Raw genomic sequence first — 226,470 nt, 5'->3', positions numbered from 1 at the left:
GCCCCGTCCACATGGTTGGCGCCGAACAGCGACAACCCCTGTGCCTCGACAGGGACATCGAGTTCCTCGTCGGTCACCACGACCGCGTACTCCTCGAACGGGTACGGCCCGAACAGCTCCTGGAACAGCTCCATCATCGCGGGCTGCCGCGCGAAGTCCCGCGAGAACTCCGGGAGCAGATGCGCCGGGATGTGCCCGTGCTGCGGCACCCCGCCCGGCCCCGGGTCGCCCAGCAGCACCGTCTGGTACTTGCCGATCGCCAGCCCGACGAGATAGCTCGACGTCGGCGCCGACTGCTCGTACACCCAGGTGGTCGTCGAGGCCTTCGCCGTCCGCGTCAGCAGCCGCCCGCCCGCCACCACCGAGTACGCCGACGGAGTCGTCACCGAGATCAGATACGACGCCTTGTCGGCCGGCCGGTCGTTGCACGGGTACCAGGACGGCGCCCCGACCGGCTGGCTCGCCACCAGCGCCCCGTCCGTCAGCTCCTCCCAGCCGAGCCCGCCCCACGGGCTGGCCACCGGCTTGGGGTTGCCCGACCAGTGCACCTCGACGGTGAACGCGGCCCCGGCCCGCACCGGCTTCGCGGGCCGCACCCGCAGCCTGCCGCCACGGTGCGTGTAGTGCGTCTGGCGCTCGTCCACCCGCACCCGGCCGATCTTGAAGTCGGCCAGGTTCAGCTGGAACTCGGTCAGCGGGGCCCGGCCGGCGATGGCGTTGATCCGGGCCGTGCCCGCCAGGCGGTTGGGGCCGGGGCGGTAGTCCAGCGTGAGCTCGTAGCGGTGCACCCGGTACCGGGGATCGCCGTTGGCCGGGAAGTACGGGTCCTGACCCACTGCCTGCTGAACTGCCACTGCCGCGTCTGCTCCCTGCGCTGTGCTCGACCTCCGGTCCGGCGCCGCACCACCCACCGGATCGAGCCGTCCCGCGTTCAGGAGCGCCATGCCTCGATCGGGTTGCCCAGCCAGCGGGTGTCGTCCGGGACGGACTCCGCGGCCATGACGAGCGACGCGGGACCCAGCGTCGTACGGGCCCCGACCGTGCTGCCGGGCAGCACGATCCCGCCAGGACCCAGCGTGGCGCCCTCACGGAGAACCACAGTATCCGTCCTCAAGATCCGGTCGTGGAAGAGGTGCGTCTGCAGGACACAGCCACGGTTGACGGTCGCCGCGTCCTCCAGGGTCACCAGATCCGTCTCGGGCAGCCAGTAGCTCTCCACCCACACACCCCGACCGATCCGCGCCCCCAGCCCGCGCAGCCACGCCGTCAGCACCGGCGTCCCCGGCACCGAACCGGCCAGCCACGGCACCGCGAGCACCTCGACGAACGTGTCCGCCAGCTCATTGCGCCACACGAACCCGCTCCACAGCGGATGTTCCGCGCCCCGGTGCCGGCCCACGAGCACCCACTTCGCGACGATCGAGACGAGCGCCGCCAGGACACCCGCCGCGAGCAGCACCAGCCCCGACAGCACGGGCGCCCACACACCCAGCACGCACAGCGCCGCCACCGTCAGCACGGCCAGCGCCGCCGAGCAGAACACCGGCACGATCCGGCACGCCTCGACCAGCCCGCGCGCCCACAACAGCCGCGCCGGCGGATCGTACGTCCGGCTCTGGTCGCCGTCGCTCGCGCTGCGCGGCAGCTTCACCGGCGGCAGCCCCAGATACGAGGTGCCTTTCTTCGCCTTCTTCGGAGTCGCCGACAGCACACCGACGAGCCCGCCGTCCGGCACGCTCCGCCCCGGCGCGGTCATCCCCGAGTTCCCGAGGAACGCCCGCCGTCCGATCTCCGCACGCCCGATCCGCACCCAGCCGCCGCCCAGCTCGTACGGCGCGGTCAGCGTGTCGTCGGCCAGGAACGCCCCGTCACCGACCGTCGTCAGGCTGGGCAGGGCCAGCACCGTGGACACCTCGGCACCCCGCCCGATCCGCATGCCGAGCAGCCGCAGCCACACCGGCGTGACGAGCCCTGCGTACAGCGGGAACAGTGTCTCCCGGGAGCGGTCCATCAGCTGCGTGACCGTCCAGGCCTGCCAGCCGACCCGGCTGTGCGTCGGATACGTTCCCGCGCGCAGCCCCAGGCTCAGCAGCCGTACGGCGACGAGGATCATCAGCGCGTATGCCAGCCCGAACGCCAGCGTCGCCGGCACCAGGGCGTACACGGCGCCGCGAAGCGCCTCGCCGAGCCCGTCGCCGGGCCGTACGAAACGCGCGCCCACCAGCAGCGCGGCCACTCCCGCGACGACCGGCAGCGCACTGAGCGCGAGGCCCGTCAGGCCGTACATCACCCGCCAGTACGTGCCCCGCTGTGGCCGCTCCTTGGGCCAGTTCCGCTTGGCCTTGCCCAGCTTGACGGCGGGCGCGCCCGCCCAGCGCTGCCCGGTCGGCACCTGCCGGGTGACCGCCGAGCCCGGCGCCACCTCGGCCCGCTTGCCCACCCGGGCGCCGGGGAACAACATGCTGCGCGTCCCGACGACGGCATGCGCGCCGACCTTGACCTGGCCGACCTCGAGCCGGTCCCCGTCCAGCCAGTACCCGCTGAGGTCCACCTCGGACTCCACGGCGGCGCCGCGACCCAGCTTCAGCATCCCGGTGACCGGCGGCAGAGAGTGCAGATCCACCTCGGTGCCGACCTTGGCGCCCAGCGCCCGCGCGTACCGCTCCAGCCAGGACCCGGTCAGGGAGGTCGCCCCGGTGAACTCGGCCAGCCGCTCAGCGGTCCACAGCCGCAGATGGACGCTTCCGCCGCGCGGATACCGCCCCGGCTTCAGACCGCGCAGCAGCAGCCGCGCGCCGCCCGCCGCGAGCGCGATCCGCCCCGGCGGACTGAAGAACAGCAGCGCTCCGACGGCGAGCAGCCACCAGGGCGCGGTCGGCAGCCAGGTATGACCGGGCAGCAGATTGCCCGCCGCGGCCAGCACCACCGTCCAGCGCAGCCCGAGCAGCGTGAACAGGGGCACGAGCAGCAGCGACTGCACCACCTGGGCACGGACTGGAACCGGCGCCACCGTGCGCCGCGCCCCGTCGTCCTGCGCCGAGGCCTCCAGCCGCCGGGCCAGCTTGCGCAGCACGGGCTGCTGGTAGATGTCGAGGACGGCCGCGCTCGGATAACGGGTCCGCAGCCGGGTGGTGAGCTGGGCGGCGGCCAGGCTGCCGCCACCGATCGCGAAGAAGTCGTCACTCGCGCTGGTCACCGGGATGCCGAGGACGTCCGCCCACTGCTCGGCGAGCCACGCCTCGGTGCCGTACAGCTCGGCGGCGGGCTGCTCCAGCCCCTCCAGCGGCCACGGCAGCGCATTGCGGTCGACCTTGCCGGACGTACGCGTCGGCAGCTCGCCGACCGGCGCGAGCAGCGGAACCAGGGCGGCGGGCAGGGCGGCGCGCAGCTTCTCGACCGCGGCCTTGTGGTCCCAGCCGTCCTGCGTGACGACGTACCCGACGAGCAACTGGTTGCCGCTGCGCGCGGTACGCACCGCCGCGGCGGCGCCCGCGACCCCGGGCAGCGCCTGCAGCGCGGCGTCCACCTCGCCCAGCTCGATGCGCCGCCCGCCGAGCTTGATCTGCTCGTCCGCCCGCCCCAGGAACACCAGCCCCTCGGGGTCGGCCCGCACCAGGTCACCGCTCCGATACGCCCGTTCCCAGCCCAACGACTCGAGAGGCGCGTACTTCTCCGCGTCCTTCTTTGCGTCGAGGTACCGCGCGAGCCCGACCCCGCCGATCACCAGCTGCCCGCTGCCGCCCATCGGCACGGGCTCCCCGCCTTCGTCGACGACGGCGAGCTCCCAGCCGCCGAGCGGCAGCCCGATCCGCACGGGCTCCTCGCCGGTCATCAGCGCCGCACAGGCCACGACGGTCGCCTCGGTGGGCCCGTAGGTGTTCCACACCTCGCGCCCCTCCGTCACCAGCCGCTGCGCCAGCTCGGGCGGACAGGCCTCGCCACCGAAGATCAGCAGCCGTACGTCGTTCAGGGTCTCCGGCTCCCACAGCGCGGCCAGCGTCGGCACGGTCGAGACGACCGTGATCTCCTGCTCGACCAGCCAGGGCCCGAGATCGGCACCGCTGCGGACCTGCGACCGGGGTACCGGCACCAGACAGGCCCCGTACCGCCAGGCCAGCCACATCTCCTCGCACGACGCGTCGAACGCGACGGACAGCCCCGCCATGACCCGGTCCCCGGGCGCGATCGGCTCCTCGGTCAGGAAGAGAGCGGCCTCGGCGTCCACGAAGGCGGCGGCACTGCGATGCGTGACAGCGACACCCTTGGGCTTCCCGGTGGACCCGGAGGTGAAGATGATCCAGGCGTCGTGCTCGGGACCGGGACGGGTGGCGGGGGCGCCCGAGGCGAGGTGGCGTTGGGCGTCACCGACGGTGAGCCGGTGCCCGCCGGCGCCGGCGGAAGGCCGCTGCTCGTCCCCGCCGGCGGAAGGCGGCTGCTCGCCCGGGACGACGGTCAGCTGATGCCCGGCACCGACGACGGCCCGCACCTCCGCCTCGCCGAACACCAGCTCGGCCCGCTCGTCGGGGTCCTCGGCGTCGACCGGGACATAGGCGGCACCGGCGGCCAGCACGGCGAGGATCGCGACGTACAGCTCATTGGCCCCGGACGGAACCCGCACACCCACCCGGTCGCCGAGGGCGACCCCGGCCCCGGCCAGCCGCCGCCGCAGCCGCTCGACCTCGACGGCCAGCGCGCGGTAGGTGAGCCGGGTCGTGCCGTCGTCCAGCGCGAGTTCGTCCGGATGCGACCGCACGGACGCCTCGAACACATCGACCAAGGTGCGTGGCGAGGCGGCGGGCCCCGCGGAGAAACGTGCCGTGTCGCCGAGCTGCTCGCGGATCTCCTCGTCGAGCAGGCCGAGAGCACTGCCCTCGTGTATGGCTGCCATCCGGTCCTCGCGTCTCGATCCCGGAAGCCTCCGGGGCGCCGGCGGGCCCGCAGGTCTGCCTGGGGTTGTCCGCTCCGGCTCCGTAACAAGCCCGAAATTTTAGTACGACGCTAGGTCCCGCCCGTTCTGTCAGCCAATCGGCAAGGCCGTTCGGGGGCCCCGGCGGGCCGGCCGCACGTCCGTGACCTGGTGATCTTCACACCGGAGGAGAGATGGCCCACAACAACGGGCGAGGGCCGCGACCTTCCGGTCACGGCCCTCGCCGACTCAAGTGTCCGAGGGGGGACTTGAACCCCCACGCCCGATAAAGGGCACTAGCACCTCAAGCTAGCGCGTCTGCCATTCCGCCACCCGGACAAGGTGTCTGTCGTGCGGGGTTTCCCCCGCGGCGACGAAGGAAACATTACCAGGCTTTCGGGGGTGGCCGATCACACCCCGTCCCCGGCTGCGCCCGCGCGTGAACGGCGTGTGACGGGCCGGGTCCGGTCTTGGGGACGGAGCGGGGGGAGGGGGAGGATGAGGAAGGACCACCAGCAGTGACAGTGGGAGGAAGCAGCGTGAGCGGGACGGACACGACTAGGAACGTCACCGGCGAGGACGAGGTCGTGGACCTCTGCCGCGAGCTGATCCGGATCGACACCAGCAACTACGGCGACCACTCGGGCCCGGGTGAGCGCGAGGCCGCCGAGTACGTCGCCGGGAAGCTCGCCGAGGTGGGGCTCGAACCGGAGATCTTCGAGTCGCACCAGGGGCGCGCCTCCACGGTGGCCCGCATCGAGGGCGAGGACCCGTCCCGGCCCGCGCTGCTGATCCACGGCCACCTCGACGTCGTACCGGCGAACGCCGGCGACTGGACCCATCACCCGTTCTCCGGCGAGGTCACGGACGGGTGCGTGTGGGGGCGCGGCGCCGTCGACATGAAGGACATGGACGCCATGACGCTGGCCGTCGTGCGCGACCGGCTGCGCAGCGGGCGGCGGCCCCCGCGCGACGTCGTGGTGGCCTTCCTCGCCGACGAGGAGGCGGGCGGCACGTTCGGCGCCCGGTATCTGGTCGACCACCACCCCGAACTGTTCGAGGGCGTCACCGAGGCCATCAGCGAAGTCGGCGGGTTCTCGTTCACCGTCAGCGAGCAGCGGCGGCTCTATCTGATCCAGACGGCCGAGAAGGGCATGCACTGGATGAAGCTGACCGTGGCCGGTACGGCCGGGCACGGCTCGATGATCCACCGGGACAACGCGATCACCGAGCTGTCGGAGGCGGTCGCGCGGGTCGGACGGCACAAGTTCCCGGTACGGGTCACCAAGACCACCCGGGCCTTCCTCGACGAGCTCGGCGACGCGCTCGGCACCGAGCTGGACCCGGAGGACATGGAATCCACGCTCGCCAGGCTCGGCGGCATCGCCAAGCTGATCGGCGCGACCCTCAGCAACACGGCCAACCCCACCCAGCTGAACGCCGGCTACAAGGTCAACGTGATCCCGGGCGAAGCCACCGCGCACATCGACGGGCGGTTCCTGCCCGGCTTCGAGGAGGAGTTCCTCACCGACCTCGACAAGCTCCTCGGGCCGAACGTGAAGCGCGCGGACGTGCACTCCGACAAGGCCGTAGAGACCACCTTCGACGGGGCGCTCGTCGAGGCCATGCAGGCCGCGCTCGTCGCCGAGGACCCGGCCGCCAAGGCGATCCCCTACATGCTCTCCGGTGGCACGGACGCCAAGTCCTTCGACGACCTGGGGATCCGGGGCTTCGGCTTCGCGCCGCTCAAGCTTCCGCCCGAGCTGGACTTCGCCGGCATGTTCCACGGCGTCGACGAGCGGGTGCCGGTGGACGGGCTCAAGTTCGGCGTGCGTGTGCTCGACCGGTTCATCGACGCGTCCTGAATTCGCCCGCAGAAACGACACACCACTAATCGGCCGCCTGTGCGGACCTTACCGATAAGGGTGAATGCGACGATAAGCTCGTAGCTCCATTACTCCCTCCTCGTTACTCGTGATGCGATCCGCTACTTGGGGTCGCATTGCCAACAAGGAGGAATAATGATCAAGAAGGTCGTCGCCGCCGCGGCTGCCACTGGTGGTCTGGTTCTCGCGGGCGCGGGCCTCGCCGTCGCCGACTCCGGTGCTCAGGGTGCCGCCGTGCACTCCCCGGGCGTCGCTTCCGGCAACGTCATCCAGGTTCCCGTGCACGTCCCGGTGAACGTCTGCGGCAACACGATCTCGGTGATCGGGCTGCTGAACCCCGCCTTCGGCAACTCCTGCGTGAACAAGTGACGTCGGCTCCCTGAGGAGCGACTTCCCGTCGGCTCCGGAGTGCGCGCCATGCGCTCCGGAGCCGACCGGCTTTTGTCCCGACCGGGTTTGTGCCGGCCGGACTTGTCGCGCCCACGGCGCGTATTGCGTGCACAGCGCGTACCGCGCCCATGGCGCGAGAAATTCGCAGAGCAGGATCTGCAGGATCCAGAGGCAGGGGGGATTTCAGTGATGCGACAGGGCGCCCGCAAGGGCCTCATGACCATGGCCGCGGCGACCGGCGTGCTCGCCGCCGCAAGCGGCTACGCGCACGCCGACTCGGGCGCGAACGGCACCGCCGCCGACTCGCCCGGCGTGCTGTCCGGCAACACGGTGCAGGTGCCGGTGCATGTTCCGGTGAACGTGTGCGGCAACACCGTGAACGTCGTCGGGCTGCTCAACCCGGCGGTGGGCAACGCGTGCGGCAATCGCGGTGGCTCTTCTTCCGGGGGGCAGGGCGGCCACGGTGGCTCGCACGCCGTCGGGCACTCGGGTGGTTCGCCGGGCGTCGGTTCCGGCAACAGCGTCCAGGTGCCGGTGCATGTTCCGGTGAACGTGTGCGGCAACACCGTGAACGTCGTCGGGCTGCTCAACCCGGCGGTGGGCAACGCGTGCGGCAATCGCGGTGGCTCTTCTTCCGGGGGGCAGGGCGGCCACGGTGGCTCGCACGCCGTCGGGCACTCGGGTGGTTCGCCGGGCGTCGGTTCCGGCAACAGCGTCCAGGTGCCGGTCGACGTTCCGGTGAACGTGTGCGGCAACAGCGTCGACCTCATCGGGATCGGCAACGCCGCGGTGGGCGGCGGATGCGCCAACGGCGGTGGCCATGGGGGCGGAGGGCACGGGTGCGGTTGCCACCATCCGACTCAGCCGCCCGGCGGTGGGCACGGTACGACGCCGCCCGGGACGCCGGAACAGCCGGGCAACCCCGGACATCCGGGGACGCCCGCCCACCCCGGTACGCCGGACACTCCGCCCGGCCCGAGCGGACACAGTGGCGGCACTCCGGGCACGGGCGCGCAGAGCAGCAGCTACGTCACTCAGTCCCAGCCGAACGCGCAGCTCGCCCACACCGGCGGTGACCTGCCGCTCGGCCTCGTGCTCCCGGTGGGCGCAGGGACACTGCTCGCGGGCACGCTGCTCTACCGCAAGGCGCGCGCCTCGGCGTAGCACCCGCGTGTGACCGAGACGGAGCGGGCCCCGCGAGTGCGGGGCCCCTTCCGCTCAGACGGCCTGTCTCACCACGTGGCACGCACCTGGCGGATGATTCGCCGGCGCAACCGCACCCTGCGGCTGCCGTCGTGCAGCAGGCTCAGTCGGTCCAACTCCCAGTGTCCGTACTCGGCATGGTCCGTCAGCAGACGCGTGGCGTCCTTGCGGGAGACCCCGCGAGGCACATACACGTCGACAAATTCGTATTCCGGCATCGCATCTATTGTGCGGGCTGGTGCCCGGTACGGATAGCGTCTGCACTATGTCTGATGCTGCGCAGCCCACCGCTGCCGAGGTACGCGCCGCCGCCGAGGCGGTCAAGACCGCGCTCGACCGCCATCTCGCGGCGGTCGAACGCAGGTCGGGGGAGGACGACCCGGCCGTCTACGAGGCGTTCAACCAGCTCGCCGCGGCCGCCGAGGTGTACGACGAGCTGCTCTACGACCGCTACGACGAGGTCACGCCGTTCGAGATCCCCGGCACGGAGGACTCGTTGCCGCCGTACGCGGGTCCCGAGGAGCCGAACGCCCTCAGCGTGCTGATCCGCCGCGACTACGCCGTCGCGGAACCCCAGCGGCTGCTGGCGCAGGCCCAGCGGGTCGAGGCGGCGGACTACGACAGCGGCGGCGGCACGGAAGCCTCCGGCACCGTGCACGGGGCGCTCGGGATCCTCTTCGGCGAGTTCGAACCGGACGAGATCGCCTCCCGGCACAAGGAGTTCGGGCTGGAGGAGGGCGACTCCACGCTCTGGGTGACCGCCGCGGACGAACCGGCCGAACCCGGGGAGTGGCTGGAGGCGCCCTTCGAGCAGATCGATCCGCAGCGGGTGGTCTGCCGGTTCGACGTCAGCTCGGTCTTCGACGACGAGGTGGACGACGAGATCGAGGACGAGTCGGACGACGACGACCTCGAGGACGAGCTGGACCTGGACGGCGACGAGGACCTGGAGCCGCTGGACGCGGATCGCTGAGAGCGGGATGGGCGACGGTGCCGGGGGCAGGGCCGGTTCGGCACCGCCCCCCACAGCCCCAAGGGCGTGGAGGACCCCAGATCCGCCGCCACGGCTGATCGCCGGCCGGCGGAGATGAATGGCGGCTCGCCCGGTCCGCGCTGCCGGTAGAGCGCGACGACCGGGCGAGGCGGACGCGTCAGCCCGTCGGCGGGATCTGGGCTCTCAGCAGTGCCGGCAGGCGGGTCGTGCGGGGCTTGTGAGGGATCTCCGCAACCGCCTTCGGCAGGGCCTGTTCGACCCCGTGGACCACGGAGAGGTGCCGGTCGGCCCGGCTGAACGCCGTGTACACCCACGGCCGGCTGAGCGCCTGTGCCGCGTCGCCGGGCAGGACCACGACCACCGCGGGCCATCGGTCGCCCCCCGCCTGGTGCGCGGTCAGCGCCCACCCGTGCCGCACGGACTGCTCCACCCGCTCCTTCGGTACGACCACGGGCGTGCCCGAGCAGGACAGGTGCAGCCCCTCGGCGTCGGCCATGACCACCTGGCCGGGCACCGTACGGCCCGGGGCGGGGGAGTACACGATCCGGTCTCCGGCGTCGAAGCCGCCGAAGCGGCCCGGTCCCGGGTTGAGCCGCTCCTTGAGCGCGGCGTTCAGTGCGCGGGTGCCCGCCGCTCCGCCGTGGCCCGGTGTGATCACCACGGTCTGCTCGGCCGGGACGCCGATGGCCCGCGGCACGGAGTCCGCGACCAACTGCACGGTCCGGTGCACGGCCTCGCCCGCGTCCCGCACCGGCACGATCACGATCTCCTTGCCGGGCGCCTCCACTTGGGCGAGCTCCCCGATGCCGATGCCCGAGACCAGTTCGCCGAGCGGACCCGGGTCGGGGACGCGGGAGGCGATCTGCGGGCACGCGCGCGCCGCGAGCAGGTCGGCGAAGACCCGCCCCGGCCCGGTCGACCACAGCACCACCGGGTCTCCGGCGAGCACCAGCCGGGCCCCGTCGGGCAGCGACTCGACGACCATCGCCGCGTTCTCCACGTCGAGCAGTGGCGCGTCGAGGACGACCAGGAGATCGAGGTCCAGCGCGCCCTCGGCGTCCCGTCCGGGCCCCTCGGTGCCGGCGAGCAGACCCGCGACCGTGACGACGGACTCCGCACTCTCGTCCTCGTCCGCGCCGAGCAGCGCGGCGAACCGCCGCCGTCCGTCGGGGGTGTGGCAGGCGGCGAAGGCGCGCAGTCCCGCCGTACGCGCCGCCATGAGCAGGGCGGCCGGTTCGGCGCGGGCAGCCTGGCCGCCGGTGTGCAGCACGAGCCCGTGACCGGCGACCGTCCGTACCAGCTCGGCCGAGCCGCCGGACGCCGACGCGGCGGCCGACTCCCAGGGCTGAGAGCCTTCCTTCGGCAGGGAGTTGAGCAGCCGGGCCAGACCGTCGGCGAGAATCTCCTCGGCCAGGGCGTACCGCTCCAGGCCGACGAGGACGCGCACGGGACGTTCCCCGTCGCCTTCTTCGCCCTCTTCCGTGTCCTGTGCGGACTCCCGCGGCCGGGCCGGGGCGCCGGGCTCCTCCAGGGCGTCCTGGAACACCAGGGCCTCGCCCTCCGCGATCGTGCCCTGCACTGCCGCCTCGGCATCCGGCACGCCGCGCTGCGCGAGCGCCGCCTCCAGCGCGGGCATCTCCAGTGCCGTGTGCCCGGCCAGCGCCGCCTGCTCGAGCAGCCAGACGGTCGTCGCGCGGCCCCGGCGCTGGTCGTCCGGGCCGCACCCGGCGCCGAGCAGCGCCCGTGCGAATCCGTCCGCCTGCTCCGGCCGTACGCCGGTGACCCGCAGCAGCTGCCAGGGGTCCTCCCGCAGCAGGGTGTCCGCACCCTCACCGAGGACCGCGGCGACCTGGGCGGCGAAGGTGTCGGGGGCGCCGCCGTCGGCCAGCACACGCCGTACGGCGTCCACGGACTCCGTCGCCGGGGCGGTGGGCGCGGCGGCCGGGGCGGGCTGCGGTCGGCGGGTGGGTTCGGGAGCGGCCGGTCTGCGCGGGGCGGGCGCGGGCCCGGCGAAGCCGGTCGCGACAGGCTTCTCGCCGCTCTCCACCGCCCGCACGGCCGCGAGCAGGTCGGCCGCCGTGCCGCTGAGCTTGCCGCCGCTCTCGATCGGCCCGGTCTTCTCGGCCTTGCGCCGCTCGATCCGCTCCCGCTCGACGCGCTGGGCCGCGAGTTCGGCCTCCGCCTCGGACTGCTGGGCCGGGGTATCGGCGCCGGCCTCGTCTCCCGCACCGGTCTGCGTGCCGGTCTCGGACGCCGCGTCCTGCGGGCGGGCGTCCGGGGTCCCCGGCTGGGCTTCCTCCGTGGTCTCCGGGTCCGTGCTCACAGCGTGCTCCAGTCGTGATCGGGATAGCGGTGCAGGGGCGCCGACACGTCGTCGAGGGCTCTGCAGATCTCGTCAGGAAGACTAAGCGCCTCCACTGACAACGCCGCCGTGAGCTGCTGTGCGTTGCGCGCGCCGATGATCGGCGCGGCGACGCCGGGGCGGTCCCGGATCCAGGCGAGGGCGACCTGGAGCGGGGTCACCGCCAGTCCGTCCGCGGCCGTCGTCACCGCGTCCACGATGTGGCTCGCGGTGTCGTCGAGATACGGCGCGACGAACGGCGCGAGGTGTTCCGAGCCGCCCCGTGAGTCCGTGGGCGTGCCGTGGCGGTACTTGCCGGTCAGGACACCCCGGCCGAGCGGCGAGGAGGGGAGCAGGCCGACGCCCAGGTCCAGGGCGGCCGGCAGCACCTCGCGCTCGACTCCGCGCTGGAGCAGTGAGTACTCCATCTGCGTGCTGGCCAGCCGGGTGCGTGTGCCCGGGGCCGCGAGCTGCCAGGTCGCTGCCTTGGCGAGCTGCCAGCCGCAGAAATTGGAGACGCCGGCGTAGCGTGCGCGGCCGCTGGTGACGGCGAGGTCGAGGGCCTGGAGCGTCTCCTCCAGCGGGGTGTCCGGGTCGAAGGCGTGGATGTGCCAGATGTCGACGTGGTCCGTGCCGAGGCGGGCGAGGGAGGCGTCGAGGGCGGCGAGGAGATGGCCGCGCGAGCCGTTGAAGCGGCGGTCGGGGTCGGGGACGCTGCCCGCCTTCGTCGAGATGACCAGGTCCCGGCGCGGCACCAGCCCCTCTATGAGCTGTCCGAGCAGATACTCGGCCTCTCCGTCGCCGTACACGTCCGCCGTGTCGACGAGGGTCCCGCCCGCCTCCCAGAACGCCTTCAGCATGTCCGCGGCGTCGTGTTCGTCGGTGTCCCGGCCCCAGGTGAGGGTGCCGAGTCCGATCCGGGACACGCGCAGGCCGGTACGGCCGAGATGCCTCTGCTCCATGTCCGCCGAGATTACTGGCCAGAACTGGTGCCGTGGGTTGCCCTGTGGATAACGCGGGCTGTTGAGCGCCGGTGTCGGTGCTGTGCCGGTGAGCGGGGTTTCTCGGGCACCCGGGGGCGAGCTGTGGAGGTGGCTTCCGCCTGCCCGCGCTTGCGGGGTGGTCGCAGCCACGGCGGCCAGTACGGCGGGCGCGGCGGCACCGCGCCCGCAGCTGCGCAGCGGTTCCCGCTGCCGTTCGCCCTTCTCCCGCGCTAGTGTCTGCCCGACAAGGACGTTACTCATGGGTAAGGGGAATCGGCCATGCAGCTCGGGATCAACCTCGGCTACTGGGGTGCTGGGATGGACGCGGACAATCTGGCCGTGGCGCAGGAGGCCGAGCGCCTGGGGTATGCCGTGTGCTGGGCCGCCGAGGCGTACGGCTCTGACGCGGCCACCGTGCTGAGCTGGGTCGCCGCGAAGACCGAGCGGATCGACGTCGGCTCGGCCATCTTCCAGATTCCGGCCCGCCAGCCCGCGATGACCGCGATGACCGCCGCCACCCTCGACTCGCTCTCCGGCGGCCGCTTCCGCCTCGGCCTCGGCGTCTCCGGCCCGCAGGTCTCCGAGGGCTGGTACGGCGTCAAGTTCGACAAGCCCCTCGCCCGCACCCGTGAGTACGTCGAGATCGTGCGCAAGGCCATGACCCGGGAGCGGCTGTCGTACGAGGGCGAGCACTGGACACTGCCCCTGCCCGGCGGCCCCGGCAAGCCGATCAAGCTGACCGTGCACCCGCAGCGCGAGCACATCCCGCTCTACATCGCCGCCATCGGGCCGAAGAACCTCGAGCAGACCGGCGAGATCGCCGACGGCGCGCTGCTCATCTTCCCGTCCGCCGACCACCTCGAGGAGACCGCCGTCACGTACCTGCGCGCCGGACGCGAGAAGGCCGGCAGGACCCTCGAGGGGTTCGACATCTGCCCGACGCTGCCGCTCGCCGTCGGCGAGGACAAGGACGTCGCCCGGCTCGCCGACACCTTCCGCCCCTACACCGCCCTGTACGTCGGCGGCATGGGCAGCCGCAAGCAGAACTTCTACAACCAGCTCGCCCAGCGCATGGGCTACGAGAAGGAAGCCGCCGAGATCCAGGACAAGTACCTGTCCGGCGACAAGCAGGGCGCCGGGGCCGCCGTACCGCAGGACCTGATCGACAAGACCACGCTGCTCGGCTCCGTGGACCGCATCGCCGAGCGGATGAACGCCTACGCCGCCGCCGGAGTCACCACCCTCACCCTCGCCCCCGCGGGCTTCACGCTCGACGAGCGGCTCGCCTCCCTGCGGGCCGGCACCGAGGCCCTGGAGCGGGCCGGGCTCGCGTAACACGCGGAACACACACGCGGAGCTTCCGCGGCCGTGGTGGGGGCTCGGGGGTCTTCCCCGCCACGGCCGTCACGGGGAACAACGCGCCCGCGCCCGCGCGGTTACGCCCCCGCACGAGCCCCCTGCTCCTTCTTTCGGCGCAGTTGTCGGACACACCTGTTGCAGCACCTCCCGCACGGCATTTGACTCGTTCTTTGCGGAGTTCCACGGCGGCGGCGGACAGCCGTGGAATCCGTGAGTCCCGCAGAGAGGTGCCCACGATGCTTTCGGCCAGGAGCCTGTTCCAGGAGATCCTCGACAACGACGAGTCCTTCCGGCTCTTCTGTTCCATCGCGGCCAGCGGGGAGTCGCAGGGCGGCTGGGAGAACAGGCGGATCGCCGCACTGGTGCCGCGGAGCGAACGTCCTCTCGCGCCCAAGATCGCCCGTCACGGCGCGGACGAGGACAAGCACGGGCGGATCTTCCACGCCCTCATGAAGAAGCGCGGCCTCCAGCCGGTCGCCGTACCGCCCGAGACCGACTACACGATGCTCCTCGAGCGGGACGGCATCGGCCTGGCCCACCAGAAGCTCAAGGCCGACGAGCCGCTCACCGTGCAGGACGTCGTCACCTACCTCGCCCACAGCCGGGTCACCGAACAGCGGGCCTCCGAGCAGATGGAGATGCTGCGCAGGTACTTCGGCGCCCACCCGGACGTCGGCCACGCCGTGAAGATGATCTCGCACGACGAGGACAACCACCTCGCCTACTGCCACGAGGAACTGCTCCGGTTCGCGCACGCCGGCCACGGCCGCGTCATCCAGCGCGCGCTGCGCGAGTGCGCCCTCGCCGAGATCCGGATCCACCGGGACGTCAGCCTGGCCGTCATGGCCCACATGGGGCGCATCCTGGGCTGGCCGCGGGCCAAGTCCGCGCTGCTCGCGGCCGGCATCCACGCCGTGTACGGGTACGAGCGCCTCGCGGGCTGGCGCCGGATGGTCTCCCTGTGCATGCCCGAGCGCCGCAACGCCCTCGGCGGCCCGGTCACCCCGGCCCCCGAGTTCGCCTGACGAACGGCCGACCGTCCTCCGAGGCCCGCCGCCTACAACCAGCCGCGCCGCTTGAACATGCAGTACAGCAGCACCTCCAGAGCGGCCATCAGCGCGATCACCGCCGGATATCCGTACAGCCAGTGCAGTTCCGGCATGTGGCCGAAGTTCATGCCGTAGATCCCCGCGATCAGCGTGGGTATCGCGGCCATGGCCGCCCACGCCGAGATCTTCCGCATGTCGTCGTTCTGCCGGACGCTCATCTGCGCCAGGTGTGCCGACAGGATGTCCGACACCAGCCGGTCCAGGCTCTCCACCGACTCGTTCACGCGCATGAGATGGTCGGTGACGTCCCGGAAGAACGGCCGCGCCTTGTCCTGTACGAACGGCACCGGCGTGACGTTCGGACCCTGCCCCGCGAGCCGGGTCGTCGGGGCGGCCAGCGGGACGGTCGCGCGGCGGAACTCCAGCACCTGCCGCTTGAAGGTGTAGATCCGCGACGCCGTGTTCCGCGAGCCGCCGCCCGACGGTGAGAACACCTCGGCCTCCAGCTCCTCCAGGTCGGTGCCCAGCTCCGTGGCCACCTCCAGATAGTGGTCGACGACCGAGTCCGTGATCGCGTACAGCACGCCGGTCGGACCGTGCTTCAGCATCTCGTGCTGCTCCTCCATGTGCCGCCGGATGGCGTTCAGCGGCGCGCCCTCACCGTGCCGGACCGTCACCACGAAGGAGTCGCCGAGGAACACCATCAACTCACCGGCCGTGACGGTGTCGCTGTTCGGCTCGTAGTTCACCGGCTTGAGGACCATGAACAGCGAATCGTCGTACACCTCGAGCCTGGGCCGCTGATGCGCCTTCAGCGCGTCCTCCACGGCCAGCGGATGCAGCGCGAACTCCTCCGTGACCAGGGCGAACTCCCGCTCCGTCGGTTCGTACAGCCCGATCCAGAGAAAGCTGTCGCCCTGTGCGCGTGCCTGCGCGAGGGCGTCGGAGAGGTCCTCGGGCTCCTCCGCGCGCTCCCCGTCCCGGTAGATGGCGCAGTCGACGATCACGCAGCGTATTCTCCTGCCGCCCGGTCAGTCCCGCACTCGCGGGTACGCCTACCCTGGGCGGCATGCCCACGCTGATCCTCGTAAGGCACGGACGTTCCACCGCCAACACCGCGGGCCTGCTCGCAGGCTGGACGCCGGGCGTCGCCCTCGACGAGCGCGGCACCGCACAGGCCGCCGCACTGCCCGGACGGCTCGCCGCGCTGCCGGTCTCCGAAGTCGTCACGAGCCCCCTGCAACGCTGCATGGAGACCGTCCAACCCCTGCTCGACGCCCGCCCCGGGCTGCGCGTCCACACCGACGACCGGATCGGCGAGTGCCACTACGGCGACTGGTCGGGCCGCAAGCTCGCCGAGCTCAAGGACGAACCGCTGATGGAGGTCGTCCAGGCGCATCCGTCGGCCGCAGCGTTCCCCGGCGGGGAGTCCATGCGCGCGATGCAGACGCGGGCCGCCGAGGCCGTACGCGAGTGGAACGCGCGCGTGGAGCGCGACCACGGCGCCGACGCCGTGTACGTCATGTGCTCGCACGGCGACATCATCAAGTCGCTCGTCGCGGACGCGCTGGGCCTCCATCTCGACCTGTTCCAGCGGATCTCCGTCGAACCGTGCTCCGTCACCGCGATCCGCTACACGCGCCTGCGGCCGTTCCTCGTTCGTCTCGGGGACACCGGGGATTTCGCCTCCCTTGCCCCACGTGAGGAACCGACCGGGGAAGACGCACCGGTCGGGGGCGGTGCGGGAGCACCGTGATCGTCGCCCGCAGTAGGGTGAAGCGATTCACATCAACGCGCTCACGCACGGATCCTCACGCACTCTCGGCTTCAGCACTTTCGACTTCAATGGAGACAGGACGTGTCCCGTCAGGTGTTCCTCTACGACCCACCGGATCGCTTCGTCGCCGGCACGGTCGGGCTGCCCGGACGCCGTACGTTCTTCCTCCAGGCCTCCGCCGGCCCCCGGGTGACCAGCGTGGCCCTGGAGAAGACCCAGGTCGCCGCGCTCGCGGAGCGCATGGACGAGCTGCTCGACGAGGTCGTACGCCGTAGCGGAGGCAGCGCGCCGGTGCCCGCCATGGCGCCCACCGAGGTTTCCGACACCGCGCCGCTCGACACTCCCATCGAGGAGGAGTTCCGCGTCGGGACCATGGCGCTGGCCTGGGACGGCGAGGTGCAGCGCATGATCGTCGAGGCCCAGGCGCTCGTGGAGCTGGACGCCGACTCCGAGGAGGACCTCGCGGAGGCCGAGGAGCGGCTGCTCCAGGACGAGGAGAACGGACCCCCGATGCTGCGGGTCCGGCTCACCGGCGCGCAGGCCAGGGCCTTCGCCAAGCGCGCCCTCGACGTCGTCAACGCCGGAAGGCCGCCGTGCCCGCTGTGCAGCCTCCCGCTCGATCCGGAAGGACACGTATGTCCGCGCCAGAACGGATACCGCCGGGGAGCGTGACGTCCGTCACCGGCATCGCCGAACTGCTCGTCAACGGCGAACTGAAGGTCCGCGGCCGCATCCGTGAGGCGTCCAACGCGGCGCTGTTCTGCACGGTCTCGCTGGACGGGCGCGAAGCGTCCTGCATCTACAAGCCCGTCGCCGGGGAGCGCCCGCTGTGGGACTTCCCCGACGGCACCCTCGCCGAGCGCGAGGTCGCCACGTACGAGGTGTCCGAGGCCACCGGCTGGGGGCTGGTGCCACCGACGGTGCTGCGCGAGGGGCCGTACGGCGAGGGCATGTGCCAGCTGTGGATCGACGCGACCCCCGACGGCGAACTCCTCGCCCTGGTCGACGGCGACGAACCCGGACCGGGCTGGAAGGCGATCGGCTTCGCCGAGGTCGGTGAGGGAAGGACCGCGCTGCTGGTGCACGCCGACGACGAGCGGCTGCGCCGGCTCGCCGTCCTCGACGCGGTGATCAACAACGCGGACCGCAAGGGCGGCCATCTGCTGCCGTCCGCCGAGGGACATCTGTACGGCATCGACCACGGTGTCACGTTCAACGCCGAGAACAAGCTGCGCACCCTGCTGTGGGGCTGGGCCGGCGAGCCCCTCATCCCCGAGGCGGTCGACGTCCTGAAGGGCCTCAAGGGCGCCCTGGGCGACGGCGGCGCGCTGGGCGTCCGGCTGTCCGGCCTGATCACGGGCGTCGAACTGGAGGCCACGCGCGCGCGTGTCGACGCACTGCTCACCTCGGGGAAGCACCCGGAGCCGACGGAGGAATGGCCGGCGATCCCCTGGCCGCCGGTGTAGACCTCCGGCCGCCGGTGTACGCGGACGTGCCGCCGGTGTGCGCGGACGGGCCCCGGAGCCGTGGAAACGCCGGGGAAGCACAACAGCCGCGGGATCGCAAGATCGCCGATCCGGCCATCTGGCCTGGTCCGGTTCGTATACGCAACTTGTCGGCGGTTACGCTCATGGGCATGCATGCCTGGCCCGCTTCCGAGGTCCCCGCCCTGCCTGGTCAGGGCCGCGACCTGAGGATCCACGACACCGCGACCGGCGGCCCGGTCACCCTCCAGCCCGGTCCTGTCGCCCGTATCTACGTCTGCGGCATCACCCCGTACGACGCGACCCACCTGGGTCACGCGGCGACCTACAACGCGTTCGACCTGGTCCAGCGCGTGTGGCTCGACACCAAGCGGCAGGTTCACTACGTCCAGAACGTCACGGACGTCGACGATCCGCTGCTCGAGCGCGCGGAGCGCGACGGCGTCGACTGGGTCGCCCTCGCCGAGAAGGAGACGGCCCTCTTCCGCGAGGACATGACCGCCCTGCGCATGCTCCCGCCCCGGCACTACATAGGCGCCGTCGAGGCGATACCCGGCATCGTCCCGCTCATCGAGCGGCTGCGCGAACTCGGCGCGGCCTACGAACTCGAGGGCGACATCTACTTCTCCGTCGGGTCCGACCCGCACTTCGGCTCGGTCTCCCACCTCGACGCGGCCGCGATGCGGCTGCTGTCCGCCGAGCGCGGCGGCGACCCGGACCGCCCGGGCAAGAAGAACCCGGTCGACCCGATGCTCTGGATGGCCGCGCGTGAGGGCGAGCCCAGCTGGGACGGTGACTCGCTCGGCCGGGGCCGGCCCGGCTGGCACATCGAGTGCGTCGCCATCGCCCTGGACCACCTCGGCATGGGCTTCGACGTCCAGGGCGGCGGCTCCGACCTGGCCTTCCCGCACCACGAGATGGGCGCCTCGCACGCCCAGGTGCTGACCGGCGAGTTCCCCATGGCCAAGGCGTACGTCCACGCCGGCATGGTCGCCCTGCACGGCGAGAAGATGTCCAAGTCCAAGGGCAACCTCGTCTTCGTCTCGCAGCTGCGCCGCGACGGCGTCGACCCCGCCGCCATCCGGCTCGCCCTGCTCGCCCACCACTACCGCTCCGACTGGGAGTGGACCGACCAGGTGCTCGCGGACGCGGTGGCCCGCCTCGACCGCTGGCGCGCGGCCGTCTCCCGGCCCGACGGTGCGCCCGCCGACGCGCTGGTCGAGGAGATCCGCGAGGCCCTCGCGAACGACCTCGACGCCCCGTCCGCGCTGACCGCCGTGGACCGCTGGGTGGCGCGGCAGGAGGAACAGGGCGGCGCGGACACGGGCGCCCCCGGCGTCGTGTCCCGCGCCGTGGACGCCCTCATGGGCGTGGCGCTGTAGAACACCGGACACGACAGGGCCGCTCCTCCGGCAGGAGGAGCGGCCCTGTCGTGTCCGGTGTCGGATGCCGGGCTGCCGTCCGGTTCCGGCGCTTGGCGACTCCCGTGTCGTATTGCCGTCGGGTGCCGGATGTCCGGCGTCTTCCGGCCCCTTGCCGCCCGCCGCCCCGAAGCGCCTTCGGCTGTCCGGCTGTTGTCGTCTCCCGGTCGGCGGTGGCCCGTGCCGGATCGCCATCGGCCGTACGGCTGCTGTCGATCCCCGGCCCGAGAGACCACCGCCTCCGTCGCCCCCGTCCGCCCGCGCCCAGAGCGCCCCGACAACGCCGGACCCGGCTCCTGTCGAGGTGCTGCCGGATCGCCGCATGCGGCCGCGGTGAGCGCGGCCCACGTGGTGGGCTGGACACGTCGGTCGACCCTCGGACCGGGCAACTGCCGGTCCCCTCGCGGCAGGACACCCCGTGGCACCCACACACGGCTCCTCACACGACCTCTCACCCGGCGCGGCCTGCTCACCATCGGCGCGGCGACGACCGCCGCGGTGGCCGTCGGCACCCGCGCCGCCGTCTGGCCCGCCAGCATCGCGCTGCCCGGCGGCTGGCGCTGCAAGCATCGCCGTCGGCGCCGGCCCGTACGCCTACGGCGGCTCGCTCGCCGACGGCTCGATCCTCCGCATCGACCTGCGCACCGGCCTGGGGCCGCGTCGTCTCCGCCGGCCCCGGCACACCCGCCGTCGGCCTCGAACTCGACGTCCACGGACGGCTCTTCGCCGCCGGACAGGCCTTCGGCGCCCGTGTGGTGGACGTGCGCAGCGGCGAGATCCTCGCCTCCTACGTCCTCGCCACGGCACCCCGACCTTCGTCAACGACGTCGTCCTGACCCCGCGTGCCGCCTGGTTCACCGAGTCCGCTTCCGTCTCGCCCCCGACGGCCGCAGCGGTGTCTTCCAGCGCCGTATCACCGACCCCGGCTTCGACGTGCCCACCACGGCGGCCGCGTTCCGGGGCCGGCTCTGTCTGCCCAACGCGCGGTTCTCCACGAAACCGACGCCCGGGACGACGTACTCCGTGACCGCCGTGCGGGCATGACGGCGAAGGGGCGGCACACGGTTCGCGTACCGCCCCCGCTCAGTCCTCGGAGGTGTCCTCGTCGTCGTTCCCGGAATCGTCGGAGGACGTGTCCGGGGTTCCCGGACCGCCGCTCTCCCCGGCATCGCCCGGTCTGGGTGGCTTCGGCGGGCGGGTCCGGCCGCTCGGGTTGTCCCGCAGATACGAGGAGGGCGACGACGGACCGTCCCCGCCGTCCGCCGTGGCGTGCCCGCCCGGCGGGTTCACGTCCCTGCGCCGCAGATAGCGCTCGAACTCCCGCGCGATGGCCTCGCCCGACGCCTCCGGCAGCTCGGCGGTGTCCCGGGCTTCCTCCAGAGTCTGCACGTACTCGGCGACCTCGCTGTCCTCGGCGGCCAGCTGGTCCACGCCCACCTGCCAGGCCCGCGCGTCCTCGGGCAGCTCACCCAGCGGAATGCGCAGGTCGAGCAGGTCCTCGAGCCGGTTGAGCAGGGCCAGGGTGGCCTTCGGGTTGGGCGGCTGGGACACATAGTGCGGTACGGCCGCCCACAGCGACACCGCCGGGACACCGGCGTGCGCACACGCCTCCTGCAGGACGCCGACGATGCCCGTCGGGCCCTCGTACTTGGTCTCCTCCAGGTCCATGCGCTGTGCCAGGTCCGGATCGGACGTGACCCCGCTGACCGGGACCGGACGCGTGTGCGGGGTGTCGCCGAGCAGGGCACCCAGGACGACCACCAGCTCAACGCCCAGTTCGTGCGCGAAGCCGAGCAGCTCGTTGCAGAACGAGCGCCAGCGCATGGACGGTTCGATGCCGCGGACCAGCACCAGGTCACGGGGCTTCTCGCCGCCGACCCGGACCACCGACAACCTGGTCGTCGGCCATGTGATCTTGCGCACGCCGCTGTCCATGAACACCGTGGGGCGGTTCACCTGGAAGTCGTAGTAGTCCTCGGCGTCCAGCGCCGCGAACACCTCGCCCTTCCACTCCCTCTCCAGATGCGCGACCGCGGTGGAGGCGGCGTCGCCGGCATCGTTCCAGCCCTCGAACGCGGCCACCATGACCGGGTCGATCAGCTCGGGAACCCCCTCGAGCTCGATCACCCAGCGCCTCCTTCCGACGTGCCCTCGCGTACGTCCCAACCTTACGGCGTCCGGCGGGGGCGACCGCAGCCCCCTTGCACGGGGGAGTGAACGGATCACTGCCCCGTTCACCGGTCTCGAACACCCGTCGTCGCAGGCGGGAGCGTTTCGCGGCGCTCACGGTTCACAGCGTGCTGCGCAACCACTGCTCCACGCTCGCGATGTGCACCGTCGCCCACGACCGGGCCGCCTCCGCGTCCCGGTCGCGCAGCGCGGCCAGGATCGCCCGGTGCTCGCGCAGGGTGCGGCCGACCGCGTCCTCCTGGGTCAGTCCGCGCCAGATCCGGGCCCGGGTGGTCGGTCCGGACAGGCCGTCGAGCAGGGAGCACAGCACCGTGTTCCCGGAACCGTGCACGATGCGGCGGTGGAACTCCAGATCGCCGGCGACCAGTTCCTCCACCGAGGGCGCGGGGCCGAGTGCGTCCAACTGAGCGGAGAGCGCGTCCAGTTGCTGGTCGCTGATCCGTGAGGCCGCCATGGCCGTCGCCGCGGGCTCCAGGATCCGCCGTACGGCGAGGAACTCCAGGACGGTGTCGTCGCGGTGGAAGTCGACGACGAAGCTCATCGCCTCGAGGAGCAACTGCGGGTCCAGGCTGGTGACATACGTCCCGTCGCCCTGCCGTACGTCCAGGATCCGGATCAGCGACAGGGCGCGCACCGCCTCCCGCAGGGAGTTGCGGGACAGGCCCAGTTCGGTGGCGAGTTCGCTCTCCTTCGGGAGCCGGTCTCCGGGGCGCAGCGCACCGGAGACGATCATGTCCTTGATCTTCTCGATCGCCTCGTCGGTGACTGCCATGACCGGCCTCCTGTGCGCTCAGACATCCGATGTCTGTGCCACATTATGGGGGCATACCGACAGGCCCGGGTGCGGTGGTGAACCGCACCCGGACCGCGGTCATGCGGTCATGCGTCAGCCGAAGGCCTTCACGGCCTGGTAGTAGGTCCAGGCGGTGCCGTCGCAGGCGGTCTTCGTCGCGCCGCCGTAGCTGTTGCAGACACGCTTGAGGTCCTCGTACAGGGCGCTGTCGAGGCGGGACTTGTTGGCGCTGAACGTGCCGGCGGCCTTGTAGTTGCGGTAGCCGAAGTCGTGGCGGGCGCAGGACGTGGCGAAGGGGAAGCCGAACGGATTGTCCGGCGAGGAGGAGCAGTAGTCGGTGGACCAGTCGAACGCGTAGGCAGACCACGCGGCCTGGTTGGCGCGGGCGGCGACCCACGCGTTGTAGCTCGACGCGCTGGTCTGGGTCCAACTGGCCAGCACCTGGGGCTTGTCGGCGGGAGCCGCGGTGGCGGCGGTGGCGGTGGCGGTGACGAGGGCAAGGGCCGAGGCGGCGAGGCCGGTGGCGAGTCTTCGGTGCATCCCAACACCTCCATGAAAAACTGCGATCCGCCCATCGGATCGCAGGTTCATGACAATGAGGGTGCCCGCTCGAACTTGCCTTTCCGGCCGCACGTGCCCTAATGGATCGTCAACTCTTGGGCAGCACGACCCGGACAGCCGAAAGGGGCGGCTCCACCGCGGTGGAGCCGCCCCTTCCCGCTGCGGGGTCTACTTGTTCTCGTCTTCGTCCAGTACGTCCTGCACCTTCGCGCGAATGTCGTCCGTCGCCAGGCCGCGGATCGTCAGCGTCGTCCGGCGGCGCAGCACGTCGTCCGGCGTCTCGGCCCACTCGTGGTCCCGGGCCCAGACGACCTGCGCCCAGATCTCGGGCGCGTCCGGGTGGACACGCTCGGCGAGCCCGGGGTCCTCGTTCGCCAGGCGGGCGATGTCGAAGGCCAGCGAACCGTAGTGCGTCGCCAGGTGCTTGGCGGTGTCGGCGGCCATGCGCGGGCCGGGCGCCGGGCGGTCCACAAGGAGGCGGTGCGCGACGGCGCGGGGGTTGGCGACACCGGGCAGCGGCAGCTTCTTCGGCAGCGAGGAGATCGGCTCGAAGTCGTCGCCGAGCGGGTGACCAGGCAGCGCCTCCAGCTTCGTCATGACCGTACGGCCGATGTGCCGGAAGGTGGTCCACTTGCCGCCGGCGACGGACAGCATGCCGCCCTTGCCCTCGGTCACCACCGTCTCGCGCTTGGCCTTCGCCGTGTCGCCGGGACCGCCCGGCAGCACGCGCAGACCCGCGAACGCGTAGGTGATGAGGTCACGGTCGAGCTGCTGGTCGCGGACCGAGAAGGCGGCCTCGTCGAGTATCTGGGTCACGTCCTTCTCGGTGACGGCGACGTCCGCGGGGTCGCCCTCGAACTCCTCGTCGGTCGTGCCGAGCAGGAGCATGTCCTCCCAGGGGAGGGCGAAGGTGATGCGGTACTTGTCGATGGGGGTCGCGAGTGCGGCCTTCCAGGGGGCGGTCCGCTTCAGGACCAGATGCGCGCCCTTCGACAGACGGATCGACGGTGCTGCATGGGGGTCCTCCATCTTGCGCAGGTGATCCACCCAGGGACCGGTCGCGTTCAGCACGAGGCGGGCCTCGACGCCGAACTCGTCGCCGGACAGCCGGTCGCGCAGCTCGGCGCCGGTGACCCGGCCCTTGGTGAAGCGGAGGCCGGTGACCTCGGCGTGGTTGAGGACGACGGCGCCCGACTCGACAGCCGCGCGGACCGTCATCAGCGCCATGCGCGCGTCGTTCATCTGGTCGTCGCCGTACACGGCCACGGCCTTGAGGTTCTCGGTGCGCAGCTCGGGCACGTCCTGCGCCGCCTTGGCGGGGGAGAGCAGGTGACCCACGCCGTCACCGAACGCGGACAGCGCGGAGTAGGCGAAGACGCCCGCCCCGAGCTTCGCCGCGCCGTGCGGCCCGCCCTTGTACACGGGGAGGTAGAAGGTGAGCGGGTTCGCCAGGTGGGGGGCCACCTGACGGGAGACCGCACGGCGCTCGAAGTGGTTCTCCGCCACCAGCTTCACCGCGCCGGTCTGCAGATAGCGCAGACCGCCGTGGAGCAGCTTGGAGGAGGCGGAGGAGGTGGCGCCGGCGAAGTCGCCGGCGTCGACCAGAGCCACCCTCAGGCCGGACTGCGCGGCGTGCCAGGCGGTGGAGATGCCCAGAATGCCGCCGCCGATCACAAGAAGGTCGTACGACGCCTTGGCGAGCTGCTCCCGGGTCTCGGCACGGCTCGGGTTGGAACCGGAGGCCGGGCGCGTCCCCAGGGCAGGCACGGACTGCAGGGTGGGCTGACTGGTCATGTGGGGTTCTTACTCCTCGTGCTCGATCCAGCCCATGGTCCGGTCGACGGCCTTGAGCCAGTTCTTGTGTTCACGGTCGCGGGTCTCCGCGTCCATGCGGGGGGTCCACTCGGCGGCCCGGCGCCAGTTGGCGCGCAGGTCGTCGACGCTGGTCCAGAAGCCGACGGCGAGACCGGCGGCGTAGGCGGCGCCCAGGGCGGTGGTCTCGGCGACCATCGGGCGCACCACGGGAGCGTCCAGGACGTCCGCGAGGGTCTGCATCAGCAGGTTGTTCGCGGTCATGCCGCCGTCCACCTTCAGCGTGGACAGCTCCACGCCGGAGTCCTTCGTCATGGCGTCCGCGATCTCGCGGGTCTGCCAGGCGGTGGCCTCCAGGACGGCACGGGCGAGGTGGGCCTTGGTGACGTACCGGGTCAGGCCGGCGATCACACCGCGGGCGTCGGAGCGCCAGTGCGGGGCGAACAGGCCGGAGAAGGCCGGTACGAAGTAGGCGCCGCCGTTGTCCTCGACCGTCAGCGCGAGCGTCTCGATCTCGGCGGCGGTGGAGATCAGGCCCATCTGGTCGCGCATCCACTGCACCAGCGAGCCGGTGACGGCGATCGAGCCCTCCAGGGCGTACACCGTCGGCTGGTCACCGATCTTGTAGCCGACTGTGGTGAGCAGACCGGCGTACGAGTTGATGATCTTGTCGCCGGTGTTCATCACCATGAAGGTGCCGGTGCCGTAGGTGGACTTGGTCTCGCCCTCGGAGAAACACGTCTGGCCGAACAGGGCCGCCTGCTGGTCGCCGAGTGCGGAGGCCACCGGGATGCCGCCGAGCAGATCGCCCAGCTTGCCGCCGGTCACCTCGCCGTAGATCTCGGCGGAGGAACGGATCTCGGGCAGGATCCGCGTCGGCACGCCGATGGACTCGGCGATCTTCTCGTCCCACTGCATCGTGTGCAGGTTCATCAGGAGGGTGCGGGAGGCGTTGGTGACGTCGGTGACGTGCTTGCCGCCGTTGACACCGCCGGTCAGGTTCCAGATGACCCAGGTGTCCATGGTGCCGAAGAGGATGTCGCCCGCCTCCGCACGCTCGCGCAGTCCCTCGACGTTGTCGAGCAGCCAGCGGGCCTTCGGGCCGGAGAAGTAGGAGGCCAGCGGCAGCCCGGTCTCGCGGCGGAAGCGGTCCTGCCCGACGTTGCGGCCCAGCTCCTTGGTGAGGGCGTCGGTGCGGGTGTCCTGCCAGACGATGGCGTTGTGGACGGGCTCACCGGTGTTCTTGTCCCACAGCACGGTGGTCTCGCGCTGGTTGGTGATGCCGATGGCCTTGATGTCGTCGCGGGTGATGCCGGCCTTGGCGACGGCTCCGGCCACGACCTCCTGGACGTTGGTCCAGATCTCGTTGGCGTTGTGCTCGACCCAGCCCGGCTTCGGGAAGATCTGCTCGTGCTCCTTCTGGTCGACGGAGACGATGCGGCCGTCCCGGTCGAAGACGATGCAGCGCGAGGAGGTCGTGCCCTGGTCGATTGCGGCGATGAACGGGCCTGCCGTGTGGGCGTCGGTCACTGTGTGCTCCTGGGTTTCCATGGTCTTGGGGCTGGTACGTACGGCGCGTGCTGTGAGGCTCGGTGTTCGATGCTCGAGGGCTTCGGGGGGCTCGCAGGCGAGGTTCTCTCTAAGCAAATGCGACGTTGTAGATGCCTGCAGCGATCGCGCCGCCGATCAGTGGACCGACGACCGGGATCCAGGCGTAGCTCCAGTCGGAGCCACCCTTGTTGGGCAGGGGCAGGAGGGCGTGCACGATGCGGGGACCGAGGTCACGGGCCGGGTTGATGGCGTAGCCGGTCGGGCCGCCGAGGGACAGGCCGATGGCGACGACCACCAGCGCGGTGATCAGACCGCCCAGGATGCCGAGGCCGTTGCCCTTGTCGTTCAGGCCCTGCGTGAGGACCGCGAGGATCAGCACGACGGTGCCGATGATCTCCGTGAGGAGGTTCTGCACCGTGTTCCGGATCTCCGGGCCGGTGGAGAAGATGCCCAGCACCGGGCCGGCGCCCGTCTCCTCGGCCTCCACGGCCTTGGCCGCCGTGGCCTGCGCGCCGGGACCGCCGACGATCTCCTTGTCGGTCAGGTGCGCCTGGAACTGGCCGTAGTAGGCGACCCAGACCAGGGCGGCACCGATCATCGCGCCGAGCAGCTGGCCGGCGAAATAGGTCGGGACGTTGCTCCAGTCGCCGTCCTTGATGGCGAGGGCGAGGGTGACGGCGGGGTTGAGGTGGGCGCCGGAGAGCGGTCCGGAGATGTACACCGCCGTCATGACGGCGAAACCCCACCCGAAGGCGATGGCGAGCCAGCCGGCGTTGCGTGCCTTGGAGGCCTTCAGCGTCACGGCGGCGCACACACCACCGCCGAGCAGGATGAGTACGGCGGTACCGATGGTCTCGCCGATGAAGATGTCGGAGCTGGACACCCGCGACTCCTTTGTCCTTCGTCCAGGGAAAGCCGAACCCCGAATCCCTCCGGGTGTTCAGGCGCCCTCAGGGGGGTGAGAGCTGAACCGGCCCTGACGTTGTCACACTCTAGCGCGTATTGCCGCTAGGTGTTCGACAATGCCGACCGATGGACGGGAGTCTTGCTCCGGCGCTACGCATGAGTCAAGGGTTTGCTTATCGAAAGCGCGATCGTTATTGATTGCTGTGAGCTATCGATCCTCGAGCGCCGGAACGCGACGCATTGAGGCGGGCACCCAGAGTGGCGATCGGTGGGTGTGTTCCGGTTTGTTCACCTCGGAGTACGACCGAGGCCGGAACGCCGACAGGCGAACCGGCCTCGGTGGGGTAGTGCTCGGTGCGGCTCAGAACCGCCCGGCGCCCAGGTCCCGCGACACCGCGCGGGCGCAGTCCCGCACCGCCGCGATCAGCTCGGAGCGCAGCTCCCCGTCCCGGCGCAGCCGCTCCACGGCGCCCGTGATCCCGACCGCGCCGACCGGCATGCGCCGCCCGTCGTGGATGGGCGCGGCGATGGACGCCACGCCCTCCCAGGTCTCCTCGACGTCGGCGGCGTACCCACGCGCACGCGTGATGTCGAGGATGTGCTCGAAGTCCTCCAGCTCGCACACCGTGCGGTCCGTGAAGGCCTTTCGGTCCGCCTCCACCGCCTCGCTGTGCGCCACGGGGTCGTAGGCCGACAGCACCTTGCCCAGGGCCGTGGAGTGCAGCGGCTGCATGGCACCGATCTCCAGCACCTGCCGGCTGTCGTCGGGCCGGAAGACGTGGTGCACGACCAGCACCCCCTGCTGGTGCAGCACTCCCAGATGGACGCTCTCCCCGCTGGAGCGGGCCAGGTCGTCCGTCCACACCAGTGCCCGCGCCCGCAGCTCGTGCACGTCGAGGTACGTGGTGCCCAGGCGCAGCAGCTCGGCGCCCAGCTGGTAGCGCCCGGAGGCGTCGTCCTGTTCGACGAAACCCTCCTGCTGGAGGGTGCGCAGGATCCCGTGGGCCGTGCCCTTGGCGAGGCCCAGCGACGAGGCGATGTCCGAGAGGCCGAGCCGTCGCTCGCCGCCCGCGAGCAGCCGTAGCATCGCCGCCGCCCGCTCGAGCGACTGGATGTTCCGTGCCATCGCCGTCCCTGCCTCCGTCCATCGCGTGTCGACGCGCGACCTCGCGCTGCCATCGTTCGGCAATGCCGAACACTACCGGTCCATGTCGACGTCCCGCTAACGGTCCGACGACACCTGTTACGTCACCGGCGGTCCGGGTGCGGCACACCTGCCGCACCCGTCCGCCTCGTGGACGCCCTGCCCATCCAATCCCACTCCCGGTTACGCTGGCGCCGTGCGTCATGCCCGGATCCCCTCCGGGCAGCCGCATAGCCGACAGCCGTCGCACCTCAGGGAGCCCCTACATGGCCTCGTTGCCGCCGACCCCTTCCGCCGACAGCCGGACCCGTGTGTCCGCGCTCCGAGAGGCGCTCGCCACCCGCGTGGTGGTCGCCGACGGAGCGATGGGCACCATGCTCCAGGCCCAGGACCCCACCCTCGAGGACTTCGAGAACCTCGAGGGCTGCAACGAGATTCTCAACCTCACCCGCCCCGACATCGTCCGCTCCGTCCACGAGGCGTACTACTCCGTGGGCGTCGACTGCGTCGAGACCAACACGTTCGGGGCCAACCACGCGGCCATGGCGGAGTACGACATCGCCGACCGCGTCCACGAACTGTCCGAGGCGGGCGCCCGCATCGCCCGCGAGGTCGCCGACGAGTTCACCGCGGGTGACGGCCGGCAGCGCTGGGTCCTCGGCTCGATCGGCCCCGGCACCAAGCTGCCCACCCTCGGCCATGTGCCGTACACCACCATCCGGGACGGCTTCCAGGCCAACGCGGAGGGCCTGCTCGCGGGCGGCGCCGACGCGCTGATCGTGGAGACCACCCAGGACCTGCTGCAGACGAAGGCGTCCGTCCTGGGCGCCCGGCGCGCCATGGAGGCCACCGGCGTCGAGGTCCCCCTGCTGTGCTCGATGGCCTTCGAGACCACCGGCACCATGCTCCTCGGCTCCGAGATCGGCGCCGCGCTCACCGCCCTCGAGCCGCTCGGCATCGACATGATCGGCCTGAACTGCTCCACCGGCCCCGCCGAGATGAGCGAGCACCTGCGCTACCTCACCCGGCACTCCCGCATCCCGCTGCTGTGCATGCCGAACGCGGGCCTGCCGGTGCTCACCAAGGACGGCGCGCACTTCCCGCTCGACCCCGAGGGCCTGGCCGACGCCCAGGAGAACTTCGTACGCGACTACGGTCTGTCGCTCATCGGCGGCTGCTGCGGCACCACCCCCGAGCATCTGCGCCAGGTCGTCGAGCGCGTCCAGGGCGTCACCCCGCCCGGGCGCGACCCGCGCCCCGAGCCCGGCGCCGCCTCCCTCTACCAGACGGTCCCGTTCCGTCAGGACACCTCGTACCTGGCCATCGGCGAGCGCACCAACGCCAACGGCTCCAAGAAGTTCCGCGAGGCCATGCTGGAGGGCCGCTGGGACGACTGCGTGGAGATGGCGCGCGAGCAGATCCGCGAGGGCGCACACATGCTCGACCTGTGCGTGGACTACGTCGGCCGGGACGGTGTCGCCGACATGGAGGAGCTGGCGGGCCGCTTCGCCACCGCGTCCACGCTGCCGATCGTCCTCGACTCCACCGAGGTCGACGTAGTCCGCGCCGGCCTGGAGAAGCTGGGCGGACGCGCGGTCATCAACTCCGTCAACTACGAGGACGGCGACGGCCCCGAGTCCCGCTTCGCGAAGGTCACCCGGCTCGCGCAGGAGCACGGCGCCGCGCTGATCGCGCTGACCATCGACGAGGAGGGCCAGGCCCGCACCCCCGAGAAGAAGGTCGAGATCGCCGAACGGCTGATCCAGGACCTGACGGCGAACTGGGGCATCCACGAGTCGGACATCCTCGTCGACACCCTGACCTTCACGATCTGCACCGGTCAGGAGGAGTCCCGCAAGGACGGCATCGCCACCATCGAGGCGATCCGCGAGCTCAAGCGCCGCCACCCCGACGTGCAGACCACGCTGGGCCTGTCGAACATCTCCTTCGGCCTCAACCCGGCCGCCCGCATCCTGCTCAACTCCGTCTTCCTCGACGAGTGCGTGAAGGCCGGCCTCGACTCGGCGATCGTCCACGCGTCGAAGATCCTCCCGATTGCGCGGTTCACCGAGGAGGAGGTGCAAACGGCCCTCGACCTCATCCACGACCGCCGCAGCGAGGGCTACGACCCGCTGCAGAAGCTGATGGCCCTCTTCGAGGGCGCCACCGCAAAGTCCCTGAAGGCGGGCAAGGCCGAGGAGTTGGCGGCGCTGCCGCTGGAGGAGCGCCTCAAGCGGCGCATCATCGACGGCGAGCGCAACGGCCTGGAGGCCGACCTGGACGAGGCGTTGCAGTCCCGCCCCGCCCTCGACATCGTCAACGAGACGCTCCTGGACGGCATGAAGGTCGTCGGCGAGCTGTTCGGCTCCGGGCAGATGCAGCTGCCGTTCGTCCTCCAGTCCGCGGAGGTCATGAAAGCCGCAGTCGCCCACCTCGAGCCGCACATGGAGAAGTCGGAGGCCGAGGGCAAGGGCACGATCGTGCTCGCGACGGTGCGCGGTGACGTGCACGACATCGGCAAGAACCTCGTCGACATCATCCTGTCCAACAACGGCTACAACGTCGTCAACCTGGGCATCAAGCAGCCCGTCTCCGCGATCCTGGAGGCCGCCGACGAGCACCAGGCCGATGTCATCGGCATGTCCGGGCTCCTCGTCAAGTCCACAGTGATCATGAAGGAGAACCTCGAGGAGCTCAACCAGCGCGGTCTGGCGGCGGACTACCCCGTCATCCTCGGCGGCGCGGCGCTCACGCGCGCGTACGTCGAGCAGGACCTGCACGAGCTGTACGAGGGCGAGGTGCGCTACGCGCGCGACGCGTTCGAGGGGCTGCGCCTGATGGACGCGCTGATCGGGGTCAAGCGGGGGCTGCCCGGCGCGAAGCTGCCCGAGCTCAAGCAGCGCCGGGTCCGCGCCACGGCCGCCGTCGAGGTGGACGAACGGCCGGAGGAGGGCCACGTCCGCTCGGACGTCGCCACGGACAACCCGGTGCCGACGCCGCCGTTCTGGGACACCCGCGTCATCAAGGGGATCCAGCTCAAGGAGTACGCGAGCTGGCTGGACGAGGGTGCGCTGTTCAAGGGCCAGTGGGGCCTCAAGCAGGCCCGCACCGGTGAAGGCCCGACGTACGAGGAACTCGTCGACACGGAGGGCCGCCCGCGCCTGCGCGGCCTGCTCGACCGGCTCCAGACGGAGAACCTCCTCGAAGCCGCCGTGGTCTACGGCTACTTCCCCTGCGTGTCCAAGGACGACGACCTGATCATCCTGGACGAGCGCGGCAACGAACGCACGCGGTTCACGTTCCCGCGCCAGCGCCGCGGCCGCCGCCTGTGTCTCGCGGACTTCTTCCGCCCGGAGGAGTCGGGGGAGACGGACGTGGTCGGACTCCAGGTCGTCACGGTGGGCTCGCGCATCGGCGAGGAGACGGCGAAGCTGTTCGAGGCGAACTCCTACCGCGAGTACCTCGAACTGCACGGCCTGTCGGTGCAGTTGGCCGAGGCGCTCGCCGAGTACTGGCACGCGCGCGTCCGTTCCGAACTCGGCTTCTCCGGCGAGGACCCGGCCGACGTCGAGGACATGTTCGCCCTCAAGTACCGGGGCGCCCGCTTCTCCCTCGGCTACGGCGCCTGCCCCGACCTCGAGGACCGGGCCAAGATCGCCGAACTCCTCCAGCCGGAACGCATCGGCGTCCACCTCTCGGAGGAGTTCCAACTCCACCCCGAGCAGTCCACGGACGCGATCGTGATCCACCACCCGGAGGCGAAGTACTTCAACGCGCGGTAGCCCTCCGAAGGGCGAGGACGGACGGGAACCGGGACGATCCGGCACGGCGCCGTTCCGGGCCGTGCCGGGAGCGGGGCCCCTGGGCGGGGCAGCGAAGCGCGCAGGCCCCGGGGCACCGTGCTCCCGCCCGCGCCGACCCCTTCGCCCTGCCCGCCGTGTTGCACGGTGCCTTTGTCCGGCCGTGTTGCCCTGCCTGTGCTCTGCCCCACCCCGCCCTCGCCCGGCGATATTCCGTCCCCAAACGCCCCCCTCCGCTCACCCTGTGTCACCTCGCCCTCGGCCCATCCGGCCCGCTCGCCCAGCAAACCGCCCACCCCGGCCCCCGCCCCCCACCCCACCGCCGCCGCGACCCGCCCCACCAGCGCTGTGCGAGGCGTTTGGGGCGGAGGCGACGTACACTTGTCGGTCCACCGCAGGCCGGTTCCCCGCTTGGGAACCGGCCTGGTCGTCCCTCAAGGAGGTGCGCCCGGATGACCACTACGGTCCCCGCGCTCGGAACCCGTACGGCGGAAGGGTCGGCCCTGCAAGCCGTCCTCCTCGACATGGACGGCACCTTGGTGGACACCGAGGGCTTCTGGTGGGACGTCGAGGTCGAGGTATTCGCCACCCTCGGGCACCGCCTGGACGACTCCTGGCGGCACGTCGTGGTCGGCGGCCCCATGACCCGCAGCGCCGGCTTCCTGATCGAGGCCACCGGCGCCGAGATCCCGCTCGCCGACCTCTGCACGCTGCTCAACGAGGGCTTCGAGGACCGGATCGGCCGCGCCCTGCCCCTGATGCCCGGTGCCGCCAGACTCCTCGCCGAGCTGTACGAGCAGGAGATCCCGACAGCCCTGGTCTCCGCCTCGCACCGTCGCATCATCGACCGCGTGCTCACCTGCCTCGGCCCCCACCATTTCGCCCTGTCCGTCGCCGGCGACGAGGTCTCCCGCACCAAGCCGTACCCGGACCCGTATCTGCTCGCCGCCACCGGCCTCGGGGTGGATCCGGCCAGGTGCGCGGTCGTCGAGGACACCGCCACCGGCGTCGCCTCCGCGGAGGCCGCCGGCTGCCATGTGGTCGCGGTGCCGTCCGTCGCACCCATCGGCCCGGCCCACCGCCGAACCGTGGTGTCCTCTCTCGAAGAGGTCGACCTGGCTTTTCTGCGCGGTCTGATGACACAAATGCGCTAGCCGTTCACCCAGCGTGCCAAGCCCATTGGACAAAAAGCCGCCGCGGTACACCCGACGGAATTCGAAGCAGGCCGCATGGCCGAATTCCTGTACCTACCAACCGAGTTGAACATGTGACGTTTGCCACTTCAATGAGGGGTCGACATCGACGGCCGGGTGTGCTGAATGCCCCTGTTCGGGGGTGGTCGCCATGCCCTTGTGTCCCGATTGATGGAACGCTGCACTAATCCTGCCGCTGTCGGGTTTTCGGTGTGTCCACACCCGGTTTCGCTGCGTGATGGTCACTCAACTCCAGCGGCTGTGAACCCTCGTGCCGGTGCCGACTAATGTCATCGCGAGAACATCCCCCTTACCCCCGTGATCCGCTGCGACACCCCTGCATGTCGGATACACGGATTGAACAGTCCTGGAGAAACTCGAGCATGAACCGCAAGATTTTGGTGCTGCCGGCCTTGGCCGGGTTGCTCGCGCCGGTTCTCGCCGCGTGTGGTGGATCCGACAGCGGCGGCAAGAGCGGCGACGCGATCGTCGTCGGCACCACGGACCGGTTCACCGCCACCAAGGACGCGCCCGCGCCGCTCGACCCGGCGTACGCGTACGACGTCGGCCCGTGGAACATCCTGCGCCAGACCGTGCAGACCCTGATGATCCAGCCCAAGGGCGAGGGCGACCCGGTGCCCGAGGCCGCCCAGAGCTGCGGCTTCACCGACACCGGCAACGAGCGCTACGCGTGCAAGCTGCGCGACGGCCTCAAGTTCGCGAACGGCGACGCCATCACCGCCGAGGACGTCAAATACTCCATCGAGCGGGCCCTGCGCATCAAGGCCGGCACCGGTGTGTTCGCCCTGCTGTCCACCATCGACACCGTCGAGACCCAGGGCGACCGCGAGGTCATCTTCCACCTCAAGACCGCGGACGCCACCTTCCCGTTCAAGCTGTCCACTCCGGTCGCGGGCATCGTCAACCCCAAGGACTACGAGAAAGACAAGTTGCGCGACGGCTTCGGCCTCGACGGCTCCGGCCCCTACACCTTCCACGCGGACGTCAAGGACCACGCCATCGACGTCGCCACCTTCACCAAGAACCCCAACTACAAGGGGAGCTTGAAGGTGAACAACGACAAGGTGCAGATGCGCTCCTTCGCCGACGCCGACGCGATGGGCGCCGCCATCGACAAGGGTGACATCGACGTCATGACGCGCGCCATGACGCCGTCCCAGATTCAGAAGCTCGACACCGGCTCCGACGAGAACGTCGACCTCGTCGAGATGCCCGGCCTGGAGATCCGCTACCTGGCCTTCAACACCAACGCGCCCACCGTGAAGACGAAGGCCGTCCGCCAGGCGATGGCCCAGGTCATCGACCGCGACGAACTCGTCTCCAAGGTGTACGGCTCCCAGGCCGAGCCGCTGTACTCGCTGGTCCCGGCCACCATCACCGGTCACTCCAACTCGTTCTTCAACAAGTACGGCGACCCGAGCACCAGCAAGGCCAAGACGCTCCTCGAGAAGGCCGGCATCACCACCCCGGTGAAGCTGACGCTGCACTACACGACCGACCACTACAGCGCCGCCACCAAGCCGGAGTTCGAGGTCCTGCAGAAGCAGCTCAACGGCAGCGGCCTGTTCCAGGTCGATATCAAGGGCGCGCGTTGGGACATCTTCCGCCCCGCGGAGCAGAAGGGCCAGTACGACGTCTACGGCATGGGCTGGTTCCCCGACTTCCCGGACGCGGACAACTACGTCGCGCCGTTCCTCGACAAGGACAACTTCCTCGGCTCGCCGTACGCGAACAACACGATCCGCGACTCCCTGATCCCGCAGTCCCGCCGCGAGGCCGACCGGCTCGCCGCCGCCAAGAGCCTGACCACCGTCCAGGACATCGTCGCCGAGGACGTCCCCGTACTGCCGCTGTGGCAGGGCAAGCAGTATGTCGCCGCACGGGACGACATCACGGGCACCGCGTACGCGCTCAACTCCTCCTCGACGCTTCAGCTGTGGGAGCTCGGCCACGGTGTGAGCGGCTGACGTCCCCTTATTCAGCCGGGGCCCACGACGGGGCCCCGGGACCTCAAGAACCGACGAGAAGGCACATGCAGTGAACATGCGCAACCAGTGGCCGGTCCTGCCCGTCGTGGTGGGACTGGCCTCCGGCCTGTTGACCGGCTGCGGCACCGACAGCGGCGGGAGCACCGACAAGGGCTCCAGCGTCGTGATCGGAATGTCCGACGACGTCCTCGCCACCGACCCTGCGTCCGGATACGACCCCGGCTCCTGGCTGTTGTTCAACAACGTGTTCCAGTCACTGCTCAGCTTCCCCAAGGGCGGCACGGAACCTCAGCCGGAAGCCGCGAAGGAGTGCGCCTTCACCGACAGCGAGGCCAGGGTCTTCAAGTGCGAACTCAAGCCCGGCCTCAAGTTCAGCAACGGCGACGCGCTCACCGCGCAGGACGTGAAGTTCTCCTTCGACCGCATGCTGAAGATCAATGACGACGCAGGTCCCGCCGTCATGTTCCCGACGCTCGAAAAGGTCGAGACGCCGGACGCGAAGACCGTCGTCTTCCACCTGAACGCCTCCGACGCCACTTTCCCCAGCAAGATCGCCTCGGGTGCCGGCTCCATCGTCGACCACCAGCAGTACGACGCGAACGGCCTGCGCGAGGACCACCAGGCCGTCGGCTCCGGTCCGTACAAGCTGGACTCCTTCAGCGACGACGAAGCCGTCTTCTCCGTCAACGCCGACTACAAGGGCACCGCCGAGCTCAACAACTCCGGTATCACCCTGAAGTTCTTCCACAACGACCGCAGCGCCCTGAAGAAGGCCCTGCTCGACGACCAGGTCGACATCGCCTACCGAGGCCTCACCGCGACCGACATCACCGGCATCGACCAGCAGGACGACAGCAAGGGCGTCGAGGCCATCGAGGGCAGCAGCGCCGAGGTCCAGCACCTGGTCTTCAACATGAAGGACCCGGTCACCGGCAAGCTCGGCGTCCGCAAGGCCATGGCCTACCTGCTCGACCGTGACTCCCTCATCGACCACGTCTACCAGGGCACCGCCACCCCGCTGTACTCGATCATCCCGGCCGGCATCGTCGGCCACAACACCGCCTTCTTCGACACCTACGGCTCCCGGCCCTCCAAGGACAAGGCGGCGGCGGCCCTCCAGGCCGAAGGCATCACCGGCAAGGTCAAGCTCACCCTCTGGTCCACCCCGTCGCGCTACGGCCCGGCCACCGACCAGGAACTGAAGACCATCGCCGACCAGCTCAACGCCAGCGGACTGTTCGACGCGGACGTCAAGTCCGTCGCCTTCGGCCAGTACGAGAAGGACATCGCGGCCGGCAAGTACGGCGTCTACGTGAAGGGCTGGGTGCCGGACTACCCCGACGCCGACAACTTCACGGCCCCCTTCTTCGGCAAGGACAACGTGCTCGGCAACTACTACACCAACCACACGATCACCGGCTCGCTCATCCCGAGCACCGCCGCTCAGAGCGACCGCGCCGCCACCGACAAGGACTTCGGCCGACTCCAGGACATCGTGGCCGCCGAACTGCCCATCCTGCCCATCTGGCAGGCCAAGCAGTACGCGGTCGTCCGCGACGGCGTCTACGGCCTCGAGTACTGCCTCGACGCCTCGACCGTGTTCCGCTTCTGGGAACTCAGCAAGGGCTGAGCGGCAGACAGCGGTACGGGCGGTACGGACACAGAGGGCGTTCCCTTCTCCGCGAGAGACGGGAACGCCCTCTTCTTCGTCTTCGTACGCCGCCCTACTGCGCGCCCGGACGCACCAGCCCGCTCTCGTACGCGTACACCGCCGCCTGTACCCGGTCGCGCAGGCCCAGTTTGGTCAGCACGTGCCCGACGTGCGTCTTGACGGTCGTCTCGCTCACGAACAGGTCGGCGGCGATCTCCGCGTTCGACAGCCCGCGCGCCACCAGCTTCAGCACCTCGACCTCACGGTCGGTCAGCGTGTGCAATGTGTCCGGCACCGGCTCCTCGCCGGACGGCAGATGCGTGGCGTACTTGTCCAGCAGCCGCCGCGTGATGCTCGGCGCCAGCATGGCCTCGCCCGCGGCCACCACCCGGATCGCCTGCACCAGCTCATTGGCGGGCGCGTCCTTCAGCAGGAACCCGCTGGCTCCCGCACGCAACGCCTCCACCACGTACTCGTCGAGGTCGAACGTGGTCAGCACCAGCACCTTCGCCGGGCCGTCCCGGCCAGGACCGGAGATCTGCCGGGTCGCCTCCACCCCGTCCATCCGCGGCATGCGGATGTCCATCAGCACCACATCCGGCTGCAGGGCACGGACCTGGTCGAGGGCCTGGAGACCGTCTCCGGCCTCGCCGACGACCGCGATGTCCTGCTCCGCCTCCAGGATCATCCGGAAGCCGGTACGCAGCAGCGGCTGGTCGTCGACCAGTAGGACGCGGATGGCCACGTAAGTCTCCTTCGCTAGTCCGGGCCCATTCTGCCCTGCGCCCGCTCGCCGGTTCGCCCCCAGGGCGCCCCAACCGCTGCCGGCTCACACCGCACCGGACCCGGCCGCCCTCACCGGCAACGGATACGGCGGGGGAGTGCCCCCGAACTCCGGGCAGTGCGCCTGGTGATCGCACCACCCGCACAGCTTCGTCGGACGCGGCCGCCAGTCACCGGTCTCGGTGGCCTGACGGATCGCCTCCCACAGCGCCAGCAGCTTGCGTTCGACCCGCTCCAGATCGGCGAGAACCGGGTCGTACGTCAGCACGTCCCCACTGCCCAGATACACGAGCTGGAGCCGCCGCGGGATCACCCGCTTCAGCCGCCAGACCACCAACGCGTAGAACTTCATCTGGAACAGCGCGCCCTCCGCGTACTCCGGTCTCGGCGCCTTGCCCGTCTTGTAGTCGACGATCCGCACCTCGCCCGTCGGTGCCACGTCGACCCGGTCGATGATCCCGCGCAGCCTCAGCCCCGACTCCAGCTCGGCCTCGACGAACATCTCCCGCTCGGCCGGCTCCAGCCGCGTCGGATCCTCCAGCGAGAACCAGCGCTCCACCAGCCGCTCCGCCTCGCCCAGCCAGCCCGCCAGCCGCTCGCCCTCCGGATCGTCGGCGAACAGCTCCGCGACCTCCGGCCGCGTCTCGCGCAGCCGCTCCCACTGGCCCGGGATCAGCGACTTGGCCCGGGGCGCGGTCCGCTCGGCGGCGGGCGCGTCGAAGAGCCGCTCCAGCACAGCGTGCACCAGGGTCCCTCTGGTCGCCGCCTCGCTCGGTTTCTCCGGCAGCCGGTCGATCACCCGGAACCGGTACAGCAACGGGCACTGCATGAAGTCGCCGGCCCGCGAGGGAGACAGGGACGCGGGCGCCGCGGCGACCGCCACGGCAGGTATGTCCGAACCGCCCGCTGTCGCTGAGACCACAGTGACCTGCGTGAACGCCCCGCCCTCCGGCACCGTGTCGCCGGACGGGGCCTCCGTGGCACCCTCGATGCTGCTGTCCATGACCACAGACCATACGTGCCACCACTGACAGTGAGCCGGCCGTGGGCCCGGGCGCCGTACGACGGCCGGGCAAACACGATGCCGGGGCGTAACGTGTCCCGACGGCCGCATACCATCGACCCCAGACCCTTCCGCCCGGCTGGCGCGGAGGACGCTTCGAACGAGGGGACACCGTGGACGTGAGCGGCGGGAACGGGCAGCCGCGGCCCGGCAACGACAGCCCGACAGACCACCCCGCACCTCCTGCACCCCAGACCCCCGAACACCCCGACGAGGGGAAGCCCCGCACGGCTCCACAGGGGAACCCCGAGGAGCCCAGCGACAGCACGGCGCCGCATGAGGAGGGCAACGAGCCTCACGGCCGTACTGCTCCGCAGGGCGATGCCGAGGAGCCCGACGACCGCACGGCACCCCGGGGAGAGGCCGACGAGACGCACGGCCGTACCGCGTCGCAGGAGGACGGCGGAGAGGCCCATGGTCGTGCCGCTCAGCGGGGCGACAGCGAGGCGACCCCCGCGCGCACGGTCCCGCAGGGCGACGGCACGGCGCCCCAGGGAGAGAGCGTCGAGGCGCACGGCCGTACCGGGTCGCAGGGAGACGGCGCGTCCACCCACGGCCGTACCGCCCCGCGCGGCGACGGCGAGACGGCCTGCGCCCCCAGCGACCCGCAGGGCGATGCGGAGCGGGACCGAGCGCCCCGTACCGGCACCGGCGACACCACGCCGGCCCAACCCGCCGCCGACAACCGGCCACCCACAGCCACCACCCCCGCGGCCCCCACCTCCGCAGCGCCGACTCCCGCGGGCCACGAACCCACCGAGCCCACCTCGGCGCACCGGCCGGCCTCCGAGCCCACCCCCGCACCCCCTCACACCCCGGACCCGGCCGCCCCCGACACCCGCTCCCTCGCCGACGCCGGTATCAGCAAGGGACGCCCCCCGCAGCGGCCCAAGGAGCCCGGTGGCGGGCTGCTCATGGGACGGCCCTTCGGTGTGCCCGTGTACGTGGCGCCCAGCTGGTTCCTCGTCGCCGCGCTGATCACCTGGGTGTTCGGCGGCCAACTCGAGCGCGTGCTGCCCGAGCTCGGCGCCGCCCGCTACCTCGTGTCCCTCTTCTTCGCGGTCGCCTTCTACGCCTCCGTCCTCGTCCACGAACTCGCCCACACCGTCGCCGCCATCCGCTACAAACTCCCGGTCCGCCGCATCCAGCTCCAGTTCTTCGGCGGCGTCTCCGAGATCGAGAAAGAGGCGGAGACCCCCGGACGGGAATTCGTCCTGGCCTTCGTCGGCCCCCTCCTGTCCCTCGTCCTCGCCGGGCTGTTCTACCTCGCCCTCCAGCCCGTCCAGCCCGGCACGGTCCCCGGCGTCCTGCTCGCCGGCTTGATGGTGTCCAACCTGATCGTCGCCGCGTTCAACCTCCTGCCCGGCCTCCCCCTCGACGGCGGCCGCATGCTCCGCGCCGTCGTCTGGAAGATCACCGGCAGGCCCATGAGCGGCACCGTCGCCGCCGCCTGGGTCGGCCGCGCCCTCGCCATCACCGTCCTGATCGGCCTCCCGCTCCTCAACCAGTCCGGCGCCCTCGGCAACAGCAGCGAGGACATCAGCGGCATGGACACCGTCACCGACGCCCTGCTCGCCGCGATCCTCGCCGCGATCATCTGGACCGGCGCCGGCAACAGCCTCCGCGTGGCCCGGCTGCGCGAACACCTCCCCGAACTGCGCGCCCGCACGCTCACCCGCCGCGCCGTCCCGGTCGAGAGCGACACCCCTCTCTCCGAGGCCCTGCGCCGGGCCAACGCCGCCGGCGCCCGCGCCCTGGTCGTCGTCGACGCCGACGGCAACCCCCTCTCCCTGGTCCGCGAGGCCGCCATCGTCGGCGTACCCGAACACCGCCGCCCCTGGGTCGTCGTCAGCGGCCTCGCCCAGGACCTCACGGACGGCATGCGCGTCTCCGCCGAACTGGCCGGAGAGGACCTGCTGGACGTCCTGCGGGCCACCCCGGCGACGGAGTACCTGGTCGTCGAGGAGAGCGGCGAGATCTACGGCGTCCTGTCGGCGGCGGACGTGGAACGAGCCTTCGTCAAGGCAATGGCCCGCCCCGCCGGCTAGTGCTGTGGCCGGGAAGGTATGCCGTCGCGAGCCGGTGAACCTTTCCGGTCAGAGCACCAGCTCCAGGACCCTCCGCACATGGTCGGCGACCCCCTCAAACGCCGGTAGGCTGGTCACATGTCCGAACCGACCGGTGCCGCCCGCAGGCGCGGGCCCTTCAAGGTCGGGGACCAGGTACAGCTGACCGACCCCAAGGGCCGCCACTACACGTTCACGCTCGAAGCCGGGAAGAACTTCCACACCCACAAGGGGTCCTTCCCGCACGACGAACTGATCGGTGCTCCCGAGGGCAGCGTTGTCCGCACCACCGGCAACGTCGCCTACCTCGCGCTGCGCCCCCTGCTCCCCGACTACGTCCTGTCCATGCCCCGCGGGGCAGCCGTCGTCTACCCGAAGGACGCGGGGCACATCCTCGCCTTCGCCGACATCTTCCCCGGCGCCCGCGTCGTCGAGGCCGGCGTCGGCTCCGGCTCGCTCAGCAGCTTCCTGCTGCGCGCCATCGGCGACCAGGGCATGCTGCACTCCTACGAGCGCCGCGAGGACTTCGCCGAGATCGCCCAGCAGAACGTGGAGCGCTACTTCGGCGGACCGCACCCCGCCTGGCAGCTCACCGTCGGGGACCTCCAGGACAACCTCTCCGACACCGACGTCGACCGCGTCATCCTCGACATGCTCGCCCCCTGGGAATGCCTCGAGGCCGTCTCCAAGGCACTCGTGCCCGGCGGCATCCTCTGCTGCTACGTCGCCACCACCACCCAGCTCGCGCGGACCGTCGAGTCCATCCGCGAGATCGGCTGCTTCAACGAGCCGACCTCCTGGGAGACGATGATCCGCAACTGGCACATCGAGGGCCTCGCCGTCCGCCCCGACCACCGCATGATCGGCCACACCGGCTTCCTGCTCACCGCCCGTCGCCTCGCGGACGGCGTCGAGCCCCCCATGCGCCGCCGCCGCCCCGCCAAGGGCGCCTACGGCGAGGACTACGCCGGCCCCAACGCCGACGGCGGAACAGGCCGCTGACCCGCCCCACACCACCACCAACGCACAGGCGCCGTGGCCGAGTTCCGGACCGATTCCGGGAACTCGGCCACGGCGCCCGTGCGTTGACAGGACACCGGACGACCCAGACCTTCGGGCCCCAGCCCGGCAACGCCTGCGAAAACCCGGACCCCGCCGTTCCCCCGCACTGTGACGTGTGGCACCATGCTGGCCACCCCCACCGGCACAGCCCTCACAGGAGACACTCCTAGTGCAGCACTCCGCCGTCCCGGAACTCGCTCACGCACACCCCCGACCCATCCACTGGGTCGCCACCGCAACCGCTGTCCTCGGCGCCGTGGCACTCTCCTCAGTGCTGCAGCCCGGCTCGGCCAAAGCCGCCCAGCCCGCCGCCGGTACGCAGTCCAAGACCGCACCCGCGGCCACCGCCCCCAGCACCACAGGCGTCGACTTCCCCCTGGAATGCGGCCCGGTGAAGGTCCTGGTGCAGAAGAAGGCCAGCGGGGACCTCGACGGCGACGGCCGCCCCGAGACGGTCGCCGTGGTCCACTGCGACGCCCCCATGGGCACCCCGCCCGACGCCGTCTACGTCCTCACCCAGGCCGCCGGCGCCCGGCAGCCCCGCGTCGTCGCCACCCTCGTCGACCCCAAGGACCGGCACACCGTCACCGACTTCGCCGTCCGTGCCGGAGCCGTCACCGCCACCCTGCTCGGCTACTCCTCGGCCGACGTGCCGAGTTGCTGCCCCGACGTCAAGAGCGACGCCAAGTGGCAGTGGAACGGCCGCGCGTTCGTCCGCTCCACCCCCTCCGCCGCCCACAGCGTGTGACATGCCGACTGCGACATAGAGGCATCCCGGTCCGGCATGTGAGATGTGAGAAACCAGACAGAGGTCACCACATGTGCCCGACGCGTCACTCCGCGTCGGGCCCGTAGACCTCGACCCTGTCCGAAACCCGGCGTACATGGATGCACTCACCGGGGCACTCCCGCGCCGAGTCGACCACATCCGTGAGAAGCGGCAACGGCACCGCAGTCACTGCCCCCTTGGCTTGCAACAGCTCGTCGTCCGCGCCCTTCACGTAGGCCAGCCCGTCGATGTCCAGCTCGAACACCTCAGGCGCGTACTGGGCACAGATCCCGTCGCCCGTACACAGATCCTGATCGATCCAGACCTCCAGCGCCCCGTCGCCGCGGGCCTCCTGCTGCACGCTCATCTCTCCTGCCGGTGAATACGTCGAACCGATCGGGAATCCGGCCAGCTCTGACGGGTGTTGAACAGTGGTGACCCTACCCCCGGCCGCTTCCCAATCATGTTCACTGGGTATTCCCCTGGCGTGAGGGAGAGCGCAAGGGTGAAGATCGGACACCTCTTGACAGTCTTTGTGATCTAGGGGTTTCAATCGACACCCACCCAGGTAGGGTCTGGAAGCGTCCAGCTCCCCTTGGAGGAGGTGAGGACCGTGGCAGCCCACGACGACGACATGAACCGCGGCATCCGCCCGGGACGAGGGTCCGAGGACCCGGCCGGGCAGATCGCCTACCTTGAGCAGGAGATCGCCGTCCTGCGACGCAAGCTCGCCGACTCTCCGCGACACACGAGGATTCTCGAAGAGCGGATCGTCGAGCTGCAGACGAACCTGGCCGGCGTGTCCGCCCAGAACGAGCGACTCGCCAACACGCTCCGCGAGGCCCGGGACCAGATCGTGGCCCTCAAGGAAGAAGTCGACCGGCTCGCCCAGCCACCGGCCGGCTTCGGAGTCTTCCTGCAGGCCAACGAGGACGGAACCGCCGACATCTTCACCGGCGGCCGCAAACTCCGGGTGAACGTCAGCCCAAGCGTCGAGGTCGACGACCTCAGGCGCGGCCAGGAAGTCATGCTCAACGAAGCGCTCAACGTGGTCGAGGCCATGAAGTTCGAGCGCGTCGGGGACATCGTCACCCTCAAGGAGATCCTCGAGGACGGCGAACGCGCCCTGGTCCTCGGGCACACCGACGAGGAACGGGTGGTACGGCTCGCCGAGCCGCTGCTGGACGTCACCATCCGCCCCGGCGACGCCCTCCTGCTCGAACCCCGCTCCGGCTACGTCTACGAGATCGTCCCCAAGAGCGAGGTCGAGGAACTCGTCCTCGAAGAGGTCCCGGACATCGGCTACGAACAGATCGGCGGCCTCTCCGGCCAGATCGAGGCCATCCGCGACGCGGTCGAGCTCCCGTACCTCTACCCCGACCTGTTCAAGGAGCACGAACTGCGCCCGCCCAAGGGCGTCCTGCTCTACGGACCGCCCGGATGCGGCAAGACGCTCATCGCCAAGGCCGTCGCCAACTCCCTCGCCAAGAAGGTCGCCGAGGTGACCGGCCAGGCCGCCGGCAAGAGCTTCTTCCTCAACATCAAGGGCCCCGAGCTGCTCAACAAGTACGTCGGTGAGACCGAGCGGCAGATCCGCCTCGTCTTCCAGCGTGCCCGTGAGAAGGCCAGCGAGGGCACCCCCGTCATCGTCTTCTTCGACGAGATGGAGTCCCTCTTCCGCACCCGCGGCTCCGGCGTCAGCTCGGACGTGGAGAACACCATCGTCCCCCAGCTGCTCGCCGAGATCGACGGTGTCGAAGGCCTGCAGAACGTGGTCGTGATCGGCGCCTCCAACCGTGAGGACATGATCGACCCGGCCATCCTGCGGCCCGGCAGGCTCGACGTGAAGATCAAGATCGAACGCCCGGACGCCGAAGCGGCCAAGGACATCTTCCAGAAGTACCTCACCGAGCGCCTCCCGCTGCACGCGGACGACCTCGGCGAACACGGCGGCGACAAGACCCTCACCGTCCAGAGCATGATCCAGACGGCTGTGGAACACATGTACGCCGAATCCGAGGAGAACCGCTTCCTGGAGGTCACCTACGCCAACGGCGACAAGGAAGTCCTCTACTTCAAGGACTTCAACTCCGGCGCCATGATCGAGAACATCGTCGGACGCGCCAAGAAAATGGCGATCAAGGAATTCCTCGACAACAACCAGAAGGGCCTCCGCGTCTCCCACCTGCTCCAGGCCTGTGTGGACGAGTTCAAGGAGAACGAGGACCTGCCCAACACCACCAACCCGGACGACTGGGCCCGGATCTCCGGCAAGAAGGGCGAACGGATCGTCTACATCCGTACCCTCGTCACCGGAAAGCAGGGCGCGGACACCGGACGCTCCATCGACACGGTGGCGAACACGGGTCAGTACCTGTAAAAGGCGGGGCCGCTGCGGGTGCCCTCACCGGGTACCCGCAGCGGACTGTTTTTCAGGCCACGGCTGGAGCAGGCAATGACGCAAATGATCTCCCCACCAGCGCAAAGGCGTTCTAGGCTCTTTCGTACCGCCGAGTCGCGCAGTGCGGGGACGGGCACCGCACACGCACCGGAGCGCCAGCGGTACGTGAGCGGCGCCCAAGACCGAGGGTGCCGCCGGGCAAGGAGGGCCGCATGACCGTACGGCGAGTAATGGGCATCGAGACGGAGTACGGCATCTCCGTCCCCGGCCACCCCAACGCCAATGCCATGCTCACCTCGTCCCAGATCGTCAACGCCTACGCGGCGGCGATGCACCGGGCCCGCCGGGCCCGCTGGGACTTCGAGGAGGAGAACCCGCTGCGGGACGCGCGAGGCTTCGACCTCGCCCGCGAGGCCGCCGACGCCAGCCAGCTCACCGACGAGGACATCGGCCTCGCCAACGTGATCCTCACCAACGGCGCACGACTCTACGTCGACCACGCACACCCCGAATACAGCGCCCCTGAAGTCACCAACCCGCGGGACGCCGTCCTCTGGGACAAGGCCGGCGAACGCATCATGGCCGAGGCCGCCGAGCGGGCCGCCCAGCTGCCCGGCGCCCAGCCGATCCACCTCTACAAGAACAACACCGACAACAAGGGCGCCAGCTACGGCACGCACGAGAACTACCTGATGAAGCGGGAGACCGCCTTCTCGGACATCGTGCGCCACCTCACGCCCTTCTTCGTCTCCCGCCAGGTCGTCACCGGCGCCGGCCGCGTCGGCATCGGTCAGGACGGCCACGAACACGGCTTCCAGCTCAGCCAGCGCGCGGACTACTTCGAGGTCGAGGTCGGCCTGGAGACCACGCTCAAGCGTCCGATCATCAACACCCGCGACGAACCGCACGCCGACGCGGAGAAGTACCGCCGGCTGCACGTGATCATCGGCGACGCGAACCTCTCCGAGATCTCCACGTACCTCAAACTGGGTACCACGGCCCTCGTCCTCTCGATGATCGAGGACGGCTTCATCGCCGTGGACCTGGCCGTCGACCAGCCCGTCCGCACCCTCCACCAGGTCTCGCACGACCCGACGCTCAAGCGCCTCGTCACGCTCCGCAGCGGCCGGACACTCACCGCGGTCCAGCTCCAGATGGAGTACTTCGAGCTCTCCCGCAAGTACGTCGAGGAACGCTACGGCGCGGACGCCGACGACCAGACCAAGGACGTCCTGACCCGCTGGGAGGACACCCTCAACCGGCTCGAGAACGACCCGATGAGCCTCGCCGGGGAACTGGACTGGGTGGCCAAGCGAGAGCTGATGGAGGGCTACCGCCGCCGCGACGACCTCGACTGGGACGCCGCCCGGCTGCACCTCGTCGACCTCCAGTACGCGGACGTACGGGCCGAGAAGGGCCTCTACAACCGTCTGGCGGCCCGCGGCCGCATCAAGCGCCTCCTGGACGAGACCGAGGTCGACAGGGCGCGCACGAAGCCGCCGGAGGACACCCGGGCCTACTTCCGCGGCCGCTGCCTGGAGCAGTACGCCGACGACGTCGCGGCCGCGTCCTGGGACTCCGTGATCTTCGACCTGCCCGGGCGGGACTCCCTCCAGCGCGTTCCAACCCTCGAACCACTACGCGGAACGCGAAATCACGTCAAGGAGCTGCTGGACCGCTGCCGTACGGCGGAAGACCTGGTCAGGGTCCTCTCCGGCGGCTGACCCGAGATGTCGGACCGTACCGGGCGCGCGGGGTGGAAATCCCGGCTCCCGGGAATCATCGAGGTGGCCCCCGTGCGTTGGAGAAACTGCGGGGCCGATGTCGGACCCGGCTTGTAGGGTCTGATCATCACCGATCGGCAGGAATGCCGACCTGTCGACCATGTCGGGCGAACTGAGCGGGGTGAGGGTTATGGCGACCAAGGACACCGGCGGCGGCCAGCAGAAGGCGACGCGCTCGACCGAGGAGGTCGAGGAGCAGTCGCAGGACGCGCAGGCTGCGGAGGACCTGAAGGAACGGCAGGAGAAGCTGTCGGACGACGTGGACTCCGTGCTGGACGAAATCGACGACGTCTTGGAGGAGAACGCCGAGGACTTCGTACGCTCGTTCGTTCAAAAGGGTGGACAGTAGTTCACAAACATGAACGACGGGGGCGGGAAGAAGTGCTCGACGTGTCAGGAGGTACTTCCGGTCAGCGCGTTCGCGAGCAACCGGTCACGGCCTGATGGCCTGCAGACCGGTTGCCGTGAATGCGCTGCGGGGTACTACCGGCGTCGCCAGGAAGCCAGGGGCAAGATCGTTCGCGACCAGGTGGATGTGCCCGACGGGCACAAGCTCTGCCGGACATGCGGCGAGATCAAGCCGCACAGCGAATGGCATCGCAATACGACCGCTTCGGACGGTCTGTCGACGCGCTGCAAGGCCTGCCGGGCCGAGCGCGGGCGGCGAGACCACCTGATGCGCCAATACGGCCTCACCGAAGCCGAGCGGGACGCGATGGTGGCCTCCCAGCGGGGGCTCTGTGTGATCTGCTTGCAAGCTCCGGCCGTGTATGTGGATCACTGCCACAGGACGGGTAGGGTCCGTGGCGTACTGTGCTTCAACTGCAACTCGGCCATCGGCAAGCTGGGGGACGACCCCGACGCCGTACGTCGGGCCGCCGCCTATCTGGAAGGAAACTCGTGGAAGCCAACACTCGTGGCACCGGGCGTCTACCAGCTGCCTTCCTGACGCCTGGGTCCTCCTCGTTCATGGACTTTCTCTCCGATCACCAGCCCGAGCTGCTCCCCGGGAAGCGGCAGCTGCCGCCCACCCAGGGGGTCGTCGAGGCTCCGCACGGCACGACCATCGTCGCCGTGACCTTCCCGGGCGGCGTCGTGCTGGCCGGTGACCGGCGGGCCACCATGGGCAACGTCATCGCGCAGCGGGACATCGAGAAGGTGTTCCCGGCGGACGAGTACTCGGCCGTCGGTATCGCCGGCACCGCCGGTCTCGCCGTCGAGATGGTCAAGCTTTTCCAGCTGGAGCTGGAGCACTTCGAGAAGGTCGAGGGCGCTCAGCTGTCGCTGGAGGGCAAGGCGAACCGGCTGTCGACCATGATCCGGTCCAATCTCGGCATGGCCATGCAGGGGCTGGCTGTCGTGCCCCTGTTCGCCGGGTTCGATGTAGACCGTGACAAGGGGCGGATCTTCTCGTACGACGTCACCGGCGGCCGTTCCGAGGAGCACGGGTACGCCTCCACCGGCTCCGGTTCGATCTTCGCGCGCGGTGCCATGAAGAAGCTGTTCCGTGAGGACCTGACCGAGGACCAGGCCACGACCCTCGTGGTGCAGGCCCTGTACGACGCGGCAGACGACGACTCGGCGACCGGTGGTCCCGATGTCGCCCGCCGGATCTACCCGATCGTCACCGTGATCACCGAGGACGGTTTCCGCCGGCTCACCGAGGACGAGTCCTCCGAGATCGCCCGCTCGGTGCTGGAGCGCCGGCTGGAGCAGCCCGACGGCCCGCGGGCCGCGCTGCTGTAGTCCGGCTGCGGTTCTTGTCAAGGTGATCCTGTGACTTCGACAGAAAGGGACGGATAACCGGTGTCGACGCCGTTCTATGTCTCACCCCAGCAGGCCATGGCCGACCGGGCGGAGTACGCCCGCAAGGGCATCGCCCGTGGCCGCAGCCTGGTCGTGCTGCAGTACGCCGACGGCATCGTCTTCGTCGGCGAGAACCCGTCCCGTGCGCTGCACAAGTTCAGCGAGATCTATGACCGGATCGGGTTCGCGGCCGCCGGCAAGTACAACGAGTACGAGAACCTGCGCATCGGTGGTGTCCGGTACGCCGATCTGCGCGGTTACACCTATGACCGTGATGACGTGACCGCCCGTGGTCTGGCGAACGTGTACGCCCAGACGCTGGGCACGATCTTCTCGAGTGCGGCCGAGAAGCCGTACGAGGTGGAACTGGTCGTCGCCGAGGTAGGTGTCTCCCCTGAGGGTGACCAGATCTACCGGTTGCCGCACGACGGTTCGATCGTGGACGAGCACGGCTCGGTCGCGGTCGGCGGCAATGCGGAGCAGATCAGCAGTTTCCTGGACCAGCAGCACCAGGACGGCATGAGCCTGGCCGAGGCGCTCAAGCTGGCCGTACAGGCCCTGTCCCGGGACACGAACGGCACGGAGCGGGAGATTCCCGCCGAGCGCCTGGAAGTGGCCGTACTGGACCGTACGCGTCCGCAGCAGCGCAAGTTCAAGCGCATCGTCGGCCGTCAGCTCTCCCGCCTGCTGGAGGCGGAGGGCGCGGCCACGGAGGCGGAGAGCTCCGAGGAGGAGTAGGCGCGCCTCACCCCGCCCTTGGTGTGCCCCGGCCGACGCTACGGCCGGGGCACACGGCGTTCGGGGCCGGCGTTCAGGCTGTGTGTGGCGGTGCCGTGGAGCCCCGTACCACCAGCTCCACGGGAATGTCGCCGCTCTCCGGCTCCCGGCCTTCCAGGACGGCCAGCAGGGCCCGCATGCCGCGTTCGCCGAAGAGTTCCGCGTCGAGGCGTACGGTCGTCAGTTCGGGGTCGAGGGCGGTGGCGAGGGCGAGGTTGTCGAGGCCGGTGACGGAGATGTCGTCGGGGACGCGGAGTCCGAGGCGGCGTACGGCCTTGTAGGCGCCTGCGGCGAGCATGTCGTCGTCGCACACCACCGCGGTGGGGCGGGGGCCGCTGAGGGCGGCTTCGGCGGCGGTCACGGCGCCTTCGATGGAGATGGGAGCGCGGGCGGTGCGCAGGGTGGTGCCCTCGACGGTGCCCACTCGGGCGGCCAGTTCACGCGCGCGTACGTCGAAGGTCCAGGACGCGACGTCGGCGGCGAGGTGGAGGAAGTGCCGGTGGCCGAGGGCCAGCAGGTGGTCGGCGACCTGGCGTACGCCGTCGGCGATGTCGAGGTTCACGGTCGCGGCACCGAGGCTGCCGTCGGGGTCGCTGTCGAGCATCACGAGGGGCAGTTGGTCGCCGCGGATGGCGGTGAGGGCGTCGGCGGCCATGGAGGAGGCGATGACGCCGTCGAGGGCGGCTTGGGCGGAGGCGAAGGGGTTGCGGGCCGGGCCGATGCCTTCGGGGGAGGGGTAGAGGACGATGCCGAAGCCGTGCTGGGCGGCGACGCGGGCGGCGCCGGTGTAGACGCCGGCGAAGAACTCGGTCGTGAGGGCGGGGACGACGAGGAGCACGGTGCGGGTGCGGCCCATGCGGAGGTTGCGGGCGGCGAGGTTGGGGCGGTAGCCGAGGTCGCGTGCGGCTTCCCGGACGCGTTCGGCGGTGGCGGCCGAGACCCGGCCGTGCCATTTGTCGCCCAGGACGAGTGAGACGGCGGCCTGGGAGACTCCGGCGGCCTGGGCGACGTCACGGCTCGTCGGTCGCGTGCTGCTGCGTGCCACCGTGGGTGCGCTCCTTCGCCTTGCCTTCGTCTGGACTGGGAACAGCGCACATGGTACGTATGGCGGAGCAAGTTATACGTAACACGTGGAGGGCGGGACATGGCCGCGGGATACCTGGAGATCCTCAGGGCGAGACACGCGGCCCGACTGCTGGTGGGCACGCTGGTGGGCCGGCTGCCGAACGCCACGGCCGCGATCGCGCTGGTGCTGTTCGTCCGCGCCGAGGGCGGGACGTACAGCCTGGCGGGGGTGCTGGCGGCCGTGTACGGGGTCGCCAACGCCGTGGGGCAGCCGGCCCTGGGGCGGCTGGTGGACCTGCACGGGCAGCCCCGGGTGCAGCTGCCCGCGGCCGTCCTCTCCGCGCTCTCGATGACCGTCTTCGCCTTCTCCGGCACCGACCCGCTGCCCCTCGCGTATGCCGCCGTGGCGGCCGCCGGTCTGTTCACTCCGCCCCTGGAGGGCGGTCTGCGGGCGCTGTGGCCCTCGGTGCTGCGCCGGGAGGAGCAGGTGCACACGGCGTACGCCATGGACGCGGTGGCGCAGGAGGTCATGTTCACGGTCGGGCCGCTGCTGGTGACGCTGTGCGTGTCGCTGTGGGACGAGCGGGCCGCGCTGCTGGTCCTGAACGTCGTGGGTGTGCTGGGCGCGCTCTCCGTGGTGGTGTCGGCGCCGTCGCGCAGGTGGCGTTCGGCGCCGCGCGAGGCACACTGGCTGGGTGCGCTCAGGTCGCCCGGCCTGCTGGCGCTGCTCGGCGCGTTCCTGTTCGTGGGGATCGCGCTCGGCTCCATCACGGTGGCGTCGGTGCCGTACGCCGACGGCCACGGTGGTGACGTGGTGTACGGCTGGCTGATGGCCGCCCTGGGCCTCGGCGCGCTCGTGGGCGGGATCGTCTACGGGGCCCGTCGGTGGAGTGGCGTGCCCGAGCGGCGACTGCGTGTGCTGGTGGGGCTTCTGGCGGTGTGTTACCTGCCGCTCATGCTGCTGCCCGGCGCGGTGGCCATGGTGCTGCTCACCGTGCTCGCCGGGGTGTTCCTCGCGCCGTGCATCGCCTGCGCCTTCGTCATCGTGGATCGGCATGCGCCGCGCGGCACGGTCACCGAGGCGTTCTCCTGGCTTGTGACGACGTTCACGGTGGGTGCGTCGGTCGGAACGGGCCTCGCGGGCCCGGTGGTCCAGGCGGGCGGCGCCCTGTGGGGCTTCGCGGTTCCGGGTGCCGCGGGCGCCGTGTCGTTGCTGGTTCTGCTGGCCACCGGGCGGGTCCTCGCAGCTCCCGCGCGAGGTGCGGTCGTTGCGGCTTCATCGGAAAATGATCGAGATCGTGCTGTCCAACCCCGTTTCAGCTCGGAGGATCGGGCGTAATGTTCACTCATGGACCGCCGCATTTTCGGGCTGGAGAACGAGTACGGCGTCACGTGCACGTTCAGGGGACAGCGCCGTCTGTCGCCTGACGAGGTGGCGCGGTACCTCTTCCGCCGTGTCGTGTCATGGGGCCGTAGCAGCAATGTCTTTCTGCGAAACGGCGCCCGGCTCTATCTCGACGTGGGGTCACATCCGGAATACGCGACACCCGAATGTGACAACGTGATCGAACTGGTCACCCACGACAAGGCCGGCGAGCGCATTCTCGAAGGACTTCTGGTGGACGCGGAACGACGCCTGCACGAGGAGGGAATCGCGGGCGACGTCTACCTTTTCAAGAACAACACGGACTCGGCGGGCAACTCCTACGGTTGTCACGAGAACTATCTGGTGGCGCGGCACGGGGAGTTCTCCCGGCTCGCGGACATCCTCATCCCGTTCCTGGTGACGAGGCAGCTGCTGTGCGGCGCGGGCAAGGTGTTGCAGACCCCCCGCGGTGCCGTGTACTGCGTCAGTCAGCGGGCGGAGCACATCTGGGAGGGCGTCTCCTCGGCGACGACCCGTTCCAGGCCCATCATCAACACGCGCGACGAACCGCACGCGGACGCGGAGCGTTACCGCCGTCTCCACGTCATCGTCGGCGACTCGAACATGTCCGAGACGACGATGCTGCTGAAGGTCGGCGCGACCGATCTGGTGCTGCGCATGATCGAGGCGGGCACGGTGATGCGGGACCTGACCCTGGAGAACCCGATCCGGGCGATCCGTGAGGTCAGCCACGACATCACGGGCCGGCGCAAGGTGCGCCTGGCCAGTGGCCGCGAGGCCTCCGCACTGGAGGTGCAGCGGGAGTACTACGAGAAGGCCGTGGATTTCTGCGAGCGCCGCGGCATCCGCACCGGCACGGTCGAGCAGGTCCTGGAGCTGTGGGGCCGCACGCTGGACGCGATCGAGGCGGAGGACCTCGACCGGATCGGCACCGAGATCGACTGGGTGATGAAGTACAAGCTCATCGAGCGGTACCGCGCCAAGCACAACATGACGATGTCGCATCCGCGGGTCGCGCAGATAGATCTCGCCTACCACGACATCCACCGTCGTCGTGGCCTGTACTACCTGCTGGAGAAGAAGGGGCAAGCCGCCCGGATCGCCAACGATTTGAAGATCTTCGAGGGCAAGTCGGTGCCGCCGCAGACCACTCGGGCCCGGCTGCGCGGCGACTTCATCCGCCGGGCGCAGGAACAGCGCCGGGACTTCACGGTCGACTGGGTGCACCTCAAGCTCAACGACCAGGCACAGCGCACGGTGTTGTGCAAGGACCCGTTCCGTTCGGTGGACGACCGGGTCGAGAAACTCATCGCCGGAATGTGATCGCCGGTATGTGAGCAAGGCGTCTCCGGTGCCTCACCGGAACGCCACACGGGCGCCGTACGTTTCCCGTACGGCGCCCTTCTCACACCGTAGAGTTGCGCGCACGCCCTACAAGATCGACCGATTACGAGGCCTCCACCGTGCGCCGTCGCTCACTCCTTCTCGCCGCCGTTCCCGCAGGACTCGTCACTCTCGCCGGGTGCGGTGACGACAAGTCCGACTCGAGCAAGGCGAGCGAGTCGCCGTCGCCGTCGGCCTCGGAGTCCTCCGTGCCGCCGCCGAAGATCGTGGACGCACCGCTGCCGGCGATCACGGCGGGCACGAAGTTCGGCGACAAGCCGACGGTCGCCAAGGGGCCCGGGGACCCGTCGGCGAACCTCGCGGTGAAGACGGTGATCGCGGGTGGCGGCAAGACGGTCGCCGAGAACGACTTCGTGCAGGCGAACTATCTGGGCCAGGTCTGGTCCACGGCAAAGGTGTTCGACAACTCCTACGACCGGGGCACCCCGCTGGTCCTTCAGCTCGCCCAGGGCAGTGTCATCGACGGCTGGCGGTATGCGCTGGCGGGCAAGAAGGTCGGCAGCCGGGTCCTCATGGCGGTGCCGCCGACCTGGGGATACGGCAAGTCGGGCAATACGCAGGCGGGCATCAAGGGCACGGACACGCTGGTGTTCGTCGTCGACCTGCTGAACACCTTCAACTCCAAGAGCTCCGCCCAGGGCAAGGAGGTCGCGCAGACCGACGCGGCGCTGCCCAAGGTCGGCACGAACACCAACGGTGAGGTGCCGTCGATCGACGTCCCGAAGAGCGACCCGCCGAAGGAGCTGGTGTCGAACTACGTCCTGGAGAGCGACGGCGCCGTGGTCAAGGCCCAGCAGACCATCCTGTGCCAGTTCAAGGGAGTGGTCTGGGACGGCGGCAAGACGTTCGAGCAGACGTACGGCTCAGGCCGGCTGAGCCAGTTCTCGATCGAGCAGATGCAGCAGATCGTCAAGGGGCTGGCGCAGGGTGTGACCGGCAAGAAGGTCGGCAGCCGGGTCCTGATCGTGGTGCCCCCGGACCTGGGGTACGGCGACACGCCGCCGAGCGGCGGCGTGATCAAGAAGGGCTCCACGCTCGTGTTCTCGGTGGACATCCTGGCGGCGATGTAGTCCGGGCCCGCGTGTCCGCCCGCGGCGGGCGCGACGGCGGCGGGGATGAAAGACTGTTCAGGTTCCGTGTCGTACACAAGCAGGAGCTAGAGACGTGAGCATCGACAAGCCCGAGATCGACTTCCCGGGCGGCGAGCCCCCGGCGGACCTCGAGATCAAGGACATCTGGGAGGGTGACGGCCCGGAGGCCAAGGCGGGCGACACCGTCTCCGTCCACTACGTGGGCGTGGCCTTCTCCACGGGCGAGGAGTTCGACGCGTCCTGGAACCGCGGCACGCCGCTGCAGTTCCAGCTCGGTATCGGCCAGGTCATCGCCGGCTGGGACCGGGGTGTGCAGGGCATGAAGGTCGGCGGCCGCCGCCAGCTGACCATTCCGCCGCACCTGGCCTACGGCGACCGTGGCGCCGGCGGTCGGATCAAGCCCGGCGAGACGCTGATCTTCGTCTGCGACCTGGTCGCGGTCTGATCGGATCCGATCACTCGGGGCCCATGCCTGTGCGGGCATGGGCCCTCGGCTTTTGCCGCGCCGCGCCGGAGCGGTACGGTCATCGGTCGTAAGCACCATAAGGAAGGCGAAGGGCGTCGATGGCCATTGCCAAGGCCGAGCGGCTGATGAACCTGGCGCTGTGTCTGCTCGGGACGCGGCGGCCGCTCAGCAAGCGCGAGCTTCGGGATTCCATCGAGGCATACGTCGAGGCCGTCAGGCCGGAAAAGGGTGCGGCCGGGTCCGAGGACTCCTTCAACCGGATGTTCGAGCGCGACAAGGACGATCTGCGCGAGCTCGGCCTGGTCATCGAGACCGTGGAGAACCTCGACGGCGAGGTCGGCTATCTGGCCCGCCGCGACAGCAACCGTCTCCCGCCCATCACACTGGACGCCGAGGAGGCCGCCGCCCTGGGCCTGGCCGCCAAGGTGTGGCAGCAGGCCCGGCTCGCGGGCGCGGCCAGCGGCGCCCTGCAGAAGCTGCGCGCGGCCGGACTGCCCGAGGACGTCGACCCGTACGAGGCGCACGGCGCCCTGGAGCCCCGCATCCCGGTGCACGAGGCCGCTTTCGAACCGCTGATGCTGGCCTGCCGGGACCGCCGCCCGGTCGTCTTCGAGTACCGCAAGGCCACCGCCGCCCACCCCGAGCCCCGGCACGTCGAGCCGTGGGCGCTCGAGTGCTGGCGCGGCCACTGGTATCTGGCGGGCTGGGACCGTGACCGGGGCGCCGAGCGCGTGTTCCGGCTGTCCCGCATCACCGGCCGCGTCCGTTCCCGCGGCAGCGGGTTCACGGCTCCGGTGCCGGACGTGGTCACCGTGCGCGAGACCGTGGCGAGCTGGGCCGGGGAGATCGCCGACCGTTCGGCGCTGATCCGGCTGCGTTCCGGCGCCGGGTACCCCCTTCGGGCGAAGGCCCGCTCGGTCCGGGAACTCGGCGACGGCTGGGACGAGTTGGAGATTCCGTACGGGCACGGCCTCGACGCCTGGCTGGTGGAGTTCGGGCCGGACGTGGTGGTGCTGGAGCCGGCCGAGCTGCGTGCGGACGTGGTGGACCGGCTGCGTGCCGTGGCCAAGGGCTGAGGGGGAGCGGAGCAAGACAGTGGCAGGCAAACCGGTCAGGCCCGTGAGTGCCATCGACCAGACGCGGCGGATGCTCTCCCTGGTGACGTATCTGCGGGAGCGCCCCGGCGCGCGGGTCGCGGACGTCGCGCGTGCCTTCGGCATCACCGAGGACGAGCTGGTCTCCGACCTCGACGTGCTGCCCATGTGCGGCACCAGCTTCCGCGGCGGCGACCTGCTGGACATCGACACCGACGGCGAGCGCATCTGGTGGCACAACCCCGCCGCGCTCGGCGAGGAGGCCGCCGAGCCGCTGCGGCTGGCCGCCGACGAGGCGACGGCGCTGCTGGTGGCTGCCCGCGCTGTGGCCACCCTGCCCGGGCTGCGGGAGGGCGACCGGCAGGCGCTGCTGCGTGCGACCGCGAAGGTGGAGGCGGCGGCCGGTGAGGCGGCGGGTGCCAGTGCGCGTCTGTCGGTGACGTTCGAGTCCGAGGGCGGTGTCTTCGCCGACGTCGACCGTGCGATCTCCGAGCGCCGCCGCCTGTGGATCCGCTACTACTCGCCCGCTCGTGACGAGGTCACCGAGCGCGAGATCGACCCCATCCGCCTGGTCAGCGTCGGCCACACGTATGTGGAGGCCTGGTGCCGCCGTTCCGAGGCGCGCCGTACGTTCCGGCTGGACCGGGTCGCCGAGATCAGGATCCTGGACGAGCCGGCGGCGCCGCCGGAGGTCGAGCTGCGGGATCTGTCGGAGGCGCTGGTGCAGCCCGCCGTCGAGGACCCGGAGGTCGTCGTCGAGGTCGGGCCGGGCGGTCGCTGGGTCGCGGAGTACTACCCGCACGACAGCGCGGATGAGCTTTCCGACGGGGGTCTGCGTATCACTCTGCGCACCCCCGATCCGGCCTCGCTCAGACGGCTGGCACTGCGGCTGGGCCGCGACGGCCGGATCGTGTCGCCGCCGGAGCTGGCGGACAGCGCGCGGCGGGCCGCCCGCGAGGCGCTCGCCGCGTACGACGGGGTCGAGGCGGCCAGGGACGCGGATGCCGACGGGCGGTAGGACCGCCGGAACCGGTTCGCAGGGGTGTGCCGAAGGCGTTCGGCCGATGCCAACGAGAGGGGAGCCCGGGCTTTGAGTGAATCTCCGGTGTCCGATGCGCGGGACATGACGGTCGCGGCCGCTTTCGCGGGGATGAGACGAGTGGCTCCCGTGGTGTTCCGGGCGGGCTGCCCGGACTGCCGGGGCCGCTTCGAGCTCTCCGCGAGTGCCCTGCGGCTCGCCATCGGCGCCACGAGCCGTACGACGTTCTACTCCTTCACCTGCCCCGACTGCGGCGCCGCCGTCCGCAAGCCGGCGGGCGAGCGCATCGTCGAACTGCTCACCGGGGGCGGGGTCAGGACGCTGAGGCTGCACTCCACGGTCTAGGCTCGGCGGCATGTTCTGGCCGATGTTCGCGGTAGCCATGGGTTTTGCGGGGCTCGCTGTCCTGGGGGTGCTGGCCGTCCGGGTCTTCCTGGAGGCGCGGCGGCTCGGGCAGCAGGTCGCGGACTCGGCGCGCCGGATCAACAGGGCGGCCGAGGACCTGGAGCGGGCTGCCGTGAGCGCGGCGCGCACCGCGGACACCCTCTGAGACAGCCGTACGACCGGGCCGAATACGACACCAGAAGCGGTTTGCATCACTTCGCCCTGTCACGCGGCCGGGGCGGGCAGGTACGCTGCTGGTCGCGGCGCGGAGAACGAGGCCCGTACCGTGGACCGGGAGTACGCACGGGGATTGCCTGACGTTTACCCCTGAGCGTTACGATCGCTGCACGATCACTTCGGACACATGTCCGACTGGTCGGACAGCACCCCACCCAGCCGCCTCGGTGAGAAGGTAAAGACTTATGTTCGGAAGGCTCGGCGCTCCCGAGATCATTCTCATCCTCGTCGTCATCATCCTGCTGTTCGGCGCGAAGAAGCTTCCGGACATGGCCCGCTCGCTCGGCAAGTCCGCGCGCATCCTCAAGAGCGAGGCCAAGGCGATGAAGGAAGAGGGCGGCACCAACGCGTCCGCTCCGGCCGCCCCGCCGAACACCGGCGAGCAGCCCCCCGCGCAGCGCACCATCCAGGCGGCCCCCGGTGACGTGACCAGCTCGCGCCCGGTCAACGAGCCGACGGACACGACCAAGCGCTGACGCACGGCCGGAAGTCCCCCGGTCTGCCGCACGAGATGAGGACGTGGGTTGCCCAAGTCTGCCCGCAAGCAGGAGAAGGATCCCGAGGGGCGGATGCCCCTTGCGGATCACCTTCGTGAGCTCCGCAACCGGCTCGCGAAGGCGATGCTCGCCATCGTCGTCGTGACGGTGATCGCCGCCTTCTTCTACAACGACATCATCAACTTCCTGACCAAGCCGATTCTCGACTCCGTCGGCTGCGGGAAGACCTTCGAGCAGCTGGCTCACTCCAGCGACGACACCCAGCAGTGCGCCCGGATCACCATCAACGGCCTTCTCGCCCCGTTCACGCTGGCCCTGCAGGTCTCGCTGATGTCCGGTGTCGTGTTCGCCTCGCCGATCTGGCTCTACCAGCTGTGGGCGTTCGTCGCGCCGGGTCTGCACAAGCACGAGAAGAAGTACGCCTACGCGTTCGTCGGCACCGGCGTCCCGCTGTTCCTCGGCGGCGGCTACTTCGCGTACAGGGTCCTGCCGACCACCGCGAAGGTGCTCATCGACTTCACCCCCAGCGGGGTCGACAACCTGCTGCCGCTCGACGACCTGCTCCAGCTCGTCACGCGCATGGTGCTCGTCTTCGGGCTCTCCTTCGAGCTGCCGCTCCTGCTGGTCATGCTCAACCTCACCGGCATCATCACCGGCCGGCGCATGCTCGGCTGGTGGCGGGCCATGATCCTGGGCATCACGGTCTTCGCGGCCGTGGCCACGCCCAGCACCGACCCCCTGTCCATGCTGGCGCTCGCCGGGCCGATCTGGGTGCTGTACTTCGGCGCGGTCGGCTTCTCGCTGGTCAACGACAGGCGCCGGCGCCGCCGCGACGCCGCGGGTCCGGCCGACGACGAGGCCTCCGACCTGGACCTGACCCCCGAGGACATCGGCGAGGTCGAGACCGTCTCCGCGAGCCGGTCGCTGCCCGAGCAGGCGGGCACGGACCGGGTCAACGGCTACGACGACGTGACCTGACCGGACGGTTTCCGAACCGGCACGGTACAGAGGTGCCCGCTTCCCCCGGGGGTGGCGGGCACCTCTTCGCACGTTCGGATAATGATCGTCCTGTTGTCAGTGCGGCCCGGTACGCTCGAAAGCACGATGACAGAGGACCTCTCACCGGCCGAGCGGTACGCGGCATCCCGTCAGCGGGCTGCCGAGCAGGCCACCGCGCTCGCGTCCTTCCGCGAGATGTACGACTTCGGCCTCGACCCCTTCCAGATCGAGGCCTGCCAGGCGCTCGAAGCGGGGAAGGGCGTGCTGGTGGCCGCCCCCACGGGCTCCGGCAAGACGATCGTGGGCGAGTTCGCCGTCCACCTCGCTCTCCAGCAGGGCAAGAAGTGCTTCTACACGACACCCATCAAGGCACTGTCGAACCAGAAGTACGCCGACCTGTGCCGTCGCTACGGCACGGACAAGGTCGGCCTCCTCACCGGAGACAACAGCGTCAACTCCGAGGCTCCGGTGGTCGTCATGACCACCGAGGTGCTGCGGAACATGCTGTACGCGGGCTCACAGACCCTCCTCGGCCTCGGCCACGTGGTGATGGACGAGGTGCACTACCTCTCCGACCGCTTCCGCGGCGCCGTCTGGGAGGAAGTGATCATCCATCTGCCCGAGTCCGTGACCTTGGTGTCACTGTCGGCGACCGTGTCGAACGCCGAGGAGTTCGGTGACTGGCTCGACACCGTCCGCGGCGACACCGAGGTCATCGTCTCCGAGCACCGGCCCGTGCCGTTGTTCCAGCATGTCCTCGCCGGACGCCGGATGTACGACCTCTTCGAGGAGGGCGAGGGCCAGAAGAAGGCCGTCAACCCAGACCTCACCCGCCTGGCCAGGATGGAGGCCAGCCGCCCCTCCTACCAGGACCGCAGACGTGGCCGCGCCATGCGCGAGGCCGACCGTGAGCGCGAGCGCCGCCAGCGCTCCCGGGTGTGGACCCCGGGCCGCCCCGAGGTCATCGAGCGGCTCGACTCCGAAGGCCTGCTGCCCGCCATCACCTTCATCTTCAGCCGCGCCGGCTGCGAGGCCGCGGTCCAGCAGTGCCTGTACGCCGGACTGCGCCTCAACGACGAAGAGGCGCGGGTCAAGGTGCGCGCCCTTGTCGAGGAGCGCACCGCCAGCATCCCGTCCGAGGACCTGCACGTCCTCGGCTACTACGAGTGGCTCGAGGGCCTCGAGCGCGGTATCGCCGCCCACCACGCGGGCATGCTGCCGACGTTCAAGGAGGTCGTCGAGGAACTGTTCGTGCGGGGCCTGGTGAAGGCCGTGTTCGCCACGGAGACGCTCGCGCTGGGCATCAACATGCCCGCGCGTTCGGTGGTGCTGGAGAAGCTCGTCAAGTGGAACGGCGAGCAGCACGCCGACATCACGCCCGGCGAGTACACCCAGCTCACCGGTCGTGCCGGTAGGCGTGGCATCGATGTCGAGGGCCACGCCGTGGTGCTGTGGCAGCGCGGGATGAGCCCCGAGCACCTCGCCGGCCTCGCGGGCACGCGCACGTATCCGCTGCGCTCCAGCTTCAAGCCGTCGTACAACATGGCCGTCAACCTGGTCGAGCAGTTCGGCCGGCACCGCTCGCGCGAGCTGCTGGAGACGTCCTTCGCGCAGTTCCAGGCCGACCGGTCCGTCGTCGGGATCTCCCGGCAGGTGCAGCGCAACGAGGAAGGCCTGGAGGGCTACAAGGCCTCCATGACCTGCCACCTCGGTGACTTCGAGGAGTACGCGCGCCTGCGTCGCGAACTCAAGGACCGCGAGAACGAGCTGGCCCGCCAGGGCGCCAGCGAGCGGCGCGCCGAGGCCGCCGTCGCCCTGGAGAAGCTCAGGCCGGGCGACGTCATCCATGTCCCGACGGGCAAGTACGCCGGTCTGGCCCTGGTGCTGGACCCCGGTCTGCCCGCGGGCCGCTCCAACGGCCACCGCGGCTTCGAGTACCACGACGGGCCGCGCCCGCTGGTCCTCACCGCAGAACGGCAGGTCAAGCGGCTGGGCGCCATCGACTTCCCGGTGCCCGTCGAACCGCTGGAGCGGATGCGGATCCCCAAGACGTTCAACCCGCGCTCCCCGCAGTCCCGTCGTGATCTGGCCTCTGCGCTGCGCGCCAAGGCCGGGCACATCCCGCCGGAGCGCGCCCGCAAGAAGCGCGCCCAGGCCGCCGACGACCGGGAGATCGCACGGCTGCGCACGGCGATCCGGGCGCATCCCTGCCACGGGTGCAACGACCGTGAGGACCACGCCCGTTGGGCCGAGCGCTATCACCGGCTGATGAAGGACACCTCGCAGCTGGAGCGCCGTATCGAGGGCCGTACGAACACCATCGCGCGGACCTTCGACCGGATCGTCGCGCTGCTGACCGAGCTGGACTATCTGCGCGGCGACGAGGTCACCGAGCACGGCAAGCGGCTCGCCCGGCTGTACGGCGAGCTGGACCTGCTGGCCAGCGAATGCCTGCGGGAGCACGTCTGGGAGGGGCTCGGGCCCGCCGAACTCGCCGCGTGTGTCTCCGCGTTGGTGTACGAGTCGCGGGCCGGCGACGACGCGATGGCACCCAAGCTGCCCTCGGGCAAGGCGAAGGCCGCGCTAGGCGAGATGGTGCGGATCTGGGGGCGGCTGGACGCGCTGGAGGAGGACTTCCGCATCACGCAGACCGAGGGGGTCGGGCAGCGTGAGCCCGACCTCGGGTTCGCCTGGGCCGCGTACATGTGGGCGTCGGGGAAGGGGCTCGATGAGGTCTTGCGTGAGGCCGAGATGCCCGCGGGTGACTTTGTGCGGTGGAGCAAGCAGGTGATCGATGTGCTGGGGCAGGTCTCTGCGGCTTCTCCTGCGGAGGGATCGACCGTGGGGAAGGCTGCGCGTAAGGCGGTTGATCTGTTGCTGCGGGGGGTTGTGGCCTATTCGTCGGTGGGGTGAGGGTTCGGTGGCGGGTGCGGGTTCGTTGTTGCTCGCGCCCACGCGGCGGAGCCGCACATCGATACAGCCCCGCGCCCCTTTCAGGGGCGTCGGTCTGCTCGGTGCTTCAAGAACGTGCGCCAGCCTCCGTGGTGCGTGATGTCCTCCGCCGTCTGCAGGGCTTCTGGTTCGCAGAGGAAGCCTGGGACCCGGGTGCCGTCCGAGAGTTCCACGGTGCCCAGGGTCATGGGCCGGGGGAGTGTCGTCAGGAGGCGGCCCAGGCCCTCGGTCGGTAGGTGCCAGATCTCTGTCTCGATTGCCGCTCCGTCCTCGCCCGCGTGGACCAGGCCGGGCTTCGGCGGGGTCGTTTGCAGGGCGTACAGGCGGTAGACGGGAGCCGTGGTCGTCGTTCGGTCCAAGTGAGCGCCCAACGCCAGGAGCTGGAGGTTCAGGGGTTGGCCCGTCAGATGGGCGCCGACCACCGCCAGGCTGGCCTGCGGCTCCAGGGTGCGGGCGATTCGGGTCAGGCGGTCTTCCGTGAATGCCGGGCCTGTCAGCATGACGCCGAAGGGGCCGCCGTTCGCCTGGCCCGCCGGGACCGCCACCGCGGCCAGGTCGAAGAGGTTCGTGGAGTTGGTGAAGCGGCCCAGGCGGGCGTTGCTGGTCAGAGGGTCTGCGGCTACCTCGGCCAGGGTGGGGTGGCCGGGGGCCGTGGGGAGCAGGAGGGCGTCCGCGTCGGCCATTTCGGCGAGGGCGCGGGCACGCAGGGCGGCCAGTCGGTCCTGGTCGGTGAAGAGGCGGTGGGCCGGGATCTCGCGGGCGCGGGTGATGATGCCGGTGACCGTGGGGTCCAGGCCCTCGCCGCCCTCCGAGATCAACTTGTCGATGAAGCTGCCCACGGCCGTGTAGCGCTCGGCCACGAAGGCGCCCTCGTAGAGCATCGCGGCCGCCTCGGTGAAGGCGCTCAGGTCGATCTCGCGGATCTCCGCGCCCGCCTCGGACAGCCGGGTCACCGCCGCCTCGTATGCTTCCGGCCAGCCCTCGTCCAGTTCACCCAGCTGGGTGAGGGGCGGGATCGCGATGCGCCAGGGGCCGGGGGCGCGTCGGGGGAGGCCGGGTACCTCGCGGGCGGGCGGGCAGGCCATGTAGGAGAGGGCCTGTTCCGCTTCCGGCAGCGTGCGGGCCAACATCGTCACGCAGTCGATCGACGCGCACGCCGGGACCACGCCTGCCGTCGGGACCAGGCCGCGGGTGGGCTTGAGGCCGACGATGCCGTTGAACGCTGCCGGGACCCGGCCCGACCCTGCAGTGTCCGTGCCCAGGGCCAGGTCGACGATGCCCAGGGCCACGGCGACGGCGGAACCCGAGCTGGAGCCGCCGCTGACCCGGTCGGGGTCGTGGGCGCTGCGTACCGGGCCGTAGGGGGAGCGGGTGCCCACCAGGCCCGTGGCGAACTGGTCGAGGTTGGTCGTGCCCAGCACGAGCGCGCCGGCCGCCCGGAGCCGGGCGACCACCGGGGCGTCTGCCCCGGGGTCGTAGGCGTACGCCGGGCAGCCCGCCGTCGTCGGAAGGCCGTACACGTCGATGTTGCCCTTGACGGCGAGCAGACGGCCGGCGAGGGGCAGGTTCTCGCCGGCGGCCACGCGGGCGTCGATCGCCCGTGCCTCGGCCTCCACCTCCTGCCGGGGGCGGAGGTCGATCCAGATCTCTGGGCGGGCTACGGCCTCGATCCGCGCGTACGCGGCTCGCACCCGGGACACCGTGCTGGTCATGCGTGCTCCTCGACTCTCAGTGTGCGCTTGGCGCGCGTGATGCGCTCTCAGGCTGCTGCCGGGGCCGGAACGATCAGGGCCGTGCCCGCCTCGACCTGGTCGCCGGGGGTCGTCGGGACATCCGTGACCACTCCGGCGATCGGGGCGTGGACCCGGGACTCCATCTTCATCGCCTCCAGCGCGAGCAGCGGCCGCCGGCGCTCACCTCGTCGCCCGGTGCCACGTTCACCTGCCAGACCGACGCCGCGAACTCCGCCTCGACCAGTCGGCCGCCCTCGGGGACCGTCACCTCGTCCGGTGCCGCCACGGGCGCCGTCGCGGCCTCCGCCCGCGCGAACTCGCCCGCCGCCTCCCACGCGTCCCGCTCCGCCGCGAACGCCGCCTGCTGACGTGTCCTGAACTCGGCGACGGACTCGGCGTGTTCGGCGAGGAAGCGTTCGTACTCCGCGAGGGAGAAGGTGCCCTCCTCGATGCGGGGGACGAAGCGGCCGGAGGTGATGTCGGCCCGCAGGCCGAGGAGTTCGTCCGCGGACACCGGGTACCACTTGATCCGGTCGAAGAAGCGCAGCGGCCACGGAGCGCCCGGCTCGAACGCGCCGCGCTGCCACGGCGACCACACCTGGGTCGTACGGCCGACGAACTGGTGACCGCCGGGGCCCTCCATGCCGTAGATGCACAGATACGCGCCGCCGATGCCGACCGAGTTCTCCGCGGTCCAGGTGCGGGCCGGGTTGTACTTGGTGGTGAGCAGGCAGTGGCGCGGGTCCAGGGCGGCCACGGGGGCGCCGAGGCAGACGTCGCCGAGGCCCAGGACCAGGTACTCCGCGTCGAAGACCGTCCGGTACACGTCGTTCACCGACTCCAGGCCGTTGATCCGGCGGATGAACTCGATGTTCCACGGACACCACGGGGCGTCGTCGCGGACGCCGGCCAAGTAGCGGGCGATCGCCTCGCGGGTGGCCGGGTCGTCCCAGGAGAGGGGGAGGCGGACCCTCCGGGAGGGGACCACCAGGGCGTCGGTGGGCGGGAGGGTGGTGGTGATCTCCCTTACCTTCACGAGGAGTTGGTGCTGGGCGAGGACATGCGGATCCGTCTGGATCGGGAGCGAGCGGATGCTGGGGGTGAGGTCCGTGACGCCGTCCAGGTCCGCCGCCGTCACCGCATCCCTCAGCGCGTGGATGCGCATCCGGAGGGCCAGGTCCAACTGCATCGGGCCGAACTCGACCAGCAGGTTGTCGTCACCGCTGCGACGGTACGTCACGTCGCCGTCCCGGGCCAGGACGCCGGCGTCGACTGTCTGCGCGGGGCGCCCGTCACGAAGGCGTCATCCTCGTGCACCGCTCCGACCCGCAGCGCCCCGTCTCGGAGTTCGCCCGCGCCACGGCCGACGCGACGCTGCGCATCGCGGGCACCTGAGTCCCGCTGCTCCAGGCTCTCGTCCACCTGTCACGGTGAGTGGTTTTCGTACGTCCGTACGTCGTCACGCATCGTGTGCGAATGATGTCCGAGTGTGTAAATACAGATGAGCGTACTCCTGTCCCCGCGGTCATTTCAGGTGCTTGCGGAATATGACACGGCGATGATTCGGTCGGGCTAGGCTCGCCCGCGGCGCACCGAGTTGAGGTGTATTCGTGCGCTTGTTCGCAAACATGCGGAAGATCCCGTCAGCTCCATGACTCTTCCCCACGCAAGCTCCCCCGACACCCAGCCGATACGTCTCAGAGGGCATACATGGTGAGTGTGCAATCGCCTCCCGGTGGCCGCGAACTTCCTTACCCACGCGCGTTGTTGGTGCCGGCCATAATCATGGTCGCCGCGACCGGGGCCGCCGTCGCCCTGGTGACCGGGCCGGCCCGGGCCGCGGTCGGCTGGTGCGGCGCCGTCGCCACCGTGCTGGTGACCGTGACGGCGGCCGAAGCGGTACGGCGCGGCCGCCGACTGGCCGCCGAGCGAGCCGAACGCGCCCGTCACACCGCGTATCTGGAGCGGCGCATCGCCGCCCACGACGAGGAGATCGTCCGCTTCGCGACGGAGATCGTGCCGACCGCGCTGTACCGCCTGCACGCCGGTGAATCGCCCCGCGAGGTGATTCACGCCGTCCTCGACGCCGACCCCGAACTGCGCCATCTCCCCGACTCGCAGCGCGACCTGCTGCGCACGATCCTGAAGACCGTCGACGACGAGGAGTCGATGCGCGACGCCGCACAGCGCTCCTTCGTCAACATCGCCCAGCGCGTCCAGGCCATCGTCCACCAGCAGGCCGTGGAGCTCAGGGAGATGGAGGAGGACCACGGCCGCAACCCCGAGGTCTTCGACGACCTGCTCCGCATCGACCACGGCACCGCACTGATCGGGCGCCTGGCCGACTCCATCTCCGTAATCGGCGGCGGCCGCCCCGGCCGTCAGTGGCCCAACCCCGTGTCCCTGTACAGCGTGCTGCGCGGTGCCATGTCCCGCATCCTGGAGTACCGGCGCATCGAACTGGCCTCCATCGCCAAGTGCAACATCAAGGGCACGATGGTCGAACCGGTCATCCACGCCGCCGCCGAACTCCTGGACAACGCCACCCGGTACTCGCCCCCGCAGACCAAGGTGCACGTCACCGCCACCGAGGTGCAGACGGGCGTCGCCATCGAGATCGAGGACGGCGGCGTCAGCCTCAGCGAGGAGGCCCGCGCCCGGGTCGAGGGCATGCTGGAGCGGGCCAAGGCGGGCGTCGACATGGAGGACCTCGGCGAGAGTCCCCGCCTCGGCCTCGCGGTCGTCGGGCGGCTCTGCTCGACGTACAACATGCAGGTCTCGCTGCGCGCCTCGGCGTACGGCGGCGTCCGGGCCGTCCTCATCGTGCCGAGCAGCATGATGACCACCGAACCCGCGCCCGGACTCGCCCACGGCATCGGCGCCACCGCCGTGCCGAAGGCCGAACTCGGCGCCCTCGAGGGCCCCAAGCGTCCGCCCAAGAGGCGTCGCCCCACCAGCCCGCGGATCCCGGCCGGGATCTCCATGGAGGACGACGTCCCCGAGGTCACCGAGTGGACGCCGGGCGGTCTGCCGCAGCGCCGCAGCAAGATGAAGATCCCGCTCAGCCAGCGGCTCGCCGAACAGGCCGCCATCGAGAAGGCCGAACGTGAGGGCAGGCCCACCATCTGGTCGCAGCCCAAGCCCCGACCCGAGCCCGAGGACCCCGAGCGGCAGAAGCTCAAGGACCGTGAACCCGGGCTGTGGGTCGAGGCGTTCTGGGAGGGCCTCAAGGAGGGCAACCCGGCCGACGACCCCACCGACTTCACGAAGAACCCCACCGCGTACATGCACCTCATCAACGAGCCCGCCGGCACCGAGGCCGACGACCAGGGGGACGTCAAGTGATCGAGCAACGAGCCAACTTCGACTGGATGCTCAAGGACCTCGCCGACGGCGTCCCGGGCATCGAGATGATCGTGGTGCTCTCCGCCGACGGACTGCGCATCGCCCGCTACGGCGGCGACCCCGACGCCGCCGACCGCCTGGCCGCGGCCTGTGCCGGAGTGCAGAGCCTCGCGAGCGCCGTCGCCCATGAACTGCCCGGCAGCGACGGCGAGATGAAATTGGTCGTCATCGAGATCAACGGAGGCTACTTCTACCTGATGGCCGCAGGCGCCAACGCCTATCTCGCCGTCCTCGCCGACGTCGTTTGCGAACCCGGCCGGATGAGCGGCCGGATGCGCGACCTCGTCGTCAGGATCGGCGCCCATCTCACCTCACCGCCCCGGCGGAACGGGCAGACCGTATGACTCCTCCGCAACGCAAACGGCGTCACCCCGGTCAGGAGCCTCCGCCCCCGCCCCCGCCTCCCCGGGCAGCAGAACCGGGCGGCGAGGAGCAGGGGCGGCCCAAGAACCCCGAGCGGCTGTACGTCATCACCGGACCCGACGGCGCGCGCGCCGAACTCGACCTGGTGACCCTGATAGTGGCGCGCGAGGAGATACCGCCGTCCGTCACCCCGGAGCAGGCCACACTGCTCCGGCTGTGCACCTCCCCCCTGTCCGTGGCCGAACTCTCGGCCTATCTCGGCCTGCCGTTCAGCGCGATGACCGTCCTGATCACCGAACTGATCACGGCCGGACTGGTGCAGGCGCGCGCCCCGATCGTCCGCCAGGCGCTCCCCGACCGTTCAATCCTCGAAGCGGTGATGCATGGACTTCAAAAGCTCTGACACCATCCCCGGCCCACGGACCGAGGACCATCTTCCGCAGACGGCCCAGGCCGCCGTGAAGATCGTGATCGTGGGCGGCTTCGGGGTCGGCAAGACGACCATGGTCGGGTCCGTCAGCGAGATCAGGCCGCTGACCACCGAGGAGACCATGACGCAGGCCGGCGTCGGTGTCGACGACAACTACGGTTCGGACTCCAAGACCGCCACCACCGTGGCCATGGACTTCGGCCGTATCAGCATCACCGACAGGCTCGTGCTGTACCTGTTCGGCACACCCGGCCAGGAGCGGTTCTGGTTCCTGTGGAACGGGCTGTTCGAGGGGGCGCTGGGCGCGGTCGTCCTGGTCGACACCCGGCGCCTGGAGGTCAGCTTCGACGTCATAGGGCGGCTCGAAGAGCGCGGCGTGCCCTTCGCTGTGGCCGTCAACTCCTTTCCGGATGCCCCCCGTTACCCCGTAGAGGAACTGCGCACGGCGCTCGACCTGGCCCCGGACATCCCCATCGTCGAGTGCGACGCGCGCCGCCGGTCCTCGAGCCGCGACGTGCTGATGACCCTGATGCGCTTCCTGCACTCGCTCGCCATGACCGGCGCGCTCGTCTGATCCCGCTCTTGCGCCCTTTCCCACGGACTCATCTCAGCTTCGGAGCGACCACTGTGACGCCTGAACCCCACTCCCCGACCGGTACGCACGATCCGACGCTCGGCCCGCCCCCGGGCTGTCCGGCGCACGCCGCAGGACCGGGGGGACTGCACCGGCTGTACGGCCCCGACGCGGAGGACCTGGGCAGTCTGTACGAGAAGCTGCGGGACGACCACGGTCCCGTGGCTCCCGTGCTCCTGCACGACGACGTGCCGATGTGGGTGGTCCTGGGGCACGCCGAGAACCTGCACATGGTGCGCACCCCCTCGCAGTTCACCAAGGACAGCCGCATCTGGAACCCGCTGCTCGAGGGCATGGTCAAGCCCGACCACCCGCTCATGCCGCACATCGCCTGGCAGCCCATCTGCGCGCACGCCGAGGGCGACGAGCACCAGCGGCTGCGCGGTGCGGTCACCGGCGCCATCTCCACCATCGACCACCGCGGCATCCGGCGGCACGTCGGCCGCTACACCCAGCGCCTGGTCAACGGCTTCTGCGAGGTCGGAGAGGCCGACCTGGTCTCCCAGTTCGCCGAGTATCTGCCGATGGCGGTGATGTGCGAGATCCTCGGTATGCCCGAGGAGTACAACGACCGACTGGTGCAAGCCGCCCGTGACGCGCTCAAGGGCACCGAGACCGCCATCGCCAGCCACGAGTACGTCATGGACGTACTGGGCCGTCTCACCACCCGTCGCCGTGCCCGGCCGGAGGAGGACTTCACCAGCCACCTGGTCACCCACCCGGCACGGCTGAGTGACGAGGAGGTCCGGGAGCATCTGCGCCTGGTGCTCTTCGCCTCCTACGAGGCGACCGCCAACCTCCTGGCCAACGCGTTGCGTATGGTTCTCACCCATCCCGGCTTCCGCGCCCAGCTCAACGGCGGGCAGATGACGGTGCCGGAGGCGGTCGAGCAGTCCCTCTGGGACGAACCGCCGTTCAGCACCATTTTCGGCTACTTCGCCAAGCAGGACACCGAGCTCGGCGGTCAGCGCATCCGCAAGGGCGACGGACTGCTGTTCGCGCCCGCGCCTGGCAACATCGATCCACGGGTACGCCCCGACCTCGCCGCCAGTATGCAGGGCAACCGGTCTCATCTGTCCTTCGGCGGCGGTACGCACGAATGCCCCGGACAGGACATCGGGCGCGCCATCGCCGACGTCGGCGTCGACGCGCTGCTGAGGCGGCTGCCGGACGTGCAACTAGACTGCGAGGAAGATGAGTTGGAGTGGCGGGCCTCGATCGCCTCCCGTCATCTCGTGGCCCTGCCGGTACGGTTCGAGCCGAAGCCGCAACAGGACGTGAAACTGAAGCCCGGCCATGCCCCGATCCCCGCGCAGCGCGCCACCTGGCAGGTCGGCACGACTCCCGCGCAGCCCGATCCCGCCCCGGCCCCCGCCCCCGAGGTGCGGCCGGTGGCCTCCGAGGAGCCCACGGCTGCCGAACCGGCCCGCCCCCGGGGCTTCTGGCAGCGGCTGCGCCACTGGTGGAGCGGTCACTGAGAGGGCTGACCGCACCCGGTCATCGCGCGGCCCGCTCCGGGTACGAGGACCAGGCCTCCAGCGTCCGTCCGCTGCGGAAGCTGTGCTCGGCCCCCGTGACCGGATCGGTGAACTCCAGGCTCCGCGCGAGCAGTTGGAGCGGACGCCGGAAGTCACCGGCCGGCACGGGGGCGGTCACCTCGGGGTACAGGGGGTCGCCGAGGATGGGCACACCCAGCGCGCTGAGATGGACCCGCAACTGGTGCGTCTGCCCCGTTCGCGGAAGCAGCCGGTAGCACCCCAACCCGCCCCGGTGCTCAGCCAGTTCGACCCGGGTCACGGCGTTGGGCTCGCCCTCGACCTCGCGCGCGGCCGGCACGCCGCGCTCTTTCAGGATCCGGCTGCGCACGGTGCGGGGCAGGGCGAGCGTCGGATCGTACGGGGCGATCGCCTCGTACTCCTTGCGCACCCGCCGGTCACGGAACAGCCTCTGGTACGCGCCGCGCTCCTCGGGCCGCACCGTGAACATCACCAGTCCCGCCGTCAGCCGGTCCAGGCGATGCGCGGCGGACAGTTCGGGGAGGTCCAGCTCCCGCCGCAGCCGGGCCAGCGCCGTCTCGGTGACATGGCTGCCGCGCGGGGTGGTGGCGAGGAAGTGCGGCTTGTCGGCGACGACGAGATGCGCGTCGCGGTACACGACCTCCAGCGGGAACGGCACCGGCACCTCGGGGGCCAGGTCCCGGTGGAACCACACGTACATCCCCGCCACGTACGGCGCGTCCGGCGCCACCGCCCGCCCGTCGGCCCCGACGAACCGCCCCGCGCCGACCATCCCGTCGACCACTCCGGGCCCGGCCCCGGACAGCCGCGCCACGAGATACTCGCGCACGGTGTCCCAGCCCGTCTCCGGAGGCAGCCGCACGCGCACCGGATCCACCCCGTCACGCTGCGGCAGGGGGGAGGGCGGGACTCGGTTCTTGCGTCGCATCAGGCCAGCGTAGGCGCCGTGCCGCGCCGGGACCGCGTGCGCTGTCGTACGCGCCCACTGCGCCGGGACCGCCTCCGGCGCCTCGGCCGGCACCGGGGCCGTGCGCGTCCGGTACGCCCGGTACGTGACTCCGGCCGTCGGGTGACAGAAATTAAGGGGGGTCTGTGTCACCCGCGTCACACGGCCGTGTCCGCGCCGGTCCCAAGTCCTCACGCCCTTGCGGCCGTGTCTCGCTCGCGATATGTCGTGTGTATTGCGCTCGGTCGCACGCTCGCGATATGTTCGGGCACGGATATTCGGAAGCGAGGTGATGGTCATGGCGATCAGGCGCCGCAAGCTCGGCAACCCCTTGGCGCTCGCCGTGATGGTGACCCTCTGGCAGAAGCCGATGCACCCGTACGAGATCGCCCAGACCCTGCGCCGCCAGGGCAAGGACACCAGTACGAAGATCAACTACGGCTCGCTCTACACGGTCGTGCAGAGCCTCGAGAAGCACGGCTTCGTCGAGGTCACCGACGTGGAGCGGCAGGGCAACCGCCCCGAGCGCACGGTGTACGGGCTCACCGAGGCCGGCCGTGAGGAGATGACCGAGTGGTTGTCGGACATCGTCGCGGTCCCGGTGAAGGAGTTCCCGATCTTCGAGACCGCGCTGTCGCTGATGGGTGCGTTGCACCCGGACGAAGTGGTGCGGTTGCTCGAGGAGCGGCTCAGCGCCCTTGAAGTGCAGGCGGCGAGCGGCCGGGGCGCTCTGGAGAAGCTGTACGAGACGCTGCCGCGGCTCTTCCTCGTCGAGACCGAGTACCAGTTGCACATGGTCGAGGCGCAGGCCGAGTGGGTGCGCGGCTTTCTGCAGGAGATCAAGAAGGGCACGCTGCCGGATGTCGCCGGATGGCGGCACTTCCATGAAACGGGGGAATTGCCACCGGAGTTCACCTGACGAGAACGACCCCGGCGGGCTGTTGCAGCAGCCCGCCGGGATCCCAACCCCGAGCCGGATCCACCCTGAGGCGGCTTCGGGCCATCGAGGTGCGGCACACCCAGGATAGCCCGGCGTTCTTCAGGTGGATCAGCTGTCATTCACCAGCTCGATCCCAGGAGAGCAGCAGTCATGACCACTCGTGCGCCCGCAGTGGAGGCGCGCCACCTGATCAAGACCTACCCCGGCGACGTCACCGCGCTCAACGGCATGGACGTCACCGTCGAACCGGGCACCGTCTTCGGACTCCTCGGCCCCAACGGGGCGGGCAAGTCCACCACCGTCAAGATCCTCACCACCCTGGCCCGCCCCGACTCGGGCACGGCCACCGTCGCCGGCCACGACGTGCTGCGCCACCCCGACCGGGTGCGCCGCGCGATCGGAGTGGTCGCGCAGAACTCGGGCGCCGACCCCGTCGCCACCGGTCGCGAGAACCTCCGGCTCCAGGGCAGGCTCTACGGTCTGAAGGGCGGGGCCCTCGACCGGCGCGTCGACGAGCTGCTGGAGCGCTTCACCCTGGCCGACGCCGCGAGGCGCCCGGTCAAGGGCTACTCCGGCGGTATGCGGCGGCGCCTCGACGTGGCCCTCGGTCTGGTGCACCGGCCCGAGGTGCTGTTCCTCGACGAGCCCACCACCGGCCTCGACCCGGAGGCACGGACCGCGATGTGGGACGAGATCGGCCGGCTGGCCGGCGACGAGGGCCTGACCATCCTGCTCACCACGCACTACCTCGAGGAGGCCGACCGGCTCGCCGAGCGCATCGCGATCGTCGACCGCGGACGTGTGGTGGTGACCGGCACCCCGGACTCGCTCAAGGGCGAACTCCGCGGCGACGCCGTCCACCTGGAGCTGCGCGCACCACTCGGCGAGGCAGGCCGCAGCCTGCTGTCCGGCGCGCTGACCGCGCTGCCCGGCGTGCACGAGGTGCTCATGGACGGGCGCCGCATCAGCGCCCGTGCCGACGACGGAGCCGCCGCGATGCCCGCCCTGCTCGCCGCCCTCGAACGCGCCGGAGTCGGCGTCGCCGCCGCGACCGTCGCCCGCCCCTCGCTCGACGACGTCTACCTCCGCTACGCGGGCCGCCGTTACGCAGAGGCGGAAGCCGAGGCCGCCGCCCTGGCCGCCGACACCCTGACCCTCGCCGGAGGTGCCCGATGAGCAACGCCGCCGTCCAGACCTGGTACATGACACAGCGTCAGCTGATGGTGTTCGCCCGCCAGCCCGCCTACGCGATCATCACCCTGATCCAGCCCGTCATCTGGCTGTTCCTGTTCGGCGGCCTCTTCAGGAAGGTCGTCGAGCTCGGTGGCTTCGGCACCACCTCCTACCTGGACTACCTGGTGCCGGGCGTGGTCGTCATGAGCGCCCTCAGCTCCAACATGTGGGCGGGCATGGGCACGCTGGAGGAGATCCAGCGCGGAACGCTCAACCGCTTCCTGACCACGCCGGCCAGCCGGGCCGCGCTGATGAACGGCAACGTCGTCCACAACGGCCTGGTCACCGCGTTCCAGTCGGTGATCATCGTGCTGCTCGGCCTGTTGGGCGGTGCCGACTACCCGGGCGGCGTCGTCGGCATCGCGGTCCTGGTGCTCGCCTCGGTGCTGCTGGGCACCGTGTTCGGGGCGCTGTCCAATGCGCTGGGCATGCTCGTGCGGGAACGCGAGTCGATCATCGGCATCAACACCTTCCTGCTGCTGCCGCTGACCTTCCTGTCCAGCGCCTTCATGGCGCCGTCCCAGATGCCCGGCTGGATGCGGCACGTCGCAGCCTTCAACCCGCTCAACTGGGCCATGGTCGCGGGCCGTTCGGCGCTGTCCGAGCATCCGGACTGGGGCGTCGTGTCCGGCCGCGGCGGGGCGCTGCTCGCGCTGGCGGTGGCCGCCGTATGGCTGTCGATCCGTACCTTCCGGTCGTACCAGCGGTCGGTGTGACCCGGCGGCCGTGCGCGTGAACGGCGAAGCGGCGGCCCACCCGGCTCCCGGGCGCCGCCGCTTCCCGGCGTTTCACGCGGCAGCCGCGCCGCCGCCCTCCTGCTCCGCCTCGATGCGCGCGTTCCACTCCCGCTTGGAGGCCTGCCAGCCGTCCTCGTTGTGGCCGAGCCGCCAGTACCCGGAGATCGACAGATCCTCACGCGGGATCGCGTGCTCGACCCGTAGCAGCCGGCGCAGGTCCTTCACGAAGCCCGCCTCGCCGTGCACGAACGCGTGCACCCGGCCCGCCGGGAACTCCAGCGCCCGTACGGCCTCGACCAGTGCCTCGCCGACCGGACGGTCCCCGCGGTGCAGCCAGACCACCTTCACGTCGGAGTCGATCTTCTGCTGCTCCTCGGGCCCGGACACCTCGATGAAGGCGTGTGCATGGGCACCTTCGGGCAGTGCCTCCAGGGAGCGCGCGATCGCGGGCAGGGCGCTCTCGTCGCCGACGAGCAGATGCCAGTCGGCGCTCGCGTCGGGCGCGTAGGCACCGCCGGGGCCCATGAACCGCACGCTGTCGCCCGGTTGCACGTGCAGCGCCCACGGCGCGGCCAGGCCCTCGTCGCCGTGCACCACGAAGTCCAGGGTCAGCTCCCGGCGTTCGGCGTTCCAGGCGCGCACCGTGTACGTCCGGGTCACCGGCCACTGCGCGGGCGGGAACTCGTCACGGATCCGCTGCAGGTCGAAGGGCTCCGGATAGGTCACGCCCTCGGGGCCGAACAGCAGCTTCACATAGTGGTCTGTGCAGGTGTCCGGGGCGAAGCCGGCCAGACCCTCGCCGCCCAGGACCACTCGCTGCATATGAGGGGTCAGCCGTTCCGTGCGAACGACCTGAGCGGAGTGGGTCTTCCGCGGCTTACGTCCGGGGCGTTCTGCCATGGCGGCCTCCCTGCCGTGCATCTTAGGCTTACCTAAGTTAGCACCTCCGTGCGGTCAACACCTCTCACATGACCACTCCATGGTGGAGTCCTGCCGCAGAACTGCCCGTCTCCTCAGGACGACAGGGTGGTCAGCAGCCGCTGCAGTGAACCGCCGAGCCCCCAGCGCACCGACAGCGCGTCCAGCCCCGCCGGGTCGCGCGGCGCGCGCGGCAGTCTCGTGTCGACGTCCGGCAGCGGCACGTCGGCGGCCACCCGGACGACCTTCGGGGCCACGGCGACGTACGGCCGCGCCTCGTCCAGGCGCCCCCGCTGGGACGGGGTGAGCTTCGCCTTCGGATCGTCGACCGCCGCCATGATCCGGGCCAGGTCGCCGAACTCGGCCAGCAGCTTGGCCGCGGTCTTCTCGCCGATGCCGGGCACACCGGGCAGTCCGTCGCTCGGGTCGCCGCGCAGCAGCGCCAGATCCGCGTACCCGGAGCCGCCGACGCCGTACTTCTCGCGCAGGACGGCCTCGTCGGTGAGCTGGAGTGTGCCGACGCCCTTCAGCGGATACAGCACGCGCACCCCGCGCGCGTCGTCCACCAGCTGGTACAGGTCGCGGTCGCCGGTGACGATGTCCACCGGGCCCGTGGCGTGCGCGGTGAAGGTGCCGATCACGTCGTCGGCCTCGTACCCCTCGACGCCGACACGGGCGATGCCGAGTGCGTCCAGGACGTCCTCGATGACCGGCACCTGCGGGGAGAGCGTGTCCGGCACCTCCTCCTCGTCCGGTCCCGTCTCGTGCTCCTCGGCGACGCGGTGCGCCTTGTAGGAGGGGATGAGGTCGACCCGCCACCGGGGCCGCCAGTCGGCGTCCATGCAGGCCACCAGCAGATCGGGCCGGTGGTCCTTGACCAGCCGGTCGATGAAGTCGAGCAGCCCGCGCACGGCGTTCACCGGAGTGCCGTCGGGCGCCTTCACGGAGTCCGGTACTCCGAAGTAGGCACGGAAGTACAGCGAGGCGGTGTCGAGAAGCATCAGTCGTCCGGTCACGCCACGCATCATGCCGTACGGCACTGACAGTGACCCCTTCGCGCGCAACGCGTTGCGGTGTGCGCTGTCGCTGTGGGCTGTACCACTTGTGCGTTTGTGCTTCTGGAACAGGGGCAGGCGCGGCTCGGAACGACGTCGCTTGCGCATTCAACTGTTGCGCCCGTCGCTTCCTTCATTTGCTGTCCGAGACAAGAGGTACGTGTGTCATCCAGGCTTGAGGCCGAACATCTCTACAAGGTGTTCGGCAGACGACCGGGCGAGGCTGTGAAGCGCCTCCGTGAGGGGGCCGACCGGGAGGAGTTGCGGGCCGACGGCACCACCGCCGCTGTGATCGACGCCTCCTTCTCCGTGGAACCGGGCCACATCTTCGTCGTCATGGGCCTGTCCGGATCCGGTAAGTCCACGCTGCTTCGCATGCTCAACGGACTGTCCGAGCCGACCGCGGGCAGCGTCCGCTTCGACGGCCAGGACCTGACCGGGCTGAGCGACCGCGCCCTGCGCGAGCTGCGCTCGAAGAAGATCAGCATGGTGTTCCAGCACTTCGCGCTCTTCCCGCACCGCAGCGTCCGCGACAACGCCGCATACGGCCTCGCCGTGCAGGGCGTGCCCCGCGCCGAGCGCGAAGCCCGCGCCGACGAGGCGCTCGCCCTGTGCGGTCTGGCCGGCTGGGAGGACTCCTGGCCCGACGAGCTGTCCGGCGGCATGCAGCAGCGCGTCGGCCTCGCCCGCGCGCTCGCCACGGACGCCGACCTGCTGCTCATGGACGAGTCGTTCAGCGCGCTCGACCCGCTGATCCGCCGTGACATGCAGGACCAGCTGCTCGAACTGCAGAAGACCCTGAAGAAGACCATCGTGTTCATCACCCACGACCTCAACGAGGCCATGCGCCTGGGCGACCGGATCGCCGTCATGCGCGACGGGCGCATCGTCCAGACCGGCACCGCCGAGGACATCCTCGTAAGGCCCGCCGACGACTACGTCGCCTCGTTCACCAAGGACGTCGACCGCTCGCGCGTCCTGACCGCCGGTGCCGTCATGGACACCGACGTGCGCGGCGACGAGGCCGACTGCGACTGCGAGACCGCCACGCCCGACACGACGTTCGCCGAGCTCTGCGCGATCAGCGCCCGGCTGACGCACCCGGTCGCGGTCGTCGGCGCCGACCGCGAGCTGGTCGGCGTCGTACCGCGGCAGCGCCTCGTCGGCTTCCTCGGTGACGAGCCGGGTGCCCCCGAGGCGTGCGACTCGCCGCGCGGCAAGAGTGGAGAGAAGGTGACGGCCGGTGCCTAGGATTCCGCTCGGCAGCTGGGTCAACGACGTCGTCGACTGGCTGACCAGCCACGCGGCGTGGCTGTTCGACTTCTTCAAGACCGTCTACCAGGGCACCTACGACGGGATCAACACCGTCCTGCAGGCGCCCGAGCCACTGCTCCTCGCCGGTATCTTCGCGGTGATCGCGTTCTGGCTGCGCGGCACCGTCGCCGGTGTCCTCACCTTCGTGGGATTCGCATTCATCGACTCCCTCGGACTGTGGGAGGACGCGATGGTGACCCTGTCGCTCGTCCTCGTCGCCACGGTCATCGCGCTCGTCGTCTCGGTGCCACTGGGCGTCTGGGCGGCCCGGTCCCACCGGGTCGGCGGCCTGCTGCGGCCCGTGCTGGACTTCATGCAGACGCTGCCCGCGATGATCTACCTCATCCCGGCCATCCTCTTCTTCGGCACCGGGGCACCCGCGGGCATCGTCGCCACCCTGATCTTCGCGCTGGCCCCCGGTGTGCGCATGACCGAGCTGGGCATCCGCCAGGTCGACAAGGAACTGGTCGAAGCGGCCGACGCGTTCGGCACCACGCCCCGCGACACCCTGCTGCGCGTCCAGCTCCCGCTGGCCCTGCCCACGGTCATGGCCGGCGTGAACCAGGTGATCATGCTCGGGCTGTCCATGGCCGCGATCGCCGGCATGGTCGGCACCGGCGGCCTGGGCGGCGACGTGAACGAGGCCATCGGCCAGCTCGACGTCGGTCTGGGCTCCGAGGCGGGCGTCGCCATCGTGATCCTCGCGATCTACCTCGACCGCATGACCGGAGCGCTGGGTACCCAGGTCTCGCCGGTCGGCCGCCGGGCCGCCGCCAGGCTGCGTGCCGCCAAGGGCTTCAGGATCTGGTCGTACCGGCCCCGTCCCGCCGTCGCCGTGGTCGGCGTCGTGGTGCTCGCGCTGGTGGCGGGCGGCATGGGCGTCTTCGGCGGCGCGGGAGCCGCCGCCCCCGTCGCCGACAGCGAGAACGTCGGCCAGGGCAAGAAGATCAGCATCGGCTACATCCCCTGGGACGAGGGCGTCGCCTCCACCTTCCTCTGGAAGGAGATCCTGGAGGAGCGCGGCTACCAGGTGGAGGCCAAGCAGTTCGACGCCGGTCCGCTGTACACCTCGCTCGCCCAGGGCGACGTCGACTTCGAGACCGACTCCTGGCTGCCCACGACGCACGCCCAGTACTGGAAGAAGTACGGCAAGCAGCTCGAAGACCTCGGCGCCTGGTACGACCGGACGTCCCTGGAGCTGACCGTGCCCTCGTACGTGAAGGGCATCGACTCGCTCGCGGACCTCAAGGGCAAGGGGGCCGAGTTCGGCGGCAGGATCACCGGCATCGAGTCGAGCGCCGGCGAGACGGCCATGCTCAAGAGCAAGGTCCTCAAGGAGTACGGCCTCGACAAGGAGTACAGGGTCGTCGACAGCTCCACCCCGGCGATGCTGGCCGAGCTGAAGCGCGCGTACGCCAAGAAGGAGCCGATCGTCGTCCCGCTCTGGTCGCCGCACTGGGCGTACAACGACTACGACCTGAAGAAGCTCGAGGACCCCAAGGGCGCCTGGGGCACGGGCGACGGCGTGCACACGCTGAGCCGCAAGGGGTTCGCGGCCGACAATCCGGTCGTCGGCGAGTGGCTGAAGAACTTCCGGATGAGCGAGGACCAGCTCACCAGCCTCGAGGCCGAGATCAACAAGGCGGGCAAGGGCAAGCAGCAGGATGCCGTGCGCGCCTGGCTGAAGAAGAACCCGGGCGTGGTGGACAAGCTCGCACCCGTGCAGAAGTCCGCGGGGGCCCCGGCCGAGGCGAAGCGCGCCCTGGACGTGGCCTGGTTCCCCTGGGACGAGGACGTCGCCGTCACCTATCTGTGGCAGAACGTCCTGGAGCGGCGCGGCTACAAGCTGAACCTGAAGCAGATGGACGTCGGCCCGGTCTACACGGGCCTGGCCTCCGGCGACCTCGACCTCAACTTCGACGCCTGGCTGCCCTACGCCCAGCAGAACTTCTGGGACAAGAGCAAGGACAGGCTCAAGGACCTGGGTACGTGGTACCAGCCGACGTCCCTGGAGATCGCCGTGCCCTCGTACGTCAAGGGTGTGAAGTCCCTGGAGGACCTCAAGGGCAAGGCGTCCACCTTCGGCGGGAAGATCATCGGTATCGAACCCGGCACCGGTGAGATGAACCTGCTCAAGACGAAGGTGCTGCCGGGCTACGGCCTCGACAAGGAGTACAAGGTCGTCGACGGTTCCACGCCCGCGATGCTGGCCGAGCTCAAGCGGGCGTACGCCAAGCACGAGCCCGTCGCCGTCGTCCTCTGGTCGCCGCACTGGGCGTACAGCGAGTACGGGCTGACCAAGCTGAAGGACGACAAGAAGCTCTTCGGCGAGGGCAACACCATCCGCACGATCTCCAGCGAGAAGTTCCCGGACCAGTACCCGCAGCTCGCCAAGTGGATCAAGAACTTCAAGATGAGCGAGAGCGAACTCGGCAGTCTGGAGAGCGAGATCAACAAGCGCGGCCAGGGACATGAGCAGGAGGCCGTCGCCGCCTGGCTCGAGCAGCACCCTGACATGGTGAACCGCATGACCCCACAGTGACGTAACGGCCGGCTCACCACGAAAAGGATCCGGCCAACCACACAGCGTCACGCGGGCCCCTCGGCCCCGTCCAGCGATCCGCCCGGCCCGACGTCTCGGCGCCGGGCGGACGCATTGCGCCGCCCGGCAGGGACTTCCGGGAACACCGGAGGGTGCCCAAGCATTGAAATGAGATGGCGGGAAGTGTGAGATCGAACCGCACTTCACGGCACATCGATGTGACGGGCGCATGAAACGGTTTGCCGAACATGCGTAGGGTGCAGACAACTCCTCGGAGGGAGTGCCGGCCAGGACGCACCCTCCACCGGACCGACGGGCGTACGAGCGAAGGAGGGAGCCGGAGCGATGGGCGACCACAAAGAACAACAGCCCCTGCGCGTGGGCGCGGCCGTCCGGCGGCGACGCCGTGCGCTGGAGCTCACCCTCGCCGTCGTGGCCGAGCGCAGCGGCCTGTCCGTTCCCTTCCTGAGCCAGATCGAGAACGACCGGGCGCGCCCGAGCAGAAGCTCCCTGGAGAAGGTGGCCGACGCCCTGCGCACCACGGCCGTCGAACTCCTCGCCGCCGCCGACCCGGCATGCAGCGTCGACGTCGTCCGCGCCGAGAGCGCCGAGCCGGACTTCGCGCCCCAGGTGCGCTCCCTGGTGCGCGGTCACCACCAGTTGCACGCCTCGGAGTTCACCGGCGACCACGACGCGGGCCGCGAATTCCAGCACCGCAACGACGAGTTGATGTACGTCGCCGACGGCGCCGTGGAGATCGAGGCGGAGGGCCGCGCCTACCGGCTCGGCCGGGGCGACACCCTCTACCTCACCGGCGGGGTGCGCCACCGCTGGCGGGCGACGGTTCCCGACACCCGCGTGATCGTCGTGGCGGTGGCCGAACACATCGAGGCGGTCCAGGACAGGGCTCGCTGAGAGTTCCGCGCGAGCATGACGGGCCGTGGATCGTCTGCGGGCCCCTCGTGGCTGGTCGCGCGCACGCGGCGGAGCCGCATATCGACACAGCCCGCGCCCCCTTGGGGCGCTGCCCATCCCGGAGCTGCCCAGTGCGCGTCGTCTCTCTCGTTCCGTCCCTCACCGAGGCCGTCGCCGTTTCGCTGCCCGGGGTTCTCGTCGGTGCTACCGACTGGTGCAGCCATCCGGACGACCTCGACGTCACCCGCGTCCGTGGTACCAAGAACCCTGACCTGGCGCGGATCATTGCGCTGGCCCCCGACCTGGTGATCGCCAACGAGGAGGAGAACCGCGCGGCCGACCTCGACGCCCTGCGCACGGCGGGCCTCGAGGTGCTGGTCACCGAGGTGCGGCAGGTGCCGCAGGCCTTCCGGGAACTGGACCGGGTGCTGACCGCGTGCGGTGCCCCGGCACGTCCCGGGTGGCTGGACGAGGCGGAGCGGATCTGGACGTCGCTCCCCGAGCCCGCGCATCGCACGACGGCGGTCGTGCCGATCTGGCGGCGCCCCTGGATGGTCCTGGGCCGCGACACCTTCGCCGGGGACGTCCTCGCCCGCCTGGGCGTGGACCACCTCCACGCCGGTCACCCGGACCGCTACCCCCGCATCCCGCTGGACGACCTGCGTGCGGCGGCCCCGGACTTGGTCGTGCTCCCGGACGAGCCCTACCGCTTCACGCCCGACGACGGACCTGAGGCATTCGCCGGGCTGAGCTGCGCACTTGTCAGCGGACGGCATCTGACCTGGTACGGCCCGTCGCTGACGGAGGCGCCACAGGTGCTGGCGAGGGCCCTGCGAGCAGTTCGCCGCTGACCAGCCCGCGCACCGTGCCCACGCCGGCCGCGCCCCACGCGGCGACGAGGAGGACGTACAGGCCGACCGCGAGCCAGCCGTAAACGGCGAGCCCCGTGTGCCGGGACAGCGCGGCCGCCCCGGTGACGCAGGTGCCGACGGGGAAGGTGAACGCCCACCACGTCATCGTGAACCGCATGCCCTCCCGCAGGGCCCGCACCACATGCGCCGTGGCGAACCCCAGCCACAGCAGCGCGAACCCCATGACGGGCACTCCGTACAGCACGGCGAGCACGCCGAAGCCCTGGTCGTACGGCGCCGGTACGACCCCCGGCGCGACGTCCGCGAAGATCCCGACGGCGGTGGTGGACTGCCCGAGCGGCCCCAGGACCAGGAACAGCGTCGGCGTGAGCGCCGTCGGCAGCGGGCCCTTCGTGATCAGCCGGGCGAAGACGAGGGGCAGCATCAGCAGCGTCGCGAACAGGCTCACCCCGAACAGCGCGAAGCACGCGAACAGCAGGGTCTCCCGGGGCTGCCCCGGCGGCAGATGCGCCACGAGCAGCGGGCCGAGCGCGGCGGACACCATCGGTGCGACGAGAGGCAGCAGCCACACGGGGGTGGCCTGCCCCGGTTCCACACGGTGCCGTACGGCCATCAGGAACGGCACCGCGACGGCCGACGCCAGCCCGACGACCGTACCGGCGACGAACAGCACGGAGTCGAGCACCACGGCCGGTCCCGTCCCGATCCAGCCCCGCCCGACGGTCATGGCACCGCCGCCGACGGCCAGCAGGGCCATCGACAGGCAGCCGTAGAAGGGGGCCATGGCAGGGTCGAGGAGATGGGCCAGGGCCTGATCGCGATGACGCACCCAGTGCAGGCCCCGGGCGCACGACAGGACCACGAGCATCCCGAACGCCAGCGTCCACACGGCCGCGCACACCGGCAGGGGCACCCGGAGACCGGCGGGCAGGGCGGCACCGGCCGACCCGACGATCGCGGTGCCCATGACGGCGGAGTACCAGTTGGGGCCGAGATGACGCACACGGGTAACCATCCAGCCACCGTCCCGCGAACCAACGCCCCCGACCAGGGGGTTTGCCTCTATGGAGGCATAACCTGTCCTTATGAGCAGCGTGGCGGAACCGCACCAGGCGGACGACGGACACGGCCCCGGCGGGGGACTGGCGCACCGGGTGCCGGACCTGGGGGCGCTGGAACTGCTGCTCGCCGTGGCACGGCTGGGCAGCCTGGGCGCCGCGGCGCGTGAGCTGGGCATCACCCAGCCCGCGGCCAGCAGCCGGATCCGCTCCATGGAACGCCAGATGGGCCTGGCCCTGGTCGACCGCTCACCGCGCGGCTCCCGCCTCACCGACACCGGCGCCCTGGTGACCGACTGGGCCCGGCGGGTGGTGGAGGCGGCGGAGTGCTTCGACGCGGGTGCCCAGGCGCTGCGTTCCCGGCGCGACTCGCGGCTGCGGGTGGCGGCGAGCATGACGATCGCCGAGTATCTGCTGCCGGGCTGGCTCCTTGCCCTGCGCGCGGAACGTCCCGACACGGCGGTCTCCCTGCACGCCGGGAACTCGGCGGCGGTGGCGGAGCGCCTGCTGGCGAACGAGGCGGATCTGGGCTTCGTGGAGGGGCTCTCGGTGCCGACCGGCCTGGACTCCGTGGTCATCGCCCACGACCACCTGATCGTCGTGACGGCCCCCGGCCACCCCTGGGCACGCCGCCGACGCCCCCTGGCCGCCTCCGAGTTGGCCGCGACGCCCCTGATCCTGCGCGAGAAGGGCTCCGGCACCCGCCAGGTCCTGGACAGCGCGCTCGGCGGCCTGGCCCGGCCGCTCATCGAGCTCTCCTCCACCACGGCGGTGAAGGCGGCGGCGGTCAGCGGTGCGGGGCCCGCGGTGCTCAGCGAACTGGCCGTGCGCGAGGAGCTCGCGATGCGGCGCCTGGTGAGCGTGCCGGTCGAGGACGTCGCCCTCGCCCGCGACCTGCGCGCGATCTGGCCGACCGGGCACCGGCCGGTGGGGCCGGCGAGGGAGCTGCTGTCACTGACCCGGGGGTAGCTTAGGCTTGCCGCTGGTCAATACACGGGGTTGGGGCAGCAGGGGGCGCGGCCGATGCAGCATGTGACCGAGGTGTTCCAGCCACTCCAGGCGGACGATCCGCGCGAGGTGGCCGGTTACCGTCTCGCCGCCCGGCTCGGCGCCGGCGGCATGGGGCGCGTCTACCTCTCGCACACGCGGGGCGGCCGACCGGTCGCGATCAAGGTGGTCCGGCCGGAGCTGGCCGACGACCCCGACTTCCGGCACCGGTTCCGGCGGGAGATCACGGCCGCCCAGCGCGTCCGGGGCGCCTACACCGCCGAACTGATCGACGCCGACGCGGACGGCGTCCCGCCCTGGCTGGCCACGCTGTACGTGCCCGGACCCTCCCTGGCGGACGCCGTACGACGCCGCGGGCCGCTGCCGGTGCCCGCGGTGCTGTGGCTGATGGCCGGGGTCGCCGAGGCGCTCCAGGCCATCCACGGCGCCGGCATCGTGCACCGGGACCTGAAGCCGTCGAACGTGCTGCTGGCCTCCGACGGGCCGCGGGTGATCGACTTCGGCATATCGCTGGCCGCCGACATCAGCTCCCACACCGCCACCGGCGCCGCCATCGGCACGCCACAGTTCATGGCACCCGAGCAGGCGACCGCGGACGAGGTCACGGCGGCGACCGACGTCTTCGCGCTCGGCCAGACGGCCGCCTTCGCGGCTCTGGGCAGACCGCTGTACGGCGACGGCCCCTCGGCGACGATCCTGTACCGGATCGTGCACTCGGAGCCCGCCCTGTCCGAGCTGCCCGAGCAGCTCCGTCCCCTGATCGCCCGGTGTCTGGCCAACGACCCGGCGGAGCGGGCCACACTGGCGGAAATTGTCGAGTCGTGCCGGGAGCAGCTGGGAGCGGGCGCCGAACCGGCCGTCTGGCGCGAGGTCACGGCCGGAGGTGACGGTTCCGGCGCCGCTTCCGGCTTCTGTTCCCGCCCCGGTCCCGGCTACCGTCCCTGCCCCGGCTGCCGCCCCCGCTCGCACCCTGGCGCACACCACGCCTCTGATCGCGCCGACGCACGCGACGGTGCCGGACGTGCGGCAGACCAGGCGGAGACGTTCGGCGGTGATCACGGCCGCGGCCGTGACGGCGGGCGCGCTGCTGGCCGCCGGCCTGGCGTGGACGGTGCGGGACGGGTCGGGCGGAGACGACGGCGGGACCGCGACCGGGTCCGCTCCCGGTTCGGCACGGCCGTCGGTGTCCTCGTCCGCGGTGGCGGGTGACGAGGCCTCCCAGGCGGCGGCGGTCGGTGGCCAGGCGCCCGAGGGGTCGTCGGCCGCCTCCCCGACCGAGTCCCGGACGCCGCGACCCGAACCCCACCCCCAGCTCTGGCTCGACGAGAAGGACTCCCTGAGCTTCGCGGACCCGGACCAGCGCAAGGACCGCACGGGCGACATCCGCTTCAGCTGCAAGAAGATCGGCTGCGCGCTGGAGAGCGACACCAGCACGATCACGCAGCTCTTCGGCGAGACGGGAGCCACCCTCGACGAGTGCCGGATCATCATGAAGGGCGCCACGGCCCACAGCTTCTCGGTGACCGCAGCGCCGGACGGCAGCGAGTTCTGCGTCCGGCACCGCAACGGCGACATCGCGCTGCTCGTGCTCCAGACGAAGTCGACCGCACTGTGGGACACCAAGGGGGCCAGCTTCCTGATGGTGGACATGACCATCTGGCGGGACGCGGCGGAGAGCTGACCCGTCGGCTGTGGGAAAACCCGCGGTGCGCCGGAGCCCTGGAGGACGGGGCGCCGGCCAGGCTCAGGCGGCAGGCGGCCCGGCCGCCTTCACGAGCGCCCGCATCACCCGCACGTCCTCGCCCATCTCCGGATGCCACTGCACGCCCAGCACCCACGGCGTGCTCGCCGGCAGCTCGACCGCCTCCACGGTCCCGTCCGCCGCGTACGCCGACGCCACCAGCCCCGTACCGAGCAGGTCGACGGCCTGGTGGTGGAACGTGGGTACGGAGGTCTCCTCCGGCACGACGGCGGCGTAGCGCGTCCCCGGCACAGGCTTGACCGGGTGCCGCCCGAACTGCCCGATCACCTCGGCGTGTCCGTCGATGTGCTGGACCAGGGAGCCGCCGAGGGCGACGTTCAGCAGCTGCATGCCCCGGCAGATGCCCAGAAGCGGCAGGCCCGCCGCCAACGCCGCCTCGATGAGCGCGAGTTCCCATGCGTCCCGGGCCTGCGCGGGCGGCCCGGTGCGGGGGTCGCGCTCGGCGCCGTACCGGACCGGCTCGACGTCGGGGCCGCCCGCGATCACCAGCCCGTCAAGGCGCGCCACCGCAGCAGCCGCATACTCCGGCGCGTCCGGCGGCAGCATCGCGGCGAGTCCTCCCGCCCGCTGCACGAGCCGCGGATAGCCGGCCGGCAGCAACGCCGCCTCCAGTTCCCACGCGCCCCACCGTGCCCCGGACTCCAGATAGGTACTGACCCCGATCAGCGGCCTGCTCGCCATACGACCGTCCTCTCACCAATGGCCTCGACCCATACCTTTGCCGAGGGCCCCGCCCCCGGCAAGCCCCACCTCACGCCAGGAACCCCCGCAGCAGCGCCGCCGTCCCCGCGCAGTGCTCACGCATCATCTCCCGGGCTCCTTCCGCGTCGCCGTCCAGCACCGCCTCCACCAGCGCGGTGTGCTGCCGCTGGGAGTGCTCGAGGTTGCGGACGAGGAGCGGGATGCAGTCGAGGAGATCGTTCACCGTCGCCCGGACCGCCGCGTACTGCGCCGTCAGCGTCGCGGAGCCGCACAGCTCGGCCAGTTTGAGATGGAGCAGGGTGTCGAGGCGCCGGTACTCCGCGAGCGGTGCGTCGTGCGTGCGGGCCAGCGCCTGCCGCAGCCGGTCCGCCTGCTCCGCGCCGAGCCCGTGCGTAGCGCACAACCCCGCCGCTCCCACCTCCAGCACCTCCCGGAAGCGCAGCACGTCCTCGATGTCGACCTCGACGATCCGCCGCCGCAGCTCGTCCTCGCCGAAGACGTCGGCCCGCGGCAGCACGAACGTCCCGCCGTACCGCCCGCGCCGCGACTCGACCAGCCCCTGCTCCTGGAGCACCTTCAGCACCTCGCGCAGCGTCACCCGGCTGATCCCGAGCCGCTCCGCCAACTCCCTTTCGGCGGGCAGCCGTTCACCACCGGGCACCAGCCCGAGCCGCACGACCTGGAGGATCTGCTCCAGCGCCTCCTCGAACCCGTTGCCCGCCCGCACCGGCCGCAGCACCGGCGTCAGCCGGTCGCCCGGACCACCGTCGGCATCCGCCGCCATCCGGCCGTGCCCCCTTCCCAACAAAAGGTTCTCGCCAATACCTTATGGCTCCCGGCCCGGCCGAAAAAGCGCGCAGAAGCCGAAGGAGCACTCCCGTGGCAGACCGCACACCCCCGCTCGGCGTCGAGGAGCTGCACGCCCTCGTCGCGAGCGGTGAGATCGACACCGTCGTCCTGGCCTTCCCCGACATGCAGGGGCGCCTCCAGGGCAAGCGGTTCGCCGCCCGGTTCTTCCTCGACGAGGTCCTCCACCACGGCACCGAGGGCTGCAACTACCTCCTCGCCGTCGACACCGAGATGAACACCGTCGACGGCTACGCGATGTCCTCCTGGGACCGCGGCTACGGCGACTTCGCCATGCACCCCGACCTGACCACCCTGCGCCGCGTGCCCTGGAACGCCGGCACGGCCATGGTGATCGCCGACCTCGCCTGGAACGACGGCTCTCCGGTCGTCGCCGCGCCCCGCCAGATCCTGCGCCGCCAGCTCGAGCGCCTCGCCCAACTCGGCTACACCGCCCAGGTCGGCACCGAGCTGGAGTTCATCGTCTTCAAGGACAGCTACGAGCAGGCGTGGGACGCGAACTACCGGGGGCTGACCCCGGCCAACCAGTACAACATCGACTACTCGGTGCTCGGCACCGGCCGCATCGAGCCGCTGCTGCGCCGCATCCGCAACGAGATGGCCGGCGCCGGCCTCACCGTCGAGTCCGCCAAGGGCGAGTGCAACCCGGGCCAGCACGAGATCGCCTTCCGATACGACGAGGCCCTGGTCACCTGCGACCAGCACGCCGTCTACAAGACCGGCGCCAAGGAGATCGCGGCCCAGGAGGGCGTCTCGATCACCTTCATGGCCAAGTACAACGAGCGCGAGGGCAACTCCTGCCACATCCACCTCTCACTCGCCGACGCGGCCGGCGGCAACGTCATGGCCGGGGACGGCCCGGACGGCATGTCCGACGTCATGCGCCACTTCCTGGCCGGACAACTCGCCGCGCTGCGCGACTTCTCCCTGCTCTACGCGCCCCACATCAACTCGTACAAGCGGTTCCAGCCCGGCTCCTTCGCCCCCACGGCCGTCGCCTGGGGCCACGACAACCGCACCTGCGCCCTGCGCGTCGTCGGCCACGGCCGCTCCCTGCGCTTCGAGAACCGGCTGCCCGGCGGCGATGTCAATCCGCACCTCGCGGTCGCCGGTCTGGTCGCGGCCGGGCTGTACGGCATCGAGCAGAAGCTGGAACTGCCCGAGCCCTGTCCGGGCAACGCCTACACCGCCGAGTTCGCGCACGTTCCCACCACGCTGCGCGAGGCCGCCGAGCTGTGGGAGAACAGCCCGATCGCCCGGGCGGCCTTCGGCGACGAGGTCGTCGCGCACTACCGCAACATGGCACGCGTCGAACTGGACGCCTTCGACGCCGCGGTCACCGACTGGGAGCTGCGCCGCTCCTTCGAACGCATGTGAAACACCGTCAACCGTCGCTGAAAGGCCATCCGTTGTCCGACCCGCACGAGCCTTTGCCGTCCGATCCGCACGAGCTGACGATCCTCAACCCGGCCACCGAGGAGGTCGTCGCCACCGTCCCCGCCGCCACGGCCGAGGACGTGGACGCCGCCGTCGTACGGGCCACGCGCGCCCAAGCGACCTGGGCCGCGCTCCCGCCTGCCGACCGCGCCCGTCTGCTGCGCCGGTTCGCCGACGGCGTGGACCAGCACATCGAGGAACTGGCCCGGCTGGAGGTCCGCGAGGCCGGCCATCTGCTCGGCAACGCCCGCTGGGAGGCCGGCAACGCCCGCGACCTCCTCCTCTACGCGGCCGGCGGCGCCGAACGCCTGCTCGGCAAGCAGATCCCCGTGCCCGGCGGCTGGGACGTCACCTTCCAGGAGCCGTTGGGCGTGGTCGCCGTGATCGCCCCCTGGAACTTCCCGATGCCCATCGCCGCCTGGGGCTCCTTCCCGGCCCTGGCCGCGGGCAACGCGATCGTCCTCAAGCCCGCCGAGACCACCCCGCTCACCGCGCTCCGCCTCGCCGAACTCGCCCTGGACGCGGGCCTGCCCGAGCACCTCTTCCAGGTCCTGCCCGGACACGGCCACATCACCGGCCGCGCCCTGGTCGACCACCCCGACGTGGCGAAGATCGTGTTCACCGGATCCACCCGCACCGGCCGTGAGGTCATGGAGCGCTGCGCCCGCTCGGTCAAGCCGGTCACGCTCGAACTCGGGGGCAAGAGCCCGAACATCGTCTTCTCCGACGCCGACCTGAAGACGGCTGTCGACCCGTTCTCTTTCCTGGACAACTCCGGCCAGGACTGCTGCGCCCGCACCCGCATCCTCGTCCACGAGACGGTGTACGACGAGGCACGCGAGCTGCTCGCCGACGCGCTGGCCGCCGTGGTGGTGGGCGACCCGGCAGACGAGAAGACCCAGATGGGACCGCTGATCTCCCGTCAGCAGCTTGACCGCGTACGGTCGTTCGTGTCCGACGACGCCCAAGCCCTGCGCGGCGGCGCGCCCGACGGGCCCGGCTTCTGGTTCCCGCCGACCGTGCTCACGGGCGAGCGGCCCGACTCGTCGGCCGCCCGCGAGGAGATCTTCGGCCCGGTCGCCGTGCTGCTGCCCTTCACCGACGAGGCCGACGCGATCCGCCTCGCCAACGACACGCCGTACGGTCTGGCGGGCTCGCTGTGGACCCGGGACCTGGGCCGCGCGCTGCGCGTCTCCCGGGCCGTCCGCGCGGGCAATCTCTCCGTCAACTCCCACTCCAGCGTGCGCTACTGGACCCCCTTCGGGGGCTTCAAGCAGTCCGGACTCGGCCGTGAGCTGGGCCCGGACGCCCTGACCGCCTTCACCGAAACCAAGAACGTCTTCATCAGCACGGAGGGTCCCGCACAGTGACCGAAGAAAATGTCTGCCGCCGCCTGGTGGGGCGTACCGCCGTCATCACGGGAGCGGGCAGCGGCATCGGGCTCGCCACCGCACGCCGGCTCGCCGCCGAGGGCGCGCGCGTCGTCTGCGGCGACGTCGACGAGACCCGCGGCAAGGCGGCCGCCGAAGAGGTCGGCGGCCTCTTCGTCAAGGTCGACGTCACCGACGCCGAGCAGGTCGAGGCCCTGTTCAAGGCGGCGTACGACACCTACGGCAGCGTCGACGTCGCCTTCAACAACGCGGGCATCTCGCCGCCCGACGACGACTCCATCCTCGAGACCGGCCTGGAGGCATGGAAGCGGGTCCAGGAGGTCAACCTCACCTCCGTGTACCTGTGTTGCAAGGCCGCGATCCCCTACATGCGCCGCCAGGGCAAGGGCTCCATCATCAACACGGCGTCCTTCGTGGCGAGGATGGGCGCGGCGACCTCGCAGATCTCGTACACGGCGTCCAAGGGCGGCGTCCTCGCCATGTCCCGTGAACTGGGCGTGCAGTTCGCCCGGGAGGGCATCCGGGTCAACGCCCTGTGCCCGGGACCGGTCAACACCCCGCTCCTGCAGGAGCTGTTCGCCAAGGACCCGGAGCGGGCCGCGCGCCGGCTGGTCCACATCCCGGTGGGCCGGTTCGCCGAGGCCGCCGAGATCGCCGCCGCGGTCGCCTTCCTGGCGAGCGACGACTCCTCCTTCGTCAACGCCACCGACTTCCTGGTCGACGGCGGGATCTCGGGCGCGTACGTCACTCCGCTGTAGCGGACGCGGTCCGGGACGTGCACAGGGTCGCGGGTCCTGTGCACGTCCGGACCTGTGTACCGACCCCGGCCTCCCGTCCTACAGTGCCGGGGTGAGCATGACGCCCCCACCCGGCTGGTACCGCGACCCCCACGCCCCCCACCTGGAACGCTGGTGGGATGGCACGGCCTGGACCGGACACCGGCGCCCGCCAGGGGGGACGCCCCCGCCGCAGACCCCTGCCAAGGGCACGCCCGGCCGCGCGAAGGCCGTCGCGCTCGTCGCCGCCGGGGCCGTCCTGGTCGCGGCGATCGTCACCGGCGCGATCGTGCTCGGCACGGGCGACGAGGACGGCGGCTCCACCACGGCGAACACCGCGCCGACGACCACGACGAGCAGCCCGGCTCCGTCGTCACCCTCCCCTTCGCCCACACCCTCCGAGGACCCGGGACGCGTGGTCGACCAGCTCAACGGCATCACCCTGCCGCTGCCCGAGGGCTGGGTCCGGCCGCAGTACGTCGCCCAGGACGACGTCGTCATGACCACCGACGGCACGTACGACTGCCCGGGCGGCATCGGACTGTGCCGGCACGGGCTCGTCAGCACGCGCACCGCGAGCGCGGCCGACGGGACGTCCTCCGAGGCCCTCGCCGAGAGGGACATCGAGGACGCGGCCGACCTCGCCTACGACGAGGACCTCGCCGGGCAACGCCCCTTCGGGGGCATCGAGTCCCATCAGGTCGTGAAATCCGGGCAGGTCGCGGTCGCGGGCCGCGCCGGGTACTTCGTCCGCTGGCGGGTCAGGACCGCCAAGGGGCCCGGCGGTTATGTCCAGTCCCTCGCCTTCCGGTCCAGCGTCGGCAGCGAGGCGCCCGTCCTCGTCCGCTTCGCCTTCGACGCGGGGCCGGACGGGCCGCCGCTGTCCGACATGGACGAGATCACCCGGGGGATCCGAGCGGTGGGCGACGCGGCCACGGGCGGCGGCGTGGGCAGCAGCATCGGCCCGGAAGGCTGACCAGGCCGACCGGTCACAGGAACGTGCGGCCCTCGCCCCGGTAGGTCGGCACGGTCACCGTCACCGCGTCCCCCTCGATCAGGTGCAACACGTCGAACCGCTCGCACAGTTCACCCGCCTTGGCGTGCCGGAACCACACCTTGTCACCGAGGAGGAGATCGTCGGCCGGCGAGCCCAGCAGCGGCGTCTGCACCTCGCCGGCCCCCTCCTGCGCGTCGTACGACAGCCCCTCCGGCAGGTATGGCACCGGCAGCCGGTCGGCACCTGCGGCGCCGGAGGCGGGGTAGCCGCCGCCGAGCACGGTCACCACGCCCACACCGGGCCGGCGTACGACGGGCTGGGCGAACAGTGCCGCCGGACGGCCGGTGAACGACGTGTAGTTGTCGAACAGCCGCGGCACGTACAACCCCGAACCGGCGGCTATCTCCGTCACCGCGTCCTCTGCCGCGGTGTGCTGCACACTGCCCGTGCCGCCGCCGTTGACGAACTCCAGGTCCGGCGCCACGGCCCGCACGGCCCGCACCACCTCGGCCCGCCGCTCGGCCAGCTCACGCCGGGCGGCGGCCTGCATCAGCCGTATGGCCCGCGACCGCAGCGGCCGGCCGGCCACCGCGTCCCCGACACCGGCGATATGACCCTCGTACGCCATGATCCCCACGAGCCGGAAACCGGACCGCCGGGCCACGGTCCGCGCCAACGCGGCGACCTGCTCGGGGGAGTGCAGCGGGGAGCGGCGCGCCCCCACGCGCACCCGGCCGCCGAGCAGCCGCAGCGAGGTGTCCAACTCCAGGCAGACGCGCACCACTTCACGCCCACCGGCACGGGCCGCGTCGATCAGGTCGAGCTGGGCGGGGTCGTCGACCATCACCGTGACGGCGGCGGCGAGTTTGGGATCACAGGCCAACTCGGCGAAACCGGTGCGGTCGGCGGAGGGGTAGGCGAGGAGGACGTCGTCGAACCCGGAGCGGGCCAGCCACAGCGACTCGGCCAGCGTGAACGACATGATCCCCCGGAAGCCGTCCTTCGCGAGCACCCGCTCCAGCAGCGCACGGCAGCGCACGGACTTGCTGGCCACCCGGACCGGCTTCCCGCCCGCACGCCGGACCAGATCGTCGGCGTTGGCGTCGAAAGCGTCCAGGTCCACGATCGCGAGGGGGGCGTCCAGATGGGCGGTGGCCCTGTCGTACCGGGCCCGGTCGGCGGCGCGCGCAGTCATGAACGCAGCCTGCCAGACAGGATTACCGCAGGGTAGGGGGACGTTCCCGGGCAGATACCCCGGGGTCGTGGACTGGTTCCCGTTCGCCGCGGCACAACCCGTAGAGTGACGCGCACGCACGACGGGGCGCCGCCGGCCGCAGACCTGCGCCGGGATGCCGGTCCGCGCGTGCGGGTATGCGTGCCCGGGACGGACGAATCCGCGCGGGCCCGGGCCACGAACACGACGGTCCGCGTACGAGCAGACGGCCCGGGCAACAGGAAACGGGGGGCGAATGAGCACGGAGTCCCGCCACGCCCCCGTGCCGTCCAGGGACACGACGCCCCACCCGCGACGAACCGACGAGCCCCGCCCGGAGACCACGGCGAACGCCCCGAAGCCGGAGACGGAAGCGGGGCGGGCGGGTTCCGGTGCGATCGAGGCGCCAGGTTCGGGTTCGGGTGACTGGCACGCTGCGGGCGAGGAAGCCGCGGCGCGCACGGGAACCGGCCCACGCTTCCCGAGCCTCCGCCCGGGACGTACGCCGCATGCCTCCGCCACCACGCCACCCCCGCCCGCGGCTTCGGCCCGCTTCCCGGACACGCCGCCCACTGCCGGACGTGCACCTGGTCCGGAGGCGGCTCCTGCCGTGGGGCGTCTCACTCGCCCGGACACGCCGCCTACTGCCGGACGTGCACCTGGTCCGGAGGCGGCTCCTGCCGTGGGGCGTCTCACTCGCCCGGACACGCCGCCTACTGCCGGACGTGCACCTGGTCCGGAGGCGGCTCCTGCCGTCGGGCGCCCCACACGCCCGGACACGCCGCCCACCCCCCTGCCCCCCAAGCCGTCGCACCGCCCGGCGGTTCCGTCGCGACCCGCCCCGGTCGAGACCCCGGCGGAGACGACCGCTCGTCTGCGACCGGTACCACCGGCCCCGCAGGCCGAGCATGGGAACGGGCAGGGTTCTCCCGCGCGGCCCGGTTCCGGCACCGTGCCGCCCAGGCCGAGCGCGCGACCGGCCGCCGCTCCCGGTGGAAACCCGACCGCTTCCGGGATCGGGCCGACTTCCTCGCCGTTCGCGCACGTTCCCCCCGTGCCGCGTTCCAGTGGCGGTGAGGGTGTCGCCGAGGCCTCGGCCGAATCGGCGACCGGCCCGCGCTCGGGGTTCACGGCACCTCCGGACCCGGCCACCGCCGACCCCGACGCCGATTTCGAGGCGTTCGCTCCGCGTCCCCGTGCCTCCCTCGTCCCGCCCACGCCCGTGACCGGCCCCGGTCCTGCAGGCGGCGGCCCCGTGTCGCCGGATCCCTCGCTGTCGTGGAGCGCGGTGCCGCCGGCAGCGCGGCCCGTCGTGTCCTTCGGGGAGCCCGAGGGGTACGACGAGCGGGTGCGGCCCCGGCCGTTGGGCGCGCGCGTGCGGCCCCGTACCGCCGCGGCCGCCGCCTGTGTCGTGCTCGGCCTCGGTCTCATCGGCGGTGCGGTGACCGGGAGTTGGCTCACCGGAGGCTCCGGCGGCTCGGGGAGCGACGGAAGCTTCACGTCGGCCGCCGAGCTGTGGCACAGCGTGCCCGTCGACGACCTGTTCCCGCCCACCGTGCAGGGCACCGGCGCGGGACCCGGCGGAGCCGACCGGACCTGGACGCGCATCGCCGTCGCCCCGGACACCGGCTGCGCCGACGCCTTCGACCCGCTGCTGCGCAAGGCACTCGCCCCTGTCGGCTGCCGCCGCCTGCTGCGCGCCACCTACACCGACGCCACTCAGAGCTACGTCACCACTGTCGGCCTCCTGTTCACCAAGGCCGACCCCGCCGGCATGGCCGCCCTCGCCGCCCGCTTCAAGGACGAGCGCCTGGACCGCCGCGACGACCTGATGCCCCGCCCGTACGCCGCCAAGGACACCGTCGCCGAGGACTTCGGCGCCGAGCAGCGCGCCACCTGGACCCTGTCCGTGCTCACCGACGCCCCGGTCGTCGCGTACGCCGTCTCCGGCTGGAGCGACGGCCGTACCGTCGACGACCCCCAGCCCGCCGCCGACGCCATCGCGTCCGGCGCCACCACGGCCCCCGCCCAGGCCGGCCTCGGCCAGGAGGCGCGGGGCCTCGCCGACCGCATCGAACGGCGCCTGCGCAAGACCGTCGGCTCGGCCACGGAGCCGCCCTCATGAACCGCACCACCGGCAGCGCCCTGAGCCTGCTCCTCGCCGGCTCCCTGGTCGTCCTGCCCGCCACCACCGCACACGCCGACGGCATACGCGCCCAGCAGTGGGCCCTGTCCGCCCTGCACACCCAGGACGCCTGGCGCACCACCAAGGGCAAGGGCGTCACCGTCGCCGTCCTGGACACCGGCGTCGAGGCCGACCACCCCGACCTCGAGGGCAACGTGCTGCCCAGCAAGGACTTCATCGGCTTCGGCGCCAAGAAGGGCGACAGCTCCTGGGCCCGGCACGGCACCGCCATGGCCGGCATCATCGCCGGGCACGGCCACGGTTCCGGTGACGCCGACGGTGTCATGGGCATCGCCCCGGAGGCGAAGATCCTGCCCGTCCGCGTGATCCTGGAGGACGGCGACTCCGCCCGCGGCGAGGCCCGCAGCACCCGCGGCAACGCCCTCGCCGAGGGCATCCGCTGGGCCGTCGACCACGGCGCCGACGTCATCAACCTCTCCCTGGGCGACGACTCCGACTCCGCGCACCCGGAGCCGAGCGAGGACGAGGCCGTGCAGTACGCCCTGAAGAAAGGCGTGGTCGTCGTCGCCTCCGCGGGCAACGGCGGTGACAAGGGCGACCACATCTCCTACCCGGCCGCCTACCCCGGCGTCATCGCGGCCGCCGCCGTCGACCGCTACGGCACCCGCGCCGCCTTCTCCACCCGCCGCTGGTACGCCACGGTCAGCGCGCCCGGCGTGGACGTCGTCATCGCCTACCCGGACCACAAGTACTACGAGGGCTGGGGGACGAGCGCGGCCTCCGCCTTCGTCTCCGGCGCGGTGGCCCTGGTCAAGGCGGCCCATCCCGGGCTGACCCCGCCCCAGATCAAGAAGCTCCTCGAGGACACCGCCCGCAACCCCCCGAGCGGCGGCCGCGACGACTCCCGTGGCTTCGGCTTCATCGACCCGGCCGCCGCCATCGAGGCGGCGGGTCGCCTCGAACCGCAGGGCCTGCGCTCGGCCTCGTACGGCGAGAAGTACTTCGGCCCCGGACCCGACACGGCGGAGGCGTCCTCCGGCGCCGCGGACTGGGCGGGCCCCCTCGCGGGCAGCGCCGGCGGCGTCCTGCTGGTCGCGGCGGTGGTCCTGTGGCGCAACCGCCGCGAAACGGGCGACTGAGCCCGGTCACCGGCCGGTCGCGGAGACGGTGTGATCCGGTGCCCCGCCTCGAGCCGGCCCGACCGGCGGCCCACCCCGGGCAACACCTCGACGACGCCCCGGTGCGTGGCGTGGACGCCCTAGCCGGCCACCGAGGCCGACGCGGACGTGCTCCCCTCGGTCAGCGCCGACACCGCTGCCCGGGCCGTCGCCTCGACCAGCGTGATGCCCCGCTGCTGGGTGGCCGTGCCCTTCGAGAGCACGGCCACCAGAAAGCCGCCCCCGTCGACCGTCACGCGGCCGATGCTGTTGACGTCCCACAGCCCGGTCGTGCTGCGCGGCAGCCAGCCGTTCTTCAGCGCCCAGGAGGAACCGTCGGCCACTGCGGAGACCCCCCACGCCTGACCGGCCGCGATGGTCTCCATCAGCCCCCGCAGATACGCCCGCGAGGACTCGCTCAGCTTCGACTCGTCCCCGAACACCTGCCGCAGCAGCGTGAGTTGGTCGGCGGCCGTGGTCTGGGTCAGCCCCCACAGGTCGCCGGAGCCGCCCGTCGTGTCCGTGAGCCCGAAGCGCTCGTTCGCCGAGTCCAGCCCCGCCGCCCCGCCGATGGTCCGCCACAGCGCCGTCGCCGCGTCGTTGTCGCTGTTCTCGATCATCTTCGTGGCGTACGCCTTCTCCGTGACCGTGAGAGGCCGGCCCGCGTCCTGCGCCTGGAGCAGCAGCGCCGCCAGGATGTCGACCTTCACGATGCTCGCCGTGTCGAACGTCCCGCGGCCGTACGCCGCGCTCTGGCCGGACTCCAGGTCCAGCACCGCCACCGCCACCTTCGCGCCGGACGGCACGCTCACCGCGTCCATGGCCCGGCTCAGCAGCTCGTCCGGATCCAACGCCGGCTCGGTCACGGGTTCCACCGACTCCTCCTCACCGGCCGAAGCCGAGGCCTGGGCCGGGACGGAGACCGTCGGCGACGGCGACGACCGCGGCGCCGTAGCGGATATGAGGCCCGGATCGGAGTGCGCCCGCGCCTTCATGTACACGGCCCCGGCCGCCGTCACCCCCACCACGGTCACGGCGGCGATCACGGCGTGGACCAGCGTACGGCTCGGTACGGAAGGCTTCATGCCCGCGATGCTGGAGTGACGGACTGTGCGCTTCGTTAGACGGACGTGAGATCTGTGTCAGGGAAATCTGAGATTCCCGTGAGCCGCGTGTCCGCCCGGTTTCGGGGGCCGCACAAGCGCAGCAGCATCCCCCCGATAAGGTCGGTGACCGTGGCGAACAAGAACATTCCCGACCCCGGTTACTCCGACGACGACGGCTCGGCCGACCCCCGGCTGAGCGCCGCGCTCGCCGCCTGGGCCGAGGACCGCACCGCCGTCGGCCCGGTGCTCGAGGCACTCAAGGGCGCCCGGCTGCTCGTGCCCGTCGTGGCCGTGCTCGGCGAGGTGGAGGAGGACGAGAACCGGCTGCGCCGCGAGAAGACCAGTGACATGGCCGTACCGACCCTGAAGGCCGGGACCCGAACGGCCCTGCCGGCCTTCACCTCCACCGACTCCCTCGCCCGCTGGGACCCGGCGGCCCGCCCCGTCGCCGTACCTCTGCACCAGGCGCTGCAGGCGGCCGCTCACGAGAAGGCGGACACGGTCGTCCTCGACATGGCGGGGCCGGTGCCGTTCGAGCTGACGGGCCCGGCCCTGCTGGCGCTGGCCGAGGGCCGTACGAGCACCGCCCCGCTCGCCGACCCGGCCGTCGTCGAGGCCGTACGCGCCGCCGTCGCCGGCGAGCCCGCGGTGCTGCGCGCCCACCTCGGCCCCGGGCAGGCCGACGGCACCCTGGCTTTGGTCCTGGACCCGGCCGCCGCGCCCGCCGAGGCCGCCCGTGCCGTCGCGGAGCGCCTCGCGGCCGACGACACGCTGAGGGCCCGCCTGGTGCGCGGCCTCGACCTGGCACTGCTGCCGGCCGGGACCACGCCTCCGGGCGAGCCCCTGTTCGTTCGCGGGTGAGCCGTACGACGGATCAGTCGTACACAGGCCGAGCGGACCGGCTAGCCGTAGACCGGCCCGGTGTACTTCTCACCGGGGCCCTGGCCCGGCCCGTCCGGGACGATCGACGCCTCGCGGAACGCCAGCTGCAGTGACTTCAGGCCGTCGCGCAGCGGCGCCGCGTGGAAGGAGCTGATCTCGGTCGCGCTCGCGTCCAGCAGCCCGGCCAGGGCGCCGACCAGCTTGCGGGCCTCGTCGAGGTCCTTGTACTTGTCGCCCTCCTCGGTCAGGCCGAGCTTCACGGCGGCGGCGCTCATCAGGTTGACGGCGACCGTCACGATCACCTCGACCGCGGGGACCTCGGCGATGTCGCGGGCCATCTCGTCGAAGTCGGGCTGCCCGTCCGGGCTGGAGGGGGAGGTCTCACTCATGCGGGACACGATAGGCGCCGGGGCGCGTGCGGCCCCAGTCGGCCTCGGTTAGCCGTTCCCGGCCCGAGCTGCTAGCCTTGTTGAACGACCGGTCGGACACCGCGTGCCCGGCCCACAAGTGGAGGCTCCGATCTCCCACCTGACCGTCCCACGGGACGGCGGGTCACCGGTCAGACGACCACCACCGTTCCGTACGGACGGTGGAGTCGTCCGATTCGCGCCCCGCGGGCTCACCGCGGCGGTGCTCCGGCTGCTTCGGAGTCCCGCCTGTGTCCCGTCCGGGGCATTTTTCATGTGCCGTGATGGTTGGTCTCCATGTCAGCCAGACATACGTGGTCGTCCGCCAGGCGGCCGCATGGTGCTACCGAGGAGGATCCATCAGCACCGAGCCCCGCATCAACGACCGGATTCGCGTTCCCGAGGTGCGACTTGTCGGTCCCAGTGGCGAGCAGGTCGGCATCGTGCCGCTCGCGAAGGCCCTGGAGCTTGCGCAGGAGTACGACCTCGACCTGGTCGAGGTCGCGGCGAACGCCCGTCCGCCCGTGTGCAAGCTCATGGACTACGGGAAGTTCAAGTACGAGTCGGCCATGAAGGCCCGTGAGGCGCGCAAGAACCAGGCGCACACGGTCATCAAGGAGATGAAGCTCCGGCCGAAGATCGACCCGCACGACTATGACACCAAGAAGGGTCACGTCGTCCGGTTCCTCAAGCAGGGCGACAAGGTCAAGATCACGATCATGTTCCGTGGTCGCGAGCAGTCCCGGCCCGAACTGGGCTACCGACTGCTGCAGCGTCTCGCGGAGGACGTCCAGGACCTCGGCTTCGTGGAGTCGAACCCGAAGCAGGACGGCCGCAACATGATCATGGTTCTCGGTCCGCACAAGAAGAAGACCGAGGCGATGGCCGAGGCTCGCCAGGCGCAGGAGGCCCGCAAGGCGGAGGCGAAGGCCAACCCCGGTCGTTCGCAGAACCCCGCCGAGGCCGAGGCCGAGGCGCCCGCCGAGGAACCCGCCGAGGCGTGATCCGAGGGACGCGAGTCCCCTGGATGTAACCGAAACAAGCAGCGACGCTCCACCGTGCCCGGTTTTCGCGACCGGGCACCGGAGCGCCACCGACGAGGAGATAACGGCGCTATGCCGAAGAACAAGTCGCACAGCGGTGCCAGCAAGCGCTTCAAGATCACCGGCTCCGGCAAGGTGCTCCGTGAGCGCGCCGGCAAGCGCCACCTGCTCGAGCACAAGTCGTCCCGCGTGACGCGTCGTCTCACCGGCAACGCCGAGATGGCCCCGGGCGACGCCGCGAAGATCAAGAAGCTTCTCGGCAAGTGACGCCGGGGGCGCGCACAAGCGCCCTGCGTCAGGACCGGGACCCAGCCGTTTCCGGGCCGCGTGAGTCGAACCGCGGCCCCGCTACAAGGAGTTAAACAAGTGGCACGCGTCAAGCGGGCAGTCAACGCCCACAAGAAGCGCCGGGCGATCCTCGAGCAGGCCTCCGGCTACCGCGGTCAGCGGTCGCGCCTGTACCGCAAGGCCAAGGAGCAGGTCACCCACTCGCTGGTCTACAACTACAACGACCGCAAGAAGCGCAAGGGCGACTTCCGTCAGCTGTGGATCCAGCGCATCAACGCCGCTGCCCGCGCCAACGGCATCACGTACAACCGCTTCATCCAGGGTCTGAAGGCCGCGAACATCGAGGTCGACCGCAAGATCCTGGCCGAGCTGGCCGTCAACGACGCGAGCGCGTTCGCCGCGCTCGTCGAGGCCGCGCAGAAGGCGCTGCCGGCGGACGTCAACGCGCCGAAGGCCGCGTGACGCTGCGCCGGCTTCAGCCGACGTGAACTGTAGGACCCGCAGGCTGTATGGCTTGCGGGTCCTGCCATTGGGTGGGCCGGTGGTCGTTCGGCCGCGGGCCCGATGTGGCTGGTCGCGCGCACGCGGTGGAGCCGCATATCGACACAGCCCCGCGCCCCTTCGTGCGCTACAAGTCTCCGAAGGTATGAGGATGCCCCCCGTCTCTCCTGAGCTGATCTCCCCCCGTTCCGCGCGTGTGGCTGCCGCTCGGCGGCTGGGGAAGCGGAATTTCCGGAGTAAGGAGCGGCTGTTCCTCGCCGAGGGGCCGCAGGCCGTGCGGGAAGCCGCGGGACACCGGGACACGCTGGTCGAGCTGTTCGCCACCGTCGAGGCCGCGGAGCGGTACGCCGACATCATGGGGGAGGCACGCGACGCCGGTGCCCGGGTGCATCTCGCCGACGAGCAGGTGATCGCCGACATCTCCACCACCGTGACCCCGCAGGGCCTCGTCGGGGTGTGCCGGTTCGTGGACACGCCGTTCGAGGAGATCCTGGCCGGCCGGCCCAAGCTCGTCGCCGTCCTCGCACACGTACGGGACCCCGGGAACGCCGGGACCGTGCTGCGGTGCGCCGACGCCGCCGGGGCCGAGGCCGTCGTCCTCACCGACGCCTCCGTCGACCTGTACAACCCCAAGGCCGTCCGCGCCTCCGTCGGCTCGCTGTTCCATCTGCCCGTCGCCGTCGGCGTCCCCGTCGAGCGGGCCGTCGCCGGGCTCAAGGACGCCGGCGTACGCATCCTCGCCGCCGACGGGGCCGGCACCGACGACCTCGACGACGAGCTGGACAAGGGGACCATGGGCGGGCCCACCGCCTGGGTGTTCGGGAACGAGGCCTGGGGGCTCCCGGAGGAGACCCGCGCGCTGGCGGACGCCGTCGTGCGCGTCCCCATCCACGGGAAGGCCGAGAGTCTGAACCTCGCCACCGCCGCCGCCGTATGTCTCTACGCGTCGGCCCGTGCACAGCGCGCCTCCGGAGGGTGCCGTTCCGTCACCGAGAGCTAGTAGGGTGACCAGCTCGGGGGCCCACGGCAGCTGAAGGGTGGGGTACGGGGATGAGCGTCGGCACGAGCGGGCGGGACGTGCGGCGTGTGCCCGCGCCCCGGCACGAGGACCCCGGTGGTGTCGGCGTCGACCCCGAGGAGCTGCCCGACGGCCTGGTGATCGCCGACGAGCACGGGCGGGTCGTCTGCTTCAACTCGGCAGCCGCCCGCATCACCGCCGTACGGCGCGAGGACGCCCTGGGACAACGCCTGGACAAGGCCCTGCCCCTGGAGGACCTGGAGGGGCGGCGCTGGTGGCAGCTGACCGATCCCTACGGCGGGCTCGCCATCCGGGTGCGCCAGCCCGAGCGCAACCTGTTGCTGCCCGGGGGCCGGGAAGTCCTCGTCTCGGTCCGGTACGTGCGCGACGAGCCCACCGGCCCCGTCCGCCGGGTCGTCGTCTGCCTGCGGGACACCGAGGCCCGCCGCCGCACCGAGCGCAGCCATGCCGAGCTGATCGCCACGGTCGCCCACGAGCTGCGCTCCCCGCTCACCTCGGTCAAAGGCTTCACCGCGACCCTGCTGGCCAAGTGGGAGAGATTCACCGACGACCAGAAGCGGCTGATGCTGGAGACCGTGGACGCCGACGCCGACCGTGTCACCCGGCTCATCGCCGAGCTGCTCGACATCTCCCGCATCGACTCCGGACGCCTCGAGGTGCGCAGGCAGCCCGTCGACATGGGCGCCGCCGTCGGACGCCACATCCAGGCGTACGTCGCCGCCGGCCAGCCCGCCGACCGGTTCCTGCTGCGCATCGAGCAGCCGCTGCCCGCCCTGTGGGCCGACCCCGACAAGATCGACCAGGTCCTCAGCAACCTGCTGGAAAATGCCGTGCGGCACGGCGAGGGAACCGTCACCATCGACATCACGCCCTCGGTGGCCCCGCGCGAAGCGGAGGACGCCGGTACGTCGGTCACGGTGAGCGACGAGGGCCCCGGCATCCCGGAGGAGTCCATGAACCGCGTCTTCACCCGCTTCTGGCGGGGCAGCAAGCGCGGTGGCACGGGCCTCGGGCTCTACATCGTCAAGGGCATCGTCGAGGCCCACGGCGGCACCATCACGGTCGGACGCGCGCCCGGCGGGGGCGCCGAGTTCCGATTTACGTTGCCCGTGAGCACTCCGGCGTATCTCGCCTGACGGCCACGGGCGCATTCGTATTCCGCCACCCCGTTAGACTCGGCCTTTGGCACCTATGTGTCCTGCACACGGCGCTGTCAGTCGGTGACTCGGCCGGTGACGGGGACCCTCAGCCAGCCAATCGGAAGCACGGGAAGAGATGTCGGCACCCAATAAGTCGTACGACCCTGTCGAGGTCGAGACGTTGAAACCGGAAGAGATCGAGCGCATGCGGGACGAGGCGCTCGCCGCCTTCGCCGCCGCGGACTCCCTCGACGCGCTCCACGAGGCCAAGGTCGCCCACACCGGCCCCGCCTCACCGCTGGCCCTCGCCAACCGCGAGATCGGCGCCCTGCCCCCGCATGCCAAGGCCGAGGCCGGCAAACGCGTCGGCCAGGCCCGCGGCGCCGTCAACAAGGCCCTCACCGGCCGCCAGGCCGAACTGGAGGCCGAGCGCGACGCCCGGGTGCTCGTCGAGGAGGCGGTGGACGTCACGCTGCCGTACGACCGGGTACCGGCCGGTGCGCGGCACCCGCTGACCACGATGATGGAGCGGGTCGCGGACGTCTTCGTGTCCATGGGGTACGAGGTCGCCGAGGGCCCCGAGGTCGAGGCGGAGTGGTTCAACTTCGACGCCCTGAACTTCACCCCCGACCACCCGGCCCGGCAGATGCAGGACACCTTCTTCGTCGAGGGCCCGAAGGGCGATCACGGTGAGTCGGGTGTCATCCTGCGCACCCACACCTCGCCCGTGCAGGCCCGCGCCCTGCTGTCACGCGAGCTGCCCGTCTACATCGTCTGTCCCGGCCGTGTGTACCGCACGGACGAGCTGGACGCCACGCACACCCCGGTCTTCCACCAGATCGAGCTGCTGGCCGTCGACGAGGGCCTGACCATGGCGGACCTCAAAGGCACCCTGGACCACATGGTCCAGTCGCTGTTCGGCGCGGACATGAAGACCCGGCTGCGGCCGAACTACTTCCCCTTCACCGAGCCGTCCGCCGAGATGGACATGCTCTGCTACGTGTGCAAGGGCGCCTCCGTCGGCAACCCCGACCGGCCCTGCCGCACCTGCTCCAGCGAGGGCTGGATCGAGCTGGGCGGCTGCGGCATGGTCAACCCGCGGGTGCTCGTCGCCTGCGGCGTCGACCCCGAGAAGTACAGCGGATTCGCCTTCGGGTTCGGCATCGAGCGGATGCTGATGTTCCGCCACAACGTCGAAGACATGCGAGACATGGTCGAGGGTGACGTCCGGTTCACCCGGCCGTTCGGGATGGAGATCTGATGCGGATCCCGCTTTCTTGGCTGCGGGAGTACGTCGACCTGCCGGCGACTCAGACCGGCCGTGACGTCCAGGCGAAGCTGATCTCGGTCGGCCTCGAGGTCGAGACCGTCGAACAGCTCGGCGCCGACCTCAAGGGGCCGCTCGTCGTCGGCCAGGTGCTGACCATCGAGGAGCTCGAGGGCTTCAAGAAGCCGATCCGCTTCTGCACCGTCGACGTCGGCCAGGCCAACGGGACCGGCGAGCCCCAGGAGGTCGTCTGCGGCGCCCGCAACTTCGCCGTCGGCGACAAGGTCGTCGTGGTCCTGCCCGGTGCCGTCCTGCCCGGCGGCTTCGCGATCTCCGCGCGCAAGACCTACGGCAAGGTCTCGCACGGCATGATCTGCTCCAGCGACGAGCTGGGCATGGGCGACGACGGCACCAAGGGCATCATCGTGCTGCCGCCGGAGACCGAGATCGGCATCGACGCCATCGAGCTGCTCCAGCTCGTCGACGAGGTGCTCGACATCGCCGTCACTCCCGACCGCGGCTACGCCCTGTCCCTGCGCGGCGTCGCCCGCGAGGCCGCCACCGCCTACGGCCTGTCCCTGCGCGACCCGGCCCTGCTCGACGTGCCCGCGCCGAACGCCTACGGCTACCCGGTGCGGGTCAGCGACGCCTGCGGCTGCGACCGCTTCACCGCCCGCACGGTCAGCGGCCTCGACCCCGAGGCACACTCCCCGATCTGGCTGCGGCGCCGCCTCCAGAAGGCGGGCATGCGCCCGATCTCGCTGGCCGTCGACGTCACCAACTACGTGATGCTGGAGCTGGGCCAGCCCCTGCACGCGTACGACCGCGCCCGCGTCGAAGGCGCGATCGGCGTGCGCCGGGCCGAGCCGGGCGAGAAGCTCACCACCCTCGACGGCGTCGAGCGCACGCTGTCCGACGAGGACCTGGTCATCACCGACGACCGCGGTCCGATCGGCCTCGCGGGCGTCATGGGCGGCGCCAACACGGAGATCGACGAGACGGACGGCACGACCACCGACGTCGTGATCGAGGCCGCCCACTTCGACGCGATCTCCATCGCCCGCACCGCCCGCCGGCACAAGCTGTCCTCCGAGGCGTCCCGTCGCTTCGAGCGCGGCGTGGACCCGCAGGCCGCGTCCGCCGCCGCGCAGCGCACGGTCGACCTGCTCGTGCTGCTCGCGGGCGGCACGGCGGACGCCGGTGTCACCGAGGTCATCGCGCCCACCGCGCCGCACACCATCACCATCCCGGCCGACCACCCGGACAAGGTCGCGGGTGTCGCCTACGGCCGCGAGACCGTCGTACGCCGCCTCCAGGAGGTCGGCTGCGACGTCTACGGGCAGGACGAGCTGAACGTCACCGTCCCGTCCTGGCGGTCCGACCTCACCGACCCGAACGACCTCGCCGAAGAGGTCATCCGGCTCGAGGGCTACGAGAACCTGCCGTCCACGCTGCCCAAGCCCCCCGCGGGCCTGGGCCTGACCGAGCGGCAGCGCCTCCACCGCCGCATCGGCCGCGCCCTGGCCGGCGCCGGCTACGTCGAGGCGCCGAACTACCCGTTCATCGGCGAGCAGGTCTTCGACCAGTTCAACCTGGCCGCCGACGACCCGAAGCGCCGGGTCGTCAAGCTGGTCAACCCGCTTTCCGACGAGGAGCCCGCGCTCCGTACGACGCTGCTGCCCGGCCTGCTGGGCGCCCTGCGTCGCAATGATGGCCGCGGCTCGCACGACCTGGCCCTCTTCGAGACCGGCCTGGTCTTCCACCCGCGCGAGGAGCTGAAGGTCGCGGTGCGCCTGCCCGTCGACCATCGGCCCACCGACGAGGAGCTCGCCCCCCTCGACGAGGCGCTGCCCGAGCAGCCCCGGCACGCCGCCGTCGTCCTCGCCGGCGCCCGTGAGCAGGCCGGCTGGTGGGGCAAGGGCCACCCGTCCGACTGGGCCGACGCCATCGAGGCCGCCCGGATCCTCGCCCGCGAGTCCGGGACCGGACTGATCGTCCGCAAGGGCCAGTACGGCCCGTGGCACCCAGGCCGCTGCGCCGAGCTGGCGGTCGTCGTGGACGGCGCGGAGCGGGTCGTCGGGTACGCCGGTGAGCTGCACCCCGGCGTCCTGAAGACCCTGGGCCTGCCCGCGCGCACCTGCGCGATGGAGCTGAACCTGGACGTCCTGGAGCAGGCGAGCGCGGGCCTCGTGAAGAGCCCGCACATCTCGACGTTCCCGGTCGCGACGCAGGATGTCGCCCTGGTGGTCGACGAGGGCGTTCCGCATGCCGACGTGGAGGCCGCGCTGAGTGAGGGTGCGGGTGAACTCCTCGAGTCCATCCGGCTGTTCGACGTCTACGAGAACGCCGAGCAGCTGGGTGAGGGTCGTAAGTCGCTGGCGTATGCGCTCCGCTTCCGGGCGGGGGACCGGACGCTGACGGTTGACGAGGCGTCTGCTGCGCGGGACGCCGCGGTTGCCCTCGCGGGCTCGCGTACGGGAGCGGTGCTTCGGGCCTAGGCGCCGTGCCTGGTCGCCGTGGGGGACTGTGTGGTTCGGCGGCTGCGGGTCGTCGGTGGCTTGTCGCGCCTACCCGGCGGAGCCGCATATCGACACAGTCCCGCGGCCCTATCGGGGCGCGTTGCAGTGCGGCTACCTGCATAAATGCAGCGGTTCTCACTCGTTTGAGTGGCAACTGGGGCTGATCTGGTCCTCCAGGTCATGCCGTCGACAGAATCGGACCGGCCTTTCGGGGTCGGTCCGATTCTGCTCTGTCGGGGCTGGTGTGGGGGCATCCGCATGTTCCGTATCAAGGCACGGGCGCCCACCCGGCGTCTGCTCACCCTGGGGCTCCCCACCGCATGGGGCAGTGTGGCGATCACCTACAAGCTGGCCTGCCCGCTCGCGCAGCAGAACGGGCTCGGCGCGCGGATCGGCACCAGTGCCGTGTTCCTCGTCGTCGGCACCGGGCTCATAGCGCACGTCCACCGCACTCTGCTGCGTGAGCTGCGGCAGATTCGCAAGGTCGCCGGTGCCGCCCAGAGCGTGCTGCTGCGTCCGCCGCCGCCACGGCTCGACGGCCTGACCGTCGCCGCCGCCCAGTTGTCCGCCGACCGGGGTGCGGCCATCGGCGGCGATCTGTACGAGGCGATCGCCACCGAGCACGGTGTGCGAATGGTGATGGGGGACGTGCGCGGCCACGGTCTCGCCGCGCTCGGCACCGTCGCCGCCGTCCTCGGCAGCTTCCGCGAGGCTGCCCACGACGAGCGTGAACTGGCCGCCGTGTTACGGCGGTTGGAGCGCGCTCTCGTCCGCCGTCTACACGAACGTGCCCGCGCCGAACACCCGTCGAGCTGCCGGGAACCCGATGACCCGGTGGCCGAGGAGTTCGTCACGGTCCTCCTCCTGGAGATCGGTCGCGACGGACAGGTGAGCGCCCTCAACTGCGGCCATCCCTGGCCCTATCGGCTGGGTGGCTACGGGGTTGAGCCCCTGGCGCACAGCGACCCCCTGCCGCCGCTGGGCCCGTTCCCGCTCCCGGCCGGCCTGGTCGCCGTACCATGTGGCGAACTGCGTGCCGGCGAGTCCCTGGTCCTCTACACGGACGGCGCGGAGGACGCCCGTGATGCGAGGGGCCGCTTCTTCTCCCTGCCGGAGACATTGGCCGACGCGACGCGCGCTCCCACGACCACACCCCAGGCCATCCTGCGCAGGGTCTTCTCGGCCTTGCTCCGCCACACAAGAGGCGCTCCGACGGACGACGTCGCTGTTCTCATCCTGCGGAACGACAGGAATTGGGCGAAGCGCAGCGAGACCTACAGGGGCGCGGGGAACTGCGCGAACAACCCCCACGCACCCGCACCCGACAACACGCCGTTGGCCGCACCCCCTTAGCCGCACGGCCAAGCCGCCGCTGTACGAGGGGGAGCCGGCGGCCCGGCCGGCCTCTTGCGAGGCAGTTCAGTCAATCGGTCCGACACTCTCCGCAACAGCGCGCGCACAGCCCGGATTCGCGCACTCCGTTCGCACCCCGTGTGAAGGCGCTCGCACTACTCTGACGGCACCAGGCCACTCGGGGGGCATTCCATGCAGCCCAACACTCTGCTCGACGCGATCCTGGACGAGGCGGGGATCTCGCACGCCGGTCTCGCCGCGCACGTCAACCAGGCGGGCCGGGCGCGGGGTCTCGCGCTCCGTTACGAACACACCGCCGTCGCACGGTGGTTGAAGGGCCAGCGGCCACGCGGCCAGGTGCCCGATCTGATCTGCGAGGTGCTCGCGGGGCGGCTGCACCGGCCCGTCACGCTCGACGACATCGGCCTCGGTGTCCCGGGCGGGCCCTCGACCCCGCACGGCACCTCGCTGTCCGGGTTCGTCGAGCGGGCCACCGCTCTGTGGCGCTCCGACGAACAGCAGCGCCCGCACATACTCGGTGCGCCGGCCGTCACCGGCACGCCCGCCGTGATGCCCGTGTGGGAGTGGGAGAACCCGCCCGAGGACGTGGACGTCTCGCGCGGCGGCCGGCACCGGGTCACGCCGGCCGACCTCGAGATGCTGCGCGCCGCCCGTACGCACTACGAGCAGATGTACCGCAAGGCGGGCGGCATGGCGACCCGCACGCGCATCGTCGGCTTCCTCAACGCCGAGGCGGCTCCGTTGCTGCGCGGCAGCTACACCGATGCCACGGGGCGTCAACTGCACAGAGCCACCGGCGGGTTGGTGGCGATCGCCGGGATCTGCGCATACGACTCCGACGCCCACGGGCTCGCCCAGCGTTACTTCCACCAGGCGCTCAGGCTCGCGAAGGCCAGTGGGGACCGGGGACTCGGGGCGTACGTCATCGCGCTGCTCGTCAACCAGGCGCTGTTCATGCGGGAGTACCGGCAGGCCGTCGCCTTCGCGGAGGCCGCGCTGCGGGCCGCGGGCAAGCACATCACCCCGGCCCTCGCCTCGGACCTGTACGCGATGCAGGCCAAGGCGTACGCCCGCCTCGGCGACGGCACGAGCGCGCTGTCCTGCATCCGGCGGGCCGAGACGGCCGCCGAACGCATCCGGCGCGGGTACGAACCCGATGAGACCGGCTATGTCCAGCCGGGCCTGGTCAATGTGCAGGTGGCCGAGGCGCTTCTCAGCCTGGGCGAGCTGGCCGCCGCCCGGGAGCACGCGGCGGCGGCCGTGGACAATCCGGCGCACGACCGGGGCCGGGTGCACCGGCTGGCCATGCTCAGCACCATCGAGCTGCGGCAGGGCAACGTCGACAAGGCGGTGGCGACGGCGGTGCAGATGGCCGAGCAGGCGCGGGGGATGGAGTCCCAGCGGCTGCGCGACAGACTGCGCGCGGTACGCGAGCACCTGGTGCGCAGCGGTTGTGCCGGAACCGCTGAAGCCGCCGAACTCATCGACGGGGCACTGCGCGTACCGCTGTAGGCCACTCGACGCTGCTGCTGCGATATTGCCACTTACTCGGCGGAAGGTGGCAGAACCGTGCAGTGGACAAAACAGAACGAACAAACTGTCTATGAAAATCGCTGGTTCAGCGTCAATCTCGCGGATGTCGAGCTGCCGGACGGCCGGCACCTCGACCACTTCTTGATACGGCTGCGGCCGGTGGCCGTGGCCACGGTGGTGAACGAGGCACGCGAGGTCCTTCTCCTGTGGCGCCACCGATTCATCACGGACAGCTGGGGGTGGGAACTTGCGGCCGGAGTCGTGGAGGACGGCGAGGACATCCCGCGCGCGGCCGCGCGGGAACTGGAGGAGGAGACTGGCTGGCGGCCGGGACCCCTGCACCACCTGATGACCGTGGAGCCGTCCAACGGCCTCACGGACGCCCGGCACCACATCTACTGGGCCGACGAGGGCGAGTACGTCGGGCATCCCGTGGACGACTTCGAGTCGGACCGCCGGGAATGGGTCCCCCTCAAGCTCGTCCCCGACATGGTCGCCCGCGGCGAGGTCCCGGCCGCCAACATGGCGGCCGCGTTACTCCTGCTGCACCATCTCCGGCTCGCCGACGGCTAATGGGCCAGCGCCTGCCAGATCGCCACGGCGAGGGCCCCGACGGCCGCGAGGGCCGCGACGGAGGGGAGCGGCCAACGGGCGTGCTCCAGCGAGTGCATCCGGCTGTTCAGCTCGTCCAGTTCCTTGGCCGTCTCCTCCGTGCGATGGCTGAGCAGGGCCAGTCCTCCCTCGACTCGGGCGTACGCCACGTCGAGGCGGCGACGTAACTCTGCGAGTTCTCCATGGACCTCGGGATGCTCGGGATCGGCGGTCACGGGTCCACTCCTCTCTGTTGTCACATGTGGTTGTTCCACATCCCTTGCATGCGCATCAGGAGTCAACTCGCCTGGTGGGCGCGAGGGGAGCGTGCGCGCGGGGCATATGCGGGCCCGGCGCGCACACGGTGTGTGAAACAGACGGGCCCGGCACCCAAGGCGGTGCCGGGCCCGTGAAGAGTCGCTCCCCGTAACCAGCCGTAGGTGGCCCGAGCGGGTCTTGCGGCCGAGCTGGCCCGCCTCGACCATGCGCCGGAGCAGCGGGGGAGCGGCGTAGAGCGGCTCCTTGTAATCCTCGGCCATGTGCGTGGCACCTGGTGTTCGAACGGGGGACCGGGGCGAGCTGCCCGCTGCACGCCCATGAAGGACGGGCCTCCTGGTAGCCGCTGGTTTCGCAGGCATCCGGAGGCCGCCTGGCGGAAGCGCCGACGGGACGAACCGGACGATCACGCCCTCGGCCGATACCGGGGAGGCTTGCCCCATGAGATCCACCTCGCCTGCGACGGTCGCGGCCGTCCCGCGGCCCTCCAGATCACCCCGGCCGACGACCGCCCCACTGGTTCGCATGGCGAGGCGGAAGACGCGGAGATGTCGTGCGGTCCGTGGCCGGCTGGATGCTTCCGCGCACCCAGGTTGGGCCGCCGGCCCCGCGAATCCAGAGGCAGGCGGTGTCAGGCAGGCGGAAGCCGGAGACATCCCAGGGACTTTTCAGGGACTTTCACGGTTGTCGGAGGGGGTACATCAGGGATATTCCGCCGCCTGAACAGGTAGCGCCCCGCACAAGGTGGAAAGACGCGAACCTGGCGGCGGCCCAGCGCAGCCCGGTCGTGCGCCTGGCACGGAAAGGCGTGGGCCTGACACGGAACTTCCCATGTCAGGCCCACAGTTGTGCCATCAGCCGTACGTGTAGAACCCCGACCCCGACTTCCGGCCAAGGCGCCCCGCGTCCACCATCCGCTGCAGCAGCGGCGGCGCCGCGTACAGCGGCTCCTTGTACTCGGCGTACATCGAGTTCGCGACGGAGACGATCGTGTCCAGGCCGATCAGGTCGGACAGCTTCAGCGGGCCCATCGGGTGGGCGCAGCCCATCTCCATGCCGTTGTCGATGTCGTCACGGCTGGCGATGCCCGACTCGAACATGCGGATCGCGGACAGCAGGTAGGGCACGAGCAGCGCGTTGACCACGAACCCGGAGCGGTCCTGAGCGCGGATGGCGTGCTTGCCCAGCACCTTCTCGGCGAAGATCTGGGCGCGGCTGAGCGTGCCCTCGGACGTGGTGAGCGCCGGGATCAGCTCGACCAGCTTCTGCACCGGGGCCGGGTTGAAGAAGTGGATGCCGACCACATGATCCGGGCGCGAGGTGGCGACCGCGAGCTTCACCAGCGGGATGGAGGAGGTGTTGGAGGCGAGGATCGCGTCCGCACGGGTCATGACCTGGTCGAGCACCTGGAAGATCTCGGTCTTCACCTGCTCGTTCTCCACGACGGCCTCGATCACCAGATCACGGTCCGCGAACTCGCCGAGGTCGGTGGTGAAGCTGAGGCGCGCCTGGGTGACGTCCCGCTCCTCCTCGCTGATCTTGCCGCGCTCGGCGGCCTTGGCCAGGGAGTTGAACAGCCGGGTACGGCCGATCTCCAGGGCCTCGCCGGTGATCTCGGCGACCTTCACGTCCAGGCCGGCGCGGGCGCACACCTCGGCGATGCCGGCGCCCATCTGGCCGGAGCCCACCACTCCGACGCGCGTGATGTCTCCCGCTGGGAAGTCCGTCACATCGTCCCCTTCGCTGGTCTACGGCTCGGCAGGTCCTCCAGATCCGGCGCCTGCTCCGATCGTGCACGTTACCCCCAAGTATCGATGATCGATCGTCCGGGTCGGGGCATCCTGAGGCGCGGAACGATCCGTGACGGAGCGGATCCGCGGTGTATCGGGGTGTGCAGATGGGGCGAATGTCACGCCGGGCGTTCACGGTGGCGGCGCTGACGACGCTGATGGTGGCGCAGGGCGCCACGGCCGCGCCGGACCGGCGGACCGCACCGCGGCGGACGGCGACCGAGATGCGGGGCGTGTGGCTGGCGACGGTCAACAACCGCGACTGGCCCTCGCGCACCGGCCTCACCGCCGCCCAGCAGCGCACGGAGCTGACCGCCCACCTCGACCGGGCGGTCCGTGACCGGCTCAACACCGTGCTCTTCCAGGTCCGCCCCACGGCCGACGCGCTGTGGCCCTCGCCGTACGAGCCGTGGTCCCAGGTCCTCACCGGCACCCAGGGCAAGTCGCCGGGCTGGGACCCGCTAGGCACCGCCGTCACGGAGGCCCACGCCCGGGGACTCCAACTGCACGCCTGGTTCAACCCCTACCGGATCGCAAACCACAGCGACCCCGAGCGCCTGGTCGCCTCGCACCCCGCACGCAGGCATCCGGACTGGGTGGTGCCGTACGGCGGCAAGCTCTACTACAACCCGGGCCTGCCGAAGGTCCGCGCCTTCGTGCAGGACGCGATCCTGGACGCGGTGGCCCGCTACCCGGTGGACGCCGTCCACTTCGACGACTACTTCTACCCGTATCCGGTGGCGGGACAGAGCTTCGCCGACGACGCCGCCTACGACGCGTACGGCGGCGCCTTCTCCAACCGGGCCGCCTGGCGGCGTGACAACATCGACAGGCTGGTGAAGGAGACCGCCGCGCGCATCAGGCAGGTGCGGCCCGGCACGCAGTTCGGGATCAGCCCCTTCGGGGTCTGGCGCAACGCCGCGACCGACTCACGAGGCTCGGACACCCGGGCGGGCGTCCAGGCGTACGACGATCTGTACGCGGACACGCGCGCGTGGGTGCGCAACAGCTGGATCGACTACCTCGTCCCACAGGTGTACTGGAACATCGGCTACCCAGCCGCCGACTACGCCAAGGTCGTGTCCTGGTGGTCAGCCGTGGCGAAGGGCACGAACACGCGGCTCTACATCGGCGAGGCGCTCTACAAGGCGGGCGCAGCGGGACAGCCGGCCGCCTGGCAGGACCCGGCGGAACTGTCCCGGCACCTCACCCGCGCCGCCGCACACCCGGAGGTGCGCGGACACGTCTGGTTCGCCGCTCAGGACACGGCGAAGGACCCGATCCGGGCGATGGCGAGGGTCATCGCCGACCACTACGGGCGGCCGGCGAATCCCCCGCGCTGATCTACTGGGCCTGGGTCTGCTGTTCCCGGTGCCGGACCTCGCAGTCGGGGCCGGGGGACATGACGGCCTCGTGGCCGTCCGGGAAGCGGACGCGGTAGGGCGGGTTGCCCTCCGTGCCCATCACTTCGACGACTTCCGAGACCTGATCGTGCTGGCCGACCACCCTGCCGTGCTGGACAAGGCGGTCACCCACGGTTGCGCGCATCTGGGGGGCCTCCTCACGAACGCGATCGCTGCGTGACGGCGATGCACACGAGCACAGCGGCGGCGGTGACAGGAGCGGCCGCCGTGAGGTGCTCGCCCAGCAGCAGCACCGACCACACCAGTGTGAGCAGCGGCTGGGCCAACTGCAACTGGCTGGCCCGGGGAATGCCGATGGCCGCCATCCCCCGGTACCAGACGACGAGACCGAGGAACTGCGAGCCCGCCGCGACCCACAGCACCCCGGCCACGGCGTGCCCGGTCAGCCGTACCGGCTCGAACGCCAGGGCGAGCCCCGCCGCCGGGACGGAGAGCGGCAGACACAGCACCAGCGCCCAGCCGATGACCTGCCAGCCCGGCATCACCCGGGCCAGCCGGCCGCCCTCGGTGTAGCCCGCCGCGCACACCACCAGGGCCGCGAACAGAAACCCGTCGGCGGCCGTGAGCGCGCCGCCGCTCTGCTGGACGGTGAAGGCGAGGACGGCCGCCGCGCCGGCCAGGGCCGCGGCCCAGAAGGTACGGGAGGGGCGGGTGCCCATGCGCAGGGCCGAGAAGAGCGCGGTGGTCAGCGGGAGCAGGCCCACGACGACGGCGGCGTGCGCGGTGGTCGAGGTCTCCAGGGCGAGCGTGGTCAGCAGCGGGAAGCCGAGGACGACTCCGGTGGCCACGACGGCGAGCCCGGTCCAGTGCCGCCGGTCGGGCAGCGGGACGTGCAGCGCGAGCAGAATGACGCCGGCGATCACCGCAGCGAGGACGCTGCGCACCGCCACCAGGCTCCACGGGCCGAAGCCCTCGAGGCCCCAGGCGGTGGCCGGGAAGGTGAGCGAGAAGGCGGTGACGCCCAGGGCGGCCTGGAGGGTGCCGAGGCCGGTGTGGTGCCCGCGGGGATCGGTGACCGCTATCGGGGTCGTCGCAGTAGCGCTACTCTGTGCTCTCATGCATGAGCGTAGCAGCGTCGGTGAACTGGCGGACAGGCTTCGACAGGAGCTGGACCGCTACTCGCTCGGTGGAAAGCTCCCGTCGAGCCGGGCGCTCGTTGAGCGGTTCCGGGTGAGCCCCGTCACGGTCTCGCGCGCCCTTGCACAGCTGGCGGCCGAGGGCCTGGTGGTGACCCGGCCCGGCGCCGGTGCGTTCCGGGCCCGGCCGCGCACCGCGGCGGCGCCCGCCGGGGACACCTCCTGGCAGGAGGTCGCGCTCAGCGCCGACGGTGCCGTGGACCTCGTACCGCGCACCGTCGACGCCTCCGGGGTCACGGTCTCCCTGGCTGCGCCGCCGCCCGGGGTGCTGGAGCTCAGCGGTGGCTATCTGCACCCCTCGTTGCAGCCCGAGCGGGCGATGGCCGCGGCGCTGGCCCGGGCCGGCCGACGGCCCGGCGCCTGGGGCCGGCCGCCGATGGAGGGACTGCCGGAGCTGCGGGAGTGGTTCGCGCGCGGTATCGGCGGCGGGGTCGGCGCGGCCGAGGTGCTGATCGCGGCGGGCGGTCAGTCGGCGCTGGCCACCACCCTGCGCGCGCTCGCCCCGCCCGGGGCCCCTGTGCTCGTCGAGTCGCCCACCTACCCCGGCATGCTGGCGCTCGCGCGCGCCGCCGGGCTGCGCCCCGTACCCGTCCCCGTGGATCCCGACGGGGTGCGGCCGGGGCTGCTCGCCGACGCGTTCCGGGCCAGCGGCGCCCGGGTGTTCGTCTGCCAGCCCCTGTTCCAGAACCCGACCGGCGCCGTGCTCGCTCCCGAGCGGCGCGGTGAGGTGCTGCGCATCGCGCGCGAGGCGGGCGCCTTCGTGGTGGAGGACGACTTCGTACGGCGCCTCGTGCACGCGGACGCGGGCCCGCTGCCGGGTCCGCTGGCCGCCGACGATCCGGACGGTGTCGTCGTCCACGTCGGCTCGCTGACCAAGGCGACCTCGCCCAGCTTCCGGGTGAGCGCCCTGGCCGCGCGCGGGCCGGTGCTGGAACGCCTGCGCGCCATCCAGGTCGTGGACTCCTTCTTCGTGCCGAGGCCCCTGCAGGAGGCCGCCCTCGAACTGGTCGGTTCACCGGCCTGGCCCCGCCATCTGCGCTCAGTCTCGGCCGAGTTGAAGACCCGCCGCGACACCCTGACGGCGGCCCTGCGCCGCCGCCTCCCCGAACTCGCCCTGCCTCACATTCCGTCCGGCGGCTACCATCTCTGGCTCCGCCTCCCTGACGGCACCGACGACCAGTCCCTCACCGCCGCGGCCCTGCGCGCCGGCGTGGCGATCACCCCCGGCCGCCCGTACTTCAGCGCCGAACCCCCGGCGGCGCACGTCCGGTTGAGCTTCGCGGCGGTCGCCGGGACGGAGGAGATCACGGAGGGGGTACGACGGCTGCGCACGGCCTGCGACGAGGTGCTCTGACGTGTACACGTACACGTACCGGCGGCGCGGCGCGGCGCGAATCCGGTCGACCATCGGCCGCCGGCGCTGGCAGGATCCGTCCATGAGCGACGCGCCTGATCTTCCTGATCTCCCCGGCCCCTCCGGTGCTTCCGGCCCTTCCGATCTACCCGAGGGCTACGAACTCTCCGCCGACGCCGAGCGCATCGACGTCGACCGTGTGCACCGCTGGCTGTCCACGGACGCGTACTGGGCGATCGGACGGTCCCGCGAGAAGCACGCGCGGGCCATGGCCTCGTCGGTGAACTTCGGGGTGTACGACACGGCCTCGGGAGAGCAGGTGGCGTACGCGCGCGTGGTGACCGACCGGGCGCTGTTCGCCTGGCTCGCCGATGTGTACGTCGACCCGTCGGTGCGCGGCAAGGGCGTCGGCACGGCGCTGGTCGGCGGTGTGCGCGAGTATCTGCGGCCGTACGGGCTGCGGCGCGTCCTGCTCGCCACGCACGACGCGCACGGCGTGTACGAGAAGCTCGGCTTCGCGCCGCTCGACCGCCCGGACCAGTGGATGGCGCTGCACTACCCAACTCCGGCCGACCCCGACTGAAGCCGTTTTCAGGCGACTTGTCCGGCAGCTCCTGACTTTCGAGTAAGGTTTCGCACACCGCCGGTAACGCAGCGTCAAAGCCCCTTGACCTGTCTTCTCGCGCGGCACACCATCGCCGCATGCAACTTCGGGTCACGTTCGTCGCCGCCGCGCGCAGTTCGTCACTGCTCGCGGAGCGCTTCGAGGACGACCGGCCGCTGGACCAGGCGGGGTGGGACGAGGTGCAGCATGCCGCGGGTGAGCTGCTGCCGCTTGCCGCGGCCGAGCTGCGCTACTGCTCGCCGACGCCGCGCAGCCGCGCGACCGGCGACGCCCTGGGGTACGCCCCGCTGGTACAACTCGCCCTGCGCGACTGCGACATGGGCCGCTGGCGCGGGCTCACGCTCGCTGAGGCGATGGCCCGGGAGCCTTCGGCGGTGGACGCCTGGCTCGCGGACCCGCGCTCCACTCCGCACGGCGGCGAGTCGCTGATCTCCTTCATCTCCCGGGTCGGCGGCTGGCTCGAGACGCGTCCGGCCGACGACGGTGGCCGGATCGTCGCCGTGGCCGAACCGTCGGTGATCCGCGCCGCCCTGGTGTACGTCCTGAAGGCGCCGCCCGCGTCGTACTGGAACATCGACGTCCGTCCGCTGTCCATGACCACGGTGACGGGACGCGCGGGCCGCTGGAACCTCCGCTTCGACGGCGCCGCCGCTCAGCGCTCGCGCACGTAGTCGGTGACGAGCACGAGGTCCTTCGCGGGACCGGCGACGCGCCACACCGTCCGCCAGTGGTCCGCGTCCCGGACGGTGAACTCGCCCCGGTAGAGGTCGGCGGAACACGGATGGTCGGCGACGTGGCGCCCCGAGGTCAGGTCCAGGTCGTGAAAGGGCCGCCCGTCGGCGAAGCACACCTCGGCCGTACCGGGTACCGCCCCCGGCAGGAAGCGCAGGGTCCGCTCGGCGGGCCGGGCCACACCCTGCCAGGTGAACGTGCCGGACTCCTCGTGCAACAGCCCACCGCCGTCGAGGGGCCGGAAAACGGTGGCGCCTTCGAAGTACCCTTCGTCGCCCGTCGCACGGTCCCGTACGCCGCGCGTCACCCGCCACCGCCCGGCGAGGTGAGCCAGTACATCGGCCACGGGCCAGAACCGCCTGTCCATCGTCATGCCTTCCCCGTCCCGGGCCGCGGGCCGTCCGGGGACCCGGTGGGCGCCTCGCGCTCGGCCTGGGTCCGGATCTCGCAGTGCGCCCCATGGCTCCTGGCCCGCAACGCCTCCTCGTACGCGGCCGGCACCTCACCGAGCCCCGCGCCGGCCGCACCGTGCCCGCGGATCAGCCGGGCCGGCCCGGTGAAGAACACCATGACCGCGGCTGTCCCACCAAACAGAACCAGGTACGGCAGCGGCACACGCACACCGTCGACCCTACGTCCCGTCGAACCTCGAGCGCCGTCCAGGCCGAGCCCTGCCGCCGGTCACCCGCCGAAGTACTTCTGAGCCGCGCGGACGCCGTCGACCAGGGCGTCCACCTCGTCGAGCGTGTTGTAGACGTAGAAGGTCGCCCGGGTGGTCGCCGGAATGCCGTATCGCCGGACGATCGGGCGGGCGCAGTGGTGGCCGACGCGGACCGCGACGCCCCGTTCGTCGAGGACCTGGCCGACGTCGTGCGGGTGGATGCCGTCGACCGTGAAGGAGACGGCGGCGCCGCGGTCGGTGACATCACGGGGGCCGACGATCCGTACGCCCGGCACCTCGGCGAGCAGCTCGAGCGCCCGGGCGGTGAGCGCGTCCTCGTGCGCGGCAACCTCGGCCATACCCAGCGCCTCCAGATAGTCCACCGCCGCCGCGAGCCCGACCGCCTGCGCGGTCATCGGCACGCCCGCCTCGAAGCGCTGCGGGGGCGGCAGGAAGGTCGTACGGTCCATCTCGACCACCTCGATCATCGAACCGCCGGTGAGGAACGGCGGGAGGTCGGCGAGGAGTTCGCGACGGCCCCACAGCACCCCGATGCCGCTCGGGCCGAGCATCTTGTGCCCGGAGAACGCCAGGAAGTCCGCGCCCAGTTCCCGTACGCCGACGGGCCGGTGGGGCACGGACTGGGCGCCGTCGACCACGACGAGGGCCCCGAACGCATGGGCGCGGTCCGCGAGTTCACGCACCGGGTTGACCGTGCCCAGCACATTGGACTGGTGGCCGACGGCGAGGACCTTCGTGCGCTCGTCGATCAGCTCGCCGGCCCGGGTCAGGTCGAGGCGCCCGTCGTCGGTCAGCCCGAACCAGTCCAGAGTCGCCCCGGTGCGCTCGGCCAGCTGCTGCCAGGGGACCAGATTGGCGTGGTGCTCCATCTCGGTGACCACGATCCGGTCGCCGGGGCCGACGCGCCGGGCGTTGCCGAGGGCGTAGGCGACGAGGTTGATGCCCTCGGTGGTGTTCTTGGTGAACACGATCTCGTCGTCCGCGGCGCCGACGAAGCGGGCGACCGTGTGCCGGGCGCCCTCGTACGCCTCCGTCGCCTCGCCCGCCAGCTGGTGCGCACCACGGTGCACGGCCGCGTTGTGCGTGAGGTAGAAGTCCCGCTCGGCGTCGAGGACCTGGAGCGGTTTCTGCGTGGTGGCGCCGGAGTCCAGGTAGACGAGACGGGCGCCGCCGTCCACCGTCCGCCCCAGGATCGGGAAGTCCTTGCGCAGCACGTCCACGTCGAAGGTCACGACGTCTCACCTCTCACGGTTTTCATGATGATTCTCCGTGAGGCACGCTAGGCCTCCTCACGGAGAATCGCAAGCATTACCATGAGAGCCGTGGATCACGCCCCCGTCTACCTGCACCAGCTCCCGGTACCCGGCGAGGAGCGCTATGTCTCGCTGGCCCTGGTCAACACGCGCTTCGCACTCAGCCACGGCCAGGTCGACCTGCTCGACGACCCGGAGGCCGCGCATCTGTGGCTCGTCCGGCACGCGCTGCTGCCGGACCGCGTCACGCTGAACGGACGGCAGACCGGCAGGCTGCTGGTGCTCCGTGAGTCGCTGCGGACACTCTTCGAGGCGTACGGCGCACGGCGGATCCCGCCCGCGGACTCCCTCGCCACCCTCAACTCGGCGCTCGCCGGCGCCCCCTCGACCCCGCACCTCGTCTGGCCGGCCGAGGGCCCGCGCCGCGCCGACGAACCCGACACCGGCAACCCGGCCGCCGCCGCGCTCTCCCTCCTCGCCGAGGACGCCACCGACCTCCTCACCGGAACCGACGCCGGCCAGCTCACCGCCTGCGCCGCCCAGGGCTGCACCCGCTGGTTCCTGCGCTCCCACGGCGCCCGCCGCTGGTGCACGACGAAGTGTGGCAACCGGGTCCGCGCGGCCCGCGCGTACGCGGCGCGCAAGGGTCGCTGACGGACGAGTTCACATTCCAGCCACATTCTCGATGACCTACGTTTTCCTGAAAGTTGCCCTTCCTTTCCGGAAAGCGTCGCTGTGGAATTCTTACCCTCACTTTTCGGTGTGTGCACAACCATTCCGAAAAGCAGTCCGTCTAACCCGGCGAAACCGAGAAGCACGGGGAGTGAGTGACACCCCCGGACGAGACGCCATGCGTCCGATTTCGCTGGGGGCCCGCAAAGAATGGAACGCACAGCCACGCCCGGACAGGAAATGGGTGTGAGAACACCGTCCCCTCCGGAGCCGGAGCGGAACACGATGCCGACCGCCGCCCTGCTCGCGGCGCTCATCACCGTCACCGCGTTCTGCGCCGCTGACACCGTTGCCCGCAGCTATCCCTTCGGCCCCCGCACCCGCAGCGTCAACGACCTGGGCAACCAGTACGTGCCCTTCCACGCCCACCTGTGGGACCTCCTGCACGGCAGGGGGGACGGCGGCCTCCTCGTCAACTGGCAGTCCGGGTACGGGTCCTCCTTCCTCCCCGACCTCGGCACCTACCTCGGCAGCCCCTTCGCGCTGCTCGTCGCGGTCTTCCCGCGGGACGAGATCGACCTCGCCGTCTATGTGATCACCGTGCTCAAGACGGCGACAGCCGCCGCAGTGATGACCTGTCTGCTGCTCGCGCTGCGGCCGGGCCGCTGGTGGGTGGCGGGCCTGCTGGGCGCGTCGTACGCCCTGTGCGGCTGGAGCTTGGCCGTCGCCTCGTACAACCCGATGTGGCTCGACGGTCTCGTCGCCCTGCCGCTGCTGTGCCTGGCCGGCGAATGGGCGTTGCGCGGACGGCGCCCGCTGCTCGGCGTGCTGGTCGTCGCGCTCGCCTGGACAGCCAACTTCTACACCGCCTACATGGCCACCCTGGGCGCCGGCCTCGTTCTGCTGCTGCGCCTGCTGCTCGCCGGCCTCCCGCGCCGCCGGGCGCTCGCGGCGGCGGGCCGAGCCGTCCTCACCGTCGCACTCGGCGTGGGCCTGGCCGCCCCCCTCGTGGTGGTGATCTTCTTCGGTACCCGGGACGCCTACCCGGGCCGGGAGGGCGACTTCGTCCCGGTGGCGACTCAGGACCTGCTGGCCAGGCTGCTGCCGACGACCTACAGCTACGGCTCGCCGGCCGTGTACGTGGGCCTCACGGCGCTGGTCCTCGCCCTCGCCCTGCCGTTCCACCGGGCGGTGCCCCGGCCGGTGCGCGCAGGGTGGACGCTGCTGGTGGCCGGCGTGCTGCTGTCGATGCAGTGGGCCCCGACCCAGCTGGTGTGGCACGCCTTCGCCACGCCGCAGGGCAGCCAGTACCGGCAGGCGTTCGTGCTGTGCGGGCTGCTGGTGATCGCGGCCTGGCACGCGCTGGCGTACGGCCCACCGGACCGGCGCGCTCTGGCCGCGGCGGCCGGGCTGCTCGCCCTGATCGTGGCCGTCGCGAGCCGCAGCATCCTGGTACGGCCGTACATCTGGCCGGTGCTGCTGCTCGCCGCCGCCGGAGCGCTGGCCGGCCTGGCCCTGCTCTGGCTCCTGCGGTCCGGGGCGACCGTCCCCGGACTCCGGGTCGGCAGGCGCCGTACCGCTCTGACCGCGCTCGCCGCGGTGCTGCTCGTCGGCGGGCAACTCGGCGAGACCGTTGCCACCTCGGCCGTGGACACACGCAAGCGGCTCTCCCACATGGACGACTACGCGCCCTGGGGCGAGCGGCAGCAGCGGCAGGCGGACGTGATCGCGCGGGCCGACGGCTGGCCCCGCTACCGCACCGACCCCGGCCGGGAGCAGACCGTCTCCAACGACCCGCTGCTGGTCGGCGGTCAGGGCGCCCAGTACTACAGCAGCCTCACCTCGGACGTCCTCAGCCGCACGCTGACGGCCCTGGGCGACGGCTGGACCTCGCACGGCCGCAGTCTGCAGAGCCTGGACAACCCCGTCACGGACGTCATCTTCTCCGTCGGTGCCCGGGTGCACTCCCCGCCCGATCCGCACCAGACATGGCTGCCGCAGCACAACGCTCCGGTGACCGTGTCCCGGCAGTCCGTGCCGCCCCTGGTCACGGTGCATCCGGGCGGCTCCGGCGGCGCCGGATTCGGCCCGTCACCGTACCGCAACCAGGAACTGATGCTCGGCGCCCGCGTCTACACCGTTCCCCGCCTCACCGTGCGCACCGTCACCGGAAAGCCGCCCCGACAGGGCGACGCGCGGCACCCGGGGCTGCTCATCACCGCGGCCGGGACGGACGTACGGAAGCCGGCGATCACCGCGAGCTGTCCGGCCGGAGAGGATGTCTACCTGTGGGCGCCGCACTACTCGGGCACGGCCCGACTGGCGGACGGTGAGGCCGCACAGTTCAGGTCCGACGCCGTCGGGGCCAAGATCGCCGTGATGCGGCGGCTGGGTACCGTCCCGGCGTCCGGGCGGCTGCGGATCGAGCTGTCCCCGGACCGCAACAGCCGCGTCCCGGACCGCGCGGTCGGCTGTCTGGACACCGCCCGGCTGCGCACCGCCGCCGCGCAGCTCGAGGCCACCGGCGCCACGAAGGTGACCGTCTCCGACGCCACCCTGCACGCCGAACTTCCCGCGGGCAGCAAGGGAACCGCGGTCGTCGCGGCTCCCCGGATCGCCGGCTGGCGCTGCGCCACGGGCGACGCTCCAGCCACGCCCGCCGAGTCCCGCCACGGGCTGATCGCCATCCCCCTCGACGGCTCCTCGACCAGCCTGACCTGCACTTTCCATCCACCCGGTCTGCGGCTGGGCGGGGCGGTCGGTGCCGCCTCGCTGCTCGCCCTGATCCTGCTCGGCACTCTCACCGCCGTCCGCCGGCGGCGGGCCCCGGGACCGTCCACCACCGCATGACCGACACCCGCCGACCGCCCCAGGGGGGAAGAACCGTGCTGATATCGATCGTCGCACCCTGCTACAACGAGGAAGACGTCGTCGAGCGCTTCCACGAAGAGGTCCAGAAAGTCGCCGACGAGCTGCTGCCGCTCGGCCACGACATGGAGTTCGTGTACGTCGACGACGGCAGCCGCGACCTGACGCTCGCCGCCCTGAAGCGGATCGCCGACCGCGACTCCCGCGTCCGGTACGTCTCCTTCAGCCGGAACTTCGGCAAGGAGGCGGCCCTGCTCGCCGGGCTGCGCCACGCCACCGGCGACTCCGTGGTCGTCATGGACGCCGACCTCCAGCACCCGCCCGGACTCGTCCGGCGCATGGTGGACCTGCGCGCACAGGGCTACGACCAGGTCGTCGCCAAGCGCAGCAGGAGCGGCGAGCGGATCAGCCGCACCTTCACCGCCCGGCTGTACTACCGGTTCGTCAACCGTCTCGTCGACGTCGAACTCGTCGACGGTGTCGGCGACTTCCGGCTGCTGTCGCGGCGGGTGGTGGACGCGGTGCTCGGCCTCACCGAGTACAACCGCTTCTCCAAGGGGCTGTTCGCCTGGGTCGGGTTCCCGACCGCCACCTTCGAGTACGAGAACGCCGTGCGCGAGGCGGGCCGCAGCTCCTGGAGCTTCCGCAGCCTGCTCAACTACGGGCTCGACGGAGTGCTCTCCTTCAACAACCGCCCGCTGCGCGCCGCCCTCTACCTCGGTATGGCACTGCTGGTGTGCGCGGGCGCGTACACGGCGTGGATCGTGGGCGCAGCACTGGTCAACGGGGTGGAGACGCCCGGCTACGTCACGATCATCACCGCGGTGACCGCCCTCGCCGGCGTCCAGATGGTCATGCTGGGCGTGATCGGCGAGTACACCGGGCGGATCTACTACGAAGTCAAGAGGCGGCCGCACTTCCTGGTGAAGGCGACCAACGTGGAACGAGCGAAGGACCTCATCCCCTGATGCCGAGGCAGCTGCTCACCTTCGCATTGGTCGGCGTGATCAACACGGCCACCTACTACGGCTTCTACCTCCTGTTCCTCAATTGGCTGCCGTATCTCGGTGCGCACATTCTCGCGTTCGCCCTCAGCATGACCGGGTCCTTTTTCCTCAATGCGCGATTCACCTACCGGATACGGCCGACCTGGCGGAAATTCCTGCTGTTCCCGCTGACCAACGCCGCGAATTTCCTGCTTACCACGGCGGGCGTCTATGCGGTCGTCGATGTCCTGCACTGGGGAAACCGGTTCGCCCCGCTGCTCGCCTCGGCGGCCGCGATCCCCGTGACGTTCGTCGTCTCGCGGGCGGTGATGCTCTCGCGTGAGGGTGATCGGAAAGATTGCATAAAAGTGCAGGAGTACGTATAGTCATGCCATCTAGGATGGAGGGTGTCATGACGGTACGTGCGGCGGTGGCCGGGGCGAGCGGATACGCGGGCGGAGAGGCCCTGCGGCTGCTCCTGGCCCACCCCGAGGTCGAGATCGGTGCCCTGACCGGCAACTCCAACGTGGGGCAGCGGCTCGGCGCGCTCCAGCCGCATCTGCTGCCGCTCGCCGACCGGGTGCTGGCCGAGACCACCCCCGAAGTCCTCGCCGGGCACGACGTCGTCTTCCTCGCCCTGCCCCACGGCCAGTCCGCCGCCGTCGCCCAGCAGCTCGGCCCGGACGTCCTCGTCATCGACATGGGCGCCGACTTCCGGCTCAAGGACGCGGCCGACTGGGAGAGGTTCTACGGCTCCCCGCACGCCGGGACCTGGCCCTACGGCCTCCCCGAACTTCCGGGTGCCCGCGCGGCGCTGGAGGGGTCCAAGCGCATCGCGGTGCCCGGTTGCTACCCCACCGCCGTCTCCCTCGCCCTCTTCCCGGCGTACACCGCGGGCCTCGCCGCGACCGAGGCCGTGATCGTCGCGGCCTCCGGCACTTCCGGCGCGGGCAAGGCGCCCAAGCCGCATCTCCTGGGCAGCGAGGTCATGGGATCGATGTCGCCGTACGGCGTCGGGGGCGGCCACCGGCACACCCCCGAGATGATCCAGAATCTCAGTGCGGCCGCCGGGGAGCGGGTCTCCGTCTCGTTCACGCCCACGCTCGCGCCGATGCCCCGCGGCATCCTCGCCACGTGCAGCGCCAAGGCGCGTCCGGGCGTCAGCGCCGAGTCCGTGCGCGCGGCCTACGAGAAGGCCTTCGCCGACGAACCGTTCGTCCATCTGCTGCCCGAGGGACAGTGGCCGGCGACCGCGTCCGTCCACGGTTCGAACGCGGTTCAGGTGCAGGTCACCTTCGACGCCGCCGTGGGTCGCATCATCGCGATCAGCGCCATCGACAACCTGACCAAGGGCACCGCGGGCGGTGCCGTCCAGAGCATGAACATCGCCCTCGGTCTCGACGAGACCACAGGGCTTTCCACGATCGGAGTCGCACCGTGAGCGTCACGGCAGCACAGGGGTTCCGGGCGGCGGGCATCGCCGCCGGAATCAAGGAGAACGGCAAGCCCGACCTGGCCCTCGTGGTCAACGACGGGCCCCGCCGCGCCGCCGCCGGTGTCTTCACCTCCAACCGTGTGAAGGCCGCGCCCGTGCTCTGGTCCGAGCAGGTCCTCAAGAGCGGCGAGGTCTCGGCCGTGGTCCTCAACTCCGGGGGCGCCAACGCCTGTACGGGCCCCAAGGGCTTCCAGGACGCCCACGCCACCGCCGAGAAGGCCGGCGAGGTCCTCGGCCGCGGCGCCATCGAGGTCGCCGTCTGCTCCACCGGCCTCATCGGCATGCTGCTGCCCATGGACAAGCTGCTCCCCGGTGTCGAGACCGCCGCCGCCCAGCTCTCCGCGCACGGCGGCGAGAAGGCCGCCATCGCCATCAAGACCACCGACACCGTCCACAAGACCTCCGTGGTCACCAAGGACCGGTGGACCGTCGGCGGCATGGCCAAGGGCGCCGGCATGCTCGCGCCGGGCCTCGCCACCATGCTGGTCGTCCTCACCACCGACGCCGCGCTCGACAACGAGACCCTGGACAAGGCCCTGCGCGCCGCCACCAAGGTCACCTTCGACCGCGTCGACTCCGACGGCTGCATGTCCACCAACGACACCGTGCTGCTGCTCGCCTCGGGCGCGTCCGGCGTCACCCCGGACCACGACGAGTTCGCCGAGGCCGTGCGCCAGGTCTGCGACGACCTCGGCCAGCAGCTGATCCGGGATGCCGAGGGCGCCAGCAAGGACATCAAGGTCGAGGTGGTCAACGCCGCGACCGAGGACGACGCCGTCGAGGTGGGCCGCTCCATCGCCCGCAACAACCTCCTCAAGTGCGCCATCCACGGCGAGGACCCCAACTGGGGCCGCGTGCTCTCCGCGATCGGCACCACCGGGGCCGCCTTCGAGCCGGACCAGCTCAACGTCGCGATCAACGGGGTCTGGGTGTGCAAGAACGGCGGCGTCGGCGAGGATCGCGAGCTGGTCGACATGCGCTACCGCGAGGTGCACATCGTCGCCGACCTCGCCGCGGGGTCCGAGACCGCGACGATCTGGACCAACGACCTCACCGCCGACTACGTCCACGAGAACAGCGCCTACTCCTCATGAGCACTGGAACGACGCGTAAGCACACGGCCCTGCCGAAAGCCCAGATCCTCGTCGAGGCGCTGCCCTGGCTGACCCGGCACCACGGGAAGACGGTCGTCATCAAGTTCGGCGGCAACGCGATGGTGAACGAGGAGCTGAAGGCCGCCTTCGCCCAGGACGTGGTCTTCCTGCGGCACGCCGGTCTCAAGCCGGTCGTGGTGCACGGCGGCGGCCCGCAGATCAGCCGGGCGCTCGACAGGCACGGCATCGTCAGCGAGTTCAAGGCCGGCCTCAGGGTCACCACCGAGGAGGCCATGGACGTCGTCCGCATGGTGCTGGTCGGACAGGTGCAGCGGGAGCTGGTCGGGCTGCTCAATCAGCACGGCCCGCTCGCCGTCGGCCTCACCGGCGAGGACGGGCACACCATGACCGCGACCAAGCTCAGGCCCGAGATCGACGGCGAGCTGGTCGACATCGGGCGGGTGGGTGAGATCACCGAGATCGACACGGGCGCGATCGAGGTGCTGCTCGCCGACGGCCGTATCCCGGTCGTCTCCTCCATCGCCCGCAGCCAGGACGACGGACATGTCTACAACGTCAATGCCGACACGGCGGCAGCCGCCCTGGCCGCCGCCCTCGGCGCCGAGACCCTCATGGTCCTCACCGACGTCGAGGGACTCTACGAGGACTGGCCGAACTCCGACGAGGTGATCAGCCGCCTCACCGCGTCCCAGCTGGAGAAGCTGCTGCCGGAGCTGTCCGCCGGCATGGTGCCGAAGATGGAGGGCTGTCTGCACGCCGTGCGAGGCGGCGTCACCACCGCCCGCGTCATCGACGGCCGGGTCCAGCACTCGATCCTGCTGGAGATCTTCACCGACGAGGGCATCGGCACGATGGTCGTGCCGGACGAAGAGGGGGAGTCATGAGCAATCAGGAACTGACCGCGCGGTGGCAGGGCGCGCTCATGAACAACTACGGCACCCCGCGCCTGCCGCTCGTCCGCGGCGAGGGCACCAAGCTGTGGGACGCCGACGGCAAGCAGTACCTCGACTTCGTCGGCGGCATCGCGGTCAACGCGCTCGGCCACGCCCACCCGGCCGTCGTCGAGGCCGTGAGCGGCCAGATCGCCTCCCTCGGCCATGTCTCCAACCTGTTCATCGCCGAGCCGCCCGTCGCCCTCGCCGAGCGACTGCTCCAGCTCTTCGGCCGGGACGGCAAGGTCTACTTCTGCAACTCGGGCGCCGAGGCCAACGAGGGAGCCTTCAAGATCGGCCGGCTGACCGGGCGCACCCACATGGTCGCCACCGAGGGCGGCTTCCACGGCCGCACGATGGGCGCGCTCGCCCTCACCGGCCAGCCCGGCAAGCAGGAGCCTTTCCTGCCGCTGCCCGGCGACGTCACACATGTGCCGTACGGCGACGCGAAGGCGCTCGCCGCCGCGGTCACCGACGAGACCGCACTCGTGATCATCGAGCCGATCCAGGGCGAGAACGGTGTGGTCGTCCCGCCGCCCGGCTATCTCAAGGCGGCCCGCGCGATCACCGCGGCCACCGGTTCGCTGCTGGTCCTCGACGAGGTGCAGACCGGCATCGGCCGTACCGGCAACTGGTTCGAGTACCAGGCCCACGAGGGCGTCCTGCCCGACGTCGTCACGCTCGCGAAGGGCCTCGGCGGCGGGCTGCCGCTCGGCGCAACCGTGGCCTTCGGGCGGGCCGCCGACCTGCTCGGGCCGGGCCAGCACGGGACGACGTTCGGCGGCAACCCCATCGCCTGCGCCGCCGGACTCGCCGTGCTCGACACCATCGAGAACGACGGGCTGCTCGAGAACGTCAAGCGGCAGAGCGAGAAGGTGCGCGACGGCGTCGAGTCCCTCGGCCATCCGTTGATCGCCCATGTCCGGGGCGCGGGCCTCCTCCTGGGTATCGTGCTCACCGAGCCGCTCGCGCCGCAGGTCCAGCAGGCGGCTCAGGAGGCCGGTCTCCTGGTGAACGCGCCCGCTCCCGATGTCGTACGACTGATGCCGCCGCTCAACCTCGGCGACGACGAGACGGGGGCGTTCCTCCGTGCGCTGCCCGGCATCCTCGACGCAGTGGACGGGGACGGACGAGCCGGAGAATGAGACGACGATGACCCAGGCGCAGGACCACGGGCAGGCCGGGCCGGCCCTGCCGCAGACCCGCACGGCACGGCACCGCCGGATCGTGGACATCCTCAACCGGCAGCCGGTGCGGTCGCAGAGCCAGCTGGCGAAACTGCTCGCCGACGACGGGCTGAACGTCACCCAGGCGACGCTCTCCCGGGATCTGGACGAGCTGAACGCGGTGAAGATCCGCAACAATGACGGCGATCTGATCTACGCCGTGCCGAGCGAGGGCGGGTTCCGCACGCCGCGCGCCCCGCTGGGGGAGTCGGCGAAGGAGGAGCGGATGCGGCGGCTCTCCCAGGAGCTGCTGATCTCCGCGGAGGCCTCGGCGAACCTCGTGGTCCTGCGCACGCCTCCGGGCGCGGCGCAGTTCCTCGCCTCGGCGATCGACCAGGCGGAACTGCACGACATCCTGGGCACGATCGCCGGTGACGACACCCTGCTGCTGATCAGCCGGAACCCGACCGGCGGCCAGGGGCTGGCCGACCATCTGCTGAGGCTCGCGCAGAACGGTCACTGAGCCCCGTGCGGGTCCCGGCCCGGCGACGGACAATAGGAATGTGATCTTCCGCGGCGAGCGGGCAATCCCCTGGCGGCTGTCGTCCGTATACAGAAGTGTGTCGGGTCTCCGGTTCCCCGAGGGCCGTCTCCCGGACGAGGCATTGCTGTCCGGGCTGGCCACCGGTGATCCGGAACTCGCGGTCACCTTCGTACGGAGGTTCCAGGACAGGGTGTTCGGTGTGGCCATGGCAGTCACCGGGGACCCGCAGCTCGCCGAGGACGTCGCCCAGCAGACGTTCGAGCGCGCGTGGCAGCACGCCCAGATCTACGACTCGCGTCGCGGGTCGGTCACGACCTGGCTGACGACCATCGCGCACAACCTCGCCATCGACGCCGTCCGGGCACGGCGGGCGGCTCCGGTGGCACCCGAGGATCTCGACACCCTGCTCGGCGTCGCCACCGAGACCCCCGAGCAGTGGGCGCTGGCCGACGAGGCCTCGTCGCGGCTGAGGGCCGCGGTGGCGCGGCTGCCCAGGGAACAGGCCCGTGCGCTGGTGATGGCGGGTATCTACGGAATGACGGCCCAGCAGGTCGCCGACGCGGAGCAGATCCCGCTGGGTACCGCCAAGACGCGGATCAGGACGGCGATGGCGAAACTGCGGACCACGCTCGCGTCTCCGGAGCGAGGCGATCATGCCCAGTGACATGAACTGCGAGAAGATGCGGGAGCTCGCCGCCGAGCTGGCGCTGGGTGTGCTGCCCGGCCGTCAGCGGGCCGAGGCGGTCGCGCATCTGGAGCGGTGCGCCGAGTGCAGGGAGTACGTCGAGCAGCTGACCCTCGTCGGCGACCGGCTGATCGGCCTGCTGCCGGACCGCGAACCGCCGCCCGGCTTCGAGGCCCGGGTGGCGCGCCGCCTCACAGAGAACGCGGTGGCGCACGAGCGGGCCGGGCAGGCGTCCGCCTCCCTGCGTCAAGGTCTGCGCGGTCACGCCCGCCGGGCCCGGCTGCGGCTCGCCGCGCTCGCGACGGCGTTCGCGGTCGCCTTCGGGCTGGCCGGCTGGGGGATCTCCACGGGCGTCGAGGCGATCACGGCCTCGCCCCCGCCCGCCGTCGCGAGCGAGCCCATGCTGCTGGGGGACTTCACCCCGCCCGGCGCCAAGGACCAGCACGTCGGCGAGGTCTACGCACACCCCGGTACCCCCGGCTGGATCTTCATGTCCGTCGACCTCACCGGCCGGGGCACCCCGTACAACGGCCAGGTCACCTGCTTCCTCGAACTCCGCGACGGTACGACGTTCCGCGTCGGCGACTTCACCATGAGCGCGGGGCAGGGCGAGTGGGGAGCGAAGGCCACCGTAGACCCCGATGCGCTCTCCGGCGTCCGGCTGACCACCGCCGACGGCACCGTCCTCGCCACGGCCGGGCTGGAGACGGGGCATGTCGTGGCTCCGGAGACATGAACCCGGCGGGTCTCAGACGGAAGCCGCCGACAGCGTCGCCCGCAGTTCTGCGACCGTGGGCCGGGCGGCTGCATCGCCTTGGAGACAGGCGTCGACGACGGCGGCGAGAGGGGCCGGCATCCGGCGGCGGGACGCGATCGGCGGGGCGGTCCGCTCCGGCGGCGGGTATCGGCCGACACCGTCGTACGACTCGTCCCTGCTGTCGGCGAAGTCGAACGGCATCGCGCCGCCGGCGACCTCGAACAACGCCATGCCGATGTCCCACAGGTCGGCGGCCGTGAGCGGTTCGCCGCGGGCCTGTTCCGGCGAGCGGCAGCAGAACGTGCCCAGCCCGGTGGGCGCGGGCCCGGGTGATCGCGCGGCGCTCAGGTCCAGCACCTTCGCGTGACCGCGGCGAGCCGCTGTTCACCCCTGCAGTCGGGACGCGTCGCCTCGAGCACGGAGCAGGCCCGCTCCTCGCTCCAGGCGTCGTAGACGTCGAGCCGGCCGGTGCGGGTCAGGTGTGCCAGGACCTCGTAGCCCGGGACCGGTTTCGTGTCCGGTGCGAGGGGCGGCGGAGGAACGGGGCCGCTCACGACAGGACCTTCCCGTTCGATGTGGGCCCGGTCATGGCGTTCAAGCGGTGCAGTCGGGCGTATGTTCCGTCGCGTGCGAGCAGGTCGTCGTGGGTGCCCTGCTCGACGATCCGGCCGTGGTCGAGCACCACGATGCGGGTGGCGTCCCGGACGGTCAGCAGATTGTGCGAGATGACGATGGTCGTCCGCCCGGCCATCAGCCGGCGCAGCGGGTCCATGATCCGCCTGCCCGAGCGGACGTCGAGCCCCGTGGTCGGTTCGTCGAGCAGCAGCACGGGCGCGTCCCTGATCATCGCGCGGGCGATCGCCAGGCGCTGGCACTGGCCGCCGGAGAGCGTCCGGCCGCGCTGGCCGACCAGCGTGTCGTAGCCCTCCGGGAGCCGCTCGACGAACTCGTGCGCGTCCGCCGCGCGCGCCGCCGCGACGATCTCGCCCTCGGTCGCGCCCGGCAGGCCGTAGGCGATGTTGTCCCGCACGCTGCCGTGGAAGACGAGCGTCTCCTGCAGGACGACCGCGACGTTCTCCCGGACGTCGGACAGCCGCAGGCTCCGCAGATCCGTCCCGTCGAGGCGGACCGCTCCCCGGTCGGGGTCGTAGAAGCGCAACTGCAGTTTCGAGACCGTCGACTTGCCGGCCCCGCTGGCCCCGACCAGCGCCAGCGTCTCGCCCGGTGCGACATGGAACGAGACGTCCGACAGGGCCCAGGACGAGGTGCCGGGATAGCGGAAGCCGACGCCGTCGAACTCGACGTCACCCCGCGCCCGGCCGATCCGCCGGGCGGCCGGGGACTCGGCGACCTGGGGCCGCTGGTCCAGCAGCTCGATGATCCGCTCGGCCGAGGCGGACGCCGTGTAGAAGCTCGTGCCCAGGCCGGAGAGGCCATGGACCGGGCCGTACAGCTTGCCGATCAGCGCCAGGAAGACCAGCAGCCCGCCCAGCGTGAGCTGACCCTGCGCCAGCTTCCAGGTACCCAGGCCCATCACCGCGAGGCCGCCGGACACCTCGATGATCTCGACGATCGGTCCGTAGACGCCCCGGATCCGCGCCGAGGCCATGGCCGCCCGGAACCTGCCGATGTTCTCCCGCTCGAACCGGCGCTCCTCCCACCCCTGCCGGTTGTACGCCTGCACCAGCGCGACATTGCTCAGCGACTCCTCGGCGATCGCGCTGATCGATCCGCCGCGCCGCCTGCGCTCCCGCGACGCCGTCTTGGCCAGCCGGGAGAAGTGCCGGGCCGTGCCCCAGAACAGCGGTACGACGACGAGGGCGAGGAGAGTGAGGTCCCACTGGAGGTAGAACAGCAGGCCGAGGAAGACGCCCAGGCTGATCAGGTAGTAGAGGGCGTCCGCCACCCCGGACAGCAGGAACGTCTCGACCGCGTCGACGTCGCCCGTGACCCGCGACAGCACGTCCCCGAGTCGCCGGCGTTCGAAGAACCCGAGCGACAGTCCCTGGACGTGCCGGAACACATCGGAGCGGAGCTTGAGCAGGAAGCGTTCGCCGACCCAGGTGGACGTCACGTCGTCGGCGAACCCCAGAACGCCGGAAGCCACGACGAGCCCCAGAAAGACCGGGGCGATCCACAACAGCGGATGGAGGTCACGGGGGACGAGGACGTCGTCCACCACGACCTTGAAGAGCCAGATCTCCCCGGCGTCGAGGGCCGGACCGATCAGGCTGAAGAGCACGACGGGCACGAACCAGCGGCGGCCACCACGCGTGTAGGGCCAGAACCGCCTGAACACCTCGCGCGGGGCGACCGCGGGCGCGGCCGCCACCACGGCGTCGGACGTCTCGGCCACCGACAGCAGCCGCCGTAGGACATGCGTCATGACACGGGTTCCTCGTGGCTGGACGGTGAGACGGACCGGGGCCTGCCCGCTCCGGCCCGCTCAGCAGTGGTGGGCAATCAGTACCCGTCGTGTCCGTGTCCGTGGCGGTCGCCGTAGTCGTGCCCGTGGCGGTCGCCGTGGCCGCGGCCGTGGTCGTGCCGGTCGTCATGCCGGTCCGTGGCGGGAGCCGTCGTCGTGTCCCGACGTGTGCCGGAAGTCGTCCCGGTGCTTGGCCGGCAGCAGATGGCTGAAGATCGAAATGCGTTCCTCCTGAAACTCGCTGCACTGGAGATACGTCTCAGGATGGAATTTGGATGGGGTTTCTGGGAGAAAGTATAGAAACGCGATGTCATGAGGCCGTGGTCTCACCCCAGCCGCGCCGCGAGCCCTCCGGTGCACCGCACCTCGTCGCCCGCCGTGATCAGCAGCGCCTCCACCCCCGGCAGGGACTCCAGCCACGCCAGCCCCTCACGCGAGCCCATCGCGAACGCGGCCGTGGCCCAGCAGTCCGCCCAGGTCAGAAGCGGTGCCACCACCGTCGCCGCGACCAGGTCCGTGATCGCCGGCCGACCCGTGCGCGGATCCACGATGTGCGCCCCGCGCTCCGCCGTACCCGACGTGGCGACCGCCAACCGGTCCACCCCGGCCGCCGAGATCACCGCCGCGAGCCCGCCCGGCCGCAGCGGATCCGACACGCCCACCCGCCACGGCCGGTGCGGCTCAGGCGTGCCGAACATCTGGACGTCCCCGCCGCCGTTGACGCTCACCCCGCTCACCCCGACCGACGCGATCTCTCGCGCGGCCCGCTCGGCGGCCCAGCCCTTGACGATGCCGGTCGGATCGAGCGACCCGCGGTACGTCGTGCTGAACCACCCCTCGCTGACGCGCTCCGCCTCGGCCGCCAGCTCCAGCACCTGGGCGACCTCGGGATCGCACTCGGCCACGGTCAGCTCGCCGCGCGCCAGCCGGGACACCTGGCTGTCCTCGCGGTACGTGCTGAACACCTCGTTCACCCGGTGCAGCCCGGCGACCGCCTCGGCCAGTGCGGTCCGCACGACCGCGGATTCCCCGCCGCGGACGTCGAAGGAGAAGACGGTCCCCATGACCTCCTCCGCGTGCCGCACGGCGGCGGGAGCCTCCGCCGGCTCCGCCACCGCGTCAGCCACCGGCCTGGTCCAGCGCGGACTGGAGCGACTGTTTGTAGCCGTTGCTGGTGTACGTCGCTCCGGACACGGCGTCGATCCGCGCGCTCTGCGCGGCCACCGCCTCCTGGTTGAGCCTGGGTACGGCGAGGGCGGTCTTCTGGGCGCTGGTGCCGCCCTCGGGCGCCTGGACGGCCTCGGCCTTGGTGATCTTCCCGTTGCTGACGGTCAGCCGTACCTGCACGGCCCCGTACTGGGTCTGTGCGACCTTGCCGGTGAGTGTCCGGGAGGCGGCGGGTGCCGAGGACGCCGGTGCCGACGAGGCGTCGGCCGCCGCCCGCACCTGGTCCAGCGCGGACTGGAGCGACTGTTTGTAGCCGTTGCTGGTGTACGTCGCTCCGGACACGGCGTCGATCCGCGCGCTCTGCGCGGCCACCGCCTCCTGGTTGAGCCTGGGTACGGCGAGGGCGGTCTTCTGGTCGCTGGTGCCGCCCTCGGGCGCCTGGACGGCCTCGGCCTTGGTGATCTTCCCGTTGCTGACGGTCAGCCGTACCTGCACGGCCCCGTACTGGGTCTGGGCCACGTCACCGGTCACCGTGGCCCCGGCGGCCTGCGCACCGCCCTGCGGTGCCTCCTGCCCGGCCGCCGGCTGCTGCGGGGCCGCGGCCGACGCGGAGGCCGGGTCCGAGGCCGGCTTCAGCGACAGCAGCAGGACGACCCCGGACACGGTGGCGGCGGTGGCCAGCACGATGCGCCGTAGGGGATGGCTCTTCCTCATCCGACCGAATCTCCTGATTCCCGTGGGTTTCCCGTCGCTCACATCTCGAACGACTCGTGATGGATGCGGCGGGCGGGGACCCCCGCGCCGCGCAGCGCCTCGAACACCGTCTGCGCGAACCCGGGCGGGCCGCACAGGAACACGTCGTGCCGGTCGATGTCGGGGATCTTGCGCTGGAGGGTGTCCGCGGAGATGTCCGGCCGCTCGCCCTCCGGGCTGTTCACCGCGTACATCAGCCGGGCGCCGCGCTGCTTCGCGATCGCCGCCAGCTCGTCCCACAGCGCGAGATCCTGGGTGGTGTTGGCCCGGTAGAGCAGCGTGAGGTCGCCGGACGCTCCGGGCAGCGTCTCGAACAGCGCCCGCATCGGGGTGATGCCGGCGCCGCCCGCGACCAGCAGCACCTTGCCGCGGCTGCGGCGGGAGGCGGTCAGCGCGCCGTACGGACCCTCCGCCCACACGCGCGTGCCCGGCGTCAGCTCCCGCAGCCTGGCACTGTGGTCGCCGATCGCCTTCACGGTGATCCGCAGCATGTCGGGGCGGGGCGCCGCCGACAGCGAGTAGGGGTGCGAGCTGAACCGCATGCCCGGTGCCAGGAACCGCCAGCGGAAGAACTGCCCGGCCTCCGCGCCCATCCGGTGCAGCTTGCGCCCGCCGATGAGCACCGACACGATGCCCGGCGTCTCCTCGATGACCGCCTCGACCCGCATCCGGTGCCGCAGGTTGAGCCGGACCGGGGTGATGGCCCGGTACCAGATCACCAGCGCGGTCACGGCGCCGTACAGGCCGTACCAGAAGGTCTTCGCCATGGGCTCGACAGCGAAGTCGTTGCCGGTGGTGATCTGGTGCCAGAACGTCAGGAACACCGCCGCGTACGTCAGCAGGTGCACGTGGTACCAGGTGTCGTACGGCAGCCGGCGGCGCACCCCACCGATCGACGTCAGCCCGATCAGCACGAACAGACCCGCGCCGACGGCCGCTTTGCCCATGTCCGGGAGCTGGTTGATGGAGTCGACCGTCTGCTGCACGATGTCGCCGAGCGACCTGCCCGCCTGGAGCGCGTATCCCCACATGATCAGGACGATGTGCGCGAAGACGAGGCACAGGGTGTAGCGGCCGCTCATCGCGTGCCAGCGCGCCACCCGGTCCGAGCCGACCCGCCGCTCCAGCGCGGGCACCCGGGCCATCTGGAGCACGACCAGGGCCATGAGGTATCCGGCCAGCAGACCGGTGATACGTCCCGCGTTGAGGATCCTGCTGTTGTCGTCCGCGATGGACGGCGTGTTGTGCCACCACAGCCCCAGCACGCCCAGCGCGCCCGCCCACACGGCGAGCAGCAGCGGGACGGCCGGGGAGCGGCGCGGGCGGATGCGGCGCATCGTCTGGCGGCGGGCGGCACGTCCGCCTGCGAGCGTGGTGGTCACGGTTCCTCCGTGGGGACGGGACCCTTGGCCCACAGATACGTGCCGTGCCTCACGAGTGTTCAGCGCCCTGCCGAGTCGAGCGCGGACTGAAGTGACTGGCGGTATCCGTCACTTGTGTACGTCGCTCCGGACACGGTGTCGATCTGCGCGCTCTGCGCCGCCAGTGCCTCCCGCCGCAGCTGGGGCAGGGCGTAGCTGTTGATCTCCTGGTCGCGGGGGTTGTCCGTCGGGTAGGTGACCGCGGTGACCTCCGTGAGCTTGCCGTCCTTCAGCGTGATGCGGACCTGGACGGGGCCCCAGCGCGTCTGCACCGTCTCGCCGTCGACGCTCTTCGTGCCGGAGGCGGGCGTCCCGGCCGACGCGCTCGCACTGCTGCCCGGCACGGGCGCCGGCACTGCGGACGCCGCCTCCGGGCTCGTATGCGGCTTCAGCGCCAGCAGCAGGACCATCCCGGAGACGGTGGCGGCACTCGCCAGCACGATCCGGCGCAGGGGGCGGGTCTTCTTCAACGCGTGCACGGCGGCCTCACAGCTCGAACGACTCGTGGTGGATACGGCGGTCGGGCACTCCGGCGGCGCGCAGCTGCGTATACAGCTCCTGGGCGAAGCCGTGCGGGCCGCACAGGTAGACGTCGTGCCCGGCGAGCCCCGGGAACGTCGCGCGCAGAGCGGCGGCGCTGAGGTCCGGGCGCTGCCCCTGCGGCCCGTTGAGCGCGTACAGCACCTGCGCCCCGCGCCAGCGCGCTACCGCCTCCAACTCGCCGCCCAGGGCGAGATCCTCGGCCGTGCGTGCCCGGTACAGCAGGGTCACCTCGCCGGGCAGCGTCTCGAACAGGGCCCGCAGTGGGGTGATGCCGACGCCGGCCGCGATCAGCAGTGCATGGTGCGAGGTGGCCCGGTCGGCGGTCAGCGAGCCGTACGGGCCCTCCGCCCACACCCGGGTGCCCGGCCGCAGCAGGGCCACGGCCGCGCTGTGGTCGCCGAGCGCCTTGACCGTGATGCGCAGCCGGTCCGCGCGCGGCGGTGCCGACAGGGAGTACGGCGTCGACGCCCAGCCCATGCCCTCGCCGAGGAACCGCCAGCGGAAGAACTGCCCCGGTCGCGCGCCCAGTTCGGCGAGCCGCCGGCCGCGGACGACCACCGAGTACACGCCCGGCGCCTCCCGGTGCACCGACTCCACCCGCAGCCGGTGCCGCAGGTTGAGCCGCAGCGGCGCGAGCAGCCGGAACCACACCACCAGGGCCGCGACGCCCAGGTACAGGGCGTACCAGGCGGCAGTGGCCACGGGCTTCCCGCTGAAGTCGTTGCCCAGCGCCAGCTGGTGGCCGAAGACGAGGAACACGGCGGCGTAGGTGAGGAGATGGACGTAGTACCAGAACTCGTGGCTGGTACGGCGGCGCACGGCGCGCACCGAGGTGACACCGATCGCGAACAGGATCACCGTGCCGGCGGAGGCCTTCAGCATCTCCGGATAGTCGAGGAGCACCGTGAGCGTCTCGTGGACCAGGGAGGCATGGTCCTGCGCTGCGTACCCGGCGAGGATCAGCCCGATGTGCGCGAGCAGCAGGCAGACGGTGTACCGGCCGGCCATCGCGTGCCAGCGCGCCACCCGGTCCGAACCGATCCGGGACTCGAGCACGGGCACCCGCGCCATCAGACCCACCAGAACCGCGCAGGCGTACCCGGACAGCAGCCCGGCGATCCGCCCGGCCCCGGTCAGCCAGCCGGCCGCCCCGACCACCGTGCCGGTGTCCGTCCACCACAGCCCGACCACGGCCGCCGCCCCGGCCCACAGCAGCGCCAGCAGCGGGCCCGCGGGAGAGCGGCGCGGAGCGAGCGGTACGGGCGGTGCCGTCCGCTGCTCGTACACGGTGGTCATGGATGCGTCCCTTCTCCCGCCAGGCCTGCCACTGTGCGGCCATAACCTCTGAGACCCCTCTGAGCGGGGGGTCGTCGGCCGGACTCAGAGGAAACTCAGAGGGTCACCGCAGGCCCGAGGCACCCGCGACGGGCGATGCTGGGAGACGAGATGAACACCACCCGCTCCGGCCGCCCCGCCCTGACCCGCCCCGACGGCACGCCCCTGCGTGTCCTCGTGGTCGACGACGACCCCGACCTCGCCGAGGTACTCACCGGCGCCCTGCGCTACGAGGGCTGGGAGGTCCGCGCGGCGGGCGACGGCGCCACGGCCCTCGCCACCGCCCGCGAGCTGCTGCCCGACGCCGTCGTCCTCGACGTGATGCTCCCGGACACCGACGGGTTCGCCGTACTGCGCGACCTGCACACGACGCAGCCCGACGTCTGTGTGCTCTTCCTCACCGCCCGGGACGCGGTCGAGGACCGGATCGCGGGCATCACCGCGGGCGGCGACGACTACGTCACCAAGCCGTTCAGCCTGGAGGAGGTGGTCGCGCGGCTGCGCGGACTGCTGCGCCGCGCCGGCATGGCCCGGCAGCAGGAGGAGGGGCCGAGGCTGGTCGTCGGCGACCTGGTCATGGACGAGGACGCCCGCGAGGTGACCCGGGCCGGCGAGCTGGTCGAGCTGTCCCCGACCGAGTTCGAACTGCTCCGCTTCCTGATGCGCAACCCCCGCCGCGTGCTCAGCAAGGCCCAGATCCTCGACCGGGTGTGGTCGTACGACTTCGGCGGCCAGGCCCATGTCGTCGAGCTGTACATCTCCTACCTGCGCAAGAAGGTGGACGCGGGCCGCGAGCCCATGATCCACACGGTGCGCGGGGCCGGGTACGTGCTCAAGCCGGGGACGCGATGACCCTCGTACCGCACCTGCCCCGCCTCCACACCCTGCGGGCCCGGCTCACCGTCGGGCTCGTGGTGCTGCTGGCGGTGAGCTGCGCGGCCGTCGGGATCGCCGCGGTGGTCGGGGTGAACGGGTTCCTCACACAGCGGCTCGACGAGCAGCTGAGCCAGGTCGGCACCCGGCTGCCCGCGAGCCTGGAGCATGGCGGCCAGGTGCCGAACGACCACGACGGCGACGAGCACGGCGACACCCGCCGCCAGGCCGCCGGCACCTTCGGCGCCCGCCTGGTCGGCGCCAGGGTCACCAACAAGGCGCTCGTCCGCTCCGGCGACCCCGGCGCCGATCTGGGCGTCGACGTCACGGCCACGGACGAGCGGCGGCTCGCGGCGGTTCCGGCGGACGGCCGCGCCCACACCGTCGAGCTGTCCGCCCTGGACGACTACCGCGTGATCGCGACGCCGGGCCGGGACGGGGACGTACTGATCGTCGGGCTCCCGCTGGAACCCGTGCAGGCCACGGTGCACCGGCTGGAGCTGGTGGCCGCCGTCGTCTTCGGGGCGGCCCTCGCCGTCACCGGGGTCACCGGCGCCGTCTGGGTGCGCTGGTCGCTGCGGCCCCTGAGCCGGGTCGCCGCGACCGCCACCCGGGTCAGCGAGCTGCCGCTGGCCAGCGGTGAGGTCACCCTGCCGCCGCGCGCCCCCGAGTCCGACCCGCGCAGCGAGGTGGGCCGGGTCGCGGGTGCCTTCAACCGCATGCTCGGCCATGTCGAGGACGCGCTGACCAAGCGGCACGCGAGCGAGGAGCGGCTGCGCCGGTTCGCCGCCGACGCCAGCCACGAGCTGCGCACCCCGGTCGCCTCGGTGCGCGGACATGCCGAACTGGCGCTCCTCCACCCGGGCCCGGTGCCGCCGGAGGTGACGCGCGCCCTGGAGCGCATCGCGGCCGAGTCCTCGCGGATGGGCGAGATGGTCGACGAGATGCTGCTCCTGGCCCGCCTGGACGCCGGCCGTCCCCTGGAGCGCCGCCCCGTCGACCTCACCCGGCTGGTCCTGGACGCGGTCACGGACGCCCGCGTCACGGGTCCCGGCCACCGCTGGACCCTCGAACTGCCGGAGGACCCGGTCACCGTGACCGGCGACGCCCATCGCCTCCAACAGGTGTTGGCCAACCTGTCGGCCAACGCACGTTTGCACACGCCCGTCGGCACGAAGGTGACGGTGACCCTGGAGACCGACGGCACGACGGCGAGCGTGCGGGTCCACGACGACGGCCCCGGCGTCCCCGAGGAGGTTCGGTCCGAGGTCTTCGAACGCTTCACGAGAGCGGACCATCGCCGCCACGCTCACGCCTCCGGCGGCGGAGCGGGCCTGGGCCTGTCGATCGTGGCGGCGGTGACGGAAGCCCACGGGGGCAGCGTGGGGCTGGAGAGCCGGCCGGGGGCCACAACGTTCACGGTGAAACTTCCCCTGGCCGCAACGCCTTAGGGGCGCGGGGCTGTGCCGATGTGCGGCTGCGCCGCGTGGGCGCGATCAACCACGGACGACCTGCACACGCCCACCGACGATGACCCCCACGGCGAACCGACCCTCAGTACCGAGTGATGGCCGTGGCACCGCTCACCGTCCCGATGGCGATATGCGGCCGCTTCCCCGCATCGGCCCACTGCAGCAGACGCCGCATGGCATCCTTCGGCACCGACACACAACCCGCCGTCGCCGCACGCCCGTTGACGTGCAGGAAGATTCCCGCGCCGCGTTCCCGCACCGGTGTGCCGTAGTTGAACCCGATGACGAGAGCGTGCGCGTACTGCGTCGGGTACGTGATCAGATGCTCGGACTCGGCCGCCCGGCAGTCCGCCGGCCGGGGCTCGGTCCACCGGTTGTACGACCGCGAGTCGTTGTCCTGGCACCACCACGAGTCCTCGTGCACACGGCGGTACGGGACGCCCGTCCCGCCCGGCGCCGCCTCGACACCGAAGGCGAACGGCAGGTCGTACAGCCCGGCCGGAGTCGTGTCCGTCCGCTGCTTCCGCTTGCCGCCCTCGACGAGCCCCTTGACCCCGAACCGCGCCGCCGCCGACCCCGCCTTCACCCACTGTCCGTCCCGCAGGTCCCACCAGGTGACGGTGCCCGACGTGGCGTCGGCACGCGGCGCCTGAGCGGTGATCAGCTGACTGCCCCCACCCGTGGTTGCCATGCGTGAGGGCAGTGGACCGGTGTCCGCGCCCCCGCCGGGCGCGGCACCGAGCACGAGGCCGGACGCGGAGACGAGGGAGACGACGACACCTGGGCGCATGGCTCAGACGCTAGAGGGCGGCAGCGGCAACGGCAGCCCGGGTAGGCCGTCCAGGCTCGTCGCCACGTGCTCCTTCCTCTGGAAGTACTCGCTCAGTGAGGCGTCGTCCTCGCGTGCGAAGCGCCGTGCGTGCAGATCGCGGTCCTCCTCGTACGCCATGCGGGGCACCGCGTAGCCACAGGTGTCCCGGACGAGTTCGGCGTGGACGACGATGACCGCGCGCAGGCCGTGCGGGGTGGGGTCGATGTCCGGGAAATGCGTGAGCAGTTCCTTGAAGCGCGGGTCGTCACGGAAGACCGGCTCCCCGCGCCCGTGCACCCGCACGATGTTCGGCGGGCCCTGGAAGGCGCACCACATCAGCGTGATCCGCCCGTTCTCCCGCAGATGGGCGATCGTCTCGGCGTTCGACCCGGCGAAGTCGAGATACGCCACGGTGAGCTCGTCGAGCACCGCGAAGGAGCCCTTGAGGCCCTTGGGGGAGAGGTTGACCGTGCCGTCGCCGGACAGCGGCGCGGTGCCGGTGAAGAAGAGTGGCTGTTCCTCGATGAACGTGCGGAGCCTGCCGTCGATGCGTTCATACGTCTTTCCCATGGTCACCGATTATCGGCGCGGGCGGCGACACACGTCACGATCCCCGGCGAATTGACGAATCATGCAGGGTGCTGCATACTCATGCATGTCAGCGAATGCACTGTGAGGAGAAACCCGTGACCGAGCGCGTCGTACTCGCCTACTCAGGCGGTCTGGACACCTCCGTCGCCATCGGCTGGATCGCCGAGGAGACGGGCGCCGAGGTCATCGCCGTTGCGGTCGACGTCGGCCAGGGCGGCGAGGACCTGGACGTCATCCGCAAGCGCGCCCTCGCGTGCGGCGCCGTCGAGGCCGAGGTCGCCGACGCCAAGGACGAGTTCGCCGACGAGTACTGCCTCCCGGCGATCAAGGCCAACGCCCTCTACATGGACCGCTACCCGCTGGTCTCCGCCCTGTCCCGGCCGACGATCGTCAAGCACCTCGTCGCCGCCGCCAAGAAGCACGGCGCCACCACCGTCGCCCACGGCTGCACCGGCAAGGGCAACGACCAGGTCCGCTTCGAGGCCGGCATCGTCGCCCTCGCCCCGGACCTCAAGTGCATCGCCCCGGTCCGCGACTACGCGATGACCCGCGACAAGGCCATCGCCTTCTGCGAGGCCAAGCAGCTCCCGATCGCCACCACCAAGAAGTCCCCGTACTCCATCGACCAGAACGTCTTCGGACGCGCCGTCGAGACGGGCTTCCTGGAGGACATCTGGAACGCCCCGATCGAGGACATCTACGAGTACACCTCCAACCCGGCCGAGCCCCGCGAGGCCGACGAGGTCGTCATCACCTTCAAGCACGGCGTCCCCGTCGCCATCGACGGCAAGGCCGTCACGGTCCTGCAGGCCATCCAGCAGCTCAACGAGCGGGCCGGCGCCCAGGGCATCGGCCGGATCGACATGGTCGAGGACCGCCTCGTCGGCATCAAGTCCCGCGAGGTGTACGAGGCTCCGGGCGCGATCGCCCTCATCACCGCCCACCAGGAGCTGGAGAACGTCACCGTCGAGCGCGAACTCGCCCGCTACAAGCGGCAGGTCGAGCAGCGCTGGGGCGAACTCGTCTACGACGGCCAGTGGTTCTCCCCGCTCAAGCGCGCCCTGGACGGCTTCATCAACGAGGCCAACCAGCACGTGAACGGCGACATCCGCATGACCCTGCACGGCGGCCGCGCGGTCGTCACCGGCCGGCGCTCCGAGTCGTCGCTGTACGACTTCAACCTCGCCACCTACGACACCGGCGACACCTTCGACCAGGCCGCGGCCAAGGGCTTCATCGACATCTACAGCCTGTCGTCGAAGATCGCCGCCAAGCGGGATCTCGCGTAGGCCCGTACGGGTCGCCTCGCACGCATCAGACTGACAGCCGCCTCCTCACCTGCAAGGGTGGGGAGGCGGTCGCACAGAGACATCTTCCGAGGAGCAACGCAGTGAGCAGCAACAGCGGTGACGTACGGCTCTGGGGCGGCCGTTTCGCCGACAGTCCCGCCGAGGCCCTGGCGAAGCTGTCCGCGTCCGTCCACTTCGACTGGCGGCTCGCGCCCTACGACATCGCCGGCTCGCGTGCCCACGCGCGTGTGCTGCGCAAGGCGGGGCTCCTCACGGACGACGAGCTGACGCGGATGCTCGCGGGCCTCGACCAGCTCGAGGCGGACGTGGCGGACGGCTCCTTCGTCGGCACGATCGCCGACGAGGACGTGCACACGGCTCTGGAGCGCGGTCTGCTGGAGCGACTCGGCCCCGACCTCGGCGGCAAGCTGCGTGCGGGCCGCTCGCGCAACGACCAGGTCGCGACCCTCTTCCGCATGTACCTGCGCGACCACGCCCGGACGATCGGCGGCCTGATCGCCGACCTCCAGAACACGCTGATCGGCCTGGCCGAGGCCCACCCCGACGTGGCGATGCCCGGCCGCACCCACCTCCAGCACGCGCAGCCGGTGCTGTTCGCCCACCACGTGCTCGCTCACGTCCAGTCCCTGTCCCGGGACGCGGAGCGGCTGCGGCAGTGGGACGAGCGGACGGCGGTGTCGCCGTACGGCTCGGGCGCGCTCGCGGGTTCCTCCCTCGGCCTGGACCCGGAGGCGGTGGCCGAGGACCTGGGCTTCGAGCACGGCAGCGTCGGCAACTCCATCGACGGCACGGCCTCCCGTGACTTCGTCGCCGAGTTCGCCTTCATCACCGCGATGATCGGGGTCAACATCTCCCGGATCGCGGAGGAGATCATCATCTGGAACACGAAGGAGTTCTCCTTCGTGACCTTGCACGACGCGTTCTCCACGGGCTCGTCAATCATGCCGCAGAAGAAGAATCCGGACATCGCGGAGCTGGCGCGCGGCAAGTCGGGCCGCCTGATCGGCAACCTGACGGGCCTGATGGCGACGCTCAAGGCGCTCCCGCTGGCGTACAACCGGGACCTCCAGGAGGACAAGGAGCCGGTCTTCGACTCCTGCGACCAGCTGGAGGTCCTGCTGCCCGCCTTCACCGGCATGATCGCCACGCTCACGGTCAACCGCGAGCGCATGGAGGAACTGGCCCCGGCCGGCTTCTCGCTCGCCACCGACATCGCCGAGTGGCTGGTGAAGCAGGGCGTGCCGTTCCGGGTCGCGCACGAGGTCGCCGGCGAGTGCGTCAAGGCCGCCGAGGCCGAGGGCAAGGAGCTGGACGAGCTGACGGACGAGCAGTTCGCGAAGATCTCCGCGCACCTGACCCCCGAGGTCCGCTCGGTCCTCAACGTCCCCGGCGCGCTGGCGTCCCGCAACGGCCGCGGCGGTACGGCACCGAGCGCGGTTGCGGTCCAGCTGACGGAGGTCAAGGCGGACGTGGCACGGCAGCACCAGTGGGTGGCGGCGAAAGCGGCCCGTTAGGGGCGCGGGGCTGTGTCGATGTGCGGCTCCGCCGCGTGGGCGCGAGCAGCCACGACGCACAGGCACGCGCCGACGCACCGCAAGCCCCGAGTTCCACCGCGAACAATCCAACGGCATCGCGGGTTACGTTGGTCGGAGTCAGCCGACCGAACGGAGCCCGCGATGCCTTTCGCCCGCCTCGCCTCAGCAACGACTCCCACCTGTCACATCGGTCTGGGACTCGCCGCCGTCGGCCGCCCCGGATACATCAACCTCGACCGGGAGGAAGACCTCGGAGAGGACCGCAGTGTCGACGCTCTTCGCACCCGCACCCACGAACTCCTCGACGCCGCCTACGCCCAGGGCGTCCGCTACTTCGACGTCGCCCGCTCCTACGGCCGTTCGGAGGAGTTCCTCGCCGACTGGCTGAACGCCCGCCCCGACGTCGTCGACGTCGTCGTGGGCAGCAAATGGGGCTACACCTACACCGCCGGCTGGACCACCGACGCCGCGCAGCACGAGGTCAAGGACCACAGTCTCCAGACGTACGAGCGGCAGCGCGCCGAGACCGACCAGCTGCTCGGCGACCGGCTCGACCTCTACCAGATCCACTCGGTGACCCCGGACAGCCCGGCCCTCACGGACAAGGAGCTGCACGCCCGGCTCGCCGAGGCCGCGGCCGGGGGCCTCACCATCGGTTTCTCGACCAGCGGTCCCGCTCAGGCCGACGCCATTCGGGCCGCCCTCGCCGTCACGGTCGACGACGAGCCCCTCTTCCGCACCGTCCAGTCGACGTACAACGCCCTGGAGACCTCGGCCGGACCCGCCCTCGCCGAGGCGCACGACGCCGGGCTCACGGTGATCGTCAAGGAGGGCATGGCCAACGGACGCCTCGCCGCCGAGCACGCGCCCGACGCGCTGAGGTCCGTGGCGGAGGAGACGTCCCTCGGCGCCGACGCCGTGGCCCTCGCGTTGATCCTCCGCGAGCCGTGGGCCGGAGTCGTGCTCTCCGGCGCCGCGACCGTCACCCAGCTCGCGTCCAACCTGCACGCCGCCGTCGTCGACCTCGACGAGGACCAGCTGGCCCGCCTCGCCACGCTCGTGGAGGAGCCGGCCGCGTACTGGCAGCAGCGTGGGCAGCTGCCCTGGCACTGAGCCACACCTTCCAGAACAGGGAGCCATGAGACTCGTATGCCCGTGATGAGACATCGACGTCTCATTTGGTTTATGATTGTCGCATGGCTCTCGACCCTGACCACGTGCTGCGCAGCGCGGCCGCCCTGCTGACCCGTAAATCCACCGCCACCATGGACGAGGTCGCCAAGGCGGCCGGGATCAGCAGGGCAACCCTCCACCGCCACTTCGCCGGGCGCGACGCGCTCGTGCGGGCGCTGGAGTCCCTCGGCATCGAGGAGTGCGAGGCCGCCCTGGACGCGGCCCGCCTGGACGAGGGCCCGGCGGGCGAGGCCGTGCACCGTCTCGTCCGCGAGATCGAACCGGCCGCCGGTCTGCTGGCCTTCCTCTACACCGAGAACCAGCTGTTCGAGGGCGAGGAACAGAACCAGGGCTGGACCCGGATCGACGAACGCATCGCCGCCCTGTTCCGACGCGGCCAGGCAGCCGGCGAGTTCCGCATCGACCTCACCCCCGCCTGGCTCACCGAGGCGCTGTACGGCCTGCTGGCCTCCGGCGCCTGGGCCGTGTCGGAGGGCCGCGTCGCCCCCAAGGACTTCACCCACATGATCGTCGAGCTGCTGCTCGGCGGCGCACTACGGAGACAGGAACCATGATCAGCACCCTGCAGCCGGCCGCGGCGACGGAGGCGGAGCGGCGCACGGGCCGTTGGCTCGCGCTCTGCGTCCTCGTCCTGGCCGTGCTGCTGGTGGCCGTCGACGCGACCGTCCTCGGCCTCGCGACCCCCTACATCAGCGAAGACCTCAAGCCGTCGGGCACCCAGCTCCTGTGGATCGGTGACGTCTACTCCTTCGTCATCGCCGGTCTGCTGGTCTCCATGGGCAGCCTCGGCGACCGCATCGGCCGCAAGCGGATCCTGCTCGGCGGCGCCACCGCGTTCGGCGCGATATCCATCCTCAACGCCTATGCCACGACACCGGAGTTGATGATCCTGGCGCGGGCGCTGCTCGGTGTCGCGGGCGCCACGCTGATGCCCGCCACCCTCGCCCTGATCCGCAACATCTTCCACGACCCGCGCGAGCGGAGCCTCGCCGTCGGCATCTGGGGCGCCACGGCCTCCGCCGGTACGGCCGTCGGGCCCATCGTGGGCGGCTTCCTGCTCGAACACTTCTGGTGGGGCTCGGTCTTCCTCATCAACCTGCCCGTGATGGCGGTCCTCGTCCTCGTCGGCATCCGTACGCTCCCCGAGTCCCGCAACCCGAACCCCGGCCCCTGGGACCTGAAGAGCGTCGTCCTCTCCCTGGTCGGGATGATCGCTGTCGTCTACGCGGTCAAGGAGGCAGCCACGCACGGCTTCACCTGGACGACGTCCGCCACCGGCGCGGTCGGCGCGGCGGCCCTGTACGATTTCGTCCGCCGTCAACTCACGCTTCCCAACCCGCTGTTGGACATGCGACTGTTCCGCAGCCGCGGTTTCAGCGGCGCGGTCCTCGCCGACCTGCTGACCGTGCTCGGCATGTCCGGCCTGGTGTTCTTCCTCTCCCAGTACCTGCAACTCGTCCAGGGCAGGCACCCGTTCGAGGCAGGCCTGGCCGAACTGCCCGCAGCCGCGGGCGCGGTGGCGGCCGGCCTGGTCGCGGGCCGGGCGGCCCGCCGCTTCTCGGTCCGAGCGGTCGTCTCCGGCGGCCTGGCAGCGGTGGGCGTCGCCCTCGCCGCGCTCACGCTGCTGAGCCGGTCGACGGGCTACCCGATCCTGGGTACGGCCCTGCTGGTGGTCGGCGTGGGAGCGGGCCTGTCCTTCACGGTGACGGCCGACGTCATCCTCTCCAGCGTCCCCAAGGACCAGGCGGGAGCGGCATCCGCGGTCTCGGAGACGGCGTACGAACTGGGTGCCGCGCTGGGTATCGCGTTGCTGGGCTCGATCGTGACGGGCGTCTACCGCGACTTCACCGGCCCGGCGGGCACCCCGGCCGCGGCACACGAGTCACTGGGTGGCGCGGTGGGGGCGTCAGCGCACCTGCCTGCGCATACCTCCGAGGCGTTGCTGGACGCGGCCCGGGGAGCCTTCGTACACGGACTGCAACTCGCATCAGGTGTGGGTGCAGCCGTCCTGCTGGCAACAGCAGTCGTCGCATGGTTTCTGCTGAAGGGGCAGAAACTGGAAAGCGGTCGGTAGCGCAACTCCTCAGGGGCGCGGGGCGGTATCGATATGCGGCTCCGCCGCGTGGGCGCGAGCAACCACCGACGACCCGCACCCGCCGTGGATCAGAACCGCAACGGCGCTACGCAGCTTTGGCCTTCGTTGCGTACATGTCCACGTACTCCTGCCCGGACAGCCTCATGACCTCAGCCATCACGGAATCGGTAACCGCCCGCAGCACATACCGATCCCGGTCCATCCCTTCGTACCGGGAGAACTCCATCGCCTCACCGAACCGGACGGTCACCCGCCCCGGACGCGGAATCCCACGCCCACCCGGCTGCAACTTGTCCGTGCCGATCATCGCGAACGGCACCACCGGTGCCCCCGTCATCAGCGTCAGCCGCGCGATGCCGGTGCGCCCCCGGTACAGCCGCCCGTCGGGCGACCGCGTCCCCTCGGGGTAGATCCCGAAGATCTTTCCCTCCTCCAGGATCCGCCGCCCGGTCATCAGCGCGGCGACACCACCGCTCGCCCCGTCCCGGTCCACCGGGATCATGCCGACGCCGGTGAAGAACCACGCCATCAGCCGGCCCTTGAAGCCCTTGCCCGTGACGTACTCGTCCTTGCCGATGAAGAACACCTGCCGCTTGGTCACCAGCGGCAGCACGATCGAGTCGATGAACGTGAGGTGGTTGCCCGCCAGGATCACCGGACCGTCCCCGGGGATGCGCTCCACGCCCTCCACCTGAGGGCGGAACATCAGGCGCATGATCGGTCCGAGCACTGCCTTGATGAGCGCGAAGCGGGACAACGGGTCCTCCGATGTCGAGGGGTCGATATGTGTCTGTGCAGGTGAGGACATTACTCGCGGCTTGGGGGGAAGCGCACATCGGGTGCGGCCGGTTCACCGAGGTCTTACGCACTGTTGACCCGGCTTAACCTGCGGTTGCCCGCCGTCGCCCGACGGTAACCCGCCCGGAACGTTGTGACCGGCATCGCGTCCGAGATCGGCGCGCCGCCGGACGGAGCGTCAGATCCCGGTGTCCGTCCGGCGCGCAGATGACATGCGGCGTCACCCCGGTGTTCCGGATGAGGTCTCCCGGCCGCCATGTACACGCCCCTACGATCGGCGCGCACCGACGGCGCCGCGCCGAAGGGGCTGAGGCGCCCTGGAGGCGGCGCACGAAGAGAAGCGACAGGACGGCAGGAGGCGCTCATGGGATCGCAGGACTCGCACGAGCAGGCGCGCGGAACCGGACGGCGGGCGCTTCTCGGCGCCGCCATGCTCGGCGCGGGCGGAGCGGTCCTCGGACTGCCCGGCGCGGCGCGGGCGACCGAGGCCCGGACCGCGGGCCACGGAGGCGGCCTCAAGAGCCTGCCCGTGCCGACGATCATCGGCCACCGCGGCGCCAGCGGCTACCGCCCGGAGCACACCTTCGGCTCGTACAACCTGGCCCTCGACCTCGGCGCCGACATCGTCGAGGCCGGTGACCTGGTGCCCACCAAGGACGGTCACCTGGTCTGCCGGCACGAGCCGGAGATCGGCGGCACCACGGACGTCGCGTCCCACCCCGAGTTCGCCGGCCGCAGGACCACCAAGGTCCTCGACGGCGTCTCCACCACCGGCTGGTTCACCGAGGACTTCACGCTCGCCGAGCTGAAGACCCTGCGCGCGACCGAGCGCATCCCGGCCAACCGCCCGCACAACACCCTCTACAACGGGCGCTGGGAGATCCCCACGTTCGAAGAGGTCCTGAAGTGGCAGGACGAGCAGACCCGCAAGCGCGGCAAGCAGGTCTGGATCTACCCCGAGACCAAGCACCCCACCTACTTCCGCAAGCTCGGGCTCGGCGTCGAGGAGCGCGTCGCCAAGCTGCTGCGCAAGTACGGCAAGGACAAGCGGACCTCACCGGTCATCCTGCAGTCCTTCGAGCCGACCAGCATGCAGCGGCTGAACAAGCTGGTCGACAACCCCCTCGCCGTCCTGCTCTCCACTGCGGACAGCCGCCCCTGGGACTTCGTGGAGTCGGGCGACCCGCGCACTGTCGCCGACCTTGTCTCGCCCGCGGGCCTGCGGGAGATCGCCGGCTACGCGCAGGGCATCGGCCCCACCCTCGACCTGATCATCCCGCGCAAGGCCGACGGCAGCCTGGGTACGCCCAGCACCCTCGTCGCCGACGCGCACAAGGTGGGCCTGATCCTGCACCCGTACACCATGCGCAACGAGAACCCCTTCCTGCCGGCGGAGTTCCGCAAGGGCACCGACGCGGACGCCTACGGTGACTCCTTCGGCGCCTTCAAGGCCTACTTCGCGACCGGCATCGACGGTGTCTTCACCGACAACGCCGACACGGGCCTGCTCGCCCGCGAGGACTTCGTCAACGGCTGAGCCCTTCCTACCCGTTCGGGTCGTCCCACGGCCGCTCCGGCAACCGCCGCCGGGGCGGCCGCGTCGCTCTGCACATGACGCACGACCTGGTGGCCGCCCTGCGCCCGCTGCTCACCGCCGAGGCCGCGGCCGAGGCCCAGGCGTCTGGCGCCGAACCTGCCGATCTGGAACAGACCGTCTGGCTCCGCCTCCTGGAGCGGGTCGACTCGTCGGGGCCGCCGTACGACCCGGAGGACTGGCTGCGCAGGGCCGTACGCGCAGAGGCTCGTCGCAGCCGCCGTAGAACCCGTACCGAGCGGCCTTACGACGGCGAGCCCGCCGACGACCGCGGACCCGGCCCCGAACAGATCGCCCTCACCGCCGCCCGCCACCGCGCCCTGCGCGAGGCGGTCCGCCGGCTGCCCGGCCGCTGCCCCCGTCTCATCGAGGCGCTGCTCTCCCCGAAGGACCTCACATACCGGGAGATCGCGGGGGAGTTGGGTATCTCACAGGGCAGTCTTGGCCCGGAACGTTCCAGATGTCTGGGATGTCTACGGCGTTTGCTCACACCGGAGGTTGCGGCCCGCGAAGTGCGGGGATAGGAGTGAGGAACAACAGGCGATCAGGTGAGCGGGAGGCGTGCGCACATGGGCATGAGCGTGACCATCTCGGTGGCGACCGAGCAGGATGCAGAGCAGATCTTCAGGCTCCAGTACCTGTGCTTCCAGAGCGAGGCGGCGCTGTACGGCAACTACCGCATCGACCCGCTCGTCGAGACCTTCGACGCGGTCCGCCAGGAGGTCGTCTCCGACTGCGTCTTCGTCGCGCGGCTCGGCGAGGAGGTGGTCGGCTCGGTGCGCGGGCGGCTGACCGAGGACGGCGCCGCCCACATCGGCAAGCTCTGCGTCCACCCGCGCCTGCAGGGCCACGGCATCGGCGCGCGGCTGCTGCGCGCCGCCGAGGCGGCGCTCGCGGAGGAGCGTGGCGCCAAGCGCTTCCGCCTCCACACCGGCCACCGCAGCGAGGGCAACCTGCGCCTGTACCGCCGGGTCGGCTACGAGACGGTGGGCACGTCCAAGGGCGAGGACGGCGTGGAAATGATCGTCCTGGAGAAGCCGGCGGAGACGTACGCGACTACGGCGTGACCGTCCTGCGGGCCTTCCGCAACCAGTACAACGCGGACACCGGCAGCAGCACCGGGATGAAGATGTAGCCCATCCCGTAGTCGGACCAGACGGTCGCGTCCGGGAAGGCCGACGGCTCCACCAGCGTCCACGTACCGACGATCAGCACACCCGCGAGTTCGGCGGCGCAGCACACCAGCGCCGCCTTGCGGGCAGTCTCGCCGCCGCGAACGAGCGTGTACGTGATGAACCCGTACACCACGCCCGCGACTGCGGACAACGAGTAGGCGAGCGGCGCCCGCTGAAAGTCCGTCGCGATCTGGTACGCCGAGCGCGACACCGCGCCGACCACCATCACGCCGTAGAACCAGACGAGCAGCATCCCCGGCCCGCTGATCAGCCGGGTCGGCTTCTCCTCCACCGCGGTCACCTCAGCCTCCCCAGATGTCATAGAGCCGTACCTCGAGCACCGCCAGCACCACGCCGCCCGCGGCCACCGTCACCGACCCCCAGCGGGTCCGCTCGGCCAGCGACATGAACCCCGCCGCAGGCACGCACGCGAACGCGCCCAGCAGATACGCCACGAAGATCGTCGTTCCCTGCTCCGGCTTCTCGCCCCGCGCCAGCTGCACGATCCCGATCACCAACTGCACCAGCGCCAGGACCGACGCCACGGCCATCCCGATGAAGTGCCAGTCCTTGGTCGGCTGATCACGGTAGGCCGCCCACCCGCACCAGGCGGCGAGCAGCAGCGCGGCGACCCCGGTCACCAGGGTCATGGCATTGAACATGCGGTGACCTTATTACGGCCCAAATGCTCTTCCGAGGTCGCCCCCGGCGTACGCCGTAAGGTCGGGACCATGACGATCCACGCACACGCCCTCCTCTTCGACAACGACGGCACCCTGGTCTCCTCCCTCGCATCGGTCGAGCGCTGCTGGACACGCTGGGCCCGGGAGTACGGCATCGCGGCCGAGGAGTTCGGGGCGGTGGAGCTGCACGGGCGTACCGCGGCGGAGATAGTCGCCGACCTGCTGCCCGCCGACGTCGTGCCGGAGGCGATCGCACGGGTCGAGCAGCTCGAGGTGGAGGACGTGCCCCAGGACGGCGTACTGCTGCTGCCCGGCACCCGCGCCTTCCTCGACTCCCTGCCCGCCGACCGCTGGGCCGTGGTGACTTCGGCCACTCGGCGGCTGGCCGAGGCCCGGCTCGAGGCCGTCGGGATACTGCCCAAGACGCTCGTCGCCGCCGACGACGTCACGCACGGCAAGCCCGATCCCGAGCCTTATCTGCTCGCCGCCCGGCAGTTGGGCGTCGACCCGGCCCACTGCGTGGTGTTCGAGGACGCCCCGGCGGGCCTGCGGGCAGGCCGCGCCGCCGGGATGACGACCGTGGCGTTGGCCACAACCCACCGGGCCGACGAGCTGGACGCGGACCTGGTGGTGAGCGACCTCTCGGCCTTGTCCGCGCTGGTCACCGACCAGGGCGTGGAGATCTCCGTCCGCCGCTGACCCTTGTCCGCCCCTGTCCGGCATGCGGACAGGGGCGGTCTGTCAGGACCGCACGTCTGGTTTACTGATTCGCATGACCACGACGAGCTGCCGCACCCCTGCGACCGAGGCGACCCTGACGCCCGGTGCTCGTTGTATGTGTCGCATGTGCCGAATGTGCGCCTTCTAGAGGGCCCCCGCACCGCCTGAGCCTCGCGCCCCGAAGCGAGACGCCGTGACATGTCCGTGACGTCGTAGCCGATACGCACACGTGACCGACGCCTCCCCGCGCGCACGTTCTCCCACTCCAGCGTCACCACGAGAACCGTGCCGCGTGCCTGAACGAATGCACCCGTGCCCAGGCACACCCACGCCTGCGCACTCGACAGTGACGGAAACCCCAGTGATCACCACATCGGGCCTGACCAAGGTCTACCGCTCACGCGGCCGCGAGGTCACCGCCCTCGACGGCGTCGATCTCCACGTCCGCGAAGGCGAGGTGTACGGCGTCATCGGCCAGTCCGGCGCCGGCAAGTCCTCGCTCATCCGCTGCGTCAACCTCCTGGAGCGTCCGACATCCGGGACGGTCACCGTCGCCGGACAGGACCTCACGGCCCTCGCCGGCCGTGGACCGCGCGCGGGCAAGGAACTCCGCCGGGCGCGCAGCCGTATCGGCATGGTCTTCCAGCACTTCAACCTGCTGTCCTCCCGCACGGTCCAGGAGAACGTCGAGCTGCCGCTCGAGATCCTCGGCACATCGGGGAGGGAACGTTCCCGCAAGGCGCTCGAACTGCTCGACCTGGTCGGCCTCGGCGACAAGGCCAAGGTCTATCCCGCCCAGCTCTCCGGCGGCCAGAAGCAGCGCGTCGGCATCGCCCGCGCCCTGGCCGGCGACCCCAAGGTGCTGCTCTCCGACGAGGCCACCAGCGCCCTGGACCCGGAGACCACCCGCTCGATCCTCCAGCTGCTGCGCGACCTGAACCAGCAGCTGGGACTCACCGTCCTGCTCATCACCCACGAGATGGACGTCGTCAAGAGCATCTGCGACTCCGCCGCGCTCATGGAGCAGGGACGCATCGTCGAGTCCGGCACCGTCAGCGAGCTGCTCGCCACCCCGGGCTCCGAACTGGCCGCCGCGCTCTTCCCCGTGGGCGGCGAGGCCTCCGGCGCCGACCGGACCGTCCTCGACGTCACCTTCCACGGTGAGGCCGCCACCCAGCCCGTCATCTCCCAGCTGTCGCGCACCTACAACATCGACATCTCGATCCTCGGCGCCGCCATCGACACCGTCGGCGGCCTCCAGGTCGGCCGGATGCGCATCGAACTGCCCGGCCGCTACGAGGACAACGTCGTGCCCGTCGGCTTCCTGCGCGAGCAGGGACTTCAGATCGATGTCGTCGGCAGCGAGGGGCAGGAGCCCGCACTTGTGAAGGAAGGTGCCAAGTGACCTGGTCCGAGATGCAGCCGCTGCTGTCCCAGGCGTGTTGGGACACGCTCTACATGGTCGGCTGGTCCACGCTCATCGCCGTCGTCGGCGGACTCCCGCTCGGCGTCCTGCTCGTGCTGACCGACCGGGGCGGACTGCTGCAGAACGTCCTCGCCAACAAGGTCATCGGGCAGATCGTGAACATCGCCCGCTCGATGCCGTTCATCATCCTGATGGTGGCGCTGATGACGTTCACGCGCTGGATCACCGGCACCACCATCGGCCGCGAGGCCGCCATCGTGCCGCTCGCCATCGGGGCGATCCCGTTCTTCGCGCGCCTCGTCGAGACGGCTGTCCGCGAAGTGGACGGCGGTCTCGTCGAGGCCGTGCAGTCGATGGGCGGCAACACCTGGACCGTCGTCCGCAAGGTCCTCGTCCCCGAGGCCCTGCCCTCTCTCATCTCCAGCACCACGACGACGATCGTCGCGCTCATCGGCTACTCCGCCATGGCGGGCACGGTCGGCGCGGGCGGTCTCGGCGACATCGCCATCCGGTACGGCTACCAGCGCTTCGAGACCGAGCTGATGTGGATCACCGTGGCGATCCTCGCCGTCGTGATCTCGGTCATCCAGTTCGCCGGCGACTACTCCGCACGCGGCCTGCACCGGCGCGGGGGCCACTCCGGGCCGGCGCCGAGGCTGCGGCTGCTGAAGGCCAAGGAGCCCGCCGCCGCGGACGCCGGCCAGGCCGTCTGAACCCCCTCCCCGAGCTCCCCGCTCGCCCACCCTCCCCCAGACTCCGTCCGGGGGACCCCCACCGACCACCGCGCCTCAACGACGGCGCTTCGCGCCGCACCCCTTGATCCAAGGGGTCGCACCACCCATAAGGAAAGGCACTTTTCGTGCGTAACACCGCCAAGATCACCGCCGCCGTCCTCGCCGTCGGAGCCCTCACCGTCGGGCTCACCGCCTGCGGCTCCGACAAGGACAGCTCCTCGTCCTCCGCCGACTCCAGCGGACCGCTGATCGTCGCCGCGAGCCCGACCCCGCACGCCGAGATCCTCAACTTCGTCAAGGACAACCTGGCGAAGAAGGCCGGACTCGACCTGGAGGTCAAGGAGTTCCAGGACTACATCGTCCCCAACACCGCGACCGAGGACGGCTCGGTGGACGCCAACTACTTCCAGAACCAGCCGTACCTCGACGACTTCAACAAGAAGCGCGGCACCCACATCGTGCCCGTCGTCACGGTGCACCTGGAGCCGCTCGGCCTCTACTCCCACAAGGTCAAGAGCGCCGACGCCCTCAAGAGCGGTGCGACCGTCGCCGTCCCCAACGACGCCGTCAACGAGGCGCGCGCCCTGAAGCTGCTCGCCGCCAACAAGCTCATCACCCTCAAGGACGGCGCCGGCACCGAGGCGACCCCGCAGGACATCGCCGACAACCCGAAGAACCTCAAGTTCAAGGAGGTCGAGGCGGCCCAGACCGCGCGCTCCCTGGACGACGTGGACGCCGCGGTCATCAACGGCAACTACGCCATCGCCGCCGGCATCAAGCCCGCCGAGGACGCCCTCGTCCTCGAGTCCGCGAACAACAGCCCGTACGGCAACTTCCTCGCGGTCAAGAAGGGCAACGAGGACGACCCGCGCGTGCAGAAGCTCGCCAAGCTCCTCACCTCGCCCGAGGTCAAGAAGTTCATCGAGGACAAGTACCAGGGCTCGGTCATCCCCTCCTTCTGAGCCTGCCGGACCTGCGTGAGAAGCGGGTCAAGAAGCTCGCCGGACACCTGACCTCGCCCGAGGTGAAGAAGTTCGTCGAGGACAAGTACCAGGGCTCGGTCCTGCCCCCCTGCGCGAGCTGAGGGGGCGTATGCCCGCGTATCGCCACGCACGGGGTCCACACCTTCACTTGGTGTGGACCCCGTGGTGCGGTTCACTGCCTTCATGCTGCATGCTGGGCAGTTCAGGCAGTTCAGCAGGCCCTGAAGGTTTCCGAAGGTTACGGAGCGCCGCATGACTAGCACCTTCCCCGACATCTCCATCAGCACGGAGCGGTTGGTGCTGCGCCCCCTCGAGGAGCCCGACATCGAGGCCTTCGCCGAGATGATGAACGACGAACTGGTCACTGCCTGGACGTCCGTCCCGCATCCCTACACCCGGGCCGACGCCCGGGCCTGGATCAGCGAGCTGGCACCCGCCGAACGGACCGAGGGACGCGGCATCGTGTTCGCCGTCACCGAGTTCCTCACCCAGCGCCTGGTCGGCATCGTGCATCTGCGTCACACCGACTGGCGCGTCCGCTCCAGCGAGATCGCCTACGTCATCGCTCCCTGGGCGCGCGGCGAGGGCTATGCCGCCGAGGCGGCGCTCGCCACCGCCCAATGGCTCTTCCACGACCAGAAGTTCGAGCGCCTCGAGCTGCGCACGGCGGCCGACAACACCGCCTCCCAGCAGGTCGCCCAGAAGATCGGCTGCATCAGCGAGGGTGTCCTGCGGGGCGCCTGGATAGCGCGCACCAGGACCGGGAACGGGGAATGGGTCGAGGTGCGCACCGACGTGATCGTCTGGAGCCTGCTGCCCGAGGACCTCGCCGGAGTCACCGACGCCGGCGGTTTCACCTCGTTCTCAGACTGGGACTGAACAGGCCGGCACCACCCGTGACCGTGCTGGTCGCGCGCCCGACAGCTCCACCGGGTACCCTCACGGAGCCCGCACCCTACGACCTGCGCAAACCCTGGAGACTGACGACGATGGCCGACCGCGTCACGGTGATCGGCTGGGACGGCTCGCCCCTGACCGCCGCGGCCCGCGCCGCCCTGGGCGCCGCCACCCTCGTCGCGGGCGCGGCCCACCACCTCGCGCTCCCCGAGGTCCCGCACACCGCCGAGCGCATCCGCCTCGGCAGTGTCGCCCTGGCCGCCCGTCGCATCGCCGCCCACCGCGGCACCGCGGTCGTGCTCGCCGACGGCGACCCCGGCTTCTTCGGAGTCGTACGGACCCTGCGCGCACCCGAGTTCGGGCTCGAGGTCGAAGTCGTCCCCGCCGTCTCCTCCGTGGCCGCCGCCTTCGCCCGTGCCGGCATGCCCTGGGACGACGCACAGGTGGTCGTCGCACACCGGCGCACCCTGCGACGCGCGGTGAACGTGTGCCGCGCCCACACCAAGGTCGCGGTCCTCACCTCGCCCGGCGCCGGTCCCGCCGAACTCGGTCTGCTCCTCGACGGTGTGCACCGCACCTTCGTCATCTGCGAGGAACTGGGCACCGAGCGCGAACAGGTCACCGTCGTCACCTCCGACAAGGCCGCCGACCACACCTGGCGCGATCCCAACGTCGTCATCGTCATCGGCGGCCCGGTGGGCTCGGCCGAGGACGGTGGCTGGATCGCCGGGCGCGACCCGGGGGCCGGTCCGCGCGGCTGGGTGCAGCCCGACGAGGCGTACGGCGGCGGACTCGGCGAAGGGGAGACCGGGCTGCTCCGGGCGGCCCAACTCGCCCGCCTGGGACCGCGCGTCGGTGACCTGGTGTGGGACATCGGCTGCGGCGGCGGCGCGTTCGCCACGGAGGCCGCACGCGCCGGTGCCGCCGTCATCGCCGTGGACCGGGACCCCTACGCGTGCGCTCGCACCGAGTCGGCCGCCCGTGGCTTCGGCGTCCAGCTCCAGATCGTCCACGGCACCGCACCGCACGTCCTGGAGAACCTGCCCGAACCGGACGTCGTGCGCGTCGGCGGCGGGGGAGCGGCCGTCGTTCTCGCGGTGGCCGACCGCCGGCCGCAGCGCATCGTCACGCACGCCGCGACACGCGACGCCGCCGAACTCATCGGCCGAGACCTGACGGAGCACGGATACCGGGTCGAATGCGCCCTTCTCCAATCCGTCGAACTGGACACCAGGGCCTGGACGGAGACCGAACGGAACATCGCGTTCCTGCTGAGTGCGGTGCTGCCCGATCGCGCCCCGTGATCCTGTTGTCGTACCGCTCGCGGTAGGCTGGCCGATCGTTGTACCGCACCGAGTGGCCCGGAATTTCGTTCGTCAATGTCCGGAAAACGCGCCCCTTTTGGGGTGGGTGTGGTACGGCAGAACCGGAGGGTGCGCGCAACGTGGCGCAGCCCACAGCGGGCTGTCGCGGATCACGCTGTCGCGACGGTGGAACGGCCGGGACAATGCCACTGAATGGCTTTGTCGCCTTTTCCGGCGGGTCGTTCGTGCCGCTGAGCACGCACGCTCGTTCTTCACTGCGGGGCGGTCGGTGCGCCGTTCCGGGTGAGCTGGTCGTAGAAGCACGAAACCGATGGGCGAGGGGTACGCATGACCGACACCGGCCAGGTCCCGGGCGAGGGACTGCCGGAGAGCGCAGGCATGGTGGAACAGCCGGGCGTCCCCGCGCACGGTGCGTACACCTACCTCTCCGACGCCGCCACCGAGGACGACGAGCTGCTGATGCCGGGCGCCCAGGGCGCGTGGGGCAACGAAGTGCCCCCGCCCGCACCAGAACCCGCGGTCGAGCCTGTCCACCAGCCGGGCCCGCACGAGACGGCCGGCCGGGACAGCGGCTCCGTGGACCTCAATGGTGTACGGCTGCCCGACCCGGCACCGGTCTCGGTCCCGCCGTCCCCCATCCTCTCGGTCCCGCACGACCATTCGGCGGGCCACACCCCGCGCCGCCCGCTGCACCTCGGCCCGCCGATCCCCGACGCCTCCGCCAGCCCGGTCCGCTCCCTCGCCGACCGCGGCCCCGCGGGCACGCCGGTACGGCAGCCGGGCCCGCCCACCACCGGCCCCGAGTACCTCGACGTCCAGCCGCTGCGCGACCTCGCCCCGCAGAACGCGACGCCCTGGGGCGCACAGCCGCCCGTGGCCCAGGTCGGCGCACAGGAGCCGGCTGCGGAAACGGTTGTTCCGGGCAATCCGGGTGTCGCCCCCTCGGTCGCCGCCCAGCCAGCGGTGAGCCACGTGCCGCCGGACGCGGCCCTGGCGAGCGACGCGGTTCCCGTCGGCCTGGTGGCCGAGTCGACCCTCCCCGCGCCGGAGCCCTCGGCCGGGGCGCAGGCGCAGAGCGGCGTCCACATGGCGCACGGCCACGACGGGGTGTACCCGGCGCCGGGCGGCCCGGGTGCCGAGGGCGCGTACGGTCCGGAGAGCGGGCAGGTTCCCAGGGCCGTACAGGTCCCCGAGGGGACGCACGGCCCGACGGGGGGCCCGGTGACGGGGCACGCGGCCGTCGCAGGGACGCCGGCGCACGGCCTGCCGGTCGCACCGGACCAGCTCGCGCCGAACACAGGACCCGGGGGAGTGCCGGACGCGAAGGCCGTCGCCGGCCTCGAGGGCGCGCCGGACACTCCGGCTCCCGAGGTCTCGCGGTTCCCGGAGTCCGCGCAGGCGCCGGAGGGCGTACCGGGCTCGGACCCCGCGGCCCAGCAGGAGGCGAACGCCCCGCAGGGCGGTCAGGCGGCCGGCCCCGACGCCTCGGTCCGGATTCAGCAGAGCGCGCACGCCTTGCACGACGGTCAGGCCGGACCGGACGCGCATGCTTCTCAGGGGGGTCAGGTCCAGCCCGACGCGCATGCTTCCCACGGGGGGCAGGCGCAGCCGGACGCCGCGGCCCACGTCCAGCAGGTCGCGCACGCCACCCAGGCCGGCCCGGTCCAGCCGGAGGCACCCGCCCCGGACACCGACGCACCCGTGCAGCAGGCCGCCGCCACCGACTCCCAGGCCGCGATCCCGATGCCGGGGGGCGCGCCCGTCCCGCCCGCCCCAGACGCCGTACAGGCCGGGCCGGCGACGCCCGCCGACGGCACGCCCGCACCCGTCGCACCGCAGCCCGCCGAGGCGGACCACGCCGCACAGGCCCAGGGTCCCCAGACGCAGCAGCCCGCCGAGGCTCTGCCACACGCCTCCGGCCCCATCGCGCTGGGCCCTGTGACTTCCGCGAGCGAAGCGGGCGTCGGGCGCCTCGAGGGTGGCGCCCCGGAGGCGGACGCGTCCCAGCCCGGTGTCGCGGGCACCGAGCCGCACACCCGGCAGCCCGTACCCGCGGCAGCCACCCCGGAAGCCGGCTCCGCTCCCGCGGCACCGTCGGCCGACCAGCCGGCCGCCGACCAGAACACCCTGCCGAGCAGCGTCCCCCTCGAGCCTCAACCGGACCAGCCGCTGGGCGAGTTCGTGCCGGTCGAGGGGCAGGTGCCGACGACCCCGCACCTGGCCCCCACCCCGCCGCAGCCGCTGATCCTCCCGACGCAGGAGCAGGGCGAGGCTCAGGAGACGCCCGCGGGAGCGGAGGAGCCCGTCGCCACGGTTCCCGCGCCCCGGGAGGCCGAGCCCGCTGCCGCGCCGGACGTCGCGCCGGACTCCGACGCCGTACAGCACGCGGAGGATCTGGAGACCCGGGCGGCGGACCAGGAAGAGGGCACCGCCACGCCGGCGGAGGCACGGCGGTCCACCGGCCCGGCCGCGCCCGGTTACGAAGACGCCGAGCGTGAGGCCGTCCTCAAGGTCATGCGCGAGCGCCGCGACATCCGCAACGGCTTCCGCAGCGACCCGATCCCGCACGAGGTGCTGCTCCGCGTCCTCGAGGCGGCGCACACCGCGCCGTCCGTGGGCCACTCGCAGCCCTGGGACTTCGTGGTCATCCGGTCCGCCGAGACCCGCCGCACGATGCACGAACTGGCCATGCGCCAGCGCGATGCGTACGCCAAGTCGCTGCCCAAGGGCCGGGCCAAGCAGTTCAAGGAACTGAAGATCGAGGCCATCCTCGACACCCCGGTGAACATCGTCGTCACCGCCGACTCGACGCGCGGCGGCCGTCATACGCTGGGCCGGCACACCCAGCCCCAGATGGCGCCGTATTCGTCCGCGCTCGCCGTCGAGAACCTCTGGCTCGCCGCCCGCGCCGAGGGCCTCGGCGTCGGCTGGGTCAGCTTCTTCGACGAGCGCGAGATGGTCCGCGCCCTCGGCCTGCCCGAGCACCTCGAGGTCGTGGCGTACCTGTGCGTGGGCTACGTCGACGAGTTCCCGGACGAGCCCGAGCTGATGCAGGCGGGCTGGTCCAAGCGCCGCCCGCTGTCCTGGGTCGTGCACGAGGAGACGTACGGCCGCCGCGCGCTGCCCGGCGAGAACCCGCACGACCTGCTCGCCGAGACCGTCGCCGGAATCCGCCCGCTGGACGCAAAGGCGCTCGGCGAGGCCTGGGAGCGGCAGAAGCGCATGACGAAGCCTGCGGGTGCGCTCGGCATGCTGGAGATCATCTCCGCCCAGCTGTCCGGCCTGTCCCGGCAGTGCCCGCCGCCGATCCCGGAGCCCGCGGCCGTCGCGATCTTCGCGGGCGACCACGGCGTGCACGCCCAGGGCGTCACCCCCTGGCCGCAGGAGGTCACCGCGCAGATGGTGGCCAACTTCCTCGGCGGGGGAGCGGTCTGCAACGCGTTCGCGGCCCAGGTGGGCGCCGAGGTCTGCGTCGTCGACGTGGGCGTGGCCACCGACCTCCCGGCCACCCCCGGCCTGCTGCCCCGCAAGGTCCGCGCGGGCACGTCCGACATGACGACCGGTCCCGCGATGACCCGCGAGGAGGTCAAGCAGGCCATCGAGGTCGGCATCGAGACGGCCCGCGACCTGGTGGCGGCCGGCAACAAGGCACTGCTCACCGGCGAGATGGGCATCGCCAACACGACGGCGTCCGCCGCGCTCATCTCGGTGTTCACGGGCGCGGACCCGGCCGAGGTCACCGGCCGCGGCACCGGCATTAACGACGAGACCCTGGCCCGCAAGACCGAGGTCGTGCGCCGCGCCCTGGAACTCCACCAGCCCGACCCGGCCGACCCGATCGGCGTCCTCGCCGCGGTCGGCGGCTTCGAGCACGCGGCGATGGTCGGCCTGCTCCTCGGCGGCGCGTCCCTGCGTACGCCGGTGATCCTGGACGGCGTCAGCGCCGGAGCCGCGGCCCTGGTGGCCCGCGCGATCGCCCCGGAGGTCCTCGCGGCATGCATCGCGGGCCACCGCAGCGCCGAACCGGGTCACGTGGCAGCCCTCAACAAACTGGGCCTGCGCCCCCTGGTCGACCTCGACCTCCGCCTCGGCGAAGGCACGGGCGCCCTGCTGGCCCTGCCCCTGGTCCAGAGCACGGCACGGGCCATGCACGAGGTGGCGACGTTCGATTCGGCGGGGGTCACGGAGAAGTAGGGGACGGGCGCTTCGGGAGGACCGTTCCGGGTTCTGTTCAACGGGCCGGTGGTCGTGGGCAGTCGTTCACCTGGGGCGGAACGGGTGGGCACAACCACCCACAGTCGTGCACACGGCGACGGTGCCAGTGACTGGACCACCCGCGCCGTCCACCCCCGTCGCCCTCTAAAATCGCACGTCAGGGCAACCGCACCAGCAATAGATGGAGCCGCACCTCATGGCCGAGCACCCCGCCTACCCCGTAGGCCTCCGCCTGTCCGGCCGCCGCGTGGTCGTCCTCGGCGGCGGCCAGGTCGCCCAACGCCGCCTTCCGGCCCTGATCGCGGCGGGTGCGCGGATCACCCTCGTGTCCCCGGCGGCAACCCCCTCCGTCGAGGCCATGGCGGACGCGGGCGAGATCACCTGGGAAAGGCGGCCGTACGAAGAAGGCGACCTCACCGACGCCTGGTACGCCCTGATCGCCACCAGCGACCACGAGGCCAACACCACCGCCTCCGCCGAGGCCGAGCGCACCCGCGTCTGGTGCGTGCGCTCCGACGACGCCGACGCGGCCACCGCCTGGACCCCCGCGACCGGCCACAGCGAGGGCGTCACCGTCGCCGTCCTCGCCACCGACGCGCGCGGCCGGGACCCCCGTCACACCGCCGCCATCCGCGACGCCGTGGTCGAGGGCCTGCGCGACGGCACGCTCGTGGCACCCCACCACCGCACCCGCACCCCCGGCGTCGCCCTCGTCGGTGGCGGCCCGGGCGACCCGGACCTCATCACGGTCCGCGGCCGCCGTCTGCTCGCCGAGGCCGACGTCGTCATCGCCGACCGCCTCGGCCCGCGCGACCTGCTCGCCGAACTCCCGCCGCACGTCGAGGTGATCGACGCGGCGAAGATCCCGTACGGCCGCTACATGGCCCAGGAGGCCATCAACAAAGCCCTCATCGAGCACGCCGAGAAGGGCAGGTCGGTCGTACGGCTCAAGGGCGGCGACCCCTTCGTCTTCGGCCGGGGCATGGAGGAGGTCCAGGCGCTCGCGGAGGCCGGGATCCCCTGCACGGTAGTCCCCGGGATCTCCAGCTCGATCTCGGTGCCCGGTGCGGCCGGCATCCCGGTCACCCACCGCGGCGTCGCCCACGAGTTCACGGTCGTCAGCGGCCATGTCGCCCCCGACGACGAGCGCTCCCTGGTCGACTGGCCGTCCCTGGCGAAGCTGACCGGCACCCTCGTGATCCTGATGGGCGTGGACAAGATCGGGAAGATCGCGGAGACCCTCGTCGCCCACGGGAAGTCCCCGGACACCCCGGTCGCCCTGGTCCAGGAGGGCACGACGGCCGCCCAGCGACGCGTCGACGCGACCCTCGCGACGGTCGCCGAGACGGCACGCGCCGAGGACGTGAAGCCCCCGGCGGTCATCGTCGTCGGAGAGGTCGTGGCCGTGGGCCCGCGGACCGCTCCGACCCCCTCCGAGTAACCGCGGGTAACACAACCCGCTCCGAGCCGTTGGCACCACACCCAGAGCAAGGCAGTATCACCCTGTGGCCGATCTCATCACCGTCGAGGACCCCGACGACCCCCGCCTGCGCGACTACACGGGCCTGACCGACGTCGAACTGCGCCGCAAGCGCGAACCGGCCGAGGGGCTGTTCATCGCGGAGGGCGAGAAGGTCATCAGACGGGCCAAGGACGCGGGCTACGAGATGCGTTCGATGCTGCTGTCGGCGAAGTGGGTCGACGTCATGCGCGACGTCATCGACGAACTCCCGGCCCCCGTCTACGCGGTGAGCCCGGAACTCGCCGAAAAGGTCACCGGCTACCACGTGCACCGCGGCGCCCTCGCCTCCATGCAGCGCAAGCCGCTGCCCACGGCAGCCGAGCTGCTGCGCTCCGCCCGCCGGGTGGTGGTCATGGAGTCGGTCAACGACCACACCAACATCGGCGCGATCTTCCGCTCGGCCGCCGCCCTCGGCATGGACGCGGTCCTGCTCTCCCCGGACTGCGCCGACCCCCTGTACCGCCGCAGCGTCAAGGTCTCCATGGGCGCGGTCTTCTCCGTGCCGTACGCCCGCCTGGACACCTGGCCCAAGGGGCTGGAGTCCGTCCGCGGGGCCGGTTTCACACTCCTCGCGCTCACCCCCGACGAGAAGGCGAAGACCCTCGACGCGGCCGCCCCGCACCGGATGGACCGGGTGGCCCTGATGCTCGGCGCCGAGGGCGACGGCCTGTCCACACAGGCCCTGGTCGCCGCCGACGAATGGGTCCGCATCCCCATGTCCCACGGCGTCGACTCGCTCAACGTGGGTGCGGCGGCCGCGGTCGCCTTCTACGCGGTGGCGACGGGCCGACCCGAGGACTAGAGCCGCAGGCCGAGAGGCGGACCCGCAAGGTCGGGCCGCCTCTCGGTTCCCCGAACCGGCGCCTCAGCCCCCGCCGTTCACGGCCTCGACGCGGCGCTTGAGCCGGGCCAGGTTGGCCGGCATCTCCTTCCGCGCCTGGGGGCGCACGGCCAGCGGGACGAGGACCCTGCCGATGCCGTGGCCCTCGAAGTCGACGGCGATGGTGAGCCGGGACCGGGTGGCGGTGAGGGCGTCGACGGTGACATCGACGCGAGCCCGGATCGGTCCGTCGACGCCCTGAACCCCCCACGTCCTGGGCGGATCGATGTGCGTGAGCTCCGAGACGACCAGCCGGTCGGCGAAGCCGATGCGCCGCGTGGTGATGCATCGTGTGCCCACGGTCGGGGTGTCCTCGGTGTCCAAGTGGCCCTCCACGATGCCCTGTTGCCATTCGGCGAAGTGGTTCGGGTCGGTGGCGTAGGCGTAGACCTCCGATGCCGGCCGGTCCACCTCGGTGCTCGCAAGGATCCCGGCCATCACGCGCTCTTTGTGATCAGGGCGGCGTACCGCGACAGGTACAGCGGCCAGCCGGCGTCGCCGCCGACGCCCTCGGCGGTGGCCTGCCAGCCGGGGCCGTGCCGGTCGATGTTGCGGTGCTCCAGTTCCACCCGGGTGCGCCCGGGGCCCTCCGCGACGAACCGGATCTCCACCTCGCTGGCGTTCTCCGGGTCGGCCTCGAGCTGCCACTGCGGGCCGATGTCCCAGCTGAAGACCACGCGGTCCGGCGGCTCGTACGCCAGGACGCGTGCCCATCGGCACTCGCTGCCGTCGGTGCCGCGGTCATAGATGTGGCCGCCGACCTTGGGTTCGAACACGGTCTCGGCGATCGCCACGCCGAGCAGATTGTGCTCCGGCGGCTTGAAGTCGCCGAAGCGCTCGGTGAACACGGTGAAGGCCCGCTCGATCGGTGCCTCGACGACGATCTGCCGGCGGACCACCGCGGTCTCTGCCTGAGTCATGGATTCTCCTCGCCCGGTTGTTCGGCGGCTTCCTGGTAACCCTCCAGAGCTCGGCTCCAGAACGTGTCGAGCTGATCGCGCAGCGCGGCCACACCCACCGGGTCGAGCCGATAGATCCGGCGGGTGCCGGCCGCGTGGTCGGTCACCAGTCCCGCACTCTTCAGCACTTTCAGGTGCTGCGACACCGCCGGCCTGCTGACCGGCAGCGCGTCGGCGAGCTCGCCCACCGCGCGTGGCCGCTCGGCCAGGCATGCGATGATCGCGCGCCGGGTGGGATCCCCCAGCGCCCCCAGGGCGTCGCCCGTTGGAGCCGTCCCCGACGGCCTGGCCGACGCGCGCCCGTCCGGCCCGACGTCGATGCCGTAGTCGCGTTCGGTGGGTTCCTCGGTGAACTCGACGCCCAGGCCGCGCAGCGTCTCGTACGTCTTGCGGCAGTCGTCCGTGCTGAAGATGAGCGAGCCGCCCGTCGCCCCCTTGGTGACCAGCTCGCGGACCTGCTCGGCGGTCTCCTCGGACATCGCGGGCGGACCGGGCTTCTCCAGCAGGATCTGACGCTCGGGGTGCCCCGGGACGCTGACGGTGAGCCAGCGCATGAAGCCCAGGTCGACGTCGGCGGCCACCTCCAGGCCCAGCTTGCCGACGTAGAAGTCGACGGCCTCGTCCTGGTCGAGGACATAGATCTGTGAGTGCGTGATGGCTGTGAACATGTGCCCCACGCTACGGGCGGGCCCGCACGAAAACTTGTCCAGAACTGCTCGGATCACCGGGCGGGCCGGCTCCCGGCCGCGTCCACGCCTTCACGAAGCACAGTGGTACGGCCGCTGCCGTCGCCGCCCTGCGGTATTCCCGCGGCGACCGGCCGACGATGTCGCGGAACGTACGGCTGAACGTCCCCGGGCTGCCGAAGCCGACCTCGAAGCAGATGTCGGTGACGCTGCGACCGGTCTCCCGCAGCAGGAACATCGCGCGCTCCACCCGGCGCCGCTGCAGATAGCGGTGCGGCGTCTCGCCGAACGTGGCCCGGAAGGTGCGCGCGAAGTGCGCCGGGGACACATGGGCGATCCGCGCCAGCGCCGGCACGTCCAGCGGCTGCGCGTAGGCCCGGTCCATCGCGTCCCGGGCGCGCAGCATACGGCGATTGGTCTCCTCGACGGCGCGGCTCACCGGGCCATCACACCACGGACGGCCGCGACCGCTACAGTCCGGTGTCCGGCGGCACCGCGGGTGCGTGATGGTGTGTCGGCCCGCCCGCACCGCCCAGCCCGCGCGCCGGCCCCTGGCAGCCCTGGGCGAGGGCGATGCCGACGGCGACCAGCAGGGTCACCACCACGAACACGAACAGCCGCTGCCGCAGCAGCCGCGGATTGGCGGGCCGCCGTCCCGTCCCCGTGGTGCGCGGACCCGGCCGCCCGGCACCGCTGCGCGGCGCGGGACGGCTCCCGCTGCTGGAGCGCGTGGTGCTGCGCCCCGCCGGCGTCGGCCGCGCACCGCCGGGCCGTGGCGGGACACTCGCGCCGTTCCGTGCCGCGCTGCCGCCGCGCGCCGGCGTACCACCCCGTGCCGCGCCGCCACTGCGGGGCACGGGCGTGCCCGGCGTGGGCTGCGGGCGCCGCTGGGCGCGCTGCTGCTCCGGGTACGTCTCGCTGAGCCGCCCGGTCGGCCGGTCGGCCTCGCCGGTGCGCGGCGCGGGCGGCCGTACGTCGGCCAGGCCGTGTGCCTCGCGGGCCGCGATCTCCTTGAGCCTGAGCGACAGTTGGAGCGTGCTGGGTCGCTCCTCCGGGTCCTTGGCCAGACAGGCGCGGACCAGCGGGGCGAGCGCGTCCGGTACGCCGTGCAGCTGCGGCTCCTCGTGCACCACGCGGTACAGCATCACCTCCGAACTGCCGTGCCCGAAGGGCGAGTCACCGGTCGACGCGTACGCGAGAGTCGCGCCGAGCGAGAAGACGTCCGTGGCCGGCGTGACGGCGGCGCCGCGTACCTGCTCGGGCGCGAGGAAGCCGGGGGAGCCCACCGCCGTGCCGACATGGGTGAGCGTGGAGGCACCGGTCGCCCAGGCGATGCCGAAGTCGATGATCCGCGGCCCCTTCGGGGACAGCAGGATGTTGGACGGCTTCAGGTCCCGGTGCACGACGCCCGCCTCGTGCACGGCCACCAGTCCCTCGGAGAGGGCGGCACCGACCGCGGCCGCGTCGGCGGCACCGAGCGGCCCCTCGTCGGCGACCTTGTCGTGCAGCGAGGGCCCGGGCACGTACTGGGTGGCGAACCACGGTCGTTCGGCGTCCAGATCGGCCGCCACGAGCCGGGCCGTGCACCCGCCCCTGATCCGCCGGGCCGCCGAGACCTCACGCGCGAACCGCGACCGGAACTCCTGGTCCTCCGCCAGATCGGGCCGGATCACCTTCAGCGCGACGCGCTGCCCCTTCTTGTCCGAGCCCAGATAGACGACGCCCATCCCACCCGCGCCGAGCCGTCTGTGAAGCCTGAACGAGCCGACGACACGCGGGTCCTCGCGCCTCAGGCGCATCATCGCCATGTTCATCCCCGCTGACCGGTCCGTGTGACGTCGCACAGCTTACGTTTCCGCGGCCGCCCGCGCGCAGAGGCCGCGCCCTCTCGCGCCGATCGATTGTCAGTGCCGGGTGGGAGAATTGAAGGGTGGTCAGGAAGCCGCGCCGCACAGCGGCCTTGACCGTGTTGCGACTCCAACCGCCCGTCGAAGAAGGGGGATTGAGCGCGTGAAGGGTGACCGTGTGGAGATAGTCGTGGACGCGGGGGACACGACGCGGACGTACGAGGTGGTGGCCAGCAGGGCGGGCCGCCGGGTGGAGACGGCAGTGCGCCGAGGGGTGGTGGAAGTGAGCGAAGTCACCCGCAACGGGTCGGTGGTACGTACGGCACGCTTCATGGCGAACCGGGTGCTGGCCCTGGTCGAGCAGCCGGTGCCCCGCGAGGACAGCTCGGAAAAGCCCGGACACACCGGGCGGCCCCTCAGGGAAGACCCCGAGACCTAGGACCCGGTCTCCACCCAGGGGAGTACTCCGCGGGTGACGGCTCATCCTCCGGGAGGCCCGCGATTCGGTACGAGGGCATGACGTCCGCCAGGCCCCGCGAGCCTAGATTTGAGGTCAAGCGGCGGGTGCAGCACTCGTCCCCCGAGGTCAGACACCCGCCGCTGCCGAGACAACACAGACGGTCGGGAGAGGGACCATGGCCCACACGGCACCGCGGACACTGATCCGCACGCGGGAACGCACCGCGCTCCGCACCCGCCGCACGGGCCGCCGCCACCCCCTGGTGGCGACGCTCATGGCCCTTCCCCTGGCGGCCCTGCTCCTGCTCGTCTTCGACGGCTGGGAGACGGTGGCCACACAGGCGTCGTCCGTGGGCGTGATGCTGGGGCGCTGAGCGGCGACCCCAGGCCCGGAAGAGCGGTCCGGGCGGGGACATCCACCCATGAAACCCCGTGGGGACGGGGGTGCGGCGGACGGCACAAATGCCGGCGCAGCTGGGGAGCTGCGCCGGCATTGCTTTTCCCGAACGCTGCACTGCCGTAGCTGGGGCAGTCGTGCTGCAGGGGGGCCCGCCCGGGCAGCGGCCGGCGTGCCTGCCGTGGCTGCGGGGGCGCCCGCCCGGCAGCGGCTGACGCGCTTGCCGTGGCTGCGGGCAGTCGTGCCGCAGGGCGGCACGGGTGGGCGCAGCGGCACTCCGCGGGCGCGGGCAAGAGCCCCCACCCCCACAGGTCAACCCCGCGCACCTGACCAACGCCGGAAACGTACCCCCACCGCACCAGCCCGGCCCGCACATGACCCCGGCTCCCCTCAACCCCGTACCCTCGCCAAAAAACACCCCGCACCCACCCAGGACCCCCGTGCCCGCAGACGCAGCCGTACTCCACCGCCTCACCGCGAAAGTCACAGCCACCGCCCACCCCACCGGAGCCACCTGCGCCTGCCCCGCCCCCGCCACCCAGACCCTCACCCACCGCCCCGACGCCACCGTCGTCCGCCACACGAACACCGTCGCGAAGGCCCACGCCCCGGGAACCGACCCCACCGAGCTGACCCTCCGCCTCACCACGGCGGCCCGCCTCCCGGACATCCTCCTGGCCCCGCTCGCCACAATCCCCGCCGCTCTCGAAGACCGGCTCGTGACGTTCTGGCCGTACGGCATCCCCGTGAACCCTGACGACCCCGACGCCGCCCCCTGGGAAGCCGCCGCAACCCTCCTCGCCCATCTCCACCGAACCCCGCTCCCCACAACGTCCCGCTTCCTGCTGCCCCCGATGCGCGGCCCGCGTAAAGCCGCCAGGGCGATCGCCCGCCTCAGAGCCGCCCTCGACACGACGTGCACGCCCGCCGCACCCCCCGTCCTCGCCGCTTGGTGCGCCCTCCCCGCCTGGGCCCGCGCCGAAGCCCCCATGACCGGCGGCTCCACGACCGGCGGTCCCACGACCCTCTGCCACGGCGACCTCCACCTCGGTCAGCTCGTCCGGCACCCGGCTCCCCACGGACCCTGGCGCCTCATAGACGTCGACGACCTCGGCCCGGGCGTACCGGCCTGGGACCTCGCCCGCCCCGCCGCCTGGTACGCCTGCGGCCTCCTCCCGCCCGACGAATGGGCGCGCTTCCTGGAGGCCTACCGCACCGCCGAGGGCCCGGCCGTACCCCGCACAGGCGACCCCTGGCCCGCCCTGGACATCCCGGCCCGCGCCCTCACCGTGCAGACCGCCGCCCTCGCCCTCGTCAAGGCCCTCGCCGCGGACCGCCCGCTCGACGAGGTCGAGCAGGCCCTGGTCGACGCCTGTGCCCGAATGAGTTCGGCATCGCCGGAGTTGACGAACGGATTCCCGAAGTAGGGTGCAACCGACCGGGGCCGGACGGAGTCTGTCCTGGGGAAACACGAAGCAGGACCAACCGGCGAGGAGTTGAGCCGACCATGCAGTGTCCGAAGTGCCATGCGCCGATGCACACCTACAACCGCAACGGCGTCCAGATCGAGCAGTGCAGCGGCTGTCGCGGCATCTTCCTGGACTACGGGGAGCTGGAGGCGCTGACCCGCCTGGAGTCCCAGTGGTCCCAGCCCGCCCCGCCGCCCCCGCCCGCCCCGCAGGCGTACCCGGCTCCCTCCGCCCCCGCCTGGGGCGCCCCGCACGGCGGCCACCACGGTGGTCACTACGGCGGCCACCACCACAAGAGCTTCGGCCACATGCTGTTCTCCAGCTGATCCGACCCTCGCCCACGAAGAAGCCCCCGGCCGCAGGGCCGGGGGCTTCGGTGTGTGGACGATACTGGGATTGAACCAGTGACCTCTTCCGTGTCAGGGAAGCGCTCTCCCGCTGAGCTAATCGTCCGCGGGTCCGTGACCTGACGGTCACAGTCCGTGCGTGCGCGATACTGGGATTGAACCAGTGACCTCTTCCGTGTCAGGGAAGCGCTCTCCCGCTGAGCTAATCGCGCGGGGATCCTTACGGATCAAGATCCTTGCGGACCAGTGGACGATACTGGGATTGAACCAGTGACCTCTTCCGTGTCAGGGAAGCGCTCTCCCGCTGAGCTAATCGTCCTTGGAGGTGGAGACGGGATTTGAACCCGTGTAGACGGCTTTGCAGGCCGTTGCCTCGCCTCTCGGCCACTCCACCAGGAGTGTAGGGGATCGCGAGAACCCCCACTTCCTTCGAGCGGACGACGAGGCTCGAACTCGCGACCTCAACCTTGGCAAGGTTGCGCTCTACCAACTGAGCTACGTCCGCCTGTCTTTCCGGTCCGCTCCCGCGTCCCGGCGACGTGTTGAACTCTAGCGGATTCCCGGGCCAGCACAAAAACGCGTTTACGCAGCGTGCTGCGCTGCGCCCACCGGACGACGTGGTCAGGGCACCCGCGGGACACATCGGAGCCACCCCGACGACACCCACCCTAGACTCGACGGCGTGCTCCACCTCCCTCCGCTCGCCCGCTTCGGCGACCGCGTCGCCACCGGCCTGCTCGACGTCACCAGCGATCCCGCCGCCCTGGACTCCACGGGTTTCTGGGCCGTCTGCGCGGACTTCGAGGGCAGGCTGACCTGCGCCCGCTTCGCGGACGTGCGCGAGGAGCCGGTGCCCGCGCCGGTGCCGGGTCGGTGGCAGGGCCCGGCGGCGGACGGCTGGACGTCGTCCCTCGACCGCGCCGCGTACACCGCGGCCGTACGCCGGATCCGCGAGCACATCGCGGAAGGCGAGGTCTACCAGGCCAACCTCTGCCGCGTGCTCGCCGCGCCCGTCGACGCGGACGCCGACGTGGACGCCCTGACCGCCCTGCTGGCACGCGGCAACCCGGCGCCGTACGCAGGAACGATCCGGCTGCCCGGCCACGGCGTCGAGATCGCCACCGCGTCCCCCGAGCTCTTCCTGCGCCGCGACGGCCGTACCGTCGAGTCCGGACCGATCAAGGGCACCGGACGCACCGAGGCGGACCTGCTCGAGAAGGACTACGCCGAGAACGTGATGATCGTGGACCTGGTCCGCAACGACATCGGCCGGGTCTGCGCCACCGGCAGCGTGACCGTGCCCGACCTGTGCGCCGTGGAGAAGCACCCGGGCCTGGTGCACCTCGTGTCCACGGTCCGCGGCGACCTGCGCGACGACGCCGGCTGGCCGGAGCTCCTCACCGCCGCCTTCCCGCCCGGCTCGGTCACCGGCGCGCCCAAGTCCAGTGCCCTGAGGATCATCGAGGCGCTGGAGACGGTGCCCCGCGGCCCGTACTGCGGCGGCATCGGCTGGGTCGACGCGGACCGGGGCACGGCCGAGCTCGCCGTGGGCATCCGCACCTTCTGGATCGACCGTGCGGAGGACGTCCTGCGCTTCGGCACCGGCGCCGGCATCACCTGGGGATCCGATCCCGAGGGGGAGTGGCGGGAGACCGAGCTGAAGGCGTCCCGGCTGCTCGCGGTAGCGTCGGGGGCGTACTGGGCGAGTGGGGAGGAATCCTGAGGTGAAGATCTGGCTCGACGGTGGGCTGAGGGACATCGAGTCCGCCCGCGTCTCGGTGTTCGACCACGGGCTGACCGTGGGCGACGGCATCTTCGAGACGGTGAAGGCGACGAACGGGAAGCCGTTCGCGCTCACCCGCCACCTGGACCGGCTGACGCGCTCGGCGCGCGGCCTCGGGCTGCCCGACCCGGACCACGACGAGGTGCGCCGCGCCTGCGCCGCCGTCGTCGAGGCCAACCCCATGCCGCTGGGCCGGCTGCGCATCACGTACACCGGCGGCCACAGCCCCCTCGGCTCCGAGCGTGGCGCCCACGGCCCGACCCTGGTGGTCGCCCTCGGCGAGGCCGGCCGCCGCCCCGACTCCACCGCCGTGATCACCGTCCCGTGGGTCCGCAACGAGCGCGGCGCGCTCACCGGCCTGAAGACCACGTCGTACGCCGAGAACGTCGTCGCCCTTGCCCGCGCCGCCCAACACGGCGCCTCCGAGGCGCTGTTCGCCAACTCGGTCGGACAGCTCTGCGAGGGCACCGGCTCGAACGTCTTCGTCGTTGTCGACGGCGAGATCCACACCCCGCCGGTCGCCTCCGGCTGTCTGGCGGGCATCACCCGCGAACTGACCGTCGAGTGGACCGGCGCCAAGGAGACCGACCTGCCGCTGGACGTCCTCGAGCGGGCCGACGAGATCTTCCTGACGTCGACCCTGCGCGACGTCCAGGCCGTGCACCGCGTCGACGACCGTGAACTCCCCGGTGCCCCGGGCCCGGTGACCGCCAAGGCGATGCGGATCTTCGACGAGCGGTCCGGGGACGACCTCGACCCCTGAGCCGCGCGGAAAATCGGGCTGACGCGGGTCACCCACGGCGGGTAGAACACCCCTGATGACCACGACCCTGCGGCCGACCGAGCCGCTCCAGCGTGCCGCCGACGGAGGGCTGTCGCGCCACTACCAAGTGTGCGTGAACAGCCGCCCCGTCGGCGCGGTCCACCTCACGACCCACCCCGTCTTCGGCCCCGCCGTCGCCTCGATCCGCGATCTGCGCATCGAGGAACCGGACCGCGGGCGGGGCCGGGGCGCAGTCGCCGCCCTTGCCGCCGAGGAGGTGGCACGCGGCTGGGGCTGCACCCGCATCGAGGCCCTGGTGCCCGCTGAGGCCGAGGCGGCCCTGCGTCTGGCCACGTCCCTCGGCTACGTCCACCGCAACCGCGGCATGGAGAAACGCCTCGGCGGCACGGCGCCCGCACTTCCCGAGGGCAGCCGGGGCAGGCCCATGACCGAGGCGGAGTACGCGACGTGGCACGCCGACAGCCTGGCGGGCTACGCGCAGAGCTGGATCGACCGGGGCGTGCCCGAGGCCGAGGCCCGGAAGAAGTCCGAGCGGGACCACGCCACGCTTCTGCCCCAGGGCCTGGCCACGGGGAACATGCTCCTGAGCGTCCTGGAACACGAGGGCACCCCGGTCGGCACCCTGTGGGTGGCCCTGAGCGACAAGGCGTACGTCTACGACGTCGAGGCCGACGAACGCTTCCGCGGCCGGGGGCACGGCCGCTCCCTGATGCTCCTCGCGGAGGCCCAGGCGGTGACCGCGGGCAAGGACACGATCGGCCTCAACGTCTTCGCGGGCAACACCCCGGCCGAACGGCTCTACGAGTCGCTGGGCTACACCCCGGTCGCGTACGCCATGTACAAGAACCTGCTCTGAGGCCGTCGGCATCGGGCGAACACGCGCTCCCCGCCCCGCACGTGCGCCGTGGTCAGCCCTGCTCGGCGAGCAGTCGGTCGGTGATCTCCTCGATGCGCCGGCGGAGGCCTTCCTGGCTCTTGCCACCGTCGAGGCGTTCGCCGCCGATGACGTAGGTCGGGGTGCCGGTCACGCCGATCGCCTTGCCCTCGGCCTGATCGGCGTCGACGATCAGGATGTGCCGCCCGTCGATCAACGCGGTGTCGAACTCCTCGGCGTCCAGGCCGAGTTCACGGGCGACCTCGACCAGGAAGGGTTCTCCCGCACGGTCCAGCTCCTCGACGCGCCCGAGGACGGCCTCCACGTAGGCCCAGCCCTGCCCCTGCTCCAGCGCCTCCTCGGCGGCCTGCGCCGCGGCGAACGCGTGCTTGTGCTTCTCCAGCGGGAAGTGCCGCAGCCGCAGCTCCAGCCGGTCGCCGTAGCGGGCCCGCAGGGCGCGGAGGTCGTCCAGGGCGCTGCGGCAGTCCGGGCACTGCAGCTCGCACCACACGTCCAGGACGGGAGCGGGAGCGTCGGCGGGTACGGGGGAGGAGTCGTTCATGGACCCCAGTCTTCCAGGCCGGGGGGCCGCGACCCAATTCACCGTACGGCGCAGAGGCGCGCCCGCGGCGTACGCCGGTGACCGGCACCTGGGGAGGAGGCGACCCGGAGATGTCCCTGATGTCCGCCCGGCCCATGGCACAGCGGGGAGGCGGCGGTGCACGATGGAGGGGACGAAGCGCAGCAGCGCGTTCCGCCTGCCCGAGCCCGCCTGGAGGACCGGATGATCGCCGAGACAGTCTGTTCCGCCGTGTCCGCGGCCGGCCTCGGCATCGCGGCGGTCACGGCCTACCGCAAGCGGTTCCTGGCGGCGGCGCGCATCGCCGCCTACTCGCTCGTCCCGGTCGGCCTGGTGATGACGGGTGTCGTCGGCTGGCTGGCCGACACCGCGTTCAGCCCCGCGGCCTGGGCGGGCTTCGGCGTGCTCGGCGTGGCGTGGGCCCTGTTCGCGACCACACGCGCCGTCGAACGCCGCCGCGGAGGCACCCGCGCCGAACGCAAGGCGGCCCGGAGCGCGCAGCAGCGCGACGGCGTGGCGCCCACGGCTTCGGCGCCCTCTCTGGGACCGGCGACCCGTCCCGCCACCCGGCCCGCGGCGGCGCCCCGTGCGAACTCCGCGGACGACTTCAGCGACATCGAGGCCATCCTCAAGAAGCACGGCATATGACCCCACCTGGGGCGTCGCCGGACGCGCGCCCCGAGCCGGTCGCATGACGCACTGGAACGACACAGAGCGACCTGGCGGCGGGCGGATGCGTGCGGGGCCCGGTCGGAACCGAACCGGACATCACGGAATTCGACGAACTCCCGCCTATTCCGGGCGTGTTGATCGCGCGCTGGGTACCCGCTGGGTCATCATCGCCGCGAGATGCTGGACACGACACAGAGCGAGGCCGCGCCGCCGGAGGACGAGCCGCGCGGGTGCCTCTTCGCCCTTTCCCAGCCACCGCTGATGATCTTCCTGGCGGTGATCGGGTGTCTGCTCCTCATGGCTGCGCTGCACGATCTGCTGTTGCTGTGAGCCGTACACGTCAGTCCCGGCGCCACCCGCCGGGCTGACGTCGGCATCGAGGAGCCCGCCGGGCGATCAGCCCGTCGCTTCCTTGCGCCTGGCCCGGTACGCGGCCACATGCAGCCGGTTCCCACAGGTCCTGCTGTCGCAGTAGCGCCGCGAACGGTTGCGGGAGAGGTCGACGAAAGCGCGCCGGCAGTCGGGCGCCTCACAGCGTCGCAGCCGCTCCTGCTCGCCGGCGACGACGAAGAACGCCAGCGCCATCCCGCAGTCGGCGGCGAGGTGGTCGGCCACTGAGGCGCCGGGCGCGAAGTAGTGCACATGCCAGTCGTAGCCGTCGTGGTCCGTGAGCCGGGGTGTCGTCCCTGCCGCGGCCACCAGGTCATTGATCATCCCGGCGGCGGACCGGGCGTCCGGGGCCGCGAAGATCCCGGCGAACCGCCCGCGGATCTTGCGCACGGCGGACAGATCGAACTCGGAGAGCAATCCGACATCGCTGATTTTGTGCATTCGTACGAAATTTTCGAGCGTCGCGACATCGGGCAGCCCGTCCGCCGCCGCCTCGTCCTCCGGCACGGTGTTCACCAGATCCACCACAGTGTCGAGCGCGCACCGGGTGTCGTGGGTGATCAGCACGTTTCGCTCCCTGGCCTGGGGGTCGGGCGGGCGCCCGCCGATGGTGGCCGATGGTAGTGGCTGCCTGCCCGTGGAACGCGTATGCGAGCCCACCGGTTCCCGGCCGTGCGCACGCCGACGCCGCCTCCGTGACTGGTCACGGCGACGGCGTCGGCGATGCCCTATGCGGTTGTCTAGGCCCGAGCCGTCTCCCCGAGTGGACGGCGCCGGGCGGCTTCGGGGGCGACCTAGCTTTCCGCCAGGATGTGCGAGAGCTCCTGATCCAGGTCGAAGTGCCGATGCTCCGTGCCGGGCGGCACGGCGGCGTCGGTTCGCTTCAGGAAGGACTCCAGGGCCCGCGCCGGGGCTTCGAGCAGGGCCTCGCCCTCAGGGGAGCTCAGGGCGATGCACACGACGCCCTGACCATGACTACGGGACGGCCAGACGCGCACGTCGCCGGTGCCGGTGGGCCGGTGAAGCCCCTCGGCGAGGAGGTCGCGGGCGAACACCCACTCGACGGTCTCCTCGGCTCCGGTGTGGAAGGTGGCGTGCACGGCGTAGGGGTCGGCCGTGTCGTACCGCAGGCCTGCGGGGACAGGCAGGGAGGACTCGCTCGACACAACGAGGCGCAGGTGCAGCTCGCAGCTGACCGTGGTGTTCATAAGCGCCAGGGCCTTTCGCTCAGTGTGCGCTCGGGGATTCGCACGTCGGCGAAATCGACATGCCACCTACGGTGCCGTTGTAAACCCCTCTGAGTGTTTTGCGTGTCTTTACGACACTCTTCCGGCCGAGATCCGGTACGCGAGGTACGACCATTCCGGTGACCGGTTTCACCGGGTAGGGTTTGGTCGTATGAATACGGGGAGTAACGAGCCGGGCGAGGTCGCCGTGGCACGGGACGAGACGGAGGGGCGCGAGGCGCTGGACGAACAGGGGCTCGGATCGAGGGCTCCCGCCTTCATCAGGGCGCGACGCGCCCTGCACCTCAGCTGGCAGGTCGGCGTCTTCGTGGTCGGCCTCGTGGTGGTGGCCGTCGGCATCGTCATGCTGCCCCTGCCCGGACCGGGCTGGATCGTGATCTTCGGCGGCCTGGCGATCTGGGCGACCGAGTTCGTCTGGGCGCAGCTCGTGCTCCGCTGGACCAAGCGCAAGGTCACCGAGGCGGCCCAGCGGGCACTCGACCCCAAGGTGCGCCGCCGCAACATCACGTTGACGGTGATCGGCCTGGTGATCGCGGCGGTCCTGGGCGGGATCTACGTGTGGAAGTTCGGCGTCGTGATGCCCTGGAAGATCAAGGACCAGTGAGCCGTCCGGCACGCGCGGGCACCGCCCCGCCGTGGTCGGAGGCACCCCCTGACATGGGGTAATCTTCTTCCTGCGCCCGGGCGATTAGCTCAGTGGGAGAGCGCTTCGTTCACACCGAAGAGGTCACTGGTTCGAACCCAGTATCGCCCACCCGGACATGGCGGCCCGCCTGCATTCGTGCAGGCGGGCCGTTGTCGTGTGCGGAGGGGTGGATCCGTTAAGCGGGTGCGCTGGGAGAAGTTCCGGAACGGGGCCGCGTGGAAATCCCCCGGACGCTTTTCGGAATTCCGTCGGATTTCTTCGGAAATACGACAAGAGAGGTGTTCTCGCCCACCTCAAATGCCATGTGCGGCAGGAAATCTGAGCGGGGATCACTTTTTGTGCCGGTGCCACCCGGGGCCTTCTCTCCATCAGGACGCCGCCCTGATGGACTAGTTCATCCTCCCCAGCACCTCCCGCACCCGCCGCATGTCCCGGATGCGCTGTTCGTACGTCGCCCCCACGGCGAGGAGCAGCAGCCCGGCGAGTGCCGGTGGCACCCAGCGGGGGAGCGCGTCGGCGACCTGCACCAGATACGGCGCCAGCTCGTGCAGCGCGTCCAGCACCAGCACGGAGCCGCCGAGGACGAGCGGGGCCCGGAGACGGTGGCGGGCACCCAGCAGGGTCACGGCCAGCGCCGCCCCGCCCAGGAGCAGCGGTCGCGGCCGGCCCTCGTCGTGCCACACCGCGACGAGGCTGGGCACGAGCGTCGCGGCCAGACCGGGTCCGTAGGCCGTCCAGGACCGGGCCGACGGATCACGGTGCCTGCGCCACGCGCCCACCAGCAGCGCGGGGACGGTCACCGGCAGGGTGTACGCCTCCGGAGTGCCGACGTCCCACGCCGCCAGCCTGACCCAGGCCGCCAGGACGAACAGGGCGGCAGCCACGAGGCCGAGGGGGCGGCGGTCCGGACGTACCGCCGTCGCGGCGGCGATCACCCCGAGCAGGGCCAGCACCACGGCCAGCAGCGGCGCGTCGGTGACGGCGAGCGCGAGGGAGACGAGTCCGGCGGCGGCGCCCGTCACCTCGGTGCCGAGCCGGGCCTGGCGGTCGAAGCGGGGCGCGAGCAGTGTCGCGGCCGCCGGGACGGCCAGGACCAGCAGGGCCGTGTACTGCGGCTGCCAGCCGGCGGCCGCGCCCGTGGCGCAGGCCAGCGCGGTCGCGTACACGAGGGCGGCCGGCGCCGTGACGGGAGCGAGACGGGGGCGGGCCGACGCCACCGCGAACAGCACGGTGAGGGCGGACAGTACGGTCAGCGTCGCGGTCCGGTCGGCCAGGGCGAGGAGGGCCAGGTCGCCGGAGGTGACCAGGGCGAGGAGCACGCCGGTGGGCGGGCGGAGCGGGGCGAGGAGTGCCGCCGCGGTCAGCAGGCCGGTCACCAACAGGTCCACCGTGTAGGGGAGCTGGAGGGTCGCGGGCACGGCGAGCACCGCCGCCCAGACCAGGACCGCCGAGCCCGTCAGGGCCCTCGGCCGCCACACCGGCTCGCGGACCAGCAGGGCCAGGGCCGCGGCGGCGACCATGAACACCACCAGACCCGGCCCGGCGTCCGGCGGCCACGGAGTGCCGGCGGTCACCGCGGCCCGCGCATCCACCGGCGCGCCCGACCAGGGGTGGGCAGGCAGCCCGAAGGGGCCGAGTACGACGACGGCGGCCAACGGGAGCGCCCAGAGCAGCGCGAATGCCTGCACGCCGACACCGGCCCACCCGAGGCCGAACCGCACCCGCTCGGGCATCCGCCCCCGGATGCCCGCCAACAGGCCGATGGCACAGAGCAGTTCGCCGACCATGGCCCACCCGTCGGGCACCGTCACCCGCAGTACACCACCGACGGCGGCGAGGAGAAGCAGACCGGCGAGGAGCGCGTTGGCGGTGACCAGGGAAGCGGGGCGGAACATCGGGATGGCGGGGGCGGGCGTCCGAGCGTGGAAGCCCGGAGGGGTGGTGCCCGGTATCGCCGAGTCGGCGGTGGCCCGAACCGGGTCCGCCTCGGTGGGTGCGTCCGTCGGTCCCGCGAGTGGCGGCGTCGGGATGCGCCAAGCCGCCGTCAGGGTGATCGCCGACGCGAACGTCAGGAGCGCCGCCGCACGGGCGGCGGCGCTCGGGCCGGGGGCCGTCCAGGACAGCCACGTGGCTGCCAGGACACCCCAGCCGCCCAGGCCGTACGCGCCGATCGTGGCGGCGATCCGTACGGAGCGCAGGGTCGGGGCGGTCGTGAGCAGTGCCACGGCCGCGTCGGCCGCCGCCGTCACCAGGAGCGCGGCCGTGCTGCCGTACGCACCCGCGTCCGCCGCGATCGCCCCGAGCGGCAGCGGAAGTTGGGCGGCGACCAGCGCGGCCGGGCGGGGCAGGCGCAGGGTGCCGAGCGTGGTGCCGTAGGCCGCCCACAGAGCGGCGAGCGCGGTCGTCGCGACGGCCGCGTACGCCGTGCCGTCCGTGCTCGTGAGGGCCGCCTCGTGCAGGGCGTAGGCGTCGAGGACCGTGAGGGCGAGCCCCAGCCCGGCCACCGCCTCGGCGGTCGAGCGCAGCCCGCGGTGCAGCAGCGGCAGCGGCGCCACGAGCGTCGCCAGCGTCACGGTGCCCAGCACCGCCGCCCGCCCGGCGATCCCCAGGTGCCCCCAGCTGACCAGCGTGAACGCCGTTGCCGCGATGGTCAGCAGTACGCCGCCCAGCAGGAGCAGCACGTTCTGCACGCGCGGGGCGGACGCCTCCGGGCGCGGGGCGAAGGCGGGCTCGGGACCGTGCGCGGCCGACTGCAGGGCCGTGACCAGCCAGGCCCGGCGCGCGAGCAACTGGGCGCGCCGGGCGTCCAGTTGGCGCAGCTCGGCGTCCAGGAACCGCAGCTCCTCGGCCGGGGGCGGAAAGTACGTCATGGCTGGGAGTGTGGCGCGGGTCACGCCGCACGCCATGAGTACGCGTACTCAGAACTTGCTCGGATTCCCGCAGGAGGCGCTGGGTGCGAGCGGCTGGGGGCACACTCCGGACATGGACTGGAACCACTACCGCTTCCGCACTCTGTGGTCCGTGCCCGCGCCGCTCGCGGAGGTGTACGCGGTGCTCGAGCGCGTCGAGGACTACCCGCGCTGGTGGCCCCAGGTGCGTTTGGTGACCCGGCTGAACGACTCCACCGGCGTCCTCACGATGCGCTCCCTCCTGCCGTACGACATCACCGTCACCGCACGCGAGGCGCGCCGCGACCCGGCCACCGGGGTCCTGGAGATCGCGATGTCCGGCGACCTCGACGGCTGGGCGCGCTGGACGCTCACCGCCGACGGGGCCGGCACCCTCGCCCGGTACGACCAGGTCGTGGACGTGCACAAGCCGATGCTCAGGAGATTCGCCGTACTCGGACGCCCCGTCTTCCGCGTCAACCACCGGCTGATGATGCGGGCCGGGAGGCGGGGGCTGTGCGCCCACCTCGAAGCGGTTTGAACGAAACCCGCCGGTCCCTGTATTGTTCAGTGCGTTCCCGGGCGATTAGCTCAGTGGGAGAGCGCTTCGTTCACACCGAAGAGGTCACTGGTTCGAACCCAGTATCGCCCACCGGGGAAAGCCGGTCCGCGTTGGCGGACCGGCTTTTTTGTGCTGCTCATGCCGCGGCCGGCAGGTCCGGGCGCAGGGGCCAGTCCTGGTTCACGGCTTCCTCCGAGCCGCTGCGCGCGAACCACGCCTGCAGGCCGCGCGCCTGGGCCGCGTGCCATGTCGCCTGGAGCGTGTGCAGCTCGGCCGGGGTCAGCCGCTCGAGCCGGGTCGCGAACCGCCGTCCCAGGGCCCGCACGACGTCGAGCGCGGCCAGTGCGTCCGCCGCCGCGTCGTGCGCGCCGTCCAGCGTGACGCCGTAGTGCGCGCACAGGTCGGTCAGTGTGCGCCGGCCCTTGCGGTAGCGGTCCAGATGCTTGTCCAGGACCCGCGGATCCAGCACGTGCAGCGGTGCCGTCTCGAACCAGCGGTCGAGCGACGACGCGCGGTGGCGGCGCAACTCGCGGTCCAGGAGCGTCAGATCGAAGGGAGCGTTCATCACCACGAGCGGCCGGTGCATGGCCGCGTGCTCGGCCAGTTCCTCGGCTATCTCGTACATCACCGGCGCCGGCCAGCGGCCGTTGCGCTGCAGGTGTTCCTCCGTCAGCCCGTGCACCGCCGTCGCCGCCTCCGGCACCGGCACGCCCGGGTTCACCAGCCAGCGGGACACCCGGGGCCGGGTGCCCGGGGCGTCCTGGACGACGACGGCGGCCGACACGATCCGGTCGGTCTCGACGTCCACACCCGTGGTCTCCGTGTCGAAGGCGGCCAGGGGCCCTTCGTACCAGCACGTCATGCCTACACAACTCCTTGTTCACCCACGGCAGCTGACGTCCCGTCTTCTGCCTGTTTGGTGATACCCGGGCTGTTTGCGCCGTACGCCGGAAGGACACAACAGGAGTACGGGTATTTGCAGTTCAGCGGCCCGTTGCGGGGATTCACTTGGCTTGGAAGGCTGTTTGGTCATGGCGATAGCGCAGCCCGAGCGGGGCGGGCTGCTGCCCGAACGCACGGGCCCCCATCGCGGCACACTCGCCACCACCGCCTGCATGGAGACACTGCAGGTCGGTTATCTGCACGCGGTCGCCGCCGCCGCGGGCTGCTCTCTGTCCCAGCCGTTCCCGGACAACGGCATCGACTGGCACGTCAGTCACGGCTCGCCGGGGCACACGGTCGACGACGAGGTCACCATCAAGGTGCAGTTGAAGTGCACGTACCAGATCGCACCCAACCCACCCGGCCGTTTCTTCTCCTTCACACTCGACAACGATCACCTGCGCAAACTCGCCCGCACCCCCGTCTCGGTGCACAAGATCCTGGTCGTCATGCTCGTGCCCCGGTCCCAGGACGACTGGCTGCGGGCCAGCCACGACCGGCTCGATCTGAGGCACTGCTGCTACTGGGTCAACCTGGCCGGTCACGCGATCACCGGACGGCACCGGACCACGGTGCGTGTCCCGACCTCGCGCATCTTCGACGACCGTGCGCTCTGCGAGATCATGACGCGGGTCGGGTCGGGAGGCAGACCATGAGGCACCGTCCGTACGAGGAGCCCCTGCGGGACGTCAGGCCCCATCCCGCCGACGAGGCCGGCGCCCACTGGAGTCAGCCGCCCGAACCCGCCGAGGTCGACCCCACCGTGCTCAGCGCCCTGCTGCACCGGCACGGCTGGCAGCGGCGCGGCGGCGCGCCGGGACGCTACGGCCGCTGGACCCCGCCCGGGCCGGGCGGCGGCGGGACCAGCCTGCTGGTGCCCGAGAGCCGCGCCTTCCCCGACAGCGACGACCTGCTCGGCGAGGCGCTCGTCGCCCTCTCCCGCAGCGGAACGCCCTCCGCGCGCGAGGTCCTCCTCTCACTCGCCGTGCCGAGCGACGAGATCCGCTGGTGGCGGGATGTGCCGACCGGTCCGGTGGGCGCGGCGCCGTGGACGCTCGAGGAACAACTGCGTACGGCCGCCCGGCAGACGCTCCTGGCGGGCGCGCTCGCCACACGCGCGTGCGCCGGCTACTACGGCGCCCGGCACCGCCGGTCGGCCGCCGCGATGCTGGAGCACGTCCTCGTCGGCTCGGCGGCGGGCGGCCGCAGCCTGACCGCGTTCGTGCCCGTCAGCGAGGGCCGGCCCCTCGCCGTCCGGCTCCACCAGGCCCTCTGCGCCGCCCGCGAGGCCATCGACTACCAGCGGGCCACCGGCGGCATGGACGCCTTCGACGGCGCCGTCGAGACCGGCGTCAGCCGTGAACTCACCGAGGCCCTGGTCACCCTGGTCCGTGGCACCGAGGGCGCCCGCATCGCCGTCGAGTGGGCGCCCGCCGCCGGTGTCCCCGAGGACTGCGCGGCTTCGGCCGAGCCCGTCGAGTTCTCGCCGGGCGACCTGCCCGTCCTGCGCGAGGCCGGGGTCCGCTTCCTGCGCGACGAACCGTCCGTCCCGGTCCGCATCACCGGCGCCGTGGAGCGGATGCGCAGGTCCGGGCCGCGCGGCGAGGGTGCCGTACGGCTGCGGGTCATCGCCGGCGCCGAGGTGCCGCACGTCCGTGTGCTCCTCGACGAGGAGGCGTACCGGATCGCCGGACACGCACACCTCGTCGGCCTGCCGGTGCGGGTGCACGGCCGGCTGGAGAGCCGGGGCGGGTTCCGGCGGCTGACCGGTGCCTCCGGGGTCGCGCCGGTACAGGTGGACGAGGCCGAGCGGGACCGGCTGATGAAGTTTCTTCAGGAGAACCTCGACTTCTTCGAGGAGGCCTGCAGCGGGGACGACTGCGACTGAGGGGGCACTAAGGGTGACCGTTTCGCGGTCGGCGGCGCCGGGTCGGTACGATCCGGTATTGCGCGCGCTCCTGGTACGGCGCCCGCATCCACCAGCAGTCAGGAGAGACCGGTGTCAGACGTCCGTGTGATCATCCAACGCGATTCCGAGCGGGAAGAGCGCACGGTGACGACGGGCACCACGGCCGCCGAGCTCTTCGCCGGCGAGCGCTCGATCATCGCCGCGCGTGTGGGCGGCGAGCTGAAGGACCTCGCCTACGAGGTCAGGGACGGCGAGACCGTCGAGGGTGTCGAGATCTCCTCCGAGGACGGCCTGAACATCCTGCGCCACTCCACCGCGCACGTGATGGCGCAGGCCGTGCAGGAGATCTTCCCCGAGGCCAAGCTGGGCATCGGCCCGCCGGTCAAGGACGGCTTCTACTACGACTTCGACGTCGAGAGGCCGTTCACGCCCGAGGATCTCAAGGCCGTCGAGAAGAAGATGCAGGAGATCCAGAAGCGGGGACAGAAGTTCTCCCGCCGCGTCGTGACCGACGAGGCCGCCCGCGAGGAGCTGGCCGACGAGCCGTACAAGCTGGAGCTGATCGGCCTCAAGGGTTCGGCGTCCAGCGAGGACGGCGCGGACGTGGAGGTCGGCGCCGGTGAGCTGACGATCTACGACAACCTGGACGCCAAGACCGGCGAGCTGTGCTGGAAGGACCTCTGCCGCGGTCCCCACCTGCCCTCGACGCGGCTCATCCCGGCGTTCAAGCTGATGCGCAACGCGGCCGCCTACTGGCGCGGCAGCGAGAAGAACCCCATGCTCCAGCGCATCTACGGCACTGCCTGGCCGTCCAAGGACGAGCTGAAGGCGTACCTCGACTTCCTCGCCGAGGCCGAGAAGCGCGACCACCGCAAGCTGGGCAACGAGCTGGACCTGTTCTCCATCCCGGAGCAGATCGGCTCCGGCCTCGCCGTCTTCCACCCCAAGGGCGGCATCGTCCGCCGCACGATGGAGGACTACTCGCGGCGACGCCACGAGGAAGAGGGCTACGAGTTCGTCTACACCCCGCACGCGACGAAGGGGAAGCTCTTCGAGACGTCCGGGCACCTGGACTGGTACGCCGAGGGCATGTACCCGCCCATGCAGCTCGACGAGGGCGTGGACTACTACCTCAAGCCCATGAACTGCCCCATGCACAACCTGATCTTCGACGCGCGCGGCCGCTCCTACCGTGAACTGCCGCTGCGCCTCTTCGAGTTCGGAACCGTGTACCGGTACGAGAAGTCGGGCGTCGTGCACGGCCTGACCCGCGCCCGGGGCTTCACGCAGGACGACGCGCACATCTACTGCACCCGCGAACAGATGTCGGAGGAGCTCGACAAGACGCTCACCTTCGTCCTCGGCCTGCTGCGCGACTACGGCCTGACCGACTTCTACCTCGAGCTGTCCACCAAGGACCCGGAGAAGTTCGTCGGCTCCGACGAGGTCTGGGAGGAGGCCACTGAGACGCTGCGCCAGGTCGCCGAGAAGCAGGGCCTCCCGCTCGTCCCCGACCCGGGCGGCGCCGCTTTCTACGGCCCGAAGATCTCCGTCCAGGCCAAGGACGCCATCGGCCGCACCTGGCAGATGTCGACCATCCAGCTCGACTTCAACCTGCCGGAGCGCTTCGACCTGGAGTACACGGGCCCCGACGGCTCGAAGCAGCGCCCGGTGATGATCCACCGCGCCCTCTTCGGCTCGATCGAGCGGTTCTTCGCGGTGCTCCTGGAGCACTACGCGGGCGCCTTCCCGGCGTGGCTCGCCCCCGTCCAGGCGCTCGGCATCCCGATCGGTGACGCGCACGTCGAGTACCTGGAGAAGTTCGCGGCCGCCGCGAAGAAGAAGGGGCTGCGCGTCGAGGTGGACTCCTCCTCGGACCGTATGCAGAAGAAGATCCGCAATGCCCAGAAGCAGAAGGTGCCCTTCATGGTCATCGCGGGTGACGAGGACATGTCCGCCGGCTCCGTGTCCTTCCGCTACCGGGACGGCTCGCAGGAGAACGGCATCCCGTTCGACGAGGCCATCGAGAAGATCGTGAAGGTCGTCGAGGAGCGGGCGCAGGTCTGACCGCGCTCACCACGAAGGCTCCCCGGGGACGATCACGTCTCCGGGGGCCTTTCGCCGGTCTCGGCGGCGAAGACCTGCAGCAGCCAGGACGAGAACGAGCCGGTGACCGCACCGAGCAGGGCCAGACCGCAGGCCATCACGAAGGCCGCGATCACCCTGCCGCCCGTGGTCACCGGTACGACGTCGCCGTAGCCCACGGTGGACAGCGTCGAGCAGGCCCACCACACGGCGTCCCCGAACGTCCGCATGGTCGTGCCCGGCGCGTCCCGCTCCTGCTGGTAGACGGCGAGAGCGCCGGTGAAGCCCAGCAGCACGGCGGAGATTCCCGCGTAGGCGATCACGCGCGCGTGCAGGGCGAGCCGGGGGAGGCCGCGCCGGTGCTGCATCGATTCGTAGATACGGACGATCCGCAGGGGGCGCAGCAGCGGCAGGATCAACACGATCGTGTCCAGCCAGTGGGTCCGTACGAAGCCCAGCCGCCGACCGCTGAGCCGCCAGCGTGCGGCGTAGTCGACGCCGAAGAGCAGCCACGCCGCCAGCAGGACCAGCAGCCACAGGTCGTCCCACGGCGTCCCCGGGCTTGGCGCCAGGACCAGGACCGCGTAGGCGCACAGGAATGCCATCGACGCGATGGTCAGAGGCATCTCGGCGCGCCGCTCCCAGCGGGCCTCGGGGCTGTCGTCGTGCACCGGGCAAGCTTGGCCCGGAATCCGGCTTCCCCAACCCTGCCGACACGCCGCGAACGGGCGAAGCCATATGCTGCCTAGCATGACGAGTGAGCCGGAGCAGCAGATCGGAGTGGGGACGCAGGACGCGTTCCAGCGCCTGTGGACGCCCCACCGGATGGCCTACATCCAGGGCGAGAACAAGCCCACCGGTCCGGGAGCCGACGACGGCTGCCCGTTCTGCGCGATTCCGGCCAAGTCCGACGAGGACGGGCTGATCGTCCGGCGCGGTGAGCAGGTGTACGCGGTGCTCAACCTGTACCCGTACAACGGCGGCCACCTGATGACCGTGCCGTACCGGCACGTCGCCGACTACACCGACCTGACCGGGCCGGAGACCCTGGAGCTGGCCGAGCTGACCAAGCAGGCGATGACGGCCCTGCGGACCGCCTCCGGCGCCCACGGCTTCAACATCGGCATGAACCAGGGCACGGTAGCGGGCGCCGGCATCGCCGCCCACCTCCACCAGCACATCGTGCCCCGCTGGGGCGGCGACACGAACTTCATGCCGGTGGTCGGCCACACGAAGGTCCTGCCCCAGCTCCTGGCGGACACCCGCAAGATGCTGGCGGACGCCTGGCCGACGGCGTGAGCGACTGAGTCGGCGCCTTCGGCCAAGGCCGATGTCCCAGCCAGGTCCGGCACCATCCAGCCCGTCCGGCCTTCGAGGGCGAGGCCGTCAGGCCGAAGCGGGGGCCTGGGGGGCGACAGCTCCCAGGCCTCAGCACCAACACAGGCTCACGCGTCATAGAGGTCGGCCTTCTTCGGCGACGCGTCCTGGACGTTCGTGCTGAGGAACCCGGCCCGCGCCCCGAACTTCTCGACGTCCACGCCGTTCTCCTCCAGCACGCGTATCGCCGCGGAGTGCACCACCCGCAGCACCGGCGTGGCCGCGCGTAGCGCGTCGTCGGCCATGAAGCGGTGCCGCCACGGCTGGTCCGCCCACGCGTGCCGCAGGCCGAACGGCTCGGGCAGGCCCAGCGAGCCGCCCAGCCAGTTCAGCGCCGGCGGATACCAGGTGATGGGCGCGCGCACCGCGAGCCGCACCACCTCGTCGCTGTTCACGAGCGGCAGCTTGATCTTCCGGCTCTCCCACGGCTTGAACGTCTTGGCCACGCTCTTGGTCGGCGCCTCCGGCTTAGAGGTGAACAGCGAGTGAACCGGCCCGAGCGCATGCCCGGTCACCTCGATCCGCAGCGTCTGGTGCAGCACCGTCACCGTGATCAGCATCGTGATGACGAGCTGGCTGTCCCACAGCGTCCACTGGACACCCAGGTAGTGCCGGTTGCCGCTGCCGAACTGCTGCTTGTTGCAGATCTCCTGTATGGCGTGCGGCCTGAACTGGAACGCCTCGACGTCCGCGCCCTCCGGCCGGGACACCGCCTTCGCGTTCTCCCCGATCGGCGTGACGATCCAGTGCCGTATCGAGGGCTTCGGGAAGCCGCCCGTGTTCAGCGGCCCGCGCTCCAGCAGGGCCAGCTGGTCGTGGACGGCGCGGATGACGTCCCAGCTGCGGAAGGGGTGGATCTCCCGGTCGGGGTCCGCGGGCCGCAGGTCCTCGGCGAGCTGCCAGCTGCCCCAGCGCGTGCCCATGCCGAGTATGCCCTTCGGCCCGGCGTAGAAGACCGAGTTGGACTGCTGTTCGGCGCTCAGCTTGGCCAGCGACTGGCGCAGCGCCTCGGCCGCGGTCTCGCCGGGGCTGCTCGGCACGGCTTCGGGGACCTTGGCGCCGACGCTGGTGCCCGACAGCAGGCCGTCCCAGCGTCCGCGCAGGTCCTTAGCCGTGTTCTCGCAGATCCGCTTGGCCAAGAACCAGCCCAGCACCGGGGCGACGACCGCGCCGCGCGCGTACAACGCCCAGAAGCCGGTGAACGGCATGCGGAGCAGGAAGATCACGGCGACCACGCCCACGGCGAGCAGCAGCGCGGTACCGAGCGTGCTCATGCGCTTGTCGTCGCGCTTCGCCATGGTCGTCCGGAGCTGGAAGACGAGCAGCCACACCAGCAGGCCCGGCAGGAACAGCAGCCCGCACAGCACCATCACGGTCGTCAGCCGGTTGTCGCGCGCGCGGCGGATGTTGTTCGCCGCGAGGCAGTGCTCCACGACGACCTGGGGCTCGATGCCGAAGGACTGGATGAGCGGTTTGCGGTCCGGGCCGATCATGCGGTCGGCCACGGCCCGGGAGAAGGCCTCGCCGAGATTCGGTTTGAAGAGGGCGATCTTGCCCTCCTTGACCGTGGACTGGTGCCAGTCGTTGTCGGCCTTCTTGATGTCCTCGACCCCGTTGTCCCGGTAGGCCGCCGAGGCCAGCGCGAAGGTCGCCGCCTGGCTCCCGTCGCCCGCGACGGGCACCTGTGGCCCGTCCCACTCGGTCCCGATCGACATCCCGCCCCCCATCGCCGCCCTGTCGCACCTGCGGCCTTCCCGACTTCCCTGCCCCGCACACCTGTTGATCAGGCCGTCGTGCCGACGCGGCACGACGCGATCACGTGATCAGCGTATCCGCCGCCACCGACATCCGTCGGCGGACGGCCGAAGCCGCCCGCCGAATCGGAGGGAAGGGATCCGCAGTCGTTCGACCGGCGGCCCTCGTACCGCCGACTACGAGGCCTCCTGCACCTGTTCGCGGATCTTCTCGGCGACCTGCGGCGGCATCGGCTCGTGCCGGGCGTAGACGCGGCTGAACCGGGCCGTGCCGTGTGAGAGGGAGCGCAGATCGACCGCGTACCGGCCGATCTCGAACTCGGGCACCTCGGCCCGCACCAACGTCCGTCCGGAGCCGACCTGTTCGGTGCCGACCACCCGGCCCCGCCGCCCCGACAGGTCGCTCATCACGGCACCCACGTAGTCGTCGCCGACCAGGACGCTCACCTCGGCCACCGGCTCCAGCAGATGGATCTTCGCGTCGGCCGCGGCCTCCCGCAGCGCCAGCGCGCCCGCCGTCTGGAAGGCGGCGTCGGAGGAGTCCACCGAGTGCGCCTTGCCGTCGAGCAGCGTGATCCGGACGTCGACCAGCGGATAGCCGGCCGCGACCCCCTTGGCGGCCTGGGTCCGCACTCCCTTCTCCACCGACGGGATGAATTGCCGGGGCACCGCGCCGCCGACCACCTTGTCCACGAACTCGATGCCAGAGCCGCCGGGCAGCGGCTCGACCTCGATCTCGCAGATCGCGTACTGCCCGTGGCCGCCGGACTGCTTCACGTGCCGTCCGCGACCGGCTGCCTTGCCGCCGAACGTCTCCCGGAGGGAGACCTTGTGGGGTACGACGTCGACCTGGACGCCGTAGCGGTTGCGCAGTCGCTCCAGGGCGACGTCCGCGTGGGCCTCGCCCAGGCACCACAGGACCACCTGGTGGGTGTTCTGGTTCTGCTCGAGCCGCATCGTCGGGTCCTCGGCGACCAGCCGGCCCAGGCCCTGCGAGAGCTTGTCCTCGTCCGCCTTGCTGTGCGCCTCGATGGCGAGCGGCAGCAGCGGGTCGGGCATCTGCCACGGTTCCATGAGCAGCGGGTCGTCCTTCGCCGACAGCGTGTCGCCGGTCTCCGCGCGGCCCAGCTTCGCCACACACGCGAGATCGCCCGCGACCGCGTGCGTCACCGGACGCTGCTGCTTGCCGAACGGCGTGGAGAGGGCGCCGATCTTCTCGTCGACGTCGTGGTCCTCGTGCCCCCTGTCGGCCAGGCCGTGCCCGGACACGTGCACCGTCTCGTCGGGGCGCAGGGTGCCGGAGAAGACGCGGACCAGCGAGACCCGGCCCACGTACGGGTCGGAGGAGGTCTTCACGACCTCCGCGACCAGCGGCCCGTTCGGATCGCACGGCTTCAGCTCGCGCGGCCTGCCGTCGACCGTGGCGACTCCGGGCACCGTGTGCTCCAGCGGTGTGGGGAAGCCGCCCGTGATCAGCTCCAGGAGCTCGACCGTGCCGAGTCCCTGCCGCGCTCCCTCGGCCGCGGGCGCGGCCGCCAGGACGGGGAAGAAGACCCCGCGCGAGACGGCCCGCTCCAGATCCTCGATCAGCGTCTTGACGTCGATCTGCTCGCCACCGAGGTAGCGGTCCATCAGGGTCTCGTCCTCGCTCTCCGAGATGATCCCCTCGATGAGCCGGTTGCGCGCGTCGTCCATCTCGGGCAGCTGTTCGGGGCCCGGCTCGGACTCCTTGCGCTCGCCGGACGAGTAGTCGAACAGCTTCTGCGACAGCAGTCCGACCAGCCCCGTCACGGGCGCGTGCCCGTCGGCTCCCTGCGGGCCGTGCAGCGGCAGGTACAGCGGGAGCACGGCGTCGGGGTCGTCGCCGCCGAACGTCTCCGCGCACACCCGGGTCATCTCCTCGAAGTCCGCGCGGGCGGCCTCCAGGTGTGTCACGACGATGGCCCGCGGCATCCCGACCGCCGCGCACTCCTCCCACACCATCCGGGTCGAGCCGTCCACCCCGTCCGAGGCCGAGACGACGAAAAGGGCCGCGTCCGCGGCGCGCAGACCGGCCCTCAGCTCTCCGACGAAGTCGGCGTATCCGGGGGTGTCGAGCAGGTTGATCTTGAATCCGTCCCATTCGACGGGGACCAGGGAGAGCTGCACGGAGCGTTGCTGCCGGTGCTCGATCTCGTCGTAGTCCGAGACGGTGCCGCCGTCCTCCACGCGGCCCGCCCGGTTCACAGCTCCCGCGGTCAGCGCGAGAGCCTCCACCAGGGTCGTCTTGCCCGAACCGGAGTGGCCGACCAGCACCACATTCCGTACGGACGCGGGGTGGTCGGCCGCCGTAGCCCTGCCGGCGGCCCCAGGGTGTGTGTTCGCCTTGTCGCCCATGGCCTTGCCTCCCGTGCACGGTGAGGTCATTGTGGGCGCGGGCAGACCGGGCCGCGTGCGGTGGCGGCTCCGATGACGCCCGCGGTCCTTCGAGCTTTCCACTCCCGTCACGGTGCGTCCATACGGAGGACGCCGATCGCGCCGGCGGACGTCACATACGGGCCGCCCACTGGACACCTGACCGTGGTGCGGGTGCCCGCCCGTCGTACACACGCGCGCGTGGCTACGATGGGCCAGCCGACGGCCAGCAGGGGCCGCGCGGCGACACCGACCGTCGGGAAGGCCATGCTGAACAAGTACGCGCGTGCATTCTTCACGCGTGTCCTCACGCCGTTCGCCGCATTTCTCATCCGGAGAGGCGTCAGTCCCGACACGGTGACACTCCTCGGCACCGCCGGTGTGGTCGCGGGCGCGCTGGTCTTCTACCCCAGGGGAGAGTTCTTCTGGGGCACGGTCGTGATCACACTCTTCGTCTTCTCCGACCTGGTCGACGGCAACATGGCCCGCCAGCTGGGCCGCTCCAGCCGCTGGGGCGCCTTCCTGGACTCCACCCTCGACCGGGTCGCCGACGGGGCCATCTTCGGCGGCTTCGCGCTGTGGTACGCGGGCAACGGGAACGACAATGTTCTGTGTGCCGTGTCCATCTTCTGCCTGGCCAGCGGCCAGGTGGTCTCGTACACGAAGGCCCGCGGCGAGTCGATCGGGCTGCCGGTCGCGGTCAACGGTCTCGTCGAGCGCGCCGAACGGCTGGTGATCTCGCTGGTCGCCGCCGGTTTCGCGGGCCTGCACAAGTTCGGCGTGCCCGGCATCCAGTACCTGCTGCCGGTGGCCCTGTGGATCGTCGCCGTCGGCAGCCTGGTCACGCTGGTCCAGCGCGTCGTCACGGTCCGCCGGGAGTCCGCCGAGGCGGAGGCGGCCGCCGGCCGCGAGAACGCGTCCCACGGGAGTGAGGCGGCGAAGTGAGCATCGCCGAGCGGCTGACCGACACGCTGTACGGCGTCGGCTGGAGCACGGTCAAGAAGCTCCCCGAACCGGCTGCCGTGCGCCTGGGCCGGAGCATCGCCGACCTCGCCTGGAAGCGGCGCGGCAAGGGCGTCCTGCGGCTGGAGAGCAACTACGCGCGCGTGGTACCCGACGCGAGCCCCGAGCGCCTCGCCGAGCTGTCGCGCGCGGGCATGCGGTCGTACCTGCGCTACTGGATGGAGTCCTTCCGGCTGCCCGCCTGGAGCGCCGAGCGCGTCAGGAACGGCTTCGACCCCAAGGACGTCCACCACCTGACCGACGGCCTGGCCTCCGACCGCGGCGTGATCCTGGCACTGCCCCACCTGGCCAACTGGGACCTCGCGGGCGCCTGGGTCACCACCAAGCTGGAGACCCCCTTCACCACGGTCGCCGAACGCCTCAAGCCGGAGACCCTGTACGACCGCTTCGTCGCCTACCGCGAGGGCCTCGGCATGGAGGTCCTGCCGCACAGCGGCGGCTCCGCCTTCGGCACCCTGGCCCGCCGGCTGCGCGACGGCGGCCTGGTCTGCCTGGTCGCCGACCGCGATCTGTCCTCCTCCGGCGTGGAGGTCAAGTTCTTCGGCGAGGCCGCCCGGATGCCCGCGGGCCCGGCGCTCCTCGCCCAGCAGACGGGCGCGCTGCTCCTGCCCGTCACCCTCTGGTACGACGACTCGCCCGTCATGCAGGGCCGTGTCCATCCCCCGATCGAGGTACCCGAGACAGGTACACGGGCCGAGAAGACGTCTGTGATGACACAGGCGCTGGCCGATGCCTACGCCACGGGAATCGCCGACCATCCGGAGGACTGGCACATGCTGCAGCGGTTGTGGCTCGCCGATCTGGACCCCGCACAGGGGCCCGCGAAGGGATCCACGTGAGGATCGGCATCGTCTGCCCGTACTCCTGGGACGTGCCGGGCGGCGTCCAGTTCCACATCAGGGACCTGGCCGAATACTTCATCCGCCTCGGTCACGAGGTGTCCGTGCTCGCCCCCGCCGACGACGACACCCCGCTGCCGCCGTACGTCGTCTCGGCCGGCCGCGCGGTTCCGGTGCCGTACAACGGCTCCGTGGCCCGTCTGAACTTCGGGTTCCTCTCCGCGGCCCGGGTGCGGCGCTGGCTGCACGACGGCGCGTTCGACGTGGTCCACATCCACGAGCCGACGTCGCCCTCCCTGGGCCTGCTGACCTGCTGGGCGGCGCAGGGCCCGATCGTCGCCACCTTCCACACCTCGAACCCGCGCTCCCGCGCGATGATCGCCGCGTACTCGATCCTGCAGGCCGCGCTGGAGAAGATCAGCGCGCGGATCGCCGTGAGCGAGTACGCCCGCCGCACGCTCGTCGAGCACCTGGGCGGCGACGCGGTCGTCATCCCGAACGGCGTGGACGTCGGCTTCTTCGCCCGCGCCGAGCCCAACCCCGAGTGGCAGGGCGACACGATCGGCTTCATCGGCCGTATCGACGAGCCCCGCAAGGGCCTGCCGGTCCTGATGAAGGCCCTGCCGAAGATCCTCGCCGCCCGCCCGCAGACCCGGCTCCTGGTGGCGGGCAGGGGCGACGAGAAGGAGGCGGTGGAGACCCTCCCCGCCGAACTCCGCTCCCGCGTCGAGTTCCTCGGCATGGTCAGCGACGAGGACAAGGCACGCTTCCTGCGCAGCGTCGACCTGTACGTCGCCCCCAACACCGGCGGCGAGAGCTTCGGCATCATCCTGGTCGAGGCGCTGTCGGCGGGCGCTCCGGTCCTCGCCTCCGACCTGGACGCCTTCGCCCAGGTGCTGGACCAGGGAGCGGCGGGCGAACTCTTCACCAACGAGGACGCGGACGCGCTCGCGGAAGCGGCGGTACGCCTCCTGGCCGACCCGGCCCGCCGAGGCGAACTCAGCGAACGGGGCAGCATGCACGTGCGCCGCTTCGACTGGTCGACGGTGGGTGCGGACATCCTCTCGGTCTACGAGACGGTGACGACGGGTACGGCGGCGGTGGCAGCGGACGAACGTCCGGGGCTGCGGGCAAGGTTCGGATTGGCCCGGGACTGACACAGCGAGCGGTGATCGGTCACCTGCAAGCGCCGGCCGGCACAATCGGCCTGTCCGGCGTTTGAGGACGAGACCGTTCGGGCCGAAGCGGCGGTCCGGGGGCGGCAACCCCCAGCAGGGCCGGCACCGACTTCGGTCACAGCACAAGGTCAACGGCACCCAGCATCCACGGCCGACCGCGGCGGAGCTAAGGTGCGGGCCGTGACCGCAACCCTCATCTGGATCCTCGTCGCCCTCGTGGCGATCGGTCTCTATCTGAGCTGGACGGCCGGACGGCTCGACCGGCTGCACTCCCGGATCGACGCCGCCCGCGCCGCACTCGACGCCCAGCTGCTGCGCCGGGCGTCCGTGGCGCAGGAGCTGGCGACCTCCGGCGTCCTCGATCCCGCCGCCTCGATCGTCCTGTACGAGGCGGCGCACGCCGCCCGGCAGGCCGAGGAGGAGCAGCGCGAGGTCGCCGAGAGCGAGCTGAGCCAGGCGCTGCGCGCGGTCTTCGCCGAGGCCCAGCAGGTGGAGGCGGTCCGTGAGGCACCCGGGGGAGAGGCCGCCGCGCGCGAACTGACCGAGGCGGTGCGCAGGGTCCCGATGGCCCGCCGCTTCCACAACGACGCCGTCGGCGCGGCCCGCCGGCTGCGCGAGCACCGCAAGGTCCGCTGGTTCCACCTGGCCGGCCACGCCCCCTTCCCGCTGGCGTTCGAGATGGACGACGAACCGCCGACGGCGCTGGTGGACCGAGCGGCCTGAGGCCGAACTGATCCCGAGACGGACTCAGCGGACCAAAAGGATCCACCCGCTTCTCATTGGCCCTTGCTGTGGCCTGGTCCAATCACGTTTCCTCGGTGCAGCACAAAACCCTCTTCACCGAGTGAGGTCACCCGTGTCCAGCACGCTCTCCGAAAACCAGGCCCCCGAGACCGGCACCGCGCGCGTGAAGCGCGGCATGGCCGAGCAGCTCAAGGGTGGTGTGATCATGGACGTGGTCACGCCGGAGCAGGCGAAGATCGCCGAGGACGCGGGTGCCGTCGCCGTCATGGCCCTGGAGCGGGTCCCGGCCGACATCCGCAAGCAGGGCGGCGTGGCCCGCATGTCCGACCCGGACATGATCGAGGGCATCATCGACGCCGTCTCGATCCCGGTCATGGCCAAGTCCCGCATCGGCCACTTCGTCGAGGCCCAGGTGCTGCAGTCCCTCGGCGTCGACTACATCGACGAGTCCGAGGTGCTCACCCCGGCCGACGAGGTCAACCACTCCGACAAGTGGGCCTTCACGACCCCCTTCGTCTGCGGCGCCACCAACCTCGGCGAGGCCCTGCGCCGTATCGCCGAGGGCGCGGCCATGATCCGCTCGAAGGGCGAGGCCGGCACCGGCAACATCGTCGAGGCCGTGCGTCACCTGCGCCAGATCAAGAACGAGATCGCCCGCCTGCGCGGCTACGACAACCACGAGCTGTACGCCGCAGCCAAGGAGCTGCGCGCACCGTACGAGCTGGTCAAGGAGGTCGCCGAGCTCGGCAAGCTTCCCGTGGTCCTGTTCTCCGCCGGTGGCGTGGCCACCCCGGCCGACGCCGCCCTGATGCGCCAGCTCGGCGCCGAGGGCGTCTTCGTCGGCTCCGGCATCTTCAAGTCCGGCGACCCGGCCAAGCGTGCCGCCGCCATCGTGAAGGCGACCACCTTCTTCGACGACCCGAAGATCATCGCGGACGCGTCCCGCAACCTCGGCGAGGCCATGGTCGGCATCAACATCGACACCCTCCCCGAGTCCGAGCGCTACGCCGGGCGCGGCTGGTAAGGCACCGGAACACATGAACACCCCCGTCATAGGCGTCCTGGCCCTCCAGGGCGACGTACGGGAGCACCTCATCGCCCTGGCCGCGGCCGACGCCGTGGCCAGGCCGGTGCGGCGCCCCGAGGAACTCGCCGAGGTCGACGGCCTGGTCGTCCCCGGCGGCGAGTCCACGACCATCTCCAAGCTGGCCGTCCTCTTCGGAGTGATGGAACCCCTCCGCGCGCGCGTGCGCGACGGCATGCCGGTGTACGGCACCTGCGCGGGCATGATCATGATCGCCGACAAGATTCTCGACCCGCGCTCGGGTCAGGAGACGATCGGCGGCATCGACATGATCGTGCGCCGCAACGCCTTCGGACGGCAGAACGAGTCCTTCGAGGCGGCGGTCGACGTCAAGGGCGTCGCGGGCGATCCTGTAGAGGGCGTCTTCATCCGCGCCCCCTGGGTCGAGTCCGTGGGGGCCGGGGCCGAGGTACTCGCCGAGCACGAAGGCCACATCGTCGCCGTACGCCAGGGCAACGCGCTCGCCACGTCGTTCCACCCGGAACTGACCGGCGACCACCGCGTGCACGCTCTGTTCGTCGACATGGTGCGCGCCAACGGGGCACCGGAGTCCTTGTAGGATCTCCGGGGGTCCCCCCAGCCGTTCGTGTCTGGGGGAGTTCGTACAGGATGGGTTACGCGAAGGAGACAGGCAGATGTCCGGCCACTCTAAATGGGCCACGACGAAGCACAAGAAGGCCGTGATCGATGCCAAGCGCGGCAAGCTCTTCGCGAAGCTGATCAAGAACATCGAGGTCGCGGCGCGTATGGGCGGCGTGGACCTCGACGGCAACCCGACGCTCTACGACGCCGTCCAGAAGGCCAAGAAGCAGTCGGTCCCGAACAAGAACATCGACTCCGCGATCAAGCGCGGCGGTGGGCTCGAGGCCGGCGGCGCCGACTACGAGACGATCATGTACGAGGGCTACGGCCCGAACGGTGTCGCGGTGCTCATCGAGTGCCTCACCGACAACCGCAACCGCGCCGCCTCCGACGTGCGCGTCGCCATGACCCGCAACGGCGGCAACATGGCCGACCCCGGCTCGGTGTCGTACATGTTCAGCCGCAAGGGCGTCGTCATCGTCCCCAAGGGCGAGCTGACCGAGGACGACGTCCTCGGCGCCGTCCTGGACGCGGGCGCCGAGGAGGTCAACGACCTCGGCGAGTCCTTCGAGGTGGTCAGCGAGGCCACCGACCTGGTCGCGGTCCGCACCGCCCTCCAGGACGCCGGGATCGACTACGACTCCGCCGAGTCCAGCTTCGTGCCGTCCGTCCAGGTCGAGCTGGACGAGGAGGGCGCCAAGAAGATCTTCAGGCTGATCGACGCGCTCGAGGACAGCGACGACGTGCAGAACGTCTTCGCCAACTTCGACGTCAGCGACGAGATCATGGAGAAGGTCGACGCGTAGCGCCGCCGCGGGCTGCACGGTCTCAACGGGCCGACGGGACACACCCGTCGGCCCGTCGCTTTGTCGGTGGCACCGGATAGCCTGCAGAAACCGGGGGGACCGCCCAGCGGTGGCTGGGGAGATCGAAGGGAGGGGCGCGGGTGCGCGTGCTGGGGGTGGACCCGGGGCTGACCCGATGCGGTGTCGGGGTGGTCGAGGGGGTCGCGGGCCGGCCGCTGACCCTGCTCGGCGTCGGTGTCGTCCGCACGCCCGTGGACGCCGAGTTGAGCCACCGCCTCGTCGCGATCGAGCAGGGCGTCGAAGCCTGGCTGGACGAGCACCGGCCCGAACTCGTCGCCGTGGAGCGGGTGTTCAGCCAGCACAACGTGCGCACGGTGATGGGCACGGCCCAGGCCAGCGCCGTCGCCATGCTGTGCGCCGCCCGCCGTGGCATTCCGGTCGCCCTGCACACGCCCAGCGAGGTCAAGGCCTCCGTCACGGGCAGCGGCCGCGCCGACAAGGCTCAGGTCGGCGCCATGGTCACCCGGCTGCTGCGGCTCGACGCGCCTCCGAAGCCCGCCGACGCCGCCGACGCCCTCGCGCTCGCCATCTGCCACATCTGGCGCGCCCCCGCGCAGAACCGACTCCAGCAGGCCGTCGCCCTGCACACAACGAAAGGCCGTACGGGATGATCGCCTTCGTGAGCGGACCGGTCGCCGCCCTCGCCCCCGACTCCGCGGTGGTCGAGGTGGGCGGCATCGGCATCGCCGTCCAGTGCACGCCGAACACTCTGTCCGGGCTGCGCATGGGGCAGCAGACGAAGCTCGCCACCTCCCTCGTCGTACGTGAGGACTCGCTGACCCTGTACGGCTTCACGGACGACGACGAGCGCCAGGTCTTCGAACTGCTCCAGACCGCCAGCGGGGTTGGCCCGCGCCTCGCCCAGGCCATGCTCGCCGTGCACTCCCCGGACGCCCTGCGCCGTGCCGTGGCGACCGGCGACGAGAAGGCTCTCACCGCCGTCCCCGGCATCGGTAAGAAGGGCGCTCAGAAGCTGCTCCTGGAGCTGAAGGACCGCCTCGGCGAGCCGATCGGCGCCCCGGCGGTCGGCGCACCCGTCTCGAGCGGCTGGCGCGACCAGCTGCACGCCGCCCTCATCGGCCTCGGGTACGCGACCCGGGAGGCCGACGAGGCCGTATCCGCCGTGGCACCGCAGGCCGAGGCCGCCGAGGGCACGCCGCAGGTCGGCCAGTTGCTGAAGGCGGCGCTGCAGACCCTCAACAGAGCCCGCTGAACGACGGCCCGCGCCCGCCGACGACCCCGCGAGACCCGAGGCACACTCCATGCTGTGTTCCCCGGTTCTCCCGGGGACGCGGCAGCCAAGAGCGGCCTCCGTCCGCGGGCCGGAACCCCGGCCGGCCGACCCTCCCCGGCACACCCAGCTAGGAGAACCACAGTGAACTGGGACGACACGACCGACGCCTCCGCCGCCGAGCGGCTCGTCGGTGCGTCCGCCGACCGTGAGGACCAGGCCGTCGAGGCCGCCCTGCGCCCCAAGGACCTGGGCGAGTTCATCGGCCAGGAGAAGGTCCGCGAGCAGCTCGACCTCGTGCTGCGCGCCGCGCGCGCGCGTGGCGCCACCGCCGACCACGTGCTGCTCTCCGGCGCCCCCGGCCTGGGCAAGACCACCCTCTCGATGATCATCGCCGCCGAGATGGGCGCTCCGATCCGCATCACCAGCGGCCCCGCCATCCAGCACGCCGGTGACCTCGCCGCGATCCTCTCCTCTTTGCAGGAGGGCGAGGTGCTCTTCCTCGACGAGATCCACCGCATGTCCCGGCCCGCCGAGGAGATGCTCTACATGGCGATGGAGGACTTCCGCGTCGACGTCATCGTCGGCAAGGGCCCCGGCGCCACTGCCATCCCTCTCGAGTTGCCCCCGTTCACCCTGGTCGGCGCCACCACGCGCGCGGGCCTGCTGCCGCCCCCGCTGCGCGACCGCTTCGGCTTCACCGCGCACATGGAGTTCTACGAGCCCACCGAACTGGAGCGCGTCGTCCACCGCTCGGCGAACCTGCTGGACGTCGAGGTCGAGGCCGACGGCGCCGCCGAGATCGCCGGCCGTTCCCGCGGCACGCCCCGCATCGCCAACCGCCTCCTGCGCCGCGTGCGCGACTACGCGCAGGTCAAGGCCGACGGCGTGATCACCCGGGACATCGCCGCGGCGGCCCTCGCCGTGTACGAGGTCGACGCCCGCGGCCTCGACCGCCTCGACCGCGCCGTCCTGGAGGCCCTGCTCAAGCTGTTCGGCGGCGGACCGGTGGGCCTGTCGACGCTCGCGGTGGCCGTGAGCGAGGAGCGCGAGACCGTCGAGGAGGTCGCCGAGCCCTTCCTCGTCCGGGAGGGCCTGCTCGCCCGCACCCCGCGCGGCCGGGTCGCCACCCCCGCCGCCTGGGTCCACCTCGGCCTCACCCCGCCCCGTTCGGCCGCTGCAGGAAACGGACAAGGGGACCTGTTCGGGACGTGACGGCGAGCGTATTGGCGGCGTCAGGAACCCAGGTGCCATGCTGAGCGTTGTTCCATGTGCGCGGACTCGCTTAGACTCCGCCGATGCCGCCCTCATCGGTGGCGCCGTACACACCCCCATCCCCCATCCCCCAGGCCGCTGTCCGCCGCGGTCGCGCGAAGGAAATTCCGTCCCGTGAATACCTTGACCCTTCTCCCGCTCATCGTGCTGATCGCGGCCTTTTATCTGATGGCGCGCTCGGGCAAGAAGAGGCAGCAGCAGGCCGCCGCCATGCGGAACGAATTGCAGCCCGGTTCGGGCGTCCGCACGATCGGGGGGATGTACGCGACGGTCAAGGAGGTCAGCGAGGACACGGTCCTCCTCGACGCCGGCCCGGGCGTCGATCTCCTCTTCGCGAAGAACGCGATCGGTGCGGTGCTCAGTGACGACGAGTACAACCGCATCGTCCACGGCATCGAGCACGACCTGAAGTCCGACGTCGACGTCCCGGACGACGCCTCCTCCCTCACCGACGAGCCCGCCGACGCTGCCGCCGCCTCCGGCGAGCATGCCGTCGACCTCGGGAAGAAGGATGCCGCCGAGGAGCCGGCCGACAAGGCCGAGACTGCTGACGCCGCGTCGGACGAAGAGCCGAAGAAGACCGAGGGCGACTCCGACGCGAAGTAGTCACGTCCCGGGGAGCGCGGCGCGACACGATCGCGCTGTGCGCACCCCGGGCGCGTCTGTTTCCCGCACGGGATCCCGACACCATGCCATGGCCGACCACGCCGACCCGGCGCCGGCCGGCCCGAGAGGGAGTACGAGAAGGTGGCTGCACCTAAGAGGGGCCGAAGCGCGAGCGCCCAGAGCAAGCCAGGGCGCTCGCTGGCCTTCATCCTGATCGCCATCGTGGCGCTCACCGGGGGTATGTTCGCCTCCGGGCACACCACCCCGCGTCTCGGCATCGACCTTGCCGGCGGCACGAGCATCACGCTCCAGGCGAAGGCCGACCAAGGGTCCGCGATCAACAAGGCCAACATGGACACCGCGGTCGACATCATGAACCGCCGTGTCAACGGCCTGGGTGTCTCCGAGGCGGAGGTGCAGACCCAGGGGACGAGCAACATCATCGTCAACATCCCCAAGGGCACCAACTCCGAAGAGGCCCGCCAGCAGGTCGGCACCACCGCGAAGCTGTACTTCCGACCGGTCCTGGCCAGTGAGCCCAGCACCCCGGCCGGGCAGAGCCCCTCGCCGAGCCCGACGTCCAGCCCGAGTGGCTCGCCGAGCCCCTCCGGCAGCCCGACGGCCTCCGGTGAGAAGGCGTCGTCCTCCTCCGCGTCCCCTTCGGCCTCCGCCACCACCCAGGGCCGTGCCGTCACCGACGCGCTGAAGGCCGACTCCAACCCGTCGCCCTCCGCGACCCCCAGCACCTCGGCCTCGGCCACCCCCTCGGCCCCGGCGAGTGACGGCACCGACGGCGGGACCGCCGCACTCCAGGCCGCGTACACCAAGCTGAACTGCGCCAAGGCGTCGGAGCGCGCCACCGCCGGCCAGAACGCCAAGCCCGGCGAGCCCACCGTGGCCTGCGGCCAGATCAACAAGGTCTGGTACAAGTACCTGCTCGGCCCGTCCGCCGTGGACGGCACCGAGGTCAAGAAGGCCCAGGCGGTCTACGACACGCAGACCGCCGCCGGCTGGCAGGTCCAGATGAACTTCACCTCCAGCGGAGCGAAGAAGTTCGCCGACATCACCGGCCAGCTCGCCCAGAAGCAGCAGCCGCAGAACGAGTTCGGCATCGTCCTCGACGGCGAGGTCGTCTCCAGCCCGTACGTCAGCCAGTCCATCACCGGCGGCCAGGCGGAGATCTCCGGAAGCTTCACGCAGGAGGAGGCCCAGAGCCTCGCCAACGTCCTGTCGTACGGTGCGCTCCCGCTCTCCTTCAAGGAGCAGAGCGTGACCACGGTGACCGCCGCGCTCGGCGGTGAGCAGCTGCACGCCGGTCTGCTCGCCGGCGCCATCGGCCTCGCCCTGGTCGTGGTCTACCTCGTGATCTACTACCGTGGTCTCTCGCTCGTCGCGATGGCCTCCCTGGTCACCTCCGCGATCCTGACCTACGTGCTCATGTCCCTGCTCGGCCCGGCCATCGGCTTCGCGCTCAACCTGCCCGCGGTCTGTGGTGCCATCGTCGCGATCGGTATCACAGCGGACTCGTTCATCGTGTTCTTCGAACGCATCAGGGACGAGATCCGCCAGGGCCGCTCGCTGCGCCCCGCCGTCGAGCGGGCCTGGCCACGCGCCCGGCGCACCATCCTGGTCTCCGACTTCGTGTCGTTCCTCGCCGCCGCGGTGCTGTTCATCGTCACCGTCGGCAAGGTGCAGGGCTTCGCCTTCACGCTCGGCCTGACCACCGTGCTCGACGTGGTCGTCGTCTTCTTCTTCACCAAGCCGCTCATGACGATCCTCGCCCGCAGGAAGTTCTTCGCGCAGGGCCACAAGTGGTCCGGCCTCGACCCGAAGAGCCTGGGTGCCAAGCCGCCGCTGCGCCGCACCCGCCGTCCCGCCGGTCCCGCCGCCGGTTCCGTCGACCCGAAGGAGGCATGAGCGATGTCGAAACTCGGCAACCTCGGCGCTCGACTGCATCACGGCGAGATCAGCTACGACTTCGTCGGCAAGCGCAAGATCTGGTACGGCATCTCGATCCTGATCACCATCACGGCCATCGTCGGCCTGGCGGTGCGCGGCCTGAACATGGGCATCGACTTCCAGGGCGGCGCCGTCTTCACCACCCCGAAGACGAGCGTCTCCGTCGCCCAGGCCGAGGAGTACGCCTCACAGGCCGCCGGGCACGAAGCGGTCGTCCAGAAGCTCGGCACGGGCGGTCTGCGCATCCAGATCGCCGGCATGGACACCGGGAAGTCCGACGCCACCAAGGCGGAGCTCGCCAAGGACCTCAATCTCAACCCGGAGGCGATCAACGCGGACCTGGTCGGCCCCAGCTGGGGTGAGCAGATCGCCAACAAGGCCTGGGAGGGCCTGGGCATCTTCATGGTGCTCGTGGTGATCTACCTGGCGATCGCGTTCGAATGGCGCATGGCCGTCGCGGCGCTCGTCGCCCTGATCCACGACATCACCATCACGACCGGTATCTACGCGCTGGTCGGCTTCGAGGTCACGCCAGGCACGATCATCGGTCTGCTGACGATCCTCGGTTACTCGCTCTACGACACGGTCGTCGTCTTCGACAGCCTCAAGGAGCAGACGAAGGACATCACCAGACAGACCCGCCTCACCTACAGCGACATCGCCAACCAGTCGATCAACGGCACACTGGTCCGCTCCATCAACACCACCGTGGTCGCACTGCTGCCGGTCGCGGGCCTGCTGTTCATCGGTGGCGGCTTCCTCGGCGCGGGCACGCTGAACGACATCTCGCTGTCGCTGTTCGTCGGCCTCGCGGCCGGTGCGTACTCCTCGATCTTCATCGCCACGCCGCTCGTCGCCGACCTCAAGGAGCGCGAGCCGCAGATGAAGGCCCTGAAGAAGCGCGTCCTGGCCAAGCGGGCCCAGGCCGCGGCGGAGGACGAGCTGGTCGGCAGCCGGTCCGTCGCCGCCGGTGAGCCGGAGGACGCGGCGGCCGCCGTCGTGGGTCCGCGCAACCAGCCCGCGTCCCGTGGCCGGGGCCGTGGCCGACCCTCGGGGAAGCGCCAATGACCAACATCGAGGACCTGCTGCTCAGCCGGATCCGGGACGTGGCCGACTACCCGGAGCAGGGCGTGATGTTCAAGGACATCACCCCGCTCCTGGCGGACCCGGCGGCGTTCACCGCGCTCACGGACGCGCTGGCCGAGATCGCCCAGAACACCGGCGCGACCAAGATCGTCGGACTGGAGGCGCGGGGCTTCATCCTGGGCGCCCCGGTCGCCGTCCGCGCGGGCCTCGGCTTCATCCCCGTACGCAAGGCGGGCAAGCTCCCCGGAGCCACCCTGCGCCAGGCCTACGAGCTGGAGTACGGCTCGGCGGAGATCGAGGTGCACGCCGAGGACCTGACGTCCGCCGACCGCGTGCTGATCGTGGACGACGTCCTGGCCACGGGCGGTACGGCCGAGGCCGCCGTCCAGCTCATCCAGCGGGCGGGCGCCGAGGTCTCGGGCCTCGCCGTCCTGATGGAACTGGGCTTCCTGGCCGGCCGCTCCCGCCTGGAGCCCGCCCTGAACGGCGCCCCACTGGAGGCCCTCCTCCAGGTCTGACCGACCCGACGAGAACGGCCGCTCCCACCACGGGGGCGGCCGTTCTCGCGTACGAGCGGCTCCGGCGACAGCACGACGCGAAGCCGTAGGCCACCCGCAGGACACCCGGCCGCAAGCTTCCCGGAATCCTCTGGCAGCCCCTCGTGTTCATCTCGTAGACGGTCCACGGATCGGCCTGCAGGCGATGTCCAGGCCCAGGATCGCTACCATGGGGTTTCCGGAGCCTGACCGGGGGACCCGGATCGTGCACGAGGAGCCCTCTTGCCAGACGAGGCCCAGCCACTGACCGCCGCAAAGCCCGAGTCCGCCTCGGCGTCCGCGGCGAAGCCCGCGCCGAACGCGTCCCACGCGAAGAACGACACCCGCGGGCCGGTCGAGCACGCCCAGTCCGCGCCCGTGGAGAAGACGGCCGAGCCCGCGCGACCCAAGCCCGTCCCACCCGCGGTCCGCCCGAACACCGGTCCGCCCGCCCGCTCCGGCTCCTCCAACCGTGTCCGCGCCCGTCTCGCCCGGCTAGGCGTCCAGCGCGCCAACCCGTACAACCCGGTCCTGGAACCGCTTCTGCGGATAGTCCGCAGCAACGACCCCAAGATCGAGAACTCGACCCTGCGCCAGATCGAGCGCGCCTACCAGGTCGCCGAGCGCTGGCACCGCGGCCAGAAGCGCAAGAGCGGCGACCCGTACATCACGCATCCCCTCGCGGTGACCACCATCCTCGCCGAGCTGGGTATGGACCCGGCCACCCTCATGGCGGGCCTGCTGCACGACACCGTCGAGGACACCGAGTACGGCCTCGAGGACCTGCGCGGCGACTTCGGCGACGTGGTCGCCCTGCTGGTCGACGGCGTCACCAAGCTGGACAAGGTCAAGTTCGGCGAGGCCGCGCAGGCCGAGACCGTGCGCAAGATGGTCGTCGCCATGGCCAAGGACCCGCGCGTCCTGGTCATCAAACTCGCCGACCGCCTGCACAACATGCGCACCATGCGCTACCTCAAGCGCGAGAAGCAGGAGAAGAAGGCCCGCGAGACCCTCGAGATCTACGCGCCCCTCGCCCACCGCCTGGGCATGAACACCATCAAGTGGGAGCTGGAGGACCTCGCGTTCGCGATCCTCTACCCCAAGATGTACGACGAGATCGTACGGTTGGTGGCCGAGCGGGCACCGAAGCGTGACGAGTACCTGGCCATAGTGACCGACGAGGTCCAGGCCGATCTGCGCGCCGCCCGCATCAAGGCGACCGTCACCGGCCGCCCGAAGCACTACTACAGCGTCTACCAGAAGATGATCGTCCGCGGCCGTGACTTCGCGGAGATCTACGACCTGGTGGGCATCCGCGTCCTGGTCGACACCGTTCGCGACTGCTACGCGGCACTGGGCACGGTCCACGCCCGCTGGAACCCGGTTCCGGGGCGGTTCAAGGACTACATCGCGATGCCCAAGTTCAACATGTACCAGTCGCTGCACACGACGGTCATCGGACCCAACGGCAAGCCGGTCGAGCTGCAGATCCGCACCTTCGACATGCACCGCCGCGCCGAGTACGGCATCGCCGCGCACTGGAAGTACAAGCAGGAGGCCGTCGCCGGCGCCTCCAAGGTCCGCACCGACGTGCCCAAGGGCTCCGGCAAGGACAAGGACGCCATCAACGACATGGCGTGGCTGCGGCAGTTGCTGGACTGGCAGAAGGAGACGGAGGACCCCAGCGAGTTCCTGGAGTCCCTGCGCTTCGACCTGTCCCGCAACGAGGTCTTCGTCTTCACCCCCAAGGGCGACGTCATAGCGCTGCCGGCCGGGGCCACCCCGGTCGACTTCGCCTACGCGGTCCACACCGAGGTCGGCCACCGGACCATAGGAGCACGGGTCAACGGCCGCCTCGTACCGCTCGAATCCACCCTGGACAACGGCGATCTGGTCGAGGTCTTCACCTCCAAGGCCGCCGGCGCCGGCCCCTCCCGCGACTGGCTCGGCTTCGTCAAGTCACCGCGGGCCCGAAACAAGATCCGCGCCTGGTTCTCCAAGGAGCGCCGCGACGAGGCCATCGAGCAGGGCAAGGACGCCATCGTCCGCGCGATGCGCAAGCAGAACCTGCCGATCCAGCGCATCCTCACCGGCGACTCGCTCGTCACCCTCGCGCACGAGATGCGCTACCCGGACATCTCCGCGCTGTACGCGGCGATCGGAGAGGGCCACGTCTCCGCGCAGAACGTCGTGCAGAAGCTCGTCTCGGCGCTCGGCGGCGAGGAGGCCGCCACCGAGGAGATCGACGAGGCCGTACCGCCCACGCGCACGCGTGGCCGCAAGCGCCGCTCCAGCGCCGACCCGGGCGTCGTCGTCAAGGGCGTCGACGACGTGTGGGTCAAGCTGGCCCGCTGTTGCACGCCCGTCCCCGGCGACCCGATCATCGGCTTCGTCACGCGCGGCAGCGGCGTCTCGGTCCACCGCAGCGACTGCGTGAATGTGGAGTCGCTGTCCCGCGAACCTGAGCGGATTCTCGACGTCGAGTGGGCGCCCACCCAGTCCTCGGTCTTCCTGGTCGCCATTCAGGTCGAGGCCCTGGACCGCTCCCGGCTCCTGTCGGATGTCACCCGCGTCCTGTCCGACCAGCACGTCAACATTCTCTCGGCGGCCGTCCAGACCTCCCGCGACCGCGTCGCCACCTCCCGCTTCACCTTCGAGATGGGCGACCCGAAGCACCTCGGCCACGTCCTGAAGGCCGTCAGAGGCGTGGAGGGCGTCTACGACGTGTACCGCGTCACGTCGGCGCGCAGCCGCTCCTAGGACACGCGAGAGGGCCCCGTACGTGACCGTACGGGGCCCTCTCGCGTGTCCGGAAGGGTATTAGCCGCCGAACTCCTGCAGACCCTTCAGAGCCTGGTCCAGGAGCGCCTGGCGGCCCTCCAGCTCCTTCTCCAGCTTGTCGGCCTTGGACGAGTTGCCCTGGGCGCGTGCCTGCTCGATCTGGCCCTTCAGCTTGTCCACGGCGGCCTGGAGCTGGCCGGTCAGACCCTCGGCACGCGCACGCGCCTCCGGGTTGGTCCGGCGCCACTCGGTCTCCTCGGCCTCCTGGAGCGCCCGGTCGACCGTGTGCATCCGGCCCTCGACCTTCGGACGGGCGTCGCGCGGCACATGGCCGATGGCCTCCCAGCGCTCGTTGATCGAGCGGAAGGCGGCACGGGCGCCCTTCAGGTCCGTGATCGGCAGGAGCTTCTCGGCCTCCTCGGCCAGCTCCTCCTTCAGCTTCAGGTTCTCCGACTGCTCCGCGTCCCGCTCCGCGAAGACCGAGCTGCGGGCGGCGAAGAAGACGTCCTGGGCGCCGCGGAAGCGGTTCCACAGGTCGTCCTCGTACTCGCGCTGGGCGCGGCCCACGGCCTTCCACTCCGTCATCAGCTCGCGGTAACGGGCCGCCGTCGGACCCCAGTCCGTCGAGTCGGACAGCGCCTCGCTCTCGGCGACCAGCTTCTCCTTGGCCTTGCGGGCCTCCTCGCGCTGCGCGTCGAGCTGCGCGAAGTGAGCCTTGCGGCGCTTGGAGAACGCCGAGCGGGCGTGCGAGAAGCGGTGCCACAGCTCGTCGTCCGACTTGCGGTCGAGCCGCGGCAGCCCCTTCCAGGTGTCCACCAGGGCGCGCAGCCGCTCACCCGCCGCCCGCCACTGGTCGGACTGCGCCAGCTGCTCGGCCTCGGCGACCAGGTCCTCCTTGGCCCTGCGGGCCTCGTCGGACTGCTTGGCACGCTGCTGCTTGCGCTCCTCCCGACGGCTCTCGACGGTCGCCACGAGCTTGTCGAGACGGGACCGCAGCGCCTCCAGGTCACCGACCGCGTGGTGCGCATCGACCTGCTGCCGCAGGTGGTCGATGGCGGTCTGGGCGTCCTTCGCCGACAGATCGGTGGTCTGTACTCGCTTTTCGAGGAGGCCGATCTCGACAACCAGGCCCTCGTACTTGCGCTCGAAGTAGGCCAACGCCTCGTCGGGCGAGCCGGCCTGCCAGGAACCGACGACCTGCTCGCCGTCGGCCGTACGCACGTACACGGTCCCCGTCTCGTCGACGCGGCCCCACGGGTCGCTGCTCACAGCGCCTCCTCCACATGATGCCTGCGTGGGGCTGCTGCGCCCCCTGGCATCGTCCACAGTTTCGTCACGGCCAACATAGGCGACCGGCGGGTTGCCTGTCCGCATCCAGCGCGACCGAAATTCCGCTGATGGCCGTCATGGTTGTCAGGATTTCGTGACCGTCGCCTTGTTGATCACGACCGTCGCGTTCGGGGCTCCGTCACCGGCGCCCGTGCTCTCGCCCGCGGCGGCGATCTTCTTGAGGACCTTCAGCCCCGCGGCGTCGATCGTCCCGAACGGTGTGTAGCTGGGCGGCAACTGGCTGTCCTGGTAGACGAGGAAGAACTGGCTGCCGCCGGTGTGCGCCTGACCGGTGTTCGCCATCGCGATCGTGCCCGCCGGATAGACGTTGTCCTTCAGGCTTTTGTCCTTCAGGTTCTCGTCCGGGATCGTGTACCCGGGACCGCCGCTGCCGGTGCCCGTCGGGTCGCCGCACTGCAGCACATAGATGCCATTGGTGGTGAGCCGGTGGCACTTGGTGTGGTCGAAGAAACCCTGTCCGGCAAGGAAGTTGAACGAGTTCACGGTGTGCGGCGCCGCGTCCGTCTTCAGTGCGACGCCGATGTCGCCGCACGTCGTCGCCAGCTTCATCGTGTACTTCGCAGACTTGTCGATCGTGAGCGCCGGCTCCTTCTTCCAGTTGAGCTCCTTCACCGAGCCCGCCGCGGGCTTCGCGCACGGGTCCGGGGCCTTGCTCGAGGGCGAGGCGCTGGGTGTGACGTCCGCGCTCGCGTTGGACTTGTCGTCGTTGCCCTTGAGGACCCCCGTCGTGTACAGCGCCACGCTGCCGATCACGACCACGCCGAGCACTGACGCGATCACGGAGTTGCGCACACGTGACTTGCGCCGGGCGCTGGTGCGCCGCTGCTGCTGCCGCAAGAACTTCTCCCGGGCGAGCTGACGCCGCCGCTGCTCCTGGCTGACCACCGGGTTCTCTCCTCATGCGTGTCGTGTGTCGACCGGTACGCGTGCGTCCTGTGAGCCGGCCGCACCGTGTAGCCCCGTACCGTATATGGGTTCGCTGAGGAAACGGCAGCGCCGGTAGGCTCTGACCGCGGGCGCCACCACCGAGAAGCGCCCCCCGTATCGACACAACGAAGGACGATCGTGCTCATTGCCGGGTTCCCCGCCGGGGCCTGGGGGACGAACTGTTATCTCGTCGCCCCCGCCGCCGGTGAGGAGTGCGTGATCATCGACCCGGGCCACCAGGCCACCCAGGGAGTCGAGGAAGCGCTGAAGAAGCATCGGCTCAAGCCCGTCGCCGTCGTCCTCACCCACGGCCACATCGACCACGTGGCCTCGGTCGTCCCGGTGTGCGGGGCACACGACGTGCCGGCCTGGATCCACCCCGAGGACCGGTACATGATGAGCGACCCCGAGAAGGCGCTCGGCCGCTCCATCGGCATGCCGCTGATGGGCGAGCTGACCGTGGGGGAGCCGGACGACGTCGAGGAACTGACCGACGGTGCCACGCTGGCGCTCGCGGGTCTGGAGTTCTCCGTCGCGCACGCACCGGGCCATACCAAGGGGTCGGTGACCTTCCGGATGCCCGAGGCCGCGGACATCCCGCCGGTCCTCTTCTCGGGCGATCTGCTCTTCGCCGGCTCCATCGGACGCACCGACCTGCCCGGCGGTGACATGGCCGAGATACTCGACTCGCTGGCCCGCGTGTGCCTGCCGCTCGACGACTCGACCGTGGTGCTGTCCGGCCACGGCCCCCAGACGACCATCGGCCAGGAGCGCGCCACCAACCCGTATCTGCGGCAGGTGGCCGCCGGCCCGGGAGCGCACGTCGACGCTCCCCGACGAGGAATGTGACGAGAGACTTCGTGAGCACCTTCAAGGCCCCCAAGGGCACGTACGACCTGATCCCGCCGGACTCCGCGAAGTACCTGGCGGTCCGCGAGGCCATCGCCGCCCCGCTGCGCACCTCGGGCTACGGCTACATCGAAACGCCCGGTTTCGAGAGCGTCGAGCTGTTCGCGCGCGGTGTCGGCGAGTCGACCGACATCGTGACCAAGGAGATGTACGCCTTCGAGACCAAGGGCGGCGACAAGCTGGCCCTGCGCCCCGAGGGCACCGCCTCCGTCCTGCGCGCAGCGCTCGAGGCCAACCTCCACAAGGCGGGCAACCTGCCGGTCAAGCTCTGGTACTCGGGCTCGTACTACCGCTACGAGCGCCCCCAGAAGGGCCGGTACCGGCACTTCTCCCAGGTCGGCGCCGAGGCGATCGGCGCGGAGGACCCGGCGCTCGACGCCGAGCTGATCATCCTGGCCGACCAGGCGTACCGCTCGCTGGGCCTCAGGGACTTCCGCATCCTGCTCAACAGCCTGGGCGACAAGGAGTGCCGCCCGGTGTACCGGGCCGCCCTGCAGGACTTCCTGCGCGGCCTGGACATCGACGAGGACACGCGCCGCCGCGCCGAGATCAACCCGCTCCGCGTCCTGGACGACAAGCGCGAGTCGGTCCAGAAGCAGCTCGGGGACGCCCCGCTGCTGCGTGACTACCTCTGCGACGCCTGCAAGGCGTACCACGAGGAGGTGCGCGAGCTGATCACCGCGGCGGGCGTCGCCTACGAGGACGACCCGAAGCTGGTGCGCGGCCTGGACTACTACACGCGGACGACCTTCGAGTTCGTCCACGACGGTCTGGGCTCGCAGTCCGCGGTGGGCGGCGGCGGCCGGTACGACGGCCTGTCCGAGATGATCGGCGGCCCCGCGCTGCCGTCCGTCGGCTGGGCGCTCGGTGTGGACCGCACGGTGCTCGCGCTGGAGGCGGAGGGCGTCGAGCTGGATCTCCCGTCCTCGACCAGTGTCTTCGCGGTGCCGCTGGGGGAGGAGGCCCGGCGCGTGCTGTTCGCCAAGGTGACCGAACTGCGCAAGGTGGGTGTCGCGGCCGACTTCTCCTACGGCCACAAGGGGCTCAAGGGCGCGATGAAGAACGCCAACCGCAGCGGCGCCCGCTACACGCTCGTCGCCGGCGAACGCGACCTGGCCGAGGGCGTCGTCCAGCTCAAGGACATGGAGTCCGGCGAGCAGACGGCGATCGGCGTGAACGAGATCGTGGCGGAACTGGAGTCACGGCTCGGCTAGTGCTGTGACCGGGAAGGTTCACCGGCCGGCAAACCTTCCCGGCCACAGCACTGGTGCACGACAGGGCGCCGGGACATCCCGGCGCCCTCCTCACTGGTCCAGCAGTCCGTGGCGCATGGCGTTCGTCACGGCGGCTGTCCGGTCGTCGACTCCCAGCTTCCCGAAGATCCGCAGCAGATGCGTCTTCACCGTCGACTCCCCGATGAACAACCGGCGGCCGATCTCCGCGTTGGTGCAGCCCTCGGCCACCAGACGCAGGACCGCCACCTCACGGTCCGAGAGGCGGGGGCGTTCCGGTCTGGTGCGGAGCTGGTCGACCAGCCGGGCCGCCACCGACGGCGCCAGCACCGTCTCGCCGCGGGCCGCCGCCCGTACCGCGTCGGCCAGTTCGGCACGGGGCATGTCCTTGAGCAGATAGCCCGCGGCGCCCGCCTCCACGGCGCGCAGGATGTCGCGGTCGTTCTCGTACGTCGTGAGCACGATCACCCGGCAAGCCAGCCCCGCCTCGGTCATCCGCACGATGGAGTCGACCCCGTCGCCACCCGGCATCCGCAGGTCCATCAGCACGATGTCGGGGCGCAGTTCGGCGGCCAGCGCCTCCGCCCGCGGGCCACTGGTCGCGTCGGCCACCACCTCCAGGTCCGGCTCGGCGCTCAGCATGGCGCGCAGGCCCTCCCGTACGACGGGATGGTCGTCGGCCAGCACGATCCGGATCACGGGACATCGCTCCTCGCGGCTACGGGGACGGGCAGTCGTACGGTCACCGTGGTGCCGTCGCCCACAGCGCTGCGCACCTCGGCCGTGCCGCCCACCTCGGCCGCTCTGGCGCGCAGCCCGGCCAGACCGTAGCCGCCGGAGACGGCCACCGCGTCGAAGCCGCAGCCGTCGTCCCGTACGGAGACGGTGAGCGCGTCCTCGGCGTACGTCAGCGCGACCCCCACGGCGGCCGGACTCCCGGCGTGTTTGCGGACGTTGGCCAGTGCCTCCTGGCAGGAGCGCAGGACGACCACCTCCGGCCCGGCGGGCAACGCCCGTACGACACCGGTCACGTCCAGCGTCGCCCCGTGGCGGGCGGCCAGTCGGCGCAGGGCGTCAGGCAGGGACGCTCCGTCCAGGTCGGCGGGCCCGGACCCGGCGACCAGGGCACGTGCCTCGGCGAGGTTCTGCCGGGCCGTCTCGTCCATCAGCGCCAAGTGGCGGCGCGCCTGGGGCAGATCGTCCGCCAGCTCGGCCTCGACCGCCTGGATCAGCATGAGCACGCTGGTGAAGCCCTGCGCGAGCGTGTCGTGGATCTCCCGGGCGAACCGTTCCCGCTCCGCCAGCGCACCGTGCGCTGCCGACAGCCGAGCGACCTCGTGCCGGCTCGCGTCCAGGTCGGCGATCAGCTCCGCCCGTTCCTGGCTCTGCTCGATGATCCGGATGATCCAGCTCCCGACGGCCATCGAGAAGACCAGGGTGGCCACCGCGAAGACCCCGTTGAAGAACACGTCCTGGTCGCTCGGCCACCACAGCAGTGCCCAGCCGACCACGGGCGTGAGGTTGATGACGGCCACGGCCGTGAGCGCCCAGCGCAGCCGCAGCGTCATGAAGCAGTGCGGGACCAGGGCGAAGGTCATCAGCCGGGTCTCGCCGACCAGGACCGCCGACGGCAGGAACAGCGCCATCTCCGCGACGAGATAGCCGAGCGCGCGCCGCTCGTCGGGCGGATCGCCCCGCAGGATCGGGCGGCCCACCCAGACGTACAGCGGGATCAGCGGGACGAGCAGCCCGGCCGCCACGAGGCGCACCCGCCACCCCGGATGCCCCGTGCCGAGCACGAACACCAGGGTGGCGAGCCAGATCAGCGCGAAGTACGTGTCCCACAGCCGGAACGAACGGTCCCAGGTGTAACTCCCGGGCGCCGCCGGACCGTTCATCCGTCGCGCCGGTTCTTCCACCGGAAGGTCAGCAGACACAGCGCCAATCCTCCGACGCACCACGCCCCGAGCACCAGGGCGATCCGCCCGAACTCCCAACTCCCCGCCTGCTCCAGCACCTGTGCCGACTGCGGCAGGAACACCCCGCGCAGGCCCTGGCACATCCACTTCAGCGGGAACAGTGCCCCGATGTTCAGCATCCAGTCCGGGATGGTGTCGATGGAGATGTACACCCCCGAGATGAACTGCAGCACCAGGAACGGCAGGACGACCACGGAGGTGGCGCTCTTGCCGGACTTCGGGACCGAGCTGATCGCGATGCCGAGCAGCGCGCACGCCGTCAGGCCGAGGGCGAAGATCCACGCGAAGTCGAACCACCGCCCGGCCGACGAGGGCAGGTCCACGTCGTAGAAGGCGGTGCCGACGGCGAGCAGGATCGCCGTCTCCAGCAGTCCGGTGACCAGAACCAGCCAGATCTTGCCGAGGAAGTACGCGGCCGGCGGCATCGGCGTGCCCCGCAGCCGGCGCAGCACCTTCTCGTCCCGCTCGATCGCGATCGAGATGCCGAGGGACTGGAAACTCGTCGACATGATGCCGGCGGCCATCATGGCCGGGACGTACAGCTGGGAGGCGGTGACGCCCGCGCCCCGCACGTCGTCGCTGAAGATCGACGCGAACAGGAACAGGAAGACGACCGGGAAGGCGAACGTGAACACCACCTGGTCGCGCTGCCGGAAGAACTGCCTGATCTCCAGGGCACCGCGCCGCAGCCCGAGCCCCCAGGCACCGGGCAGCCGCTCCGGCGCGGCCCGCTCCGGGGCCCGTACGGCGGTCGTGGTCATCGCGCGTCCTCCTGTCCGGTCAGCCGGAGGTAGACGTCCTCCAGCGTGGGCCGGCTCACCCTCAGACCCGGGATCTCGCCGTCGAAGCGGCGCATGAGCTCGGCCACGGTCTTCGTCGGGGTGTCCGTGCGCTCGGTGCGCGGGGTGCCGCCGGTGTCCGTCCAGGTGACGGTCGCGCCGGTGCCGTACCGGTCGCGCAGTTCGGCCGGTACGCCCTCGGCGACCACCCGGCCCCGGGCGACGACCGCGAGCCGGTCCGCGAGGGCCTCGGCCTCCTCCAGGTAGTGCGTGGTCAGCAGGATGGTGGTGCCCTCGTCGGCCAGCAGGCGGATCAGGTCCCAGAACTGCCGCCGCGCCGCCGGGTCGAAGCCGGTCGTCGGCTCGTCCAGGAGCAGCAGCTCGGGGCCGCCGATCACACCGAGCGCCACGTCGAGCCGGCGCCGCTGGCCGCCCGAGAGGGCCTTGATCCTGCTGCTCGCCTTCGCCTCCAGACCGACCAGGCCGATGACCTCCTCGGGGTCGCGGGGCCTCGGGTAGTAGCGGGCGAAATGCCGCACGGTCTCGCGGACCGTCAACTCCGCGGGTGCCGATTCGTCCTGCCAGACGATCCCTACACGGGATCGCCACGCGCGCGTGGCCGCCGCCGGGTCCGCCCCCAGGACCATCACCTCTCCCGCGTCGCGCGTCCGCTGTCCCTGGAGGATCTCCACCGTGGTGCTCTTGCCCGCGCCATTGGGTCCGAGCAGGCCGAACACCTCGCCCCGCCGGATGCCGAGATCGATGCCGTCCACCGCGGTCACGTCCCCGTACTGCTTGCGCAGCCCCCGTACGTCCACCGCGCGTTCGTTCGCGTGTGCTGTCATGCCACGAGAGTCGGCCGGAACCGAACGCTCCGGGACGTCCGTGCGTACCTCCTTATGTCCACCGAACGGTGGACAGGCCTGCTCTTGCGGCACAATGGCCCCTGCCCGAAGAAGGTCCCACTCTCAAGCAGACGGAATCGGCGTGATGAGCAAGACGACAGTCAGGGACGTCTCCACCGAGCCCGAGGGCGCCAAGGCGCGGCGGACCGAGGGCGGCAGCCTCGCCTTCGCCGTGCTGCTGCTGATCACCGGCGCGGCCGGTCTGCTCGCGGCCTGGGTCATCACGATCGACAAGTTCAAGCTGCTCGAGGCCAAGGTCGAGGGCAAGACGTTCGTCCCGGGGTGCAGCCTCAACCCGGTCGTCTCCTGCGGCAGCGTCATGGAGAGCAAGCAGGCCGCGGCCTTCGGCTTCCCCAACCCGATGCTCGGCCTGGTCGCCTACGGCATCGTCATCTGCGTCGGTATGAGCCTGCTGGCCGGTGCCCGCTTCCCGCGCTGGTACTGGCTGACCTTCAACTTCGGCACGCTCTTCGGGGTGGGCTTCTGCACCTGGCTGCAGTTCCAGTCCCTGTACCGGATCAACGCGCTGTGCCTGTGGTGCTCCCTGGCCTGGGTCGCCACGATCGTCATGTTCTGGTACGTGACGTCGTTCAACGTCCGCAAGGGCTTCCTGCCCGCCCCCGGCTGGCTGAGGGGCTTCTTCGGCGAGTTCACCTGGGTCGTGCCGGTCCTGCACATCGGGATCATCGGCATGCTGATCCTGACCCGCTGGTGGGACTTCTGGACCAGCTGACGCCCCGGCGGGATTGTCAGTGCGGTGATTTAGGGTTTCTGACGTGGAGCCCGACCTGTTCACCGCCGCAGCAGAAGAACGCCAGGAGAAGGACCCGTCCGCAAGCCCCCTGGCGGTTCGGATGCGCCCGCGCACCCTCGACGAGGTGGTGGGCCAGCAGCACCTGCTGAAGCCGGGCTCACCGCTGCGCCGACTGGTCGGCGAGGGCGCCGGCGGCCCCGCGGGCCCCTCCTCGGTGATCCTCTGGGGCCCGCCGGGTACCGGCAAGACGACCCTGGCGTACGTCGTCTCGAAGGCCACCAACAAGCGGTTCGTGGAGCTGTCGGCGATCACCGCGGGCGTCAAGGAGGTCCGCGCGGTCATCGACGGCGCCCGCCGCGCCACCGGCGGCTTCGGCAAGGAGACCGTCCTCTTCCTCGACGAGATCCACCGCTTCAGCAAGGCCCAGCAGGACTCCCTCCTCCCGGCCGTCGAGAACCGGTGGGTGACCCTGATCGCGGCGACCACCGAGAACCCGTACTTCTCGGTGATCTCGCCCCTGCTGTCACGCTCCCTCCTGCTGACGCTCGAACCCCTCACCGACGACGACCTGCGCGGGCTGCTGCGACGGGCCCTCGCCGACGAGCGGGGCCTCAAGGACGCCGTCGCCCTCCCCGAGGACACCGAGGACCACCTCCTGCGCATCGCCGGTGGCGACGCCCGCCGTGCCCTGACCGCCCTGGAAGCGGCAGCCGGAGCCGCCCTCGACAAGGGCGAGACGGAGGTCGCCCTCGGCACGCTGGAGGAGACGGTCGACCGGGCGGCGGTGAAGTACGACCGCGACGGCGACCAGCACTACGACGTCGCCAGTGCCCTCATCAAGTCCATCCGCGGCTCCGACGTCGACGCCGCGCTGCACTACCTCGCCCGGATGATCGAGGCCGGTGAGGACCCCCGCTTCATCGCCCGCCGGCTGATGATCTCAGCCAGCGAGGACATCGGCCTCGCCGACCCCAACGCGCTGCCCATCGCCGTGGCCGCCGCCCAGGCCGTCGCCATGATCGGCTTCCCCGAGGCCGCCCTCACGCTCAGCCACGCCACCATCGCCCTCGCCCTGGCCCCCAAGTCCAACGCCGCGACGACCGCGATCGGCGCCGCCCTGGAGGACGTACGCAAGGGACTGGCCGGACCCGTCCCGCCGCATCTGCGCGACGGACACTACAAGGGCGCCGCCAAGCTCGGCCACGCCCAGGGATACGTGTACCCGCACGACCTGGCCGAGGGCATCGCCGAGCAGCAGTACGCACCGGACGCGCTCCAGGACCGTGAGTACTACACCCCGACCCGGCACGGGGCCGAGGCGCGGTACGCGGACGCGGTCGAATGGACCCGGCAGCACCTCGGTCGCAAGCGGTCCTGACCACCCTGTAGACTGGCGCTCAGTGCTGAGTCCCGTGTCCGGCCCCGGTCGGCGCCTCAGGCGGGACATCCAGCCGGATCTGTTGATCCAGGAGCGTCGCGCACCGTCGTAGGTGTCGCGGGCAGCCCACCACCACCCGGGATCCCGGGACCGGACGGTGGGCCGTTCGTGTGCTGCACGTATGTGCCCAGACCAGGGAACGGCTGCCCGGCACGTCCCTCGTGGACCTGCTGGGAATCCCCGGCTGCGGATGCGACCTCCCGTAACCCTGAGGCAGCCGAATCGGAAAAGGAAAAGAAGTGGCGAACCAGTCCCGCCCCAAGGTCAAGAAGTCGCGTGCCCTCGGCATCGCGCTGACCCCCAAGGCCGTCAAGTACTTCGAGGCCCGTCCCTACCCGCCGGGTGAGCACGGCCGCGGCCGCAAGCAGAACTCGGACTACAAGGTCCGTCTGCTCGAGAAGCAGCGTCTGCGCGCGCAGTACGACATCTCCGAGCGCCAGCTGGTCCGCGCCTACGACCGCGCGTCCAAGGTCCAGGGCAAGACCGGTGAGGCCCTGATCGTCGAGCTGGAGCGCCGTCTCGACGCTCTGGTCCTGCGTTCGGGCATCGCCCGCACGATCTACCAGGCCCGCCAGATGGTCGTCCACGGCCACATCCAGGTCAACGGCCAGAAGGTCGACAAGCCGTCCTTCCGGGTCCGCCCGGACGACGTCGTGCAGGTCCGCGACCGCTCCAAGGACAAGACGCTCTTCCAGATCGCCCGTGAGGGCGGCTTCGCCCCCGACGGCGAGACCCCGCGCTACCTGCAGGTGAACCTCAAGGCCCTGGCGTTCCGCCTGGACCGCGAGCCGAACCGCAAGGAAGTTCCGGTCATCTGCGACGAGCAGCTCGTCGTCGAGTACTACGCCCGCTGACTCCAGCCCCGGCGCAGCACCTCAGCCCGCCGTCTCCCCGCCCTTCCGGGTGGGCGAGGCGGCGGGTTCGCGCATTCCGGCCGCCTCCTGTGCCTGCCGCACCGGCCCGCGCGGGATCGGCAGCTCGGCCAGGGGCCGTACCCCTCGCCGCGCCACCGCCGCATCCCGCGGCTCACGGAAATCCGGTACGGAGCGACATCCCCGGCGCGATAGGCTCGGTGCACGACTTTTCAAATGCTCAGGCACGTTTCAGGGAGCGGGTGCGCACAGTGTCCGGTGGAGAGGTGGCCGGGATCCTGGTGGCCGTCTTCTGGGCGATCCTGGTCTCCTTCCTCGCCGTCGCACTGGTGAGGCTGGCCCAGACGCTCAAGGCGACCACCAAGCTCGTCGCGGACGTGACCGACCAGGCCGTCCCGCTGCTCGCCGACGCCTCCACGGCCGTGCGCTCCGCGCAGACCCAGATCGACCGCGTCGACGCGATCGCGTCGGACGTCCAGGAGGTCACGTCGAACGCCTCCGCGCTCTCCACGACCGTCGCCTCCACCTTCGGCGGGCCTCTGGTCAAGGTCGCGGCCTTCGGCTACGGCGTGCGCCGTGCCCTCGGCGGCCGCAAGGAGGACGTTCCGGCCAAGGCGCCCCGGCGTACGGTGATCGTGGGCCGGACGGTTCCGGCGGCGCGACGGAACAAGCGGAAGAAGGACTGAGAACCAGCGATGTTCCGCCGTACGTTCTGGTTCACCACGGGCGTCGCCGCCGGTGTGTGGGCCACCACCAAGGTCAACCGCAAGCTGAGGCAGCTCACCCCCGAGAGCCTCGCCGCGACCGCCGCCAACAAGGCGCTCGAGACGGGTCAGCGCCTCAGGGACCGCGCGGTCGGCTTCGCGCTCGACGTCCGCGACAACATGGCGCAGCGCGAGGCCGAACTGGGTGACGCCCTCGGCATCAACGCCACGGTCGACCCCGAACTGCCCGCGCCCCGGCGGTACACCGCCATCGAGAACCGCACCAACCCGAAGTACGTCGACCCGACGTACCCGACGTACACGTACAACCGGAATGAGGACCACTGATGGAGTCGGCCGAGATTCGCCGCCGCTGGTTGAGCTTCTTCGAGGAGCGCGGTCACACCGTCGTCCCTTCGGCGTCGCTCATCGCGGACGACCCGACTCTGCTCCTCGTCCCGGCCGGCATGGTTCCGTTCAAGCCCTACTTCCTGGGTGAGGTCAAGCCGCCCTTCCCGCGCGCCACCAGCGTGCAGAAGTGCGTGCGCACGCCCGACATCGAAGAGGTCGGCAAGACCACGCGCCACGGCACGTTCTTCCAGATGTGCGGCAACTTCTCCTTCGGCGACTACTTCAAGGAAGGCGCCATCAAGCTCGCCTGGGAGCTGCTCACCAGCCCCCAGGACAAGGGTGGTTACGGCCTGGAGCCGGAGAAGCTCTGGATCACCGTCTACCAGGACGACGACGAGGCCGAGCAGATCTGGCACGAGGTCGTCGGCGTGCCCAAGGAGCGCATCCAGCGCCTGGGCATGAAGGACAACTTCTGGTCGATGGGCGTCCCGGGCCCCTGCGGTCCCTGCTCCGAGATCAACTACGACCGCGGCCCCGAGTTCGGCGTCGAGGGCGGCCCCGCCGTCAACGACGAGCGGTACGTGGAGATCTGGAACCTCGTCTTCATGCAGTACGAGCGCGGCGAGGGCACCGGCAAGGACAACTTCGAGATCCTCGGCGACCTCCCGAGCAAGAACATCGACACGGGCCTCGGCCTGGAGCGTCTCGCCATGATTCTGCAGGGCGTGCAGAACATGTACGAGATCGACACCTCCATGGCCGTCATCAAGCGGGCCACCGAGCTGACCGGCGTCCACTACGGCGACTCGCACACCTCGGACGTCTCCCTGCGCGTGGTCACCGACCACATGCGCACGGCCACGATGCTCATCGGTGACGGTGTCACCCCCGGCAACGAGGGCCGCGGCTACGTCCTGCGCCGCATCATGCGCCGCGCCATCCGCAACATGCGCCTGCTCGGCGCCACCGGTCCCGTCGTCAAGGACCTGATCGACGTCGTGATCCGCATGATGGGGCAGCAGTACCCGGAGCTGGTCACCGACCGCGAGCGCATCGAGAAGGTCGCCCTCGCCGAGGAGAACGCCTTCCTCAGGACGCTGAAGGCCGGCACCAACATCCTCGACACCGCCGTCACCGAGACCAAGGCCGCCGGCTCGTCCGTGCTGGCCGGCGACAAGGCCTTCCTGCTCCACGACACCTGGGGCTTCCCGATCGACCTCACCCTCGAGATGGCCGCCGAGCAGGGACTGGCCGTGGACGAGGAGGGCTTCCGCCGCCTGATGAAGGAGCAGCGGGAGCGCGCCAAGGCCGACGCCCAGGCCAAGAAGACCGGCCACGCCGACCTCGGCGCCTACCGAGAGATCGCCGACCGGGCCGGCCAGACCGACTTCATCGGCTACTCGGACACCGAGGGCGAGTCCACGATCGTCGGCATTCTCGTCGACGGCGTCTCCTCCCCGGCCGCCACCGAGGGCGACGAGGTGGAGGTCGTGCTCGACCGCACCCCGTTCTACGCCGAGGGCGGCGGCCAGATCGGCGACACCGGCCGTATCAAGGTGGACTCCGGTGCCGTCATCGAGGTCCGCGACACCCAGAAGCCGGTCCCGGGCGTGTACGTCCACAAGGGCGTCGTCCAGGTCGGCGAGGTCACCCTCGGCGCCAAGGCCCAGGCCTCGATCGACACCCGTCGCCGCAAGGCCATCGCCCGCGCCCACTCGGCCACGCACCTGACCCACCAGGCCCTGCGCGACGCCCTCGGCCCGACGGCCGCCCAGGCCGGCTCCGAGAACCAGCCCGGCCGCTTCCGCTTCGACTTCGGTTCGCCGTCCGCCGTTCCGACGGCCGTGATGACCGACGTCGAGCAGAAGATCAACGAGGTGCTCGCCCGCGACCTCGACGTGCGCGCCGACATCATGGGCATCGACGAGGCCAGGAAGCAGGGCGCCATCGCCGAGTTCGGCGAGAAGTACGGCGAGCGCGTCCGCGTCGTGACCATCGGCGACTTCTCCAAGGAGCTGTGCGGCGGCACCCACGTGCACAACACCGCCCAGCTGGGCCTGGTGAAGCTCCTCGGCGAGTCGTCCATCGGCTCGGGTGTGCGCCGTATCGAGGCCCTCGTCGGTGTGGACGCGTACAACTTCCTCGCCCGCGAGCACACGGTCGTCAACCAGCTGACCGAGCTGCTCAAGGGCCGCGCCGAGGAGCTGCCGGAGAAGGTCTCCTCGATGCTCGGCAAGCTGAAGGACGCCGAGAAGGAGATCGAGAAGTTCCGCGCCGAGAAGGTGCTCCAGGCCGCCGCCGGTCTCGCCGAGTCCGCCAAGGACGTCCACGGGGTGGCCGTCGTCACGGGCCAGGTCCCGGACGGCACCACGCCGGACGACCTGCGCAAGCTGGTCCTCGACGTGCGCGGCCGCATCCAGGGCGGACGTGCCGCCGTGGTGGCCCTCTTCACGGTCAACAACGGCAAGCCGCTCACGGTCATCGCCACCAACGAGGCCGCCCGCGAGCGCGGCCTCAAGGCCGGTGAACTGGTCCGCACGGCCGCCAAGACCCTCGGCGGCGGCGGTGGCGGCAAGCCCGACGTCGCCCAGGGCGGCGGCCAGAACCCGGCCGCGATCGGCGAGGCCGTGGACGCCGTCGAACGTCTGGTCGCCGAGACCGCCAAGTAAGAAACGGTCGAGAAGATGCGCAGAGGACGTCGACTCGCGATCGACGTCGGGGACGCCCGTATCGGGGTCGCCTCGTGCGACCCCGACGGGATCCTCGCCACACCGGTGGAGACGGTCCCCGGCCGGGACGTCCCCGCAGCTCACCGGCGCCTGCGGCAACTCGTGGAGGAGTACGAGCCGATCGAGGTCGTCGTCGGCCTTCCGCGCTCCCTCAAGGGTGGCGAGGGCCCGGCTGCGGTCAAGGTCCGTGCCTTCGCCCAGGAGCTGGCCAAGGGCATCGCGCCGGTGCCGGTGCGCCTCGTCGACGAGCGGATGACGACGGTGACGGCCAGTCAGGGACTGCGCGCATCCGGCGTGAAGTCGAAGAAGGGCCGTTCCGTCATCGACCAGGCAGCCGCTGTGATCATCCTGCAGCAGGCCCTGGAATCCGAACGAGTGTCAGGCAAAGCACCCGGCGAGGGCGTCGAAGTGGTCATCTGATCGCGATACGGTAACGTTCCGCGCGATGCGGCGGTGTTCGAACAGCCGCCGCACTGCAAAGAGGCGGGACGGAATCCGGCCCGAAGCCGTGTGACCGCCGCCTCGCGGCTCTAGGGGATCGATGACTGAGTATGGCCGGGGCCAAGGCTCCGAACCGTGGCATCCCGAGGACCCGTTGTACGGGGACGGCGGATGGGGAGGACAGCAGGCCCACGCGGGTCAGCAGTCCCCCTACGGCGGCCAGCCGCAGCACTATCCGCAGCAGCCGCAACAACAGCAGCAGTACGGCGACTGGAACCAGGGTCAGCAGGGCGGGTACGACCAGCAGCAGCACCAGTACTACGACCCACAGGGCCAGCAGCAGTACGGCGGCCACATCCAGCCGCAGCAGTACCACCAGGGCGGCTGGGACGCGACCGGTACTCATGGTCAGGTGCCCTACGCCGCCGACCCGGGCGACCCGTACGGCCAGCAGCCCGTCGCGTACGGCGCCGAGCAGCCCGACTTCTACGGCACGCCCGACGCGTATCCGCCGCCGCAGCCGCCGGGCCGCAGGGGCCCCGAAACCGAGCCCGAGACCGACTGGGACCCCGGCCCCGACCAGGGCGAACACGCCTTCTTCTCGGGCGGCGACGACGATGACGACGATTTCGACGACGACCCGCGGGGCCGCGGTGGGCGCGGCGACCGGCGCGGCAAGGACGCCAAAGGCGGCAAGGGTGCCAAGAAGCGGCGCAGCGGCTGCGCCTGCCTGGTGGTCGTCCTGGTCTTCGGCGGTGGCCTCGGCGGGGTCGGATATCTCGGGTTCCAGTACTTCCAGAATCGTTTTGGCCCGGCCCCGGACTACGAGGGCAGCGGCAACGGCGAGTCGGTGACCGTCGAGATCCCCAAGGGCGCCGGCGGCTACGACATCGGCCGGAAGCTGAAGGAGGCAGGTGTCGTCGAGAGCGTCGACGCGTTCGTCTCCGCACAGGGGGCGAACCCCAACGGCAAGTCGATCCAGGACGGCATCTACACGCTGCAGAAGCACATGTCGGCCGCCAGCGCGGTCGAGCTGATGCTCAGCCCGAAGAGCCGCAGCAACCTGGTCCTCGCCGAGGGCCTGCGCAACGTCGCGGTCTACGCGCTGATCGACAAGCGCCTCGGAGTGAAGAAGGGCACTACAGAGGGCGTCGCGAAGAAGGACTACAAGAGGCTCGGCCTGCCCTCTTGGGCACTGAACCACCCCAGCCTGAAGGACCCGCTGGAAGGATTCCTCTACCCCTCCAGCTACGCGGTCGCCAAGGGGCAGAAGCCCGAGGCCGTCCTGAAGGAGATGGTCGGCCGGGCCAGCGAGAAGTACGACGAGCTGGGCGTGGAGAACAAGGCCAAGAGCCTGGGTCTCGACGGACCCTGGCAACTGCTCACCGTGGCGAGCCTGGTGCAGGCCGAAGGCACCAGCCATGACGACTTCCGCAAGATGGCCGAGGTGGTCTACAACCGCCTGAAGCCTGGGAACCCCGAGACCTATGGCGCGCTGGAGTTCGACTCCACGTACAACTACGTGAAGAACCAGAGCAAGATCGATCTGTCCATCGGCGAGCTGCGGCGCTACAACAACCCGTACAACACGTACTACGCCAAGGGCCTGCCGCCCGGCCCCATTGGCAACCCCGGTGAAGAGGCCCTCAACGGCGCGCTCGATCCGACGCACGACGGCTGGTACTACTTCATCTCGATGGACGGCAAGACCAGCAGGTTCACCAAGACGCTCGCGGACCACGAGAAGCTGGTCAACGAGTGGAACGCATCGAGGAACAAGAACTGATGACGGGCGCCCCGCAGCCACCGCGACACCGAAGCCAACACCTGCCGGCGTGAGTCGTAGCCGGATTGCGGAAGGTACTCCGATTTACACCGTGGCCGGGCGCGAGTCGTGGCGTCCTGGGTTGCTGTGGCGAGCGGTCGGGGCGATACGGCCCTTATGGACCGTCCGGCAACCAGTTCCCGGTCCGCAAGTCTCAAGGATGGGTGCAATGACGCCATACGCAACTGACGCCTGCCGGGCCGCCGTGCTCGGTAAGCCCATCGCCCACTCGCTCTCCCCGGTGCTGCACCGTGCCGCGTACGCCGAACTCGGGCTCACCGACTGGTCGTACGACCGCTTCGAGGTCGACGAGGCCGGGCTCCCCGGCTTTCTCGAGGGGCTCGGGCCCGAGTGGGCGGGGCTGTCGCTGACCATGCCGCTGAAGCGGGCGGTCATCCCGCTGCTCGACGAGATCAGCGAGACGGCCGCATCCGTCGACGCGGTCAACACGGTCGTCTTCACCGAGGACGGCCGCCGCCTGGGCGACAACACCGACATCCCGGGCATGATCGCCGCTCTGCGCGAGCACGGTGTCGAGCATGTCGACTCGGCCGCGATCCTCGGTGCCGGCGCCACCGCGTCCTCGGCGCTCGCCGCCCTGGCCCGCGTCTGCACCGGTGAGGTCGTCGCCTACGTCCGCAGCGAGGCCCGGGCCGCCGAGATGCGGCAGTGGGGCGAACGGCTCGACGTCGAGGTCCGTACGGCCGACTGGGCGGACGCGGCCGAAGCCCTGCGGGCCCCACTGGTGATCGCCACCACGCCTGCCGGCACCACGGACGCCCTCGCCGCCGCCGTGCCCGAGCGGCCGGCCACCCTCTTCGACGTGCTCTACGAGCCCTGGCCGACCGCCCTCGCGGCCCGCTGGTCGATGTCCGGCGGGGCCGTCGTCGGCGGCCTCGACCTGCTGGTCCACCAGGCCGTGCTCCAGGTCGAGCAGATGACCGGACGCTCCCCGGCACCGCTTGAGGCCATACGCCACGCCGGGGAGAAGGCGCTCGCCGAGCGCTGACGTCCTCCGTCGCGTCCGCCTGCTGGACCGGAGGCCGGGACCGGGTGCCGGTCGTGGGAGGATCGGAGGTGGCGGACCGGGGCCGCGCACCCGGTCGGACCGTCGCCGTACGCGAGGACGCGCGTACGCAGGGCAGTACCAGGGCGCGAGCACGGAGGAGCACCGTTGAG

207 protein-coding genes, 8 tRNA genes and 6 pseudogenes (2 of these 221 running past the window's edge) are annotated in these 226,470 nt (G+C 71.1%); 146 read left to right on the top strand and 75 right to left on the bottom strand.

The window, feature by feature from the left end:
- From IEZ19_RS05205 to IEZ19_RS05195, 3 genes are all read right to left on the bottom strand, one after another.
- Positions 1–854, bottom strand: the 5' portion of a protein-coding gene (locus tag IEZ19_RS05205; RefSeq protein ID WP_189309786.1) for a M1 family metallopeptidase. 490 nt of this gene lie to the left of the window's left edge; only the first 854 of its 1,344 coding nucleotides appear in the window; the start codon lies at positions 852–854; its stop codon lies beyond the left edge, outside the window.
- A gap of 77 nt (positions 855–931) precedes the next feature.
- Positions 932–4,888, bottom strand: a complete 3,957-nt coding sequence (locus IEZ19_RS05200) for a Pls/PosA family non-ribosomal peptide synthetase (RefSeq protein ID WP_189309785.1) — start codon at positions 4,886–4,888, stop codon at positions 932–934.
- Between the two features lie 272 nt (positions 4,889–5,160).
- Positions 5,161–5,245: transfer RNA gene (locus IEZ19_RS05195), tRNA-Leu, on the bottom strand.
- Positions 5,246–5,445: 200 nt separating this feature from the next.
- Between IEZ19_RS05195 and IEZ19_RS05190 the strand changes: the two genes are divergently transcribed.
- The 3 genes from IEZ19_RS05190 to IEZ19_RS52995 all read left to right on the top strand — a co-directional run bounded on the left by IEZ19_RS05190 (position 5,446) and on the right by IEZ19_RS52995 (position 8,346).
- Positions 5,446–6,771, top strand: coding sequence for a M20/M25/M40 family metallo-hydrolase (locus IEZ19_RS05190; protein WP_189309784.1), 1,326 nt, complete (start codon positions 5,446–5,448; stop codon positions 6,769–6,771).
- A 156-nt stretch (positions 6,772–6,927) separates the two neighbouring features.
- Entirely contained in the window at positions 6,928–7,161 is a 234-nt protein-coding gene (gene chpH, locus IEZ19_RS05185; protein ID WP_189309783.1) for a chaplin ChpH, read from the top strand.
- Between the two features lie 210 nt (positions 7,162–7,371).
- A complete protein-coding gene (locus tag IEZ19_RS52995; protein ID WP_189309782.1) occupies positions 7,372–8,346 on the top strand; it encodes a chaplin in 975 nt (324 codons plus the stop codon).
- Between the two features lie 68 nt (positions 8,347–8,414).
- On the opposite strand, the gene IEZ19_RS05175 is transcribed toward IEZ19_RS52995, so the two are convergent.
- Positions 8,415–8,603: a DUF5703 family protein gene (locus tag IEZ19_RS05175; protein WP_164587194.1), complete on the bottom strand. Its 189-nt coding sequence runs from the start codon at positions 8,601–8,603 to the stop codon at positions 8,415–8,417.
- Positions 8,604–8,650: 47 nt separating this feature from the next.
- On the opposite strand from IEZ19_RS05175, the gene IEZ19_RS05170 reads away from it, so the two are divergent.
- A complete protein-coding gene (locus IEZ19_RS05170) occupies positions 8,651–9,358 on the top strand; it encodes a hypothetical protein (protein WP_189309781.1) in 708 nt (235 codons plus the stop codon).
- Between the two features lie 178 nt (positions 9,359–9,536).
- Here IEZ19_RS05170 and IEZ19_RS05165 read toward each other — a convergent pair whose 3' ends face one another.
- Both IEZ19_RS05165 and IEZ19_RS05160 read right to left on the bottom strand, forming a co-directional pair.
- Positions 9,537–11,702 carry a helix-hairpin-helix domain-containing protein gene (locus IEZ19_RS05165; RefSeq protein ID WP_189309780.1) on the bottom strand — a complete coding sequence of 722 codons (2,166 nt, stop codon included), beginning with the start codon at positions 11,700–11,702 and terminating at the stop codon, positions 9,537–9,539.
- Positions 11,699–12,682 (bottom strand): aldo/keto reductase, encoded by a 984-nt coding sequence (locus IEZ19_RS05160; protein WP_189309928.1) that lies wholly within the window; start codon positions 12,680–12,682, stop codon positions 11,699–11,701. Before IEZ19_RS05160 ends, IEZ19_RS05165 begins: the two co-directional genes overlap by 4 nt.
- A gap of 300 nt (positions 12,683–12,982) precedes the next feature.
- Here IEZ19_RS05160 and IEZ19_RS05155 point away from each other — a divergent pair, with 300 nt between their 5' ends.
- Together IEZ19_RS05155 and IEZ19_RS05150 are read left to right on the top strand one after the other, a co-directional pair.
- Complete coding sequence (locus IEZ19_RS05155) at positions 12,983–14,038, top strand: LLM class F420-dependent oxidoreductase (protein ID WP_189309779.1); 1,056 nt, start codon at positions 12,983–12,985, stop codon at positions 14,036–14,038.
- 260 nt (positions 14,039–14,298) lie between these two features.
- A complete protein-coding gene (locus tag IEZ19_RS05150) occupies positions 14,299–15,087 on the top strand; it encodes a ferritin-like domain-containing protein (protein WP_189309778.1) in 789 nt (262 codons plus the stop codon).
- Positions 15,088–15,119: 32 nt separating this feature from the next.
- On the opposite strand, the gene corA is transcribed toward IEZ19_RS05150, so the two are convergent.
- Positions 15,120–16,118, bottom strand: a complete 999-nt coding sequence (gene corA, locus IEZ19_RS05145; protein ID WP_189309777.1) for a magnesium/cobalt transporter CorA — start codon at positions 16,116–16,118, stop codon at positions 15,120–15,122.
- A 62-nt stretch (positions 16,119–16,180) separates the two neighbouring features.
- Between corA and IEZ19_RS05140 the strand changes: the two genes are divergently transcribed.
- From IEZ19_RS05140 to mshC, 4 genes are all read left to right on the top strand, one after another.
- Positions 16,181–16,867, top strand: coding sequence for a histidine phosphatase family protein (locus IEZ19_RS05140; RefSeq protein WP_189309776.1), 687 nt, complete (start codon positions 16,181–16,183; stop codon positions 16,865–16,867).
- 102 nt (positions 16,868–16,969) lie between these two features.
- Complete coding sequence (locus IEZ19_RS05135) at positions 16,970–17,560, top strand: DUF3090 domain-containing protein (protein WP_189309775.1); 591 nt, start codon at positions 16,970–16,972, stop codon at positions 17,558–17,560.
- Entirely contained in the window at positions 17,524–18,354 is an 831-nt protein-coding gene (locus IEZ19_RS05130) for an SCO1664 family protein (protein ID WP_189309774.1), read from the top strand. Before IEZ19_RS05135 ends, IEZ19_RS05130 begins: the two co-directional genes overlap by 37 nt.
- 170 nt (positions 18,355–18,524) lie before the next feature.
- Positions 18,525–19,754: a cysteine--1-D-myo-inosityl 2-amino-2-deoxy-alpha-D-glucopyranoside ligase gene (gene mshC / locus IEZ19_RS05125; protein ID WP_189309773.1), complete on the top strand. Its 1,230-nt coding sequence runs from the start codon at positions 18,525–18,527 to the stop codon at positions 19,752–19,754.
- 1,122 nt (positions 19,755–20,876) lie between these two features.
- On the opposite strand, the gene IEZ19_RS05120 is transcribed toward mshC, so the two are convergent.
- The 7 genes from IEZ19_RS05120 to IEZ19_RS05090 form a co-directional block, all read right to left on the bottom strand.
- Entirely contained in the window at positions 20,877–21,920 is a 1,044-nt protein-coding gene (locus IEZ19_RS05120; protein WP_189309772.1) for a PAC2 family protein, read from the bottom strand.
- A gap of 163 nt (positions 21,921–22,083) precedes the next feature.
- Complete coding sequence (locus IEZ19_RS05115) at positions 22,084–22,755, bottom strand: FadR/GntR family transcriptional regulator (RefSeq protein ID WP_189309771.1); 672 nt, start codon at positions 22,753–22,755, stop codon at positions 22,084–22,086.
- Positions 22,756–22,869: 114 nt separating this feature from the next.
- On the bottom strand, positions 22,870–23,316 hold the full coding sequence (locus tag IEZ19_RS05110; protein ID WP_189309770.1) for a phospholipase: 447 nt from the start codon (positions 23,314–23,316) through the stop codon (positions 22,870–22,872).
- Between the two features lie 189 nt (positions 23,317–23,505).
- Complete coding sequence (locus tag IEZ19_RS05105; protein ID WP_189309769.1) at positions 23,506–25,131, bottom strand: glycerol-3-phosphate dehydrogenase/oxidase; 1,626 nt, start codon at positions 25,129–25,131, stop codon at positions 23,506–23,508.
- A gap of 9 nt (positions 25,132–25,140) precedes the next feature.
- Positions 25,141–26,679, bottom strand: a complete 1,539-nt coding sequence (gene glpK, locus IEZ19_RS05100) for a glycerol kinase GlpK (protein ID WP_189309768.1) — start codon at positions 26,677–26,679, stop codon at positions 25,141–25,143.
- 109 nt (positions 26,680–26,788) lie between these two features.
- Positions 26,789–27,583, bottom strand: coding sequence for an MIP/aquaporin family protein (locus IEZ19_RS05095; protein WP_189309767.1), 795 nt, complete (start codon positions 27,581–27,583; stop codon positions 26,789–26,791).
- A gap of 384 nt (positions 27,584–27,967) precedes the next feature.
- Positions 27,968–28,732, bottom strand: coding sequence for an IclR family transcriptional regulator (locus IEZ19_RS05090; RefSeq protein WP_189309766.1), 765 nt, complete (start codon positions 28,730–28,732; stop codon positions 27,968–27,970).
- 284 nt (positions 28,733–29,016) lie between these two features.
- Between IEZ19_RS05090 and metH the strand changes: the two genes are divergently transcribed.
- The 4 genes from metH (at position 29,017) to IEZ19_RS05070 (ending at position 37,382) form a co-directional block, all read left to right on the top strand.
- Entirely contained in the window at positions 29,017–32,532 is a 3,516-nt protein-coding gene (gene metH / locus IEZ19_RS05085; protein ID WP_189309765.1) for a methionine synthase, read from the top strand.
- Positions 32,533–33,002: 470 nt separating this feature from the next.
- Positions 33,003–33,704: an HAD family hydrolase gene (locus IEZ19_RS05080; RefSeq protein ID WP_189309764.1), complete on the top strand. Its 702-nt coding sequence runs from the start codon at positions 33,003–33,005 to the stop codon at positions 33,702–33,704.
- 422 nt (positions 33,705–34,126) lie between these two features.
- A complete protein-coding gene (locus tag IEZ19_RS05075) occupies positions 34,127–35,731 on the top strand; it encodes an ABC transporter substrate-binding protein (RefSeq protein ID WP_189309763.1) in 1,605 nt (534 codons plus the stop codon).
- Positions 35,732–35,801: 70 nt separating this feature from the next.
- Positions 35,802–37,382, top strand: a complete 1,581-nt coding sequence (locus IEZ19_RS05070; protein WP_189309762.1) for an ABC transporter substrate-binding protein — start codon at positions 35,802–35,804, stop codon at positions 37,380–37,382.
- Between the two features lie 94 nt (positions 37,383–37,476).
- Here IEZ19_RS05070 and IEZ19_RS05065 read toward each other — a convergent pair whose 3' ends face one another.
- Together IEZ19_RS05065 and IEZ19_RS05060 are read right to left on the bottom strand one after the other, a co-directional pair.
- Positions 37,477–38,148, bottom strand: a complete 672-nt coding sequence (locus IEZ19_RS05065) for a response regulator (RefSeq protein ID WP_094216819.1) — start codon at positions 38,146–38,148, stop codon at positions 37,477–37,479.
- A gap of 84 nt (positions 38,149–38,232) precedes the next feature.
- Positions 38,233–39,189, bottom strand: a complete 957-nt coding sequence (locus IEZ19_RS05060; RefSeq protein WP_268248612.1) for a RecB family exonuclease — start codon at positions 39,187–39,189, stop codon at positions 38,233–38,235.
- A gap of 179 nt (positions 39,190–39,368) precedes the next feature.
- Between IEZ19_RS05060 and IEZ19_RS05055 the strand changes: the two genes are divergently transcribed.
- The 3 genes from IEZ19_RS05055 to IEZ19_RS05045 all read left to right on the top strand — a co-directional run bounded on the left by IEZ19_RS05055 (position 39,369) and on the right by IEZ19_RS05045 (position 43,125).
- Positions 39,369–41,297, top strand: a complete 1,929-nt coding sequence (locus IEZ19_RS05055) for a site-2 protease family protein (protein ID WP_373296913.1) — start codon at positions 39,369–39,371, stop codon at positions 41,295–41,297.
- Between the two features lie 117 nt (positions 41,298–41,414).
- Positions 41,415–42,317 carry a tRNA (adenine-N1)-methyltransferase gene (locus tag IEZ19_RS05050; RefSeq protein ID WP_189309760.1) on the top strand — a complete coding sequence of 301 codons (903 nt, stop codon included), beginning with the start codon at positions 41,415–41,417 and terminating at the stop codon, positions 42,315–42,317.
- A 229-nt stretch (positions 42,318–42,546) separates the two neighbouring features.
- Entirely contained in the window at positions 42,547–43,125 is a 579-nt protein-coding gene (locus IEZ19_RS05045) for a hypothetical protein (RefSeq protein ID WP_189309759.1), read from the top strand.
- 85 nt (positions 43,126–43,210) lie between these two features.
- Here the strand turns inward: IEZ19_RS05045 and IEZ19_RS05040 are convergent, their stop codons facing one another.
- On the bottom strand, positions 43,211–43,513 hold the full coding sequence (locus IEZ19_RS05040) for a ferredoxin (RefSeq protein ID WP_189309758.1): 303 nt from the start codon (positions 43,511–43,513) through the stop codon (positions 43,211–43,213).
- A 246-nt stretch (positions 43,514–43,759) separates the two neighbouring features.
- Between IEZ19_RS05040 and arc the strand changes: the two genes are divergently transcribed.
- The 6 genes from arc (at position 43,760) to prcA (ending at position 49,875) form a co-directional block, all read left to right on the top strand.
- Complete coding sequence (gene arc / locus IEZ19_RS05035; protein ID WP_189309757.1) at positions 43,760–45,526, top strand: proteasome ATPase; 1,767 nt, start codon at positions 43,760–43,762, stop codon at positions 45,524–45,526.
- Positions 45,527–45,759: 233 nt separating this feature from the next.
- Entirely contained in the window at positions 45,760–47,271 is a 1,512-nt protein-coding gene (gene dop / locus IEZ19_RS05030) for a depupylase/deamidase Dop (protein ID WP_373296912.1), read from the top strand.
- A gap of 190 nt (positions 47,272–47,461) precedes the next feature.
- A complete protein-coding gene (locus IEZ19_RS05025; RefSeq protein ID WP_189309756.1) occupies positions 47,462–47,680 on the top strand; it encodes a ubiquitin-like protein Pup in 219 nt (72 codons plus the stop codon).
- A gap of 9 nt (positions 47,681–47,689) precedes the next feature.
- Positions 47,690–48,280, top strand: coding sequence for an endonuclease VII domain-containing protein (locus IEZ19_RS05020; RefSeq protein WP_189309755.1), 591 nt, complete (start codon positions 47,690–47,692; stop codon positions 48,278–48,280).
- A complete protein-coding gene (gene prcB / locus IEZ19_RS05015; protein WP_189309754.1) occupies positions 48,232–49,077 on the top strand; it encodes a proteasome subunit beta in 846 nt (281 codons plus the stop codon). The genes IEZ19_RS05020 and prcB overlap by 49 nt, the downstream gene beginning before the upstream one ends.
- Before the next feature lie 60 nt (positions 49,078–49,137).
- Positions 49,138–49,875 (top strand): proteasome subunit alpha, encoded by a 738-nt coding sequence (prcA, locus tag IEZ19_RS05010; protein ID WP_189309753.1) that lies wholly within the window; start codon positions 49,138–49,140, stop codon positions 49,873–49,875.
- A gap of 73 nt (positions 49,876–49,948) precedes the next feature.
- Here prcA and IEZ19_RS05005 read toward each other — a convergent pair whose 3' ends face one another.
- A complete protein-coding gene (locus IEZ19_RS05005; protein ID WP_189309752.1) occupies positions 49,949–50,959 on the bottom strand; it encodes a LacI family DNA-binding transcriptional regulator in 1,011 nt (336 codons plus the stop codon).
- A gap of 99 nt (positions 50,960–51,058) precedes the next feature.
- Between IEZ19_RS05005 and IEZ19_RS05000 the strand changes: the two genes are divergently transcribed.
- The 11 genes from IEZ19_RS05000 to IEZ19_RS04950 all read left to right on the top strand — a co-directional run bounded on the left by IEZ19_RS05000 (position 51,059) and on the right by IEZ19_RS04950 (position 62,490).
- Positions 51,059–52,318, top strand: coding sequence for an MFS transporter (locus tag IEZ19_RS05000; RefSeq protein WP_189309751.1), 1,260 nt, complete (start codon positions 51,059–51,061; stop codon positions 52,316–52,318).
- Positions 52,319–52,327: 9 nt separating this feature from the next.
- Positions 52,328–53,689 (top strand): Pup--protein ligase, encoded by a 1,362-nt coding sequence (gene pafA, locus IEZ19_RS04995; RefSeq protein WP_189309750.1) that lies wholly within the window; start codon positions 52,328–52,330, stop codon positions 53,687–53,689.
- A gap of 140 nt (positions 53,690–53,829) precedes the next feature.
- Positions 53,830–54,840 (top strand): FKBP-type peptidyl-prolyl cis-trans isomerase, encoded by a 1,011-nt coding sequence (locus IEZ19_RS04990; protein ID WP_189309749.1) that lies wholly within the window; start codon positions 53,830–53,832, stop codon positions 54,838–54,840.
- A gap of 94 nt (positions 54,841–54,934) precedes the next feature.
- Positions 54,935–55,306 (top strand): FKBP-type peptidyl-prolyl cis-trans isomerase, encoded by a 372-nt coding sequence (locus tag IEZ19_RS04985; protein ID WP_189309748.1) that lies wholly within the window; start codon positions 54,935–54,937, stop codon positions 55,304–55,306.
- Between the two features lie 119 nt (positions 55,307–55,425).
- Positions 55,426–56,403: a helix-turn-helix transcriptional regulator gene (locus IEZ19_RS04980; RefSeq protein ID WP_189309747.1), complete on the top strand. Its 978-nt coding sequence runs from the start codon at positions 55,426–55,428 to the stop codon at positions 56,401–56,403.
- A 19-nt stretch (positions 56,404–56,422) separates the two neighbouring features.
- Positions 56,423–57,439 (top strand): helix-turn-helix transcriptional regulator, encoded by a 1,017-nt coding sequence (locus IEZ19_RS04975; RefSeq protein ID WP_189309746.1) that lies wholly within the window; start codon positions 56,423–56,425, stop codon positions 57,437–57,439.
- 105 nt (positions 57,440–57,544) lie between these two features.
- On the top strand, positions 57,545–57,805 hold the full coding sequence (locus tag IEZ19_RS04970) for a hypothetical protein (protein ID WP_189309925.1): 261 nt from the start codon (positions 57,545–57,547) through the stop codon (positions 57,803–57,805).
- A 10-nt stretch (positions 57,806–57,815) separates the two neighbouring features.
- Positions 57,816–58,010: a hypothetical protein gene (locus IEZ19_RS04965; RefSeq protein ID WP_189309745.1), complete on the top strand. Its 195-nt coding sequence runs from the start codon at positions 57,816–57,818 to the stop codon at positions 58,008–58,010.
- A 256-nt stretch (positions 58,011–58,266) separates the two neighbouring features.
- Positions 58,267–58,557: a Sec-independent protein translocase subunit TatA gene (gene tatA / locus IEZ19_RS04960; protein ID WP_189309744.1), complete on the top strand. Its 291-nt coding sequence runs from the start codon at positions 58,267–58,269 to the stop codon at positions 58,555–58,557.
- 48 nt (positions 58,558–58,605) lie between these two features.
- The gene (tatC, locus tag IEZ19_RS04955) at positions 58,606–59,556 is read left to right on the top strand and encodes a twin-arginine translocase subunit TatC (protein ID WP_189309743.1); all 951 of its coding nucleotides are present in this window, start codon (positions 58,606–58,608) and stop codon (positions 59,554–59,556) included.
- An 81-nt stretch (positions 59,557–59,637) separates the two neighbouring features.
- On the top strand, positions 59,638–62,490 hold the full coding sequence (locus IEZ19_RS04950) for a DEAD/DEAH box helicase (RefSeq protein WP_189309742.1): 2,853 nt from the start codon (positions 59,638–59,640) through the stop codon (positions 62,488–62,490).
- 80 nt (positions 62,491–62,570) lie between these two features.
- Here the strand turns inward: IEZ19_RS04950 and atzF are convergent, their stop codons facing one another.
- Both atzF and IEZ19_RS04940 read right to left on the bottom strand, forming a co-directional pair.
- Entirely contained in the window at positions 62,571–64,292 is a 1,722-nt protein-coding gene (gene atzF, locus IEZ19_RS04945) for an allophanate hydrolase (protein ID WP_268248615.1), read from the bottom strand.
- Positions 64,289–65,535: pseudogene (locus IEZ19_RS04940) on the bottom strand (carboxyltransferase domain-containing protein); the annotation flags it as partial. The pseudogene IEZ19_RS04940 and the gene atzF, both read right to left, overlap by 4 nt.
- A gap of 23 nt (positions 65,536–65,558) precedes the next feature.
- Between IEZ19_RS04940 and IEZ19_RS50425 the strand changes: the two are divergent.
- The 6 genes and pseudogenes from IEZ19_RS50425 to IEZ19_RS04915 all read left to right on the top strand — a co-directional run.
- A pseudogene (locus IEZ19_RS50425) lies at positions 65,559–65,657 on the top strand (TetR family transcriptional regulator); the annotation flags it as partial.
- Between the two features lie 315 nt (positions 65,658–65,972).
- Positions 65,973–67,607 (top strand): sensor histidine kinase, encoded by a 1,635-nt coding sequence (locus IEZ19_RS04935; RefSeq protein WP_189309740.1) that lies wholly within the window; start codon positions 65,973–65,975, stop codon positions 67,605–67,607.
- Positions 67,604–68,011: a roadblock/LC7 domain-containing protein gene (locus IEZ19_RS04930; RefSeq protein WP_189309739.1), complete on the top strand. Its 408-nt coding sequence runs from the start codon at positions 67,604–67,606 to the stop codon at positions 68,009–68,011. Before IEZ19_RS04935 ends, IEZ19_RS04930 begins: the two co-directional genes overlap by 4 nt.
- Complete coding sequence (locus IEZ19_RS04925) at positions 68,008–68,433, top strand: DUF742 domain-containing protein (RefSeq protein ID WP_189309738.1); 426 nt, start codon at positions 68,008–68,010, stop codon at positions 68,431–68,433. The genes IEZ19_RS04930 and IEZ19_RS04925 overlap by 4 nt, the downstream gene beginning before the upstream one ends.
- Positions 68,414–69,034: a GTP-binding protein gene (locus IEZ19_RS04920; protein ID WP_189309737.1), complete on the top strand. Its 621-nt coding sequence runs from the start codon at positions 68,414–68,416 to the stop codon at positions 69,032–69,034. Before IEZ19_RS04925 ends, IEZ19_RS04920 begins: the two co-directional genes overlap by 20 nt.
- A 53-nt stretch (positions 69,035–69,087) precedes the next feature.
- Positions 69,088–70,572 (top strand): cytochrome P450, encoded by a 1,485-nt coding sequence (locus IEZ19_RS04915; RefSeq protein WP_189309736.1) that lies wholly within the window; start codon positions 69,088–69,090, stop codon positions 70,570–70,572.
- A gap of 19 nt (positions 70,573–70,591) precedes the next feature.
- On the opposite strand, the gene IEZ19_RS04910 is transcribed toward IEZ19_RS04915, so the two are convergent.
- Positions 70,592–71,539 carry an RluA family pseudouridine synthase gene (locus IEZ19_RS04910; protein ID WP_189309735.1) on the bottom strand — a complete coding sequence of 316 codons (948 nt, stop codon included), beginning with the start codon at positions 71,537–71,539 and terminating at the stop codon, positions 70,592–70,594.
- A gap of 316 nt (positions 71,540–71,855) precedes the next feature.
- Between IEZ19_RS04910 and IEZ19_RS04905 the strand changes: the two genes are divergently transcribed.
- The 3 genes from IEZ19_RS04905 to IEZ19_RS04895 all read left to right on the top strand — a co-directional run bounded on the left by IEZ19_RS04905 (position 71,856) and on the right by IEZ19_RS04895 (position 74,446).
- Entirely contained in the window at positions 71,856–72,476 is a 621-nt protein-coding gene (locus IEZ19_RS04905) for a PadR family transcriptional regulator (RefSeq protein ID WP_189309734.1), read from the top strand.
- A 171-nt stretch (positions 72,477–72,647) separates the two neighbouring features.
- Positions 72,648–73,673 (top strand): ATP-binding cassette domain-containing protein, encoded by a 1,026-nt coding sequence (locus IEZ19_RS04900; RefSeq protein WP_189309733.1) that lies wholly within the window; start codon positions 72,648–72,650, stop codon positions 73,671–73,673.
- Positions 73,670–74,446, top strand: a complete 777-nt coding sequence (locus IEZ19_RS04895; protein ID WP_189309732.1) for an ABC transporter permease — start codon at positions 73,670–73,672, stop codon at positions 74,444–74,446. Before IEZ19_RS04900 ends, IEZ19_RS04895 begins: the two co-directional genes overlap by 4 nt.
- A 72-nt stretch (positions 74,447–74,518) precedes the next feature.
- On the opposite strand, the gene IEZ19_RS04890 is transcribed toward IEZ19_RS04895, so the two are convergent.
- Positions 74,519–75,367 (bottom strand): siderophore-interacting protein, encoded by an 849-nt coding sequence (locus IEZ19_RS04890; protein ID WP_189309731.1) that lies wholly within the window; start codon positions 75,365–75,367, stop codon positions 74,519–74,521.
- Positions 75,368–75,480: 113 nt separating this feature from the next.
- Complete coding sequence (locus IEZ19_RS04885) at positions 75,481–76,410, bottom strand: 5'-3' exonuclease (protein WP_229839980.1); 930 nt, start codon at positions 76,408–76,410, stop codon at positions 75,481–75,483.
- Between the two features lie 192 nt (positions 76,411–76,602).
- On the opposite strand from IEZ19_RS04885, the gene IEZ19_RS04880 reads away from it, so the two are divergent.
- The 4 genes from IEZ19_RS04880 (at position 76,603) to IEZ19_RS04865 (ending at position 82,062) form a co-directional block, all read left to right on the top strand.
- Positions 76,603–77,691 (top strand): quaternary amine ABC transporter ATP-binding protein, encoded by a 1,089-nt coding sequence (locus tag IEZ19_RS04880; RefSeq protein WP_189309730.1) that lies wholly within the window; start codon positions 76,603–76,605, stop codon positions 77,689–77,691.
- Positions 77,684–80,296 carry an ABC transporter permease/substrate binding protein gene (locus tag IEZ19_RS04875; protein ID WP_189309729.1) on the top strand — a complete coding sequence of 871 codons (2,613 nt, stop codon included), beginning with the start codon at positions 77,684–77,686 and terminating at the stop codon, positions 80,294–80,296. The genes IEZ19_RS04880 and IEZ19_RS04875 overlap by 8 nt, the downstream gene beginning before the upstream one ends.
- A gap of 345 nt (positions 80,297–80,641) precedes the next feature.
- A complete protein-coding gene (locus IEZ19_RS04870; protein ID WP_189309728.1) occupies positions 80,642–81,211 on the top strand; it encodes a helix-turn-helix domain-containing protein in 570 nt (189 codons plus the stop codon).
- A 131-nt stretch (positions 81,212–81,342) separates the two neighbouring features.
- Positions 81,343–82,062, top strand: coding sequence for a helical backbone metal receptor (locus IEZ19_RS04865; protein ID WP_189309727.1), 720 nt, complete (start codon positions 81,343–81,345; stop codon positions 82,060–82,062).
- Here the strand turns inward: IEZ19_RS04865 and IEZ19_RS04860 are convergent.
- Positions 81,974–83,098, bottom strand: coding sequence for a TDT family transporter (locus IEZ19_RS04860; protein ID WP_189309726.1), 1,125 nt, complete (start codon positions 83,096–83,098; stop codon positions 81,974–81,976). The two genes, IEZ19_RS04865 and IEZ19_RS04860, sit on opposite strands and share 89 nt — an antisense overlap.
- Positions 83,099–83,168: 70 nt before the next feature.
- Between IEZ19_RS04860 and IEZ19_RS04855 the strand changes: the two genes are divergently transcribed.
- Positions 83,169–84,110, top strand: a complete 942-nt coding sequence (locus IEZ19_RS04855; RefSeq protein WP_189309725.1) for a LysR family transcriptional regulator — start codon at positions 83,169–83,171, stop codon at positions 84,108–84,110.
- 54 nt (positions 84,111–84,164) lie between these two features.
- Positions 84,165–85,830 (top strand): annotated as a pseudogene (locus IEZ19_RS04850) (serine/threonine-protein kinase).
- 63 nt (positions 85,831–85,893) lie between these two features.
- Here IEZ19_RS04850 and IEZ19_RS04845 read toward each other — a convergent pair.
- Positions 85,894–86,592 (bottom strand): gamma-glutamyl-gamma-aminobutyrate hydrolase family protein, encoded by a 699-nt coding sequence (locus IEZ19_RS04845; RefSeq protein WP_189309724.1) that lies wholly within the window; start codon positions 86,590–86,592, stop codon positions 85,894–85,896.
- A 70-nt stretch (positions 86,593–86,662) separates the two neighbouring features.
- The gene (locus tag IEZ19_RS04840) at positions 86,663–87,397 is read right to left on the bottom strand and encodes a FadR/GntR family transcriptional regulator (RefSeq protein WP_189309723.1); all 735 of its coding nucleotides are present in this window, start codon (positions 87,395–87,397) and stop codon (positions 86,663–86,665) included.
- A gap of 95 nt (positions 87,398–87,492) precedes the next feature.
- Here IEZ19_RS04840 and IEZ19_RS04835 point away from each other — a divergent pair, with 95 nt between their 5' ends.
- The 4 genes from IEZ19_RS04835 to IEZ19_RS04820 all read left to right on the top strand — a co-directional run bounded on the left by IEZ19_RS04835 (position 87,493) and on the right by IEZ19_RS04820 (position 92,060).
- Positions 87,493–88,857 carry a glutamine synthetase family protein gene (locus tag IEZ19_RS04835; RefSeq protein ID WP_189309722.1) on the top strand — a complete coding sequence of 455 codons (1,365 nt, stop codon included), beginning with the start codon at positions 87,493–87,495 and terminating at the stop codon, positions 88,855–88,857.
- A gap of 32 nt (positions 88,858–88,889) precedes the next feature.
- Entirely contained in the window at positions 88,890–90,287 is a 1,398-nt protein-coding gene (locus IEZ19_RS04830; RefSeq protein WP_229839957.1) for an aldehyde dehydrogenase family protein, read from the top strand.
- Positions 90,284–91,066, top strand: a complete 783-nt coding sequence (locus IEZ19_RS04825) for a 3-oxoacyl-ACP reductase (RefSeq protein ID WP_189309721.1) — start codon at positions 90,284–90,286, stop codon at positions 91,064–91,066. Before IEZ19_RS04830 ends, IEZ19_RS04825 begins: the two co-directional genes overlap by 4 nt.
- A 97-nt stretch (positions 91,067–91,163) precedes the next feature.
- On the top strand, positions 91,164–92,060 hold the full coding sequence (locus tag IEZ19_RS04820; protein WP_189309922.1) for a DUF2510 domain-containing protein: 897 nt from the start codon (positions 91,164–91,166) through the stop codon (positions 92,058–92,060).
- Positions 92,061–92,073: 13 nt separating this feature from the next.
- Here the strand turns inward: IEZ19_RS04820 and IEZ19_RS04815 are convergent, their stop codons facing one another.
- Entirely contained in the window at positions 92,074–93,276 is a 1,203-nt protein-coding gene (locus tag IEZ19_RS04815) for an amino acid deaminase/aldolase (protein WP_189309720.1), read from the bottom strand.
- 1,072 nt (positions 93,277–94,348) lie between these two features.
- Here IEZ19_RS04815 and IEZ19_RS04810 point away from each other — a divergent pair.
- Complete coding sequence (locus tag IEZ19_RS04810; protein WP_229839955.1) at positions 94,349–95,419, top strand: hypothetical protein; 1,071 nt, start codon at positions 94,349–94,351, stop codon at positions 95,417–95,419.
- Entirely contained in the window at positions 95,416–96,579 is a 1,164-nt protein-coding gene (gene mycP / locus IEZ19_RS04805; protein ID WP_189309719.1) for a type VII secretion-associated serine protease mycosin, read from the top strand. Before IEZ19_RS04810 ends, mycP begins: the two co-directional genes overlap by 4 nt.
- A gap of 119 nt (positions 96,580–96,698) precedes the next feature.
- On the opposite strand, the gene IEZ19_RS04800 is transcribed toward mycP, so the two are convergent.
- Positions 96,699–97,682 carry a serine hydrolase gene (locus IEZ19_RS04800; RefSeq protein WP_189309718.1) on the bottom strand — a complete coding sequence of 328 codons (984 nt, stop codon included), beginning with the start codon at positions 97,680–97,682 and terminating at the stop codon, positions 96,699–96,701.
- A gap of 150 nt (positions 97,683–97,832) precedes the next feature.
- Between IEZ19_RS04800 and IEZ19_RS04795 the strand changes: the two genes are divergently transcribed.
- Positions 97,833–98,564 (top strand): SseB family protein, encoded by a 732-nt coding sequence (locus IEZ19_RS04795; RefSeq protein ID WP_189309717.1) that lies wholly within the window; start codon positions 97,833–97,835, stop codon positions 98,562–98,564.
- A gap of 41 nt (positions 98,565–98,605) precedes the next feature.
- On the opposite strand, the gene IEZ19_RS04790 is transcribed toward IEZ19_RS04795, so the two are convergent.
- Positions 98,606–98,974: a DUF1844 domain-containing protein gene (locus IEZ19_RS04790; RefSeq protein ID WP_189309716.1), complete on the bottom strand. Its 369-nt coding sequence runs from the start codon at positions 98,972–98,974 to the stop codon at positions 98,606–98,608.
- 302 nt (positions 98,975–99,276) lie between these two features.
- Between IEZ19_RS04790 and infC the strand changes: the two genes are divergently transcribed.
- From infC to IEZ19_RS04740, 10 genes are all read left to right on the top strand, one after another.
- Positions 99,277–99,996 (top strand): translation initiation factor IF-3, encoded by a 720-nt coding sequence (infC, locus tag IEZ19_RS04785; RefSeq protein WP_189309715.1) that lies wholly within the window; start codon positions 99,277–99,279, stop codon positions 99,994–99,996.
- Between the two features lie 111 nt (positions 99,997–100,107).
- The gene (gene rpmI, locus IEZ19_RS04780; RefSeq protein WP_003977225.1) at positions 100,108–100,302 is read left to right on the top strand and encodes a 50S ribosomal protein L35; all 195 of its coding nucleotides are present in this window, start codon (positions 100,108–100,110) and stop codon (positions 100,300–100,302) included.
- 99 nt (positions 100,303–100,401) lie between these two features.
- Positions 100,402–100,785 (top strand): 50S ribosomal protein L20, encoded by a 384-nt coding sequence (gene rplT / locus IEZ19_RS04775; protein ID WP_189309714.1) that lies wholly within the window; start codon positions 100,402–100,404, stop codon positions 100,783–100,785.
- A 190-nt stretch (positions 100,786–100,975) separates the two neighbouring features.
- Positions 100,976–101,824, top strand: a complete 849-nt coding sequence (locus tag IEZ19_RS04770; RefSeq protein WP_189309713.1) for a TrmH family RNA methyltransferase — start codon at positions 100,976–100,978, stop codon at positions 101,822–101,824.
- Positions 101,825–101,874: 50 nt separating this feature from the next.
- On the top strand, positions 101,875–102,999 hold the full coding sequence (locus tag IEZ19_RS04765) for a sensor histidine kinase (protein WP_189309712.1): 1,125 nt from the start codon (positions 101,875–101,877) through the stop codon (positions 102,997–102,999).
- A 139-nt stretch (positions 103,000–103,138) separates the two neighbouring features.
- Positions 103,139–104,263 (top strand): phenylalanine--tRNA ligase subunit alpha, encoded by a 1,125-nt coding sequence (gene pheS, locus IEZ19_RS04760; protein WP_189309711.1) that lies wholly within the window; start codon positions 103,139–103,141, stop codon positions 104,261–104,263.
- Complete coding sequence (pheT, locus tag IEZ19_RS04755) at positions 104,263–106,767, top strand: phenylalanine--tRNA ligase subunit beta (RefSeq protein ID WP_189309710.1); 2,505 nt, start codon at positions 104,263–104,265, stop codon at positions 106,765–106,767. Before pheS ends, pheT begins: the two co-directional genes overlap by 1 nt.
- Before the next feature lie 279 nt (positions 106,768–107,046).
- Positions 107,047–108,141 (top strand): PP2C family protein-serine/threonine phosphatase, encoded by a 1,095-nt coding sequence (locus IEZ19_RS04750; RefSeq protein ID WP_189309709.1) that lies wholly within the window; start codon positions 107,047–107,049, stop codon positions 108,139–108,141.
- A 192-nt stretch (positions 108,142–108,333) separates the two neighbouring features.
- Positions 108,334–109,674 carry an NsdA family TPR-like regulatory protein gene (locus IEZ19_RS04745; protein ID WP_189309708.1) on the top strand — a complete coding sequence of 447 codons (1,341 nt, stop codon included), beginning with the start codon at positions 108,334–108,336 and terminating at the stop codon, positions 109,672–109,674.
- Between the two features lie 57 nt (positions 109,675–109,731).
- Complete coding sequence (locus IEZ19_RS04740; protein ID WP_189309707.1) at positions 109,732–110,268, top strand: NUDIX hydrolase; 537 nt, start codon at positions 109,732–109,734, stop codon at positions 110,266–110,268.
- Here IEZ19_RS04740 and IEZ19_RS04735 read toward each other — a convergent pair.
- Positions 110,265–110,522: a hypothetical protein gene (locus IEZ19_RS04735; protein ID WP_189309706.1), complete on the bottom strand. Its 258-nt coding sequence runs from the start codon at positions 110,520–110,522 to the stop codon at positions 110,265–110,267. The genes IEZ19_RS04740 and IEZ19_RS04735 overlap by 4 nt on opposite strands.
- A 450-nt stretch (positions 110,523–110,972) precedes the next feature.
- Here IEZ19_RS04735 and IEZ19_RS50415 point away from each other — a divergent pair.
- Positions 110,973–111,068: pseudogene (locus IEZ19_RS50415) on the top strand (IS5/IS1182 family transposase); the annotation flags it as partial.
- A 348-nt stretch (positions 111,069–111,416) separates the two neighbouring features.
- Here IEZ19_RS50415 and IEZ19_RS04730 read toward each other — a convergent pair.
- Positions 111,417–112,292: a 3-hydroxybutyryl-CoA dehydrogenase gene (locus IEZ19_RS04730; RefSeq protein WP_189309705.1), complete on the bottom strand. Its 876-nt coding sequence runs from the start codon at positions 112,290–112,292 to the stop codon at positions 111,417–111,419.
- 167 nt (positions 112,293–112,459) lie between these two features.
- On the opposite strand from IEZ19_RS04730, the gene IEZ19_RS04725 reads away from it, so the two are divergent.
- The gene (locus tag IEZ19_RS04725) at positions 112,460–113,695 is read left to right on the top strand and encodes a glycoside hydrolase family 10-like protein (RefSeq protein ID WP_189309704.1); all 1,236 of its coding nucleotides are present in this window, start codon (positions 112,460–112,462) and stop codon (positions 113,693–113,695) included.
- Between the two features lies 1 nt (position 113,696).
- Here IEZ19_RS04725 and IEZ19_RS04720 read toward each other — a convergent pair whose 3' ends face one another.
- Positions 113,697–113,900 (bottom strand): DUF1918 domain-containing protein, encoded by a 204-nt coding sequence (locus IEZ19_RS04720; protein ID WP_189309703.1) that lies wholly within the window; start codon positions 113,898–113,900, stop codon positions 113,697–113,699.
- Positions 113,901–113,913: 13 nt separating this feature from the next.
- Complete coding sequence (locus IEZ19_RS04715) at positions 113,914–114,834, bottom strand: DMT family transporter (RefSeq protein WP_189309702.1); 921 nt, start codon at positions 114,832–114,834, stop codon at positions 113,914–113,916.
- Between IEZ19_RS04715 and IEZ19_RS04710 the strand changes: the two genes are divergently transcribed.
- From IEZ19_RS04710 to IEZ19_RS04700, 3 genes are all read left to right on the top strand, one after another.
- Positions 114,833–116,266, top strand: coding sequence for an aminotransferase-like domain-containing protein (locus tag IEZ19_RS04710; RefSeq protein WP_189309701.1), 1,434 nt, complete (start codon positions 114,833–114,835; stop codon positions 116,264–116,266). The genes IEZ19_RS04715 and IEZ19_RS04710 overlap by 2 nt on opposite strands.
- Positions 116,267–116,348: 82 nt before the next feature.
- Positions 116,349–116,849, top strand: a complete 501-nt coding sequence (locus IEZ19_RS04705; protein ID WP_189309700.1) for a GNAT family N-acetyltransferase — start codon at positions 116,349–116,351, stop codon at positions 116,847–116,849.
- A gap of 119 nt (positions 116,850–116,968) precedes the next feature.
- Positions 116,969–117,562, top strand: coding sequence for a histidine phosphatase family protein (locus IEZ19_RS04700; RefSeq protein WP_189309699.1), 594 nt, complete (start codon positions 116,969–116,971; stop codon positions 117,560–117,562).
- On the opposite strand, the gene IEZ19_RS04695 is transcribed toward IEZ19_RS04700, so the two are convergent.
- The 3 genes from IEZ19_RS04695 to IEZ19_RS04685 all read right to left on the bottom strand — a co-directional run bounded on the left by IEZ19_RS04695 (position 117,544) and on the right by IEZ19_RS04685 (position 119,537).
- Positions 117,544–117,996 carry a DUF6314 family protein gene (locus IEZ19_RS04695; RefSeq protein ID WP_373296911.1) on the bottom strand — a complete coding sequence of 151 codons (453 nt, stop codon included), beginning with the start codon at positions 117,994–117,996 and terminating at the stop codon, positions 117,544–117,546. The genes IEZ19_RS04700 and IEZ19_RS04695 overlap by 19 nt on opposite strands.
- On the bottom strand, positions 117,993–118,193 hold the full coding sequence (locus IEZ19_RS04690) for a hypothetical protein (protein ID WP_229839953.1): 201 nt from the start codon (positions 118,191–118,193) through the stop codon (positions 117,993–117,995). The genes IEZ19_RS04695 and IEZ19_RS04690 overlap by 4 nt, the downstream gene beginning before the upstream one ends.
- A 111-nt stretch (positions 118,194–118,304) precedes the next feature.
- The gene (locus IEZ19_RS04685) at positions 118,305–119,537 is read right to left on the bottom strand and encodes a cysteine desulfurase (RefSeq protein WP_189309697.1); all 1,233 of its coding nucleotides are present in this window, start codon (positions 119,535–119,537) and stop codon (positions 118,305–118,307) included.
- An 81-nt stretch (positions 119,538–119,618) separates the two neighbouring features.
- Between IEZ19_RS04685 and IEZ19_RS04680 the strand changes: the two genes are divergently transcribed.
- The 11 genes from IEZ19_RS04680 (at position 119,619) to IEZ19_RS04630 (ending at position 130,757) form a co-directional block, all read left to right on the top strand.
- Positions 119,619–120,212 (top strand): ABATE domain-containing protein, encoded by a 594-nt coding sequence (locus tag IEZ19_RS04680; RefSeq protein ID WP_189309696.1) that lies wholly within the window; start codon positions 119,619–119,621, stop codon positions 120,210–120,212.
- Positions 120,213–120,470: 258 nt separating this feature from the next.
- Positions 120,471–123,080, top strand: a complete 2,610-nt coding sequence (locus IEZ19_RS04675; RefSeq protein WP_189309695.1) for a YfhO family protein — start codon at positions 120,471–120,473, stop codon at positions 123,078–123,080.
- A gap of 35 nt (positions 123,081–123,115) precedes the next feature.
- Positions 123,116–124,066 carry a glycosyltransferase family 2 protein gene (locus IEZ19_RS04670; protein WP_189309694.1) on the top strand — a complete coding sequence of 317 codons (951 nt, stop codon included), beginning with the start codon at positions 123,116–123,118 and terminating at the stop codon, positions 124,064–124,066.
- Positions 124,066–124,470: a GtrA family protein gene (locus IEZ19_RS04665; RefSeq protein ID WP_189309693.1), complete on the top strand. Its 405-nt coding sequence runs from the start codon at positions 124,066–124,068 to the stop codon at positions 124,468–124,470. The genes IEZ19_RS04670 and IEZ19_RS04665 overlap by 1 nt, the downstream gene beginning before the upstream one ends.
- Positions 124,471–124,496: 26 nt before the next feature.
- The gene (gene argC, locus IEZ19_RS04660; RefSeq protein ID WP_189309692.1) at positions 124,497–125,525 is read left to right on the top strand and encodes an N-acetyl-gamma-glutamyl-phosphate reductase; all 1,029 of its coding nucleotides are present in this window, start codon (positions 124,497–124,499) and stop codon (positions 125,523–125,525) included.
- Positions 125,522–126,673, top strand: coding sequence for a bifunctional glutamate N-acetyltransferase/amino-acid acetyltransferase ArgJ (gene argJ, locus IEZ19_RS04655; RefSeq protein ID WP_189309691.1), 1,152 nt, complete (start codon positions 125,522–125,524; stop codon positions 126,671–126,673). The genes argC and argJ overlap by 4 nt, the downstream gene beginning before the upstream one ends.
- Complete coding sequence (argB, locus tag IEZ19_RS04650; RefSeq protein WP_189309690.1) at positions 126,670–127,578, top strand: acetylglutamate kinase; 909 nt, start codon at positions 126,670–126,672, stop codon at positions 127,576–127,578. The genes argJ and argB overlap by 4 nt, the downstream gene beginning before the upstream one ends.
- The gene (locus IEZ19_RS04645) at positions 127,575–128,771 is read left to right on the top strand and encodes an acetylornithine transaminase (protein WP_189309689.1); all 1,197 of its coding nucleotides are present in this window, start codon (positions 127,575–127,577) and stop codon (positions 128,769–128,771) included. The genes argB and IEZ19_RS04645 overlap by 4 nt, the downstream gene beginning before the upstream one ends.
- A 7-nt stretch (positions 128,772–128,778) precedes the next feature.
- Positions 128,779–129,315 carry an arginine repressor gene (locus IEZ19_RS04640; protein WP_189309688.1) on the top strand — a complete coding sequence of 179 codons (537 nt, stop codon included), beginning with the start codon at positions 128,779–128,781 and terminating at the stop codon, positions 129,313–129,315.
- 97 nt (positions 129,316–129,412) lie between these two features.
- On the top strand, positions 129,413–130,000 hold the full coding sequence (locus IEZ19_RS04635) for an RNA polymerase sigma factor (RefSeq protein ID WP_189309687.1): 588 nt from the start codon (positions 129,413–129,415) through the stop codon (positions 129,998–130,000).
- The gene (locus tag IEZ19_RS04630; protein WP_189309686.1) at positions 129,990–130,757 is read left to right on the top strand and encodes an anti-sigma factor family protein; all 768 of its coding nucleotides are present in this window, start codon (positions 129,990–129,992) and stop codon (positions 130,755–130,757) included. Before IEZ19_RS04635 ends, IEZ19_RS04630 begins: the two co-directional genes overlap by 11 nt.
- Positions 130,758–130,769: 12 nt before the next feature.
- Here IEZ19_RS04630 and IEZ19_RS04625 read toward each other — a convergent pair whose 3' ends face one another.
- From IEZ19_RS04625 to IEZ19_RS04590, 8 genes are all read right to left on the bottom strand, one after another.
- Positions 130,770–131,135 (bottom strand): protein kinase family protein, encoded by a 366-nt coding sequence (locus IEZ19_RS04625; RefSeq protein WP_189309685.1) that lies wholly within the window; start codon positions 131,133–131,135, stop codon positions 130,770–130,772.
- A complete protein-coding gene (locus tag IEZ19_RS04620; protein WP_189309684.1) occupies positions 131,123–131,332 on the bottom strand; it encodes a hypothetical protein in 210 nt (69 codons plus the stop codon). The genes IEZ19_RS04625 and IEZ19_RS04620 overlap by 13 nt, the downstream gene beginning before the upstream one ends.
- Positions 131,329–133,164: an ABC transporter ATP-binding protein gene (locus IEZ19_RS04615; protein ID WP_189309683.1), complete on the bottom strand. Its 1,836-nt coding sequence runs from the start codon at positions 133,162–133,164 to the stop codon at positions 131,329–131,331. The genes IEZ19_RS04620 and IEZ19_RS04615 overlap by 4 nt, the downstream gene beginning before the upstream one ends.
- A 365-nt stretch (positions 133,165–133,529) precedes the next feature.
- Entirely contained in the window at positions 133,530–134,318 is a 789-nt protein-coding gene (locus IEZ19_RS04610; protein ID WP_189309919.1) for an FAD:protein FMN transferase, read from the bottom strand.
- 4 nt (positions 134,319–134,322) lie between these two features.
- Positions 134,323–135,084 (bottom strand): FMN-binding protein, encoded by a 762-nt coding sequence (locus IEZ19_RS04605; protein WP_189309682.1) that lies wholly within the window; start codon positions 135,082–135,084, stop codon positions 134,323–134,325.
- 38 nt (positions 135,085–135,122) lie between these two features.
- Positions 135,123–136,505 (bottom strand): ferredoxin reductase family protein, encoded by a 1,383-nt coding sequence (locus IEZ19_RS04600; protein ID WP_189309681.1) that lies wholly within the window; start codon positions 136,503–136,505, stop codon positions 135,123–135,125.
- A gap of 59 nt (positions 136,506–136,564) precedes the next feature.
- A complete protein-coding gene (locus tag IEZ19_RS04595; RefSeq protein WP_189309680.1) occupies positions 136,565–137,023 on the bottom strand; it encodes an FMN-binding protein in 459 nt (152 codons plus the stop codon).
- Between the two features lie 7 nt (positions 137,024–137,030).
- Complete coding sequence (locus IEZ19_RS04590) at positions 137,031–138,383, bottom strand: ferredoxin reductase family protein (protein ID WP_189309679.1); 1,353 nt, start codon at positions 138,381–138,383, stop codon at positions 137,031–137,033.
- Positions 138,384–138,533: 150 nt separating this feature from the next.
- On the opposite strand from IEZ19_RS04590, the gene IEZ19_RS04585 reads away from it, so the two are divergent.
- Positions 138,534–139,274, top strand: coding sequence for a response regulator transcription factor (locus IEZ19_RS04585; RefSeq protein ID WP_308428926.1), 741 nt, complete (start codon positions 138,534–138,536; stop codon positions 139,272–139,274).
- Complete coding sequence (locus IEZ19_RS04580; RefSeq protein WP_189309678.1) at positions 139,271–140,746, top strand: sensor histidine kinase; 1,476 nt, start codon at positions 139,271–139,273, stop codon at positions 140,744–140,746. Before IEZ19_RS04585 ends, IEZ19_RS04580 begins: the two co-directional genes overlap by 4 nt.
- Positions 140,747–140,849: 103 nt before the next feature.
- Here IEZ19_RS04580 and IEZ19_RS04575 read toward each other — a convergent pair whose 3' ends face one another.
- Complete coding sequence (locus IEZ19_RS04575) at positions 140,850–141,557, bottom strand: L,D-transpeptidase family protein (protein ID WP_189309677.1); 708 nt, start codon at positions 141,555–141,557, stop codon at positions 140,850–140,852.
- A 3-nt stretch (positions 141,558–141,560) separates the two neighbouring features.
- Positions 141,561–142,148: a pyridoxamine 5'-phosphate oxidase family protein gene (locus IEZ19_RS04570; protein ID WP_189309676.1), complete on the bottom strand. Its 588-nt coding sequence runs from the start codon at positions 142,146–142,148 to the stop codon at positions 141,561–141,563.
- 116 nt (positions 142,149–142,264) lie between these two features.
- On the opposite strand from IEZ19_RS04570, the gene IEZ19_RS04565 reads away from it, so the two are divergent.
- The 5 genes from IEZ19_RS04565 (at position 142,265) to IEZ19_RS04545 (ending at position 148,282) form a co-directional block, all read left to right on the top strand.
- Entirely contained in the window at positions 142,265–143,458 is a 1,194-nt protein-coding gene (locus IEZ19_RS04565) for an argininosuccinate synthase (RefSeq protein WP_189309675.1), read from the top strand.
- Positions 143,459–143,559: 101 nt separating this feature from the next.
- On the top strand, positions 143,560–144,993 hold the full coding sequence (argH, locus tag IEZ19_RS04560; protein WP_189309674.1) for an argininosuccinate lyase: 1,434 nt from the start codon (positions 143,560–143,562) through the stop codon (positions 144,991–144,993).
- A gap of 162 nt (positions 144,994–145,155) precedes the next feature.
- On the top strand, positions 145,156–146,127 hold the full coding sequence (locus IEZ19_RS04555) for an aldo/keto reductase (RefSeq protein WP_189309673.1): 972 nt from the start codon (positions 145,156–145,158) through the stop codon (positions 146,125–146,127).
- Positions 146,128–146,210: 83 nt separating this feature from the next.
- Positions 146,211–146,762, top strand: a complete 552-nt coding sequence (locus tag IEZ19_RS04550; protein ID WP_189309672.1) for a TetR/AcrR family transcriptional regulator — start codon at positions 146,211–146,213, stop codon at positions 146,760–146,762.
- Positions 146,759–148,282: an MFS transporter gene (locus IEZ19_RS04545; RefSeq protein WP_189309671.1), complete on the top strand. Its 1,524-nt coding sequence runs from the start codon at positions 146,759–146,761 to the stop codon at positions 148,280–148,282. The genes IEZ19_RS04550 and IEZ19_RS04545 overlap by 4 nt, the downstream gene beginning before the upstream one ends.
- A 106-nt stretch (positions 148,283–148,388) precedes the next feature.
- On the opposite strand, the gene IEZ19_RS04540 is transcribed toward IEZ19_RS04545, so the two are convergent.
- Positions 148,389–149,009 (bottom strand): lysophospholipid acyltransferase family protein, encoded by a 621-nt coding sequence (locus IEZ19_RS04540; RefSeq protein WP_229839951.1) that lies wholly within the window; start codon positions 149,007–149,009, stop codon positions 148,389–148,391.
- A gap of 456 nt (positions 149,010–149,465) precedes the next feature.
- Between IEZ19_RS04540 and IEZ19_RS04535 the strand changes: the two genes are divergently transcribed.
- The 3 genes from IEZ19_RS04535 to IEZ19_RS04525 all read left to right on the top strand — a co-directional run bounded on the left by IEZ19_RS04535 (position 149,466) and on the right by IEZ19_RS04525 (position 151,762).
- On the top strand, positions 149,466–150,638 hold the full coding sequence (locus IEZ19_RS04535) for a glycerophosphodiester phosphodiesterase (RefSeq protein ID WP_189309669.1): 1,173 nt from the start codon (positions 149,466–149,468) through the stop codon (positions 150,636–150,638).
- Between the two features lie 74 nt (positions 150,639–150,712).
- A complete protein-coding gene (locus IEZ19_RS04530) occupies positions 150,713–151,219 on the top strand; it encodes a sigma-70 family RNA polymerase sigma factor (RefSeq protein WP_189309668.1) in 507 nt (168 codons plus the stop codon).
- A gap of 45 nt (positions 151,220–151,264) precedes the next feature.
- Positions 151,265–151,762, top strand: a complete 498-nt coding sequence (locus tag IEZ19_RS04525) for a GNAT family N-acetyltransferase (protein ID WP_189309667.1) — start codon at positions 151,265–151,267, stop codon at positions 151,760–151,762.
- Here IEZ19_RS04525 and IEZ19_RS04520 read toward each other — a convergent pair.
- Positions 151,752–152,192, bottom strand: a complete 441-nt coding sequence (locus IEZ19_RS04520; RefSeq protein WP_373296910.1) for a hypothetical protein — start codon at positions 152,190–152,192, stop codon at positions 151,752–151,754. The genes IEZ19_RS04525 and IEZ19_RS04520 overlap by 11 nt on opposite strands.
- Positions 152,173–152,532 carry a hypothetical protein gene (locus IEZ19_RS04515; protein ID WP_189309665.1) on the bottom strand — a complete coding sequence of 120 codons (360 nt, stop codon included), beginning with the start codon at positions 152,530–152,532 and terminating at the stop codon, positions 152,173–152,175. Before IEZ19_RS04515 ends, IEZ19_RS04520 begins: the two co-directional genes overlap by 20 nt.
- Before the next feature lie 69 nt (positions 152,533–152,601).
- On the opposite strand from IEZ19_RS04515, the gene IEZ19_RS04510 reads away from it, so the two are divergent.
- From IEZ19_RS04510 to IEZ19_RS04470, 9 genes are all read left to right on the top strand, one after another.
- Positions 152,602–153,252, top strand: coding sequence for an HAD family hydrolase (locus tag IEZ19_RS04510; protein ID WP_189309664.1), 651 nt, complete (start codon positions 152,602–152,604; stop codon positions 153,250–153,252).
- A 382-nt stretch (positions 153,253–153,634) separates the two neighbouring features.
- Positions 153,635–154,678: a methionine ABC transporter ATP-binding protein gene (locus tag IEZ19_RS04505; RefSeq protein ID WP_189309663.1), complete on the top strand. Its 1,044-nt coding sequence runs from the start codon at positions 153,635–153,637 to the stop codon at positions 154,676–154,678.
- Positions 154,675–155,412 (top strand): methionine ABC transporter permease, encoded by a 738-nt coding sequence (locus IEZ19_RS04500; RefSeq protein ID WP_189309662.1) that lies wholly within the window; start codon positions 154,675–154,677, stop codon positions 155,410–155,412. Before IEZ19_RS04505 ends, IEZ19_RS04500 begins: the two co-directional genes overlap by 4 nt.
- A 146-nt stretch (positions 155,413–155,558) precedes the next feature.
- A complete protein-coding gene (locus IEZ19_RS04495; protein WP_189309661.1) occupies positions 155,559–156,395 on the top strand; it encodes a MetQ/NlpA family ABC transporter substrate-binding protein in 837 nt (278 codons plus the stop codon).
- Between the two features lie 273 nt (positions 156,396–156,668).
- Entirely contained in the window at positions 156,669–157,295 is a 627-nt protein-coding gene (locus IEZ19_RS04490) for a GNAT family N-acetyltransferase (protein ID WP_189309660.1), read from the top strand.
- A gap of 110 nt (positions 157,296–157,405) precedes the next feature.
- A complete protein-coding gene (gene cbiE, locus IEZ19_RS04485; RefSeq protein WP_189309659.1) occupies positions 157,406–158,617 on the top strand; it encodes a precorrin-6y C5,15-methyltransferase (decarboxylating) subunit CbiE in 1,212 nt (403 codons plus the stop codon).
- A gap of 348 nt (positions 158,618–158,965) precedes the next feature.
- The gene (gene cobT, locus IEZ19_RS04480) at positions 158,966–162,832 is read left to right on the top strand and encodes a nicotinate-nucleotide--dimethylbenzimidazole phosphoribosyltransferase (protein WP_189309658.1); all 3,867 of its coding nucleotides are present in this window, start codon (positions 158,966–158,968) and stop codon (positions 162,830–162,832) included.
- 217 nt (positions 162,833–163,049) lie between these two features.
- A complete protein-coding gene (gene cobA / locus IEZ19_RS04475) occupies positions 163,050–164,294 on the top strand; it encodes a uroporphyrinogen-III C-methyltransferase (protein ID WP_189309657.1) in 1,245 nt (414 codons plus the stop codon).
- Between the two features lie 64 nt (positions 164,295–164,358).
- Positions 164,359–165,177, top strand: a complete 819-nt coding sequence (locus IEZ19_RS04470) for a TrmH family RNA methyltransferase (RefSeq protein ID WP_189309656.1) — start codon at positions 164,359–164,361, stop codon at positions 165,175–165,177.
- A gap of 63 nt (positions 165,178–165,240) precedes the next feature.
- Here the strand turns inward: IEZ19_RS04470 and IEZ19_RS04465 are convergent, their stop codons facing one another.
- The 6 genes and pseudogenes from IEZ19_RS04465 to IEZ19_RS04440 all read right to left on the bottom strand — a co-directional run bounded on the left by IEZ19_RS04465 (position 165,241) and on the right by IEZ19_RS04440 (position 168,714).
- Positions 165,241–165,693 carry an SRPBCC family protein gene (locus IEZ19_RS04465; protein WP_189309655.1) on the bottom strand — a complete coding sequence of 151 codons (453 nt, stop codon included), beginning with the start codon at positions 165,691–165,693 and terminating at the stop codon, positions 165,241–165,243.
- Entirely contained in the window at positions 165,693–166,175 is a 483-nt protein-coding gene (locus tag IEZ19_RS04460; protein WP_189309654.1) for an SRPBCC family protein, read from the bottom strand. The genes IEZ19_RS04465 and IEZ19_RS04460 overlap by 1 nt, the downstream gene beginning before the upstream one ends.
- Positions 166,172–166,468, bottom strand: a complete 297-nt coding sequence (locus IEZ19_RS04455; RefSeq protein ID WP_268248614.1) for an ArsR/SmtB family transcription factor — start codon at positions 166,466–166,468, stop codon at positions 166,172–166,174. Before IEZ19_RS04455 ends, IEZ19_RS04460 begins: the two co-directional genes overlap by 4 nt.
- A gap of 54 nt (positions 166,469–166,522) precedes the next feature.
- Positions 166,523–166,882, bottom strand: a pseudogene (locus tag IEZ19_RS04450) (VOC family protein); the annotation flags it as partial.
- 10 nt (positions 166,883–166,892) lie between these two features.
- Positions 166,893–167,306 (bottom strand): helix-turn-helix domain-containing protein, encoded by a 414-nt coding sequence (locus IEZ19_RS04445; protein WP_308428929.1) that lies wholly within the window; start codon positions 167,304–167,306, stop codon positions 166,893–166,895.
- Between the two features lie 64 nt (positions 167,307–167,370).
- The gene (locus IEZ19_RS04440) at positions 167,371–168,714 is read right to left on the bottom strand and encodes a serine/threonine-protein kinase (RefSeq protein WP_189309652.1); all 1,344 of its coding nucleotides are present in this window, start codon (positions 168,712–168,714) and stop codon (positions 167,371–167,373) included.
- A gap of 196 nt (positions 168,715–168,910) precedes the next feature.
- Between IEZ19_RS04440 and IEZ19_RS04435 the strand changes: the two genes are divergently transcribed.
- From IEZ19_RS04435 to IEZ19_RS04420, 4 genes are all read left to right on the top strand, one after another.
- Positions 168,911–169,186 (top strand): DUF8836 family protein, encoded by a 276-nt coding sequence (locus IEZ19_RS04435; RefSeq protein ID WP_189309651.1) that lies wholly within the window; start codon positions 168,911–168,913, stop codon positions 169,184–169,186.
- A gap of 196 nt (positions 169,187–169,382) precedes the next feature.
- Positions 169,383–169,580 (top strand): hypothetical protein, encoded by a 198-nt coding sequence (locus IEZ19_RS04430; protein ID WP_189309650.1) that lies wholly within the window; start codon positions 169,383–169,385, stop codon positions 169,578–169,580.
- Between the two features lie 463 nt (positions 169,581–170,043).
- The gene (locus tag IEZ19_RS04425) at positions 170,044–171,030 is read left to right on the top strand and encodes a phosphotransferase (protein ID WP_229839949.1); all 987 of its coding nucleotides are present in this window, start codon (positions 170,044–170,046) and stop codon (positions 171,028–171,030) included.
- Between the two features lie 80 nt (positions 171,031–171,110).
- On the top strand, positions 171,111–171,398 hold the full coding sequence (locus IEZ19_RS04420; RefSeq protein ID WP_189309648.1) for a TFIIB-type zinc ribbon-containing protein: 288 nt from the start codon (positions 171,111–171,113) through the stop codon (positions 171,396–171,398).
- A 55-nt stretch (positions 171,399–171,453) separates the two neighbouring features.
- Here IEZ19_RS04420 and IEZ19_RS04415 read toward each other — a convergent pair.
- The 5 genes from IEZ19_RS04415 to IEZ19_RS04395 all read right to left on the bottom strand — a co-directional run bounded on the left by IEZ19_RS04415 (position 171,454) and on the right by IEZ19_RS04395 (position 171,924).
- Positions 171,454–171,525: transfer RNA gene (locus IEZ19_RS04415), tRNA-Val, on the bottom strand.
- A 34-nt stretch (positions 171,526–171,559) separates the two neighbouring features.
- A tRNA-Val gene (locus IEZ19_RS04410) sits at positions 171,560–171,631 on the bottom strand.
- A 35-nt stretch (positions 171,632–171,666) separates the two neighbouring features.
- Positions 171,667–171,738, bottom strand: a tRNA-Val gene (locus IEZ19_RS04405).
- A gap of 1 nt (position 171,739) precedes the next feature.
- Positions 171,740–171,813, bottom strand: a tRNA-Cys gene (locus tag IEZ19_RS04400).
- Positions 171,814–171,851: 38 nt separating this feature from the next.
- Positions 171,852–171,924, bottom strand: a tRNA-Gly gene (locus IEZ19_RS04395).
- A 177-nt stretch (positions 171,925–172,101) separates the two neighbouring features.
- Here IEZ19_RS04395 and IEZ19_RS04390 point away from each other — a divergent pair.
- The 3 genes from IEZ19_RS04390 to IEZ19_RS04380 are packed head-to-tail and all read left to right on the top strand — an operon-like array spanning position 172,102 to position 174,842.
- Positions 172,102–173,142 (top strand): chorismate-binding protein, encoded by a 1,041-nt coding sequence (locus IEZ19_RS04390; RefSeq protein WP_189309647.1) that lies wholly within the window; start codon positions 172,102–172,104, stop codon positions 173,140–173,142.
- Between the two features lies 1 nt (position 173,143).
- A complete protein-coding gene (locus IEZ19_RS04385) occupies positions 173,144–173,965 on the top strand; it encodes an aminotransferase class IV (RefSeq protein ID WP_189309646.1) in 822 nt (273 codons plus the stop codon).
- Positions 173,966–174,020: 55 nt separating this feature from the next.
- On the top strand, positions 174,021–174,842 hold the full coding sequence (locus IEZ19_RS04380) for a GNAT family N-acetyltransferase (protein WP_189309645.1): 822 nt from the start codon (positions 174,021–174,023) through the stop codon (positions 174,840–174,842).
- A 52-nt stretch (positions 174,843–174,894) separates the two neighbouring features.
- Here IEZ19_RS04380 and IEZ19_RS04375 read toward each other — a convergent pair whose 3' ends face one another.
- Positions 174,895–175,422, bottom strand: a complete 528-nt coding sequence (locus IEZ19_RS04375) for a DsbA family protein (RefSeq protein ID WP_189309644.1) — start codon at positions 175,420–175,422, stop codon at positions 174,895–174,897.
- Between the two features lie 222 nt (positions 175,423–175,644).
- Between IEZ19_RS04375 and IEZ19_RS04370 the strand changes: the two genes are divergently transcribed.
- Both IEZ19_RS04370 and IEZ19_RS04365 read left to right on the top strand, forming a co-directional pair.
- Complete coding sequence (locus tag IEZ19_RS04370) at positions 175,645–176,088, top strand: hypothetical protein (RefSeq protein ID WP_189309643.1); 444 nt, start codon at positions 175,645–175,647, stop codon at positions 176,086–176,088.
- Positions 176,089–176,289: 201 nt separating this feature from the next.
- The gene (locus IEZ19_RS04365) at positions 176,290–176,442 is read left to right on the top strand and encodes a hypothetical protein (protein ID WP_167414194.1); all 153 of its coding nucleotides are present in this window, start codon (positions 176,290–176,292) and stop codon (positions 176,440–176,442) included.
- A gap of 66 nt (positions 176,443–176,508) precedes the next feature.
- On the opposite strand, the gene IEZ19_RS04360 is transcribed toward IEZ19_RS04365, so the two are convergent.
- Positions 176,509–177,069 carry a CGNR zinc finger domain-containing protein gene (locus tag IEZ19_RS04360; RefSeq protein WP_189309642.1) on the bottom strand — a complete coding sequence of 187 codons (561 nt, stop codon included), beginning with the start codon at positions 177,067–177,069 and terminating at the stop codon, positions 176,509–176,511.
- 227 nt (positions 177,070–177,296) lie between these two features.
- A complete protein-coding gene (locus IEZ19_RS04355; RefSeq protein ID WP_004002642.1) occupies positions 177,297–177,710 on the bottom strand; it encodes an SsgA family sporulation/cell division regulator in 414 nt (137 codons plus the stop codon).
- Positions 177,711–177,900: 190 nt separating this feature from the next.
- Between IEZ19_RS04355 and IEZ19_RS04350 the strand changes: the two genes are divergently transcribed.
- From IEZ19_RS04350 to IEZ19_RS53385, 3 genes and pseudogenes are all read left to right on the top strand, one after another.
- The gene (locus IEZ19_RS04350) at positions 177,901–178,353 is read left to right on the top strand and encodes a TIGR02611 family protein (RefSeq protein ID WP_189309641.1); all 453 of its coding nucleotides are present in this window, start codon (positions 177,901–177,903) and stop codon (positions 178,351–178,353) included.
- A gap of 78 nt (positions 178,354–178,431) precedes the next feature.
- Positions 178,432–178,503, top strand: a tRNA-Val gene (locus IEZ19_RS04345).
- 81 nt (positions 178,504–178,584) lie between these two features.
- A pseudogene (locus tag IEZ19_RS53385) lies at positions 178,585–178,731 on the top strand (sugar ABC transporter substrate-binding protein); the annotation flags it as partial.
- Between the two features lie 53 nt (positions 178,732–178,784).
- Here IEZ19_RS53385 and IEZ19_RS04340 read toward each other — a convergent pair.
- Entirely contained in the window at positions 178,785–181,265 is a 2,481-nt protein-coding gene (locus tag IEZ19_RS04340; protein WP_229839947.1) for an SCO7613 C-terminal domain-containing membrane protein, read from the bottom strand.
- A 112-nt stretch (positions 181,266–181,377) separates the two neighbouring features.
- Here IEZ19_RS04340 and IEZ19_RS04335 point away from each other — a divergent pair, with 112 nt between their 5' ends.
- Together IEZ19_RS04335 and IEZ19_RS04330 are read left to right on the top strand one after the other, a co-directional pair.
- Positions 181,378–181,824, top strand: coding sequence for an SRPBCC family protein (locus tag IEZ19_RS04335; RefSeq protein ID WP_189309916.1), 447 nt, complete (start codon positions 181,378–181,380; stop codon positions 181,822–181,824).
- A 39-nt stretch (positions 181,825–181,863) separates the two neighbouring features.
- Positions 181,864–181,935, top strand: a tRNA-Val gene (locus tag IEZ19_RS04330).
- A 46-nt stretch (positions 181,936–181,981) separates the two neighbouring features.
- Here IEZ19_RS04330 and IEZ19_RS04325 read toward each other — a convergent pair.
- Positions 181,982–182,707, bottom strand: a complete 726-nt coding sequence (locus IEZ19_RS04325) for a 3'-5' exonuclease (protein ID WP_189309639.1) — start codon at positions 182,705–182,707, stop codon at positions 181,982–181,984.
- A gap of 169 nt (positions 182,708–182,876) precedes the next feature.
- Between IEZ19_RS04325 and IEZ19_RS04320 the strand changes: the two genes are divergently transcribed.
- The 3 genes from IEZ19_RS04320 to thrS all read left to right on the top strand — a co-directional run bounded on the left by IEZ19_RS04320 (position 182,877) and on the right by thrS (position 186,763).
- Entirely contained in the window at positions 182,877–183,443 is a 567-nt protein-coding gene (locus IEZ19_RS04320) for a DUF4365 domain-containing protein (RefSeq protein WP_189309638.1), read from the top strand.
- A complete protein-coding gene (locus IEZ19_RS04315; RefSeq protein WP_189309637.1) occupies positions 183,440–184,675 on the top strand; it encodes a hypothetical protein in 1,236 nt (411 codons plus the stop codon). Before IEZ19_RS04320 ends, IEZ19_RS04315 begins: the two co-directional genes overlap by 4 nt.
- Before the next feature lie 111 nt (positions 184,676–184,786).
- On the top strand, positions 184,787–186,763 hold the full coding sequence (thrS, locus tag IEZ19_RS04310; RefSeq protein ID WP_189309636.1) for a threonine--tRNA ligase: 1,977 nt from the start codon (positions 184,787–184,789) through the stop codon (positions 186,761–186,763).
- A gap of 32 nt (positions 186,764–186,795) precedes the next feature.
- Here thrS and IEZ19_RS04305 read toward each other — a convergent pair whose 3' ends face one another.
- Positions 186,796–187,452: a potassium channel family protein gene (locus tag IEZ19_RS04305; protein ID WP_229839945.1), complete on the bottom strand. Its 657-nt coding sequence runs from the start codon at positions 187,450–187,452 to the stop codon at positions 186,796–186,798.
- A gap of 67 nt (positions 187,453–187,519) precedes the next feature.
- Between IEZ19_RS04305 and IEZ19_RS04300 the strand changes: the two genes are divergently transcribed.
- Positions 187,520–188,080, top strand: coding sequence for an HIT family protein (locus tag IEZ19_RS04300; protein ID WP_189309634.1), 561 nt, complete (start codon positions 187,520–187,522; stop codon positions 188,078–188,080).
- Between the two features lie 146 nt (positions 188,081–188,226).
- Here IEZ19_RS04300 and IEZ19_RS04295 read toward each other — a convergent pair whose 3' ends face one another.
- Complete coding sequence (locus IEZ19_RS04295) at positions 188,227–189,873, bottom strand: AbeC-like domain-containing protein (RefSeq protein WP_189309633.1); 1,647 nt, start codon at positions 189,871–189,873, stop codon at positions 188,227–188,229.
- 216 nt (positions 189,874–190,089) lie between these two features.
- A complete protein-coding gene (locus tag IEZ19_RS04290; protein WP_189309632.1) occupies positions 190,090–192,288 on the bottom strand; it encodes an elongation factor G-like protein EF-G2 in 2,199 nt (732 codons plus the stop codon).
- 228 nt (positions 192,289–192,516) lie between these two features.
- Between IEZ19_RS04290 and pgsA the strand changes: the two genes are divergently transcribed.
- The 15 genes from pgsA to IEZ19_RS04215 all read left to right on the top strand — a co-directional run bounded on the left by pgsA (position 192,517) and on the right by IEZ19_RS04215 (position 208,075).
- Complete coding sequence (pgsA, locus tag IEZ19_RS04285) at positions 192,517–193,251, top strand: phosphatidylinositol phosphate synthase (RefSeq protein WP_189309915.1); 735 nt, start codon at positions 192,517–192,519, stop codon at positions 193,249–193,251.
- Complete coding sequence (locus IEZ19_RS04280; RefSeq protein WP_189309631.1) at positions 193,248–194,168, top strand: phosphatidylinositol mannoside acyltransferase; 921 nt, start codon at positions 193,248–193,250, stop codon at positions 194,166–194,168. Before pgsA ends, IEZ19_RS04280 begins: the two co-directional genes overlap by 4 nt.
- Positions 194,165–195,325, top strand: a complete 1,161-nt coding sequence (locus IEZ19_RS04275; RefSeq protein ID WP_189309630.1) for a glycosyltransferase family 4 protein — start codon at positions 194,165–194,167, stop codon at positions 195,323–195,325. The genes IEZ19_RS04280 and IEZ19_RS04275 overlap by 4 nt, the downstream gene beginning before the upstream one ends.
- Before the next feature lie 201 nt (positions 195,326–195,526).
- Positions 195,527–196,069, top strand: coding sequence for a LemA family protein (locus IEZ19_RS04270; RefSeq protein WP_189309629.1), 543 nt, complete (start codon positions 195,527–195,529; stop codon positions 196,067–196,069).
- A 133-nt stretch (positions 196,070–196,202) separates the two neighbouring features.
- Entirely contained in the window at positions 196,203–197,114 is a 912-nt protein-coding gene (gene pdxS, locus IEZ19_RS04265; protein WP_189309628.1) for a pyridoxal 5'-phosphate synthase lyase subunit PdxS, read from the top strand.
- 13 nt (positions 197,115–197,127) lie between these two features.
- The gene (gene pdxT / locus IEZ19_RS04260) at positions 197,128–197,733 is read left to right on the top strand and encodes a pyridoxal 5'-phosphate synthase glutaminase subunit PdxT (RefSeq protein WP_189309627.1); all 606 of its coding nucleotides are present in this window, start codon (positions 197,128–197,130) and stop codon (positions 197,731–197,733) included.
- Positions 197,734–197,809: 76 nt separating this feature from the next.
- Positions 197,810–198,562 (top strand): YebC/PmpR family DNA-binding transcriptional regulator, encoded by a 753-nt coding sequence (locus IEZ19_RS04255; protein WP_189309626.1) that lies wholly within the window; start codon positions 197,810–197,812, stop codon positions 198,560–198,562.
- A 140-nt stretch (positions 198,563–198,702) separates the two neighbouring features.
- Complete coding sequence (ruvC, locus tag IEZ19_RS04250) at positions 198,703–199,233, top strand: crossover junction endodeoxyribonuclease RuvC (RefSeq protein WP_189309625.1); 531 nt, start codon at positions 198,703–198,705, stop codon at positions 199,231–199,233.
- Positions 199,230–199,835, top strand: coding sequence for a Holliday junction branch migration protein RuvA (ruvA, locus tag IEZ19_RS04245; protein ID WP_189309624.1), 606 nt, complete (start codon positions 199,230–199,232; stop codon positions 199,833–199,835). Before ruvC ends, ruvA begins: the two co-directional genes overlap by 4 nt.
- Before the next feature lie 162 nt (positions 199,836–199,997).
- On the top strand, positions 199,998–201,068 hold the full coding sequence (gene ruvB, locus IEZ19_RS04240; protein ID WP_189309623.1) for a Holliday junction branch migration DNA helicase RuvB: 1,071 nt from the start codon (positions 199,998–200,000) through the stop codon (positions 201,066–201,068).
- Positions 201,069–201,242: 174 nt separating this feature from the next.
- A complete protein-coding gene (gene yajC / locus IEZ19_RS04235; RefSeq protein WP_189309622.1) occupies positions 201,243–201,734 on the top strand; it encodes a preprotein translocase subunit YajC in 492 nt (163 codons plus the stop codon).
- Between the two features lie 141 nt (positions 201,735–201,875).
- Positions 201,876–203,651 carry a protein translocase subunit SecD gene (gene secD, locus IEZ19_RS04230; RefSeq protein ID WP_189309621.1) on the top strand — a complete coding sequence of 592 codons (1,776 nt, stop codon included), beginning with the start codon at positions 201,876–201,878 and terminating at the stop codon, positions 203,649–203,651.
- Between the two features lie 3 nt (positions 203,652–203,654).
- Positions 203,655–204,761: a protein translocase subunit SecF gene (gene secF / locus IEZ19_RS04225; protein WP_189309620.1), complete on the top strand. Its 1,107-nt coding sequence runs from the start codon at positions 203,655–203,657 to the stop codon at positions 204,759–204,761.
- A complete protein-coding gene (locus IEZ19_RS04220) occupies positions 204,758–205,297 on the top strand; it encodes an adenine phosphoribosyltransferase (protein ID WP_189309619.1) in 540 nt (179 codons plus the stop codon). The genes secF and IEZ19_RS04220 overlap by 4 nt, the downstream gene beginning before the upstream one ends.
- Positions 205,298–205,558: 261 nt before the next feature.
- Positions 205,559–208,075, top strand: coding sequence for a RelA/SpoT family protein (locus tag IEZ19_RS04215; RefSeq protein ID WP_189309618.1), 2,517 nt, complete (start codon positions 205,559–205,561; stop codon positions 208,073–208,075).
- Positions 208,076–208,135: 60 nt separating this feature from the next.
- On the opposite strand, the gene IEZ19_RS04210 is transcribed toward IEZ19_RS04215, so the two are convergent.
- Both IEZ19_RS04210 and IEZ19_RS04205 read right to left on the bottom strand, forming a co-directional pair.
- Positions 208,136–209,365 carry a DUF349 domain-containing protein gene (locus IEZ19_RS04210; protein ID WP_189309617.1) on the bottom strand — a complete coding sequence of 410 codons (1,230 nt, stop codon included), beginning with the start codon at positions 209,363–209,365 and terminating at the stop codon, positions 208,136–208,138.
- Between the two features lie 144 nt (positions 209,366–209,509).
- Positions 209,510–210,331, bottom strand: a complete 822-nt coding sequence (locus IEZ19_RS04205) for a peptidylprolyl isomerase (RefSeq protein WP_189309616.1) — start codon at positions 210,329–210,331, stop codon at positions 209,510–209,512.
- A 180-nt stretch (positions 210,332–210,511) separates the two neighbouring features.
- Here IEZ19_RS04205 and IEZ19_RS04200 point away from each other — a divergent pair, with 180 nt between their 5' ends.
- Together IEZ19_RS04200 and hisS are read left to right on the top strand one after the other, a co-directional pair.
- On the top strand, positions 210,512–211,222 hold the full coding sequence (locus tag IEZ19_RS04200; RefSeq protein ID WP_189309615.1) for an MBL fold metallo-hydrolase: 711 nt from the start codon (positions 210,512–210,514) through the stop codon (positions 211,220–211,222).
- Positions 211,223–211,233: 11 nt separating this feature from the next.
- Positions 211,234–212,496: a histidine--tRNA ligase gene (gene hisS / locus IEZ19_RS04195; RefSeq protein WP_189309614.1), complete on the top strand. Its 1,263-nt coding sequence runs from the start codon at positions 211,234–211,236 to the stop codon at positions 212,494–212,496.
- Between the two features lie 90 nt (positions 212,497–212,586).
- On the opposite strand, the gene IEZ19_RS04190 is transcribed toward hisS, so the two are convergent.
- From IEZ19_RS04190 to IEZ19_RS04175, 4 genes are read right to left on the bottom strand one after another with little or no spacing between them, the layout of a single operon-like run.
- Positions 212,587–213,213 carry a response regulator gene (locus IEZ19_RS04190; protein WP_189309613.1) on the bottom strand — a complete coding sequence of 209 codons (627 nt, stop codon included), beginning with the start codon at positions 213,211–213,213 and terminating at the stop codon, positions 212,587–212,589.
- On the bottom strand, positions 213,210–214,412 hold the full coding sequence (locus IEZ19_RS04185; protein WP_189309914.1) for a sensor histidine kinase: 1,203 nt from the start codon (positions 214,410–214,412) through the stop codon (positions 213,210–213,212). The genes IEZ19_RS04190 and IEZ19_RS04185 overlap by 4 nt, the downstream gene beginning before the upstream one ends.
- Positions 214,409–215,254, bottom strand: coding sequence for an ABC transporter permease (locus IEZ19_RS04180; protein ID WP_189309612.1), 846 nt, complete (start codon positions 215,252–215,254; stop codon positions 214,409–214,411). The genes IEZ19_RS04185 and IEZ19_RS04180 overlap by 4 nt, the downstream gene beginning before the upstream one ends.
- Positions 215,251–216,117, bottom strand: coding sequence for an ABC transporter ATP-binding protein (locus tag IEZ19_RS04175; protein WP_189309611.1), 867 nt, complete (start codon positions 216,115–216,117; stop codon positions 215,251–215,253). Before IEZ19_RS04175 ends, IEZ19_RS04180 begins: the two co-directional genes overlap by 4 nt.
- A gap of 145 nt (positions 216,118–216,262) precedes the next feature.
- On the opposite strand from IEZ19_RS04175, the gene IEZ19_RS04170 reads away from it, so the two are divergent.
- From IEZ19_RS04170 to rpsD, 3 genes are all read left to right on the top strand, one after another.
- The gene (locus IEZ19_RS04170; RefSeq protein WP_189309610.1) at positions 216,263–216,910 is read left to right on the top strand and encodes a vitamin K epoxide reductase family protein; all 648 of its coding nucleotides are present in this window, start codon (positions 216,263–216,265) and stop codon (positions 216,908–216,910) included.
- A gap of 43 nt (positions 216,911–216,953) precedes the next feature.
- Positions 216,954–218,309 (top strand): replication-associated recombination protein A, encoded by a 1,356-nt coding sequence (locus tag IEZ19_RS04165; protein ID WP_189309609.1) that lies wholly within the window; start codon positions 216,954–216,956, stop codon positions 218,307–218,309.
- Positions 218,310–218,608: 299 nt separating this feature from the next.
- Positions 218,609–219,223 carry a 30S ribosomal protein S4 gene (rpsD, locus tag IEZ19_RS04160; protein ID WP_129310266.1) on the top strand — a complete coding sequence of 205 codons (615 nt, stop codon included), beginning with the start codon at positions 218,609–218,611 and terminating at the stop codon, positions 219,221–219,223.
- A gap of 21 nt (positions 219,224–219,244) precedes the next feature.
- Here the strand turns inward: rpsD and IEZ19_RS52535 are convergent, their stop codons facing one another.
- On the bottom strand, positions 219,245–219,379 hold the full coding sequence (locus IEZ19_RS52535) for a hypothetical protein (RefSeq protein WP_268248617.1): 135 nt from the start codon (positions 219,377–219,379) through the stop codon (positions 219,245–219,247).
- A gap of 104 nt (positions 219,380–219,483) precedes the next feature.
- Here IEZ19_RS52535 and IEZ19_RS04155 point away from each other — a divergent pair, with 104 nt between their 5' ends.
- The 7 genes from IEZ19_RS04155 to aroC form a co-directional block, all read left to right on the top strand.
- On the top strand, positions 219,484–219,927 hold the full coding sequence (locus IEZ19_RS04155; RefSeq protein WP_189309608.1) for a DUF948 domain-containing protein: 444 nt from the start codon (positions 219,484–219,486) through the stop codon (positions 219,925–219,927).
- Between the two features lie 9 nt (positions 219,928–219,936).
- Positions 219,937–220,293 carry a hypothetical protein gene (locus IEZ19_RS04150; RefSeq protein WP_189309607.1) on the top strand — a complete coding sequence of 119 codons (357 nt, stop codon included), beginning with the start codon at positions 219,937–219,939 and terminating at the stop codon, positions 220,291–220,293.
- The gene (alaS, locus tag IEZ19_RS04145) at positions 220,293–222,965 is read left to right on the top strand and encodes an alanine--tRNA ligase (RefSeq protein ID WP_189309606.1); all 2,673 of its coding nucleotides are present in this window, start codon (positions 220,293–220,295) and stop codon (positions 222,963–222,965) included. The genes IEZ19_RS04150 and alaS overlap by 1 nt, the downstream gene beginning before the upstream one ends.
- Before the next feature lie 15 nt (positions 222,966–222,980).
- Entirely contained in the window at positions 222,981–223,445 is a 465-nt protein-coding gene (ruvX, locus tag IEZ19_RS04140) for a Holliday junction resolvase RuvX (RefSeq protein ID WP_189309605.1), read from the top strand.
- Between the two features lie 121 nt (positions 223,446–223,566).
- The gene (gene mltG, locus IEZ19_RS04135; RefSeq protein ID WP_189309604.1) at positions 223,567–225,252 is read left to right on the top strand and encodes an endolytic transglycosylase MltG; all 1,686 of its coding nucleotides are present in this window, start codon (positions 223,567–223,569) and stop codon (positions 225,250–225,252) included.
- Between the two features lie 208 nt (positions 225,253–225,460).
- Positions 225,461–226,300 carry a shikimate dehydrogenase gene (locus tag IEZ19_RS04130; protein WP_189309603.1) on the top strand — a complete coding sequence of 280 codons (840 nt, stop codon included), beginning with the start codon at positions 225,461–225,463 and terminating at the stop codon, positions 226,298–226,300.
- A gap of 165 nt (positions 226,301–226,465) precedes the next feature.
- Positions 226,466–226,470: the start of a chorismate synthase gene (gene aroC / locus IEZ19_RS04125; protein ID WP_189309602.1), read on the top strand. Its footprint extends 1,180 nt past the window's final position; only the first 5 of its 1,185 coding nucleotides appear in the window; its start codon is at positions 226,466–226,468; its stop codon lies off the right edge, out of view.

Source organism: Streptomyces brasiliensis (assembly GCF_014647875.1).
Lineage (GTDB): Bacteria > Actinomycetota > Actinomycetes > Streptomycetales > Streptomycetaceae > Streptomyces > Streptomyces brasiliensis.
Note: the sequence above shows the minus strand (reverse complement) of the source record. Positions and strands in the feature narration are given on the sequence as shown.

What these genes read in the sequence shown, in the direction of transcription:
- IEZ19_RS05200 (WP_189309785.1), bottom strand. Translation starts at nt 4,888, where the DNA reads ATGGCAGCCATACACGAGGGCAGTGCTCTCGGCCTGCTCGACGAGGAG.
- chpH (WP_189309783.1), top strand. Translation starts at nt 6,928, where the DNA reads ATGATCAAGAAGGTCGTCGCCGCCGCGGCTGCCACTGGTGGTCTGGTT.
- IEZ19_RS52995 (WP_189309782.1), top strand. Translation starts at nt 7,372, where the DNA reads ATGCGACAGGGCGCCCGCAAGGGCCTCATGACCATGGCCGCGGCGACC.
- IEZ19_RS05175 (WP_164587194.1), bottom strand. Translation starts at nt 8,603, where the DNA reads ATGCCGGAATACGAATTTGTCGACGTGTATGTGCCTCGCGGGGTCTCC.
- IEZ19_RS05170 (WP_189309781.1), top strand. Translation starts at nt 8,651, where the DNA reads ATGTCTGATGCTGCGCAGCCCACCGCTGCCGAGGTACGCGCCGCCGCC.
- IEZ19_RS05160 (WP_189309928.1), bottom strand. Translation starts at nt 12,682, where the DNA reads ATGGAGCAGAGGCATCTCGGCCGTACCGGCCTGCGCGTGTCCCGGATC.
- IEZ19_RS05155 (WP_189309779.1), top strand. Translation starts at nt 12,983, where the DNA reads ATGCAGCTCGGGATCAACCTCGGCTACTGGGGTGCTGGGATGGACGCG.
- IEZ19_RS05150 (WP_189309778.1), top strand. Translation starts at nt 14,299, where the DNA reads ATGCTTTCGGCCAGGAGCCTGTTCCAGGAGATCCTCGACAACGACGAG.
- IEZ19_RS05140 (WP_189309776.1), top strand. Translation starts at nt 16,181, where the DNA reads ATGCCCACGCTGATCCTCGTAAGGCACGGACGTTCCACCGCCAACACC.
- IEZ19_RS05130 (WP_189309774.1), top strand. Translation starts at nt 17,524, where the DNA reads ATGTCCGCGCCAGAACGGATACCGCCGGGGAGCGTGACGTCCGTCACC.
- mshC (WP_189309773.1), top strand. Translation starts at nt 18,525, where the DNA reads ATGCATGCCTGGCCCGCTTCCGAGGTCCCCGCCCTGCCTGGTCAGGGC.
- IEZ19_RS05115 (WP_189309771.1), bottom strand. Translation starts at nt 22,755, where the DNA reads ATGGCAGTCACCGACGAGGCGATCGAGAAGATCAAGGACATGATCGTC.
- IEZ19_RS05110 (WP_189309770.1), bottom strand. Translation starts at nt 23,316, where the DNA reads ATGCACCGAAGACTCGCCACCGGCCTCGCCGCCTCGGCCCTTGCCCTC.
- IEZ19_RS05105 (WP_189309769.1), bottom strand. Translation starts at nt 25,131, where the DNA reads ATGACCAGTCAGCCCACCCTGCAGTCCGTGCCTGCCCTGGGGACGCGC.
- IEZ19_RS05090 (WP_189309766.1), bottom strand. Translation starts at nt 28,732, where the DNA reads ATGGCACGGAACATCCAGTCGCTCGAGCGGGCGGCGGCGATGCTACGG.
- metH (WP_189309765.1), top strand. Translation starts at nt 29,017, where the DNA reads ATGGCCTCGTTGCCGCCGACCCCTTCCGCCGACAGCCGGACCCGTGTG.
- IEZ19_RS05080 (WP_189309764.1), top strand. Translation starts at nt 33,003, where the DNA reads ATGACCACTACGGTCCCCGCGCTCGGAACCCGTACGGCGGAAGGGTCG.
- IEZ19_RS05075 (WP_189309763.1), top strand. Translation starts at nt 34,127, where the DNA reads ATGAACCGCAAGATTTTGGTGCTGCCGGCCTTGGCCGGGTTGCTCGCG.
- IEZ19_RS05060 (WP_268248612.1), bottom strand. Translation starts at nt 39,189, where the DNA reads ATGGACAGCAGCATCGAGGGTGCCACGGAGGCCCCGTCCGGCGACACG.
- IEZ19_RS05050 (WP_189309760.1), top strand. Translation starts at nt 41,415, where the DNA reads ATGTCCGAACCGACCGGTGCCGCCCGCAGGCGCGGGCCCTTCAAGGTC.
- IEZ19_RS05040 (WP_189309758.1), bottom strand. Translation starts at nt 43,513, where the DNA reads ATGAGCGTGCAGCAGGAGGCCCGCGGCGACGGGGCGCTGGAGGTCTGG.
- dop (WP_373296912.1), top strand. Translation starts at nt 45,760, where the DNA reads ATGACCGTACGGCGAGTAATGGGCATCGAGACGGAGTACGGCATCTCC.
- IEZ19_RS05025 (WP_189309756.1), top strand. Translation starts at nt 47,462, where the DNA reads ATGGCGACCAAGGACACCGGCGGCGGCCAGCAGAAGGCGACGCGCTCG.
- IEZ19_RS05020 (WP_189309755.1), top strand. Translation starts at nt 47,690, where the DNA reads ATGAACGACGGGGGCGGGAAGAAGTGCTCGACGTGTCAGGAGGTACTT.
- IEZ19_RS05000 (WP_189309751.1), top strand. Translation starts at nt 51,059, where the DNA reads ATGGCCGCGGGATACCTGGAGATCCTCAGGGCGAGACACGCGGCCCGA.
- pafA (WP_189309750.1), top strand. Translation starts at nt 52,328, where the DNA reads ATGGACCGCCGCATTTTCGGGCTGGAGAACGAGTACGGCGTCACGTGC.
- IEZ19_RS04980 (WP_189309747.1), top strand. Translation starts at nt 55,426, where the DNA reads ATGGCCATTGCCAAGGCCGAGCGGCTGATGAACCTGGCGCTGTGTCTG.
- IEZ19_RS04970 (WP_189309925.1), top strand. Translation starts at nt 57,545, where the DNA reads ATGACGGTCGCGGCCGCTTTCGCGGGGATGAGACGAGTGGCTCCCGTG.
- IEZ19_RS04965 (WP_189309745.1), top strand. Translation starts at nt 57,816, where the DNA reads ATGTTCTGGCCGATGTTCGCGGTAGCCATGGGTTTTGCGGGGCTCGCT.
- tatA (WP_189309744.1), top strand. Translation starts at nt 58,267, where the DNA reads ATGTTCGGAAGGCTCGGCGCTCCCGAGATCATTCTCATCCTCGTCGTC.
- IEZ19_RS04950 (WP_189309742.1), top strand. Translation starts at nt 59,638, where the DNA reads ATGATCGTCCTGTTGTCAGTGCGGCCCGGTACGCTCGAAAGCACGATG.
- IEZ19_RS04935 (WP_189309740.1), top strand. Translation starts at nt 65,973, where the DNA reads ATGGTGAGTGTGCAATCGCCTCCCGGTGGCCGCGAACTTCCTTACCCA.
- IEZ19_RS04925 (WP_189309738.1), top strand. Translation starts at nt 68,008, where the DNA reads ATGACTCCTCCGCAACGCAAACGGCGTCACCCCGGTCAGGAGCCTCCG.
- IEZ19_RS04920 (WP_189309737.1), top strand. Translation starts at nt 68,414, where the DNA reads ATGGACTTCAAAAGCTCTGACACCATCCCCGGCCCACGGACCGAGGAC.
- IEZ19_RS04910 (WP_189309735.1), bottom strand. Translation starts at nt 71,539, where the DNA reads ATGCGACGCAAGAACCGAGTCCCGCCCTCCCCCCTGCCGCAGCGTGAC.
- IEZ19_RS04905 (WP_189309734.1), top strand. Translation starts at nt 71,856, where the DNA reads ATGGCGATCAGGCGCCGCAAGCTCGGCAACCCCTTGGCGCTCGCCGTG.
- IEZ19_RS04900 (WP_189309733.1), top strand. Translation starts at nt 72,648, where the DNA reads ATGACCACTCGTGCGCCCGCAGTGGAGGCGCGCCACCTGATCAAGACC.
- IEZ19_RS04895 (WP_189309732.1), top strand. Translation starts at nt 73,670, where the DNA reads ATGAGCAACGCCGCCGTCCAGACCTGGTACATGACACAGCGTCAGCTG.
- IEZ19_RS04890 (WP_189309731.1), bottom strand. Translation starts at nt 75,367, where the DNA reads ATGGCAGAACGCCCCGGACGTAAGCCGCGGAAGACCCACTCCGCTCAG.
- IEZ19_RS04885 (WP_229839980.1), bottom strand. Translation starts at nt 76,410, where the DNA reads ATGCGTGGCGTGACCGGACGACTGATGCTTCTCGACACCGCCTCGCTG.
- IEZ19_RS04870 (WP_189309728.1), top strand. Translation starts at nt 80,642, where the DNA reads ATGGGCGACCACAAAGAACAACAGCCCCTGCGCGTGGGCGCGGCCGTC.
- IEZ19_RS04860 (WP_189309726.1), bottom strand. Translation starts at nt 83,098, where the DNA reads ATGGTTACCCGTGTGCGTCATCTCGGCCCCAACTGGTACTCCGCCGTC.
- IEZ19_RS04855 (WP_189309725.1), top strand. Translation starts at nt 83,169, where the DNA reads ATGAGCAGCGTGGCGGAACCGCACCAGGCGGACGACGGACACGGCCCC.
- IEZ19_RS04845 (WP_189309724.1), bottom strand. Translation starts at nt 86,592, where the DNA reads ATGGCGAGCAGGCCGCTGATCGGGGTCAGTACCTATCTGGAGTCCGGG.
- IEZ19_RS04840 (WP_189309723.1), bottom strand. Translation starts at nt 87,397, where the DNA reads ATGGCGGCGGATGCCGACGGTGGTCCGGGCGACCGGCTGACGCCGGTG.
- IEZ19_RS04820 (WP_189309922.1), top strand. Translation starts at nt 91,164, where the DNA reads ATGACGCCCCCACCCGGCTGGTACCGCGACCCCCACGCCCCCCACCTG.
- IEZ19_RS04815 (WP_189309720.1), bottom strand. Translation starts at nt 93,276, where the DNA reads ATGACTGCGCGCGCCGCCGACCGGGCCCGGTACGACAGGGCCACCGCC.
- mycP (WP_189309719.1), top strand. Translation starts at nt 95,416, where the DNA reads ATGAACCGCACCACCGGCAGCGCCCTGAGCCTGCTCCTCGCCGGCTCC.
- IEZ19_RS04800 (WP_189309718.1), bottom strand. Translation starts at nt 97,682, where the DNA reads ATGAAGCCTTCCGTACCGAGCCGTACGCTGGTCCACGCCGTGATCGCC.
- IEZ19_RS04790 (WP_189309716.1), bottom strand. Translation starts at nt 98,974, where the DNA reads ATGAGTGAGACCTCCCCCTCCAGCCCGGACGGGCAGCCCGACTTCGAC.
- infC (WP_189309715.1), top strand. Translation starts at nt 99,277, where the DNA reads ATGGTTGGTCTCCATGTCAGCCAGACATACGTGGTCGTCCGCCAGGCG.
- rpmI (WP_003977225.1), top strand. Translation starts at nt 100,108, where the DNA reads ATGCCGAAGAACAAGTCGCACAGCGGTGCCAGCAAGCGCTTCAAGATC.
- IEZ19_RS04770 (WP_189309713.1), top strand. Translation starts at nt 100,976, where the DNA reads ATGCCCCCCGTCTCTCCTGAGCTGATCTCCCCCCGTTCCGCGCGTGTG.
- IEZ19_RS04765 (WP_189309712.1), top strand. Translation starts at nt 101,875, where the DNA reads ATGAGCGTCGGCACGAGCGGGCGGGACGTGCGGCGTGTGCCCGCGCCC.
- pheS (WP_189309711.1), top strand. Translation starts at nt 103,139, where the DNA reads ATGTCGGCACCCAATAAGTCGTACGACCCTGTCGAGGTCGAGACGTTG.
- pheT (WP_189309710.1), top strand. Translation starts at nt 104,263, where the DNA reads ATGCGGATCCCGCTTTCTTGGCTGCGGGAGTACGTCGACCTGCCGGCG.
- IEZ19_RS04750 (WP_189309709.1), top strand. Translation starts at nt 107,047, where the DNA reads ATGTTCCGTATCAAGGCACGGGCGCCCACCCGGCGTCTGCTCACCCTG.
- IEZ19_RS04745 (WP_189309708.1), top strand. Translation starts at nt 108,334, where the DNA reads ATGCAGCCCAACACTCTGCTCGACGCGATCCTGGACGAGGCGGGGATC.
- IEZ19_RS04725 (WP_189309704.1), top strand. Translation starts at nt 112,460, where the DNA reads ATGGGGCGAATGTCACGCCGGGCGTTCACGGTGGCGGCGCTGACGACG.
- IEZ19_RS04720 (WP_189309703.1), bottom strand. Translation starts at nt 113,900, where the DNA reads ATGCGCGCAACCGTGGGTGACCGCCTTGTCCAGCACGGCAGGGTGGTC.
- IEZ19_RS04710 (WP_189309701.1), top strand. Translation starts at nt 114,833, where the DNA reads ATGCATGAGCGTAGCAGCGTCGGTGAACTGGCGGACAGGCTTCGACAG.
- IEZ19_RS04715 (WP_189309702.1), bottom strand. Translation starts at nt 114,834, where the DNA reads ATGAGAGCACAGAGTAGCGCTACTGCGACGACCCCGATAGCGGTCACC.
- IEZ19_RS04705 (WP_189309700.1), top strand. Translation starts at nt 116,349, where the DNA reads ATGAGCGACGCGCCTGATCTTCCTGATCTCCCCGGCCCCTCCGGTGCT.
- IEZ19_RS04700 (WP_189309699.1), top strand. Translation starts at nt 116,969, where the DNA reads ATGCAACTTCGGGTCACGTTCGTCGCCGCCGCGCGCAGTTCGTCACTG.
- IEZ19_RS04695 (WP_373296911.1), bottom strand. Translation starts at nt 117,996, where the DNA reads ATGACGATGGACAGGCGGTTCTGGCCCGTGGCCGATGTACTGGCTCAC.
- IEZ19_RS04690 (WP_229839953.1), bottom strand. Translation starts at nt 118,193, where the DNA reads ATGGTGTTCTTCACCGGGCCGGCCCGGCTGATCCGCGGGCACGGTGCG.
- IEZ19_RS04680 (WP_189309696.1), top strand. Translation starts at nt 119,619, where the DNA reads ATGAGAGCCGTGGATCACGCCCCCGTCTACCTGCACCAGCTCCCGGTA.
- IEZ19_RS04675 (WP_189309695.1), top strand. Translation starts at nt 120,471, where the DNA reads ATGGGTGTGAGAACACCGTCCCCTCCGGAGCCGGAGCGGAACACGATG.
- IEZ19_RS04665 (WP_189309693.1), top strand. Translation starts at nt 124,066, where the DNA reads ATGCCGAGGCAGCTGCTCACCTTCGCATTGGTCGGCGTGATCAACACG.
- argC (WP_189309692.1), top strand. Translation starts at nt 124,497, where the DNA reads ATGACGGTACGTGCGGCGGTGGCCGGGGCGAGCGGATACGCGGGCGGA.
- argB (WP_189309690.1), top strand. Translation starts at nt 126,670, where the DNA reads ATGAGCACTGGAACGACGCGTAAGCACACGGCCCTGCCGAAAGCCCAG.
- IEZ19_RS04645 (WP_189309689.1), top strand. Translation starts at nt 127,575, where the DNA reads ATGAGCAATCAGGAACTGACCGCGCGGTGGCAGGGCGCGCTCATGAAC.
- IEZ19_RS04640 (WP_189309688.1), top strand. Translation starts at nt 128,779, where the DNA reads ATGACCCAGGCGCAGGACCACGGGCAGGCCGGGCCGGCCCTGCCGCAG.
- IEZ19_RS04630 (WP_189309686.1), top strand. Translation starts at nt 129,990, where the DNA reads ATGCCCAGTGACATGAACTGCGAGAAGATGCGGGAGCTCGCCGCCGAG.
- IEZ19_RS04615 (WP_189309683.1), bottom strand. Translation starts at nt 133,164, where the DNA reads ATGACGCATGTCCTACGGCGGCTGCTGTCGGTGGCCGAGACGTCCGAC.
- IEZ19_RS04605 (WP_189309682.1), bottom strand. Translation starts at nt 135,084, where the DNA reads ATGAGGAAGAGCCATCCCCTACGGCGCATCGTGCTGGCCACCGCCGCC.
- IEZ19_RS04590 (WP_189309679.1), bottom strand. Translation starts at nt 138,383, where the DNA reads ATGACCACCGTGTACGAGCAGCGGACGGCACCGCCCGTACCGCTCGCT.
- IEZ19_RS04585 (WP_308428926.1), top strand. Translation starts at nt 138,534, where the DNA reads ATGAACACCACCCGCTCCGGCCGCCCCGCCCTGACCCGCCCCGACGGC.
- IEZ19_RS04580 (WP_189309678.1), top strand. Translation starts at nt 139,271, where the DNA reads ATGACCCTCGTACCGCACCTGCCCCGCCTCCACACCCTGCGGGCCCGG.
- IEZ19_RS04575 (WP_189309677.1), bottom strand. Translation starts at nt 141,557, where the DNA reads ATGCGCCCAGGTGTCGTCGTCTCCCTCGTCTCCGCGTCCGGCCTCGTG.
- IEZ19_RS04570 (WP_189309676.1), bottom strand. Translation starts at nt 142,148, where the DNA reads ATGGGAAAGACGTATGAACGCATCGACGGCAGGCTCCGCACGTTCATC.
- IEZ19_RS04555 (WP_189309673.1), top strand. Translation starts at nt 145,156, where the DNA reads ATGCCTTTCGCCCGCCTCGCCTCAGCAACGACTCCCACCTGTCACATC.
- IEZ19_RS04550 (WP_189309672.1), top strand. Translation starts at nt 146,211, where the DNA reads ATGGCTCTCGACCCTGACCACGTGCTGCGCAGCGCGGCCGCCCTGCTG.
- IEZ19_RS04545 (WP_189309671.1), top strand. Translation starts at nt 146,759, where the DNA reads ATGATCAGCACCCTGCAGCCGGCCGCGGCGACGGAGGCGGAGCGGCGC.
- IEZ19_RS04540 (WP_229839951.1), bottom strand. Translation starts at nt 149,009, where the DNA reads ATGTTCCGCCCTCAGGTGGAGGGCGTGGAGCGCATCCCCGGGGACGGT.
- IEZ19_RS04535 (WP_189309669.1), top strand. Translation starts at nt 149,466, where the DNA reads ATGGGATCGCAGGACTCGCACGAGCAGGCGCGCGGAACCGGACGGCGG.
- IEZ19_RS04530 (WP_189309668.1), top strand. Translation starts at nt 150,713, where the DNA reads ATGACGCACGACCTGGTGGCCGCCCTGCGCCCGCTGCTCACCGCCGAG.
- IEZ19_RS04525 (WP_189309667.1), top strand. Translation starts at nt 151,265, where the DNA reads ATGGGCATGAGCGTGACCATCTCGGTGGCGACCGAGCAGGATGCAGAG.
- IEZ19_RS04520 (WP_373296910.1), bottom strand. Translation starts at nt 152,192, where the DNA reads ATGACATCTGGGGAGGCTGAGGTGACCGCGGTGGAGGAGAAGCCGACC.
- IEZ19_RS04515 (WP_189309665.1), bottom strand. Translation starts at nt 152,532, where the DNA reads ATGTTCAATGCCATGACCCTGGTGACCGGGGTCGCCGCGCTGCTGCTC.
- IEZ19_RS04510 (WP_189309664.1), top strand. Translation starts at nt 152,602, where the DNA reads ATGACGATCCACGCACACGCCCTCCTCTTCGACAACGACGGCACCCTG.
- IEZ19_RS04490 (WP_189309660.1), top strand. Translation starts at nt 156,669, where the DNA reads ATGACTAGCACCTTCCCCGACATCTCCATCAGCACGGAGCGGTTGGTG.
- cbiE (WP_189309659.1), top strand. Translation starts at nt 157,406, where the DNA reads ATGGCCGACCGCGTCACGGTGATCGGCTGGGACGGCTCGCCCCTGACC.
- cobT (WP_189309658.1), top strand. Translation starts at nt 158,966, where the DNA reads ATGACCGACACCGGCCAGGTCCCGGGCGAGGGACTGCCGGAGAGCGCA.
- cobA (WP_189309657.1), top strand. Translation starts at nt 163,050, where the DNA reads ATGGCCGAGCACCCCGCCTACCCCGTAGGCCTCCGCCTGTCCGGCCGC.
- IEZ19_RS04465 (WP_189309655.1), bottom strand. Translation starts at nt 165,693, where the DNA reads ATGGCCGGGATCCTTGCGAGCACCGAGGTGGACCGGCCGGCATCGGAG.
- IEZ19_RS04460 (WP_189309654.1), bottom strand. Translation starts at nt 166,175, where the DNA reads ATGACTCAGGCAGAGACCGCGGTGGTCCGCCGGCAGATCGTCGTCGAG.
- IEZ19_RS04445 (WP_308428929.1), bottom strand. Translation starts at nt 167,306, where the DNA reads ATGCTGCGCGCCCGGGACGCGATGGACCGGGCCTACGCGCAGCCGCTG.
- IEZ19_RS04440 (WP_189309652.1), bottom strand. Translation starts at nt 168,714, where the DNA reads ATGAACATGGCGATGATGCGCCTGAGGCGCGAGGACCCGCGTGTCGTC.
- IEZ19_RS04430 (WP_189309650.1), top strand. Translation starts at nt 169,383, where the DNA reads ATGGCCCACACGGCACCGCGGACACTGATCCGCACGCGGGAACGCACC.
- IEZ19_RS04420 (WP_189309648.1), top strand. Translation starts at nt 171,111, where the DNA reads ATGCAGTGTCCGAAGTGCCATGCGCCGATGCACACCTACAACCGCAAC.
- IEZ19_RS04380 (WP_189309645.1), top strand. Translation starts at nt 174,021, where the DNA reads ATGACCACGACCCTGCGGCCGACCGAGCCGCTCCAGCGTGCCGCCGAC.
- IEZ19_RS04375 (WP_189309644.1), bottom strand. Translation starts at nt 175,422, where the DNA reads ATGAACGACTCCTCCCCCGTACCCGCCGACGCTCCCGCTCCCGTCCTG.
- IEZ19_RS04370 (WP_189309643.1), top strand. Translation starts at nt 175,645, where the DNA reads ATGATCGCCGAGACAGTCTGTTCCGCCGTGTCCGCGGCCGGCCTCGGC.
- IEZ19_RS04365 (WP_167414194.1), top strand. Translation starts at nt 176,290, where the DNA reads ATGCTGGACACGACACAGAGCGAGGCCGCGCCGCCGGAGGACGAGCCG.
- IEZ19_RS04355 (WP_004002642.1), bottom strand. Translation starts at nt 177,710, where the DNA reads ATGAACACCACGGTCAGCTGCGAGCTGCACCTGCGCCTCGTTGTGTCG.
- IEZ19_RS04350 (WP_189309641.1), top strand. Translation starts at nt 177,901, where the DNA reads ATGAATACGGGGAGTAACGAGCCGGGCGAGGTCGCCGTGGCACGGGAC.
- IEZ19_RS04340 (WP_229839947.1), bottom strand. Translation starts at nt 181,265, where the DNA reads ATGACGTACTTTCCGCCCCCGGCCGAGGAGCTGCGGTTCCTGGACGCC.
- IEZ19_RS04335 (WP_189309916.1), top strand. Translation starts at nt 181,378, where the DNA reads ATGGACTGGAACCACTACCGCTTCCGCACTCTGTGGTCCGTGCCCGCG.
- IEZ19_RS04325 (WP_189309639.1), bottom strand. Translation starts at nt 182,707, where the DNA reads ATGACGTGCTGGTACGAAGGGCCCCTGGCCGCCTTCGACACGGAGACC.
- IEZ19_RS04320 (WP_189309638.1), top strand. Translation starts at nt 182,877, where the DNA reads ATGGCGATAGCGCAGCCCGAGCGGGGCGGGCTGCTGCCCGAACGCACG.
- IEZ19_RS04315 (WP_189309637.1), top strand. Translation starts at nt 183,440, where the DNA reads ATGAGGCACCGTCCGTACGAGGAGCCCCTGCGGGACGTCAGGCCCCAT.
- IEZ19_RS04300 (WP_189309634.1), top strand. Translation starts at nt 187,520, where the DNA reads ATGCTGCCTAGCATGACGAGTGAGCCGGAGCAGCAGATCGGAGTGGGG.
- IEZ19_RS04295 (WP_189309633.1), bottom strand. Translation starts at nt 189,873, where the DNA reads ATGTCGATCGGGACCGAGTGGGACGGGCCACAGGTGCCCGTCGCGGGC.
- IEZ19_RS04290 (WP_189309632.1), bottom strand. Translation starts at nt 192,288, where the DNA reads ATGGGCGACAAGGCGAACACACACCCTGGGGCCGCCGGCAGGGCTACG.
- pgsA (WP_189309915.1), top strand. Translation starts at nt 192,517, where the DNA reads ATGGGCCAGCCGACGGCCAGCAGGGGCCGCGCGGCGACACCGACCGTC.
- pdxT (WP_189309627.1), top strand. Translation starts at nt 197,128, where the DNA reads ATGAACACCCCCGTCATAGGCGTCCTGGCCCTCCAGGGCGACGTACGG.
- IEZ19_RS04255 (WP_189309626.1), top strand. Translation starts at nt 197,810, where the DNA reads ATGTCCGGCCACTCTAAATGGGCCACGACGAAGCACAAGAAGGCCGTG.
- ruvA (WP_189309624.1), top strand. Translation starts at nt 199,230, where the DNA reads ATGATCGCCTTCGTGAGCGGACCGGTCGCCGCCCTCGCCCCCGACTCC.
- secF (WP_189309620.1), top strand. Translation starts at nt 203,655, where the DNA reads ATGTCGAAACTCGGCAACCTCGGCGCTCGACTGCATCACGGCGAGATC.
- IEZ19_RS04220 (WP_189309619.1), top strand. Translation starts at nt 204,758, where the DNA reads ATGACCAACATCGAGGACCTGCTGCTCAGCCGGATCCGGGACGTGGCC.
- IEZ19_RS04185 (WP_189309914.1), bottom strand. Translation starts at nt 214,412, where the DNA reads ATGAACGGTCCGGCGGCGCCCGGGAGTTACACCTGGGACCGTTCGTTC.
- IEZ19_RS04180 (WP_189309612.1), bottom strand. Translation starts at nt 215,254, where the DNA reads ATGACCACGACCGCCGTACGGGCCCCGGAGCGGGCCGCGCCGGAGCGG.
- IEZ19_RS04175 (WP_189309611.1), bottom strand. Translation starts at nt 216,117, where the DNA reads ATGACAGCACACGCGAACGAACGCGCGGTGGACGTACGGGGGCTGCGC.
- IEZ19_RS04170 (WP_189309610.1), top strand. Translation starts at nt 216,263, where the DNA reads ATGAGCAAGACGACAGTCAGGGACGTCTCCACCGAGCCCGAGGGCGCC.
- IEZ19_RS04150 (WP_189309607.1), top strand. Translation starts at nt 219,937, where the DNA reads ATGTTCCGCCGTACGTTCTGGTTCACCACGGGCGTCGCCGCCGGTGTG.
- alaS (WP_189309606.1), top strand. Translation starts at nt 220,293, where the DNA reads ATGGAGTCGGCCGAGATTCGCCGCCGCTGGTTGAGCTTCTTCGAGGAG.
- ruvX (WP_189309605.1), top strand. Translation starts at nt 222,981, where the DNA reads ATGCGCAGAGGACGTCGACTCGCGATCGACGTCGGGGACGCCCGTATC.
- mltG (WP_189309604.1), top strand. Translation starts at nt 223,567, where the DNA reads ATGACTGAGTATGGCCGGGGCCAAGGCTCCGAACCGTGGCATCCCGAG.
- IEZ19_RS04130 (WP_189309603.1), top strand. Translation starts at nt 225,461, where the DNA reads ATGACGCCATACGCAACTGACGCCTGCCGGGCCGCCGTGCTCGGTAAG.